The 227295-nt window shown below is 70.6% G+C and carries 213 protein-coding genes and 1 tRNA gene (1 of these 214 only partly in view); 104 read left to right on the forward strand and 110 right to left on the reverse strand.

Going from position 1 to position 227295, the window contains the following annotated elements:
• On the forward strand, positions 1-985 hold the 3' portion of the coding sequence (locus tag H6726_03740) for a protein kinase (GenBank protein MCB9656739.1). The gene continues 974 nt to the left of window position 1, outside the view; 985 of the gene's 1959 nt are visible here — the last part of the coding sequence; its start codon lies beyond the left edge, outside the window; the stop codon is at positions 983-985.
• A 75-nt stretch (positions 986-1060) separates the two neighbouring features.
• On the opposite strand, the gene H6726_03745 is transcribed toward H6726_03740, so the two are convergent.
• Both H6726_03745 and H6726_03750 read right to left on the reverse strand, forming a co-directional pair.
• Entirely contained in the window at positions 1061-1933 is an 873-nt protein-coding gene (locus tag H6726_03745) for an SDR family oxidoreductase (GenBank protein ID MCB9656740.1), read from the reverse strand.
• Between the two features lie 2 nt (positions 1934-1935).
• Positions 1936-2436: a hypothetical protein gene (locus H6726_03750; GenBank protein ID MCB9656741.1), complete on the reverse strand. Its 501-nt coding sequence runs from the start codon at positions 2434-2436 to the stop codon at positions 1936-1938.
• An 89-nt stretch (positions 2437-2525) separates the two neighbouring features.
• On the opposite strand from H6726_03750, the gene H6726_03755 reads away from it, so the two are divergent.
• The 5 genes from H6726_03755 to H6726_03775 are packed head-to-tail and all read left to right on the forward strand — an operon-like array spanning position 2526 to position 8305.
• A complete protein-coding gene (locus H6726_03755; GenBank protein MCB9656742.1) occupies positions 2526-3647 on the forward strand; it encodes a D-alanyl-D-alanine carboxypeptidase family protein in 1122 nt (373 codons plus the stop codon).
• The gene (locus H6726_03760; protein ID MCB9656743.1) at positions 3644-4912 is read left to right on the forward strand and encodes a trypsin-like peptidase domain-containing protein; all 1269 of its coding nucleotides are present in this window, start codon (positions 3644-3646) and stop codon (positions 4910-4912) included. Before H6726_03755 ends, H6726_03760 begins: the two co-directional genes overlap by 4 nt.
• Positions 4909-6324 carry a hypothetical protein gene (locus H6726_03765; protein MCB9656744.1) on the forward strand — a complete coding sequence of 472 codons (1416 nt, stop codon included), beginning with the start codon at positions 4909-4911 and terminating at the stop codon, positions 6322-6324. The genes H6726_03760 and H6726_03765 overlap by 4 nt, the downstream gene beginning before the upstream one ends.
• Positions 6325-6341: 17 nt before the next feature.
• A complete protein-coding gene (locus H6726_03770; GenBank protein MCB9656745.1) occupies positions 6342-7502 on the forward strand; it encodes a trypsin-like peptidase domain-containing protein in 1161 nt (386 codons plus the stop codon).
• The gene (locus H6726_03775; GenBank protein ID MCB9656746.1) at positions 7499-8305 is read left to right on the forward strand and encodes a crotonase/enoyl-CoA hydratase family protein; all 807 of its coding nucleotides are present in this window, start codon (positions 7499-7501) and stop codon (positions 8303-8305) included. Before H6726_03770 ends, H6726_03775 begins: the two co-directional genes overlap by 4 nt.
• Positions 8306-8729: 424 nt before the next feature.
• Here H6726_03775 and H6726_03780 read toward each other — a convergent pair whose 3' ends face one another.
• Complete coding sequence (locus tag H6726_03780; protein MCB9656747.1) at positions 8730-9281, reverse strand: inorganic diphosphatase; 552 nt, start codon at positions 9279-9281, stop codon at positions 8730-8732.
• 14 nt (positions 9282-9295) lie between these two features.
• Entirely contained in the window at positions 9296-10597 is a 1302-nt protein-coding gene (locus H6726_03785; GenBank protein MCB9656748.1) for a serine/threonine protein kinase, read from the reverse strand.
• Positions 10598-10699: 102 nt separating this feature from the next.
• On the opposite strand from H6726_03785, the gene H6726_03790 reads away from it, so the two are divergent.
• Positions 10700-11665 (forward strand): hypothetical protein, encoded by a 966-nt coding sequence (locus H6726_03790; protein ID MCB9656749.1) that lies wholly within the window; start codon positions 10700-10702, stop codon positions 11663-11665.
• A gap of 118 nt (positions 11666-11783) precedes the next feature.
• Here H6726_03790 and H6726_03795 read toward each other — a convergent pair whose 3' ends face one another.
• The 5 genes from H6726_03795 to H6726_03815 form a co-directional block, all read right to left on the reverse strand.
• A complete protein-coding gene (locus H6726_03795; protein ID MCB9656750.1) occupies positions 11784-12545 on the reverse strand; it encodes a DUF4013 domain-containing protein in 762 nt (253 codons plus the stop codon).
• 176 nt (positions 12546-12721) lie between these two features.
• Positions 12722-13063, reverse strand: a complete 342-nt coding sequence (locus H6726_03800; protein MCB9656751.1) for a hypothetical protein — start codon at positions 13061-13063, stop codon at positions 12722-12724.
• Positions 13064-13065: 2 nt separating this feature from the next.
• Positions 13066-14307: a hypothetical protein gene (locus H6726_03805; protein ID MCB9656752.1), complete on the reverse strand. Its 1242-nt coding sequence runs from the start codon at positions 14305-14307 to the stop codon at positions 13066-13068.
• Positions 14304-14531 carry a hypothetical protein gene (locus H6726_03810; protein ID MCB9656753.1) on the reverse strand — a complete coding sequence of 76 codons (228 nt, stop codon included), beginning with the start codon at positions 14529-14531 and terminating at the stop codon, positions 14304-14306. The genes H6726_03805 and H6726_03810 overlap by 4 nt, the downstream gene beginning before the upstream one ends.
• A gap of 93 nt (positions 14532-14624) precedes the next feature.
• Positions 14625-16028, reverse strand: coding sequence for an SseB family protein (locus H6726_03815; GenBank protein MCB9656754.1), 1404 nt, complete (start codon positions 16026-16028; stop codon positions 14625-14627).
• Positions 16029-16119: 91 nt separating this feature from the next.
• On the opposite strand from H6726_03815, the gene H6726_03820 reads away from it, so the two are divergent.
• Positions 16120-16195: transfer RNA gene (locus tag H6726_03820), tRNA-Phe, on the forward strand.
• Positions 16196-16328: 133 nt separating this feature from the next.
• Here the strand turns inward: H6726_03820 and H6726_03825 are convergent.
• Together H6726_03825 and H6726_03830 are read right to left on the reverse strand one after the other, a co-directional pair.
• A complete protein-coding gene (locus H6726_03825) occupies positions 16329-17072 on the reverse strand; it encodes a hypothetical protein (protein MCB9656755.1) in 744 nt (247 codons plus the stop codon).
• A 32-nt stretch (positions 17073-17104) separates the two neighbouring features.
• Positions 17105-17821 carry a tyrosine-type recombinase/integrase gene (locus tag H6726_03830; GenBank protein MCB9656756.1) on the reverse strand — a complete coding sequence of 239 codons (717 nt, stop codon included), beginning with the start codon at positions 17819-17821 and terminating at the stop codon, positions 17105-17107.
• 352 nt (positions 17822-18173) lie between these two features.
• On the opposite strand from H6726_03830, the gene H6726_03835 reads away from it, so the two are divergent.
• Positions 18174-18764 carry a hypothetical protein gene (locus tag H6726_03835; protein ID MCB9656757.1) on the forward strand — a complete coding sequence of 197 codons (591 nt, stop codon included), beginning with the start codon at positions 18174-18176 and terminating at the stop codon, positions 18762-18764.
• 1 nt (position 18765) lies between these two features.
• Here the strand turns inward: H6726_03835 and H6726_03840 are convergent, their stop codons facing one another.
• A complete protein-coding gene (locus H6726_03840; GenBank protein MCB9656758.1) occupies positions 18766-18966 on the reverse strand; it encodes a hypothetical protein in 201 nt (66 codons plus the stop codon).
• A 46-nt stretch (positions 18967-19012) separates the two neighbouring features.
• Positions 19013-19249 (reverse strand): hypothetical protein, encoded by a 237-nt coding sequence (locus H6726_03845; GenBank protein MCB9656759.1) that lies wholly within the window; start codon positions 19247-19249, stop codon positions 19013-19015.
• A gap of 598 nt (positions 19250-19847) precedes the next feature.
• Between H6726_03845 and H6726_03850 the strand changes: the two genes are divergently transcribed.
• Entirely contained in the window at positions 19848-20555 is a 708-nt protein-coding gene (locus H6726_03850) for a hypothetical protein (GenBank protein ID MCB9656760.1), read from the forward strand.
• A 179-nt stretch (positions 20556-20734) separates the two neighbouring features.
• Here H6726_03850 and H6726_03855 read toward each other — a convergent pair whose 3' ends face one another.
• The 3 genes from H6726_03855 to H6726_03865 form a co-directional block, all read right to left on the reverse strand.
• Positions 20735-21136, reverse strand: a complete 402-nt coding sequence (locus H6726_03855; GenBank protein ID MCB9656761.1) for a hypothetical protein — start codon at positions 21134-21136, stop codon at positions 20735-20737.
• A 662-nt stretch (positions 21137-21798) separates the two neighbouring features.
• Positions 21799-22395, reverse strand: a complete 597-nt coding sequence (locus H6726_03860; protein ID MCB9656762.1) for an NYN domain-containing protein — start codon at positions 22393-22395, stop codon at positions 21799-21801.
• 406 nt (positions 22396-22801) lie between these two features.
• The gene (locus H6726_03865) at positions 22802-23086 is read right to left on the reverse strand and encodes a hypothetical protein (GenBank protein MCB9656763.1); all 285 of its coding nucleotides are present in this window, start codon (positions 23084-23086) and stop codon (positions 22802-22804) included.
• A gap of 1060 nt (positions 23087-24146) precedes the next feature.
• Between H6726_03865 and H6726_03870 the strand changes: the two genes are divergently transcribed.
• From H6726_03870 to H6726_03885, 4 genes are all read left to right on the forward strand, one after another.
• Positions 24147-25145, forward strand: a complete 999-nt coding sequence (locus tag H6726_03870; GenBank protein ID MCB9656764.1) for a hypothetical protein — start codon at positions 24147-24149, stop codon at positions 25143-25145.
• Positions 25146-25258: 113 nt separating this feature from the next.
• Positions 25259-25774, forward strand: a complete 516-nt coding sequence (locus H6726_03875) for a hypothetical protein (GenBank protein MCB9656765.1) — start codon at positions 25259-25261, stop codon at positions 25772-25774.
• A gap of 112 nt (positions 25775-25886) precedes the next feature.
• Positions 25887-26285, forward strand: coding sequence for a DUF4259 domain-containing protein (locus H6726_03880; protein MCB9656766.1), 399 nt, complete (start codon positions 25887-25889; stop codon positions 26283-26285).
• A 94-nt stretch (positions 26286-26379) separates the two neighbouring features.
• Positions 26380-26988, forward strand: a complete 609-nt coding sequence (locus H6726_03885) for a hypothetical protein (GenBank protein ID MCB9656767.1) — start codon at positions 26380-26382, stop codon at positions 26986-26988.
• Between the two features lie 24 nt (positions 26989-27012).
• Here H6726_03885 and H6726_03890 read toward each other — a convergent pair whose 3' ends face one another.
• From H6726_03890 to H6726_03905, 4 genes are all read right to left on the reverse strand, one after another.
• On the reverse strand, positions 27013-27597 hold the full coding sequence (locus H6726_03890) for a nucleotidyltransferase (protein ID MCB9656768.1): 585 nt from the start codon (positions 27595-27597) through the stop codon (positions 27013-27015).
• The gene (locus H6726_03895) at positions 27590-27823 is read right to left on the reverse strand and encodes a hypothetical protein (protein ID MCB9656769.1); all 234 of its coding nucleotides are present in this window, start codon (positions 27821-27823) and stop codon (positions 27590-27592) included. The genes H6726_03890 and H6726_03895 overlap by 8 nt, the downstream gene beginning before the upstream one ends.
• Positions 27824-27870: 47 nt before the next feature.
• Complete coding sequence (locus tag H6726_03900; protein ID MCB9656770.1) at positions 27871-28389, reverse strand: hypothetical protein; 519 nt, start codon at positions 28387-28389, stop codon at positions 27871-27873.
• A gap of 122 nt (positions 28390-28511) precedes the next feature.
• The gene (locus H6726_03905; protein MCB9656771.1) at positions 28512-30083 is read right to left on the reverse strand and encodes a hypothetical protein; all 1572 of its coding nucleotides are present in this window, start codon (positions 30081-30083) and stop codon (positions 28512-28514) included.
• A 175-nt stretch (positions 30084-30258) separates the two neighbouring features.
• Between H6726_03905 and H6726_03910 the strand changes: the two genes are divergently transcribed.
• The gene (locus H6726_03910; protein MCB9656772.1) at positions 30259-31221 is read left to right on the forward strand and encodes an SDR family NAD(P)-dependent oxidoreductase; all 963 of its coding nucleotides are present in this window, start codon (positions 30259-30261) and stop codon (positions 31219-31221) included.
• Positions 31222-31287: 66 nt separating this feature from the next.
• Here the strand turns inward: H6726_03910 and H6726_03915 are convergent, their stop codons facing one another.
• A complete protein-coding gene (locus tag H6726_03915; protein ID MCB9656773.1) occupies positions 31288-32736 on the reverse strand; it encodes a hypothetical protein in 1449 nt (482 codons plus the stop codon).
• A 155-nt stretch (positions 32737-32891) separates the two neighbouring features.
• On the opposite strand from H6726_03915, the gene H6726_03920 reads away from it, so the two are divergent.
• Positions 32892-36611, forward strand: a complete 3720-nt coding sequence (locus H6726_03920) for a protein kinase (GenBank protein ID MCB9656774.1) — start codon at positions 32892-32894, stop codon at positions 36609-36611.
• Here H6726_03920 and H6726_03925 read toward each other — a convergent pair.
• The 3 genes from H6726_03925 to H6726_03935 form a co-directional block, all read right to left on the reverse strand.
• Positions 36557-36868 carry a hypothetical protein gene (locus H6726_03925; GenBank protein MCB9656775.1) on the reverse strand — a complete coding sequence of 104 codons (312 nt, stop codon included), beginning with the start codon at positions 36866-36868 and terminating at the stop codon, positions 36557-36559. The two genes, H6726_03920 and H6726_03925, sit on opposite strands and share 55 nt — an antisense overlap.
• A gap of 162 nt (positions 36869-37030) precedes the next feature.
• Positions 37031-37363 (reverse strand): hypothetical protein, encoded by a 333-nt coding sequence (locus H6726_03930; protein MCB9656776.1) that lies wholly within the window; start codon positions 37361-37363, stop codon positions 37031-37033.
• Positions 37364-37577: 214 nt separating this feature from the next.
• Positions 37578-38309, reverse strand: a complete 732-nt coding sequence (locus H6726_03935; GenBank protein MCB9656777.1) for a TIGR04255 family protein — start codon at positions 38307-38309, stop codon at positions 37578-37580.
• A 161-nt stretch (positions 38310-38470) separates the two neighbouring features.
• Between H6726_03935 and H6726_03940 the strand changes: the two genes are divergently transcribed.
• Positions 38471-38950, forward strand: coding sequence for a hypothetical protein (locus tag H6726_03940; GenBank protein MCB9656778.1), 480 nt, complete (start codon positions 38471-38473; stop codon positions 38948-38950).
• 63 nt (positions 38951-39013) lie between these two features.
• Here H6726_03940 and H6726_03945 read toward each other — a convergent pair whose 3' ends face one another.
• Together H6726_03945 and H6726_03950 are read right to left on the reverse strand one after the other, a co-directional pair.
• Complete coding sequence (locus H6726_03945) at positions 39014-43108, reverse strand: DEAD/DEAH box helicase (protein MCB9656779.1); 4095 nt, start codon at positions 43106-43108, stop codon at positions 39014-39016.
• Between the two features lie 595 nt (positions 43109-43703).
• The gene (locus H6726_03950) at positions 43704-45533 is read right to left on the reverse strand and encodes a tetratricopeptide repeat protein (protein ID MCB9656780.1); all 1830 of its coding nucleotides are present in this window, start codon (positions 45531-45533) and stop codon (positions 43704-43706) included.
• 291 nt (positions 45534-45824) lie between these two features.
• Here H6726_03950 and H6726_03955 point away from each other — a divergent pair, with 291 nt between their 5' ends.
• Positions 45825-46214 carry a hypothetical protein gene (locus H6726_03955; GenBank protein ID MCB9656781.1) on the forward strand — a complete coding sequence of 130 codons (390 nt, stop codon included), beginning with the start codon at positions 45825-45827 and terminating at the stop codon, positions 46212-46214.
• Between the two features lie 208 nt (positions 46215-46422).
• Positions 46423-47511, forward strand: a complete 1089-nt coding sequence (locus H6726_03960) for an HNH endonuclease (protein ID MCB9656782.1) — start codon at positions 46423-46425, stop codon at positions 47509-47511.
• 78 nt (positions 47512-47589) lie between these two features.
• On the opposite strand, the gene H6726_03965 is transcribed toward H6726_03960, so the two are convergent.
• Both H6726_03965 and H6726_03970 read right to left on the reverse strand, forming a co-directional pair.
• On the reverse strand, positions 47590-47979 hold the full coding sequence (locus H6726_03965) for an HIT family protein (protein ID MCB9656783.1): 390 nt from the start codon (positions 47977-47979) through the stop codon (positions 47590-47592).
• A 90-nt stretch (positions 47980-48069) separates the two neighbouring features.
• Complete coding sequence (locus tag H6726_03970) at positions 48070-48363, reverse strand: TM2 domain-containing protein (GenBank protein ID MCB9656784.1); 294 nt, start codon at positions 48361-48363, stop codon at positions 48070-48072.
• Positions 48364-48521: 158 nt separating this feature from the next.
• On the opposite strand from H6726_03970, the gene H6726_03975 reads away from it, so the two are divergent.
• From H6726_03975 to H6726_03995, 5 genes are all read left to right on the forward strand, one after another.
• A complete protein-coding gene (locus H6726_03975; protein ID MCB9656785.1) occupies positions 48522-50948 on the forward strand; it encodes a hypothetical protein in 2427 nt (808 codons plus the stop codon).
• Between the two features lies 1 nt (position 50949).
• Positions 50950-51303: a hypothetical protein gene (locus tag H6726_03980; protein MCB9656786.1), complete on the forward strand. Its 354-nt coding sequence runs from the start codon at positions 50950-50952 to the stop codon at positions 51301-51303.
• 34 nt (positions 51304-51337) lie between these two features.
• Positions 51338-51571: a hypothetical protein gene (locus H6726_03985; protein ID MCB9656787.1), complete on the forward strand. Its 234-nt coding sequence runs from the start codon at positions 51338-51340 to the stop codon at positions 51569-51571.
• Between the two features lie 71 nt (positions 51572-51642).
• The gene (locus H6726_03990) at positions 51643-52251 is read left to right on the forward strand and encodes a hypothetical protein (GenBank protein MCB9656788.1); all 609 of its coding nucleotides are present in this window, start codon (positions 51643-51645) and stop codon (positions 52249-52251) included.
• Between the two features lie 49 nt (positions 52252-52300).
• Positions 52301-53083, forward strand: coding sequence for a hypothetical protein (locus H6726_03995; GenBank protein ID MCB9656789.1), 783 nt, complete (start codon positions 52301-52303; stop codon positions 53081-53083).
• Between the two features lie 116 nt (positions 53084-53199).
• Here H6726_03995 and H6726_04000 read toward each other — a convergent pair whose 3' ends face one another.
• Positions 53200-54567 carry a hypothetical protein gene (locus tag H6726_04000; protein MCB9656790.1) on the reverse strand — a complete coding sequence of 456 codons (1368 nt, stop codon included), beginning with the start codon at positions 54565-54567 and terminating at the stop codon, positions 53200-53202.
• 215 nt (positions 54568-54782) lie between these two features.
• Here H6726_04000 and H6726_04005 point away from each other — a divergent pair, with 215 nt between their 5' ends.
• From H6726_04005 to H6726_04015, 3 genes are all read left to right on the forward strand, one after another.
• On the forward strand, positions 54783-56939 hold the full coding sequence (locus tag H6726_04005) for a response regulator (GenBank protein ID MCB9656791.1): 2157 nt from the start codon (positions 54783-54785) through the stop codon (positions 56937-56939).
• Positions 56940-57097: 158 nt separating this feature from the next.
• On the forward strand, positions 57098-57937 hold the full coding sequence (locus H6726_04010; GenBank protein MCB9656792.1) for a hypothetical protein: 840 nt from the start codon (positions 57098-57100) through the stop codon (positions 57935-57937).
• Positions 57938-58071: 134 nt separating this feature from the next.
• Positions 58072-58635 (forward strand): OmpA family protein, encoded by a 564-nt coding sequence (locus H6726_04015; protein MCB9656793.1) that lies wholly within the window; start codon positions 58072-58074, stop codon positions 58633-58635.
• Between the two features lie 422 nt (positions 58636-59057).
• On the opposite strand, the gene H6726_04020 is transcribed toward H6726_04015, so the two are convergent.
• Positions 59058-59927, reverse strand: coding sequence for a hypothetical protein (locus tag H6726_04020; protein MCB9656794.1), 870 nt, complete (start codon positions 59925-59927; stop codon positions 59058-59060).
• A gap of 22 nt (positions 59928-59949) precedes the next feature.
• On the opposite strand from H6726_04020, the gene H6726_04025 reads away from it, so the two are divergent.
• Positions 59950-61167 carry a hypothetical protein gene (locus H6726_04025; protein ID MCB9656795.1) on the forward strand — a complete coding sequence of 406 codons (1218 nt, stop codon included), beginning with the start codon at positions 59950-59952 and terminating at the stop codon, positions 61165-61167.
• Between the two features lie 6 nt (positions 61168-61173).
• On the opposite strand, the gene H6726_04030 is transcribed toward H6726_04025, so the two are convergent.
• Positions 61174-62322, reverse strand: coding sequence for a serine hydrolase (locus H6726_04030; protein ID MCB9656796.1), 1149 nt, complete (start codon positions 62320-62322; stop codon positions 61174-61176).
• 19 nt (positions 62323-62341) lie between these two features.
• On the opposite strand from H6726_04030, the gene H6726_04035 reads away from it, so the two are divergent.
• Positions 62342-63304, forward strand: a complete 963-nt coding sequence (locus tag H6726_04035; protein ID MCB9656797.1) for an SOS response-associated peptidase — start codon at positions 62342-62344, stop codon at positions 63302-63304.
• Positions 63305-63417: 113 nt separating this feature from the next.
• On the opposite strand, the gene H6726_04040 is transcribed toward H6726_04035, so the two are convergent.
• The 3 genes from H6726_04040 to H6726_04050 all read right to left on the reverse strand — a co-directional run bounded on the left by H6726_04040 (position 63418) and on the right by H6726_04050 (position 68127).
• Positions 63418-64053: a hypothetical protein gene (locus H6726_04040; protein MCB9656798.1), complete on the reverse strand. Its 636-nt coding sequence runs from the start codon at positions 64051-64053 to the stop codon at positions 63418-63420.
• A 121-nt stretch (positions 64054-64174) separates the two neighbouring features.
• Positions 64175-66040, reverse strand: a complete 1866-nt coding sequence (locus tag H6726_04045; protein ID MCB9656799.1) for a HEAT repeat domain-containing protein — start codon at positions 66038-66040, stop codon at positions 64175-64177.
• Entirely contained in the window at positions 66040-68127 is a 2088-nt protein-coding gene (locus tag H6726_04050) for a hypothetical protein (protein MCB9656800.1), read from the reverse strand. The genes H6726_04045 and H6726_04050 overlap by 1 nt, the downstream gene beginning before the upstream one ends.
• 260 nt (positions 68128-68387) lie before the next feature.
• Here H6726_04050 and H6726_04055 point away from each other — a divergent pair, with 260 nt between their 5' ends.
• A complete protein-coding gene (locus H6726_04055) occupies positions 68388-69077 on the forward strand; it encodes a GNAT family N-acetyltransferase (GenBank protein ID MCB9656801.1) in 690 nt (229 codons plus the stop codon).
• A gap of 117 nt (positions 69078-69194) precedes the next feature.
• Here H6726_04055 and H6726_04060 read toward each other — a convergent pair whose 3' ends face one another.
• Entirely contained in the window at positions 69195-70565 is a 1371-nt protein-coding gene (locus tag H6726_04060; GenBank protein MCB9656802.1) for an aspartate kinase, read from the reverse strand.
• Positions 70566-70641: 76 nt separating this feature from the next.
• Here H6726_04060 and H6726_04065 point away from each other — a divergent pair, with 76 nt between their 5' ends.
• Positions 70642-71145 (forward strand): damage-inducible protein DinB, encoded by a 504-nt coding sequence (locus tag H6726_04065; protein ID MCB9656803.1) that lies wholly within the window; start codon positions 70642-70644, stop codon positions 71143-71145.
• Positions 71146-71161: 16 nt separating this feature from the next.
• Here the strand turns inward: H6726_04065 and H6726_04070 are convergent, their stop codons facing one another.
• Positions 71162-71809, reverse strand: a complete 648-nt coding sequence (locus H6726_04070) for a hypothetical protein (protein MCB9656804.1) — start codon at positions 71807-71809, stop codon at positions 71162-71164.
• Between the two features lie 206 nt (positions 71810-72015).
• Here H6726_04070 and H6726_04075 point away from each other — a divergent pair, with 206 nt between their 5' ends.
• Positions 72016-72657, forward strand: coding sequence for a hypothetical protein (locus tag H6726_04075; protein MCB9656805.1), 642 nt, complete (start codon positions 72016-72018; stop codon positions 72655-72657).
• Between the two features lie 34 nt (positions 72658-72691).
• Here the strand turns inward: H6726_04075 and H6726_04080 are convergent, their stop codons facing one another.
• Genes H6726_04080 through H6726_04100 form a run of 5 tightly spaced genes read right to left on the reverse strand, consistent with a single transcriptional unit; the run spans position 72692 to position 79708 of the window.
• Positions 72692-73585 carry a TonB family protein gene (locus tag H6726_04080; GenBank protein ID MCB9656806.1) on the reverse strand — a complete coding sequence of 298 codons (894 nt, stop codon included), beginning with the start codon at positions 73583-73585 and terminating at the stop codon, positions 72692-72694.
• Positions 73582-75636 (reverse strand): DUF1668 domain-containing protein, encoded by a 2055-nt coding sequence (locus tag H6726_04085; GenBank protein ID MCB9656807.1) that lies wholly within the window; start codon positions 75634-75636, stop codon positions 73582-73584. Before H6726_04085 ends, H6726_04080 begins: the two co-directional genes overlap by 4 nt.
• A gap of 59 nt (positions 75637-75695) precedes the next feature.
• Positions 75696-76391: an HmuY family protein gene (locus H6726_04090; protein MCB9656808.1), complete on the reverse strand. Its 696-nt coding sequence runs from the start codon at positions 76389-76391 to the stop codon at positions 75696-75698.
• Positions 76392-76411: 20 nt separating this feature from the next.
• Positions 76412-78358 carry a TonB-dependent receptor gene (locus tag H6726_04095; GenBank protein ID MCB9656809.1) on the reverse strand — a complete coding sequence of 649 codons (1947 nt, stop codon included), beginning with the start codon at positions 78356-78358 and terminating at the stop codon, positions 76412-76414.
• 27 nt (positions 78359-78385) lie between these two features.
• Positions 78386-79708, reverse strand: coding sequence for a hypothetical protein (locus tag H6726_04100; protein ID MCB9656810.1), 1323 nt, complete (start codon positions 79706-79708; stop codon positions 78386-78388).
• A gap of 195 nt (positions 79709-79903) precedes the next feature.
• Between H6726_04100 and H6726_04105 the strand changes: the two genes are divergently transcribed.
• The 5 genes from H6726_04105 to H6726_04125 all read left to right on the forward strand — a co-directional run bounded on the left by H6726_04105 (position 79904) and on the right by H6726_04125 (position 87291).
• Entirely contained in the window at positions 79904-81031 is a 1128-nt protein-coding gene (locus H6726_04105) for a histidine kinase (protein MCB9656811.1), read from the forward strand.
• Between the two features lie 8 nt (positions 81032-81039).
• Positions 81040-81786, forward strand: a complete 747-nt coding sequence (locus H6726_04110) for a response regulator transcription factor (protein ID MCB9656812.1) — start codon at positions 81040-81042, stop codon at positions 81784-81786.
• A 120-nt stretch (positions 81787-81906) separates the two neighbouring features.
• Positions 81907-83337: a hypothetical protein gene (locus tag H6726_04115; protein ID MCB9656813.1), complete on the forward strand. Its 1431-nt coding sequence runs from the start codon at positions 81907-81909 to the stop codon at positions 83335-83337.
• A 39-nt stretch (positions 83338-83376) separates the two neighbouring features.
• Positions 83377-84588, forward strand: coding sequence for a hypothetical protein (locus tag H6726_04120; protein MCB9656814.1), 1212 nt, complete (start codon positions 83377-83379; stop codon positions 84586-84588).
• A 45-nt stretch (positions 84589-84633) separates the two neighbouring features.
• Entirely contained in the window at positions 84634-87291 is a 2658-nt protein-coding gene (locus tag H6726_04125) for a hypothetical protein (GenBank protein ID MCB9656815.1), read from the forward strand.
• Between the two features lie 42 nt (positions 87292-87333).
• Here H6726_04125 and H6726_04130 read toward each other — a convergent pair whose 3' ends face one another.
• Positions 87334-88353, reverse strand: a complete 1020-nt coding sequence (locus H6726_04130) for a hypothetical protein (protein MCB9656816.1) — start codon at positions 88351-88353, stop codon at positions 87334-87336.
• Between the two features lie 6 nt (positions 88354-88359).
• The gene (locus H6726_04135) at positions 88360-89007 is read right to left on the reverse strand and encodes an RNA polymerase sigma factor (protein ID MCB9656817.1); all 648 of its coding nucleotides are present in this window, start codon (positions 89005-89007) and stop codon (positions 88360-88362) included.
• A gap of 482 nt (positions 89008-89489) precedes the next feature.
• On the opposite strand from H6726_04135, the gene H6726_04140 reads away from it, so the two are divergent.
• The 5 genes from H6726_04140 (at position 89490) to H6726_04160 (ending at position 93449) form a co-directional block, all read left to right on the forward strand.
• Positions 89490-90236: a kua-ubiquitin conjugating enzyme hybrid localization domain protein gene (locus tag H6726_04140; GenBank protein ID MCB9656818.1), complete on the forward strand. Its 747-nt coding sequence runs from the start codon at positions 89490-89492 to the stop codon at positions 90234-90236.
• A gap of 1 nt (position 90237) precedes the next feature.
• Positions 90238-90750, forward strand: a complete 513-nt coding sequence (locus H6726_04145; protein ID MCB9656819.1) for a GTP cyclohydrolase I — start codon at positions 90238-90240, stop codon at positions 90748-90750.
• Positions 90747-91865, forward strand: coding sequence for a c-type cytochrome (locus H6726_04150; protein ID MCB9656820.1), 1119 nt, complete (start codon positions 90747-90749; stop codon positions 91863-91865). Before H6726_04145 ends, H6726_04150 begins: the two co-directional genes overlap by 4 nt.
• Before the next feature lies 1 nt (position 91866).
• A complete protein-coding gene (locus tag H6726_04155; GenBank protein MCB9656821.1) occupies positions 91867-92547 on the forward strand; it encodes a hypothetical protein in 681 nt (226 codons plus the stop codon).
• Between the two features lie 137 nt (positions 92548-92684).
• Complete coding sequence (locus H6726_04160; GenBank protein ID MCB9656822.1) at positions 92685-93449, forward strand: serine protease; 765 nt, start codon at positions 92685-92687, stop codon at positions 93447-93449.
• Positions 93450-93572: 123 nt separating this feature from the next.
• Here H6726_04160 and H6726_04165 read toward each other — a convergent pair whose 3' ends face one another.
• Complete coding sequence (locus H6726_04165; GenBank protein ID MCB9656823.1) at positions 93573-93851, reverse strand: hypothetical protein; 279 nt, start codon at positions 93849-93851, stop codon at positions 93573-93575.
• Positions 93848-95026, reverse strand: a complete 1179-nt coding sequence (locus tag H6726_04170; protein MCB9656824.1) for a J domain-containing protein — start codon at positions 95024-95026, stop codon at positions 93848-93850. Before H6726_04170 ends, H6726_04165 begins: the two co-directional genes overlap by 4 nt.
• A gap of 124 nt (positions 95027-95150) precedes the next feature.
• On the opposite strand from H6726_04170, the gene H6726_04175 reads away from it, so the two are divergent.
• Positions 95151-95390, forward strand: coding sequence for a hypothetical protein (locus H6726_04175; GenBank protein ID MCB9656825.1), 240 nt, complete (start codon positions 95151-95153; stop codon positions 95388-95390).
• Positions 95391-95505: 115 nt separating this feature from the next.
• On the opposite strand, the gene H6726_04180 is transcribed toward H6726_04175, so the two are convergent.
• Positions 95506-96015 carry a hypothetical protein gene (locus H6726_04180; GenBank protein MCB9656826.1) on the reverse strand — a complete coding sequence of 170 codons (510 nt, stop codon included), beginning with the start codon at positions 96013-96015 and terminating at the stop codon, positions 95506-95508.
• A 74-nt stretch (positions 96016-96089) separates the two neighbouring features.
• Between H6726_04180 and H6726_04185 the strand changes: the two genes are divergently transcribed.
• Positions 96090-96722 carry a TetR/AcrR family transcriptional regulator gene (locus tag H6726_04185; GenBank protein ID MCB9656827.1) on the forward strand — a complete coding sequence of 211 codons (633 nt, stop codon included), beginning with the start codon at positions 96090-96092 and terminating at the stop codon, positions 96720-96722.
• A gap of 33 nt (positions 96723-96755) precedes the next feature.
• Here H6726_04185 and H6726_04190 read toward each other — a convergent pair whose 3' ends face one another.
• Entirely contained in the window at positions 96756-98060 is a 1305-nt protein-coding gene (locus H6726_04190) for a type II toxin-antitoxin system HipA family toxin (GenBank protein ID MCB9656828.1), read from the reverse strand.
• Positions 98057-98410, reverse strand: a complete 354-nt coding sequence (locus tag H6726_04195; protein ID MCB9656829.1) for a helix-turn-helix transcriptional regulator — start codon at positions 98408-98410, stop codon at positions 98057-98059. Before H6726_04195 ends, H6726_04190 begins: the two co-directional genes overlap by 4 nt.
• A 385-nt stretch (positions 98411-98795) precedes the next feature.
• Between H6726_04195 and H6726_04200 the strand changes: the two genes are divergently transcribed.
• Together H6726_04200 and H6726_04205 are read left to right on the forward strand one after the other, a co-directional pair.
• Positions 98796-99902 (forward strand): methyltransferase domain-containing protein, encoded by a 1107-nt coding sequence (locus tag H6726_04200; GenBank protein ID MCB9656830.1) that lies wholly within the window; start codon positions 98796-98798, stop codon positions 99900-99902.
• On the forward strand, positions 99899-100999 hold the full coding sequence (locus H6726_04205; GenBank protein MCB9656831.1) for a Rieske 2Fe-2S domain-containing protein: 1101 nt from the start codon (positions 99899-99901) through the stop codon (positions 100997-100999). The genes H6726_04200 and H6726_04205 overlap by 4 nt, the downstream gene beginning before the upstream one ends.
• Before the next feature lie 31 nt (positions 101000-101030).
• On the opposite strand, the gene H6726_04210 is transcribed toward H6726_04205, so the two are convergent.
• A complete protein-coding gene (locus tag H6726_04210) occupies positions 101031-102185 on the reverse strand; it encodes a flavin-dependent monooxygenase (GenBank protein MCB9656832.1) in 1155 nt (384 codons plus the stop codon).
• Positions 102182-102616 carry a DUF393 domain-containing protein gene (locus H6726_04215; GenBank protein MCB9656833.1) on the reverse strand — a complete coding sequence of 145 codons (435 nt, stop codon included), beginning with the start codon at positions 102614-102616 and terminating at the stop codon, positions 102182-102184. The genes H6726_04210 and H6726_04215 overlap by 4 nt, the downstream gene beginning before the upstream one ends.
• 60 nt (positions 102617-102676) lie before the next feature.
• Between H6726_04215 and H6726_04220 the strand changes: the two genes are divergently transcribed.
• The 6 genes from H6726_04220 to H6726_04245 all read left to right on the forward strand — a co-directional run bounded on the left by H6726_04220 (position 102677) and on the right by H6726_04245 (position 107194).
• The gene (locus H6726_04220) at positions 102677-103576 is read left to right on the forward strand and encodes a MerR family transcriptional regulator (GenBank protein MCB9656834.1); all 900 of its coding nucleotides are present in this window, start codon (positions 102677-102679) and stop codon (positions 103574-103576) included.
• Positions 103577-103610: 34 nt separating this feature from the next.
• Complete coding sequence (locus H6726_04225) at positions 103611-104099, forward strand: pyridoxamine 5'-phosphate oxidase family protein (protein MCB9656835.1); 489 nt, start codon at positions 103611-103613, stop codon at positions 104097-104099.
• Between the two features lie 67 nt (positions 104100-104166).
• Entirely contained in the window at positions 104167-104607 is a 441-nt protein-coding gene (locus H6726_04230; GenBank protein MCB9656836.1) for a hypothetical protein, read from the forward strand.
• Between the two features lie 90 nt (positions 104608-104697).
• The gene (locus tag H6726_04235; GenBank protein MCB9656837.1) at positions 104698-105519 is read left to right on the forward strand and encodes a MerR family transcriptional regulator; all 822 of its coding nucleotides are present in this window, start codon (positions 104698-104700) and stop codon (positions 105517-105519) included.
• Between the two features lie 413 nt (positions 105520-105932).
• Positions 105933-106262 carry a four helix bundle protein gene (locus H6726_04240; protein MCB9656838.1) on the forward strand — a complete coding sequence of 110 codons (330 nt, stop codon included), beginning with the start codon at positions 105933-105935 and terminating at the stop codon, positions 106260-106262.
• A 107-nt stretch (positions 106263-106369) separates the two neighbouring features.
• Positions 106370-107194 carry a GNAT family N-acetyltransferase gene (locus tag H6726_04245; GenBank protein MCB9656839.1) on the forward strand — a complete coding sequence of 275 codons (825 nt, stop codon included), beginning with the start codon at positions 106370-106372 and terminating at the stop codon, positions 107192-107194.
• Positions 107195-107216: 22 nt separating this feature from the next.
• On the opposite strand, the gene H6726_04250 is transcribed toward H6726_04245, so the two are convergent.
• Positions 107217-108506, reverse strand: coding sequence for an APC family permease (locus H6726_04250; GenBank protein MCB9656840.1), 1290 nt, complete (start codon positions 108504-108506; stop codon positions 107217-107219).
• Positions 108507-108713: 207 nt separating this feature from the next.
• On the opposite strand from H6726_04250, the gene H6726_04255 reads away from it, so the two are divergent.
• Positions 108714-109481, forward strand: coding sequence for a hypothetical protein (locus tag H6726_04255; protein ID MCB9656841.1), 768 nt, complete (start codon positions 108714-108716; stop codon positions 109479-109481).
• 32 nt (positions 109482-109513) lie between these two features.
• The gene (locus H6726_04260) at positions 109514-110683 is read left to right on the forward strand and encodes a hypothetical protein (GenBank protein ID MCB9656842.1); all 1170 of its coding nucleotides are present in this window, start codon (positions 109514-109516) and stop codon (positions 110681-110683) included.
• Positions 110684-110741: 58 nt separating this feature from the next.
• Here H6726_04260 and H6726_04265 read toward each other — a convergent pair whose 3' ends face one another.
• From H6726_04265 to ectA, 4 genes are read right to left on the reverse strand one after another with little or no spacing between them, the layout of a single operon-like run.
• On the reverse strand, positions 110742-112166 hold the full coding sequence (locus H6726_04265; protein ID MCB9656843.1) for a sodium/proline symporter: 1425 nt from the start codon (positions 112164-112166) through the stop codon (positions 110742-110744).
• 6 nt (positions 112167-112172) lie between these two features.
• Entirely contained in the window at positions 112173-112562 is a 390-nt protein-coding gene (locus H6726_04270; GenBank protein ID MCB9656844.1) for an ectoine synthase, read from the reverse strand.
• Between the two features lie 2 nt (positions 112563-112564).
• Positions 112565-113848: a diaminobutyrate--2-oxoglutarate transaminase gene (ectB, locus tag H6726_04275; protein MCB9656845.1), complete on the reverse strand. Its 1284-nt coding sequence runs from the start codon at positions 113846-113848 to the stop codon at positions 112565-112567.
• Positions 113849-113858: 10 nt separating this feature from the next.
• Complete coding sequence (ectA, locus tag H6726_04280; GenBank protein MCB9656846.1) at positions 113859-114320, reverse strand: diaminobutyrate acetyltransferase; 462 nt, start codon at positions 114318-114320, stop codon at positions 113859-113861.
• Positions 114321-114531: 211 nt separating this feature from the next.
• Here ectA and H6726_04285 point away from each other — a divergent pair, with 211 nt between their 5' ends.
• A complete protein-coding gene (locus H6726_04285; protein MCB9656847.1) occupies positions 114532-115023 on the forward strand; it encodes a winged helix-turn-helix transcriptional regulator in 492 nt (163 codons plus the stop codon).
• A gap of 30 nt (positions 115024-115053) precedes the next feature.
• On the opposite strand, the gene H6726_04290 is transcribed toward H6726_04285, so the two are convergent.
• Positions 115054-115674, reverse strand: a complete 621-nt coding sequence (locus H6726_04290; GenBank protein MCB9656848.1) for a MarC family protein — start codon at positions 115672-115674, stop codon at positions 115054-115056.
• Between the two features lie 180 nt (positions 115675-115854).
• On the opposite strand from H6726_04290, the gene H6726_04295 reads away from it, so the two are divergent.
• The 4 genes from H6726_04295 (at position 115855) to H6726_04310 (ending at position 118990) form a co-directional block, all read left to right on the forward strand.
• Positions 115855-116556: a hypothetical protein gene (locus H6726_04295; protein ID MCB9656849.1), complete on the forward strand. Its 702-nt coding sequence runs from the start codon at positions 115855-115857 to the stop codon at positions 116554-116556.
• Positions 116557-116601: 45 nt separating this feature from the next.
• Positions 116602-117534 carry a hypothetical protein gene (locus H6726_04300; protein MCB9656850.1) on the forward strand — a complete coding sequence of 311 codons (933 nt, stop codon included), beginning with the start codon at positions 116602-116604 and terminating at the stop codon, positions 117532-117534.
• Between the two features lie 38 nt (positions 117535-117572).
• On the forward strand, positions 117573-118460 hold the full coding sequence (locus H6726_04305) for a hypothetical protein (GenBank protein ID MCB9656851.1): 888 nt from the start codon (positions 117573-117575) through the stop codon (positions 118458-118460).
• Positions 118461-118699: 239 nt separating this feature from the next.
• Complete coding sequence (locus tag H6726_04310; protein ID MCB9656852.1) at positions 118700-118990, forward strand: hypothetical protein; 291 nt, start codon at positions 118700-118702, stop codon at positions 118988-118990.
• On the opposite strand, the gene H6726_04315 is transcribed toward H6726_04310, so the two are convergent.
• The 4 genes from H6726_04315 to H6726_04330 all read right to left on the reverse strand — a co-directional run bounded on the left by H6726_04315 (position 118918) and on the right by H6726_04330 (position 121417).
• On the reverse strand, positions 118918-120036 hold the full coding sequence (locus H6726_04315) for a GNAT family N-acetyltransferase (protein ID MCB9656853.1): 1119 nt from the start codon (positions 120034-120036) through the stop codon (positions 118918-118920). The genes H6726_04310 and H6726_04315 overlap by 73 nt on opposite strands.
• Positions 120037-120123: 87 nt before the next feature.
• On the reverse strand, positions 120124-120669 hold the full coding sequence (locus H6726_04320; GenBank protein MCB9656854.1) for a hypothetical protein: 546 nt from the start codon (positions 120667-120669) through the stop codon (positions 120124-120126).
• A complete protein-coding gene (locus H6726_04325) occupies positions 120659-121219 on the reverse strand; it encodes a sigma-70 family RNA polymerase sigma factor (GenBank protein ID MCB9656855.1) in 561 nt (186 codons plus the stop codon). The genes H6726_04320 and H6726_04325 overlap by 11 nt, the downstream gene beginning before the upstream one ends.
• A gap of 9 nt (positions 121220-121228) precedes the next feature.
• Complete coding sequence (locus H6726_04330; GenBank protein ID MCB9656856.1) at positions 121229-121417, reverse strand: hypothetical protein; 189 nt, start codon at positions 121415-121417, stop codon at positions 121229-121231.
• Between the two features lie 98 nt (positions 121418-121515).
• Here H6726_04330 and H6726_04335 point away from each other — a divergent pair, with 98 nt between their 5' ends.
• Entirely contained in the window at positions 121516-121773 is a 258-nt protein-coding gene (locus H6726_04335) for a hypothetical protein (GenBank protein MCB9656857.1), read from the forward strand.
• Between the two features lie 86 nt (positions 121774-121859).
• On the opposite strand, the gene H6726_04340 is transcribed toward H6726_04335, so the two are convergent.
• Positions 121860-123995, reverse strand: coding sequence for a hypothetical protein (locus H6726_04340; GenBank protein MCB9656858.1), 2136 nt, complete (start codon positions 123993-123995; stop codon positions 121860-121862).
• 168 nt (positions 123996-124163) lie between these two features.
• Between H6726_04340 and H6726_04345 the strand changes: the two genes are divergently transcribed.
• From H6726_04345 to H6726_04380, 8 genes are all read left to right on the forward strand, one after another.
• Complete coding sequence (locus tag H6726_04345) at positions 124164-125774, forward strand: right-handed parallel beta-helix repeat-containing protein (protein ID MCB9656859.1); 1611 nt, start codon at positions 124164-124166, stop codon at positions 125772-125774.
• A gap of 243 nt (positions 125775-126017) precedes the next feature.
• Positions 126018-126686 carry a hypothetical protein gene (locus tag H6726_04350; GenBank protein MCB9656860.1) on the forward strand — a complete coding sequence of 223 codons (669 nt, stop codon included), beginning with the start codon at positions 126018-126020 and terminating at the stop codon, positions 126684-126686.
• 329 nt (positions 126687-127015) lie between these two features.
• On the forward strand, positions 127016-127645 hold the full coding sequence (locus H6726_04355) for a methyltransferase domain-containing protein (protein MCB9656861.1): 630 nt from the start codon (positions 127016-127018) through the stop codon (positions 127643-127645).
• Positions 127646-127648: 3 nt separating this feature from the next.
• Positions 127649-128425, forward strand: a complete 777-nt coding sequence (locus H6726_04360) for a Smr/MutS family protein (protein MCB9656862.1) — start codon at positions 127649-127651, stop codon at positions 128423-128425.
• Positions 128426-128496: 71 nt separating this feature from the next.
• Positions 128497-129846, forward strand: coding sequence for a translocase (locus H6726_04365; GenBank protein ID MCB9656863.1), 1350 nt, complete (start codon positions 128497-128499; stop codon positions 129844-129846).
• Complete coding sequence (locus tag H6726_04370) at positions 129843-130214, forward strand: phage holin family protein (protein ID MCB9656864.1); 372 nt, start codon at positions 129843-129845, stop codon at positions 130212-130214. The genes H6726_04365 and H6726_04370 overlap by 4 nt, the downstream gene beginning before the upstream one ends.
• An 8-nt stretch (positions 130215-130222) precedes the next feature.
• Complete coding sequence (locus H6726_04375; protein ID MCB9656865.1) at positions 130223-130846, forward strand: TetR/AcrR family transcriptional regulator; 624 nt, start codon at positions 130223-130225, stop codon at positions 130844-130846.
• 131 nt (positions 130847-130977) lie between these two features.
• Positions 130978-131775, forward strand: coding sequence for a hypothetical protein (locus H6726_04380; GenBank protein ID MCB9656866.1), 798 nt, complete (start codon positions 130978-130980; stop codon positions 131773-131775).
• Between the two features lie 183 nt (positions 131776-131958).
• Here H6726_04380 and H6726_04385 read toward each other — a convergent pair whose 3' ends face one another.
• From H6726_04385 to uvrB, 13 genes are all read right to left on the reverse strand, one after another.
• Positions 131959-132348, reverse strand: coding sequence for a hypothetical protein (locus tag H6726_04385; GenBank protein ID MCB9656867.1), 390 nt, complete (start codon positions 132346-132348; stop codon positions 131959-131961).
• Positions 132349-132424: 76 nt separating this feature from the next.
• Positions 132425-134374, reverse strand: coding sequence for an ATP-dependent DNA helicase (locus H6726_04390; GenBank protein ID MCB9656868.1), 1950 nt, complete (start codon positions 134372-134374; stop codon positions 132425-132427).
• Positions 134374-136140, reverse strand: a complete 1767-nt coding sequence (locus H6726_04395) for a hypothetical protein (GenBank protein MCB9656869.1) — start codon at positions 136138-136140, stop codon at positions 134374-134376. The genes H6726_04390 and H6726_04395 overlap by 1 nt, the downstream gene beginning before the upstream one ends.
• An 8-nt stretch (positions 136141-136148) precedes the next feature.
• Positions 136149-136427 carry a hypothetical protein gene (locus H6726_04400; protein MCB9656870.1) on the reverse strand — a complete coding sequence of 93 codons (279 nt, stop codon included), beginning with the start codon at positions 136425-136427 and terminating at the stop codon, positions 136149-136151.
• 51 nt (positions 136428-136478) lie between these two features.
• Positions 136479-137654 (reverse strand): hypothetical protein, encoded by a 1176-nt coding sequence (locus tag H6726_04405; GenBank protein ID MCB9656871.1) that lies wholly within the window; start codon positions 137652-137654, stop codon positions 136479-136481.
• Between the two features lie 92 nt (positions 137655-137746).
• Positions 137747-138514 (reverse strand): hypothetical protein, encoded by a 768-nt coding sequence (locus tag H6726_04410; GenBank protein MCB9656872.1) that lies wholly within the window; start codon positions 138512-138514, stop codon positions 137747-137749.
• Positions 138515-138881: 367 nt separating this feature from the next.
• A complete protein-coding gene (gene tnpA, locus H6726_04415; protein MCB9656873.1) occupies positions 138882-139295 on the reverse strand; it encodes an IS200/IS605 family transposase in 414 nt (137 codons plus the stop codon).
• A gap of 255 nt (positions 139296-139550) precedes the next feature.
• The gene (locus H6726_04420) at positions 139551-140744 is read right to left on the reverse strand and encodes a trypsin-like serine protease (GenBank protein MCB9656874.1); all 1194 of its coding nucleotides are present in this window, start codon (positions 140742-140744) and stop codon (positions 139551-139553) included.
• 214 nt (positions 140745-140958) lie between these two features.
• Positions 140959-141546, reverse strand: coding sequence for an NUDIX domain-containing protein (locus H6726_04425; GenBank protein MCB9656875.1), 588 nt, complete (start codon positions 141544-141546; stop codon positions 140959-140961).
• Positions 141547-141557: 11 nt separating this feature from the next.
• Positions 141558-142424, reverse strand: a complete 867-nt coding sequence (locus H6726_04430) for a hypothetical protein (GenBank protein MCB9656876.1) — start codon at positions 142422-142424, stop codon at positions 141558-141560.
• Positions 142425-142542: 118 nt separating this feature from the next.
• Positions 142543-143202, reverse strand: a complete 660-nt coding sequence (locus H6726_04435; protein ID MCB9656877.1) for a hypothetical protein — start codon at positions 143200-143202, stop codon at positions 142543-142545.
• Between the two features lie 36 nt (positions 143203-143238).
• Positions 143239-145971: a hypothetical protein gene (locus H6726_04440; protein ID MCB9656878.1), complete on the reverse strand. Its 2733-nt coding sequence runs from the start codon at positions 145969-145971 to the stop codon at positions 143239-143241.
• 103 nt (positions 145972-146074) lie between these two features.
• Positions 146075-148162 carry an excinuclease ABC subunit UvrB gene (gene uvrB, locus H6726_04445; GenBank protein ID MCB9656879.1) on the reverse strand — a complete coding sequence of 696 codons (2088 nt, stop codon included), beginning with the start codon at positions 148160-148162 and terminating at the stop codon, positions 146075-146077.
• Positions 148163-149075: 913 nt separating this feature from the next.
• On the opposite strand from uvrB, the gene H6726_04450 reads away from it, so the two are divergent.
• Positions 149076-151241: a hypothetical protein gene (locus H6726_04450; GenBank protein MCB9656880.1), complete on the forward strand. Its 2166-nt coding sequence runs from the start codon at positions 149076-149078 to the stop codon at positions 151239-151241.
• Between the two features lie 44 nt (positions 151242-151285).
• On the opposite strand, the gene H6726_04455 is transcribed toward H6726_04450, so the two are convergent.
• Positions 151286-152161: an IS4 family transposase gene (locus H6726_04455; GenBank protein MCB9656881.1), complete on the reverse strand. Its 876-nt coding sequence runs from the start codon at positions 152159-152161 to the stop codon at positions 151286-151288.
• A gap of 1329 nt (positions 152162-153490) precedes the next feature.
• Between H6726_04455 and H6726_04460 the strand changes: the two genes are divergently transcribed.
• The 5 genes from H6726_04460 (at position 153491) to H6726_04480 (ending at position 159200) form a co-directional block, all read left to right on the forward strand.
• A complete protein-coding gene (locus tag H6726_04460; protein ID MCB9656882.1) occupies positions 153491-154876 on the forward strand; it encodes a PD-(D/E)XK nuclease family protein in 1386 nt (461 codons plus the stop codon).
• A gap of 159 nt (positions 154877-155035) precedes the next feature.
• Positions 155036-155926 (forward strand): hypothetical protein, encoded by an 891-nt coding sequence (locus H6726_04465; protein ID MCB9656883.1) that lies wholly within the window; start codon positions 155036-155038, stop codon positions 155924-155926.
• 32 nt (positions 155927-155958) lie between these two features.
• Complete coding sequence (locus H6726_04470) at positions 155959-156846, forward strand: hypothetical protein (protein ID MCB9656884.1); 888 nt, start codon at positions 155959-155961, stop codon at positions 156844-156846.
• A 994-nt stretch (positions 156847-157840) separates the two neighbouring features.
• Entirely contained in the window at positions 157841-158716 is an 876-nt protein-coding gene (locus tag H6726_04475; protein ID MCB9656885.1) for a hypothetical protein, read from the forward strand.
• A 49-nt stretch (positions 158717-158765) separates the two neighbouring features.
• A complete protein-coding gene (locus tag H6726_04480) occupies positions 158766-159200 on the forward strand; it encodes a hypothetical protein (GenBank protein ID MCB9656886.1) in 435 nt (144 codons plus the stop codon).
• 16 nt (positions 159201-159216) lie between these two features.
• On the opposite strand, the gene H6726_04485 is transcribed toward H6726_04480, so the two are convergent.
• Both H6726_04485 and H6726_04490 read right to left on the reverse strand, forming a co-directional pair.
• Positions 159217-159792 (reverse strand): hypothetical protein, encoded by a 576-nt coding sequence (locus H6726_04485; GenBank protein ID MCB9656887.1) that lies wholly within the window; start codon positions 159790-159792, stop codon positions 159217-159219.
• A gap of 156 nt (positions 159793-159948) precedes the next feature.
• Positions 159949-160461 (reverse strand): MarR family transcriptional regulator, encoded by a 513-nt coding sequence (locus H6726_04490; GenBank protein ID MCB9656888.1) that lies wholly within the window; start codon positions 160459-160461, stop codon positions 159949-159951.
• 119 nt (positions 160462-160580) lie between these two features.
• Between H6726_04490 and H6726_04495 the strand changes: the two genes are divergently transcribed.
• Complete coding sequence (locus H6726_04495; GenBank protein MCB9656889.1) at positions 160581-161135, forward strand: hypothetical protein; 555 nt, start codon at positions 160581-160583, stop codon at positions 161133-161135.
• Positions 161122-161850 carry a hypothetical protein gene (locus H6726_04500; protein ID MCB9656890.1) on the forward strand — a complete coding sequence of 243 codons (729 nt, stop codon included), beginning with the start codon at positions 161122-161124 and terminating at the stop codon, positions 161848-161850. Before H6726_04495 ends, H6726_04500 begins: the two co-directional genes overlap by 14 nt.
• Positions 161851-161895: 45 nt before the next feature.
• Here H6726_04500 and H6726_04505 read toward each other — a convergent pair whose 3' ends face one another.
• Positions 161896-163971, reverse strand: a complete 2076-nt coding sequence (locus H6726_04505) for a hypothetical protein (protein ID MCB9656891.1) — start codon at positions 163969-163971, stop codon at positions 161896-161898.
• Positions 163972-164051: 80 nt separating this feature from the next.
• Between H6726_04505 and H6726_04510 the strand changes: the two genes are divergently transcribed.
• Both H6726_04510 and H6726_04515 read left to right on the forward strand, forming a co-directional pair.
• Entirely contained in the window at positions 164052-165050 is a 999-nt protein-coding gene (locus H6726_04510; GenBank protein MCB9656892.1) for an AgmX/PglI C-terminal domain-containing protein, read from the forward strand.
• Positions 165051-165211: 161 nt separating this feature from the next.
• Complete coding sequence (locus tag H6726_04515) at positions 165212-165856, forward strand: type IV toxin-antitoxin system AbiEi family antitoxin domain-containing protein (protein ID MCB9656893.1); 645 nt, start codon at positions 165212-165214, stop codon at positions 165854-165856.
• Between the two features lie 115 nt (positions 165857-165971).
• On the opposite strand, the gene H6726_04520 is transcribed toward H6726_04515, so the two are convergent.
• Together H6726_04520 and H6726_04525 are read right to left on the reverse strand one after the other, a co-directional pair.
• Positions 165972-166625: a hypothetical protein gene (locus H6726_04520; protein ID MCB9656894.1), complete on the reverse strand. Its 654-nt coding sequence runs from the start codon at positions 166623-166625 to the stop codon at positions 165972-165974.
• A gap of 81 nt (positions 166626-166706) precedes the next feature.
• Positions 166707-167582 carry a metallophosphoesterase family protein gene (locus H6726_04525; protein MCB9656895.1) on the reverse strand — a complete coding sequence of 292 codons (876 nt, stop codon included), beginning with the start codon at positions 167580-167582 and terminating at the stop codon, positions 166707-166709.
• A gap of 561 nt (positions 167583-168143) precedes the next feature.
• Between H6726_04525 and H6726_04530 the strand changes: the two genes are divergently transcribed.
• Together H6726_04530 and H6726_04535 are read left to right on the forward strand one after the other, a co-directional pair.
• Positions 168144-168641 carry a hypothetical protein gene (locus H6726_04530; protein MCB9656896.1) on the forward strand — a complete coding sequence of 166 codons (498 nt, stop codon included), beginning with the start codon at positions 168144-168146 and terminating at the stop codon, positions 168639-168641.
• Positions 168642-168648: 7 nt separating this feature from the next.
• Positions 168649-169473: a hypothetical protein gene (locus H6726_04535; GenBank protein ID MCB9656897.1), complete on the forward strand. Its 825-nt coding sequence runs from the start codon at positions 168649-168651 to the stop codon at positions 169471-169473.
• A gap of 28 nt (positions 169474-169501) precedes the next feature.
• Here H6726_04535 and H6726_04540 read toward each other — a convergent pair whose 3' ends face one another.
• Positions 169502-169909, reverse strand: coding sequence for a hypothetical protein (locus H6726_04540; GenBank protein ID MCB9656898.1), 408 nt, complete (start codon positions 169907-169909; stop codon positions 169502-169504).
• A 3-nt stretch (positions 169910-169912) separates the two neighbouring features.
• Positions 169913-170680 carry a hypothetical protein gene (locus H6726_04545; protein MCB9656899.1) on the reverse strand — a complete coding sequence of 256 codons (768 nt, stop codon included), beginning with the start codon at positions 170678-170680 and terminating at the stop codon, positions 169913-169915.
• Between the two features lie 93 nt (positions 170681-170773).
• Between H6726_04545 and H6726_04550 the strand changes: the two genes are divergently transcribed.
• Positions 170774-170995, forward strand: coding sequence for a hypothetical protein (locus tag H6726_04550; protein MCB9656900.1), 222 nt, complete (start codon positions 170774-170776; stop codon positions 170993-170995).
• Positions 170996-171056: 61 nt separating this feature from the next.
• Here H6726_04550 and H6726_04555 read toward each other — a convergent pair whose 3' ends face one another.
• From H6726_04555 to H6726_04570, 4 genes are read right to left on the reverse strand one after another with little or no spacing between them, the layout of a single operon-like run.
• Complete coding sequence (locus H6726_04555; GenBank protein MCB9656901.1) at positions 171057-171638, reverse strand: hypothetical protein; 582 nt, start codon at positions 171636-171638, stop codon at positions 171057-171059.
• Positions 171628-171900: a hypothetical protein gene (locus tag H6726_04560; GenBank protein ID MCB9656902.1), complete on the reverse strand. Its 273-nt coding sequence runs from the start codon at positions 171898-171900 to the stop codon at positions 171628-171630. The genes H6726_04555 and H6726_04560 overlap by 11 nt, the downstream gene beginning before the upstream one ends.
• Before the next feature lie 58 nt (positions 171901-171958).
• Positions 171959-172396, reverse strand: a complete 438-nt coding sequence (locus H6726_04565) for a hypothetical protein (GenBank protein MCB9656903.1) — start codon at positions 172394-172396, stop codon at positions 171959-171961.
• Positions 172397-172401: 5 nt separating this feature from the next.
• Entirely contained in the window at positions 172402-172782 is a 381-nt protein-coding gene (locus H6726_04570; GenBank protein MCB9656904.1) for a hypothetical protein, read from the reverse strand.
• Positions 172783-172861: 79 nt separating this feature from the next.
• Between H6726_04570 and H6726_04575 the strand changes: the two genes are divergently transcribed.
• On the forward strand, positions 172862-173227 hold the full coding sequence (locus tag H6726_04575; GenBank protein MCB9656905.1) for a DUF4440 domain-containing protein: 366 nt from the start codon (positions 172862-172864) through the stop codon (positions 173225-173227).
• Positions 173228-173308: 81 nt separating this feature from the next.
• Here the strand turns inward: H6726_04575 and H6726_04580 are convergent, their stop codons facing one another.
• Positions 173309-175801, reverse strand: a complete 2493-nt coding sequence (locus H6726_04580; GenBank protein MCB9656906.1) for a hypothetical protein — start codon at positions 175799-175801, stop codon at positions 173309-173311.
• Positions 175802-175857: 56 nt separating this feature from the next.
• Between H6726_04580 and H6726_04585 the strand changes: the two genes are divergently transcribed.
• A complete protein-coding gene (locus H6726_04585; protein ID MCB9656907.1) occupies positions 175858-176712 on the forward strand; it encodes a hypothetical protein in 855 nt (284 codons plus the stop codon).
• On the opposite strand, the gene H6726_04590 is transcribed toward H6726_04585, so the two are convergent.
• From H6726_04590 to H6726_04635, 10 genes are all read right to left on the reverse strand, one after another.
• The gene (locus H6726_04590; GenBank protein ID MCB9656908.1) at positions 176706-177104 is read right to left on the reverse strand and encodes a hypothetical protein; all 399 of its coding nucleotides are present in this window, start codon (positions 177102-177104) and stop codon (positions 176706-176708) included. The genes H6726_04585 and H6726_04590 overlap by 7 nt on opposite strands.
• A 108-nt stretch (positions 177105-177212) precedes the next feature.
• The gene (locus H6726_04595; protein ID MCB9656909.1) at positions 177213-177584 is read right to left on the reverse strand and encodes a hypothetical protein; all 372 of its coding nucleotides are present in this window, start codon (positions 177582-177584) and stop codon (positions 177213-177215) included.
• Positions 177585-177715: 131 nt separating this feature from the next.
• Complete coding sequence (locus H6726_04600) at positions 177716-178078, reverse strand: hypothetical protein (protein ID MCB9656910.1); 363 nt, start codon at positions 178076-178078, stop codon at positions 177716-177718.
• A 126-nt stretch (positions 178079-178204) separates the two neighbouring features.
• Complete coding sequence (locus tag H6726_04605) at positions 178205-179182, reverse strand: alpha/beta fold hydrolase (GenBank protein MCB9656911.1); 978 nt, start codon at positions 179180-179182, stop codon at positions 178205-178207.
• Positions 179183-179306: 124 nt separating this feature from the next.
• Positions 179307-179564 (reverse strand): signal peptidase II, encoded by a 258-nt coding sequence (locus tag H6726_04610; GenBank protein MCB9656912.1) that lies wholly within the window; start codon positions 179562-179564, stop codon positions 179307-179309.
• A 34-nt stretch (positions 179565-179598) separates the two neighbouring features.
• Entirely contained in the window at positions 179599-181029 is a 1431-nt protein-coding gene (locus H6726_04615) for a hypothetical protein (protein ID MCB9656913.1), read from the reverse strand.
• A 107-nt stretch (positions 181030-181136) separates the two neighbouring features.
• Positions 181137-181748 carry a hypothetical protein gene (locus H6726_04620; protein MCB9656914.1) on the reverse strand — a complete coding sequence of 204 codons (612 nt, stop codon included), beginning with the start codon at positions 181746-181748 and terminating at the stop codon, positions 181137-181139.
• Positions 181749-181803: 55 nt separating this feature from the next.
• A complete protein-coding gene (locus tag H6726_04625) occupies positions 181804-182457 on the reverse strand; it encodes a DUF1211 domain-containing protein (protein MCB9656915.1) in 654 nt (217 codons plus the stop codon).
• A gap of 70 nt (positions 182458-182527) precedes the next feature.
• Positions 182528-183364, reverse strand: coding sequence for a slipin family protein (locus tag H6726_04630; protein ID MCB9656916.1), 837 nt, complete (start codon positions 183362-183364; stop codon positions 182528-182530).
• 279 nt (positions 183365-183643) lie between these two features.
• Positions 183644-184261 (reverse strand): TetR/AcrR family transcriptional regulator, encoded by a 618-nt coding sequence (locus H6726_04635; GenBank protein ID MCB9656917.1) that lies wholly within the window; start codon positions 184259-184261, stop codon positions 183644-183646.
• A 137-nt stretch (positions 184262-184398) separates the two neighbouring features.
• Between H6726_04635 and H6726_04640 the strand changes: the two genes are divergently transcribed.
• Complete coding sequence (locus H6726_04640) at positions 184399-185769, forward strand: cytochrome P450 (protein MCB9656918.1); 1371 nt, start codon at positions 184399-184401, stop codon at positions 185767-185769.
• 20 nt (positions 185770-185789) lie between these two features.
• Here the strand turns inward: H6726_04640 and H6726_04645 are convergent, their stop codons facing one another.
• Positions 185790-188123, reverse strand: coding sequence for a response regulator (locus H6726_04645; GenBank protein MCB9656919.1), 2334 nt, complete (start codon positions 188121-188123; stop codon positions 185790-185792).
• Between the two features lie 15 nt (positions 188124-188138).
• Here H6726_04645 and H6726_04650 point away from each other — a divergent pair, with 15 nt between their 5' ends.
• The 4 genes from H6726_04650 (at position 188139) to H6726_04665 (ending at position 193332) form a co-directional block, all read left to right on the forward strand.
• Complete coding sequence (locus H6726_04650) at positions 188139-188489, forward strand: hypothetical protein (GenBank protein MCB9656920.1); 351 nt, start codon at positions 188139-188141, stop codon at positions 188487-188489.
• 43 nt (positions 188490-188532) lie between these two features.
• Positions 188533-189141: a hypothetical protein gene (locus tag H6726_04655; protein MCB9656921.1), complete on the forward strand. Its 609-nt coding sequence runs from the start codon at positions 188533-188535 to the stop codon at positions 189139-189141.
• A 50-nt stretch (positions 189142-189191) separates the two neighbouring features.
• Positions 189192-191237 carry a right-handed parallel beta-helix repeat-containing protein gene (locus H6726_04660; GenBank protein MCB9656922.1) on the forward strand — a complete coding sequence of 682 codons (2046 nt, stop codon included), beginning with the start codon at positions 189192-189194 and terminating at the stop codon, positions 191235-191237.
• A gap of 103 nt (positions 191238-191340) precedes the next feature.
• Positions 191341-193332 (forward strand): neutral/alkaline non-lysosomal ceramidase N-terminal domain-containing protein, encoded by a 1992-nt coding sequence (locus tag H6726_04665; GenBank protein ID MCB9656923.1) that lies wholly within the window; start codon positions 191341-191343, stop codon positions 193330-193332.
• 24 nt (positions 193333-193356) lie between these two features.
• Here the strand turns inward: H6726_04665 and H6726_04670 are convergent, their stop codons facing one another.
• Positions 193357-194655: a phosphodiester glycosidase family protein gene (locus H6726_04670; protein ID MCB9656924.1), complete on the reverse strand. Its 1299-nt coding sequence runs from the start codon at positions 194653-194655 to the stop codon at positions 193357-193359.
• Positions 194656-194970: 315 nt separating this feature from the next.
• Here H6726_04670 and H6726_04675 point away from each other — a divergent pair, with 315 nt between their 5' ends.
• Complete coding sequence (locus H6726_04675) at positions 194971-195504, forward strand: redoxin domain-containing protein (protein MCB9656925.1); 534 nt, start codon at positions 194971-194973, stop codon at positions 195502-195504.
• On the opposite strand, the gene H6726_04680 is transcribed toward H6726_04675, so the two are convergent.
• Entirely contained in the window at positions 195441-196253 is an 813-nt protein-coding gene (locus H6726_04680; protein MCB9656926.1) for a CPBP family intramembrane metalloprotease, read from the reverse strand. The genes H6726_04675 and H6726_04680 overlap by 64 nt on opposite strands.
• A gap of 88 nt (positions 196254-196341) precedes the next feature.
• Here H6726_04680 and H6726_04685 point away from each other — a divergent pair, with 88 nt between their 5' ends.
• Positions 196342-197370 carry an agmatine deiminase family protein gene (locus tag H6726_04685; GenBank protein MCB9656927.1) on the forward strand — a complete coding sequence of 343 codons (1029 nt, stop codon included), beginning with the start codon at positions 196342-196344 and terminating at the stop codon, positions 197368-197370.
• Positions 197367-198233, forward strand: a complete 867-nt coding sequence (gene aguB / locus H6726_04690; GenBank protein MCB9656928.1) for an N-carbamoylputrescine amidase — start codon at positions 197367-197369, stop codon at positions 198231-198233. The genes H6726_04685 and aguB overlap by 4 nt, the downstream gene beginning before the upstream one ends.
• 27 nt (positions 198234-198260) lie before the next feature.
• On the opposite strand, the gene H6726_04695 is transcribed toward aguB, so the two are convergent.
• Positions 198261-198689, reverse strand: a complete 429-nt coding sequence (locus H6726_04695; GenBank protein MCB9656929.1) for a type II toxin-antitoxin system VapC family toxin — start codon at positions 198687-198689, stop codon at positions 198261-198263.
• Positions 198686-198964 carry a type II toxin-antitoxin system Phd/YefM family antitoxin gene (locus tag H6726_04700; protein MCB9656930.1) on the reverse strand — a complete coding sequence of 93 codons (279 nt, stop codon included), beginning with the start codon at positions 198962-198964 and terminating at the stop codon, positions 198686-198688. The genes H6726_04695 and H6726_04700 overlap by 4 nt, the downstream gene beginning before the upstream one ends.
• Before the next feature lie 134 nt (positions 198965-199098).
• Between H6726_04700 and H6726_04705 the strand changes: the two genes are divergently transcribed.
• The 3 genes from H6726_04705 (at position 199099) to H6726_04715 (ending at position 201682) form a co-directional block, all read left to right on the forward strand.
• Positions 199099-200355, forward strand: a complete 1257-nt coding sequence (locus H6726_04705) for a PepSY domain-containing protein (GenBank protein MCB9656931.1) — start codon at positions 199099-199101, stop codon at positions 200353-200355.
• A complete protein-coding gene (locus H6726_04710) occupies positions 200352-200612 on the forward strand; it encodes a hypothetical protein (GenBank protein ID MCB9656932.1) in 261 nt (86 codons plus the stop codon). Before H6726_04705 ends, H6726_04710 begins: the two co-directional genes overlap by 4 nt.
• 104 nt (positions 200613-200716) lie before the next feature.
• A complete protein-coding gene (locus tag H6726_04715) occupies positions 200717-201682 on the forward strand; it encodes a hypothetical protein (GenBank protein ID MCB9656933.1) in 966 nt (321 codons plus the stop codon).
• A gap of 72 nt (positions 201683-201754) precedes the next feature.
• Here H6726_04715 and H6726_04720 read toward each other — a convergent pair whose 3' ends face one another.
• The 3 genes from H6726_04720 to dnaN are packed head-to-tail and all read right to left on the reverse strand — an operon-like array spanning position 201755 to position 205593.
• Positions 201755-202540: a hypothetical protein gene (locus tag H6726_04720; protein ID MCB9656934.1), complete on the reverse strand. Its 786-nt coding sequence runs from the start codon at positions 202538-202540 to the stop codon at positions 201755-201757.
• 50 nt (positions 202541-202590) lie between these two features.
• On the reverse strand, positions 202591-204426 hold the full coding sequence (locus H6726_04725; protein MCB9656935.1) for a DUF2079 domain-containing protein: 1836 nt from the start codon (positions 204424-204426) through the stop codon (positions 202591-202593).
• Between the two features lie 39 nt (positions 204427-204465).
• Positions 204466-205593, reverse strand: a complete 1128-nt coding sequence (gene dnaN / locus H6726_04730; protein MCB9656936.1) for a DNA polymerase III subunit beta — start codon at positions 205591-205593, stop codon at positions 204466-204468.
• Positions 205594-206107: 514 nt separating this feature from the next.
• Here dnaN and H6726_04735 point away from each other — a divergent pair.
• From H6726_04735 to H6726_04770, 8 genes are all read left to right on the forward strand, one after another.
• Positions 206108-209503, forward strand: coding sequence for a hypothetical protein (locus tag H6726_04735; GenBank protein ID MCB9656937.1), 3396 nt, complete (start codon positions 206108-206110; stop codon positions 209501-209503).
• Between the two features lie 14 nt (positions 209504-209517).
• Positions 209518-213030 carry a hypothetical protein gene (locus H6726_04740; GenBank protein ID MCB9656938.1) on the forward strand — a complete coding sequence of 1171 codons (3513 nt, stop codon included), beginning with the start codon at positions 209518-209520 and terminating at the stop codon, positions 213028-213030.
• Positions 213027-214997: a HEAT repeat domain-containing protein gene (locus H6726_04745; protein MCB9656939.1), complete on the forward strand. Its 1971-nt coding sequence runs from the start codon at positions 213027-213029 to the stop codon at positions 214995-214997. The genes H6726_04740 and H6726_04745 overlap by 4 nt, the downstream gene beginning before the upstream one ends.
• A complete protein-coding gene (locus H6726_04750; protein MCB9656940.1) occupies positions 214994-215569 on the forward strand; it encodes a hypothetical protein in 576 nt (191 codons plus the stop codon). The genes H6726_04745 and H6726_04750 overlap by 4 nt, the downstream gene beginning before the upstream one ends.
• A 20-nt stretch (positions 215570-215589) precedes the next feature.
• Complete coding sequence (locus H6726_04755) at positions 215590-216378, forward strand: SDR family NAD(P)-dependent oxidoreductase (protein ID MCB9656941.1); 789 nt, start codon at positions 215590-215592, stop codon at positions 216376-216378.
• A gap of 217 nt (positions 216379-216595) precedes the next feature.
• Positions 216596-217948 (forward strand): hypothetical protein, encoded by a 1353-nt coding sequence (locus H6726_04760; protein ID MCB9656942.1) that lies wholly within the window; start codon positions 216596-216598, stop codon positions 217946-217948.
• A gap of 142 nt (positions 217949-218090) precedes the next feature.
• Complete coding sequence (locus H6726_04765) at positions 218091-220154, forward strand: hypothetical protein (GenBank protein ID MCB9656943.1); 2064 nt, start codon at positions 218091-218093, stop codon at positions 220152-220154.
• 5 nt (positions 220155-220159) lie between these two features.
• On the forward strand, positions 220160-220999 hold the full coding sequence (locus H6726_04770) for a helix-turn-helix transcriptional regulator (GenBank protein MCB9656944.1): 840 nt from the start codon (positions 220160-220162) through the stop codon (positions 220997-220999).
• A gap of 116 nt (positions 221000-221115) precedes the next feature.
• Here the strand turns inward: H6726_04770 and H6726_04775 are convergent, their stop codons facing one another.
• Entirely contained in the window at positions 221116-222099 is a 984-nt protein-coding gene (locus H6726_04775) for an alpha/beta hydrolase (protein MCB9656945.1), read from the reverse strand.
• Positions 222100-222190: 91 nt separating this feature from the next.
• On the opposite strand from H6726_04775, the gene H6726_04780 reads away from it, so the two are divergent.
• A complete protein-coding gene (locus H6726_04780; GenBank protein MCB9656946.1) occupies positions 222191-222724 on the forward strand; it encodes a hypothetical protein in 534 nt (177 codons plus the stop codon).
• Positions 222721-223101, forward strand: coding sequence for a hypothetical protein (locus H6726_04785; protein ID MCB9656947.1), 381 nt, complete (start codon positions 222721-222723; stop codon positions 223099-223101). The genes H6726_04780 and H6726_04785 overlap by 4 nt, the downstream gene beginning before the upstream one ends.
• Positions 223102-223174: 73 nt before the next feature.
• Here H6726_04785 and H6726_04790 read toward each other — a convergent pair whose 3' ends face one another.
• Genes H6726_04790 through H6726_04805 form a run of 4 tightly spaced genes read right to left on the reverse strand, consistent with a single transcriptional unit; the run spans position 223175 to position 227210 of the window.
• Positions 223175-224077: a zf-HC2 domain-containing protein gene (locus tag H6726_04790; GenBank protein MCB9656948.1), complete on the reverse strand. Its 903-nt coding sequence runs from the start codon at positions 224075-224077 to the stop codon at positions 223175-223177.
• A complete protein-coding gene (locus H6726_04795; protein MCB9656949.1) occupies positions 224074-224616 on the reverse strand; it encodes a sigma-70 family RNA polymerase sigma factor in 543 nt (180 codons plus the stop codon). The genes H6726_04790 and H6726_04795 overlap by 4 nt, the downstream gene beginning before the upstream one ends.
• A 19-nt stretch (positions 224617-224635) precedes the next feature.
• The gene (locus H6726_04800; protein MCB9656950.1) at positions 224636-225487 is read right to left on the reverse strand and encodes a hypothetical protein; all 852 of its coding nucleotides are present in this window, start codon (positions 225485-225487) and stop codon (positions 224636-224638) included.
• A 13-nt stretch (positions 225488-225500) separates the two neighbouring features.
• A complete protein-coding gene (locus H6726_04805; GenBank protein ID MCB9656951.1) occupies positions 225501-227210 on the reverse strand; it encodes a caspase family protein in 1710 nt (569 codons plus the stop codon).
• Positions 227211-227295 lie beyond the last annotated feature (85 nt).

The following is a 227295-nucleotide window of genomic DNA, read 5'->3' on the forward strand; positions in this document are numbered from 1 at the left end:
CTCCATGGGCAACGCGCAGCGCCATGACCTGCTGCGAGTGTTCCACCCGGAGCCCACCACGCGCACGCCGGTGGACACGCGTGTCTCGCGTGATGGCAAGACGTCGTCCTTCCGCCGCGGCGTGGAGCGCAGGGTGCCGCGGGTGTCGCCGGGCCCGTCGCTGCCCGACACGCCCGGCGCACGGGACTCGGACGCCAGCCCGGAGGTGCTTCACAAGGCCCCCGAACGGAGGCCCTGGGTCGCGTTCGCGCTCATGGCGGTCGCCGCGCTGGGGGGCGGGGTCATGTTGACGTGGCGGCCCGGCGAGGACCGCGCCGACGCTGCGGCTGAGTTGCCAGCGTCGCCCGCACAGCCGAGCACCGCCCCGACCGTGTCTCCCATCCGTGACGACGGACGCGACGACGTGCAGGGCCCCGCGCTCGGGACCCGCGCGGTCGTCGGCGCGGCGGAGCGCAGCCACGAGGATGGGGTCGGCGAGCCACGCGAGGAAGGCGCGACGGGCAGCGCCCTCCAGGTGGCGACGTCGCCCGCGAGTCCCGACGAGCACAGGGTCGCCGCCCTGGGCGCGGGGGCACCTCCCACCTTCCAGGGCGCGCCTCGGGTTGGGCCCCGCGCGGCCGCAGCGCGAACGGAACCCGCCGAAGCCGCGACTAGCGCCCCGAGCACCACCGCTCAGACCCTCGAGCCGACGGGCCAGGCGGCCAGCGGGGCGGAACCCGTGCCCACGGACCGCGAGCGTGCCGCCGCTCTCGTGTCCGAGGGAACGCGCCTGCTGGTCGGCGGGCACCTACCTGCGGCCGTCGAGAAGTTCCGCGAAGCGACGCACGCGAACCCGGGCAACGGCGCCGCCTGGCGTGGGCTGGGGTTGGGCTACCAGCACATGGGGCGCAACCCCGAGGCGCGCCGCGCGTTCGAGCGCTACCTGCGCCTGGCCCCCAACGCGAGCGACGCCGACAACATCCGCGCGCGCCTCACCCGGCTCTGAGCAGCACCGAGCGTCGTCAGCGCGCCCGCATGTCGGGCGCCCCCGTCATCGCCAGGTGACGCACCCAGCGCGTCGTCAGCCAGCAGAGAGATCGGGCGCCCCCGTGATCACCAGGCTGCGTGCCCAGAGCGCCGCCGCCAGCGCGTCGTCCTGCGCCAACGCGCTGGGCTGCGCCTCGCGGCACTCGTCGTAGTACCGCCCGCTCACGCCCGTCAGCTCCGGCGCGGTCGCGCAGTACAGCGTGGTGGCAGCGCCCTGCTCCACGGTGATCATGAAGCGCTTGGCGATGGCGTCGAACGGCCACGGGATCTTGCGCCAGATGTCGGTCGCCACGACACCCGGGTGCAGCGCGTAGGTGGTCACGCCCGTGCCCGCGAGGCGCTGCGACAGCGTACGGCTGAAGAGCACGTTGCCGAGCTTGCTGACAGCGTAGGCGCCCATACCGGTGAGTGAGCGCGCGGGCTGCTGCAGCTGCTCGAAGGGGATGCCCTTGGCCCGCAGATGCACCTTGCTCGCCACCGTGACGATGCGCGCCGGCGCCGAGGCCACGATGCGCTCGGCCAACAGCAGGGTGAAAAGGAACGTGCCCAGGTGGTTCACCGCGAACATCAGCTCGTAGCCCTCGGGCGACACCTCGCGCACCCCGGCCAGACCGGCGTTGTTGACCAGGAGGTGGATGGGCAGGTCGCGCGCGAGCAGCGCCTGCGCGCTCTCCCGAATGGCGTCGAACCGCGCGAGGTCGAGCGCCAGGAACTCGACCTGGGTGTTGCCCGTCTCGGCGACGATGGCGTCGATGACCGGCTGCGTCTTGGCCTGGCTGCGGCACGCCAGGATCACGTGCGCGCCACGCCGCGCCAGCTCGAGCGCCGTCACGCGACCGATGCCGGTGTTGGCGCCGGTCACCACGCACACCCGCCCGCTCATGTCGGGCAAGTCGAACGCGGCCACGCTCAGCCCGCAGCCGCTTCGTCGCTCGGCGCTTCCTCGGCGCCCTCGCCCGCCTCGGGCTCAGCCGCGCGGTTGGCGACCGGCTTGCCGGCCTCGACCCAGCCCCGGATGCCCGGGCGCATGACCGCCACCTCGCGACCGGCCTCGCGTGCGCGGGTGGCGGCGTTGTCGGAGGCGGTGCACTGCGTGCTACCGCAGTAGAACACCAGCAGCCCATCGGCCGGCAGCTCGCTCATGGCGTACTCGCTGGAGGAGGTGAGGAGGACCGCGTTGGGCACGGTGCCCATGGAGTCGCGGGTCTCTTGATGGTTGGCGTCCACCGGGCGGGCGCCACCCGACTCGAAGAGCGCGGCAGCTGCGGCCACGTCCAGCTCGCGGATGGGCGCGGCCTCGGCGGCGGCGCTGGTGCTCTCGGGAGCGGTGGCTTCCTCGCCACCGCAGGCGAGGCCCAGCAGCGCGAAGACGACGGTGAGGAGGGAGAGGCGGGTGCGGAGGAGCTTCATGGTGCCGAACACGATGCAAGACCGGAGCGGGGCGCGCAATAGTCGCGGCACACATCGCATCCGGCGTTGGATTCTGGTATCCCCCCTGTATGTGGACGGCGGCGCGGGCGGCGCTCTCGACGGTGATCGCGATCGGTGCGTGGACGCTGACGTCGGCGGCGGCCGCGCAGACCATGAGCCAGGTGGCCAGCGGCCAGAGCTCTTGCACCACCGCAGGCGGTGAGGGTCTGTCGACGCAGCTGGTGGACGTGCAGCGCTGCCTGCACCCGGGGCAGTTCGTGTCGTTCGCCAACGCCAACATCACGCCCACCAGCGCGCGCGTGCACCTGGTGGCGCAGGCCAGCGCCCGAGACGCGCTGCAGGTCGCGGCCGCCAGCGTGCCCCTGCAGATCAACTCGGGCTTCCGGCCCCTCTCCGATCAGTACCTGCTGTGGGCCTCGGGGAACTGCGCCGTGGTGGCCGCGCCGGGCAGCAGCAACCACCAGAGCGGGCGTGCCGTGGACGTGGACAACACGGTGGAGGCCCGCACGGCCCTGACCGACGCGGGCTGCGTGTGGCTCGGCGCGAGCGACGCCGTGCACTACGACTGCCCGGGCATGGACCTGCGCGCCGACGCTGTGCGGGCGTTCCAGCGGCTGTGGAACATCAATCACCCGGAGATGCCGCTGGCGGAGGACGGCGACTGGGGCCCCATGACGCTCGCCGCGATGCAGGCGTCGCCTGCGGCCGGGTTCGCGCTGGGCGGGCTGACCACCTGCGGCCCGTGTGCGGCGGGGGCGGACCCCAACGCGTGTGGGACGTGCGGCCCTGTCCCCGTCGAGGTGTGCGACGGGAACGACAACGACTGCGACGGAACCACGGACGAGGGCTGCGGGACGAGCGACCCCGACGCGGGCGTCAGCGCCGATGGGGGAACGGAGCCGGACGCGGGCGTGGTCGACGGGGGCACGCTGGACGCCGAGACCGACATGGACCTGGGCGCCGCGGACGCGTTCATGACGGTCCCGGATGGCGGCGTCGGGCTCGACTTCGACGCCGGCCGGCCACACAGCGGCTGCAGCGTCCTGGTGGGGCGAGCGCGACCTGGCATTCAGGATGGCACCGAGGGCACGCGGCCCTTCGGGGGTCACGTCCTGCTCGCGCTGCTGGGCTGCGCCTTGCGGGCCCGGATGTTGCGCCGCCGCCCTGGACCCACAACCATGGGCGCATGAAGCGGTCACTCTCGATCTTGCTGCTGTTGGGCGCCCTTGGGTGTGACGCGAGCGGGGCCCCCACGCCCACAGGGCAGCAAGCGGCGGTGGTGTACGACACCGATGACCGTCAGGACGTGTACGCCCACCCTTCCGTTGCACTGCGCGGCGTGGCGCACGACGCCATCGTTGCGCTCATGCGCCCCAGCCGCCTCAACGAAGAGCTAGACGGAAGCTTTACCCTCAAACCGACGCTCACGCTGGGCGAGTCCTACGACCTGTGCGCGGACCAGCGCTTCGTGGATCAGCCCACCCCCGCCTTCTGCTCGGGCACGCTGATCGCCCCCGACATCGTGGTGACGGCCGGCCACTGCGTCACGACCCAGAGCCAGTGCCTCAACACGCGGCTGGTGTTCGACTATCTGTACACGGCCGCGGACCAGCTCAGTCCGCTCGAGGCCGACGACGTGTACAGCTGCGTGGAGCTGCTGGCGCAACAGGACGGCGTGATGGACTACGCGTACCTGCGCCTGGACCGCGCCGTGGTGGGTCATGCGCCGGCGACCCTGGCGGATGGCCTCGGGACCAGCTGCCGCAACGTCGTCGACGAGCAGCCCGTGGCCGTGCTGGGCTTCGGGTCCGGCCTCCCGCTCAAGATCGATACGGGAGGGATAGTCACCAACCCATCCACGCGCGGTAGCTACTTCTTCAACACGTCGCTCGACACCTTCGGCGGGAACAGCGGCTCGGGCGTGTTCAACGCAGACCACAAGCTGGTGGGCGTGCTGTCGCGTGGGGCAATCGACTACCGGCAGCGGGCCGACGCGGGCTGCAGCGAGGTCAACGTGCTACCCGAACGCTTCGGCGCCGAGGAGGTCGGCCACGTCCTGCCCACGCTGGTGAGCTACTGCGAGACCGCGACCGCGCCCGACACCACGCTTTGCGCGCACGCTGACGCGAACTGCGGGGCCACCCCGAACGACGCAGGTGTGGACGGGGGCCCATCCAATGACGGGGGCCTCGACGGCGGGGGCCTCGACGACGGGGGCCTCGACGGCGGGGGCCTCGACGGCGGAGTGGACCCCGCGGACATGGGCATCACGGGTGATTCCGCCGCAGCCGACATGGGCTCCGGGACACGCAAGCGTGGGTGCCACGTCCTCCCGGGCGACGGCTCGGGCGCAGCCGACGGCCTGTGGCTGGTGCTCGGCACGGTGCTCCTGCGACGTCGACGAGGAGCCCACGAGCGTGGCCAGCGCGAGACGCGGCCCAAGGGGCACGCGTGACCTACCGCGTCACGCACCACGCCGTGCGCAACCCCGAGACCGACGAGCGGCGAGGAACCCGTGTCCCCTGGCGCGCCGCTCACGCACCGACGGCGGCGCGGTTCCGCGCCGTGTGCGTCGTCGCAAGCGCGCTGATCGCCACGCCGACCGCCGCCCAGACCGAGCAGGCCGAGCCCACCGAGCAAGCCGAGCCCACCGAGCAAGCCGAGCCGGCCGCCCGGACCGAGCAAGCCGAGCCCACCGAGCAAGCCGAGCCGGCCGCCCGGACCGAGCAAGCCGAGCCCACCGAGCAGGCCGAGCCGACCGAGCAAACCGAGCCGGCGCAGGCGACCCCGAGCCCAGCCCGCTGGACAGTGGCAGGTGTGGCCGGCGCCGACGCGAACGTCGCGCCCGCGTTCACCGGGCACGGCTTCTTGGCGGTGCAGGCCGCGCGCAGCGAGACGCTGGGGGGCACGCTGCGGCTGACCTACAACACCGACACGCTGGACGCGACCCTCGAGCGCCTGCCTCTGGCCGACCGACTGGAGCTGACGGTGGGGCTGCGCGGCGAGGCCCTCATCGCGGGGCTGAACCTCGACTACTTCCAGCGCGGGCGCCGCCTGGGCGACCGCGGCTTCTATGCCAGCTATCTCCAGGGCCATGTGCGGCTGCAGGGGCACCTGCCCGCGCACAACACGGTGGAGCTCGAGACCCAGGTGCGCCGCTGGTGGTTCCGGCAGATCGGCGACGACAGCGTGGTCCTGCCCCAGGAGACCTGGCACACGCAGCTGCGCCTCTCCTGGATCTACTGGAACATCCAGGTCCCCGCCGCCGAGTGGGAGGCGCACCGCGTGTTCCAGCGCGTGGAGGGCTTCGCGTTCCGGGTGGCCGCGGACGTGCTCGTGCGGGGTCGCGCGGGGGCCTTCGGCGCCGAAGTGGCCCCTGGGCAGTTGGACCCCCGCAACGACGCCGGGCGCGTGGCGACCACGCTGCGGCTGTGGGCGGCGGCGGGTGTCCGCAGCGGCGCCCTGCGCGTGGCGGGCGAGCTGAACGGCGCCTGGGGCACGGGGCACGACGACATCACGCGCGACCGCCTGGGCGGACTGACCCCTTATGTGGTCCGCATCCCCGGCCTGCCGTGGGCCGCGCTGCTCTCGGAGCGCTACCTGGTGGGCGAGGGGCGCCTGGCGCTCGGCGTGGGGCGAGACCGACCACACGAGCTGGGCGTGTTGCTGGCCGGGGGTGTCGTGAACGATCCGCGACGCGACGGAACGCGCGAGGCGGGGCTGGTGGGCGGGGGCGCCCTGTTCATGGACCTGCGCTTCGGGAACTGGCAGCTGCACGCGCAAGGGGCCATGGCGGCGCCGGTGGGGTGGCTGCGCGGAGGCCCCTACCTTTCTGGACTGGGGACCGTGGGCGTCCGACTGCGCTGACACTACACTGGGCGTCCATGTCTCAACACGCCTCCTCCTTGCCTTCCCTCCTGTCTTCCGCCTGGGCGCGCCGCCTCTCCTTGGGCGCCAGCCTCCTCTCCCTCACGGCCTGCGCCGACGAAGGCACCATCGGCGGCCAAGAGGCCCCCGTCGTCTACGGTGACGACGACCGCCTGGACGTCTACGAGCACCCCTCGGCCGCGCTGCGCGACATCGCCCACGAGTCCATCGTGGCGCTCATCGACTCCGGCGACCTGACCCAGAACGGCGACGGAACGTTCACGCGCGATCTCACGTTCACGCTGCAGGAGGCCTTCGACCTGTGCGACGACCAGCGCTTCCTGGAGCAGCCCACCAGCGCCTTCTGCTCGGGCACCCTGGTCGCCCCCGACGTCGTCGTGACGGCGGGACACTGCATCGAGACCATGGCCGACTGCTCGGGCACCAGCTTCGTGTTCGACTACCTCTACACGGCCGATGGCGTGTTGGCGCCGCTCGAGAGCGACGACGTGTACGAGTGCGTCGACATCCTCGCGCGTGAGCTGGGCGGGCTCGACTACGCCTATCTGCGCCTCGACCGAGCCGTCGTAGGGCACACCCCCGCGGAGCTCGGCGTGGGCATCGGGGACACCTGCCGCAACGTGGTCGACGACGAGGCGGTGTCGGTGCTGGGCTTCGGCTCGGGCCTGCCGCTCAAGATCGACGACGGCGGGCACGTGAGGGACGCGTCCACGCGCGGCACCTTCTTCTTCGACACCTCGCTCGACACCTTCGGCGGCAACAGCGGCTCGGGCGTGTTCAACGCCGACAACGAGATGGTCGGCGTGCTCTCGAGAGGCGCGCGCGACTACGTGACGCGCACCTCGGAGGACTGCGACGTGGTCAACGAGCTGGCCAACAGCCAGGGCGGCGAGCAGATCGGCCACCTGCTGCCGACGCTGGTGGCGTACTGCGACAACGCGCCCTCGCCGAACGCGGAGCTGTGCGCGCTGGCAGCGACGTCGTGCCCCAACGGCTCGGGCAGCGGCTCGGGCTCGGAGGGCTCCAGCTGCAGCGCGGGCGCGCCCGGCGCTGGCGGCGGCTGGACGTTCGCGCTGGGCGTCATGGCGCTGATGGGCCTCGGCCTGCGACGCGCCCGCCGTGGCGGCGCAGCCAATCCGGACGAGGCCCGCGCGTGAGCGAGCGCGTCCGCATCGATCGCAGCGCGGACATCGCGTACGTCACGCTCGTCCACGCGACCAAGCACAACGCGCTCGACTGGGAGATGCTCACCGCCCTGGTGGACGCCGCCGAGTCGCTCGGGCGCGACCGCGGGCTGCGGGGCGTCATCCTGCACGCCGAGGGGCCCTCGTTCTGCAGCGGCCTCGACTTCCCCAAGTTCACGAAGGAGCCCGCCCGCATGGCCCGCGCCTTCGCGAAGCTGCGCCCTGGGGGCACCAACCTCTTCCAGGAGGCGTGCTGGGCCTTTCGCCGGCTGCCGCTCCCCGTGGCCGCGGTGCTGCACGGGCGCTGCTTCGGGGGCGGCCTGCAGCTGGCGCTGGCGGCGGACTTCCGCTTCACCACGCCTGACTGCGAGCTCTCCATCATGGAGGCCAAGTGGGGGCTCATCCCGGACATGACGGGCAGCGTCACCCTGCGCGAGCTCATGACCATCGACCAGGCCAAGCGGCTGACCATGACGGGGCGCGTGTTCCGGGGCGACGAGGCCCTGCGCTACAACCTGGTCACCGAGGTCAGCGCCGACCCGATGGCCGCCGCCGAGGGGCTCATGGCCGAGCTGGTCACGCGCTCGCCCGACTCGGTCGCGGCCACCAAGCAGCTGTTCCACGACACGTGGGTGGCCCCCGAGGACGCGGCCTTCTCGTTGGAGACGCGCCTGCAGGCGCTGCTGCTGACCGGCAAGAACCAGCGCGCGGCCATGCAGGCCAATTTCGAGAAGCGCGCGCCGCGCTTCGGCAAGCGCCTGCGGATGCTGGGCTGAGCCTACGGCGGAATGATGGGGGCACCAGGCTGAAGCCAGGTGCCCCGAGGCTGCAGCGTGGCCTGCAAGTCCGCCCCACTGCGGGGGCGGACTGCCTGGTCGTGGACGATGGAGAACCGAGGACTCTCTTGCGCCTCCCAGTCTGGAGGCGAACCCTAGTCGCAGCCTCGCCATGCCGTCGAACCGCCGTCGGATACCCGAAAGCCGACCATCACGCAGTCCACCCCCGTAGGGGCGTGGACTTTCAGTGAGCACTGCAGCTCCGGGGCACCTGGCTTCAGCCTGGTGCCCCCCAAAGCATCAGCCTCACCGACCGCGCACCGAGCCGGGCAAGTGACGACGGCCCGCCTCAACGAGGAGCGGGCCGTCTCCATGCCGATCCCAGTGCGGAGTGGGAGGGACCGGCCGCAGACAGCGATGACCGTCAGTGACGCGACTTCACCTCGCCACGGCGCAGCTGGCGGTACAGCGAGAGCGACTCGGTCATGACCTTGATGGCCTCGGCCTTGTCCATGATCTCGTCGATCACCACCTCTTTGTTCTCCAGCACCTTGTAGTCCTGGAAGAAGCGCCGGATCTGCCGCAGCGTGTGCGAGGGCAGGTCTGTGTGGTGGTGGATCTCGTCGAACGACGGGTCGCCGTTGCACACGGCGATGATCTTGTCGTCGATGCCCTTGTCGTCGCGCATGCGCATGACGCCGATGGCGCGCGCGTCCACGACAGTGAGCGGGTAGAGGGGCTCCATGGTCAGCACCAGCGCGTCCAGCGGGTCGCCGTCGTCGCAGAAGGAGCGGGGGATGAAGCCGTAGTTCGCCGGGTAGTGCACGGCGCTGTAGAGGACACGGTCGAGCTTGAGCAGGCCGCTCTCCTTGTCCAGCTCGTACTTGTTCTTGCTGCCGGTCGGCACCTCGATGATGACCGGAAACGCTGTCTCGATGACCTTCTCGTCGACGTAGATATCGTGCCAAGGATGCATGGTGTGTGTCTTGGTTAGGGGAGCGTGCCGCCGCGCAGCTGGGTCCACCAGTAGATGCCGCCGGACACCAACACGGATGCCACGGCCACGGCCCACAGCCAACTCGGCGGGCCCTTCACCTTGCGCTTCTTGCGGCGCTTGCGCATCCCGGGGCGCGGGTGACTGGACGTGGTGCCGGCCGACACGCGCGCCCCACGCGGGCGCTCGCTGAGCGGGGTGTCGCCGCTGATGGTGTCGGGGATGGCCGCTGGCCGTCGACCCGCTCCGCTGTGAGGCGCCGAGTCGAGCGCAACCTGGACCGTCTCCATGGACATGGAGCCCGTGTCGTCGATGCCCGTCGTGACCGCCAGGCGCTCCTCGGCGCTGATGACCACTGCCGAGGACGAGCCCGTGCGCGAGCGCACCCCGTCGCGCCGCTGCTCCTGGAACGAACACGGCTCGGGGGGCAGCGCTTGCAGCGCCTGCAGCATCTCGCCCCCATCCGCGTAGCGCCGCGCCGGGTCCTTTTCGAGCGCGCGCAGGATCAGCCGCTCGAGGTCCTGGTGCACCCACAGCCCCGGCCGGATGCGCTCGATGCGCGGCACCGGCTCGAACAGGTGGGCGCGCAGCAGCTGGGAGCGACGCTCGTACGAAAACGGGCGCTGGTCGGCCAGCATCTCGTACAGCACCACGCCCGCCGCGTACACGTCGGCGCGCACGTCCAGGGACACGCCGGTGATCTGCTCGGGCGCCATGTAAGCGGGGGTCCCGACGATGCGCCCCTTGCGCGTGAGCGTGGCGTCCTGGCTGAGCTCGTCCACCTCCAGGAACTTGGCGAGCCCGAAGTCCAACACCTTCACCACGTCGATGCCGCCTGCGACCTGCCGCAGGAAGATGTTGGCGGGCTTGAGGTCGCGGTGAACGATGCCGTTCTCGTGCGCGAAGGCCACGCCCCGCATGGTCTGCAGCGTGACGCCCACCGCGCGCAGCGGGTCGATGGGCGCACGCTGCAGCACGTCCTCCAGCGTCTCGCCCACCAGCAGCTCCATGGCGATGAACGTGACGTCGTTGTCGACGCCGTAGTCGCTGATGTGCACCACGTGCGGGTGCTTGAGCTTGGCCAGCGCGCGCGCCTCGCGCTCGAAGCGACGCTTCAGCGCGCTGATGTGCCCCAGGTTGTCGTTGAGCACCTTGATGGCGACCGGCCGTCCCCCGCCGGGTGGCGTGGCCTGATAGACCACGCCCGTCGCGCCTGCACCGAGCCGCTTCTCGATGCTGTAGCCACCCAGCTTGGTACCCACGAGGGAGTCGTGGTCGGACACGCGGTCTCGCGACACCCCCCCACGATACACGAATTGCCGTGTCCATGAGCGCGTTGCAGCGTCCGTGCGCATGCTCCTGTTGCGCGTGCGGGCCTCACCCGCATAACTGCGGGCTGCATGTCCGAGAACGCCGGCGCGTCCTTCGAAGGGCCCGAGAAGAAGCTGAAAGTGACGTTCGCGCCGGACGCGCCTTCGCTGCGCGCCCACCCGCGTGCGGCCTGGGACGCGGTGCTGGCCGCGGCAGGGGCGAGCGTGGTCTCGAGCGCCCGGGACGCGCACTGGGACGCCTACGTGTTGAGCGAGTCGAGCCTGTTCGTGAGCGACCACTCGGCCACGCTCATCACCTGCGGCCAGACGCGGCTGGTGGAGGCCGTGCAGCCCCTGCTCGCGCTCGCGCCGGCGGGAGCGCTCTCGCAGCTGCTCTACGCGCGCAAGAGCGAGCACTACCCCGAGCAGCAGGCCACACGCTTCGACGAGGACGCCGCGCGCCTGAGCGCGTTGCTGGGGGGACGGGCCCGTGAGGCGTCCGTGCGTCTGGGCCACGGCGAGCACTTCGTGGATCTGTTCCACGCGTCGGCTCCCGGGGCGTCGCGGCGGCCCGACATGACCCTCGAGGTGCTCATGCACGCGCCCGACCCTGCGGCCTGTGCAGCGTTCGCGGCTGAGCGGGCCCCTGCGGCGCACGCGCTGGTGGCCGACATGGTCCCCGGCTTCGCGCTGCACGAGCACTACTTCGAGCCCCAGGGCTACTCCGTGAACGGGCTGCGCGATGGCGCCTACGTGACGCTGCACGTGACCCCCGAGCCCGAGGGCAGCTACGTGAGCTTCGAGCTCCAGGGTCCCCTCGGGGGGTCGCTGCCCGTGGACGCCGCGCGCGCCGTCGCGACGCTCTCGGCGGTGTTCGCGCCGCGCTCGCTGGAGGTGCTCACCTATGCGCCAGGCCATCGTGGCGGCGAAGGCGGGGCGCAGGCGGACGAGTGGGCCGTGGACGTGCCTGGCTACTCCGTCGTGACGCGCGAGCACCACGTGGCCGCGGACTACGCGCTGTTGTTCACGCAGCTACGCCCGAGCGCAGCCCCCTGAGGCGCGCCCTTGGCGCTCAAGGGGCTCTCCACGCAGCGACGGCCGAGCACAGCACCCTGAGGGCTGCACCTGGCCGTACGACCGCGTCATGACCGCCCTGTCGAGCGGCGCGCGGAGCTCAGAAGGCCTGCGGACGCGGACCCACCGACGAGCCCTGCGGGTCGGCCTCGGGGATGTGCGCGATGTTCACGGCCTCGCCGCCACGGGCGACGTACTCGCGGTAGAGGTGCGCGTTGTAGTTGGTCATGATGACCAGCGCGAGGGGCAGGGTGAAGAGCACGCCGATGCCGCAGGCGATGACGCCCGCCAGGTACAGGCCGAAGAACACGAAGCTGAGCACGATGCCGCCCAGGATCTGCTCCTTCCACATGACCTTGGCCATCGCGAAGGCGGGCTTGAACTGGAGGCCCGTGCCGATGTTGTCGGTGAGCTGGGCGCGGATGTTGGCGCAGCCCACGGCGAGCCCGAAGGGGATCATGCAGATGAGCATCATGAGGCTTCCGACGAGGGAGCAGAGCATGCTCACGATCCCGCCGGACTCGCCCATCTGCGAGCCCGCGTAGGCGCCGCCGCCGATGCACGCGTAGCAGACGATCATGATGGGCATGAACGCCAGCATCCACACGAACTGGACGACCGTCAGGCGGAAGCCAGTGGTGGCCAGCCGGATGAGGTAGTCGAACTCGAAGTCCAGCCGGGGCAGCAGGTCTTCCTGGCCGCGCGCGGTGCGCTGCACCATGGCCGCCAGCCAGCCCGTGACCACGAACTGACCGAAGAAGGGGATACACATGGCGGACAGGAAGAGCACGCCGCAGAGGGCGATCTTCTTGGTCCAGTCGGGGTCGCGCTTGGCGAGGTCGAGGCCGCTCAGGTACTGCACGGTGACACCAGTGGGCTTGGAGTGAAACGAACGAACCAGGTGGACTTACGGCAGGAGCCGCAGTTCCTTCCCAGGGGCGAGGGAGGGAGGTCCCCCGCACGCGCTGTCCCGAGGACGGTGGTCAGCGACGTGAGGAGAGTGATACGCGGGTCGCGAGCGGCTGTAAACCCCTGATTTCAGGGGCAGGATGGGCCCGGCTCCCACGCGAGCGGGCCAAAACGCGCTTCCAAGCGCCGCTCCACGTGCTGCATCAGCGCGTGCGGCACGGCGCCGCCCAGCTTGCCGTAGACCACGCGCAGCTCCGTGTCGCCCACCGCGTAGCTGGCCGTCAGTCCGTCGCCCACCCGCAGCTGGACGTGGTCGCGGGCGCCCGCGACGTGGGCCGAGAACTCACTCACGCGCACCTCGGCCTCGGGCAGCAGCGCCACGTCGTCCAGGGTGAGCGCCCGCGGGGCCGAATAGCTGACGCGCACCCGCGCCGCGCAGTCTCGGCCCAGGCGCGCGCGCAGACCGTCCACGTTCAGCCCACGCGCTCGACGCGGAACGAGGTGACCGCGTCCCCGGCCGCCAGGCTGGCCGTGGGGGTGGCGCGGTACTGCGCCTCGCCCATGAACACCTTTGTGTAGAACGCCTCGTCCAACGCGGGCGCGTCCGCGATCCCAGCCAGGTAGACCAAGGTCATGAGGCCCTCGACGCCGCCCTGTGCCAAGAACGATACAGGGTGGGGGGCCACGCCGTACATGGCGCGATACCCCACGCTCTCGTAGTCGTCGTGCAGTACGAACTCGGCGACGGACTCGGACACGGACACCACCTGCCAGCGGCCCCACCCGAACGCGTTCACCACCGCGACCATGCCGTGCACCCAGTCCTCGGGCGAGGCCAAGGTCGGCCGGATCAGGGCGTTCCACTCGGTGGACTCCATGATCCCGCCGAAGGTGTTGAACGCACACACGCGGCCCGCCTCGACGAGGATGTCGCAGGCCGCAGCGCGCCCCTCCTCGCCGTATTCGCGGCTGAGCGCGTGCAGGAACTCGAAGGACACCCGGTTGTAGTAGTTCGCGTAGTGCCGCGTGAGGTGCACCCCGAAGGCGTCGATGTCGCCCTGGGCGTCGCCCACCAGGGGCAGCCCGGAGACGGCCCCGAGGATGCCCTCGTAGTCCACCGGCGTGCTCGGCACGGGCCGCGGCTGGTGGTCGCTGAGCGTGCCCACCCCGGGGCTCTCGTACACGGCGTGCCCGCCGGACGCGCGGGTGACCTCGAACACGCACTCGGGCGCGCTGCAGGCCATGCACGTGGGGTGCGCGACGGTGTACGTCCCTTGGGGCTGCCCGTGGATGGCGGCCAGGGCGCCGGCGATGAAGCCCGACGCGAAGAAGCACACCGGCGCGTGGGCCTTGCCGAACTTGGCGATGCAGCCCTGCGCGTAGTGCGAGCTGGCCGTGGCCGTGCGGCCGCCGTCCGGGCCGAGGTCGGCCAGGCGCACCAGCCCGACGCCGGCCCATTGATAGAGCTGCTCGGCCAGCGCGGCGCGGGCGGCCGTGTCGGCGACGGCGCCCTCGGCGAACAGGGCGCTCAGCTGTGCGAAGGCCACGGACTCGCCCGCACCCACGAGCGCAACCTCGAAGTCGCCGTAGGCCGCGTCGAGCAGGGCTTGCTGCAGCGCGAGGTTGTAGTGGTGGCAGTGGAAGATGAGCGGCTCGCCCCCGACGATGCAGCGGCGGTGGGGGGCGTCGACCGTGACCTCGAAGGCGGCGCTCACAGCGGGCACTCCTGGCCGACGACGGCCGTGATGGCGTCCCGCACAGCGTCGAGGTACTCGGTTGATACCTGAGTCTCGGCGGTCACCTTGTCGAGAATGATACGCTCACGCACGGTGAGGGGCAGGACCATGAGCCGCACGCGCTTGAGCGTGGTCACGTCGCCATGGTGGCGAGCCCACTCCAGCATGCGGTGTAGGCTGCCCTCGTTTCCGGGGCCGGGCATGAGCGTCTCCTTGGGGGCCACAGAGGCCAGAGGTGTCGAGCGTTCCTCTGGCAGTCTACGACGCAGTGACCGGAACGGTCACGGAGAAAACACCTACACGCGACTTTTGCGCCGCCATGGGTAGAAGACCTCCCCCACGGTGCGCGCATCGCGGATCAGGTCCGCGTCGTCCAGCAGGAGCACCCACACAGCCAGACCATAGCCCCGGCCGGCGCTCTCCAGGCGACGCGTGATGTCGTCCACGTTGGCGCGGAAGGAGTCGAGTACCCGCAGGCCCACCGCGGGTCGCGCGGCCTGGGCGCCTTGGGAAGCCAGCGAATAGGACGCCCACTCCACCTCGGGGAAGGCGCGCAAAAGCTCGGTGAGCTCGGCCAGCAGCTCGTCCGAGACGGGCTCCGTCAGGGGCGCGAGGTGGACCTGCGCGTCGGCCGGGTCTTCGTCCGCGGCCTGTTGGTCGGGCGTGGGGGGGACCGTGGCGTGCACCGTGGAGGGGCGCAGCTCGCCCAGGCCCAGCTCGTCGTCCTCGTCCAGCCCGATGGGCGCGCGCAAGTGCGAGGCTGCGGCGGTCCCGAAGCCGGTGGGCATGGGGGGAGCCCCGAGCACGTCGGGCGCGGGGGCCATGGCCATCGCAGGTGGGCGGCCGGTGTCCCGCCGCAGCTCGGGGTCCGGCGGGTCGCTGGCCAGCGTCAGGTCGTCCAGATCCTCCAGGCTCGGCAGCGCCATGGGCTTGATGGTGCCGCCGCGTGGGGGCACGGCCGAGCTGCGGTCCAGCTCGAGGGAGGCGTCGGGGGCCCACGCGTTCTTCTCGAGGTGCACCTCCACCTCGGCCGGGGGGCGGGAGGAGCGCGCGAACGAGACGGTGGGGCGGCGCTGCGCGGGCGCGCCGTCGTCGCGTGGAGGCGCGAAGGAGGCGCGCGTCACGCGGGCGGGAAGCTTGGGCGGCGGGAACGACGCTTCGGCGCCGGCGCGGGAGATGCGCGGAGGGGCAATGGGTGGACTCGACGACGAGGGCCGCTCCGTGGGCCGCGTGGCCTCGAGGATGGAGGACGAGATGCGCCCCACGCCGGCGTAGGGGCCGAAGGTGTCGCTGCGGTTCTGGGTGCTCACCAGCGGCTTGAGCTCGTCGCGCGTGGCCTCGAGGGCGTGCGCCGCGATGGCGTCGATGACCATGAAGGCCGCGCCCTCGTTCAGCGCGTAGTGCACGGCGCGCCGCGCCCCCACCTCGTCATAAGCCACCGTGTGGTCCTGCCGGCGCCAGCCGAACACGTCGGCGGCGGCCTCGATCTGCTCGAGCGACGTGAACACCGGCAGCGCCCAGTCGCCGTTCTCGTTGATGAGCGTGGCGAAGCCCTCGGAGCCGTCCAGCTTGCGCGGCACGAACAGCGTGCGTTGCGACAACGCCAGCAGCGCATCGACCTTGGCCTGCCCCCCAGCGCGCGCATGCAGCAGCAGGCGGACGAAAGCCGCAAGCGCCTGTGACGCATTCGTCGTGCTCATGGGGGGATTGTCGGGGGTCCCTGAGACGAGAGCAAATTCCCGGACTTGACACCGGGCCCGTCCCGGCTAGATTCGCGTCTCGCTAACGCGAGCCCAAATAGCTCAGCTGGTAGAGCAGCGGATTGAAAATCCGCGTGTCCTTGGTTCGACTCCGAGTTTGGGCACCACCCGGACCCCCTGGAAACAGGGGGTTTCGTCGTTCTGGGGGGTCCCGGAGGGAGGCGCCGGGCGAGTCTGTTTGGCCTGTTTGGTTCGTGAATAGCGATCCAGTTGGAGACAATCAACGGGACAGTCGACCCGCTAGACGCACAGCGTCTTCAGACGCATGGCCGTGGCAGGGCTCAGCGAGGCGAGGTACCAGGCGAGGTACTGACCGCCCAAGGTGCCACAGTTCGGATCCTCTGCTTGTGTGAGGGCGATGCGATGACGTCCCAAAAGCCCGAGAACGGTGATGAGGTCTTCACTGGCCGGCAAGACGCGCGGCTGCATGTCCCTCGAATCGGACTCTAGGCACACTTCGCTCGGCCTGACAAAGGCGGCGACCACCTTCGTCGTGTCGTGCCAGCAGATGGAGGACGCTGCGACTGAGAGCTCGCGTAACGCGAGGAACTCCCCCGCCGTCATCTGCTCGAGCATGCGACCAACCCCCACGAAGAACCGGTCCTTGCCGTCCCGCAGCGCCATCGCAGTAAGGCGGCCGAGCGCAGGAACAACGGCTGGGTCGTACGCGTCCACGGCCCTCCGGTACGCCTGGAACACGGTCTCTGTCCCCGCCTCGTCGAGGCTCGCAAACTCCTCGAACGTCAGGTCGCTCTTCATCAGCGCGTCCACGAGCGCCTCGTTGTAGGCGCGCGCCCGAGCCTCGGTGCGTTGCTGGACATGCCCCTTGATGAGCGGCACCAGCCCCGCGAATGCGATGGGGAATGCCACCGCGCCGATCGACCCGACTGCCAGCGCGCCTACCGCCCCCAAGCCTGCCGCCACGCTTCCCTCAACGACTGCCGCAGCCGCCGTGCCCAACACCTTCCGCTCCTCGTCGTCCATGGCGCGAAGATAGCGCGCCCAGCACGCTCGGCCTACCCGAGCGGCGGCAGCAGGCCCACCGCGTCGACCTGGGCGGTCGTGCCGATGCGCGCGTACACCCGGCGCACCATGGCGCTGTTCGAGTGCCCCATGAGGCTCGCCGTCACGAGCTCGGGGACGCCTCGCTCGGCCAGCCAGCTGGCGAAGGTCCGGCGCAGGTCGTTCGGGGACACCGGCGGGATGCCGGCGCGGGCGCAGCCGCGGTGCAGGTCGCGGCGGACGTTGGGCCAGATGGGGAACACGGGGCCCGGCGCGCCATCGAGCGCGGCAATGCGCAGGTCCAGCACGGCGGCAACCTCCGCCGGCGGCGTCATCCATCGGTCCGCCCGGTCGCGCCGTCCCTTCCGCCCGCGGATGTGCACACGGCCGCCAACCCAATCCGCCGCGGTGATCCGGTAGAGTTCGCTGTCGCGCACGCCCAGGCCGACGAACGCGGCCAGGTAGTCGCGCCGTTCGGGCGCCAGGGCCTCGCGCAGCTGGCGGTACTCCTCGAGCGTGAGGGCCCGCTCCTGGGGCACGTAGGCGCCGCGGAGCTCGGGCGGGAGGCACCACTTCGGGTCCCCCCGGTAGATGTCGCGTCGCGCGCAGAACGTCAGCGCGGTGCGCAGCGCGCCCAGCTCCTTCGCCACGGTCGCCACGGCCACGCCCTCGGCCCGGCGCCGCGCCAGGTAGCCGTCCGCGTGGGGCGCCGCGAGCAGGTGGGCGTCCATGTTTCCGCCAAGCAGGCGCATGACCACTTGGCGCTTCTGCTCGTAGTGGCGAACCGTCTTTGGCGAGCGGTCGACCGCCTCGAAGTACGCGCTTCCCGGAACCCTGGCGCGGTCTGAGATCGATCTCGCGCTCTCGCTGGTCCAGCACGAAGAGAGCCACACCCTGACGGGCCCCGTCGCCAACCCGAGCCCTGCGGCGCTGGCCATCTTCACTGACGTGAGCGTTGACCTGACCGATGTGTCGCCGTGACGCAGCTGGGCGGTCGCGGGTTGCCCGCGGCTGCTCCCTGAAGTGAGACGCGACCACCCGCCGCCCCTTGGCACCGTCACACCCCCGGCGTAGCCTGAGCCCATGAGCAACGGGGTGAGGAACGTGGTTGCGGCAGCGATGTTCATCGTGTGCTGGCTGACGGGGTTCGTCGTGGGACGCCAGACGGCGCCCCCAACCATGGCGTACCTGCCAGCGCCCCAGGCCGCGGCCCCAGAGGCACCGGCTGCCCCGGCTCCGCCCGAGCCTGTCCAAAGCCTGCTGAGTCAGGTGGTGGGCGAGCTGGCCGGCGCAAGCTGCGTTGACCAGGGCGAGAGCCAGATGGGGGCGCCGCACTTCTGCAGGTGGACCCTCAACGGCGAGTTGGCCACGGTCGCGATTCATTGGTGGGGCGACATGAGCGCGCCCACCCGAGTGTTCATTGCGACGATGCCCGGCAGCGGTGTCTACGACAATCCCGAGGGCTCTTCGATGATGATGGCGCTCTACCCGATTCAGCTTGCGCGTGGCCTGGGTGGCGAGCCTGACGGATTGTGGGCTGCGATGGACGCGCACAGCACACTGAACGAGCGAACCTATCGGACGGGCCCATACACGGTCACGGTTCGCGCGCATCGCCTCCGCCCAACAGCTGGGGCGCACATGTTTGACGTTGACGTGACGTTCGGGGAGTAGCCTACGGCAGCGTGTGCGTCATGGTCTCTCGCAGGGCGCTGCACTCGTTGAGCTCGACGCAGAGCGCCAGGAAGGCGCGCACGTCATCGCGGGCGAGCACCGTCTCAGCAGCGGCAACGCATAGGCGCGCAACCAGGGCGACGGCTTCGGCGAGTGCGGTCAGAAGCTCGATGAGTTGGGCGAGGGGGTTCGTGTCTGTCATGGCGCCCACCCTCCCCCGCCCGTGGCAAAGCGTCCCCACAGGTTCGCTAAGGCAGCCGGTTGAGCCAGGCGAGGATCCCGGCCATGGCGGCCGTGTCGAGGTGGAGCTCCCCCTCGAGCCGCAGGCCGTGACACCAGAGGTAGGACGGCATCAAGGGCTCGGGTCGCTGGTAGAGCACGCGCACCTCTCGGCGGAAGGTGAGCGTGGGACCGGGCAGGGTGTCGGTTGCGGTGACGTCGACCGGCCGCCCGTCGCTGGCGATGACTTCGAGGTAGTGAGACATGGGCCCGAGCATCCCGCAGGCGGCTGCAGGGGCGTCACCTAGCGCCCGCCCCCCGACGCGGGGCCGCGAGTACGCTACCCAACGCCGCCCACGGCCCCGGGGGCGGCTTGCTCGGGCGCGGCACGGGTGAGCGAAACCCTCACCCCTTCCGCGGGCGGCGTCCAGACCGCCAACACGAACGCTGCGGCGTGGCGCCCACCCGACGTCACGGCGGGGTCAGACACCGCACCGCAACCACAGCCGAAGTCATCGCAGGCGCCTCGCCGTGCCCTGCTGCTTCGCGGCTTGACCACGCCGCCGCAGCGGCGCACACCGGCCTCGGCGCTGGAGACGGCGACCACGGGCCCTGGGCGATTAGCAGTCCCTCCCCTCCTTGCACTCCCGGGGCCTGACCTCTTCGACCCCGCTCGCCACCAGGTGGGCGGGGTCTCCCTTCTCTGCGGTGCGCGGCTGGGCTAGCATGTCGCCCATGGTAGGGACTCGGTGTGACTTGTGGCCGTCCAGGGAGCTCGCCGACGAGCTTTCGAGAGCGCGGTTCGTCCCACCGGGTGGCACGACGACGCCCGAGTGCCCCGCATGCGGCTTTGCGTTCGACCGCATGCCACAGCGGAAGCGAACCTGCCCGGGCTGCAGCGTGACGATCTACTCGCGAGCCTGCCCTGTGCGCGGGAAGGCGCTCTGGGTTGAAGAGGAGCTCGGCTGTCTCGAGCAGGCGTGGGCCCTGCAGGCGGCCGGGGCTGAGCTGTGCCGCGAGCCGCCCAGGGGTCCGCTGGACACCTGTATCGCATCGCAGTTCGCGGCGATGGTCTCACACGAAGTCGAGGGCAACTGGGGGTCGGTCCGCGACGGCTGGCTGCATGTGGCCGGCGCATGCGCACGCGAACTCCTCCCAGGCCTCGCCGCGCATGCACTCACGGCCGCTATCGCTCTCGACATCTCGGGCGCCGGGAACGGGGCGGGCTTCGGCGCCGTGCTGGACCAGCTCCACTTCGAGCGCGAGCTGGCCGCCTTGGACGGGACCGAGGCCCCACCACCGCCGTGTGACCCAGCGGTGTTCGAGCGAGATGCCCGCAAGCCGTACGTCTGGCGGCCTCGCGCAGCGCTCCGCGATCACAGCGTGGGGCGGGTCTTCCCGTCCATCCTGCGAGCGCTCGAGGCGTTCTGCACGACGGGAGGGCTCGACATGCTGTTCGTGCAGCGGAGCCTGGAGCTCCACGCGAAGGCAATGACGGCGCGTGGAGCGCTCATGGTGCCGGAGGACCTCGCCTGGACGCGGTTCATCGTATTGGCCCAGCAGGCCGCGTAGACGCCCGCGTGCGCCCAACATGGGACCAGGCTGGGACTACCCCAACGGCGGGTAGCCCCGGGTCCGCAGGCCTCCCACACCCCGGACTGCGCGGGCGGGGTCCCCCGTCGTCGACCATCGGCTTAGAAGGCCGATGGTCGACGTCTGGGTGTTGGCGTACGGTTTTTCGAACCGTTGCCCTAGCGGCCGCTCTCGCGTGGCTCTCTCGCGAGCGCCTCGGCGCACCCCACCGTTGGCGGCAACGGCAGCCACGCGAGGCGCAGGCGCTTCACCAGCTCGACGAAGGCGGGGTCCGCGGACGACGTGGGCGCGACCAGGCCGGCGAGGCTCAACCGGTCGATGACGGCGAGCGCCATGCCCTCGGCCTCGGCGAGCTCCTCGGGACCGCGCAGCGGGAACACGTCGCAGGTGACCTTGTCGGTGTCGAAGAGGTCGGCGCCAGCGGCGCGCATGCGCTCGGCCTCGAGCATTATCGCGAGTCCGAACGCGAGCGCGTCGAGCGGCCCCTCGAACGTGATGGGGCCGACAGGGTGGATGTTCCCGAATGCTGCTCGGGGCGGGGGCGGAGTAGTGTTCTTCATGCCTCCGAGGCTGCGGCCCGCGCCGTGACGTGGTCGACACCAACGGGGGCGAATACGACCTCGCGACCGACGACACCTTGACCGTTCGCCCAAGGCGCGCCGCGCAGTTGCGTGCGAATCCGTGACGTGGTCGCGGATCCACTCGCGGCCTATGCATGGCCTGGAGCACCGCCCCCCCGCCGCGCCCCCTCTCCGCCGAAGGCCTAGCCGCGTGCCGCGTGCTCGGCCTCACCCAGGCGGATTCATCCCCGCGCGGAACGCCGACCGCCTGAACATCGCCCCAAGGACTTCGCCGCCACGAAGGCGGCCGGGTGATCGGGGTGATCGGAGGCTCCTCGAGATCGCCAGGCCAATCGTGGGTAGCCCGGGCGGGCTTGGTTCACCGCCTGCGGTGGGTCTGGCCGTCCCGAGTAGTTGCGCCATGTTGGACAGCTTCGCCCGTCGGCAAAGGGAGCCAGAAACGGTTGCCAATGTATGGTCACGCAACGTATCGCTATCGTTCGTGATCCCGTCTGCTGTGTCGCTTGACACCGGCGATCGGTCGACTATAAGTTGCCCCCATAACAGCCCCGCGTCCAAATGCCGCTGTCTTACGGCGGGCGCGAATCAAAGCCCTGGGGCACCTTCGGGTGCCCCATATCTTTTCCGTCTTCGGCTTGGGTCTAGCGCTGAATGTGCTTGACAAGCGCGTCGACCTCGAATTGTGCCCAGCACTTGGTGCTCAACTCGATTCCTAGCCCCTTCCATGTGGCGTTGACGACCTTCTTGCCGCGTCGCTGTACGGCCTCCACAGCCGGAATGAAGTCCTTGTCGCTCGTTACGAGGATCGCGAGGTCGTAGGCGCCATCCCATGCAAGGCCCATCAGGTCCGTTACGATCTGGGAGTCGACAGTCTTCTCGACGGCGCGGCCCAACAGCTCGTTGCAGTTGGGACACGTCGGAGTGCTCGTGTTGCAACTACGACAGTGGATGGCCTTCTGGCGCCATCGCCGCTCGGCAATCGAGACCTGTACACCCGGCTGGCGATCTAGGAAGGACGAAAGCCAGTGTTTGTGGCTGTCGTCGCGACCTGGTTCGTACGAGGAGTACACGCGGGTCTCCTGCAGCGCAACGGGGGACGTCAGCCCTTGAGCCGTAAGGATGTGCTGCGTCGCGGCCGCAAACTCCTGCGGAATCCGCTTCCAGTCGGCATCGCCATAGCCGCGCCGCCGCCACTCGAGGGAGAAGTTCCAGTAGTCAATCAGGATCCAAGTCTGCACGGCGAAGCCTCCGCGGCAGAGCATAGCGAACCCGCCCCCGAACGTCACCGCCGCGCGGAAGTCTCAGCGAAGACGTAGACAATCAACGGGACAGTGCTCTACGCCAACCACCGGATCCCGCTTGCTGCAAGGCACATTCGCGCCCTAGAGGCACTGATTGAAAATCCGCGTGTCCTTGGTTCGACTCCGAGTTTGGGCACCACCCGGACCCCCTGGAAACAGGCGGTTTCGTCGTTCTGGGGGGTCGGGGCAGGAGGGGCCGGGCGAGTCTGTTTGGCCTGTTTGGTTCGTGCATGGCGATCCCGTTGGGGACGATCAGCGGGACAGTGCCGGCTACCTCAGGACCTGGGCGAGCGGCAACACGACGTGTCGGGTCTGTCGCGTCACGACCTCCGGCCCTGCGGGCCTACTGGGCCGGGCGGATGAAGCACGGCGCTTCGTACGGCGTCGCCGTCGCCACGAGCTGCCATCCGCTGTCGCCCATCCGGCGCAGGAGGCCGTTGTAGGCGGAGCGGTTCTCGACGCTGTGGAGCGACCCGAACTCTTGTCGTTCCTCCATGGCGCAGTAGTTCTCCCAACGCTGAGCGGTGGGCGCCGCAGCCTCGTAGGTCTGAGCGGTGATGGACGGCATGGCGACGCCTGCGGCGCAGCCGACGAGGACGCAGAGAACGGGAACAGCGAGCTTGCGCATGGAACCTCCAGAGTGTTGGTGCCGAAGCGTAGCGAGGCGACGCAGGCGTCCACAACGCGAATGGCTCGTCGGACGTCGCGCCTCCTCGGCGTCCCAACTGATGTCCCACCTGTTGAACCGCGCGGGCTCGCACCATAGCTTCTGGAGCTGGCTCCTCAGCTAGCCCCCTCTCCTGCGGCGTCTCGCCCAGCGCTCGGATCCTGCGACGCCCAGCATGGGCCCCTCGACGGGTTGAGGTGCAAGGACGACGGTGAGCCGGGCACGTCGCGCGTCGCCTGGACGATGTCAGGGGCCGGTTCGTGTCGGACGCGAGGCCTGAACCGCTGTGCGCACCGCGATCAGACGGGTACGCTCGGGCATGTTCTCGCGTCGAGGAGGACCCCCCGCTAACGGACGAACGTGCGCGACGGTAGCGCCTTTGCTCCTCTGCCTGGCCTTCGCCGGCTGCGCCCCCGCGCGTTCGGTCCCTGCTCCCACCCGCACACCGACGTCCGTCATCCAACTCCGTGGGGTCGTCGGGATCGGCTTTCCCGAGGCGTACGAGTCTCGACTCGCAGATCTCCTCGCGACGGGGCTCATGAACGACGCTCCCGCTCGACCTCGCCGGGATAGCGGCAGCGAAGCCTTCGATAGGTACTACGAGACAGTGGGAGCCTGGGCGCGTGATGTGTACGTTCCTGCCGCCAACGCTCATCGTCGGCGTCTGGTCGCGCTCGACGAGGAACTCAGGGGGCGTCCGGAGCCGGCTGCGCTCTTTGCGCGTGGCCTGATTCACGAGGAACTCGAGTCGATCGCGTGCGCGCCGCCGGGATGCATCCCTGGCTCACCCACACGGGAGGCGCGCGCGTTGTACGAAGAGTGTGTCGAACGAGGACGCGGAACTCCGCTTGGAGACGCATGCGTCGTGCGCGCGCGGATTGCGGAACGCCGCGGCCGCGGTGTGCCGGAGTGCGCGATCGAGCGTGACGTCTCACCTCGCGTGTACGAACGGTCCGATCCGCCGAGCCCACCAAGAGGGAGCCCGCTCGAGATAGACGTGGTCGGGTCGCCGTCTTTGCTCATGTTCGAGGCCGAGCGGCTGGCGTTTCTCGATGCGGTGATCGCGAGGCTGGAAGCTGTCGAGTCCGTGCCAGCCCGACGTGCTCGGAGTGATGATGCCCAGTGGCCGGAGGAGTGCGGATGGGTCGACCCCGGCCCATCCCCGGAGGAGACGGTGGTGGTCTCGATTCAGGGATCGTCTTTCGACGACGTCGAACTGAGCGACATCTACCGCGCTTGGGACGACGACAACTCGCGCGAGAGCGCGCATCGTGATCCCGACGCTCCGCGCATCCGGTTCTCATTGGTCGATCCCTCGTCGTGGCAACCCGCGATCGATCAACGGCTGGTCGAGCCGCCAGTATTTGGTGGGGAGGAAGCCCTCGGACGATCGGCCCCGGGACCCGTCGCATGGCAGCTCGACATCAACGGGGCTGAGGTCTCGTCCAGTGCAGTGCGCGATGTGCTCGAGGTGGTCGAGCGTCGCTGCCAACTCACCCCCGAGCTGCCCGTCGAATTGCTGCTTGGTTTCGATCGTCGCGGACGCCTGACCCGCGGCGAGCCACATGGGTACGCCGTCTTTCCGCCCGCAACCTTGATGTGCATCGATGAGGCACTCCACGTCGCGGCTTCGGAGGGGGGAGAGAGAGGTCCGGAGGTGAGCCGCGTTGGGGTCACTTCGAACGTTCCATACTCGCCTTCGGTGATCGAGGCGGATCCAGCGTTCTGGATATCAGTCAACGGTCCACGCCTCTCTCCGGCGGCCTACGCCGCGCTCGCGTCGTGTCTCGAAGGCGAACCGCGCATCGACATCTGTGCGGAAGTGGATCCCACCGGCGCGGTCCGCGATGTCGACGTCAGCGACCCGGCGGCTTTGGCGCCTCGCGTGATGGTCGCACTGCCAAGCGCGATCGACCCGGGGCGTGAGGTGCGCGCTTGTCTGAACGATGCGCTGCGCGGCGTTCGGTTTCCATGTTCCCGCGAGGGAGGGGTTGCCGTGCTAGCGCGGATGGCGCCCTGACCCCCGGTCCGTCGTGCCCCGCACGTCGTGGCTCCGTCGCGCCTTCGCTCATGCGGCACCCAAACTCGAGTACAGCGATGGACGTGCGGGGGACGAGCCCTACGTTGCCAGGCGTGACCTCTCCCCGATTCCACTATGTCGGCCCAGCCGCAATCCGCGCCTCCTGCGAGGGGGACCCGGCGGGTCGCGTGATCGAGAACGCGGAGTCTCTCCGAGCCTGGCTCGCCAACCTCCAACGCGAGGACCGCGACGCGGACGGCTGGGCGACGTACACCATCGGAACGGACGGTCTCCTGCGCCTGGCGCATCGCCGCACCGAGCACGTCGCGTGCGCCGGGGCGGGTGAGGTGCTTGCTGCGGGCGAGGTCCAGTTCGATCCTTCCGGCGAGGTTGTCTGGCTAAGCAACAACTCCACGGGATTCTGCCCTGACCTCAGCTCCTTCGAAGCGGTCTCGGCGACGTTCAGCGCGGCGGGGTTGTCGCCACCCCCAGCCTTCGATCACGCCGTCGTGTTCCGTCGGTGTCGGGCGTGTGGGGAGCGTAGCGTCATCAAGGACGACGATTTCCGATGCGGGGTCTGCGAGGCGCCAGTGTCGAGGGTTTGGAACTTCGACCTGGCGCTTGGTTGATATCGGCCAGCGAATGAGCGTGCCTCACTCCGGCGTTCGCTGCCATCAACGCTTACGCCCGCATCCACGCGCGCGTGATACCTTGCGGCGACACACGCGTTGGGAGGTCTACATGGGAGCCTGGGGAGCTGGAATCTTCGACAACGACTCGGCGTGCGACTGGGTCTACGACTTTCTCGAGGGTGGGTTGGATGTGGTCCGGGACACGTTCGAGGAGGCCCTCGCCGAGGACGACTACCTGGACGTCGACGTCGGCGCGCCGGTGTTGGCGGCTGCCGCTGTCGTGGCGCGCTTGCTCGGAGATGCCGGGCAACAAGGCCCCAGCACGGCGGATATCGACAAGTGGGTGAGAGCCAACCCTCAGACACCGCCGCCCCAGCTGGTCGCGAAGGCGTTGGCGGCGATCGATCGGGTCATGGGGGACGAGTCCGAGCTGGTGGAACTCTGGGAGGGCGACCCCGACTTCACGGCGGAAGTGACGAAGCTGCGCGCACGTCTCGGTGCGCCCTAGAGTCGGAGGAGGTGGCTCGCCGCCGTTCGAGAGCGGGCATGCGCCAGCACGTGACGCGCGACCCATGCCGAGACGTCGCGGTATGCTGGTGCCCATGAGCACCCCCCGAACGTTCGTCGACCTGTTCTCCGAAGGTGGCCCCTTCGTCGTCGCGGAGGAGGCCCACTTCCGCAGCTGGCCGGGCTCGCGCGGGTGGCAGGACGTGTTGGCCGAGCTGGAACCGCCGGGCGCCATCCAGGTGGCGGGGGACGCGATGCGCGTGTTCTTCGACCCGGAAGACCCAGGCCCGGTGCAGGTGGGGTGGACCGAGGACTCGCTGCTGCTGGTGCGCTGGTCCGAGGGCGGCGCGCCGGTGGTGTTCGGGCGGCTCGACGACGCGGCCAAGACGGCGTTCGCGGCGGCGGTGGAAGCGGGCCTCGGCGCCGCTGCGGACGTGGAGGAGCTGGGGTTGGTGGAGCTGACCGACGGTCTCGTCGTTGTGTCGTGGGCGGCCTACGGCGGAGCGGACCTGGTGGAGGACCGCGCGGGAGTGGAGGCGCTCGCGGACGGCTCTCCGCGCGAGACACGGCGCTACGCGGGGGGTGCACCCGGGCTCATGGCTGTGCGGCTCACGCCGGGCACGTATGCCGTGCAAGCCGTGTTCGACTACTACGACGAAGCGGGGGAACGTGGTGGCACATGGTTGCTGCTCTTGCGATCGTGAGGGCCGCTGAGCCAGCCAGCTGACTCATCGCTTCGCCCTCAGCACTGACGCGACGAGCCGCGCGAACTCGGGACCACGCTCGGGTTCGTCGATGGCTTCGGCGAACTGTTCGACCGTGCGCTGCACTCGCTCGAGGTCGAGCTCGTCTCGATGAAGTCGCACGAGCTCCTTGATGTCCCGCTGGTCGCGGTCGCGCCACGCTACTGCCTTGTAGATGAGCAGGTCCTCGGCCCTCGCGACCGGAAACGGAACGTCCTCGATGTCGATGAGCTCGGCCGCCTCGACGGCTTCGCGCTCGAAAGGGAGCCAGCCAAGGGAGAGGTCCAGTTCGATGCCGGAGTCAGCGTGAACCATCAGGAGCACCTGGGACCTCGCCGCGAACTCGAGCGCGTTCTCGACTCGTGGAACGAAGCCAGACGAGGCCAGCGCGTCCATCAGCTGCGACGCGGAAGCCGCCGCGCCCAGTACCATGACGTCGATGTCGTCCGTGTGCCGGGGAAAACCCCGGAGCACGACGGCCAACCCGCCAATCAGAACGTAGCGACCCTGCACCAGACGCAGCGCGTCGTTCAGCGCCGCCGCGGCGCTCGCGAGAGGCGACCTACTCATCCGCGAGGCGCTGCCGGAGTGCGTACCAGCGGAGATGAAACTCGAGGTTCTCTTGCCGCTGAGCGTCGGTGGGCGCCATGCGCTCGCGGGCCAGGCGTTGAAGCGTCACCAGGCGGCTGAAGGCTTCGCGTGGCGGCACGGGTTTCCGCGCACGGTCGGCCGCAGCGGAGGCGGCTGCGTGACCCTGCACCAAGCGCAGCCAGGCGGTCTTGTCGCTCGCGATCATGCTCGGACGCTAGCACGCGGCGGGCTGGCCAGCGCTACCAGCTGGGCTCACCCCTTCGCGGAGCGCGGATCCCCGCCGCGTCCAGCCGGGTCGAGGTCGCCCAGGCACTCGTGGAGACCGCTAATCACTGGGCCCCTGGTTCCGTCGCGCACGTTGGCGGCGGCCACCTCCCAGTGGAGGCCCTGGGCTAGCTCGCGACCGATTAGCGACTCGATGAAGCGCCAGCCGTCGCCGAGGATGTTGGCCAGGTTGTAGAGCATCAGGACCTGCGCGCTGCGCACGACGTCGCGCACGGCGACCAGGTCGGCGCCCGAGTCGGCCAGGCGCGCGAGGGCGGGCGCGTCGATGAAGGGGAAGCCGTTGTCGCCCAGGCGCAACCAGTCCGTGACCCAGCGTGGGCGGCCGCTCTCGTCCTCGCCTTCGGGAGCCACCTCGCGCCACATCACGTGCAGCAGCAGCACGCGCAAGAGGGCGCTGGGGTCGCCTTGGGCGTGGGCCTCGCAGGCGGGCTCGATGTCGTGCTCGGGAACGCCCAGGGCGCGCAGCTTGTCGGCCAGCTTGCTCACGGTTCAGCGTCGCTCCCGAGTGGACGGCGCGCTGACTCGACCGGTCCGTTCCACCACGCACGCCAAGAGCTCCACGCGTTGCATGCCGCACGTCTACACGCGCGGTCTCGGGGACACAAGCGTCAGGGCACGCGCGCGTGGAAGCGGTAGGCCAGCGAGAGCGAGACGATGTCCGCCGACGCCGTGTAGCTCCCCGCGTTCTGGATGTTGCCGCCCGTCAGCGTGGCCTGGCGGATGGCGGCCTCCTGCTCGGTGGTGTTGCGCCGGAACCAGTGGATGTGCTGGTAGGCCAGGCTCAGCTCCATGCGCTCGACGCGCACGGTGGCGCCCAGGCCGAAGCTCATGCGCGACCAGGGCACGAAGCCGAGCCGCTCGCTGCCCGGCTTGATGCCGTCGTTCTCGTAGGAGAGCCCCATGCGCAGGGCGAAGCGCCCGGGCACGACGTTGTAGTCGCCGCCCAGCATGACGCTGGTCTGCGTCTTCCAGTTCTGCACCAGCTCCAGCTCGGGCGCGTTGTAGATGGTCACGCCGGCCACGCCTGTGTCGAGGCGGTTCTCGGGGTCGCCCGTGCCGTGCGGCCCCACCTGGAACGCGTCCACTACGTTGCCCAGCGACACGTCCACGTCCAGCTCGAGGTCGAAGACCTCGTCAGTCATCGGGTCTCGCCCCGCCCCGCCCACACCCACCGCGCCATCGCGGCGCATGGCCCAGCGCGTGGCGAAGCTCAGCGTGGACGCCTGGGGAGCGTCCAGCGAAGCGCCCAGCGTGCGGTCCGTGCGCGTGCTGCCGAAGCGCGGGTTGAGCGCCTGGATGGTCTCCTCGGTGGCGTAGTGGAACGAGCGCAAGCGCAGGTCGCCCGTGGCGCGCACCACGTCGATCCACGTGTAGCCCAGCATGATGTCCAGCCCGTCCACCGGCTCGGCCGCGATGGACCCGCTCACGCGCGGCACGAAGCGGTCGTGCACGGAGAGGTCGGCCAGGATGTCGTACACGGCGGACTCGCCCGCGAGCGGTGCGGTGACGGTGCTGTAGCGGATGTTGGCGAAGCCCCACCCGAACGTGGCGCCCACGCGCAGCCGCGGGTGCAGCTCCACACCCACGCCCGCCGTGACGAACGCCAGCAGCAGGTTCGCTTCGATGAGGTCGTAGCGCGTGGAGGTGGGCAGGCGACCCGTGGGCGCCAAGGGCGCGGCCATGGTGCCGTCCGCGTCGCCGAAGGTGGTCACGCCCTGGCCGCTGTTGGGAGCGATCAGCCCAATGCCCACGCCCACGCGCTGGTGCGGCCGGAAGCTGACGCCCGCCTGGGGCAGCGGGAACAGACCGCGGTCGTTGCACACGCGCGGATACGCAACGTCGCCGTACTCGTCCTCGGTGCCGAAGACCGTGTCGTTGGGCGTGGGCGTCATGGGCACGCGCGGGTTGCCGTCGGCGTCCTGCGTGGGCGTGCCCGTGCGGTCGAAGCACGCGTGGAAGGTGGACAGGTGCAGCGTGAGCTCCAGCTGCGTGCCGCTCAGCCGCGCCAGGTTGGCGGGGTTCAGGTGCAGCGAAAGCGCCGTGTCCGTGCGCGCGCGCCACGCCCCCGCGCGCCCTGCCCCACGCGTGCCGAGGCCGGGCCACTCGAGCCCGCCGGCCGAAGCCGAGGACCCGCCCAGCAGCTGGCAGGCGAGCGCGGCGAACGCGAACCTGGCGAGCACGCGTCCGCGAGTTTGCGAGGAGAGACGGCGAGCGGCGACACGGGGGGAGACGGGCATCGGGATGCGCGAGGGTACGCACGACTCGCTGATGATTCCATCACTAATCAGACCCGGCGGGTGGAGATGCCGCGACCTTGTGCCATCCTCTCGTCTCCGCCCCGAACCGGGCGGGGGCATGACCAACGCGCGACGACGGCGCGACGAGGAGCAGAGCGGCATGGCGAAGAAGAGCTACGCGGAGAAGTACGGGCCCTGGGCGTTGGTGATCGGGGGGAGCACCACCATCGGCGAGCAGTTCACGCGTCAGCTGGCGGCTCGCGGCATGAACGTCGCCGTGGTGGCGCGCCGCGCGAGCGTGCTGGCCGAGCTGGCGGCCGAGGTGCAGGCGGAGACCGGCATGACCGTGCGGCCCGTCGCGCTGGACCTCGCGCACGAGGGCGCGTTCGAGCAGCTGGAGCGCGCCGTGGCCGACGTCGAGATCGGCATGCTCGTGGTGAACGCCAACCTCCACAAGGTGAACCTGTTCGACAAGATGCCCCCCGAGCAGAAGCGCATGATGTGCCGGCTGAACTACGAGATGCCCGTCATGCTCACGGACATCTTCGGCGCCAAGATGGTGGCGCGCGGGCGCGGCGGCATCATCTACATCAACGCGCTGAACTCGGTCACGCCGATCGAGATCGACGCGGTGTTCCAGGGCACCAAGGCGGGCCTGCGCATCTTCGCGGAGAGCCTGTGGATCGAGTACCGCAAGCACGGCGTGCAGGTGGCCTCGGCGCACGTGAACGGCATCGAGGGCTCCGAGAGCTACGAGGCCAAGCTGCCCGAGAGCACGCGCAAGGCGCTGAAGGTCATGGGCGTGTCCATGCACCCCGAGAAGATCGTGGCGCGCATCCTCACGCAGTTCGACAAGGGCAAGCTCATCCTCTGCCCGGACGTGCCCGTGCCCATCAACCGCAGCGCCATGAAGGCGCTGGACCTCAGCCGCTTCTTCGGCGGGGGCGCGCAGCTGCGCGCGTGGTCCTGGCTGTTCAAGAAGCTGCTGAGCGGCGACGAGGTGCTCGAGGGCATGGCGGGGGCTGGCGCGTCGGCCGAGGCTCCCCGGACCGAGCAGGCTGTCTCGAAGCCGGCCAGCTGATAGGGGCAGTCCGCCCTCTGAGACAGCCTCGTTCAGTCGGGACCGCCTGGGCTGCCCCCGAGCGCGTCAGCCGTCACACACCCCGCGGAACCGGTGCAGCCGCTCGAACGCCTTCTTGCTCGTGTAGTGCGCGCGCGGGAAGTACTCGCCCATGACCTCGGCGTCGTGCGGCTGCGGGTCCTCCTTGGTGGGCGGCGGGATGTGGCGCGGTGAGCGCGGCCAGCGCGGATTGGCGACCTGGTAGCGCAGGTACACCGTGTTGACCCAGTTGCGCGCGCCCACGTAGTGGCCCTCGCCGTCGCCGAAGGCGAGCCACGCCACGCCGTGCTCGGGGGTGGCGTTCTTGGGGCGGCACTCGGGCCAGCTCACCACCAGCGTGTAGTTGCCGTCCGCGTCGAGGGGGACCTGCTCGTCGAACACAGTGGACCAGCCCACGCCCGACGGGGGGGACGCGCCGCTGGTGGCGGACCAATAGCGCACCTGGTCCTCCGCGGGCCAGGTGGTGTCGCCGCGCCGGGTCTTGGGCGTGAGCGGGAGCTTGCCCTCGATGACGACGATCTCGCCGTACTCCAAGGAGAAGCTCGCCATCATGTAGATGGTGTCGGGGTTGTTCGCGAAGCCCCCTTCGTTGGTCGCGGGGTACGTCGCGACGCGCGTCTCGGGGTCCGCGATGAACGCGCCGCTCACGCTGTAGCCCACGTTCCAGAAGCGCTGGAAGACGGGCTCGCGTAGCGCGGGTGCGCTGGTGGAGCCGTTCACCTCGGACTGCCACTGCGCGAGGGTGTACTCGGCCTGCTCGCCGGTCTTCTTTGCGTGCAGCGTCTTGGCCATCTCGTGGCCGGTCTGCTGCGTGCCGTCCGCAAGCGTGAGCGTGACCTGCGGCAGGCCGTAGCCGTCGCCGTCGAGCCGCACGTTGCCGGTGCCGTCGTAGCCCGCGTCGGGGATGTAGTGACGAATGGCGAGGTGGATGTGCGGCGCTTCGCCGATGCCGTGGTTGACGGGCACGTAGAGCGTGTTGGGCGGCCTGTCGTCCTCCGGAGGCGGGTTGTCGTTCTGCAGCACCTGCAGCGTGTAGGCGCGCGGGGTGACGTCGCGGCGCTGCGCGGGGTCGAAGGGGTTGTACGACCCTGGGTCCGGATCGATGTCAACGTCGCGCAGGTTGTCGCCGTTCCCGAGACCGCCCTCCGAGGTGGCGCCGGCCACGGTGAACGAGAAGTAGCGCACGTGCCCGTACTCGCCGCGGATGGTGAGGCTGGCCCCCACCGGCAGCTGGAACTGCGCGACGAAGTACGACGAGCCCCCGTCCGGGTAGAGCACCGGCTGTTGGATGGGCAGCGCGCCCACCAGCAAGCCGTACTCGATGCCCTTCGGGCCACCCCAGAACGGGTCGGGCTGGTAGCGCCGGTTCGTGATGTGGATGGTGGCTGGCGAGAGCGGCCATCGTACGGTCCCGTCCATCGTCAGCGCCTCGGCGTCGCCCTCGCCTGCCGTTCCCCGCTTGTCGTCGTGCTCCACTGGTCCCCCTGGTCCGTGTCCGTTCGCGCGTTCGTCCGCGCGCGAGGCTACGGGCGTTGCTTTCGCAGCGTCAACCGCGTCCACACGAGATGCGCCTCGGCGTCCCTCGCTGGCGACGCTTGGGGGCGCGCGTGGGCCTCCTGTACCCTCGCGCGATGCTGGCCTGGTCGCACGACCGCTTCGAGATCCTGCGTCCGCTCGGCGCGGGCGGCATGGGCGCCGTGTACGAGGCCTTCGACCGCGTGCGGCGCGAGCGCGTGGCGCTGAAGACCATTCGCCGCACGGACGGTGAGGCCATCTACCGCATGAAGCGCGAGTTCCGCGCGCTGGCCGACCTCGAGCACCCGAACCTGGTGCGGCTCTACGACCTGTTCGTCGAGGGCACGCGCTGCTTCTTCACCATGGAGCTGGTGGACGGGGTGGACCTCGAGACGTACGTGGCGGGACAGCCGTTCGACCCCGAGCGCCTCGAGACCGCCGTCTCGGGACTGGTGGCGGGCATCGACGCGCTGCACACGGCCGGGCTGCTGCACCGCGACCTGAAGCCCTCCAACGTGATGGTCACGGCGCAGGGGCGCGTGGTGGTGCTGGACTTCGGGCTGGTGACGGACGCGCACGCGACGGAGCGCCTGACCCAGGCCGGCGCGATGTCCGGCACCGCCGCGTACATGTCGCCCGAGCAGGCGCGCGGCGAGACCGAGCTGACCACGGCGGTGGACCTCTACGCGCTGGGCGTGATCCTGTTCCAGCTGCTGACCGGCCAGCTGCCCTACGCGGGGACCGCGCTGGCGATCATCGTGGCCAAGCAGCGGCCCGACGCGCCCAGCCCGCGCGCCGTGAACCCCGCCGTGCCCGAGGCGCTGGACGCGCTGGTCACGCAGCTGATGGCCTTCGACCCCGTGACGCGCGCCGACCTCCATGCCGTGCGCGTGGCCTTCGGGGCGCCGACGTCGGTGCATCCGTCGCGCTCGTCCCACGACCGCCTGGTGGCGCGCACGCTCTTCGGGCGCGAGCGGGAGCTGGCCGCGCTCGAGCAAGCGCAGCAGCACGCGCACGCCGGGAGGCCCGCGCTGGTGCTGGTGCGTGGGCAGTCGGGCATCGGCAAGTCGGCCCTGCTGCGTGCGTTCGTGCGCGGGCTGGAGCGCTCGGGCGCCGTGGTGCTGGCGGGGCGCTGCTACCGCGCGGAGTCGGTGCCGTTCAAGGGGCTGGACGGCACCATCGACGCGCTCAGCCGCGTGCTGGTCATGATGCCCGCCGAGCTGCGTGAGCAGGTGCTGCCCCCCGACCTGGCGGACCTGGGCGCGCTGTTCCCGGTGCTGCGGCGCGTGAAGCCCATCGGCGCGGCCTACAACCGCAGGCGGCTCGAGCCCGACACGCCGCAGCGCGCGCGCCAGCTCGGCTTTGCGTGCCTGCGCGAGCTGCTGCGCCGGCTGGCCGCGACCACGCCGCTGGTGCTGGTGGTGGACGACGTGCAGTGGGCCGACGACGACTCCGCCCGCGGCCTGGTGCAGCTGCTGCGCGGGGACGACGCCCCTGGGCTGACGGTGGTGTTCGGCGCGCGCCCCGACGACGACGCGCCGGTGCTGCGTGAGCTGTTCGGGGACGAGGTGGGCGAGGGGCTGGGGCACCTTCTGCGCACCATGGTGGACCTGGGGCCGCTCCCGGAGGAGGCCATCCGCGAGCTCGCCGGTCGACGCTTGGGCGCGGACAGCGAGCTGCTGGAGGTGATCGCGCGCGAAGCCAAGGGCTCGCCCTTCGCGGCGGAGGAGCTCGCGCGCTTCCTGCAGGAGGCCGAGCGCGACGGAGTGCCCGTGGAAGACGTGGGCTCGATCGACGCGGTGGTGCAGCGGCGCGCGCTGCAGCTGGACCCCACGGCGCGCGAGGTGCTGGAGGTGATCGCCGTGGCCGGCGAGCCCGTGCTAGGGCTGACGGTGCTGCAGGCGCTCTCGCTGGCCGAGGACGACCGCGCGCCGATCGACGTGCTGCGCGGGCGCGGCTTCGTGCGCACGCTGCGCACGGACGCGGCGGTGTCGGTGGCCACCGCGCACGACCGCATCCGCGAGGCGGTGATGAGCGGGATGGGCGACGCGCAGCGGGCGCAGCGCCACCACCAGCTGGCGCTCGCGCTGGAGAGCGTGGAGACGCCGCCCCACGAGCGGCTGGCGCGCCACTTCGCCGCAGCCGGGGAGCGACGCCTGGCGCGTGACCACGCCGTCATCGCCGCCACCCAGGCGGGGGACGCCTTCGCGTGTGAGCGCGCCGCCGAGCTCTATGCGCTCGCGCTGTCGCTGACCGACGACGACCGCGCGGGCGAGCTGCGCTGCGCGTACGCCACGGCGCTGGCCGAGGCGGGGCGTCACGCGGCGGCGGCCGAGGCCTGGCTAGTTGCGGCGGACCTGGCGGAGGGCGCCACCGCGCGCGAGCGCAGGCGCCACGCGGCCGAGTGCTGGCTGTACGCGGGGCGCATCGACGAGGGGCTCGCGCTGCTGGCGGAGATCGCGAGCGAGATGGGGGTGACCATCCCCGAGACGCGCTGGCGGTCGCTGTGGGGCATCGTGGTGGGGCAGCTGCAGCTCGCCATGCGCGGGCTGTCGTTCCGGCTGCGCGAGCGCGCCGAGCTGCGGCAGACCGAGCTGGACCGCGTGCAGACCCTGGGCGCCATCGCGACGCAGTACCTGCCGCTGGACCCGTTCCGCGGGCTGGTGCCCTCCGTGCGCTACCTTCTGGCCGCGCTCGACCTGGGTGACGCGGAGGAGCTGGCGCCCGCACTGGCGCAGCAGGTCATCACCCGCTCCCTCTTCGCGCGCAACCGCAGCGCCGAGCGCGTGGTGAACGGCCTGGACGAGCTGGCGGCGCAGTCGGGCAGCGCGAAGGTGCGCGTGTGGACCGAGCACGCGCGCGGCTGGTGGTCGCTGCACGAGGGTTGGCGCGAGCGGGCGCTGGCCTGTGGCGCGGCGGCGCTCGAGCACGCGGCGGCGCTCCCTGCGACGCCGGACTGGCTCATCTCCAACATCCACTACGTGCGCTCCTACTCGCTCATCTGGGAGATCCGGCCCGAGCCTTTCGAGCAGGTGGCGGCGTTCATCGCGGAGCGCGACGAACGCAACGGGCCCTTCGCCGAGATGCGCCTGCGCGCGACCGCGCTGCAGCACCAGGCGCTGCTGCTGGGGCAACCCGAGAGCGTGCTGGCGTTCTCGGACGACCCACGCTGGGCGCGCATGACGCACCGCAACACCGCCGTGCAGCAGACGGCGCGCACGCTGGCCGTGCACGCCGAGCTCTACCTGGGCAACGTCGCGGCTGCGGCGACGGAGGCGGACGAGGTCTGGGCGGCGTGTCGGCGCCAAGGCGTGCACCGCGCCAGCTTCGTGCGCTGCGGCGTGCCGTGGGTCATGGCCGCCACCGCCCTCGCGCAAGGGAACGCCACGCGGGTGCGCGCGGCTCGGGCGCGTTTCCGCAAGCCACGCAACGGGCTGGAAGAGGTGTACCAGCCGCTGTTCGACGGGGCCGTGGCGTGGGCCGAGGGTGACCGGGGCGCCTGCCGCGCCGCATTCACGGAGCTGCGCACGCGCTGCGAGACCCGCGGCTTCCCCAACTACGAGGCCAACGCCTGCCGCGCGCTGGGCCTCCTGGACACAGGCCCCGAAGGCGACGAGCCCCGCGCGCGCTACCTCGCGCTGCTCGAGGGCACGGGCATCGTGGACCCGGACCTCTACTTCTGGGCCTTCCTGCCCATGGGCGAGCAACCCGCGCGCACGGGGAGCACGCGCTCGGCGTGGTCTGCGGCGGATCCCGATCCGACGAGTGTTGCTGACGTCGTTCAGGCAAAGAGATCCGGGCACGGCCCCGGCGTCGGCGACGGCTCGCCGAAGTAGAACCATGGATCATCGGCCGCACCACCTGGATCCAACGCAATGCGCACGCGCTCGAGAAACCCTCGGACTCCGAGCACCGGGGGACCGGGCCAGTCCGGTACCACGAGCACCGTGGCGTCGAGCACGAGGTCGCTCCCGCCATCCGCCACCAGCAGGACCGGCATGCGGTGGAGCGTGCCCGCATGTCTTCCGTAGCGGGAGTGCAGGCTGATTGGCGATGCCGGGCTCGGGAGGTCCACCCCCGCGAGTTCAGCCACGTCCGCACTCAACACGGACCACTCGCCGCCGGTGTCCAACAGAGCAACGTCGTCTGCTGCGAGCGACCCGAATCGGCACCGAACGCCGACGAGCAACTTGCCGGGACCCCAGGGGTGGTCGAGATAGCAGCTCGCTGCACCAACGGCCCAACCTGCCACGCGCTACACCACTCGCACGAAGAGCAAGCCCTGGAGCGAACCCTTGGCGGCAAGAGCACGGTGGAGCACGTGGCGGTCGCCGTCGGCCCCGAGCAGCGCCCCATCCTTGAGCGCAACCCACTTGCCGACGTACTCACGGTCGTCGCGGTGAGCGAGCAGCCAAGCGCGGTTCTGCTTGAACGCAGCGGCACCGTCGACCTTCACGGGCCGGCGGTCTACCGCGCGCGGGGGCTCGAGCACGCGCTGCCACTCACCGCCGAGTCGCGCCGCAAGCGCACGGGCCTTGTCCACGCGCCCAGCGCTCAGCAGTTGCTGAACCGTCGCGTCGGTACCCACGCCCACTTGAACATGACCGTGGGCGGGCGCACTGACGGAGGCCATGTGGTGAGGCACCCGGGGAACGTGGGAGTCGAGGAGGTCGCGAAGACCGCCCGCACTGTTGACGCGACCGTCAGTCGAGTGACGAGCAACGGCTCTCGACGCCCACCGGTCAACTGAGCTTGCAGGGCGCGTCAACGACGCATCGGCACTCCAAGAGAACATCCCCATGTCAGTCCCCCAATGGACGCAGCATGGCGCGCGTCCGGTCCGAGATGCAGGCCTCGAAGATCTCGACGACGCGCTCGTGAAGCGCGTCGAGCGTCGCTGCGAGTGCGACACGATCTAGCGCGTGTGGCGCGACCACGAGCTCTGTGTCGAGCGTCAGCACGCGTTCACCCTTGTGCTCCTCGAGGACGAGGGTCAGCGCCTCGGTCCCGCCGACGACGGGCTTCTCCACCCGGCTGAATCCTCGGGCCACGGCGTCGGCCAAGAACGCGGGCAAGTAGGGAGACTCGAAACGAATCCATTCCCCCAAGGGCGCACCGTCCGCGCCCAAAGGAAGCTTGTCGATGTAGCGGAGGGTGAGCCTGTCGATGCCGTCTGGCTTCGCGGCGCTCTCGTACGCCTCGAGCGTCTGCAAGATGAACGCACGAAACGGCCCCCAGTGCGGATACGGCCGCAGCACGTTGGCGATGAGGAGGTTCTCTCCAACTTGGGCCAAGCGTGAGCGGTCGGCCGAGAAGAAGCGCATTCTCTGGAGACGACGCGTGTGCTGACGCACCCCCTCCTCCGTGGTCTCGACGAGGACGTCGACGACCTCACCAGCCTCTCGGATGGGCAAGACAGCGTCGCCAACCGCGCTCCGGAACGCGCCGAAGACCGTGGGGTCCCATTGTGCGGTGCTCGCGAACGCGAACTCGCACAGCGCTTCGACGATGGGGTCGGTCTCGTACCGGGGCACGCCCACATCAGATCACACTAGGCAATCGGATGCAAAGCCCTGCCTCGCCGAGAGCGACACCCAGCTCGTGGCGCGATGACGACGCAGTGGGCTAGCCGCCCCCGCTCCACGAAGCGCGGCGGCTGGGGTGGCGGAGGCCGCTTCTGGTGTACCCTCCGCTCATGGACGAAACAGCCATCCTCGACTACGCAGCCGCCGTCTTCCAGCGCGAGCGCATGCTCGACTCGTACGAAGTGGCCGCCAAGACCGTCACCAAGGGCTTCTTCAAGAAGCGCACGGAGGTCGTGATGGAAGGCGACCCCGCGCAGGCCCTGCGCATGCTCAAGGGCTACGCCGAGACCCAGAAGGTGCCCTACGTACCGGACGACATCGAGCGGACCAACCGCGTGCCCGAGCACGAAGCGCGCATGCAGCAAGACCCGGAGTTCCTGAAGGCCGTGCGACGCGCGTACGCCATGCAGCTGCTGAGCTCGCGGTCGAACTTCAACGTGCGGTTCATGCCCCCCGAGTTCGAGCCGCAGGTGGAGGCCGCGATGCAAGACGAAGCGCTCATGCGCAACCCGTTCGTGCCGCTGGTCGAGCGCCGCCCGCAGCTGCAGGAAGCGTTCATCAGCGGCAAGGGCGGGTCTTCGGTGGGGTGACGCGCGCGCGCGTTCGTGCTGCTGGCTCCGAAAAGCTCGTCGGCACGGTCGCGCCCGCGGATGCTACGTCAGCAGCTCGCGCAGGGTCTCGAGGTCGAGCTTCTTGGCTTCGTCGAGCCCCTCCAAGAGGTCGCCGCTGAGCTGTCGCTTGGTGCCGTGCAGCGCGAGGATCTTCTCTTCCAGCGTCCCGGCGGTGATCAACCGATACACGTGGACGGGACGCTTCTGCCCGATGCGATGCGCGCGACCTGTGGCCTGGTCCTCGACGGCGGGGTTCCACCACGGGTCCAGGTGGAACACGTAGTCGGCGGCCGTGAGCGTGACGCCCACACCGCCCGCGTGAAGGCTCATCACGAAGACGTCGGCCTCGCCCGCTTGGAACGCCGCCACCTGCGCCGTGCGCGCCTTGGCGGAAAGGCTCCCGTCGAGCGTGAGCACACGCAACCCCTCCGCGCTCAGGCGCTGCTCGACGCGCCCCAGCATGTCCAAGAACTGCGTGAAGACGAGCGCCTGATGCCCCTCCTCGTGGAGCGCCAGCACGCGCTCGGTGAGCACCTCCAGCTTCGCCCCCGCGGGCCCTTCCGCGTTCAACACGCGCGGGTCGACGGCCGCCTGCCTGAGCTTGAGGATCTCGGTCAAGAGCTTGATGCGCGCGCTCCCGTCACCGCTCGCGCGCTGCGCCGCGATGGCATCTTCCGCCTTGCGCCGCAGGGCTTCGTAGAATGCGCGCTCTTCTGGCGTGGGTGTAACCAACAGCGTGGTCTCGCTGCGCTCCGGGAGCTCCTCGAGCACCTCCGACTTGGTACGCCGCAACAGGAAGGGGCGCATGCGCGCGCGAAGCTCTTGCAGGCGCTCACGGTGCCCGTTGGCGATGGGCTCGACGAACTGCTTGGTAAACTGCCGCTCGCTCCCGAGCAGACCCGGCAAGACGCAGCGCATCAGGCTCCAGAGCTCGCCCAGGTGGTTCTCGACGGGGGTGCCCGTGAGCGCCAAGCGAAACCCGGCGTCGAGCTCGGCCGCGGCCTTGGCGCGCTGCGTCTGGGCGTTCTTGAGCGCGTGAGCTTCGTCGAACACGACGGTCGCGAAGCGCGTCGTGGTCAGCGCCTCTTGCTCGGTGACCAGCACCCCGTAGCTGCAGATCAAGACGTCGAAGGGGCCCGCAGCCGCCAGCACGCCGGCGCGCTCCTGGCTCTCGGCCAGCGTGATGACGTTCAGGTTGCTGGCGAAGCGCTGAGCCTCCGCGGTCCACGCGCCCACCACCGACGTGGGCGCCACCACGAGCGCGGGCCCCAGCTTGGCGCGCTGGGTCAAGAGCGCCAGCGACTGGACGGTCTTGCCGAGGCCCATGTCGTCGGCAAGGCACGCACCCAGCTCGGCGTTGGCGAGGCGCGCCATCCACACGTAGCCGCTGAGCTGGTAGTCGCGCAGCTCGGCGCCGAACCCTGCGGGGAGCGGGACCTCGGACGTCAGCGCAGCCTGCAGCCGCTCCAACGACGCTTGGGTGTTCGCGTCGAGCGTGCGGTGGCCCGCCGCCTCGGTGAGCTCCACCAGGCGCGGCAGCATCACGAGCGGGGTCTCGAGGCCCTTCTTGCCTGCCGCGCCCAGGCCGCTCAGCGCGTCCAGTCGACGCCGCAGCTCGTCGGAGAGAGCGAGCACGCGGTCACCCGCAAGGTGCACGAAGCGACCGCGCCCGGGCCACGCGTCGATCAGCTGCTGCAGCTCGACCACGAGCCCCTCGTCGACCTCGAGCTGGATGGCGCTGATCAGCTCGTCCTTGGTTTGGCGCACCCGCACGCGCAGCTGCTGCATGCCCAGCGTCACAGGAGAGGGCAGGGTCTTCCCGTCGGGCCACGCGAGGATGCAGAGGGCGCTGTCGACGAGGGCGACGTCGGCCAGGAAGGCGAGCGCGAGGTCCATGCCCTCGAGGGACGTCGCGTCGTCGTGCCAGTCCAAGGCATCGAGCAGCGGCGTCGCGGCGAAGATGCGTCGACGGACGTCGCGCTCATGCGCCAGATCACGGACGGTCTGGACGGTCTCCCCATCGAGCGTGGCCACGCGCTGCGCCTGCCCCTGGCCCGGGGGGAGGTGCGGCCCCCCCAGGCCGAGCGGGATGGCGCGCAAGCGGACGTCCAAGCGTTGACCGGACCAACGACAGAGAAACGCTAGTCGTGGGTCCGCCTCCACGCTCCTGCCTGCGAGCTCGATGTCTTGACCGGCGCTGACACGCACGCGCTGCCCGACTCGGCTGAGCACCCGTCCCAGGCGCCCTTCGCCCGCCCGTGGGATCTCGACCTTGCCCATCGCGAGCAGGCTGGCGACGCGCGTGAGCTCGGGCGTGCGCGCGTACACGGCGAGCATGTCGGGGGGCACGCGCTCCGTGTGGAACTCGCGGGTGAGCAGCTCCGGTGGGTGCAGCGAGAGCGTGGTCGCCTCGCCCGAAGCCGTGCGTTCGGCGCGCAGCTCGCCCTCGGCCCGCACGATGCGCAGCGGTGCGCCCTCGGAGTCGACCACGTGCGGGTCGTCGACCAGCTGCAAGAGCGCCGTGTAGCCGAGCGAGATCACTGTCTCTTTGCGCTTGCCCCAAGGGTCCAGCGCGACCCGGTGCATCTCCGCGCAGCCCAGCACCTCGCGCACCGAGGGCGTCACGTAAGGCTCGGTGCTCTGCTGGAGCTTTTCGAGGTTGAGCACGGTGCCGCGTTGCGCGCGCGCGCTCTTGACGAGCCGCGGCGTGATGCTCAAGGCGCGCTTCTCGGTGGGGACCGAGACCTCCCACACCACCCGCGGGAACGCGCCCTTGGCCTCGCTCGCGTCGGGGGCCACCACGGCCTCGGCCACCGACTCGAGGGCGTCGAGCGTGAGCTCCCAGGCGCGGCGGGACCGATACGTGGCCGCGAACGAGCCGGGTCGCGCGTCACCCGTGTGCAGCGCGTGCTGCGTGTCGTTGAACACCTTCGCTGCCGCCGTGTACCCCGAGCGCTCGGCCAGGTGGGCGTAGGCCGCGAGGTGGCGCACCAGCCGCTGCGGGACGGGCTGCGTGCCGGCCCAGGAATGGAGCAGGCCCAGCAACAAGACCTGCACCCAGGTCAGGCGTGCCGTGTCCGGGTAGTCGGCGCTCTGCAGCCGGTCACCCGAGAGCTGCCACCGCAGAAACTCGGCGAGGACGAAGTGCTCGAAGTCCATCTTCCGTCCCAGCGCCTCGATGCGCCGCTGCAACCGCTCGCGCTGCAGGCTGTCGACGGTGCCCGCCACCAACGCCACGAGGCCGAAGGCCACGCCGACCTCATCGCTCAGGCGCCGCGCGTTCGTGACGCCCTTGCCCTGTACCCGCTCGAGGTGCTCGTGGGCGATCGCGGTCACGCCGGCCGTATCGACGTCGCTCGCCATCAGCGCCGCGAAGAGCTGGATCTCCGCGCGACCGAGGGCCGTCTGCGTCGCGAGCACGTCCTCCACGGGCAGGCCGCGCATCACGGCGACGCGCGCAGCCTTGGCCGAGATCACCCGCTCGTCGTGTTCACAGAAGGACACCAGCAGGTCTTCCTCGATCGGACTCAGGGACGCGAGCGCGCCGTCGAGCAGCGCGTTCGCGTAGCTGTCGAGCAGCGGCTCACTGAGCTGCGTCACCCACGCGAGCTTCGGCGTGTGACCGAGCGTGTGCAGGACGGCCGCGCCGACCTCCGCGCTCTTCCTCACGTACTGGAGGCTCCGACTGAGATCGCCGATCGCTTGGGTGACCCGGCCCAAGACCAGGGCAGCGCGGACCTCGCCACGGCTGACCCGCATCGTGTACTGCCGGTAGCGTCGCCGCTCCTCCGCGAGAGCGTCGGTGATGGGGCCGAGCAGTCCTGCTTCGTGCGCCCGCTCGAGGTTTCGCCAGCACGCGTCCTCGGGCACACACCAGCACGACGGGTCCCACTCCGACGCGGCGACATCGCCCCGCTGCTGAAGCGCCCACAGCGCCTCTTGGACGAACTCCGAGGTGAGACGACGAGACGACGCGTCCCGCACACCCGCCCGGTTCACGGCCTCGTAGAGCGCGGACCGAGAGAACCCGTCGTCCAAGAACGTGGCGACGGCGCCGACCTGCGTGACCAGCTCAGGGGCGTCGGCGGCCGTGGGACGCGGGAGGGGGGCGGAACGCGGTGTCTTCTTGGTAGCCATGGATGAAACACCGTGCTCTTACGAGCCCGCGTGATGGAGTTCAACGCGGAAGAGGGACCGGCCCCTGCAATCCTCACCGATGTCACACGTGGCGCGTTAGTCATGCCGCGACATCGCCTCCACGAGGTCCTTCAAGAGTGCGGTCTGCGCCTGCCTGCTTTGGCCAGCCGGCCGCGCGAGCCCCTCAATCAACGCGTGACCGTGAGCCCCTGGCAGCGTAAGGTCCGCTCGTGGGTCGGTCACCACGTCAACCTCTCGGCCGTGCTGCGCCCCTATCCGACGCGCGGCCGCCACTCCAATCGCGAACGCCCACGGCTCATGGGGTGGCGTGTCGTCTTCAGCTGGACGCGTCGCGCCGTCGGACCGCTCGAGGCGATCATGCTCGCGAATGGCGAGCGCCTGCCCTACGGTGGTCTCGTCCACATCCCAGACGGATGTCCCGGGCACCCGGCCGATTCGGGCCGCTTCCTCCTTGTCAGCCTTCGTCGGCACCATGAAGCTCGGGTTGGGCTCCTGGTGACCGCGTGGCCAATGCCCGCCGCCTCGCTCAACGATCCGGAACACGCGCTGCGCGTCGCGCAGGGATGTATATGGCTCAGACGGCATCGAGGAAACGGCGGAACGCGGTCAAGAACACCGGGTCGGTGGGCTCGAGATCTCCCCCCTCGACTCGTCCTTCAGGGTTGATCACCGTCCAAGCGTCGTACTCGTCCGGGTCGTCCGGGAACTCGACGCGGACGTACCAATCGCGCAGGCGCCACGCTAACTCCGCGCCCCCCTCCGGGTGGAGTCCGCAATACGGGAGCGGCACCAGGGACTCGAACGCCCCCTCCAAGGCGCGCCAGACCTCCTCCACTCGATCGCGAATCGCCAAGGCCGCGCCGGACTCGACGAGCTCCTTGTCGAGGTACCGAGTCCACGCGTCGTGCTCCACGGCCACCTCGTCGAACACCTGTCGGTACTCCTCACGGTCGTCGGACGATGGCTCCGGGAGCGAACCGATCACCGCCTTCGCCAAGTCAGCGCGCCCCGCTTGCAGCCACGCGCTCGCGACGGGAGCGAGCAGCTCCGCGCGCAGCCACGGGTTGGTCATGAGCTGGTCGCCGTAGGGGTCAACGCGGCCCAACGCAAGCTCCCACTCTGCACGGGCCGCTGCAGGAGCATGCCGAATGAGAGAGCATACCAGCCTGCGATTCCACCGCGGGTTGGACGGGGTCAGCTCGATGGCGCGGCGGTACGACGCCTCGGCGCGCTCGGTGTCGCCTGGGGCCTTTGAGCGTAGGAGGTTGTAACCGAGGTAGTGATGAGCGTAGTCGTCGTCAGGGAACTCTCGGACGCACCGCTCGAAGATGCGAACGGCGCCCGCGAAGTCTCCGGCGAGGCTCGCGGCCCGGCCACGGTCCCAATAGAGGTCCGGCAACACGATGCGCTGTGCCTGCCACTCGGTCTGAGTGTCAGCCCCACCATGCGCGAGGTGATGCAGCTTCTCGACCCAGTAGGTGACGGTCGCGGCGCTCGCGTCGGCTGGGTCGTTGACGCCATCGAGCGTACGGTAGGTCGCCGCGAGGCGGGCGTGGTCGTCCGGCTGCTCCCCACGCCCGAGAGCGGCGCGCATCTGCCGCGCCACCGCGTCTGGTACGCGCAATGGGTCGCCGTAGCCCACGCACTCGGTCAAAAGGGGGATGTATGTCTCCGGAGCGTCAACCGCTTGCAGGACCAGGGCCCGCTGCAAGGGCCGACGAAGCGCGACGAGCCGGCGCAGCGAAGACGTGAGCGCCGGGTGTTGCCGAGCCCCCACCACGATGCAGCGCGCGAGCGCCGGGATCCCGGACGCGGGTTGCCGCGTCAAGTGCGCGGCGCGCTCCGCAGAGGTTCCAAGGATGGCTGCGCCTATCGCGAGACGCAGCGCCACGGGATGGACGCGGTGCGCTCCAACCGCGGCCGTGACTTGCTCAGCCACAGACTGGAACGCCCCAAACCGCTCCGCTTCGACAGCGCTGGACCGAACGACGAAGGGCTCTAGGGGTGCCGTCAAGACCGACCCCGGTGCGGCGTGGAGTCCGCTCCCCGGCGCGCCGATCTCAACCCGACGCGCATGCCCGCGCAGCGCCTGAAGGACGACCCCGAGCCGTTCGCTGCGGGCACCGGGACGCGACTCGTCGGGATGCACCGCCGAGGTGGACAGCACCAACAGCCGCTCGGCCTCGAGCCGCTCGACGAGGGAGAGCGTGTAGGCGCGGAGCTCGTTCAGCGAGCCGGGTTGGGGAGCGACCTCCGGGTAGCCGGTCGCCGCGCTGAGCTGGAGGAGCGCCGCCGCCGCCGCGTCCGCCCATTCAGCCGCCAGGAAGTCGATGTGAAGCGCAGAGGGCTCTCGCAAACACAGCTGCGCCGCCAGCGTGCGACGACCGGATCCGAGCCCCCCCATGACGACCTGTGGCGCCCTCTTCGACGCTTGAACGAGCTCATCGGCCCGACTCTGGAGGTCTGGTTCCATAGATGGCTACTGAGGGGCGGACGCTACCACGCGTGGGATCTCGTCGCCATGTTCGCGCCCGTTGGCCGCGGCCCTGCTGCAGGAAGCGTTCATCAGGCGGCTCTCCGGTGGGGTGAGACTCGGTCCAGGTGGACGTGCGTCTGCTGCGGGGTGCAGGACGCGTCGACCACGCGACAACGCGGTCCGCTGAATCCCGCGCGGGGTGGCAGCGTCTCGCGCCCCATGAGGCTCGTGATCGCGCTCCTGTCGTTGATGCTCGTCGCACCTGGCTGCGGCCCGGGTCAGTCGCATCCCGTGAGTCCAGCGCCGCACACGCGCGAGGCCGAGCCCGCCCCGGCGCCCGAGAACGACCCTGACCCGGAGCCCGCGCCCGAGAGCGACCCTGAGCCCGAGACCCGCCCTCCCGGGCCGGCCGACCCCACGCCCGCGCCACGTCGCGTCCCACCCCCAGCCCGCGAGGAGCCACCCCAAGAGCGCTGCCCCGCGATGGGCTGTGCCTACACGCCGTGCCCGCCTGGTGTGGAGCCACCAACGGGGTGCGGGGCAGTCTGCGGGTGCTCTGGGATGCGCGGCGACCCGTTCATGCGCGTGGCCCCTGCGCCGACTCCGTGAGGTGTGCTCGGCAGGAGACCCTGTGTGCGCCGGTCACCGACGCGACCGATGAGGTGTAGAGCATCGCTGGTCTCTCCGATACCATCCGCCTCATGGAGCGCGGACGCCCCGACCATCCATCGGATGACGCCCCGCGCGCCGGGTCTGCGGCACGCCGCGCCGAGCGCCCGAGTGATGGCGCACCCGGTCACGAGAGGGGCGGACGCCCATGAGCGCGAACGGAGACGAGACGCTGCGCTTCGCCGAGCAGGTGATCGTGCTGCTCGACCAGGGACGCCAGACGGCCACGTACAAGTTCGCCGTCTTGCTGGGCCTGATGGACCTCTGCCTGGAGCTGACGGACCGCTTTGGCGATCCGCCCAGCCACATCATGACCGGCCAGCTCGCCGAGAAGGTCATCGCGCTCTACTGGCCCCACGCTCAGCCCATGGACGTCACCAGCGGGATCGTGCTGCAGCAGAACACCGGCAAGCGAGCGCGGGTGCTGCAGCTCATCGACGACTTTCGCTCGTCGGCCTCGGCGGGTCGCAGCGTGACGCTCCACGCCGCCAAGCTCGCCGACCGCGACGGCTGGGAGACGCTCCGGGCCGAGGTCGAGTGGACCCTGGTCAAGATGCCGCTGCCCAAGCTGCAGCGCGCGTCGGGCACCGAAGACCGCTTCATCTATCACATCGGTTGGGACGACGACGTGAGCAAGAGCGCGTGGAGGAGCGGCGCGATCGACAGCCGCATCCACCTCGAGCCCGGGGTGGCGCGCTCCTTCGTGCGCCTCGCCGGTCTCCTCCGGCCGTTGATCCAAGAGCGCTGGGTGGCGATGGTCGGTCGTCTCAACGACCTCGAGGTCACCCGCGTGCATGGCTTTCTCTTCGGGGTCGACCGCGTCTCGCTCGGCGCGGTCCGCGAGCCGCTCCGGGAGCTTCAGAACAAACGCTGCTTCTACTGCGATGGCGCGCTCCAGACCTCGGTCGAGGTGGACCACTTCCTCCCTTGGGCCCGCCACGCGGACAACGGCATCGAGAACCTGGTGGCTGCGCACGGACGCTGCAACGGCAGCAAGAAGGACTTCCTGGCGGCTGCGGTGCACGTAGAGCGCTGGGCGCGCCGCGTGGTCGACGCGGAGAGCGACCTAGCGCGCATCGCCAAGGACGCCCGCTGGCCGAGCGATCGCAACCGGACGCTCGGCGCGGTCCGCGGGATCTATCTCCCGCTCCCCGATGGCGTGTCCCTGTGGCGCGGCCATCAAGACTTCGAGGCGTCCGACCGAAGCGCACTCCGCGCGGCCCTCCGCGTGGCATGAAACCGAGCCGCCTGCGTACGTCCACGGCCACACCCAGGACCAAATCGGCGTGCCGCAAGTGCGATGCTGCCGCGGCGTCTAGCGGTCCGGAAGGAGGTAGTTGCCCTTCCCCGGAATCACGTGTCGCACGCCACCGCGTGGGTCGTCGACGTCGCCGTGGTAGCGCGGGATCAGGTGCACGTGCAGGTGCATCACCGTTTGTCCCGCGGCTTCCCCCGCGTTGATGCCCACGTTGTACCCGTCGGGCTTCGGGTCCAGCTGCGCGTCCAGCTCGTGCTTCAGGGCGTCGACCGCGTCCATCAGATCGATGCGCTCGTCGCGCGTGGCGTCAAACCACGTGGCCACGTGACGGCGCGGGATGACGAGCGTGTGGCCCGGTGTGACCGGGTAGCGGTCACGAAACGCGAGGCTGAGCGCGGAAGACCAGACGGGGCACAGGCTGTCGGTGGCGCAGAAGGGGCAGTCCACCGCGGGACTGTACCTTGGAGACGCGCGCGGCGCGCTCCGACGATCTAGCTCCGTCGGGAACGACCCCGCGCGCTACCACGACGCGCGCCATCACCGCCGCGCGGCCGCGATCATCGCCATCTGGGCGGCTTGGTTCTCGCGCCGCTCGCGCTCTTCGATCTCGGCGAGCTGCTGGTAGATCCACGCGTTGTGCTTCGAGACGTAGCCCGGGATCAGGATCAGGTCGGCGAGGGCCCAGAAGCCGAGACCTCCGAGCGTGACCCAGTAGAGGAACTGTAGACCCCAGCGCTCGAGGTAGGCGTGGTGTGTTCCGCACAGGAACAGACACATGAGGTACGCGGTGCCGGTGGACTTGATGCTGGCCTGCAGCTGGTGCTTGTTCACGTTGCTCTCCTCGTTCGGTTCGGGCTCATTCGGCGCCGGGGCGCATCGACGGGCCGCACGATGCAGCCCCGCGCACGCCCATCTGCTGCACCGGTTACGCGCGACTGAACACACGCCCAGGGCCGACAGCGGCGGGCTCGGTCGCTACCCTCTCGCCCATGGACGACGACCTCGAGCGCGAGCTCATGGAGCGGCTTCTGGGGGAGGGCACGAGCCCGCCGGAGGACGTCGCGAACTTGGTGTACGCCGCGTGCCAGGGGGCGCAGGCGCTCGCCGAGCAGCTGGCTACGCCCGTGACGAATCGGCCGGCTGTCTCCGTGACGCAGCGGGCGGCGCTGCCGGCGTCGGCGCTCGGCGGCACGTTCTTGGAGTCGCTCGAGGTGGTGGGCTTTCGTGGCGTTGGTCCGGCCGTGTCGCTGGGGCTGTCGCCGGGGCCGGGGCTGACGCTGGTGGTGGGGCGCAACGGGTGCGCGAAGTCCAGCTTGGCGGAGGCGCTGGAGGCGCTGTTCACCGCGCAGAGCGCGCGCTTCGAGGGGCGCCCGAAGGAGTGGGCCACGGCGTGGCGCAACCTACACGTGGACGAGAAGCCACGGGTGAGCGCGACGTTCACCACGGCGGGGCACGGGCGACTGCAGGCCACGCGCTCGTGGGCGCCCGAGGGGGGGCTCGCGGACGGGGTGCTGCGTGTGACCGACGCGCAGGGCCGCGTGCTGTCGGCCGACGAGCTCGGCTGGACCACCAGCGTGGCCGAGTTTCGGCCGTTCCTGAGCTACGCCGAGCTTGGCAAGATCGGGCAGGAGCCCAGCAAGGTGTTCGATGCGCTGAACGTGGTGCTGGGCCTGGACGCCGTGGGCGAGGCGCAGGCGCGGCTGGCTGCGGCGCTGAGTCCCCTGACCAGTCGCGCCAAGAGCGTGAAGGACGCGCGCGCCCAGCTGACGAGCAAGCTGCAGCGGCTGGACGACCCGCGCGCCAAGGAGCTGCTCGGGCTCCTCACGGCGCGCAAGCCCGACCTGGACGCGCTCGCCGACACGCTCGAGGCACAGCGCAGCGAGGGCGGCGAGGGAGACGTGCGCGTGCTCACGCAGCTGAGCCGGCTGGACACCGCCGTGGTGGACTGGGCGGCGCTGGCCGCGACGTGGCGCGAGGCGCTGGCCAAGAAGGCCGAGGTGGCGGACGAGAGCAGCGCACGGCAGGCGTCGTTGGCGACGCTGCTGCGCGACACGCTCGCGTTCATCACCGACGAGACCACGAGCTGCCCCGTGTGCGAGCGCCCCACCGACGGCACGCTGCGGGAGCGCCTCACCACCCGCGCGCAGGAGGCCACCGCGCTGGCCGGCGCCTACAAGGGCGCCAGTGCAGCAGTGGACGCAGCGACACGCGCCATCCAGAACGCCCGCGCACAGCTGCCCACCACGGCGCTCGGCGCGGCCAGCGGCTGCCTCACGGACGAGCAGCTGGCGCCCACGCGCGAGGCGGTCGACGCGCTGCGCACCGCGACCACCCCCGACGCGCTGGAGCTCGCGCACCTGCGCTACGCCGAGGCCGTGCCGGCGCTGACGGTGACGGCCCGCGCCGCGCTCGAAGGCCTGGACGCGGACTACCGCGAGCTGTCGCGAGGGCTCGGGCGCTGGCTCAAAGACGCGCGCGCCGTGGCTGACGAGCAAGACGACGCCAAGCGCCTGAAGGCCGCGCGGGAGTGGCTTAAGGGCGCCGAGACAGAGCTGCGGGACGCGCGCTTCGCGCCCATCGAGCAGCAGGTGCTCACGCTGTGGAAGTCCCTGGGCGCACAGAGCGACGTGTCCCTGGACAAGCTGCGGCTCGTCGGCTCGGGCACGCAGCGCAAGCTGGCGCTCGACGCGCGCGTGGGCGACAAGGAGGCTGCCGCGCTGGCCGTGATGTCGCAGGGCGAGCTGAGCGCGCTGGCGCTGGCGCTGTTTCTGCCGCGCACGGCGCTGGCGCAGAGCCCGTTCCGCTTCGTGGTCATCGACGACCCCGTGCAGGCCATGGACCCCATCCGCGTGGACGGGCTCGCGAAGATCCTGGGCGACGCCGCGGAGACACGGCAGGTCATCGTGCTGACCCACGACGAGCGCCTGCCCGAGGCCGTGCGGCGCATGCAGATCCCCGCGCGCGTACTGCGCGTGGACCGACGCGGTGAGTCGCACGTGGCGCTGCGCGAGCAGCAGGTGGCGTGGCAGGCCTACACGGACGACGCGTGGGCCGTGGCGCGCTCCAACATGGGCGCGGAGCTGGTGCGGCGCGTGGTGCCCACCTTCTGCCGGCACGCGCTCGAGGCCGCCGCCATCATGGCCTACCGGCGCGAGCGGCTGCGCGCCGGCGACCACCCCACCGAGGTCGCCGAGAGCGTGCGCGACGCCCACACGCTGATGGAGGTGCTCTCGCTGGGGCTGTTCGGCACGGCGGACCGCACAGGCGAGGTGTTTCGCGCGGTCAACAACCGCGTCGGGCGCGACGTGGGGGACTGCGTGCGAGCCTGCAAGCAAGGCGCTCACGAGCCGGTGGACGACTACCGCGCGCTCATCGACAACACGCGGCAAGTGGCCGCGTGGATCGCGGAGCGCTGACATGACCCCGACCCAGCTGCTGACCGCCGCGCGGCGCCTCCTGGACGAGCCCAGCGTCGAGACCGAAGGCGTGTGGGCACGCACCTGCGCGGTGCTCACGCGTCAGGCGCTCGAGCAGGCCGTGGCCGTGAAGCTGAGCCAGCACGTCGGTAGCCTCGAGCGCGTGAACTTCCGCGCGCAGCTGCTGTGCGTGCACGGTGTCACGAGCGACGAGCAAGTAGCGGCCAAGGCCTACTACGTGTGGGCCGCGCTCAGCCGCGCCCTGCACCACGGCGGCTACGAGCTGCCCCCGACCGCCCCCGCGCTGCGCGGCTGGCTCGAGGTGGTCGAAGAGGTCGTCGCGGCGCTCGCGTAGACCGACCGCGCGGATCACAGATGAGCCGTGACCCATGATCCGTACCCTGCTAGCCTCCGGCAAGAGAGAGGTGGTCATGCCCAGCACCAAGGAATCGAAGCGCGAGTCGACGCCGCAGGTCACGCGAGAGGCGTTTGCGCTCGACGCAGCGCGCTACGTACGCGCTGCTGACGCGGGTCCCATCAGGGTAGTCGACGCACAGGGAGAGACGCGCATGGTCCTGAGCACGCTCTGCGTCGCAGACGACGACCCGCCGTCACGCTGGTGACCCAGCCAGACGTCGAGAGGGAGCTCGGGCGGTGGATCGTCCGGATGTCTGGGTGCTCGTTCGCGGCGAGCATGGCCAAGCCGGTAGCGTCTACCAGCGCGCAGGAGAGCCGAATCGCAGTGGCCCGGATGGAGCAGCCGCTGACGAGTGCTACGCCGCATGAACTCTCTGAGTTCTTCGTGGGCGCCGCGCACGAGGGACGCGCGGCGGTGGCGGTCTTCCCAAAGCTTGGATGCGAGGCAGAGGTCGTGGCGTTGCTCCGAACACTCGCCCAGGGTGGCGAACGCTGGTCCGTGTCTGAGCATGTCTCTGACTCCAACGATGGAATACTGGTCTCCGTGCGCTGGCGCACGGACCATGGCGATTGGTCCTCGACGATGGGGCTAGCTCCGCTGCCCGCAATGCCCGTCACGCGCCGCGCACCCTTCGTCGCGCTCGCAGCGTGGCCGGGGGCCCCGGGCAAGAGGAGAGGCAGCAAGGGGTCCGTCGGCTTCATCGACATGCCATCGGGGCTCGATCCCGCAGCGCACAAGGCCGCGCTCCAGCGGAGCATGAAGGAAACCGAAGACCGCCTCGGCATCCACCCTGACAAGGGGCCTTGGCGCGATGTCGCCTTCTGCCTGCATGAGTCGAGCCGCGCCGCGCTCGACTCCGCCACGAACAGATCGTTGAACCCATAGCGAGGGATCGGTCTCCCTCGGCGCTCCCACCCAGACCGTCGCGCTCTGCATGTCCAACCTACGCGAACCACGCGGCCTCCTGCCCCTCGACGATGATCGCTGGAGCGCTCTGACGCACGCATACGGACCCGCGTCCGATGTCCCGGACACGCTCCGCGCCATCGAGGCCAACGTGTCGCCCACGTACTCGCCGAGCCTCGCGGAGATGAGGCGCAACCCAACGCCGTGGGAGCGCATCTATCCGCTCGTACATCAGCGCACCGTGTATTCGGCCGCGTACGCAGCAGTGCCGCACCTCGTGCGGATCGGCGGGGCCCTGCCCGAGCTCCGCGAGCAGGTCTTCACCGTCCTGGGCGACTGCTTTGCGCCGGACACTGGAGTGCCCTGTCCAGCAGACCTCCAGGTAGGTTGGGAGTGGGCGCGAGAAGAGGCCCGCCGGTGGTTGCCGCCAAGCGGTCTCACGGGGTACCCCATGTCCTTTGCGCTCCGCGGTTTCCTCGCCCTGCGCCACGCGACGGGCGTCGTCTATCGCATCGACCAGATCGGGTCGGGGGAGGTCGAAGGCCTGTGCCCGCATTGCGGCGAGTACGCATTGTTCGAGCTGGAAGCGGTCGCGTGTCCCCCTGTTTGCTACGGGACCCCGCCCCTGGATTGGCCCATCGAGGAGACGACCACGGTGGCGAGAGACATCGCGGCATGGGCGGGCGACACCTACCTGACGGAGTGCATCGCGGCGCTGAGCGCGCCGAGGGCGTGTGCGGCGTGCGGTCAGTCGTTCACCCCCGAGGAGGCCGCCGAGGCCGAAGCGCGAACTCGGGCCCCGTTGCCCTGAGACGACCATGTCCGCTTCGCCCCCACCGCACGTCCGTGCCACAGGCCGGTGCGCCCTCGTCAGTCTCGGCGCGTGAGCAACCTGCGGCGAACGGGGGCACGTACCAACCCTAGTCGTCACCGACAGCGGAGCACCCGCACCGTCGCCTGCGCGCCGCTCCGCGGGCCGTCCAGCCCATACACCACCGCCACGCCATCCGCGCCGCGTGCCTCGAGCACTCGGTCGCCCACCACCACCGGGCTCCCCACGGCCCGGCCCGCCAAGTCGCGCCACACCAGCGCGTACGCCCCGCCCGACTGGCGCTCGACGTGTGGCGTGGTGGTGCCCGGGGGGAGCGCCTCGTCCGCGCCCAGCTCACGCGCCCGCTCCATCGTTCCGTCCGTGGCCAGCGTGGCCACCCGCGCCGGGCGGCGTCCCTCCGCGCCGAACACCACGCGCAGCGCGTCGCCCTCGAAGCGCAGGTCCGTGACGGCCGTCGCGGGGAGCACACCGCGCACCGTGACACCCGTGCCGCCAGCCACGTAGAGCCGACGACGGCGCCCGGCGGAGACGTCCGCCTCCCCCAGCGCTGCCCAACGCGCCCCGTCCACCGCGAGGCCGAGCGCCACGGCGTCGGGAGCCTCTTCTTCACCGAACTCGAACGTGGCCAGGGTCTCCACGGTGAACGCGCCACCCTCCCCGAGCACGTAGCGCTCCACCGTCATGGGCCGATAGGTGTGCGAGCGCAGCAGCGTCAGCGCGCGCCCCTCGACGCGCACGTGGTGCCCCACGATCCACTCGCCCACGCGGTGCGAGAACGGCTCGCCCACGGCCGTGCCCTGCGCGTCGAACGCGAGCAGCTCCAGGCACTTGATGGACCCCGGCGCGCAGATCGGGTGCGTGGCCAGCACGTGGCCGTCGCCCACACGGTACACACCGAACAAGTCGCGCGCGCCTGGCATGGGCACGAGCGTGGCCGCCCCGCGCGGCGCGCCCATGGCGTCGAGCGACACCACGTTCACGTGCTCCGCGTCCACGGTCCATGCCGCAAGCCCGCCCGCTGCATCCAGCGTCGCCACCATCTTGGGGCGCCGGTCAGCGGTCTCGCCCAGCACCGCGGGCTCACCCAGCGCGCACTGCGCGCTCGCGAGGTCGGGCGCGGTGGGTGCGTGGGGTGCGCCAACCGGCGCTGCAGGGGCGGCCGGCGGATCGACGAGCGGTGGCGACTCCGGCGGGGGCGGGGGCACGTACCCCGGCACGGGCTCGGGTGGACGCGGCGTAGGTGTGGCCTCTGCCGTGGCGCCCTCGCGTGTGTCGGGCGCCCCGGAAGAGCACGCGAGCAAGACCCCCGCGAGCACCGTGGTCAACCACGAGCGGGCCCGCGGCATGCGGACTCGCACGTAGCGGGCACTGACGCGTGCGGGCTCCTCGAGCACGCACCGCCGCAGCGAACGAGCCTGCGCGCCGAGACGACGAGCCGCCGAGAGATCATCGCGGGTCCTCATGACGACGAGGGTGCCCAACTCCGCGCGCGTCGCCGACCCCTAAAACGCTCGAGCACTTGGCCGCCATGCAGCGAGGTCCAGCGCGGTGAGCGTCACGGGCACCACCCCCATCCACGCGACGCACCCGAGCTGATTCCGCCAACACTGCGCGCTTCCGATCTCGCTCCTCGCCCCCTCTTGTTCGGCGCAACGCACGCGCGCATCCTGAAGAGGCTGTGGAGCCCAACGAGCACGCCGAGTCGCCCCGAGCGCGGGTTCCGTCGCGCGTCTGGGTCACGCTCACGGTGGCGACCTTGGTGTTCGGTTTGGGCGACGTGGTACTGCGGCCGTACCAAACCTTGGTGCATCTATGGGCCAACACAGGCTGGACGCTGATCAGCCTGCTGTCCGCGTGGAAGTGCTTGGACACCGCGCGGCAGGCCAAGCGCCGCAGCCACGCGCAGGCGTTCCACTGGTTCGGCGTGGGCTCCGCCATGTGGTTCGTGGGCATGCTGGTGTGGAGCTACTTCGAGACGGCGCTCGAGGAGTTCACGCCCTTCCCGGCCGTGAGCGAGCTGGGCTTCCAAGGCTGCGTGCTGCCGTTCGTGCTGGGCTTCTACTACTTCGGCCGCGGCGAGCGAGACGTGCCCATCGGCCTCAAGCTGGTCGGCGACTACGGCGTGATCTTCGCGTCCATGATCATGTCGACCGCGGTTCTGTACTACGTGCCGGCGCGCAGCGACGCGTCGGTCTGGTACGTGGTGTGCGCGCTCGGCTACCCGGTGCTGCACTTCTCCTGCCTGTCGTTCGCCCTGGTCACGTACTGGCAGCGCGAGTGGAGCGAGAGCGGGAAGGTGCTGGCGTGGCTCATCGCCGCCATCGCGGTGCTCACGTTCGTGACCACGCTGTACGCGCACTCGCTGCTGACGCACTCGTACGAGGCGGGGCACGACCTGGACGTGCTGTGGATCGTGTCGTTCGCGTTGATCATCGCCGCGGCCTACGCCGAGGACGCGCTGCCCAGCGGGCTCGGCGCGCCGCGTCTGCGCGAAGAGTCGCCGTGGGACGCGCTGGTGCCGTCCGCCATGCTGGGGTGCGTCGTGGTGGTCACCTACGTCTATCGCGCGCAGTGGAGCCCGGAGCTTTCGCCCATCTTCCTGGGCGCGGGCGGGCTGCTGGTAGGGTCGCTCGCGGCGCGCACGCTGGGCAACCGCGCCTACGAGCGCGCGCTGCGCGAGAAGAGCCGCAACCAGGAGCGCGAGCTGATGCAGGCGCAGAAGATGCAGGCGCTGGGCACGCTGGCGGGAGGCATCGCGCACGACTTCAACAACCTGCTGAGCGGCATGCTCGGCGGCGTGGGGCTCTTGCGGCGCCTGCCGGAGCTGGGTGAGCGCGGGCAGTCCTACGTGGACCTGATGGAGCAGAGCATGCTGCGCGCGGCCGACCTGTCGAAGCGCCTGCGCCTCCTCACGCACACGACGACGGGCTCGCGCACGGCGTTCCGCCCGAAGGACCTGGCGGCGCGCGTGGCGCACTTGATCGAGCGGGGCACGTCCGGGCGGCGCACGGTGTCCGTGGAGGTGGAAGACGAAGCACAGGGCTACTTCCTGGGCGACGTCGGCCTGCTGGAGCAAGCGCTCTTGAACCTGGCGCTGAACGCCCAACACGCCACGGACGACGACGGACACATCACGCTCAGGCTGGCCCTACAGCAGCCCCCTCCCGGCAGCGGCGGTGGCGCGCGCGACCACCTGGTCCTCTCCGTGCGCGACGACGGCTGCGGCATCCCCGCCGAGATGCAGAGCCGCGTGTTCGAGCCCTTCTTCACCACGCGCTCCCCCGAGGAGGGCACCGGCCTGGGCCTCGCGATGGTGCACGCGGCGGCGACCGACCACGGGGGCTTCGTGCAGCTCGAGTCGAGCCCGGGGGAGGGGACGCTGGTGTCCATGTGGATCCCCGCCGAGCCTGCGTCCGAGAGCATGGTGCCGGCGGAGGCCCAGCGCGAGCAGCTGCCCACGGGGCACGGTCGCGTGCTGGTGGTGGACGACCGCGACGGACCGCTCCTGGCCACCAAGTCCGTGCTGCACGCGTGCGGGTACGACGTGGCCCTCGCGTGGAGCGGAGAGGCGGCGCTGAAGATGACGGCGCACGACGAGTTCGACCTGATCATCACCGACTCGGTCATGCCCACGATGGGAGGCCGCGAGCTGCTGCGGCAGCTGCGGGCGAGCGGATTTCGGGGGCCGGTCATCCTGATGTCCGGACAGCACGAGGAGGTGGAGGACGCGAGGGGCTTCGTGGCCACCTTGGAGAAGCCGGTGGCCGCGCACGTGTTGGCGCTGGCCGTGCACGACGCGCTCGACGACGGTCTGCGCGACGTGATGACGGGATGAGCGCGTGCATGGGCACAGCGAGGCGACATACGTGGAGCACAACGACACCAGCACGATGGCGCAGGGCCCGCGCCGAGCTCTTCCTGTGCGGATGCGCCCTGCTCGCGACATCGCCGGTGGGGGCGCGCGCCCAGGACGGACCGCGCGCGACGGAGCCCGTGGAGGTCCAGGCGACGTCCGAGCAGACCCCACAGGTGCCGACCGACCCCAACCCAGCGCAGCCAGCCACCACGGAGCAGCAGGAGTCGGCGCCGAGCGCGGCCAGGCCGGCCGAACCCGCGCCCGAAGCCAGTCCACAGCCAGAACCAGAACCAGCGCGCGCCTACACCTTCGGCGTCGGCCTCGACCTGTACACGCGCTTCCTGTGGCGCGGCGTGTCCTTCGGCGAGCAGTGGACCCTGCAGCCCACCGCGTCGTTCGCGGCCTATGGACTCAGCGTGGACCTGTGGGCGTCGGCCGCGCCCGACCAGTCGTCGCTGGTGGACTACGTGGGCATCACGCTGGGCTACACGTACGAGGCCTCCTTCGGGACGTTCGCGGTCACGCTGGCCGACTGGATCTTCACGCAGCGCTACACGGCGGAGGGGACCGTCGAGACAGGCGCGCCCTACCTCTTCGACTTCGACGGGAACGGCAACGGGTCGCACTGGCTCGACCTCACGCTGGCCTACACTGGCCCTTCCGCGTTCCCGCTGACCGTGGAGTTCGGCGTGGTGGTCTACAACGACCCGGACCACTCGCTGTACGCCGGGCTGCGCTACGACATCGACGTGGGCGCGGGGTTCACGCTCACCCCCGAGTTCGGCGTGGTGTTCGGGCGTAGCGCGCGCTGGTACCTCACCGACGCGGATCCGATCAACGTCACCAACTGCGCGCTCACGCTGAGCCGGACGGTCGCGCTGGGCCACGGGATCACGCTGCCGCTTTCCATCGCGCTGGTGGTGAACCCCGAGTCCGAGCGCGTGCACATCGTCGCGGGCGTGGGGGTGCACCTGTGACCCCGCGGGATGGCGCGCGCGCGGGTCGTATCCCCCACCGCAAGGGTGCACGCGGGACTCGCGCCTCGCCGCACCGGCGTGCCTCGCGCCTCGCCGTGTGTGCCCGCGCGGACGCGCGCTGGTAGCCTGGAGCCATGCGCGCACGTCTCGTCGTGGTCATGCCCGTCGCCATCGGCGCGCTCGTCGCCGTCCTCGCACGGGTCGCGACGGCGGACGAGCCCGCCCCCCGACCGACGGACGGCGCGGGCATCCCGGACACCCGCGACGCGTGCCCCGACGAACCCGTCGCGCAGCGACGCGCAGGCTGTCCCACGCGTGTCACGGTCTGCGCCGACTGCGACGTGGGGCCGCTCACCGTGCGCATCGCCTACGGGCGCACGCAGGTGCACCCACGACGGGGCGACTGGCCGGTGCTGCGCGCCGTGGCCGACGTCATGCTGGCGCACCCCGAGCTGCGCGTGCGCGTCGAGGGCCACAGCGACAGCCGGGGCACCGAGGTGCGCCAGCAGAGCATGTCGGAGCGCAGGGCCCTCGCGGTGGTCCGCTGGCTGGTGCGGGCGGGGATCACCCGGGAGCGCCTCACGCCAGTAGGCTACGGGGCCACCCGCCCCCTCGAGCCCCACGCGCGCGACGAGGCCGGGCACGCCCGCAACCGGCGCGTCGAGTTCGAGCTCGACACACCCCCGAGCGCGCCCTAGCCCGCGGCGCCCAGCCAGAGGAAGCCCGCGCCCAACCCGCAGAAGACGGGCACCAGCCGCGGCACCACGCCATCCCCGCAGGATACGCCGCAACCCAGCGCGTCCGCACCGGCTGTGCCACGATGCGCGCCTGACGACGGGGCGCGTGCCTCGCGGAGGTGAGCGTGGCGGATCTCGACGACAAAGACTTGGCAGCCATCCGCGAGATGCAGCGCGTGCGCGGGCCCAGCGTGAAGAACATGATCGTGAGCCTCGCGGTGCACGGACCCACCGTCCTCATCGCCGTGCTGGGCGTGGGCCTCGGGCTGTACGCGGGGCGCATGCGGCTGGTGGGCGGCGCCCTGGTGCTGGCGCTGGCGTGGGGCGTAGGGGCCAGCCGCTCGTGGGACGCCGCGGTTCACCGGCGACAGCAGCAGCTGTGGCTACGCGTGGCCGGCACGTGCATCGTGTTGGGTGCCGCGCTGGCCGTGACGCTCTTCTTCGCGCTCGACGTGCGCGGCCGGTTGTTCGGCTACCCGTTGTCCAACGCCACGGTGGCCACGGTGCGCCAGACCCTCGACGAGCACGCCGCCCTGATCGCGCGACGCACCGAGCGCTTCGAGCGCGTGGGCCGGCTCCGCCAACGACTGGGTCCGCGACCCGACCTCGGGCCGTGCCCCGACAGCTCGGGTGTCGCCGACGAGCTGCCCCGCTCGGCCGACGACCGCATGGAGCGCGTGTGGCAGGAGAGCCCGCACAATGTGAGTGTCATCTTCCCGAGCGGTGTGCCCGTGTTCGACGAGGTGAGCACGGACGGGCTGGTGGACGCGCTGGAAGCCCAGCTGGTCCTGGCCGCTCCCGAGCCCGTGGACGAAGCGCGGCTCGTGGACGCCGCCGCGAGGCTCAACACCCAGCCCGAGCGGCTGCGCTTCTTGGTGGTGGACGAGTACGTGCCCCCCGTGCGCCTCTCCGACGGGCACGCCACGGGCGCCGAGCTGCACGGCACCGTGTTCACGCTGGGCGTGGACGACACGCAGCCCTCGTGCGCCGCCTACGTGGACGCGCACGGGCCCCTCGGCAGCACCCTGGGCGAGTTCGCGCAGGGGGTCGCGCGCGCCGTGGACGAGGCACCCTACTTCCGTGTCGGCGAGGCGCTGGACCAGGCGCCCACGCTGGACGCGCCGCGCGTGCTGCTCGCGAGCGACATGACGATGCCGCTCCCCAACAACGGTCAGGTCTCCGTGCCCGACGGGCACGACGGGCACGGGCACGGCGAGCTCCGACGGCGCGCCCAGCGGCAAGCGCCCCGCCATCCGCGCAGGGACACCCGGCTACATGGCCCCGGAACAGCACGCGGCGCCCGAGACCGTCAACGGGCGGGCGGACGTGTACGCCCTGGGCTGCATCCTGTTCGAGCTGCTGGCGCACCGACCGCTGCACGACCCGGACACGCTGCGCGCCCGCCCACTGCAAGAGGCCTATCGCGTCGCGAATCCGTCGCCCCTCGACGCGGTGCGAGCGCGCGGCGGTGCGTTGCCGGTCACGGGCTCACTCGACGAGGCGTGCAAGCGCGCGCTCATGCTGGACCCAGCGGAGCGCACGCTCAGCGCGCGCGACCTGCACGACTGCGTGGTGGCCTACCTCGACGGTGCCGCCATCCAGCGCTGGCGCCACGACGAGGCCTCGCGGCTGAGCCAGCGCGCGGCGGCGCTGGTGCACGAGACGCAGGCCACGGCCGGGGCCGACACCTTCGAGCGTCGTCAGCAGGCGCTCACGGCGCTGGGCCGCGCCATGAGCCTGGCGCCGGCGGACGAGACCACGCGCCAGACGGTTCGCAACCTGCTCCACGAGCCGCCGCCGGCCGACGCCAAGGTGCTGCTCGCCGCGCGCATGGAGAGCTGGAAGCAGGTGCTGGCGACCGAGACCATCGGCGGGCTGGTGCTGGCCCTGTGCGCGTGGGTGGTGTGCGTGCCGCTCATGTGGTGGATGGGCATCCGCGACACGGGCTACGCCGCGCTGCTGCTGGGGCTGGGCGGCGCGACCATCGTGTGGCTGTTGGCGTTCCTCTGGCGTGAGCCTCCGCGCGCGTGGGCGCTGCTGGGCATGGGCGCGCTCTCCACGTTGGCCGTGGCGTCGTCCGGTCGCTGGCTCGGCCCCTTCGGCATCGCCCCCGCCGTGTTCGTGGCGCACATGAGCTTCTTCGCGATGGTCCCCGAGAAGCGCACGCGCTACGCGATGATGGCGATGCTCATGGCGGGCGCGCTGTTCCCGGTGGGCGAGCTGCTGATCACGGGCCAGGTCGCCAACATGCACATGGTCGACGGGACCATCGTCATCACGCCGCTCGTCACGCATCTGCCGCCGCTGGCCACGTGGGCCACGCTGCTGTTCATCAACGCGGCCGTCATGGTGGGCACCGGCGCGAGCATGCGCATCCTGTTTCTCCGCATGGAGGACGCCCAACGGACCATCCTGTGGCACCAGTGGCAGATCGAGGCGCTGATGGACGTCGAGGGCCAGAGCGACCCGTTCTCGACCCCCAGCGCGCTCTGACGCCGCTCAGGGCGCGTCGCGTATGCTGTCCACGATGGGCGCGAGGAACGCCGCATCATCCCACTCGTTCGGTGGGCGCGTGCCCCGACTGGGGATGATGCCGTCGCTCGGGTAGCGCCCGAACAGGCTCGGGTCCGCAACGGTGTCGCCCAAGTAGGGCGCGTACCAGCCGTTGCGCACGACCACCAGCTCGAGGCTCGGGATGACGTAGATGTACTGCCCGTCGTGCCCACGCGCGCTGAAGAGGTCGTCGGGCACGTCATCGCGCGTGTTCCCCGTGAGCCACCACATGTACCCGTAGCCTTCGTACGAGCGCGAAGGCGCGATCGAGTCGGCCACCCACCGTTCGCTCAAGATGCGTCGTCCACCCAGCCACCCACCGTTCAGGAACAGCTGCCCGAAGCGCGCGAAGTCGCGTGTGGGCATGTCCACGCAGCAGAAGGTCAGGGTGTCGCCCTCGACGTCGCGCCACCACGCCGCATCGGACACACCCATCGGCTCGAAGAGGTGTTCGCGGGCATACTCGTGCGCAGGCACGCCCGTGGCCACGCGGATCACGCGCGACACCAGCATCGCGTCACCACTCGAGTAGTTGAAGCGCGTCCCGGGCGCGGCGACGACGGGGTTGTCGAGCACCACGCTCAGCAGCGAGCCGCTCTGATCCAGCACGAGGTCGATCACGTCGGACGCACCCGCCTCGGCGGGGTCGTAGTCCTCGTTCCAGTCCAGGCCGGACGCCATCTCCATCACGTCACGCAGCCGCATGCCCTCCTTCTCGGTGCCCACCCACTCGGGGATGTACGTGGTGATGGGTTCGTCCAGCGAGGGGATGTCGCCGCGGTCGAGGGCGATGCCCACCAGCGCGCTCGCGAAGCTCTTGCCGACGGACCAGCTCGCCGCCCGGCTGGCGGCGTCGCGTTGATCCGCGTACCACTCGGCCACGATGGTCCCACGCCGCACGACCACGACGCCCTGGGTGTTGCGCCCCGGCGCGAACGCGTAGGCGCGTGCGCCCTCGAGCACGGCCGCGTCCATGTCCACGTCCGCGGGCGTACCCTCCGCGAACTCGAACGGGGCATCGGAAGCGCAGGAGCCCAGGAGCCCCGACAGAAGGGCGAATGTGAGGAAGGCCGCGTGGGGGCGCAGTGCGTTCATGTACGGAATGGTACGCCAGATGACACCAATAGGTCAATCAGGTAACGTCGGTCTGCCCGAGGCCCACGGCGCGAGCAAGCTCGTTCCCACGGCTCGGCTGGGCATCCGGCGCGTCATCGCCCACTCCATGCCGTGCATCGCGCGCTCGCCCGTAGAAAGGTCCGCGGCAGGGCGCTACAAGGCAGAGACCATGTGCGGGCGCTACACGCTGTCGGAGACCCCCGAGTGGTCGGACCTGGACATCGGCGTACCCGAGGAGCTGCTCGTCACGCCGCGCTACAACGCCGCGCCCGGCCGCCCGCAGCTGATCGTGACGCAGCCGCTCGCGCCCGCGCGCCACACACGCGAACCGCTCGAGCTGAGGGAACGCCCGTGGGGGGTCACGCTGGGTGGGCGCCGTGTGATCAACGCGCGGATCGAGTCGCTGGAGCGGCCCGCCTGGCGCGCGCACGTGGGGCGCTGCGTGGTGCCTTGCGACGGCTATGTGGAGTGGTCCGCGGACGACGGGGGCAAGCAGCCCGTCTGGCTGCGCGCCATGGACCCCGCCACGCGCGTGCTGTGGATGGCCGGGCTCGTGCTACCCGACGGCTTCGTCGTCATCACCACGGAGGCCTCGGGAGACGTGCGCGCCATCCACCCCCGCATGCCGGCCTTCGTCCCCCGCGCGCAGCTTGACGCGTGGCTGACGGGACCGCGCGAGGGGTCGAGCGCGCGACTGGCCCGTGCCCCCGACGGGCTGCTGTATCCCACGCGGCTCACGACGCGCATCAACGCGACGACGAACGACGATCCTCGCTGCCTGCTCCCCGCGGACGCGCGGAGCCCCTCGCCGGACGCGCCCGCGCGAGATGCTCGGGTCACGCACAACGGCGGAGACGCGCACGACGCTCCGGGTCACGAAGGCGCGCGACGGACAACGGCCGCGACCTCCCGCGGGGCGACGACCCAGCTGTCCCTGTTCGGGCCGGCTGACGAGCGCTGACGCGCCGAGCTCGCCGTCGCGCGGCCCCGTGTCGCAGGCGACGGATGCGCGCCAAGGACGCTCGACTCGACACGCTCCAGGGCACCGTCGAACGGCGCAGGGACGCGGGGCCGCTACACCTCGGGTGCAGGGCGCTCGCTCTCACGCCCCGTGCGCGCGCTCAGCCGCGCCCCACTGCGGGTCCGCTCCCCCGCCACGCGAATGCCCGAGCGCCCAGCCGCCAACAGCGCGGCCTCCACGCCGGCAGACAGCGCCACGATGTCGAGATCGTCCATCTCGGGCCAGCCTGTGACCTCCAGCACGACGTGCCCCGGCCCGTGCTGCGTGACGTCCAGCACGCCCTTGTCGACCGTCTTCGCGTAGAGCGTCCCCGCGCGGCGCACCAACGCCTCGTCGGTGGAGTTGGTCATGAGGATGCGCCAGACGGTGCGCAGCACCATGCCGAACCCGCCCACCACCACGTCGCGGACGAACGCCTCGGGGACGCGCCCGGAAGCGAGCGCCACAGCGCGCGTCACGGCGATGGCGGTGGAGGCGCGGCACCAACCCAGCAGCGTCAGGGCCTCGTACTCGTCGCGGCGTTCGGGCTCTACCAAGCCGAGGCCACGGGCGAAGACCTCGTCGCCCACCAGACGCTTCATCACGCGGCGCTGCTCGATCAGCACCGCCCCGAACACACGCGCCTCGCCCACGCTCACACGCTGACCCCCGGGCGGCGCCACGCGGCGCACCTCGTCTGTGACCCACACATTGGGGGGCAGTGTGCCCTGCTCGCGCCCGTCTGCCCAGAGGCGCGCCGGCAGCGGACGATTCGCGGGCGGTCGTCGTGGGCGCGACGAGGGCTTGGGGCGCGTGTTCAAGGGGTGACTCTCAAGGTGTGCGGGTCCCCTGCCCACGAGCTAGCGCAGCGCGCGCCTCGGCCACGCTGAGGTGACGTCCGAGCGCTTGGATGACGCTCGGGTCCGTCTCCTGCTCGAGCCACCGCGCGAGCGCGGCGCGCACCTCGGGCGAGCGCGGCGCGGCCAACCCGGCGAGGCCGATGGTGGCCATGCGCGCGCCCTCGTCCGACGTGGTCGCCAGGGTCTCGACGGCGGCCTGCGCCAAGAGCGGGTCCACGTACGGGCGCGCGCTCGCGGTGGCGTTGGTGTACGCAGCCGAGACCAGCGCGCGGCGCACGTCGCCGTGGGCCTCGTGCTGGAGCGCGTCGGTGATGACGGGCTGGATCAGGTCCCGCGGCATGTCGCGCAGCGCGTTGTAGGCGCTGCTGCGCACGACGGGCCGCGCGTCCTCGAAGCCCGCCTGGACCACGTCCAGGAGCGCCTCCGTGCCGGCGTTGCCTGCTGCGTCCAGGCCCGCCACGCGCGTCTCCACGTCGTCGCTGGTGGCGAGCTCGCGGATGTAGGCGCGCGCCTCTTCACGGACCTCGTCTGGCGCGCTGTCGCGGCCGAGACCGCCGGCCGCGCGCATCATGGTGCCGCGGGTCACGATCTCGTCCACGCTGTCGCCCGTCTGCCGAGCAGCCTCGCGCAGCGCGGCGAGCGAGGACAACGTGGGCGTCGCGTTGGTGCCCAGCGCGAGCGCCGCACGCTGCCGGTTCATCGCGCTCAGCTCGCCGTCCGTCAGCGCCCCGGCCAGAGCCTGCCGCGACTCCTCGGTGTCGGCCATGCCAAGCACCAAGAACGCCATCGACTCGAGCCGCGGGTCCAGCTCGCCCGCGCGGATGGCGTCCAGCAGGCCCGCCCCGCCGCCCGGGTGTTCGCGCACCCAGGCCAGCATGAGCTGGTAGACGTCCTCGTGCGCCGGGTTCTCGCTCGCGTTCCACAGCTCGAGCGCACGCGCGCCGAGCGCGTCGCTGTCCAGCGCCACCACGGCCGCGCGCGTCATCCCACCGATCATCTCGGGGGGCGCCACCGCGTCGGGCGCGTGATCGCTGTTCCAGCGGAAGAGGGCCACATCCATGCTGCCAGGCAAGCCCAGCGGCGCAGAGGCGTCGCTGCGCTCGAGCTCGAAGCGGACCCCGACTTCGGTCGGCCCCCCGCCGAGCTGCACGCGGTGCAGCGTACTCCCAGCCACGCGCGTCACCCAGCCGAAAGCCGCGTCGAAGCGCCCCGCGGCGTCGAAGCGTCGCTGCTGGATGGTGATGCCGCGCGCCTCGGCCTCGTGGTAGTCGCTCGAGGTGCGGGTGAAGTCCAGCGTAGTGGCGCTGAACGCATCGCGCTCGTACCGAGCGAAGAACTCGCCGTTCACGTCGCGCTGCAGCAGTTCCCAGGACGGGCTGCGGGTGTCGCCGCCCACCACCTCGAACAGGCGCACGGTGCCCTCGATCATGGAAGCCTGCGTCGCGCTGGTGGCCTCGTTGAACGCGAAGCGCTCGAAGCGACACTTGTCGTTCACGGTCATCAAGAAGGGCTCGCGGAGCTGGTCCGCGCCCTCGACGTCTTGTGTGGGTACGATCAGGCCGGCGACCTGCGCCGCGCGAGTCGGACCGCTGGGTCCCGTGAGTGTCCGCAGGTGCAGCTCGGCGGTCAGCGCGGGCCGGTCACCTTCGGCGTCGCTCGGCGTCACGACCATGCGGAACGCACGGGTCTGACCAGCCTCGAGCTCGCAGCGCAGGCGGGGCGCTTCGGGCATGGCTTCGACTTCGGGTCCTCGACGGGGGCCGACCCTGAACGCCACGAGGGCGAGCAGGGCCGTGCCAACGCACGAGAACGCGATGAGGCGTCCTCGCTTCGTCATCAGTTCAGCACCATCGTGGGCGTGGTGTTGTCGTAGAGCACGCGGCTGTCGCGCGCGGCGCCGAACTTGAAGAGCGGCACCGTGGCGATGCGGCTCCAGTTGAGGCCACACGGATAGTAGAAGATCCATGCACGGCACCAGCGGATGGTGCGCAGGTCCGCGAACAGGTAGACGCCGCCGTTGGGGCCGCGCATGTTCTGGTCCACGTGCAGGTTCAAGTTGGCCTGCGTGGAGGGGGTGTCGCCGAAGGTCGGGTCGCTCAGGGTGAAGCCGACGTTCAGGCTGCCGCTGACGGGCAGCGCGTAGTCGAACACCGTCAGGCTACCCTGCACGCCAGCGCGGAAGATGACCACGTCGACCGCGACGCTCACGCTGCCGCCGAGGTTGATGTAGGGGCGCGCGGTGGCCGCGATCTGCGCCTCGGCGTCCGCGTCAGGGAAGCGGCGGCCGCCCTCCACCGCGTCGCCGTGGGCGATGCCCAGGTTGAAGTCGAGTCCCACCTGACCCTGCACGCAGCCCTCGATCCCGAGCGGCACGGGACCGATCTGGAAGCGCGTGCTGACGCAGCGACGCTGCGTGAAGTTCCAGTCACGGCTGTAGAGGTCGGCGCTGTCGGGCACCGAGCGGTGAAACGACTGCACGCGCGTGCCGAACACGTCGAGGTACATGTCGAGGTTGCTGGCGGCCGGGTCCTGGAGGTCCACGGCAGCCGACGCCTTGGCGTCACCCACGCGGATGCGCGGGAGGCGGCTCGAGGCGAGATCGGCCGTGGCCTGTGTCCGGGTGTAGGCACCAGGTCCAGACACGAACGACTTGGACTCGAAGTTGAGCTGTACCCCGACGTCGTTGTTGCCGATCTGACGGGAGAGGGTGGCGCTCGCACCGAGCTCGGAGGCGGCCTGCGCAGGCGGCCGCGCGCGCACCCCCAGCACGGGGAAGCGCGCGCAGTTGTTCTCGTCCACCGCGGAGCCCGATGTCGTCGGGTCGCTGGCGGCCCGACCGCCCAGCTCGCCGGCCTCCTGGAACGTGGACTCGAGGCACACCTCGATCACGAACTCCTCGACGGTGCGCCAGTCGCCGGTGTCCACCAAGGTCAGGATCTCCTCCGTGGGGAACAGGTCGAACGAGTAGTCGTTGTCGGAGTTCGCGGTCAGACGGCTCCAGCGCGGGTTGGCCAGCGTGTCGCCGTTCTCGTTGTCCACCTCGACGTCCACGAAGTCGCCCGCGAAGTCACCCTCGGCCGGCGCGATGCGCACGCGCTGGATGAGCTCGCCCTCGAGCAGGTTGCGGTCGCCCACGTCACCCGTCTCCGGGTCCACCACGTCGAAGGGGTCGGCGCCGAACGCGCGACGGTCGATCTCCACGGTGATCATGGCGCGCTGCTCCTCGTCCGAGCCTGGCGCGCGCTCCCAGAACAGCGCGATGTTCCCGTCGGGCGTGACCTCTTCTTCGATGTCCGTGCCGGGCGAGGGCTCGACGCGCAGCGTGTGCAAGCAGCCGTCCGCCTCGGCGCCCTCCTCGAACGAGCTGCGGCAGGGCGGGTTCAGGCCCTCGGCCTGCGCGGCCTCGGTGAACGCGAACATGCGCTGGGCGTCCACGTCCATGCTCGGCTGCTCCTCGTCCACGTCCACGAAGACCATCAGGTCGTAGTCGACGGACGTGCGGCCTTCACGCAGGCACTCCTGCGGCAGCTCCAGGATGGGCTCGAAGGTCTGGTCCGTGCCGCCACCGACCAGCTCGTAGTGCAGCGTGGCCACCTCGCACTGCGCGAGCGCGGCGCGCTCCTCGACGGTGGGAGTGCCCTCGAAGTGCTCGATCAGGGCGACGCTGACCGCCACCTCGCGCGGCTCGGGGAGCGGCGCCTCGGACTCGGCGCGTAGCGCGAGCTGGATGGGCAACCGGTGGCCCAGGTAGACCGGCTGGGTCGTGTCGTAGGGCACCGCCAGGTGGGACACGGTGATGGCGCTGAACACGGGCAGCGCGTCGCTCGCCACGCACACCCCGTCCCGCAGCACGGTGCCATCGCCACACGTGCGGCTCGCCCCGCAGCCACTCCCGGCCGCCGCGAGCGACAAGAGTGCGCCCACCGCGCCCGCTCGCCGTCTGTTTCTGTTCCAGGTCTTCATCCTCATTTGGAGACTCCAATCACCCGCTTGCGGGCCTCACTGCTGTCACTGGCCGCACCGCGGCCTTCGAGACCACGCAAGCTAGTGGGCAATGGGCGTATCGGGACTTATGCGGCGCTTAAGCCGCGGGTCAGGTCGTCATGCAGCTGAAATGACAGGGCAATGCGCCAAGTGCGCCTCGGCGCTGGCCTGGCCGCGCGCGCCCTCCATACTGCCCCGCTGTGCGCGTCCACCTCTCAGGCCACGTCGACATCCCCCCGCCGCGCTGGAACGACGTGCTCGCGGAGCTCCCCAACCACGTGGCGCTGACGCGCGCCGAGCCGGGCAACCTGCGCTTCGAGGTGACCCCCGCCGAATCGCCCGAGGGGCGCCTGTGGGTGAGCGAGACCTTCCGCGACCGAGCTGCGCTGGAGGTGCACCAGGCGCGAGCTCGGGCGTCTACCTGGGGGCGCCTCACGGCGGGCATCCCGCGGCACTTCTTCCTGGTGCGGCACGGGACGAAGCGCGACCGGGACGTGCTGGCCGCACTCTACCTCACGTGCCGGCGGCAGACGTTCACGTGGGTGGACCCGCAGCGCTACGCCCTCGACGACTTCGACGCGGACACACAAGACGAGCTGCTGCTGGTGTGTGAGCGGGACGACCGTGTGGTGGGCTTCGCCGGACTGTGGACCCCGGACGACTTCCTGCACCACCTGTTCGTCCACGAGGCGCAGCAGGGGCACGGCGCCGGGCGCGGGCTGTTGCGCGCGGCCCAGAGCTACGCGAAGGGGCCGTTGCGACTCAAGTGCGCGGTGCGCAACGACCGCGCGCTGCGCTTCTACGAGCAGCTGGGCGGCGTGGTCGAGAGCACGGCGACGGCCGAGCCCGAGGGCGAGCACCACACGGTGGTGCTACCCGTCCCGACCTGACGCACCAGGCGGCGTACCCGGTGACGCGCCAGCCCGCGTGCCCGGCGCGGGCGGACGGTCGGTCGGAGCCCGCTCCCCGCGCGGGACATGACCCTCGCGAGCGAGCCCCGCCTCAGGTCAGGCGCAGGGGATGCGCGACGCGCGGCTGGTGGCCGAGTCCGCCGTGACGGGCAGCACGAACGCGTCGTACAGCGCCGAGAGCGCGCGCTCGTACTCGTCCGGGATGACGCCCACGATGATGTTCAGCTCGGACGCGCCCTGGTTGATGATGCGCACGTTCACCTGCGCGTCGCGCAGCGCGATGAAGACCTTGGCCGCGATGCCGATGGTCTTCGACATGCCCTCGCCCACGATGGCGATCAGCGCGATGGCCGGCACGAACTCGAGCGAGTCGGGGTGCAGCGTCTCGCGGATCTCGGCCAGCACGTCTTGGATCTTGTCCTCGATGTCCGTCGCGTCGACGATGACGCTCATGCTGTCGATGCTGGACGGGCAGTGCTCGAAGGAGACGGCGTGCCGCTCGAGGATCCCGAGCAGCCGGTAGATGAAGCCCACCTCCTTGTTCATGAGGTTCTTCTCGACGCTGATCATCGCGAAGTTCTTCTTGCCCGCGATACCCGCGATCTCCGTCGTCTGCTCCACGTGTGGGCTGAGCGCGCGCACGATGCGCGTGCCGTCGTGCTCCGGCGCGTTCGTGTTGCGGATGTTGATCGGGATGCCCACCTCGCGCACCGGCAGGATGGCCTCGTCGTGCAGCACCGACGCGCCCATGTACGAGAGCTCGCGGATCTCGGCGTAGGTGACCTCCTGCATGGGCTTCGGGTCCTTCACGATGCGCGGGTCGGCCATGAGCAGGCCCGACACGTCGGTCCAGTTCTCGTACAGCTCCGCCATCACGGCCCGTGCGACGATGGCGCCCGAGATGTCCGATCCGCCGCGCGAGAAGGTGCGCACGCGACCCTTGCCGTCACGACCGTAGAAGCCGGGCACCACGTAGCGCTTGCTGGTGTCGGCCAGGCGCTCCCCGAGCAGCGAGTAGGTCTCCGGGTCCACGCCGCCGTTGGGCGTGATGATGATGAAGTGCTCCGGGTCGACGAAGTCCGCGCCCAGGTAGGCCGCCAGCAGGAGACCGTTGAGGTGCTCCCCGCGCGACGCGACGAAGTCCTTGGTGACCCCCTCGCGCAGCGCCGCCTCGAGCTTGTCGAGGTGCCCCGACATCCCGGCGGACACGCCCAGCTCGCGCTCGATCTCGAGAAAGCGCTCGCGCACCTGCGCGTAGGGCGAGCTGAAGTCCGTGCCCAGCGACGCGCTCTGTTGGCACAGGTAGAGCAGGTCGGTCAGCTTGGCGTCGGTGGAGGAGCGCTTCCCGGGGGCCGAGGGCACCACGATGGAGCGGCGCGGGTCGGACTCCACGATGGCCAGGACACGACGAAACTGGTTGGCGTCGGCGAGGCTCGAGCCGCCGAACTTGCAGACGATGCGGGACATGGCGCGAGTCGTGTCTCAAGACGCGACAATTCTCAAGCCGGTGGCCGCCGAAGCCACACGTCCGCTACGCTGAAGCATGTTCACGGGGACCCAGCCGCACCTCATGGCCCTCTACAACCGGTGGATGAACGAGCGCATGTACGCCGCCTGCGCCACGTTGTCGGACGTACAGCGGCGCAAGGACCTGGGGCTGTTCTTCAAGTCGGTCCACGGCACGCTGAACCACATCCTGTGGGGCGATCAGGCCTGGCTCGCGCGCTTCACGGGCGGCGCCGGGACGACGGTGCCAGCAGGGACGGAGCTGTACGCTGACTACGAGTCCCTCTGGGAAGCGCGGCGGGCGTTGGACACCGAGATCCTCGCGTGGGCTGCGGCGCTCACACCCGAAGCGTTGAACGAACCCATGACCTGGACCAGCAAGGTCTACGGGTTCACGCAGACCCAGCCGCGCTGGGTGCTCGTCACGCAGATGTTCAACCACCAGACCCACCACCGCGGTCAGGTGCACGCGGCGCTGACCCACTTCCACGTGGACATGGGGGCGACGGACGTTCCGCTCACCCCCGAGCTATTGGAGTGATCCCTGAGTTCAGGCGTCAGGGGACCCAGCTGCAGGGCAGTCCGGTGGTCGCGGCCGCCTCGCAGAGCGCCTGAGGCGTGGTCATCGGCGGCGCCAGGCTCGGGTCCAGCTCGTCGCAGGCGTAGGTGCCCGTGCAGGACTCGAAGCGGTTCATCCAGTAGGCGCAGCCGAAGGTGTTCTGGCAGGTGGTCTGGTTGAGCTGCGTGCAGTCGGTGAAGTAGCAGTCGTCTTCCGCCCACAGGCAGCCCTGGGCTTGGCAGGCCCCCTCGCTCTCCTGCATGTGGCAGGCCTTGAAGCTGCACGAAGCGCCGTCCCAGCGGCACCCGATCGAGAGCGCCACGCAGTCGTTGAGGTTGTCCTCTGCGCTGCAGCCGGGGTCGCTGGGCTGGCCGATCATCAACCCGCCGAAGTCGCAGCCATCTCCGCGCACACTCGTACAGCTCAGACCGAGTAGTTCAGCAGACATGCACTGCGTGTCGTCGAAGTCGGCGCAGCTTCCGCCCCCGACACACACGTTGGATGCGCCGCCGAGGTCCATGCCCCCGGGGCCACCATCGGGGTTGGGGGTGCCGTCCGATTCGCCACACCCGGGCGCGTGCGCGAGCACCAGGGCCAGCGCGAGGGTGTGGGCAGGGATGCGAGAGCGACGGGTAATGCGTGACATGGGTCCTCGGGAGTCGAAGCACCGAGCATTGGCCGATGGAGCGCGCGCATCCATCGGAATGATTCCGGTATGGAGGGGCTGCGCCACGAGGCTCGGAAGCGGGTGATTTATTTCGGGAGATACGAGCCCGCGTCGCATCTCTTCCCGCACTGAACGGCGGAAAAATTCCGATACCGGGGGTGAGCGCGCGCACCCACCATCGACCCATGCCGAAGTCCCTCCATCCCACGCACACGACCCGCACGACCCGCTCGACCCGCTCGACCCGCACCGACGCGGTGCTTTGTGCGCGCCTGTCGGCAAGCGTCCTCCTGCTGGCCATGGGGCTCGCAGGGTGCGGGGACGAGACCGGGCCCACGCCCGACGGGGGCGCGCGCGATGGGGGCGCGCAGGACCAAGGCAGCGGCGACCTGGGTGGCGGCGGTGACCAGGGGATGGGGCCCGTGGACCTCGGCGGCGAGCCCGTGTGCGAGGGCAGCTTCGTGCCCAGCTGCGAGAACGTGCAGGTCAGCGAGCACTGTACCGCGCTGTCGGGCTGCAGCTTGACCGGCACGGGCTTCTGCGCTCTCCGACAGGACGTCGTCATCAACGGGCAGCCGCCGGACTGCGACGCGCTCACCACGGAGGCCGCGTGCGAGGCCGTGACCGAGTGCGAGTTCTACGCGGACTGCGCTGGGACCATCAACTACACCGACTGCGACGAGGCGCCGACACGTGAGGTGTGCGCGCAGCTCTCGGTGTGCCGCATGCCCTGCTTCACGAGCGCGTGCCCGACCAACTACGACTGCGTCGACGGGCCAGACCCGGGGCCGGACCTCTTCTGCGTGCGGCGCAACACGCGCTTCTGAGCCGCTCCGAAGATCCGTGCGTGGGGCTTCGAGCTCAGTGGACCTCGAAGCGAATCGGCAGCGTGAGCACTCTCGACGTGCGCGCGACGCCAGGCGGTGGCGGCGGGAGCTGCACGCGCTCGGTGGCGCTCGCCGCGATGCGATCCAGGCGTGGACTCCCGCTGGACTGCACCAGCGCTACCCCAGTGATTCCGCCGTCGGGGCCGAGCGCGATGCGCAGACGGAGCACCAGCGGCTCGTCGTCGCCGCCGCTACGCCGACCACGCGCGTAGTGCTGCTGCGCCTGCTGCGCGATGGCACGCTGCACAGCGCGCAGATAGCGGGCGAGGGCGTCCGCGTCGGCTGCCCCGCTCGCTGCGCCGCCCGCGCCATGCCGTGGTCCTGAGCTGCCCTGCTCGGCCCCGAGTCTTCCGGCGGAGCCGCCGTCAACGGGGCCGTGCGAACCCACCCCGACGGCGCCGGTGGCGCTGATGGCGCTGGTGCCCGTCGCCTGGGGAGATGCGGACGCGTCAGGCACATGGGGGCTCTGTGTCCCGCTCACGAGAGCCGACGCAGGCGGTAGGGCCGAAGCGCGTGGCTCGGCCGGGTCGAGGGGGGCTGGCGGCGCGAGCGCCCGGGATGGCTGCGTGTGCACGGGAGGTGCCCCGGACTCGAGCGCGCTGCGCGCTGCGACGCGCGTCGGTCGCGGCTCCGCAGGGAGGACGCGTGCGGGGGGCGCGCCTGGACCAACCCCTCCGCTGACCACGGCGATCTCCACCGGGTGCCCGTCGCCTCCCTCGGGCCCGTCGCCGAGCTCCATCGCATCCAGGGTGCACGGAGGTGAGACGGGGAGCTCGTGTCGGGGGCACGGCGCGGCGGCGCCCGGCACCCCCGCCACCAGCAGGAGGTGCAGACCCAGCGAGCACACCACCGACAGCGCCGGTCTCACGGCGCGAACACGAACAGGCGCAGCTGCCCCTCGGGGGCGTCGTGCGTGGTGACGACCAGCACGCGTCCACGGTAGGCGAACGCGCGCGTGTGGGAGGACTCGAACGGCAGCGTGACGGGGGACACCGACCAGCTGTCGTGCGCGACGTCGTAGAGCTCCACCGCGCGGGTGCTGCTCGCGTCCTGGCCCTGCACGACGCTGCCGCCCACCAGCACCGCGCGCTCGCCCAGCGCGACCAGCTGCGGCGAGAGGCGGGTCTCGCTGGGGCACGCGATGGGCGCGAAGTCGCGTGTCTCGAACGAGAACGCCTCACACTCGGGCACGAGCTGGAAGTTGTCCCGCATGCCGCCCACGAAGAGGAAGCGCTCCCCCACGCGCTCACCGCCGAAGGCGCGCCGCGCCCTCGGTAGCGTGAAGCCGGCGTCGACCCAGGCGTCGTCGCTCGGCGCGCGCTGCAGCGCGTCGGTCAGGTGCTGAAAGGCCGCCATGCCCTCGCGCGCGGGGTCGTAGTTGAGGCCGCCCATCACCAGCAGCTCGCCGGCGGGGCTCTGCGTCAACGCGAACTGCGTGCGTCCGCGACCGAGCGCGGGTGCGGCGCTCCAGGTGCCGTGCGCGATGTCGTAGGTGAAGGACTCGTCGTGCGCCACGGGCTCGCCCTCGGCGCCGATGCCGAAGCCGCCCACCGACACGAAGTGCGTGTCGTCGACCGCGAGCACCGCCATGGTCTGGCGCGGCACGGGATAGGGCGCGAGGGTCTCCCAGCGCAGCGTGGGCAGGTGCAGGCGTCGCGCGTCGCTCGAGAAGTTCTCTGGCGCGAAGTCGTGCTGCCCGTGGCTGGTGTTACCGCCGAACAGGTAGAGCCAGTCGTCGACGATCACCATGCCCTGGCGGTTCTTGGTGGGCCCCTCGTAGTCCACCGAGATGGTGACGGGCTCGGGCGCAGGCCACACGCGCTCGATGTGCGGGATGCGCTGGGTGACCTCCATCCCGGCCGTGCCGCCGACCGACAAGACCTGCCCGAGCACGGCCACGTTCTGGTGGAAGAAGCGCGGGAAGAGCACGCTGCCCGCAGCGCGCCACGCGCCCTCCTCGGGCTGACCCGGAGCTGCAGGCCGATAGAGGTGCACGACGCCGTCCATGCCCGTCACCACCAACTCACCGTCGAGCGCCGCGGCGGCGGCACCAAAGGGCGAGGCGGGCAGCTCGGGCCCTCGACGCCACGCGCCGCTCGCGGGGTCGAAGAGGTGCGTCCCACGCTGCGGCACGCCGTTCGGGTCCATGCCGCCGACCACCACCAGCTGCTCCCCCACGGCCGCGACGCCCAGGCCGCGCACGCGGAAGGGCGCGGGCAGCGAGCGCCAGCCAGCGTCGACATCGGCGAGGTCCAGCGCCTCGATGGTGGTGGCCCACGCGGCGGTCGCGGGGTCGCCGTCGAGGTCCCAGCCGCCCGCGACGTACAGCACGCCGTCCAGCACAGCCGCCATGTGGCTGGAGCGGGGCGCGGGCAGGGACGGCAGCGCGCTCCAGCGGTTGGTGGCGACGTCGTAGCGCGCCACCTCGTCGGTGGACCGCAACCTGTCGTCCTCACCCGGAGTGGTCACCGCGTAGAGGCCGCCCACGCGCACGACGCCGCCTTCGTGCGCCACGAGCGCCGCGCTCTGCAGGCCCCGCGCGAGACCCTCGAGGTCCTCCCACTCGCCCGTGCGCACGTTCAGGCGGCGCAGGCTGCTGCTCTGGCCCGACGCGACGTAGTGGTGCGACTCGCCGCGATAGCCCCCGAGCACGTAGAGGTGCTCACCGAGGGCTGCGGCGCCGAAGCTGGTGACGGGGGCCTCGAGGAACGCGTGCGGACCCGCCTCGACCCGCGCATGCCGCATCAGAGGCGAGGTGCGCGGCGCGTCCTCGGTGGCGGGGGCGGGCGTGGTGCCGCGCGGCGCGCTCGACGCGCACGCGCTGCTGAGCAACGCCGTGGCCGCGAGGCAAGCGAGGGAGCGGTGGTGCCGCGCGCGGGGGCTGCGCGACGCTGGGAGGGAGACGTGTCGGTGGGTCATGGGTGCGTGAGGGTGTGAGGCGCGCCACGGGCGTCGCAGCGCGAGGTCGGTGTTGGGGTTCAGGGCGTCGGCAGGACGGCGAAGCGCAAGGTCGGGTGACCAGAGCCCCCGGCTTGGTCGTAGTAGCGCTCGACCGCGATGCGGAACACGGCGTCCTCGGTCGTACGCACGACGTAGACGCGCGGCTTGGGCGTGAGGATGTGCGTCTCCACGTCGTACGCGTACCAGGGGTCGAGGCCGCCCGAGATGACGTAGTCTGGCACGGTGTCCTCGTCGTCCCCGTCGGGCAGGTCCGTCTCGAACGCGGCCTCGGCGGGCGAGGTCACCTCAGTCAGCGGCTGGCCGTCGACGCGCGCCGCGGTCACGCCGCCCGTGCCCGTCTGCCCACCGTTGAGCGCGATGTGGAAGCGCCGAAACGCGAGGTCGAAGCGCCGCTCGCCCGTGTCGTCGGCCGGGTCCTCGGGCTCCACCTCGCGCAGCGTGTCGAGGTCCAGGTACACCCAGCGCTCCGGATCCGACGCGTCCACGGTGAGTGTGCCCTGGCCCTCGGACTCGAGCGTCACGTGCACGTAGCGCTCCACGTAGCCGTCGCCCGCGTCACCCGTGTCCGTCGGCCCCGCGTCCAGGTCGCGGGGCGGGCCTTGGTCCCCGTTGTCGTGCGGGGCGATGTCGCCACACGCCGAGAGGACGTGCAGCAGCGCGCCAACCAAGAGGCCGACGACGAGCGCGCGGAGGAAGTCGGGGGTGTCGAACATGCTTGGCTCCCGTCGGTGCATCAGTAGTCGAGTCGAAGGCCCGCGTAGAACCCGCGCGGGCGAATGTTGAGGTAGCGGCCCCCTGCGCCCGCGAGGTTGTCCGCGCCCGCGAACACCGCGACGTAGTCGCCGAGGGTCTGCTCGACCCGCGCGTCCAGCGAGAGGTAGGGGTCGTCCCGCACCTCCTGCGTGTCGCCGCTCGCGTCGGTCTCGTAGAAGGGGCGCTCGCCCACGACCGAGCCGCGCACGACCGCCGAGAAGCCGGTCCCCGGGACGGCGTAGCGCACCCGGAAGGTGCCGCGGTGACGGGGCCGCCCAGACAGCGCGCGCTCGCGCTGCAGGTCACGTGCGTCCAGAAACACGTAGGTCAGCTGCAGGTCGAGGCCGCGCGCGGGACGCAGGCGCACCGAGAGCTCGCTCCCCTGCGTGATGGCCGAGCTGGTGTTCACGTAGGTGTAGACGACGTTGGCCGCCGTCTCGTCGAGCTGCGTGTCGATCAGGTCGTCGATCTGGTTGCGGTAGAGCGACACGCGCAGCCCCACGGCCTCTGTGGCCTGCCACTCACCCTCCAGCTGGAAGCTCCATGAGGTCTCCGGGTGGACGCTGGGGTTGCCGATGACGCGGTAGCCCACGCTCGGGTTCTCGAAGCTGAGGTACAGCTCCTTGAAGTTGGGCGCGCGGAAGCCCCGCCCCGCGCTGCCGCGCAACACCAGCGATTCGTGTGGGTCCAGTCGTAGCGCCAGCTTGGGTGACGCGAACGCGCCGAACTGCGAGTCCACGTCCACGCGCAGGCCAGGCGCCACGACGAAGTTCACGTCCTCCTGCGCCACCCACTCGTACTGCGCGAAGGGCGCGACGCGCGTGCGGTGCCCCTTGCGGCTCAGGCGGTCCGCCAGCAGGGACTCCTGCTGCACGTCCGCGCCGAGCGTCAGGGTGTGTCGGCCATCGTCGCTCACGTACGCGTACTGCGCGCTGACCTCGCCCAGGCGCTGGCGCGTGGTCTGGTCCAGGTCCTCCTGCGCGCTGCCGCGCTGGTCCAGCACGAACTGGTCGCGGAACTGCGTGAAGTAGACCTGCGTGGCGAACGTCCCGCGCGCGAACTCCGTCGCGAGCGTGCCCCCGAGACCCACCTCGTCGATGCGGTTGTGGCGGTCGTACACGGCCCCCGTGGCGCTGGCGTCGATGCCGACGAGGTCCCGACGCGACAGGCGCAGGCGCAGGCCAAGGTCGGTGTTTCCCACGTGCTGGCCCAGGCTGAGCGCGCCGTCGTACTGCGTCACCTCGCTGCCCGTCGTGGCCACGTCCGAGGGGTCGAGGTCGTACGCGCCGACCCGGTGCACGCCGGCGTCCACTCGCGCGCGGAAGTCGCGCCTGCGCACCGCGGCCCCCAGCCCGAGGTCGAGCGTGGCCCCCTCGAGCGCGTAGGGGTCGTAGGTGCCGAGCGAGAGCCGCCCGTCCATGGCGAAGGGCGCGCTGCCCCGCCGCGTGATGATGTTGATCACCCCGCCGTGCGCCGCGCTGCCATAGAGCGCGGAGCTGGCGCCCCGCACGATCTCGATGCGCTCCACGTCCTGCAGCGCGATGCGCGTGAGGTCGAGCGCGCCGTCCGAGCGCCCGATGACCGGCTCCCCGTCGATCAGGATGAGCGTGTGCTGCGGGTCGAGGCCCTGCATGCGCACGGTGCTGCCCTGGAGCGCGGGGATGATCTCGATGCCGGGCAGGTCCTCGAGCGCCTCGGCCACGTTCTCGGCGCCGTTGTCGCGCAGGGTCTCGCGGTCGATGACCTCCGTGGCCACCACGGCGTCCGAGCGCGACTGCGCGCGGCGCCCTGCCGTGGTGACGACGATCTCGTCGAGCTCGTGGGGCGAGTCCGCGCCATCCCCCGCGGGTGGCGCGGCACCGTCTTGCGCGCGCACCGCAGGCGAGGCGAGGCACAGGATGACGATGACGATGAGGCCAGTGCGCATGACAGTGCTCGAGCGGTCCCGCGTGTGTCAGAGCGTGACGGCGCTGCGCGTGGAGAGCGTGACCGCCCCCGTGCTGCCGCCCGTGTTCTGGTAGAGGTAGAGGGGCAGGCTCTTGTCCAGCGCGCCGACCACGGCCCCGTAGTCGTCGCCGTCGATCACCGCGAAGGCGGTCTCGAGGGTCAGCGTGCTGCGGTCCTCACAGTCCGCCCCCAGCTCGCCGTCACGCCACACGATCACGGTCGGGCCCGCCTCCGAGGCGCCGTCGTGGATGTCCAGGCACAGCGTGGACGTGCCGTTCACGAACGCGAGGTCCCCCGGCACCAGCGTCGAGGTGGCCTCGTAGTGCACGTCGATGCGCGGCGTCGTGTGCGGCGCGAAGCCCCCATAGAGCTGGACGCGCAGCTGGTCCGTGCTGCTGGGCGCGGTCGGTCCCACGCTCACGTCGGCGGGCGCGGCGTAGCCCACCAGCAACGACACGGTGCCGTGCGGGTCGGCCGCCGTGACGTCGGTCAGCCGCACGTGCTGCACGGGGGCGTCCAGCGCGCAGAGCGCGACGTAGCGCTCGGTCGCGGTCGTCTCGACGGGAGACACCGTGCACTCGGGCGGCGGCACCGCGTCGTAGGCCAACACCGGCTCGTCGTCCAGGGTCACGCTGGGCGTCTGCGCGCCGCCGCTCTGGTAGAAGTAGATGCCGCCCGTGGTGTCGAGGGCGCCGACCTCCGGTGCCCACGCGTGCCCGTAGCGCGTCTCGTAGGTGAGGGTGGCCGCGTCGCTGCAGTCCGCGCCGTGCTGCCCGTCCACCCACAGAACGACCAGGGCGCGGGCGCTCTCGGAGCCCGGGTGCACGTCGAAGCACACGGTGGAGACGCTGTTGATGAAGTCGTGTGGTCCGGCGAAGCCGACGGCCTCGGCGCCGAAGTAGACGGCCGCGTCGGGTGGGGGTTGGGGCGCTCCGCCGCCGTAGAGCTGCAGCTTGAACTGCCCTGCCGCGAGGGGCTCCTGCGCAACTACGGGCCCGCTCAGACCCAGAAAGAGCTGCACCGAGGCGTGCGTCCGGGTGGCTTGCACGCCCTCGAGCCGCACGTGGCGGACCGGCGCCCCGATGGGACAGATCGCGACGTTCTGCGCGCCAGCGCCGACCTCGCTCGTGACGCAGCCCGGGCCAGCGTCCGCCGTCGAGCCCTGGTCCTCGTCGGTTCCCTCGTCCGGGACGCCGGAATCATTCTCGACACCCGTATCAACCACATGAGCGTCGGGTGGCACGCCTTGGTCGGGGGTGATGGCCGGGCTGTCGTCGCAGCCAGCGACGACGAGGCCGAACAGGGTGATACCAACGAGATACGTCTTCACGGTTTCCTCCGAGCGCAGGGACGCCACACGAGGCAGCGACGGCCGCCACGCGAGCAGGGGGGGTTGGGCCGCGCGAGCTCCCTCGGCGGCTCTCGGAGTGGTGACGTTAATGAAAAAGAAAGTCAAAATCAATTTCAACAATTCGTACGAGGCCGAGATTCCACCCGTTTTCGGTGCGTGGGCTATGCTGCGAGCGTGACCCTGCCCCCGCCGACCCGCGCCGAGGACCCCTCGTGGGCGTCGACCCTGCGCGCGCTGGGAGAGCCGCGCCGCGCGCTCCCGATCGCCTCGGCGTCGGCTGCGCTCGTGGGCACGGAGTGGTTTGCGACCCACAGCGCCGTGGCCACCGCCAGCCTCGCCGCGTTCCTGGTGGCCTTCGTGCTCACCGTACCTGCCGCTTCCCGCTGGGCCCGCGCCGGGGGGCTCGACCCCGTGCACGTGACTCTGTACGGACTGCTGTGTGTGCTCCTGGTGGGCGTCACGACGCTGGTGCTCCCCGCCTCGCTGCACTTCGAGTCGTACGTGGCGCACCCGCCAGCGGCCATCGCCATCTTCGGGCTCGCGTCCATCGCGGGCTGGGTGCTGGGGCGGGACATCGACCTCGCCGCGGGCCTGAGTGATGCCCTCGAGCACAGCGCCCTGCTCACCCGTGAGACGGAGGACGCGCGCCTCCTCGCCCTGCGCCAGCACTTGGACCCCCACTTCCTGTTCAACACGCTGCAGGCCATCGCGGAGTGGTGCCGCGAGGACCCCGCGGTCGCCGAGCAAGCGCTGTTGGAGCTGTCGCGCATGTTGCGCACGCTCTTCGAGGGCATCCGTGTGCCCTTCTGGCCGCTCTCCCGAGAGCTCGACGTTTTGCTGGCGTTGCAGCGGCTCTACGCGCTGCGCGACGACGAGCGCTACGCGCTGGTGGCGGAGCTGATGGCCCTCGGGGCGGCCCACGAGACCAGCGAGCCGGCTTCGGACCCGACGGGTGAGGGCGCGCGGACCGTGAGCGCGCTGCCCGTGCCACCGCTGGTGCTGCTCCCCCTGTTCGAGAACGCGCTCACGCACGGAGGCGCGGGCGCCCCCCTCCGCCTCAGCGTCACGGCGGCTGACGGCACGCTGCGCGTGCGGCTGTGGAACGCCGGCGCTTTCGCGGGCATGCGCGCGGGCGGGACGGGCATCGAGACCGTGGAGCGCCGCCTCGCGCTCGCGTACGGGTCGCGCGCGTCACTGCAGGTGATGCCCGAGGCGTGGGAGGGAGTCGCCGGCACGGCCACCGTCGTGACGCTGCCCCTCGCGAAAACCACACCGCGTGTGGCGCAGGGGGCGACGGCATGAGCGTGCCTGTGCAGCGCCCGCTGCGGGTGATCGTCGCCGACGACGAGAAGATGGCGCGCAAGCGTGTGCTGCGGCTGCTCGAGGCCCTCGGTCCCGTGGACCTCGTCGCGGAGTGCCGCTCCGGCGACGAGGTCCTGCGCCACCTCGACCCGGCACGCGTGGACGTCGCCCTCTTGGACATCGACATGCCGGGCGCGAACGGGCTCGAGGTGGCGGAGCTGGCCCGCCTGCGCGGCGTACCGGTCATCTTCCTGACCGCGCACGAGCAGCACGCCGTGGCGGCGTTCGATCACGGCGCGCTGCACTACCTGCTGAAGCCAGTCGACGCGACCCAGCTCGCGCGCGCCCTCGACCGCCTGCCGGCGCGCTCGCCCGCAGACGAGGCTGAGAGCACGTCGGCAACACGCGCAACGTCGCCAGCAGCGCCCCTCGAGCGCGTGGCGCTCACCGTCCGCGGCGACGTGGTGCTGCTGGCGCCCCACGCCATCACGCACGCGCTCTACGACGGGGAGCTGGTCACCGTGCACACCGCCGAGCGGGCATACATCACGGACGAGTCCCTCCAGGACCTCGAGGCGCGCATCGCGAGCCCGCTGGTGCTGCGCGTGCAGCGCCGCGCGATCCTGAACCTCGCCCGGGTGCAACGCCTGCGAGGCCAGACCAGCGGCGGCTACGTGGCCGTGCTCGACACAGGGGCGGAGGTGCCCGTCTCCCGTCAAGCCGCCCGCGACCTGCGCAAGCGCCTCGGGATCTGAGCGGCCCGCGCGTCCCCGTCCGGCCGCTCGACCACGCCCCGCGACCGCTCGATGGCGGTCCGCGACCGCTCGAGGGAACGGCGCGAGCGAGGGACGCGAGGGGACGCCACGGTGATCCGCATGAAGCCCAACGCGTCCACGCCCTCCACCACGCCCCGCTCGCCCACGGGCCCCCGGCGCCCGCGGTTCCGCCGCATCACTCCCTACGTCCGCGCTGCCCTCGCGCTCAGCCTCACGCTCGCGGCCTGCGCGTGGTTCGGCGCGCCCGCGGCGCTCACGCTGCGCCACCTGCGCGACCCCGCCCTGCGGCGCGGCGGTGTCCCGGCCGGCGCGCTCAGCCTGCACCGCAGCCTCAGCGACCGCTTCGAGCCATGGGCCCGCGCGCGCATCGCGTCAGGCGACGCGGCGCACGTCCCGCTGCACGACGTACCCGAGAACGAGTGGCCCATCTTCAGCGCGGTGTTCTTCCTCAACGCCACCGAGTCGCTGCGCGACCAAGGCGTGGACGTGAGCTACGCCGACGCCAGCGTGTCCGCGGCGCGCGACCTGCTGATGGACCCGGTCCATCACACCTGGGTCCGCACGCACTGGGGGGACGACTACCTGCACGACCGCAACGTGTTCTTCCGCTCGCTGCTCATCGCTGGGCTCACCAGCTACGAGGCGCTCACGCACGACGGCCGCGACGTGCCCTTCCTGCGCGACCAGGCGGAGACGCTGGCGGCTGCGCTCGACGCGTCGCCGCACGGGGTGCTCGAGGACTACCCGGGCGAGACCTACCCCATCGACGTGATGGCCGCCGTGGCCTACATCCGTCGCGCGGACGCCGTGCTCGGCACGGACCACAGCGCGTTCGTGACCCGCGCCCGCCGCGCGTTCGTCGCGCCCTACGACGACGAGCTCGGCCTCGTGCGCTTCCGCGTGGATCTCGCCGGAGACGAGCCGCCGCGCCCCGTTCAGCCCGGCCGCGGCATCGGCAACTCGTGGGTGGGCATCTACGCGGCCGAGCTGTGGCCCGAGGACGCGGCGCGCTGGCACGCGCTTCACACCGAGCACTTCTGGCAGGACGCGGGCTGGGCGGCGGGCTTCCGCGAATTCCGGCGGGGCGGCCCCGAGGGAGAGTGGACCTTCGAGATCGACGCGGGCCCCGTGGTGGGCGGCTTCGGCACCTCGGCCAGCGCGTTCGGCATCGCGGCGGCGCGCCGCAACGGGCGTCTGGACCAGGCCTACACGCTCACGGCGGAGATGTTCGCCACGGGCTGGCCGGGGCGCGACGGTTCGCTGAGCATCCCGGGGCTCGTGTCACACCCCGCGGCGCCGCTCCTTGGTGAGAGCGCGCTGGCCTACTTCCTGACGTTGCAGCCCGCGCCGGGCGTCCCTGTCGTCGCTGGCGGGCGCGTCACGCCGCTCGTGTGGGGCAGCCTGCTGGTCTACCTGGCGCTCTTCGCGCTCACGCTGCGTATCGCGTACGCACTTCGCCCACGCGTCCCCCTCCGCTCCCTGGCGCGTGTCCGCTCCCAACCCGATGTAACCCGATGTAACCCGGTGTGACGGGGGATGCCCCACGTCCGGCGCGTAGGTTGTCGCACTATGAACCGACTCCTACGCTCACGACTCCTCGTCCTCTCCACGCTCGGCTGCAGCGCGCTCTACGCGGGCTGTGGCGAGGAGACCCCGAACAACAACGCGGACATGGGCATGCTGTCCACGGACGGCGGAGGGTCCGACCTGGGTGGAGGGGGGTCTGCCTGGACCGTGCGCACCCACCCCTGCCCCGGCATCAACCGCACGGACGCGTTCCACGTCGATACCGACGGAACCATGTGGCTGGGGTGTGGCACCGGAGCGGTCGGTGACGGGCTCTATCGCAGCGACGACGAGGGCGTGAGCTGGGCGATCCCCGCGACGTCCCCCGCCAACATCCTGACCTCGTTTCGCGTGGACAGCGTCCATCGAGGCGCCGATGGGCTCGTGTACGTCGCAGGGACGGGCTCGAACGACGCGCGGGTGATCAGCCTGGACACCAACAGCACACCCTTCGCCGCGGCGGCTGTGCTCACCGCGGGCGGGACGGTCGACACCACGTTCACGGTGTCGCCCTTCGTGACGACGGCCAGCGGCGCGGCGTTCGCGGACTCGCTCAACGGGCACGGGGCCCTCTACCGACCCAACGACACCGTCGGGGACGACGGCACGCTGTGGACGGAAGCCCAGGACTGGGAGTCCGACGACAGCGGTCACCAGATCCTCGATCTCGTGGCGCTCGGGGAGCGCTTCGTCGGCTGTGGGAGCACCATCGCCGAGCCGCCGTTCGTGTACCTCCCGTCGCAGGAGCCAGGCGCCGAGCTGTGGGAGATGACCCCGGTGGCGCTGGTGTCAGGCCTGGGGGCGTATACCGGCGAGATGTGGGGGGTGGCGGCGAGCGACGCGCGCGTGGTCGTGGTGGGCGTGGATCAGGACAACGACATCGGGAAGATCTTCGTCTCGGGCACGGACCGCTATGCCGCCGCGGACTACACGCAGATCGACATCGACGGACTGCTCCCCACGCGTGTGAGCGGCGCGGACTCCACCTGGGCGCGCGGCGTGTGCATGGCGGGGAACCGCGTGGTGGTGGTCGGCGAGATCCAGCCGCTCGGCGCTGGGGACAACAGCGGCTTCGTGCTCGAGTCCACCGACGGCGGCGCGACGTTCACGGACGTCACCCCAGACGGGTCGCCCGACACGTGGAGCAAGTGCGTCATCGACGGCTCGGGTCGCATCCTGGTGGCCGGCGCGGGCGCGGTGGCGCTGAGCGAGTAGTGCCAGCGCGTGGGAGTCTCCTGACGAGCTGCTAAGGTCATCGAGGTGCAGGCCCCCCTCCTTCGGCATCGGCTGGCCAACGCGCCCAGCGTCTTCCTCGGCCGTGACGCCGAGGAAGACGCGCTGCGCGTGCGGCTGCGGCGCGGCCCGGTGAGCGTGGTGTGTGGCGCGGCGGGCCACGGCAAGAGCGCGTTGGTGCAAGCGGTGCTGCGCGACGCGCCGCAGGTGCGTGTGGTCCGCTGCCAGGTCGGGCAGGCGCTCAGCGCTGTGGGGGCCGAGCTGATGCACGCGTTTGGAGCCGAGACCACGGGCGCCGAGGACACCGCGAGCGCCGCGTGGCCATCCCTCGTCCTCGACGCCGCCGAACAGGGATCCCACGTGGTGGTGCTGGAAGACCTGCACTTGCTCGAGCGGTCCTCGGCCGCGCGCTGGCTCGACGTGCTCGCGTGCTACGCGCGCACCTCGCGCTGGATCGTCACCTCGCGCGAGCGCCCGACCCTGGCGGCCATCCAGGAGCAGGTCGTGATGCTTGGGCCGCTCGACGACGCCGCCACGCGAGCGCTGACGCGAGCGTGCGGCGCGTGGCTGTCCGAGCTGGAGGTCGAGCGCATCGCCAGCGCGTCGCGGGGCTCGCCGGGGGCCGTTCGCGAACAGGTGGCGTCGGCGCGCTCAGGCGAGGCAGGCGCGTCGTCCGCCCTCGAGGCGCGTGCGCCAGCTGGGACGCTGGCACCACCTCCCGAGCGCCCGCATGGCGAGGAGGCCGCAACGCCAGCACCCGCCCGGCCCACTTCGGAGCCGCTCGACGAGCTGCGTGCGCTGCTGCGTGAGGACGCCCGCGGAGCCGCCGCCGCGCTGCTACACGACCGACAGGAGAGCTGGCTACGGAGCGGGAGAGCGAACGAGCTCTGGGCCGCGCTGGAGACCGAGCACGATGACCGCCTACGCCCCGCCAAGATGACGGTGGCGCTCGAGCTCGGGTCCCGTGATGCGCTCGAGTGGCTGACCGAGCACGCGCACGCGGAGGGCGGCGACGAGCGACTGCTGTGGGCCAAGGGGCTCCTGCAGCGCGGTCGCTCGGCACAAGCCACCGAGGTGCTCGAGTCGGACATGGACCAGGCGAGCCCCAACGAAGCGCGCCTCCTGTTGGGCGAGGCGCTTTGCTCGGCAGGCCGCCCGCAGCAAGCCATCGCGGTGCTGCGCCAGGTCGAACCGAAGTCCGCGACGGAGCGAGTGGCGCGCGACCTGCGCCTCTGCAGAGCACTGTTCCACGCGGGTCAGAGCACCGAAGCCGGCCTGCTGCTAGCATCCGCAGACCGCGTCCTGCGCGGGATCCCGCGCGAGGAAGCGGGTGTGCTGCTGGGCGAACGCATGGGCCTGAGCATGCAGCTGGGGTTGAAGGCAGAGCCCACGCGCGAAGCCGAAGCGTCGCTGTTGGGCAGGCATGGCAGGGTATTCGCCGGGATCCGGCTGCTGGCCGAGGGCCGAGCGGGGCGCGCACGGCACCTGCTACGCACGCTCGACAAGGAGTCCGAGCTGCCGGCCGGCGTCCGCTTGTTGTCCGCCGTGGGCACAGGGCTGCTGCGGGTCACCGGCGGTCACTACGTGGGCTTGGCGACGGGCACCCGCGAGGTGCTGCGCGAAGCCGAGCAGCTGGGCAACGCGACCCTCTACCAGTGGGCCTTCATGCTGGAACGACTGGTCAGCCTGGGCGCCAGCATGGACTCCCCCGAGCCCACTTGGTCGAGCCACGTCCCCCTGCCGGTCGGCGTCTTCGCCCGCTACCTGCTCGCGCTCCGCGTCGCTCATCGTGCGCGACGCGGCGAGCTCGTGCGGGACGAACAGCTGCCACGCGCCCAACCAGGGGATGGTCCCCTCGTCACGTGTGTGTGCGAGCTCTTGCAGGTGCACGTGTGCCTGCTCCGCGGTGAGGCCGCGCGCGCGGAGCGCTTGGCGGCGCAGCTCGCCCAGAAGAGCGCCGACCTGCGCTTCCTGTTCTTCGAGGGCGAGGTGCTGCTCATGCTGTGCTACGCCCAGCTCGCCCTTGGACGTCACGACCTGCTGAGCACGTCCGTCGAGGCGCTCGCACGTGTGGCCCGCCGCACGCGGTCGCGTCGCTACATGGTCATCGCCGAGCTGCTGCGCGCGGCGCTCGGGCCTGCCCCCAACGTCCACAAGCTGACCAAGCTCGCGTCACTGCGCGACGCCTCACCCACGGCAGCACGCGTGGCGTCGACGTTGCTCGGCGCAAGCGCGAGCGCTGACTCCCTGGACCAGCTCCTGGTGCGCGGCATCTCAGCACGCTGGCACGCCGACATCCAGCCGCTCACCGCAGGTCGCCGAGCCCTCTGGGTGTTCGACCCGGAGACGGGGTTGCTCTTCTTGACGGATCGCTGCGAGCAAGCGAGCCCCCTCCTGGCCCGCATCCTCAGCTGCCTCTTCGACGCGGCGGCGTCCCCCCTGGGCTACGCGACCCTCGAGGACCTGGCGCGCACCGTGTGGGACGTCAGCGACTACCACGCGCTGCGCGACGCCAAGCGCGTGCACGTCGCCATCCGGCGGCTGCGCACGTTGATCGAAGACGACGCCTCGGCGCCCACACGTCTGCTCACGGTGGACGGGGGCTACACCCTGGCGCGGGCCGAACGCCCCGCGCGCGTCGTCACCCGGAGACTGCCCGCGGAGCGGGACGCGCACGTGCATTGAAACGGGTGTGGGCGCGGGTCATCGAGCATACGCGGCCACGTTTCAGCGGAACGCGCCGACGCGATAGACGCCGCCGGCGAGGTCTTCCAACAGGGTGAGCCCCGCCGTGAGCTGCTCGGGGGTGGGCACCGCAGACCAGGCGAGCGCGAGCTGCCCGCCATCGCAGGACAGGATGGTGTCCGTGAGCTTCGTGAGCGCAGGGGCGCCCGCGTCGGTCAGCAGGCCCGCCGGGAGCCCCTCCACCTGCTCACGGCGAACCCGCGCGCGAAAGTCCGGTAGGCCCTCTCGCCCCACCAGCTGCAGGGTCACGCACGGGCCGCGCTCTCCCACCCTCGCGATGACACGCGCGTCACCGCGCGCCGTGGGGAGGGTGATGCTCGGCGGGTCGGGCTGCCGCCAGGCGTCGTCGCTCGGCACCCGCGTCGCACCCGGGAGCGTCATGTAGGGATCGAGGACATCGCTGCCCACCGAAGCGAGCGCCGCGACCACATCGACCATGAGGTCGAGCCCGACCATGCGATGTCCGGGCACCGTCAGGGTGACCATGCGTCCACGCGAGATCACCACGGCGTCCCGCAGCTCCCTGTGCACTCCGGCCAGCATCGCCTCGCTCCACATGGCGCGGACGACGGCTGGCTGGTCGCTCTTCACGATGAACGCGTCGTCGAAGGGGCCATGTCCCAGCTCGATGTCCTGCAACCCCATGGCACGGCCGAACGCGTTCAGCGCGTCCACGGGGAACACGTCGAACGCGGGACCGCCCCCGAGGGCGTAGTGCGCCCGTACACGCGTGCACACGTTCGCTTCGCCGTTGGCCCAGTCGCTGTGCAGATCGAGGCGCAGGACGACGCCGTCGATGCACAGCTGAACGCCGCGCACGGGGCCCCACGCCTGGCTGGGCGTGGCCGGCACATAAAGCGCCCCGCCACGCCGCAGCGCGAACTCTTCCCACGCGCGCAGGCGGCGGACCATCGCATCGCGCTTACCCAGGACGAAGTGCCTGCCGAAGAGGATGGCGCCGCCGGCGCCCAGACCACCGACGATGAGACCTGCCAGACCCATGAAAGGCTAACCCCGAGCGAGCGAAGGCTGTTCCGCCGGATCGACCAGCGCGCCCATCACGGCGCGCGTCATGCGCGCGCAGCGCTCCCCCAGGAACGCGTACGCCGATGGCCAGGGTGCGTCACGCAGCTCGCTGCGCAACGCCGCGCGAGCGCGATGGAGTCGGACGCGCACGTTCTCCTCACTCACACCGAGCGCCTCGGCCGCCTCCGCGGTGCTCACCTCCTGCACGGCGCGCAGCATGAACACGACGCGTTGGGCGTCGTCGAGTGCGTCGATGGCCGCCTCCAGCTGTGCGCGCAGCGTGGTGGTCGCGAGCGCGGTCTCGGGGTCCACGGCTGGCGCGCTCGGCGCAGGCGGCTCGCTCGCCAACATGGCCCCGTGGCGCTGCTGCCCGCGGGCGCGGGCGAGGGCCGCCCTGATGGCGATGCGCGTCACCCACGCGCCATAGTGCGCGGGGTCCTCGAGCTGATGCAGGTGCTGGAACGCCGCGAGGTGGCTCTCCTGCACCACGTCCTCGGCGTCCGAGTCGCTGCGCACGATGCCGCGCGCCACACGAAACAGCCGCTGGTTGTAGCGCTGCACCAGCGTGGCGAAGAGAGCGCGCTCCCCCCGTCGCACGGCCCGCACCAGCGCAGCGTCGTCGTCCAGCATGGGCGCAGCTTGCCACGGGCAGAGCCGCCGCGACCACCGCGGCGCATCCGCGCTGGATCACTCAGCGGAACGCGCCCGTGCGGTAGGCCCCGCCCGCCAGGTCCACCAGCAGGACCAGCCCGGTGGCGAGCGCCTGGGGTGTTGGCGGAAGCGACCACGCGGACGTGAGCTCGCCGTCCGCACACACCACGACCGACTCCGAGAGCTACGCGTGCTCCTCCCCCTGAAGCAGCGCGTTGTGGACGTCCAAGCGCACGACCACGCCGCGGAAGACCAACTCGACGCCGTTCACGGGACCCCCACTCATGCATGTGCGGGTGCGGCGGGTACTGCGTACCCCCGCGGCGCCTCGCGAACTGCTCCCACGCCTGCGCCCGACGGGACGCCGCGTGCTCGCCCAGGCACGCCCGCGTGGCCCCCCCCAACGACGGGCCACAGACGAAATCGTGTAACGCCGCGCCACCCGCTACGCTCTAGAGGACGTGACGCCGCGACCACATCCGCTCTGGCACCGCATGGGGGGCCTCGCCCTGCTGGTCTCGCTGCTGGTAGGCGCGTCACTCGCCCTACGGATCGCCCGAGGCATGCCGGCCTCCGCGATCGGGCTCGCGACGCTGGTGGGGTCCCTGATCGGCGGCTGGGTGCTCGCCGACCTGCTCTCGGGCCTGTTCCACTACTGGGCGGACGAGCGCGCCGACGAGTGCATGCCCTTCCTGGGCCGCAACGTCATCGTCCCCTTCCGCGAGCACCACGCCGACCCGCGCGCCATCACGCGCCACGACCTGAGCGAGACGAACGGGGACAATGCGCTCGGCGCGCTGCTGGTGCTGGGACCGCTGCTGGCGTGGGTGCCCGCCGCGCCCACCCCGAGCCAGCTCGCGCTGAGCGCGCTGGGGCTCGGCCTGGGCCTGGGCGTGCTGGTGACGAACCAGGTGCACCAGTGGGCCCATGCGCGCCATGCGCCGCGCGCGGTGCGCTGGCTCCAGCGCCGCGGCCTGTTGCTGTCCCCGGCCCACCACGCGCGCCACCACCGCGCGCACGACCGCGCCTACTGCATCACCGCGGGGTGGTGCAATGTGCTGCTGGACCGTGTGCTGCCGCGAGCGCCCCGCGCCACCGACACACCGCAGGCACACGACACCGCCCGAGCCCCGAACCATCACGCGCACCGACGCGCGATCACGACACCCCACGGAGCCCCCCTTGAGCAAACACGACGAGCGCCCTGAGATCACCATCGCCAGCTGGCTACGAGACAACGTCACGGACGACCCGCGCGCCCTGCGCTGGTTCGACGCGGAGGAGTGCGAGCCGCGCATCCGGCGCGCCTACAAGGATCTGCTGAGCGGCTATCAAGTGGACCCCGAAAGCGTGCTGAAGACCACGCGCATGCTGGACGAGCACGAGCCGCGCGGCGTGGTCACCGTCTCGGACATCACGTTCTTCTCCATCTGCGCGCACCACTTCCTGCCCTTCTTCGGCACGGCGCACGTCAGCTACCTGCCCGGGCGCCGCATCCTCGGCCTCGGGAAGCTGCCGCGCTTGGTGGACGCCCTCGCGCGCCGCTTCATGATCCAGGAGGACCTCACCGCGCAGCTGGCGCAGGTGCTCATGGACGCGGGCGAGGCGCGCGGGGCGAAGGTGGTGACCGACGCGCGCCACCTGTGCATGTGCGGTCGTGGTCCTTCGCAGCCGGGGGCCAGCACGCGCGTCGAGATCGCCCTCGGCGAGCTGCTCGCATGAAGGCGCCGTCGCGCATCGACGCGCGGGGTCACGGCACCACCCCCTGTGACCCACGCCTGGGCCGCCTTTGGCCATCCCATGACACCGGGGGCCCGAGCTGGGTCCCGGGCGCGTGGGTCGTGGGCATCGCGAGCATCGCGTGCGTCGTGCTGACGGGTTGCAGCGGGCGAGCCGAAGAGCCGGCGGGAGCGCACGCGGAGGCGTCCGATCCGAGGGCCTCCGAGGCCGTCGCGCCCGCGGCGCACACTGCGGACGCCACCGTGCGCTTCGGAGCAGGCTCCGAGTCACGCGTGGTGGACCTGAGCGCGCGCTCCGAGGGCCGCGTCGAGCTCGAGGTCTTCGAGCCCTACGAGGAGCGCACCGTGCGCTTCTCGGCCCTGCCCGCGCTGCCGCTGCTTGACGAGCTGCTGCCGTCCTCGTGGCGCAGCGCGGACGAGCTGGTCTTCGAGTGCGCCGACGGCTACCGCGCCGCCGTGCCCGTGTCGCGCTTCGTCGCGCACCAGGCGTTCTTCGCGACGGCCCGCGTCGGCGCGGACTTCGCCATCGACAAGTCCGTGGGCGGCGCCGTGGTACATACCGCGCTCGCGCCCGTGTACCTCGTCTGGGAGAACCAGCGCGACGAGCTCGTCCGCAGCGAGGGCGACTGGGGCTGGCCGTACCAAGTGGTGGGTGTGACGGTGGCGGAAGACGCGACAGGACGTTACGCCCGCATGGCCCCTCCCGACGACGCCGGCCCCAGCGCCGTGCGCGGCTTCGCGGTGTTCCGCCGCTACTGCGCGCGCTGCCACGCCATGAACGGCGAAGGCGGCGAGGTGGGGCCGGAGCTCAACTACCCCGCCAGCGTCAGCGAGTACCTCGAGCCCAGCTGGCTGCGCCGGTGGATCGACGCGCCCCTGAGCGTGCGTCGCGGCACCCCCATGCCCGGATTGCCGCAGGGCATCCCCGCGCGGCAGGAAGCGCTCGACGACGTGATCGCCTACTTGAACGCGATGGCGCGCCGCAAGCTCGCGCCCGAGGGCGAGCCGCCTGCTTCTGCCACGCTCGACACGACGCCCCCCGCGGAGTCACCCACCCCCGCCACGTCTGGCGCGACGCCTCCCATGGAGACCCCCTGAGATGTTCGAGGCCTTCTACCAGAGCACGTGGCAACACCCCGTGCTGCTCTTCGCGGCGTGCGCCGTCGGCGCGCTCGTGGCCTGGCTGGGACGAGCGCGCGTGCACCCGAGCGTGTGGCGCTACGCCCTGCTCGTCGCGGCCCTCGCCGCGCTCGACGCGTGGCTGACCTCCAACGACATCACCTTGATCGGAACGCTCCCGGGAGCCCTCGCCACGGTGGTGCCGGTGGCCTTCGTGATCCTCGGCGACCTGCGCTACCTGCTCCTGCCCGAGGTGCTCACGGACGAGGGCGCGCTGCACATCACCCCGCGCGCCGTGCTGCGTGCCACGGCCTGGGCCTTCGTGGTGCCGGTGGTGTCGCAGCTGGTCGTGCGCCTGGTCCTCCGCAGCGACGAGGGGCGCGTGCTCTTCCTCACCTACGAGACGCTGTTCTTCGCGCTCGTCCTCTTGCGCTGGCCCTACGTGCGGCACATCGCGCACGGCAAGCGCGCGCGCACGACCCTCGCGCGCTTGGATGCTCTGGCGCTGGCTTGGTACGGCACGTGGATCACGGCGGACGTGCTCATCCTCGGCCTCGGGCTCGACGTGGGCTACCTCGCGCGGGTGGTGCCCAACGTGCTTTACTACGGGGCGCTACCGGCCGTGCTCGTGTGGAGCGCGCCGCTGGTCTCGCGCTCATGAGCCCGCTCCGTCCCACGCACGATCGCGCCCGAGGCCTCTCGGGCCACTCGCCCTCTCGCGCACCCACAGCGCGTGCACCCGCGCACGCACGACCCGCGGAAGCACGTCGTCGGACGGGACGCCTCGCAACCCACGCCATGTGGGCGGGTCTCGTCGCGAGCGCTCTGCTCGGCCTCGCCTGCTGGCCCCTCGCGGGGCGCGCGCTCTACGGTGGCGCGGACGTGGCCCCGGACCGTGCGGGCTCCGCCGTGATGATGCGCTGGCGACGCGGCAGCTGGTGGGGCACGTGCAGCGGGGTCGTGGTCGCCCCGGACGCCGTGCTCACCGCGGGTCACTGCGTGCGCTCGGCCACCTTGGGTGAGCTGCAGGTGCGCAACGTGCAGGTGGGCCACCCGCGCAACCGCCCCGAGCGCGGCACCGTGCGGCAGGTGGTGGTGCACCCCAGCTTCGACGCCCAGCACCCGGAGCGGGGCAACGACCTGGCCGTGCTGCGTCTGAGCGCGCCGCTCACCCGCGCTCAGCCGGTGCCCCTCGCCGCCCTCAGCGACAATGTCATGCTGGCCGGGCCGCGCGTGCGCATCCTCGGGTTCGGCGTCACCCGCAGCGGCGGACGTGGGAGCGCGCGGCTGCGCGACGCCACGCTCGAGTCACTGTCGCCCTTCCACTGCTTCTCGGGAGACGTGCAGGGCATGGCCCAGACGCGCTTCTGCGCCGCCTCCCCCGAGGCCGGCGTGTGCCCCGGAGACTCGGGCGCCCCCGCCCTACTGTCCGTCGAGGGGGTCGAGCACGTGGTGGGCATCGTCAGCCTCGCGGTGGACAACAGCTCGCGCTGCGTCGAGTCGGCCGCCGTCATCACGCGCGTGTCCGCGTTCCGCGAGTGGGTGCAGACCGCGTCGCACTGAGCGCGCTGCCGCGGTCACGGCCACCGCCCAGTCAGCACGGAGCCACCACGGCTGGGCGTGGCGTCGAAGTCCTCGGGTCGGCGCGCTGCCGGTGCCGTCTCGGCGAAATCGGTATCCCCTGCGTCACTCGTCGCGGCGCTGCTGCAGCAGCACCAGCAGCTCGCTCACCTGGCGGCGCGTGGCCACCAGCTCGGAGCGCAGCCGGAGGATGACCTCGGCCCCCTCCCAGTTGACCTCGAGCTCGTGGATCAGCGTGCCCACCACGCGCGCCGTCTCCGCCTGCTCGTGGGAGAAGCGGTCGGCCTCGCGGTCCAGGTGCCCCTCCGCGCACAGGCGCTCGAACAGCTCCCGGTCGTGGTGCAGCAGCGCCAGCAGGTCGTCGAGATGGATGCCCTGGCTCATAGCGTGATCTCCTCGCGCACGGGCGCGCCGTAGAGGGCGTTCGAGGCCTCGACCGCGCGGGCGAAGTCCTCGTCGGCGCGGTCGGGCAGCCGCACGCTCAGCTCGACGTAGAGGTCGCCGTGCTCTTCTTTGCGCGTGACCCCCTTGCCGCGCAGGCGCAGCTTGGCACCGCTCTGCGAGCGCGGCGGGATCTTCATCTGCACGCTGCCCTCGAGCGTGGGGATGGCCACGCTCGCGCCGTTGTAGGCCTCGGCCAGGGTCACGGGCAGCGTGAGGTGCAGGTCCAGCCCCTCGCGCCGGAAGTGCGCGTGGGGGCGCACGTGGGTCTCGATCACCAGGTCGCCAGGCGGCCCTCCGTCGCGCCCGAGTCCGCCCTTGCCGCGCACCGTGAGCACGGACCCGTCTTCGGCCCCCGGGGGGATGCGCACCGTCAGGGTCCGCTGGCCGCGCACCGCGCCTTCGCCGTGGCAGACCTTGCAGGGGGTGCGCAGCTCACCGCGCCCGTGGCAGGTGGGGCACGCCGCGAAGAGCGCCATGGGCCCCTCGACGGCCTTGCGCCGCCCGCTCCCGCCGCAGTCGCTGCAGGTCGTCGGGCGCGTGCCGGGCTCGTCGCCGCTGCCGTGGCACACGCTGCAAGGGTTCTCGGTCGGCACGTCGATCTTGAACTCGGCGCCCCGCAGCGCGTCCGCGAAGTCCAGCTCCACGCGCGCGCCGAGGTCGTGTCCGCGCCGAGGGACGGGGCCGCGCCCCTGCCGCGCCTGCCGTCCGAAGAGCTCGTCCAGGTCGAACTCGAAGCCCCCCGCACCACCGGGCCCTCCGTAGCCCGCCGCGCCACCAGACCCGCCGAACCCAGCGCCCCCGACACCCGCCCCGCCCGCTGGTCGCGAGGCCCTCTGGCGCTCGGCCCACTGCGTGTAGGCGCGCGCCTGCTCGGGGTCGAAGCCGCCGCGTAGGCCCTCCTCGCCGAACTCGTCGTAGAGCTTGCGTTTCTCGGGGTCCGAGAGCACCTCGTGGGCTGCGGCGATCTGCTTGAAGTTCTCTTCCGCGGCGGGGTCGTCCGGATTCAGGTCCGGGTGCCACTTGCGCGCAAGCTTGCGGTAGGCCTTCTTGATCTCGTCGGGGGAGGCTTCCGACGTGAGGCCCAGGCGCGCGTACAGGTCGTCTGCTTTCGCCATGCGCGCACGATACCGCAGGCGCCCACGCACGACCCGGAGAGAAAATCACCCGCCGACCCAACTTTCGGTCTCGCGTGGTGTCCATGCTCTTACGCGGCCGCTCATCCGCGTGAAAGGACTCCCCATGCGCCTCGCCCTCGGACTCGCCCTCGCCACCCTGCTCGCGCTCCCCGCCGCGCAGGCGTCGGCCAACACGCCCGCCCCCACCGAGATCACGTTCACCGACGCCGACCTGGTGCGCGGCGAGCTGGTCCGCAGCGAAGGAGAGATCATCCAGGTGCGAGGCCGTCTCGGCACCAGCCGGCTCATCCGCCCGCGGGTCAACTTCGTCCCCGAGCTGCTCAAGGACGCCGAGAACATCTGACACCACACGGGCGCACGCCGCTCGGGTCACGCACACGCGGACGACACGAAGTCGTCGCAGCGGCGGCGCGCACGCAGCCCCTCGGTGGCGGAGCGGCGACGGCGCGCCCTGGACCTCAGCGCGCGTGCTCGACAGGCTCGTCCGCGACGCGCACGGTGGCCCCCTCGCGCAGCGGGATGCGACGCACCGTCGTGCGCTCGCCCGCGTCGGGGTGGTGGTGAACCTCCAGTGAGCCGTCGCTGCCCATGCGGACCGTCAGGTGCTGGGGGCCGTCGGGGTGGTCCACCCGCACGCGGGCGATCTCGTCGCCCTCGGCAGCCTGGTGGGTGACGGTGCCCTCGTACTCGCCCAGCTCGTGGGTGGTCTCCTCGCCGTCAATGTCACGCACCACGGCGGAGATCCGCACGCGGGGTGCCTCCTCCTCCTCTTCCTGATCGAGGTGGACGCGGAAGCCCACCGTCATGGCCGACCCGTACTGCCGCTCGGAGGCCTGCGTATCCGGCGGGAACGCGGTGGCCGGCTGGGCCCCGGCTGGCTGGCAGCCTGCGAGGGACGCGGCGAGCAGACCAGCGGCCAGCGGCGGGAGGGAGAACCAGAGGGTGCGCGGCATGGGGAGGGAGGCCATGGGGCCAACGTAGCGCTCGAACGCCGCATGTGCCCGTTGGCGTCCCGGCTGCTTTCCCGCATGGTTGCGGAGCGATGGCCAAGCACCTCCCGGACCCTCGCGGCCGCATCCTGGACGCCGCGCTCGTGCTCTTCGCCCGCTTCGGCGTGGAGGGCACCACCCTGAGCGATCTGGCCCAGCGCGCGCGGCTGGCGAAGACCACGCTCTACCACCACTTCCCGGACGGCAAGGGGATGATCTTCAAGGTCGCGGTGGAGGGCATGCTCAGCACGCACTGGGGGGCCTTCGAGAGCACGGTGCGCGAGCAGCCCGACCCGGTCAGCCAGCTGGCCTGCTACGCGCGCCTGCGGCTGCACACCTTCGACCGCGAGATGGCGCGCTGGGGGCTCACGCAAGAGACCTGGGAGTCCATGAAGCCCGCCGTCAACGTGGCCATGCAGCCCTACTACGCGCGCGAGCTGGCCCTGCTGACCGACGTGGTCAGCGCCGGCATCGCCGACGGGCAGCTGCGCGCCGGACACCCGGCGACCATCGCCGGCATCCTGCAGGCCGCCTTCCGCGGCCTCACCTTGGACGGCCGCCTCGACACGACCGCACGCGAGCGCGAGGCCGAGCTGACCGAGCTGGCCGAGTTCGTGGCAGGTGGGCTGCTGGCTCCGAGTGCGCGGACGCGGTGGCGCAAGGCCATGGGGGCTCCGGGATCGTAGCGCCGCGAGGGTGATGTCACGCCGGTCGCGACCTCACCGCAGCTCGAGACGCAGGGTGGATGCAATGGCCTCGCGCCACGCTGGTGCGACGCGCGCGTCGGCCGCGAACTCACGCCACCGCGCGACAGTCGCAGACACCTCCTGGACGACCTTCCGGGCTCGACGCACAGGGATCGAGGCGCTCTTCGCGCACGCGAGGATGTCGTCCACCGTGAAGTCGTCGCGCTTGCCGTTGACCGACATCTGGTGCCGCGCCGTCCAGTCGCCCGCGGGGTTGTACGACCACGTGACGTCGAACGCCGGCGAGAGCCGCCAGCTCCCGCGCTTGTCCATGAGGAAGGCGATGTTCTTCACGTGATCGTCTTGATTGCGCGCGACGAGGTTGAAGACCATCCGCCGGAGCTGCTGCTCGAGTTCCGGCATCGGCAGCGCGAGCTGGCGCATGACCAGCAGCGCCTGTTCGTAGCTGTGTGCGTGCGGGTCGTTGAAGTCGAGGTGCGCCATCGCGGCCAGCGACTGCATGTGGAGCTTCGACCCGTCGTCACGGCGATCGAAGCGGCGCGTCATGAAGTGGCGGCGCCCACCCTCCTCGAGCAGCCGACACTCGCTCATGTGCACACCCGCGGCGCGGGCCATGCTGGCGTAGGCATACTCGACCGCGCCGTAGCCGGATGGGTCGGCCAGCTCCTTGTCGCGGTTGTTCGCGACGCCGTCGAACTTCAGCAACCAGTGCGTGAAGCCCGGGTCGACGCCCACCTGACCAGAGCGCACCTCCCCGGTGGTCTCGTTCCACGCGATGACAGCCTTGGCGCGGGCGCCTCCCGCCGAAGTCCCCACGCGCAGCAGGTCCCGCAGCGAGTCGGCCTTGTCGGGGTCCGCGAACGAGGTACGCAGTTCGTCGCGCTGGCTGAGCACCTCCGAGGCGAGCGCGACGAGGGCGTCGATCTGCACCGCGCTCGGCGACCCTTGGCGCGGCCCCAGTGCAGGCGCGAACTCGAGGGCGCCCATCCCGCGAACGCCCGTGTAGCAGAGCCTCTCGACGGCGTTGAAGCTCTCTGGATGGCGCCCTTGCGTCGCGAGCCACGCATCGATCAGCGTGTTCCCGTACTTGTCGGGCAGCGCCTCGGCGAGCAGCCCTGGGAGCCCGTGGAAGCTGCGCGCGTCGAGCTCGGGAAAGCGGAACGGCCCCGGGCGCAGCGGCATCATGAGCGGGGCCACCTGAATGCCGGAGCGCGCAAAGTCGGGGTCGTAGGCGAAGGTGGTCACGCGCTCCCCGTCCTCCAGCGCGACCGCGCCGATGCGGCTCCCCCAGAGGCGCACCTCGGCGAGCGAGGTCACTTGTCGTCACCCCACACCCAAGCGGCCGGCGTTGGCGCGGGTGCCTCGGCGCGCGCGCGCACGCGCTGCCGGCGCTTGCCACGACGCTGGAGCAGGTCGATGGGGTCGCTGGTCGCGGGCGGCACCAGGGCATCCATCGCGCTCAACGTGTCGAGCGCGCGGAGACAGCGGATGAGGTTCACGAGCTGGGTGGACCCCCCGCCTTCGAGGCGCTCGACGGTGCGCTTGGAGATCCCCGCGGCGACGGAGAGCTGCTCCTGGGTCAGGCTGCGCGCGACGCGGAGCGCAGCCAGGCGCTCGCCGAGCTCGGCCGTGACGGATTCATCGCTGAGATGGTTGTCGATGCGCATAACTCGCAACATAGCGCGATTTACGGCTCAACGTGAATATTACTCGTCATTTGGAACGACTTACGCGCACGACACTTGCCAGTACATATCGACATGAAAGGCGATTTATATCCGAGAATTGCGATTAGTCGTCTTTTATGTCGACTAACGATCCGGCGAAGAGCGAAGCGATACCAAGCGTGCGTACGTGAAAACCGACACTCGGTCGGTTGACGACCTGTCAACATCGTGGGTCACGTCGACATCCGCGAAGTGCCACATGCATGGCCCATCGTCGCAAACCTCGATCTCCCGGCGCGACTCGGGCATCTTGTGCGGAGCCAAAAACCGAACCCGGGTCGGTTCACCCCGATGACCGACCCCGACGCGCACCTGGAGCCCCGTCATGTCCTCGACCTCCGCCAGCCAGCCCCGCGACTTCTACCGTGACGCCGACGCCGACCAGCGCGTCACGTCCACCCTGCGCTCGTACCTGCGCTTCTACCGCGACGGCCAAGACGCGCGGGAGGCCGAGGCCGCGCACCAGCAGCGGCACACCGACTACGCCGAGATGGTCAACCAGTACTACGACCTGGCCACCGACTTCTACGAGCGAGGCTGGGGCAAGTCCTTCCACTTCGCGCCGCGGTTCGCGGGCGAGTCGTTCGCGGCCTCGCTGGCCCGCCACGAGCACTACCTGGCGCTGCGCCTGGGGCTCCGTGCAGGGCAGACCGCGCTCGACGTGGGCTGCGGCGTAGGCGGACCCATGCGCGCCATCGCGCGCTTCTCGGGCGCGCGCGTCGACGGGATCAACAACAACGACTACCAGCTCGAGAAGCTGGCCCGCTACAACCAGGAGGCGGGGCTCGCCGCGCAGTGCCGCGGCATCAAGGGCGACTTCATGGCGCTGCCTATGGCGGACGCCAGCTACGACGCGGTGTACGCGGTGGAGGCCACCTGCCACGCCCCCGATCGCGCGGGCGTGTTCCGCGAGATCGCGCGCGTGCTGAAGCCCGGCGGGCGCTTCGCCGTGTACGAGTGGTGCCTGACCGACCGCTACGACGCGAGCAACGAGACGCACCGCCGCATCAAGCGCGACATCGAGTCGGGCGACAGCCTGCCCGACATGTGCAGCACCCACGCCATCTTGGACGCGGTGCGCGCGGCCGGGCTCGAGGTGGAGGACAGCGCCGACGTGGCCGAGCGCAGCGACCCGAGCACGCCGTGGTACCTGCCGCTCGAGGGTGAGGGCCGCGACTTCACCAGCATCCGCCGCAGCGCGCCCGGGCGCTTCGTGAACAACCACCTGATCGGCGTGCTCGAGAAGCTCAAGGTCATCCCGGCGGGCTCCAAGGCGGTCAGCGACATGCTCAACGTGGGGGCCGACGCGCTCATCGAGGGGGGCCACACGGGCATCTTCACGCCGTGCTTCTTCGTGCTGGCCAAGAAGCCGGGCAACGCGTCCACCGCGAACGCGACGAACGGCGGCACGCGCGACGAGGGCGCCCAGTGATCGTCGACGCGCTGCTCAACGTCCTCGAGAAGCGCCGCGGCCGGCAGGCCAAGCAAGCACGCGCCTCACGCCTGGCGCCCACGCCCGAGGAGCGTGAGGCCCTCGACGCCGCGCGCATCGCGTCCTACCCGGGCGCCTACCCCACGGGCTGGGTGCCGCTGGTGCCCATCGACGAGCTGGGCGACAAGCCCCTGTCCGTGAACACGCAGGGGCGCTCGCTGGTGGTGTTCCGCACGGCGAGCGGGGCCATCCACGTGATGGACGCGTTCTGCCCGCACCTCGGTGCGCACCTGGCGCTGGGCCACGTGTGTGGCGAGAACCTCACCTGCCGCTTCCACGGCTGGCAGTTCTCTGGCGCGGGCGAGGTGGTGAGCGTGCCCTACGGCAAGCGCAGCCCCGCGCGCGTCGGGGTGCACCCGTCGGAGGTCTACTACGGCATGCTGTGCGCCTTCGTGGGGCCCACCGGGCTGGTGGACGAGGCGCCCTACACGCTTGGCCGGGTACCCGAGATCGACGACGGCCGCTTCACCTACCGCGGCAGCCACGACGCGCACGACGTGCGCATGAACCTGCTCGAGTTCGCGGAGAACAGCGCGGACGTGCAGCACTTCGCGCACCTGCACGACCAGTTCCGCATCCCCTGGACGCAGGTGCCCGTGCCCGGCGTGGGGCTCGCGCACCGCGCCACGTGGCGCAAGGACGAGGCCGAGCCGCACGTGTGCTGGTTCGAGAACGAGGCCATCGTCACCTGGCGCGGCAAGCGCATCGAGGGGCGCGGCGGCAAGGCGCGCGTGCGCTTCGACGGACCCGGGACGGTCATCCGCTTCGAGCTCGACCTGGGCGAGCGCGGCACCATCGTGCTGTTCCAGTTCCACACGCCCAAGAACGCCCTGCGGCAGCACGTGCGCTTCCGCTGGTTCGCGGAGCGGCACGTGCCCGACGGGCTCGCGCGCTTCGTGGTGGGCCACTGGATCTCGCAGTGGGAGCAGGACCTCGAGATCTGGGAGACGAAGGCCTACCGCCCGCAGCCGAGCCTCGTCGCCGAAGACGGTCCGGTGGTGGCGATGCGCCGCTGGGTACAGCAGTTCTACGCGTGAGGGCGCGACGCCTGAGGGCGCGCCGCATGAATCAGATGAAGAAGTCCGCGTTCTTGTGGCCGAACTGGATGCCCCCCAGGTTGGCTGCGGGCTTCTCCACCTGGTTGGCATGATGCGCGCGGATGGCGTGGGCATCCTGGAAGAAGCGGTTGATGGGGTCTCGCTCGAAGATCGCCGCCCGCCCATGGGCCTCGGCCAACTTGTCCACCACGCCTAGCGCCGCGGTGACGGCGGCCGCGGCGTCGTGGCGGAAGTGCGCGCGGCGCGCGACCGGGATGGGTGTCCCCGCGGTGAGGTGCGCGCTCATCTCCGCGAAGTTGCGCTGCAGCACCCAGACCTCTCGGTCCAGCGTGGCCGCGCAATCTTCGACCAACCGCGCCGCCGTGGGGTCGTCACCGTGCTGCTGCGCGAAGTGCTCGAGCGCACCGAAGGCGGCGCCGAGCGCGGGCGTGGACACGCAGCGGGTGTGGATCTGGCCGAAGGGGAACCGGTAGGGGGCGTCGGGGTTCACCTCGTTGCCCGGGCTGTCGCCACGGAACCCGTCCGAGAACTTGTGCGTGCGCCTGTTCGGCACGAACGCGTCCTCCACCACGATGTCCTTGCTGCCCGAGCCGCGCAGCCCCGTCACGTACCACGTGTCGACGATGCGGAAGTCGCTGCGCGGCAGCAGGAAGGTGCGCATGTCCGGAGGCGCCCCCTCGGCCACGGGGGCGAAGCTGCCCAACATGATCCACTCGCTGTGGTCACAGCCGCTCGAGAACGACCAGCGCCCGCTGATGCGGAAGCCCCCGTCCACCGCGCGCACCTTCCCGACGGGCATGTACGAAGACGCAATCCACGGGTGGCGTCCCTGACCCCAGACTTCGTCCTGGGTCTCCACCGGAAACAGGGCGAGCTGCCACGTGTGCACGCTGAGCACGCCGAACACCCAAGCGCTGGAGGGGCATGCTCGGCCGAGCTCCAACTGCATGTCGAAGATGACGCGCGGGTTGAGCCCATAGCCCCCGTAGCGCTTGGGGACCACCGCCAGGTGTAGGCCGCTGGCCTCGAAGTCGCGCATCGTCTCGTCGGGCACACGGCGCAGCGCGATGGCCTGCTCCGCGCGCTCGGCGATCCAAGGGCGCAGGGCGCAGGCGCGCTGTACGAGGGTCAACTCCGTGACGAGCTCGTCGGTCGGGCGGGTCATGATGCAGCCTCCTCGAGCGCGCAGGTTCCGTCCTGGCAGCGCCCCGTGAGGCGCAGGCGGTTGGCCGCGAACCAGCGGTACGCGGCGTCGAGCAGCTGCGCGACGCCAGGTAGGCGCGTCAGCGCCACGACGGCCCCGAAGCCCACCGATGCGTAGAGCTGGCGGAAGACCTCGACCCCTTCGAACCACTCGGCACCGCGGCGCGCGTGGATGCGGCCCATGAGCGTCGCGTGGTCGAGACCCTCGGGCGGCGTGAACCCTGGCGCGGCGATGTCCGTGAACAGGATGGCCGCGTGGCGATCGAGGCGTCGCAGCAGGTTCACCTCGCGCAGGCACAGCGGGCAGTCCCCGTCGAAGAACAACTGCAGCCTCTCGTCGCGTTGGCCATGTGGCCCGGCGACCCGTTGACTAACTTGTGACGAGCTTTTCATAGACACAACCTAGACAATCAGAAGCCGGCGCGCAAGACTGGGGACGAAAGTCGTGTGAACATGCTGTCCATGGAAAACGCCTACCGCGTGGGGATGGTCTCGAAGCTGACCGGCCTCAGCGCGCACACCCTGCGGACCTGGGAGCGCCGCTACGGCGCGGTGGTGCCGCAGCGCACGGACGCGGGCGGGCGCCTGTACTCCGACGGCGACGTGCAGCGACTGCGCATGTTGCGGGACCTCGTCAGCGAGGGGCACGCCATCGGGACGGTCGCGGCGCTCAGCGACAGCGATCTCGCGCGGGTCACCGCAGCGGAACACCAGACCGCAGACCCAACGCCACGCCCGACCGAGCCCTCCGCCACGGATGCGTTCCTCGAGGCGGTGAGCCAGCTGGACGTGGGCGGCGCCGAGGCCGCCCTGTCGCGGGCCGCGGTCATCGCGCCGCCGGAGCGCTTTCTGAGCGACGTGGTCGCACCGGCGCTGCGCGAGGTGGGCAACCGCTGGGAGCGGGGCGAATTCCGGATCGCGCACGAGCGTGTCGCCACGGGGGCGGCACGGGGCCTGCTGTTCAGCCTCACCCGCCTGTACCCGCCACGAGAGCGGGCGAGCGTGGCGGTGGTGGCCGCCCCACGCGGCGAGCGCCACGAGCTGGGCGCGCTCATGGTCGCCATGCTCGCGGCCATGCGCGGCTTCCGCGTGCTCTACCTGGGCGCAGACGTGCCAGAGAACGAGATCGCCTACGTGGCGCGCGAACGCAGCGCGCAGCTGGTGCTGCTGTCCGTGGTGAACCTCGCCAAGGTGGACGTGCGTCAGGTCGCGCGCCAGTGCGAGAAGAGTGTCCCCCGCAGTGCCCGCATCATCCTCGGCGGTGCGGCCGCCGTGCCCGTGAGCGGCACCCGAGTCGAGGTGCTGTCCGACCTCGCCGCGCTCGACGTGGTGCTGCGTTCCCACGCCGCGTGAGACCCGCTGCCACCGCCCACCCAGGAGGACCGACATGACCCCCTTCGCCACTACCCCGCAAGGCCCCTACAGCCCCCCGCAGCTCGCCGCGTTCCTGGACGCCACCGTGGTGCCGATGCGCCTCGCCGTGCAGACGTCGGGGGCGTTCCCCGTGCTGCTCTCGCTGTGGTTCGCACGCGAAGAAGGGCAGCTGCTGGCGGCCGTGCACCGCGATGCCAAGATCGTGCGACGCCTGCAGGACAACCCGCGCTGCGCCTTCGAGGTGGCGCTCAACACGCCGCCCTACCGCGGCGTGCGCGGCCAGGCCGAGGTGCACGTGGACCCCGCGCGCGGCGCCGAGGTGCTCGAGCGCCTGCTCCTACGCTACCTCGGCAGCACGGACTCCAAGCTCGCCAGCTGGTTGCTGTCGCGCCGCCACGAGGAGCTCGCGCTCGTGCTCGACCCCGTGCACCTCGAGAGCTGGGACTACAGCGCGCGCATGCAAGACGCCGTGCGGACGTCCGCGCCCCTCGTGCAGCACTGACGAGCGGCCGGTGGGTGTCCCTGGCGAGCGCTGTTGCACGGCGAGGCGCATGACCTAGGGTACGGGCATGATCCACCACGACGTCTCACATTGGCCGCTGGCGGTCGTGCGGGTCGACTCGGTCCCCACCACGAAGGAGAACGTGCTCGCGTTCGTGACGTCGCAGCGCGCCATGTTGGCTCGTCGCGAACCGTTCATCGAAGTCGCCGACGCGCTGGACGCCAGCGTCATCCCCGCGGTGGAGCGGCGCCTCTTGGCGGACTGGGTGAAGGAGTCCAACGACCAAGCCAAGCGCCTGTGTGTCGGCGTGGCAGTCCTGGTGTCCTCGCCCATCATCCGCGGCGCCATGAACGCCGTCCTGTGGATTCGCAGCCCCGAGTTTCCGCTGCACGTGTGCGCGACCGAGCACGAAGCGGTGACGTTCTTGAGCCGCGCGGCGGAGGACGACGGCCGCATCCCCGAGGCGCCCGCGTTGCTGCGCAGCTGGAGTCGCCGGCGTACGGGTTAGAGCGCGCCGCCCCGACCTTCGCTCCGGACGCGCCTTGACCCTCCGGTTGGGGGAGGCCTCAGGCTCCTGGTCCAACCACGACACAGGTCCATGTACACCATCGGCGAGTTCTCGAAGCTGACGGCCCTCACCGTCAAGACCCTGCACCACTACCACGAGAAGGGGCTGCTCGCCCCGGCGCGCGTCGATCGGCAGAGCGGCTACCGCTACTACGATCGCGCGTCGGTCGAGCGAGCGCGGATCATCAAGCTGCTGCGCGGCCTCGATCTGTCGCTCGACGAGATCGGGCTCATCCTCGCGGAGTGCAAGGACGACGGCGACGCGCTCGAATTCCTAGAGCGTCACCGCCGCAGCATCGAGGTCAAGGTGCGCCGATACGAGGACATCCTGTCCGCCTTGGACCACGTCGTGGCTCACGAAAGGGAAGCCCAAGCCATGCTGAACCACGAAGCACACATCGAAGAGAAGCTCCTCCCCGCCCAGCTCGTCGCGGGCATCCGCGCGCACGGCCGCTACGACGCGTGCGGCGAGCGCTTCAAGCGGCTGGGGCGCGCCTACGGGTTCGCGCTGGCCGGCAAGCCCGGCAACCTCGTCTACGACGGGGAGTACAAGGAGGAGGACGCGGACTACGAGTCGTACTTTCCCATCAAGCGCCAGAAGCCCGCGGAGGGCATCGCCGTGCACGAGCTGCCCGAGACGCGCTGCCTGTGCCTCGTGCACAAGGGTCCGTACGACGAGATCTCGCGCACCTACGCGAAGCTACTGGACGCCCTCCACGAGCGCGGCCTCGTCGCCAGCACTCCGTCGCGCGAGGTGTACATCAAGGGGCCCGGCATGATCTTCAAGGGCAACCCGCGGCGCTACCTGACCGAGGTGCAGATCCCGATCGTGGACGCGAGCTCAGCGCCCTGAGGCCGGGCCATGGGTCCCGTGGCCGGGTCATGGGTCCCGTGGCCTGGGTCATGGGTCCCGTGACCCGTTTCCCTTGGCCCGTTTCCCGGGTCCCGGTTCCCGCGGCCCGGGTCCCGGTTCCCGCGGCCCGTTTCCCGGGTCCCGCGGCCCGTGGCCCGTGGCCCGTTTCCCGTTTCCCGTGGTCCGAGTTGCTCGGCTGAGCGCTGTTTGGGTTGGTGGCGCTTGGGCTTGCGGGGAGGTTTGGGACGCTTTGGGGCGGGCCGCGCGGTGAGGTCGGGGTAGCACGGTGCTCGCCCTGTCACGCCCGACCCTGCGGGTCGCTTTTCGTGCCGAAAAGTGCGGCGGGACAGGGCTGCGACTCCGTGCCGGGGGCGGGGTCACAGCGCGGCCCTACGCCGCAGAAAGGCCTTGGCATGACACGTACGGAAGACCTCATCTTGTCCACCATCCGGGAGGCTACGCCGGTGATTCGCGTGATGGCGCGGCGGGCTCCGGATCTGGCTCGGCAGACCGAGCGGGCTCTGCACTCCGTGGCATTGCAGTACGCCGAGGGGGCGTACGCTCGGGGTGGCAACCGCGACGCGAAGCTTCAGGGAGCGTATGCCGAGGCGAAAGAGGCCATGACTGCCTTGCGGGTGGCCGTGGCTTGCGGGGCACTCACGGCGGAAGGCGCGCGGAGCACGCTCGATGGGCTGGACCACGTCGCGGCGGTGTTGCACCTGAAGCGCACGCGACCGCGCTGAAGGCGCGCTGGGTCGAGTCTGCCACCACGGTGGGCTCGACCCAGAGCGGTCACGTCGCTGCGGTGCCCCTTCCGCCTGCGGGGCGCGGCCCTATACGCTCCACGACCATGACCGAGGGCCTGCTCGACGCGCGCATGGCGCGCCCCGACGACTACCCCCACTTCGTCCGGCTGGTGGAGGAGCTGGGGACCGGTGACCCCGTGCCGCCTAGCGCGACGTGGCTAGCCGACTTCCGCCCGACCATGATCATGTTCGAGGACGAAGGGGCCGTCGTGGGCTACGTGTGGACGCACCCGCTCGAGCGCGTGGGCTACGTGCGCCACGTGGCGCTCGCGGCCACGCACCGCGGACGAGGCCTCGGTCGCGCGATGATGGGGGCCGCGGCGCGCTTCCTGCGCGAGCGCGGGTGCGCGGAGTGGTGCCTCAACGTGCGGCCCTCCAACACGCCGGCCGTGCGCCTCTACGAGCGCTGCGGCATGCGCACCCGTTACACGTCAGCCTCCCTCCACCTCCCATGGAGCATGCTCGACGCGCTCCCCGGCGACGGCGAGACGACCATCGCGTGCGCGATCGAACCTGCGGACGACGCGACGGTGGAGGCCACGTTCGCCCTACCGGCAGGTCAGCTAGCGCACGCGCGCGCACGCGTGAACCGCGCGCTCGTGGGCCTGCGCGACAGGTCGCCGGACGCGCCGTGGGTCGGGCTGGCTCAGTTCGACCCGACGTTTCCGGGCGCGGCCACGTTCCGCGTGCAGCGGCCCAGCCTGGCGAGGCCGCTGCTCGAAGCCCTGCTCCCGCTGCGGCGCCCCGAGCACGCCCACCTGCGCGTGAGGGTAGAAGACGACCAGGCGCTGGCTGAGTTTCTGTTGGCGCACGGGGGCACGCTCGTGGTGCACACCCAGCACATGGCCGGGCCGCTCCCGCCGCCATAGCCGACGTTCTGCACCTGCGCGGTTACCCCACTTGCACGGGGCCGCGTTGCTTCATCAGGGCCGCCTCGAGGACGAGGCACAGCGCGACGATGCCCCCGAGCCAATAGACCGAGATGGGGTTGTCGGCCCAGGTCTGCTTCAGGAGGATCACCAGCGCGGCCAGGCAGCCCACGCAGCCGAGGGCCGCGAGGGGGCGACGCGCGCCGACCTCGCGACCGAGGCGCAGCGCCGCCCCGTTGACGACCAAAAAGATGAACAGGAAGCCCGCGCTGCCGAGGATGGCGATGGCCTCGAGGTCGAGCAGGTTGGCGATGAGGAGCGCCAGGCCCGTCGTCAGCAAGACCCCCGCGACGGGCCGCGACCAGGTCTGGCGCTGCACCAGCTCGGGCAGCTCGCGCTCCTGCGCCAGCGCGTAGCCCAGCCGCGCATTGCCATAGATCGTCGCGTTGATCGCGGAGAGGGTGGCCATCAGCGCCGAGACGGACACGATCACGAACCCCGCTTCCCCCAGCGCTGGGCGCGCGGCGGCCGCCAGCGCGTAGTCCTTAGCCTCGAGGATCCTGTCCTCGCCCACCGAGCCGACCGTGACCACTGCGAGCGCCACGTAGAGAAGCAGCACGAAGAGCACCGCCACGTGCAGGGCGCGCGGGAGGTTCGTCTTGGGGTCCTCCACGTCGTCCCCCGAGTTCGCGATCAGCTCGAAGCCCTCGTACGCCACGAAGATGACCATGCCGCCCGCGATGGTCGTGCCCCAGCCGGGCCACGTGCTGGGCGAGAGGCGCGCGACGTCCACGCTGGTCGCGCCCGCCAGGGCCACCACCACCAACAGCGCCAGCTTCACCACCACCACGACGGTCTCGCTCTTGGCGATCAAGCTCGCGTCCAACAAGTTGAGGGCGGCGGGCACCACGATGCCGATCGAGATCAGCGCGTGCTGGAACAGCGGCTCCTCGAACACGCCGCCCGACGGGAAGAACGTCCGCGCGTAGGAGCCGAAGGCCGCGGCGTAGAGGGCGATGGTGACCAGGTAGTTCACCCACAGGAACAGGTTGGTGGCGCCCGTGGTCAGGTGGTGCCCGAAGGCCTGGTGGACGAACACCACGGTGCCGCCCGAGCTGGGGTACGCCGCGGACAAGCGCGCGTAGCTCTCGGCCGTGAGGACGGCGATCACCCCCGCCACGACGAACGCGATGGGCGTAGCCCCGTGGGCCATGCTGACGGCCGTCCCGAGCACCGCGAAGATGCCGCCCCCGACCATGCCACCCACGCCGATGGCCGCAGCACCGACCCAACCCATCTTCTCGTTCGCCATGTTCCGAGAGGACTACCACAGCACGACCCATGGAAATGTGAGCTACCACCCACATTGGAGCCGCACATAGGACGATGTTGGGATCTTGTCCTGAGCGATGGGCCGTGCCAGAACGAAGGCCCCCCCAACGCTGACACCTTGGTACCTACGCCCTCGCATCGCTTCACGCGGGACGCGTGGCCGCCGCGCCGCAGACTCGATCGACCTATGACTGCATCATCATCGCTCAAACTCTCGGCCCTCGTGGCCACCGTGGCGCTCCTCGCGCCGCACAACGCCCTCGCCGACGAGCCCCCCGACCTGTCGCCAGAAGCCGTCGCTCAAGAGGGTGGAGCGGAGGGTGATGTCGCGGCCGCCCCCACCGAGGGCGAAGAAGCCGAGGAGTCCGACGGGCCGAGCCGGCGCGACACGCGCGTGAAGGACCACGCGCTGGGCTTCGGCTACTACTTCACCCACATGCAGTGGGCCAACCGCGAGACGGGCGCGACGCCGCAGGTGAACTACCACGCGATGGCCGTGCGCTACGCCTACTACATCGGCCAGGGCGAGGGCTTCGGCTTCATGATCAACGCAGCGGCTACGGTCCCCTCCGCCGCCCGCCAGTCCGGCGTCACCAGCAACCCCGCGACCAACGGCCGCTACAACTTGCTGCAGACGTACGACCGCCACCTTGGCTTCGACATCAACTTCATGGCGGGCACACACCGTCGCCTGACCGACGACCTGGTGGCCATCGCCGGGCTCGGTCTGCACGTCGGCATGCTCAAGCTGAACGACGACGACCTCTCGATCCACGAGTACATCGCCATCGGCGCGGGCGGCTCCTTCTCGCTGCGCTACTCGGTGTCGGAGATCCTGACCGTGGGCGCGGACGCGAACGTCTCGCTCGACTTCCGCGACGCGGTCAAGCACCGCAACGCGCTCGACTACGCCCTCAACATCGGCCTCACCGCCACCATTGGTCTGACGTTCTGATGTCGGTTCAAGAAAGCCTCACGAGGTCCCCCATGTCCCGCGCGCTCATCTCCCTGTCCCTGGTGCTGACCCTCCACCTGCTGCTCGGGTGCGACACCTCGGGTATCCACCCCATCGGGCAGATCCTGGACGTCACGCCCAACTGCGACCCGCTCAACGACGCCAACCACACCACCTGGCTGCGCACCATGCAGAACAGCGCGGGTGAGCCCATCGGCACCGAGGTGCTGGTGTTCGGCTTCGACCCCGAGGCGCCGCCCGCGCCGCGTGGTGGGTCGCACTGCATGCAGCGCATCAAGGTCTACCGCAGCACCACCACCGAGGGGCACTTCGGCGTGGTCAACCTCAGCGCCGTCGGCGAGGGCACGCACACCGAGGGCGTGCGCTGCAGCTTCCCGCAGGAGCCCGGGCGCAACGTGCTCCGTCGGCGCGGCGCGCAGTGCTACGAGCTCGGCTTCCGCGGCTACATCGACCGCCAGTTCTCGTTCGCGATGTCGGGGGACATCCTCGAGGTGAGCTGGGCCGAGGACGAGGCCGACCTGCTGGAGGAGGACTTCACGGACAACGTCCTGCGGGCGCCCGAGATGAGCGACCGCGTCCCCGCTGGCACCTACCGCTACATGTCGGTGGGAGACGTGGTGGCCTCCATCAACACGACGCCGACCGCCACCCTCGAGGACGCGACGGCCGTGTTCCAGCTGTACAACCTCGCGCTGCTCACGTCCCAGACCCGACTGGCCGGCTTCGGCTCGGGCGGCATGACGCAGTACCTCAACTCCACGTCCGCGTTCGTCGGACTGATCGGGTCGGAGTTCACGGTGAACGTGGTGAACGTGCTCAACCCTCGCACCACCATCCACTACGCCAGCTTCCAGGACCTCACCGGGCTCATCGTGGGTGCCCCCGAGGGCGAAGACCAGATCACGGTGGTCAACGCCGGAGGCAACGGTGGCATGGAGGGCTCGCTCTCGTACTACCTGCTCGCCGACCGGACGAACCCCGCGAGCGCCGTCGAGGGCGATCTCGACTACAGCGACGTCGAGATCAACTCGGGCTTCGGCAACGCCGGGACGTACCACCTGACCATCGACTCGGCGGGCGCCACCTTCGACCTGCCCGTGGCAGACCAGATCGAGTACGACGAGACCCTGCCCGGCTTCGGCCACTTCGACATGAGCCCCATCCTCCCGGTCGACCTCTGAGCGACGCGCCCGGCCCGCCTCCACAGGTGGTGCTCGGGCGCGAGCGGCGCGGGGTCGGCTACGCGTCGGGTGTCGCGGACGCGCGCGCCGCCTCGACCGCCCTGGCAACGACCCACACCAACGCCGCCGCGGCCACGCCGGGCAGCACCTCGTAGAGCTGCCCGGACAGGCCCAGCAGGTACCACGCGCTGGTGGTCGCGAGGCCCGCGGTCATCATCAGCAGGCCGCGCCCATCGCCGACGCGCCCTCCGAACAGGCGTACCACCAGCACGGGCCCCAGCGTGGCGGCGAGCACGGACCACGCGATGAGCACCAGGCGGAACACGCTCTCGTCGGCGTTCAATGCGACGGCCAGCGCGAGGGCGCACACGGCCAGCGTCGCGAGCTTGGACGCCCGGCGGCTGTCGCGGTGCTTCGGCCAGACATCCTGGGTGACGGCCGCCGAGCAGGCCAGCACCTGAGAGTCGGCGGTGGACATGGTCGCGGCGAACAGCCCCGCCAGCACGAGGCCGACCACCACTTGCGGGAGCAGCGCGCGGGAGAGCTCTGGCAGCGCCAGCTCGCCCACCGACGCCACGGTGGAGCTGCCCAGCTCGGGCAGGATCACGCGCGCGTACAGCCCGGCCAGCACCGCGAGCACGCTGAACGGCACGAACCAAGCGAAGTACACGCGGCGCATGGGCGCGATGTCGTCGACCGAGCGCAGGCTCATGGTGCGTACCACGATGTGCGGCTGACCAACCGCGCCGAAGCCGCCCAACACGAACGCCAACAGGTAGGGGGCCCAGCCGAAGCGTGGCTGCGCGGGCCACCACTGCACCAACGCAGGGTCGATGTCGCGCAGCATGGCGAGCAACGCGGCGGGCGAGCCCACCTCGGCCCACGCGAAGCCCACCAGCACCAGCATGGCCCCCAACATCACGAACGACTGCGCCACGTCGGTCCAGATGGACGCGCGGATGCCGCCCGCCACGCTGTACAGCAGCACGATCACCGCGCCGATCAACGCGCCCGCCCACATGGGCCATCCCAAGAGCACGTGCAGCGCGAGGCTGCCCGCGTTCAGCTGCGCGGCGGCGTAGACGCTCAGGAAGGTGAAGGTCAGCAGCCCGCCCGCGACGAGCACCGCACGGTCCACCGCGCCGTCGCCGCGCGTGGCGATCAGGCGCGGCAGCGAGGCGACCTCGAGGCGCCCCGAGCGCTCACGGATGCGGCGCTGCGCGACCAGCCACGCGCTCAGGTCCCCCAACAGCCACGCGATCTGAAAGGACACGGCCTCGAGACCGGAGCTGTAGGCGTAGCCCAGCAGCCCCACGAACATGAAGCCACTGTTGTTGGTGGCCACCGCCGAGAGCCCCGCCAGCCAGGGGTGCACGTCGCGCCCCGCCAACAGGTAGTCCTCCACGCTGTCCGACGCGCGCGTCGACGCCAAGGCGCCGATGAGCGTGAAGCCCAACAGCGCCGCGATGAAGCCCAGCCACACGCCGCGTCAGTCGGCGGGGGGCGGCGGGTAGGCGCCGTCGGCGTCGTGCGTCTCGCGCCCGGTCACCGGCGGGTTGAAGACGCACACCATGCGCATCGCGGTCTCGGCGTGGAGCACGTGCTTGTCGTGCTTGTCGAGCGCGTACACGGTGCCCGCCTCGATCGGCCACTCGCGGCCGTCCTCGACCGTCACGACCTTGCCCTTGCCCTCGATGCAGTAGACCGCCTCGAGGTGGTGCCGGTACCAGAGCGGCGTGGCCGTGCCCGCGTGGATGATGGTGTCGTGCAGGGAGTACCCCATGTTGTCGTCGGCCAGCAGCAGGCGCCGGCTGTTCCAGGTCTCCCCGTGCACGTCCTGGGGTCCCCCGATGATGTCGTTCAGTCGTACGGTCTTCATGATCACTCCGCGGCCGAGGCGGTCTCTGGCTCGGCGCTCGGTCGGACGGCCGCGTCCAGGGCAGCCGAGAGGATGTTCAGGCCCTCACGCAAGAGCGCGTCTTCGATGACCAGCGGGCAGAGCACCTTGAGGACCTGGTCGTTGGTGCCGGCGGTCTCGATCATCAGGCCCCGCGTGAACGCCTCCTGCGTGGCACGCGCGGCGACCTCGGGGGTACACTCGATGCCGACGATCATCCCACGCCCACGCACGTCCCCCAGCACGTCCGGGTGTCGCGCAGCCATCGCCTCGAGCTGCTCGCGGATGATGGCGCCCTTGCGCTCGACCTCGCGGCAGAGCGTGTCGTCCTGCCAGAACTCGCGCAGCGCGGCGGTGGCGGTGACGAACGCGGGGTTGTGTCCCCGGAAGGTGCCGTTGTGCTCGCCCGGCGCCCAGACGTCGAACTCCGGCTTGAGCAACACGAGCGACAGCGGCAGCCCGTAGCCGCTGAGCGACTTCGACAGGCACACGATGTCGGGGACGATGCCGGCCTCTTCGAACGAGAAGAAGCGGCCGGTGCGCCCGCAGCCCACCTGGATGTCGTCGACGATGAGCAGGATCTCGTGACGCGCCGTGATCGCGCGCAGCTTCTGCAGCCAGTCCGCGCTGGCGACGTTGATGCCGCCCTCGGCCTGCACCGTCTCGACCACCACGGCGGCCGGCACGTCGAAGCCGCTGCTGGTGTCGGCCAGCAGCGCCTCGAACTGCGCGAGCGAGTCCACGTCGGGGCCGAAGTAGCCGCAGAAGGGCAGCAGGTTGGTCGGGTCCACGGGCACGCCCGCGCCCTGCCGCTTGCCCTGGTTCCCCGTGACCGCGAGCGAGCCGAGGGTCATGCCGTGGAAGGCGTTGGTGAACGACGCGATGCCCGTGCGGCCCGTCACCTTGCGCGCCAGCTTGAGCGCCGCCTCGACGGCGTTGGTGCCCGTGGGCCCCGGGAACTGCACCTTGTAGTCGAGCCCGCGTGGCGCGAGCACGGTGCGCTCCAGCTCCTCGAGCAAGGCCCGCTTGGCCTGCGTGTGCAGGTCGAGCGCGTGGGTGATGTTGTCCCCCGCGAGGTAGTCCAGCAGGGCCTGCTTGAGCGGCTCGGGGTTGTGTCCGTAGTTGAGCGCGCCCGCGCCGGCGAAGAAGTCGATGTAGCGACGCCCCTCTTCGTCCCAGAGCTCGGCGCCCTTGCTGCGGGCGAAGACGGCTGGGAACGAGCGGCAGTAGCCCCGCACTTCCGACTCGCGTCGGGTGAAGACCTGCATGGTCATGGTGTCACTCCTGGTGGGTTGGGGAAGCGGGGACCGGCCCGAGCGGGCCGATGCGCACGAGGCGCTCGGCGTCGTGCCCCTTGGGGAACCAGTCCGCGGGGTAGTCGTCGCGGACCTGGAAGTCGGTGTGGTGGCGTCGCGCGAGGCCCTGGAACAGACGCATGGAGGCCTGGTTGTGGGGCCCGACGTGCGCTTCGACGACGCGGTAGCGGCCGCTGCCGCACTCCAGGATGGCGTCGATCAGGCGGCTCGCGAGGTGCTGCCCGCGGGCGGCTGGAGATACGCCCACCTGCCACACGAAGAGCGCGTCTTGGGTCTCGGGGAAGCTCAGGCCCACGACGAAGCCCAGCAGCTCGTCGCCGCGCTCGGCCAGCGCGGACTGCATCGCGAAGCGGTCGCACGCCAGCAAGTAGGCGTAGGCCGAGTTCTGGTCCAGCCCGCCCCACGCGCACACCGCGTCGTACACGCGGCGACCGTCCTCGGGTCGAGGTTGGCGGAGCCGAACCCCTGCGGAAGGTGCAGGAGCAGCCCGAGATGATTTGTCCACAATCATTTCGTGAACAACGTGATTGACATCGATTGATGATATGTCAACCCATTTGTGTGCATATCGTTTGCGTACAACTGAAATTCGGGTGGTAGTCGACGTGCCCCTGCCCAGCTACTCTCCGACCACGATGACCCGGCCCGAGCTGGAGCTCCTTCCCCCCGAGAGCGCCGCGAGCGAGGCCATCCTGCTCGCGCTGCGCCGTATCAGCCGTCGCGTCTCGCTGCGCTCGAAGCAGCTGGTGCGCCACTCCGGGCTGACGCTCCCGCAGCTGGTGTGCCTCAAGGTCCTCACCCAGGCGGCCCCCAACGACGCGACGGTCGCGGCCATCGGCCACACCATGCGGCTGAGCTCGCCCACCGTGACGGGCATCGTGGACCGCCTGGAGCGCAGCGGCTACGTGCAGCGGGTGCGCGACACAGTGGATCGTCGCCGGGTCTTCGTCCGGCTGACTCCGGCGGGGCACGAGAAGGTGGACGCGCTGCCCACACCACTCGACGACGGCTTCATGGGGCGCTTCCGGGCTCTCCCCGCACAAGAGCGCGAGACGATCCTACACAGCCTCGAGCGCATCGTGGCGCTGATGGAAGCGGACGAGCCGCTCCTGGACGACGAGGGTTGAGCGCGCGGCGGAGCGCCACGCAGCGGAGCGCTAGCCCGCCAGCACGTTGCCGATCCCCACGCGCAGCATCGAGACCGCCAGCGCGGCGAGCACCAAGCCCATGACCTTGCCCGTGGCGCGCACCACCGCGCGGCCCAGGGCGCGTCGCACCAGGTCGGCGTGCAGCAGGAGCGCGGCGTTGAGCGCGAAGTTGGCGGCGAACGCGGCCAGCGTGGGCAGCACGCCGCGCGTCTGACCGAACACGAGCAGCGCGGTCATGCCTGCAGGGCCGAGCAGGATGGGGATGCCGAGCGGTACGATGGCGGCGTCGCCGCTGGTCTCGAGCTTCGCCTCGATGGAGTCGTCGACGGCCTTGGCGTGCTGCTTGCGGTCCATGCGCGAGAAGAGCAGGTCGTGGATGGCGAAGACCAGCAGCACCAAGCCTCCGGCGATGCGTAGATCCTCGACCGACAGGCCCCACCAGCTCAGCACGGCACCGCCCGCGATGGTGATGACGAGCCCGACCACGAAGACCGCGGTGAGCGCCGAGCGGGTCATACGCGCGCGCGCGGCGGCGGGGGCCTCCTCGAGGATGCCGAGCGCGACGGGCAAGACGGGGAGGATGTTGGTGATGGCGAGGAGAGGGAGGAAGACGCTGACGAACTCGTTCACGCGGAACACCTTAGCAGCCGTTCCGTGCACGCCAGCCGTGGCGCCCGTTGGGACGCCCGAGCAGCGGCACTCTGCGCGCCAGCCGTGGCGCCTGCTGGGCAGGGCGCCGGATCCGTGCTCTCGTGCGCCATCGCGCGCAGCCTCCCGCTTGGACGCTGCGTGGCGAGACGACACGCGACCATGAGACGACACGTGCTGCTCGAGACGGCCCCGCTCCCGCGGGGTGGTGCGCTGGGCCTGTATCAGGACGGCGAAGACCTGGTGATCCGCATCGAGGGGGGCCCTGGTGCGCCGCTGATGAGCACGCGCATGCACGGCTCGGAGGACGCGCTGGGGCGCATCCCGTGCGAGCGGGTGCGCGGGCGAACCAGCGCTCGGGTGCTCGTCGGCGGCCTCGGCATGGGGTTCACCCTGCGCGCTGCGCTCGACGCGCTGGCCCCAGACGCGCGCGTGGTCGTGGCGGAGCTGGTGCCGGGCGTGGTGACCTGGAACGAGGGGCCCCTCGGCGAGCACGCGGGCTTCCCCGTACGCGACGCGCGCACCGAGGTGCGCGTCGTGGACGTGGCCAAGGTGCTCAAGGCCGAGCCGCTTGGGTTCGACGCGATCATGCTGGACGTGGACAATGGCCCGGACGGGCTCACACAGACCAAGAACGACTGGCTGTACTCGCGCGCGGGGCTGGACGTGACGCACCAAGCGCTGCGGCCGGGCGGCGTGCTGGCCATCTGGTCCGCGGGCGCCGACGACCGCTTCGCCGAGCAGGTGCGTAAGACGGGCTTCGACGTGGAGGACGTGAAGGTCTACGCGCACGGTAACCGCGGGACGCGGCACACGCTGTGGATCGGCACGAAGCGCGCGCGACGACCGCGCGGGCCGCGCTGAGCGAGGGGCCTTCACCGACCATCGATCGTCCCCTAGACTCGCCGGATGTCGGGGGCACTGGCGGACGAGGAAGACCATACGGTGCGAGAAGCCGCGCTCGCGGCGCTGAGGCGGTGGCACGCCGAGCGGCCGTGGGCACGGGTCGATCCACGCACGCTCGCGCTCGAAGAAGTGCTCGCGGTGGGGCCGACGCAGGTGATCCTCGAGTCGCTCTACGAGCGGCGCGGTGTGCGCTACGAGCTGCGTGCCGCGCGGGGGCGGCCAGAACGCCCGGGGGAGGGTCCGGATCCGTGGTCGGTGACGCTCGAGCACCCAGAGGGAGCGCGCCTCGGCCACGAAGTGAAGCAGCGCCTCGCGAACGCCACCGTCCACATGGACTGCACGCTGTGCCAGAGCACCGGGCAGATGAACTGCGTGCGCTGCGGCGGCACGGGCAGCACCGACGAAGGCGGCAGCACGCAGGCCTGCTTCGGCTGCGGCGGGCGCGGCTACGTCCGCTGCGACACGTGCGATGGCGCCGGCGGCGTGCTGGGCGAGCCCACCGTGTGGTCCGTGTTGAGTCGTCACCGCGAGGTGCGGACGCTGGAGGACCTGGGCCTGCCGATGGACGTGTTCTTCGCGCTGCACGACGGGGCGAGCGGGAGGGACACGGAGGGCGACGGGGGGGTGCTGATCCACGTGCAGGAGGGGGAGCGCGTCCACACGCTGCAGCGCGCGCAGGGATACCGGGACGACGCGCGGCATGGGGCCAGCTCGGCGCTGCATCGGGCCGTGGAGAAGCTCGCCGCGGAGCCCGGCGTGACGGGAAACGACCGCATCCATCACCAGCGGCTCGAGGTACGGCAGGTGCCGGTGTATGCGCTGATCCTACGCGGAGGAGAGAGTGTGTTCGTGTACGGCGAGCCCCTTCAGCTGAGCCCCACGAACGCCTTGCGCACGACGCTGGGCAAGGTCGCGCACACCTTCGGGTGGTCATGACGAGTGGCCCCGACGCGAATGCCTGCCATGCTCCGGAGGTGACTGCGCCGGCACCGTCGACATCCACCCGGACCCTGGTCAGCGCGGCCGACGTACAGCAAGAGCTGGCGCGCCTCTTCGGGGGCATGGCCGACCGCGACCTGGTCGTGTCGGTGTACGGCGACGAAGACGCGGAGGGGACGGTGTCGACGTTCCACGAGCTGATGCGCTCGTTCGAGATGCACGGCGGCGAGAACGGTCGCAGCGCGTTCCAGGACGCCATGGTGCAGGCGCCCAACGCCGTCACCATCGAACGCGCGCTGCTGACGCTGGGCCAGGCGGACCTGCAGCGTCGGCTGTTGGACCAGGTGCTCACCACCTTCGGGCACCACCTGATCGACCCGCTGGGTGCCGTGCTGGACGCGGGACCCGACGGTACGTTGATGAGCGAGCTGACGGCCGTGCGCGAGCGCGTCATCGCGGACCTCGCCGCGCTGCAGGTCACGTCGGAGACACGCTCGATCGTCATCCAGGACATCAGCAAGCTGCTGACCAACGACTACCTGGCGATGCTGGCCGAACACGAGGAGCGTGAGCTGCGACCGCGTGTGCGCGAGCTGGCGCAAGAGATCCTGAGGCTGATCGGGGACATCTTCCACAAGGCCCTCGGGCGCTGGCCCGAGCACGCAAAGTCCATCGCGCACGCGGTGCGGCGACGGCTGTCGGGCGAGGTGCGGCTCACCGACCTGCCCCACCTGCTGCGTCAACAGGTGCTGGACGGCATCGAAGAGTTCCTGTGGGTGGAGACGAGCAACGACATCGAGGGCGCGCTGCGGGCGATGTTCGCGTCGCGCAGGAACATCGCGGACAAGCCGCCGCGGCTCGAGCGCAGCGCGTACAAGACGTTCGCGGTGGGGTGCTGGAAGTTGATGACGGAACACGCGTAGCGCGGGGACGACGTGGCGCGGGGGAGCGGGGAGACTGGGGCCAGGGCCCGGTCGCGCAGGCGCTCCCTGCGGTACCTCCCCGTTTTCGGCGCGTCGCTACGCGCCGCTTGAAAACGGGCCCCCCCGACACCCTGGCCCCGGTCTCCCCGCTCCCCGGCGACGTCTCGCGCTGGGAGGGGGGCGCGAGGGGATCCAACGTCGATGCGTGAGACCGGGGGTGGGCGCGGGGGTTCGCGCTCGTGCACGAGGACGGGGACGAGGACGGGGACGAGGACGGGGACGAGGACGGGGACGAGGGCGGGGACGAGGACGGGGACGAGGACGGGGACGGGGACGAGGACGGGGACGAGGACGTGCACTCTCACGAGGACGCGCACGCGCACGCGCACGACGACGAATACGAGCACGGCGACGAGCACGGCGATGGCGACGAGGACGTGCTCGTGTTCGGTGTCGACTACGGGGATGGGGGGGCGGGGCGCTGCATCATGATGCCGGAGGGGGTGGGGGCGAAGCCCATGGAGGCGTAGAGGGCGTGGGCGTCGCGGGTGCCGAGCATGGTGCGGCGGAGGCCGGCGAGCTCGGGGTGGTCGACGAGGTTCGCGACGAGGGCGCGGCCGATGCCTCGGCCTCGGTAGGGGGTGGCGACGAAGACGTCCGCCAGCCAGGCCAGGGTGGCGCCGTCGGTCACGACGCGACCGAAGGCCACCATGGTGCCGTCGGGGACGTAGGCGGCCATCGTGTAGGAGCCCACGACGGCGCGCACGAGCCTGTCCGCGGTGATGTCCGTGGCCCAGTAGCTCTCGTCGCGCAGCCAGCCCAGCAAGCGCGGGAGGTCGAGCTCGGCCGCGACCCCCGAGAAACGAACGCCCGGGTGCTCGAGGAACGGTTCCAGGCGTGGGGCCCAGAGGAGGCGTGCGCGGACCACCGAGGGGGGTGGCTCGGGGTTCGGGATGGGGTGCACGCTGTCCGGCAACGGGCGCAGCGTGGTCTGCGTGAACGGCAGCACGCCCGCCCAGTGGGGCAGCGGCAGGTCGTCGTCGCTGTCCACGGGACCCGCGGCGCGCAGCTTCACGGAGGCCTCGGCCAGCGACAGCGAAACGACGCGCGTGGTGCGCAGCTCCACCGGGTTGGCAGGCCGACACTCACGACTGCGCCCCGGCAACACGTGGTCCACGACGCCGTCGAGCGCGCTGCGCTTCTCGTCCTCGTCCTCCACCTCCCGCAGGCGACCGAAGATGACGGCGCTGCGGTAGTTCATGGAGTGGTGCAGCGCGGAGCGCGCCAGCACCATGCCGTCGACGACGGTGGCGTTGACGCACACCTCCACGTCCTCCGCGCGCGCGCCGCGCAAGAGGGCGTTGCCAATGGCGCCGTGCAGGTAGAGCGTGTCGCCCACGCGCGCAAACGCCATGGGCAACACCACGGGAGCAGGCGAGGCCACGTGGACCACGAGGCACGCGTCGAGCAGGTCGTACAGCGCGCGACGCTCACTCACGGCACGCGCCGCGCCGCGGTGCAGGGTGCTGCGCGGTGTGGGAGAGAGCGGGGCCAGCGAGGGTTGCTTGTTTTCCATGCCAGCAGCGTGTGGCGGAACTGGTACCTACGAAAGGTCCAGTTATGTGAAATCGCACAGACCAGTGGTGGCGCCGTGTCTGCGCAGCTAGCCAGCGGCGCGCGCCGCGGCCCAGCGCGGCCACGCGGGCAGAGAGACCAGCAGCATGCCCACGGCCATGCCCGCCACGCTGCTGTACCCGAGGCAGCGGCACCCGAGGGCGCCCGTGGCCACCACGATGGGGAGACCCGCCGCGAAGAACCCGAATGGGTTCTTGTCGCGCTCGGCCCGCCGGACGAAGGCCAGGCCCACCACCAAGCCGGTCACCGAGCACGCCGGCAAGCACCACGACATGCACGCGTCGCCGACGCACACGTGACCGAACGACTGTACGGCGTGCGTGACCACGAACGGGAGCGCGCCGTAGACCAAGGCAGGACGCACGGCGCGCCCGAAGGAGCCCCCCACGAACACCGCCAGCGCACCCACCACGAAGGTGGCGAGCGCGAACCACGCGGCGCGTGGATCCGAGCCCAGCGCGAGTGCCCCCCCCATGTAGAGCAGCGCAGGCAGCGCATGGAAGAACGCCATGCGCGCGCGTCCGCGGCGATACGCGCCCTGCGCTGCGGCGAGTGCGTCTGAATCAGGTGCCATGGACATCTCTCAGGAAGGCACGCAGGCGGCCCATGGCACGCTCGCGTCGCTTGCGGAACGTCGCGTCGCTGGGGTGCTCGTCGGCCAGCACCTGCGCGAGCACCTCTTGGTCACGCTGCGGCAGCTGCGCGATGGCGTCCGCGAGTTGCTGACGTTCGGCGGCCGCGAGCACCTGCTCCTCGGGCGACGTATCGGCGCTCACGTGGGCCAGGGCTGGCTGCAGCGGGCCCGTGCGGCTGCGCCTCGAGCGCGTGCGCCAGGTGCGCACTTCCCATCCCGCGATGGTCAGCGCCCAGGCCAGCGCGTCTCGCCCCGTGTCGTAGCGGGGCGCTTGGTCGAACAGCTTGAGCAGCGCTGACTGGGTCACGTCGTCGGCCTCGTGCGTGCGTCCTGGCCCGAGCGCGCGCCCGACGAACGGGTGGACGACGGGCCAAAGAGCGCGGTACGCGGGATCGATCGCCGCACGGTCACCGTCCGCGAGGCGTGCGAAGAGCGCGTTGAGCTCCGCGCGGAGCTCGGGCGCCGTGGGGGATGGAGCCGCGGGCGACAAGTCCCGCGATCATGGAGCGTTGTGCGCGCAGCCGCCACCGCAGTCACCGCAGTCGCCGCTCCCATCGCACGCGTCACAGGGACAGGACGCGCCGCACGCGCACGAGGAGGCGCTGGCGTGGACGGCGTAGCCGGTGGCCGCGGCGAGGGGCAGGGCGAGGAGGGTGACGAACGCGAGGAACTTCTGTTTGGTGTTCATGCCTCTCTTGGGCGCACGCGGGGGCAGGCGTGACAGGCTCCGGTCACAATTCTGGTCCTGGGGTTCCGCTGGCAGCGAATTCACTCTACGCTGGGGCAATGGCACGCGGAGGCAGACGCAAGCGGCGCAAGCGAGCTGACGACGAGAGCGACGAGCCACGCCACGCACTCGGTCGTGTACACGCGGGGTTCCTCGGGGTGTTGGTCGGCGGCGGCGCGGGCGCGGTGTTCGCGATGGAGTGGCTCGAGGACTTCGACATGGTCATGCCACTGGGCATCGGTGGGGCCGTCGTGGTGGGGATCCTGGCGGCCGTCGTGGGCGACAAGGTCTGGGAGGCGGTGGTCGACTGGCTGTGAGCCGTGTCGACCGCTGCCGCGCGCGCGCGCGCTGCCCCGGGGTCGGGCAGAGAGGCGCGCCACGACGCATGCGCGCGCCCGAGGCGCTACTTCGAGAGCGCGACGTAGACCCCGCAGAAGGAATCTGGCGGAGGCGACTGCCGATACGCGAGGGCCTGCTCCCTCATGCGCACGGCGACGCTGTCGTCGGGCCGCAGCGTGAGCAGCTCCTCCCAGGCCTGCGCGGCGCCTGCGAAGTCGCGCGCGTTGTAGCGCTCGAGCGCCTGCTGTGAGAGCGCGACCACCCGGCGCTCTCGCTCGCTCGCCTCCGCGCTGAGCCCGAGCGGCTCGAACACCAGCACGCCCTCCTGCTTGCCCTTGACGGCCACGCGCTCCACCGGGCGCGCCAGCACCGCGTCCCCTGCGGCGAGCACGGTCGACTCGCTGACGAGGATGCGCGTCCCGTACGTCTTGTTGAGCCCCTCGAGGCGCGCGGCAAGGTTCACCACGTCCCCCATGGCGGTGTAGTTCATGCGCTCGGGTGTGCCCACGTTGCCCACCAGCGCCGTCCCCGTGGCGAGGCCGATGCGCGTGTGCGTGCGGCGCATCCAGGCGCCCTCCTCGGTGCGTGAGAGCTCCTCGAGGCGCGCGTGGATGGCGAGCGCGGCGGTCAGCGCGTCGCGCGCATGGTGCTCGCGCTCCTGTGGCGCCCCCCACAGCGCCATGACCGCGTCCCCGATGAACTTGTCGACGGTCCCGCCGTGCGCCTGGATGATGCGCGTCACCTCGGACAAGTACGTGCCGAGGCGCTCCACCAGCGCGTCAGGCTCCATCTCTTCGCTCATGGTGGTGAAGCCCGAGAGGTCGCTGAAGAAGAGCGTGACGCAACGCAGCTCGCCGCCCAGTCGCGCCTCTTCGCCAGACTGCACGATGTGGCGCACCACGTCCTGCGGCACGAACGCGGCGAACGAGCGTAGCCCGCTCTTCATCGCCAACAGCGAGCGCTCGATGGCGCGGATCTCGGCGAAGCGCGACGGCACGCGGTCGCCCTCGGCCAGCTCGAAGCGGCCGACGCGGCTCATCTCCACGGACACGTCCCGCAGAGGTCGCGCCACGCGCTCGGCCAGGAACACGGCCACCGCCACCGAGAACAGCAGCGCCAACAGCGACGTCGCGAGGCCCCGCGCGATGTCCTCCTGCACCGTGCCGAGGAAGTCGGACTCGGGCGCCATCACGCCCACCGCCCAGCGGTGATCGGCGCCGATGGGGAAGCACGTGAGCATGCCCTGATAGGTCTCCCCGTCGGACTGGAACGCGAAGCTCCGCTGCGGCTCGCCGGCACAGTCGAGGTGGTCGCCGGCGGCGCGCACGAAGGCCTGCGTGGCTGGGTCGGCGAGGCCGGACAGGCGCACCAGCTCGCCCTGGCCACGCGCGCCGCGCTGCTCCACCACGCTGGCGTGTGGGTGCGCCACGAGCACGCCGTCGCTGGTGAACAGGAAGGTCTCTCCGTGTGTCGACGGCGCCAGCGCGCGCACCACCTCGGACAGGACGTTGAGGTCGAAGTCGACCGTGAAAACGCCCAGGAAGCGGCCCTGGGCGTCGCGCGTCGGCGTCGCGAAGGTAATGCCCGGGATGCCCTGGTCGAAGAAGACGTAGGGATCGAGCCAGACGCCCGCGTCCGCGTTGCGAGCGGCGCTGAAGTAGGGGCGCGCCCGTGGGTCGTAGCCGTGGTCGTCGTTGACGCGGTCGAGCACCCACTCGGGCCCCTGATCGAGCGCGTACTCCTCGAGGCGCGTTCGTCCGTCCTCGGTGATCCAGCTCTGGTTCAGGCGCCGTTCGCCCGAGCCGAGCCGGTGCGCGCCCACGAAGGTCCCATCGACGCCGCCAAAGCCCACCCAGGAGAACGGCGGGTTTGCGTCCAGCACGGCGAGCAGCGTGCGAGAGAGCTGCGTGCGGTCATCGACCGTGAGCCCCAGACCGTCAGCTACGAGGCGCCGCGCGAGCTCACCCGCCGGCTCTGCGCGCGAGAGGTGCGCGCGCGTCTGCGCGACCGCTTGGTGCGACAGCCCGCGGAACACGTCGCGGGACAGCACCGTGACCGTGTCGCGAGCGAAGCGGTAGGAGCGGAGCGTCAGCGCCACCCCGGTCAACCCCGTGAGCAGAGGCAGCAGCACCAGCAGCAGCGCACGGAAGCTGAAAGAGGCCGGGCGGCCGCGCTCGCGCGGGCTCGAAGCATCACCCATGATGGGCCGAGTGTCGCAGACGCCCGCCGCAACGTGAAGCGCCAGACACGCCGAACTGCGGCGAGCGGTGCCCCGTACTCGTCGCGGACCCAAGGTCAGCACGGGGGCTCGCGGGGGCGTCCCTGGACGAGGGACGCCGGGACGCCGTTGGTGCGGTAGCGTTGCGGGATGCCGCACGCCCCCCACGCTCCCGTCGCGCGCCCTCCCCACGCCCATCCGTCGGCGCTGCCCGAGGCCCGGTCGCTCCCCTCCATCGCCATGCAGACGTCCTCCGTCGCGCGGGTGCCGCTCGCGGTTCGGGGCGCGGGCTTCGCTGCTCTCTTCGTCGTCGCGGTCACGGGGCCCCGCGACGCACGCGCACAAGACTGCCAGTGCGATCACACCGTCGCGCTCGACGCCACCGCGGTCGACGGACTGGCGCTCGGCTTCCAACCGGGGGACCGCGTCTGCGTGACCGCTGGCGAGCGCGAGTTCCTCCGCTTCCAGCACGTGCAAGGCAGCGCCGACGAGCCCGTGGTCATCCTCAACTGCGGCGGCCTCGTACGGATCCACAACACCACGCGCGCGTACGCGTTGGTGTTCGAGGAGGACTCGCGCTTCTTCCATCTCACGGGGACGGGTGACCCCGACCTCACCTACGGCTTCGAGGTCTCCGCGCCCGCGCGCGAGCCGTACCCCGGCGTCGGGCTGTGGCTGAACGGACGCTCGACCAACTACGAGGTGGACCACGTGGAGGTCCACGACACAGGCTTCGCCGGGGTCATGTCGAAGACGGACCCGTTCTGCGACGGGAGCGCCGACCAGGGGACCTTCACGCAGCGCAACGTGTGGCTACACGACCTCTTCGTGCACGACACGGGCGGTGAGGGCTTCTACATCGGGAGCACCCAGGCGAACGGCCACAGCATCCAGTGCAACGGGAGCCCGGTCGTCCACCAGCCGCACTTCCTCGAAGGCATCGCGCTCACCGACTCGCGCATCGAGCGCACCGGCTGGGACGGCGCGCAGATCGGCATGGCGCAGGCCGACTGTCTGGTGGCGCGCAACATCATCGCGGACGTGGGGCTCGAGCGCGTCGACCAGCAGAACCAGGGACTGCAGATCGGGAGCTTCTCCGCCTGCGAGATCCACGAGAACGTGCTGTTGCGCGGCCCCGCGAATGGCATCTTCATCATAGAGGCGGACGACACGTGGGTGCATGACAACGTCGTGGTGGACTTCGACGGGGACGCCATCTACGCGAACATGCGCGACCGCTTCACAGGCTCGCGCTATCGCTTCCACTTCAACACGCTCGTGAACGCGGGCGGCGCGGCGATGCGCGTGTTCGGACCGACCCTGGGACCGAGCGAGGCACGCTCGAACTTCGCGGTCGGCGCGGGCGACGGAATCTCGGCGGGTGGCGACGTGATGTGGACGGCAGAGGGCAACGTCACCGTCGCGAGCGCGTCCCTCGCGCGCTTCGTCGGAGGGGCAGATTATCGCTTGCAGCAAGACTCTCCCGCGCGTGGCGAGGGCGTCGCGGTGGACACGCTGACGCACGACATCGACGGCTACCCGCGCGCGATGCCGCCGAGCGCTGGTGCGTACGAGTATCGCGATCCGAGCGTCGACGTGGGCGTCACCCTGCGCGACTCGGGCGTGCCGTTCGACGGTGGGGGTGACGAGGGTGGATGCGGTTGTCGCGTCGGCCCGACGCGGGCGCGAACGCCGCACGCCGCGTGGTTGACGGCGCTCGCGCTCGTGGGCGTGATGCGCACGCGACGTCGCTCGCGCTGAGCGCTGCGCCGCAATCGCAGCAGCGCGCGGAGCCCGCGCAGATGGCCCACGCGACGCCCATGCGCGGCCCGAGTGTCACATCGGGCTGGCGCGCACCTCGTCTTCGCGACAGGCTCCGGACACCGGAGCAGGGGAGATCACTCACCTTTTCGGATTTGCACCCTGTGGCGCAGCCCGTTCAGTGCTTCAAACATGAGACTTACCGGGTCCGTTCCGATTCTGCTATAGGTGGCGCAAGTACCCATGAAGCGCATCGCGATTTGCCTGGCCCTCTCGACGCTGCCGAGCTGCGGAGGAGAGGCCACCGACACATCGACCGCCGTGGCGACAGGGTCCGGGGAGTCGCACGAGCACGCCGACTTCGACCCGCAGGTCGGCTCGCACCTCGACGAGAACGACGAGCCCACCAACGCGGAAGCCGCCGCCGCCGTCGCCGGTGTGACCGCCGAAGGCGCCGACTTCGCCACCACCGACAGCGGTCCCGCGCGACACGGGTCGGTCGAATTGCACCCTGGTTTCATGCCCGATCCGGTCATCACCGAGGGGCTGGCGGGTGGCAACGTCCACGCGCGCACGATGAACCCAGCGTGTACGGGCTGGGTGGAGGAGGTGCCCAATCACGTCCTCGTCACGACCGGCGCGATGGCAGAGCTGCGCGTCGTCGCCCACTCCGAGGAGGACGTCACGCTGGTCGTCCGTCGACCCGACGGCTCGTTTGTGTGCAACGACGACGCGGAGGGCACGCGCGGCACCGATCCAATGGTGCGCGCCGAGATGCCGAGCGGCGAGCACCAGATCTGGGTGGGCGCGAACCGCGAGGGCGAGCACCCCAGCTACCGCCTGGGATTCTCCGAGCTGCCCAACGTCATGCCGTCGAACCTGATCGTCGAGACGCCCCCGTCGCGCCGCTGATCCCACAGCACGCGCTGCGCTTTCCCACGACGCGCGATGCGCGCAAGATGGAGCGTGCGCTGCGCGTGAGCAACGCGCCACGCAAGCGACGCATGACGAAACAGTGTTCTCAGTATGGTCAACTCGACATTCGCTCGGGCGCAGACGGCGAATTGGCTCCGTGTCCATACGAACAATCGCGCAATTCCGATACGCATGGAGTCACATGCACTGCAATTGCACTAGAATGTGCGCCGATTCTTCGATAGCTGATTGACTCACGAGGTACATCGAGACGATGCATACGCAACCCATTCGTGACACGCACTACACAAACATGTTTGGTCGCCATGGATAACCCATCTGAAACGAAGGCGAACGAATCCCCCTGGGAGGCGCGCTGGGCCACGGGCGATGTCCCATGGGACGCAGGTGCTCCCGAGCCCGGGCTGCTGTGGTGGCTCGCGACCAAGGGGTCACACGCGCCTACCGGGCGCGTCTTGGTGCCCGGCTGCGGCGCGGGCTACTCTGCCGCGGCGCTCGCGTCCCCCGAGCGACGCGTCACGGGGCTCGACCTCGCTCCATCGTCGGCGGCGCGCTTCGCCGAGGTGAGCGCGCGCTCCGGTGTGCAGCACTTCGTCGAGCACGTCGTGGGCGACTTCTTCGAGGTCGCGCTCGGCGCACCGTTCGACCTGGTCTACGACTACACGTTCCTGTGCGCGCTGCCGCTCGCGCTGCGGCCTGCGTGGGCTGCGCGCATGGCGGAGCTGACGCGTCCAGGGGGCACGCTGCTTTGCATGGTGTTCCCGATCATCACGCCACCTGCCGGCTACGAGGGCCCCCCGTGGCCGCTGCACGTGCACGAGGTGCGTGCGTTGCTCGCGGACACGTTCGACGTCGTGAGTGAGACGCCGCAGGAGCGCACGCACCCGGGCCGCGAAGGCAAGGAGTGCCTGCTCGAGCTCGCACGCAAGGCTTGAGTCATGGGTCGCAAGCCAATCAAGCCGCGCTCGCCGTTCGACATTCTCAAGGACGTGAAGCTGACGCCCAAGGCGCCCACCAGCGCGACGCCCACGAGCGCGAGCGGCGCGCGCAAGCCTGGCGCGCACACCACGCGGCCCTCCGCCGACGCCCTCGCGCGAGCGACGGAGCCGGATCCGGCGACGGAGGGGGAGACCGCGCGTGGGCCTGCGACGCTCCCCGGCCGCGACTACGCTGAGCGCGTCGCCATCCGCAACGCGTACGCCGGCGTGCGGAAGCTGGACGCGAAGGGCGACGCCCCCAGACCCGTCCGCCCGGCCCAGAAGCCGCCCGAGCAGATCGCGGCGCGCGCGCAGCGAGACGCAGAGGCGCGAGCGCGCTTGGACGCGTTCGTGGGTCAAGCGCGACGCTTCGTGGTGGAGCGCAACGGCGACGACGTGCGCGGCCGCCGCGACGACATGTCCATCGCGCAAGCCTCGCAGCTCTTTGCACGCGACAAGGCCCCGGAGCAGAAGCTCGACCTGCACGGCCTGCGCGCGGAGGACGCCGCGCGTCAGGTGGTCACGTTCACACGCGCAGCGCAGCGCGCGGGCAAGCGCACTGTGCTCATCGTGCACGGGCGAGGGCAGCACAGCGCGGGCGGTGTCGGGGTGCTGCCCGAGGTCGTGCTCGAGACGCTCTCCCGCGGCGGCGCCGCGCCCGTGGTGCGTGCGTTCATGACCGCGCCGCAGCGGCTGGGCGGCATCGGCGCGATGCTCGTCTTCCTCACCGAGAACTGACGGGGATCGAGCCCACGGGGCTGCCGGAATCTCGCGCGCGGGTAGAGAGAGTGGTACCCGCCGGGGACACCATGAGCGAACGGCCCCACGACCGCGCGTCCCTGCTGGATCGCGCGCTGCGCGTCTTCAGCGACGTGCGCGCGGGCGAGGGCGCGCTGGCGCTGGTGATGACCGCGAACGTCTTCGTCGTGATGCTGGGCTACTACGTGCTCAAGACGGTGCGCGAGCCCCTGATCCTCGCCTCCGGCGGCGATGGCGCGCTGCCCTTCCCCGTGAGCGGGTCCGAAGGCAAGGCCTACGCGGCATCGGCTCAGGCGCTGTGCCTGGTGCTCGCCTCCATGGCGTACGCGCGCCTCGCCGCGCGCTGGTCGGTGCGCCGCCTGATCCACCGCGTCATCGCGTTCTTCTTCGTGTGCCTCTTGCTGTTCTACGCTGCCGCGCACGCAGGCGCCCCGCACCTCGGCTTCGTGTTCTACGTGTGGGTCGGCGTCTTCAACGTGGCGGTCATCGCGCAGTTCTGGGCGTTCGCGAACGACGTCTACCCGCGCGAGAGCGGCGAGCGCATCTTCCCCATCGTCATGTTGGGCATGGGCGTGGGCGGCTGGCTGGGGTCCAAGCTGGCGGCGACGCTCTACCGCCACGGGGTCGACAGCTTCGAGATGATGCTCGTGGCGGCTGCCCTGCTGCTGCTGCACGCCGCGCTCTACCAGGTGGTCCACCGTCTGCGCAGCGCCGCGCTGGCGGACGCGCCGCGCGAGAGCCTGCCCGACGCGGCACCGTTCAGCATGCGGGGCGCGTTCGCGCTGCTGGCCGAGAGCCGCTACCTCAAGCTCATCGCCGCGCTGCTCATCGCCGCGAACCTCGTGAACACGACGGGCGAGTACCTGCTGAGCGTGGCGGTGACCGAGGCCGCCGACGGCGCCCCCGACCGGCGCGCGTTCATCGGCGCCACGTACGCGGACTTCCACGCCGACGTGAACATGGCGGTGCTGCTCGTACAGGGCCTGCTCACCTCGCGCATCGTGCGCCTCGGGGGCATCCGCGCCGTGGTCTTCGCGCTGCCGCTGGTCGCGCTCTCGGCCTACTCGCTCATCGCGGTGGGCGCGACCTTCGCCGTGGTGCGCTGGGCCAAGGTGGCGGAGAACACGGCGGACTACTCGCTCATGGGCACGGCCAAGGCGCTGCTCTTCCTGCCCACGACGCGCGAAGAGAAGTACAAGGCCAAGGTCGCCATCGACACGGTCTTCGTGCGCATCGGCGACGTGCTCGCGAGCGGCCTGGTGGCGTTGGGCCTGCACGTGTTCGCGCTCGACACGCGCGGCTTCGCCCTGGTGAACGTCGGCGTCATCGGACTGTGGCTGCTGCTCGCTCTCGGCATCGCGCGGCGCTACCGCGCGCTGGCTGCTACGCTCCCGTCATGATCGGCAACATCGCGCACCTCCTGATCGAGTGGGTCGTCCTCACCATCGCGTTCCTCGCGGCCGCTGCGGTGGTCCCGGGCTTCGACATCAAGGACGCCAAGTCGGGCTTCTGGGTGTCGGCCACGTTCGCCATCCTCAACCTGTTCATCGCCCCGCTGCTCACGCTGATCTTCGGCGCCTTCACGTTGGGCCTGGCGTGCCTCCTGCCCGGCGTGCTGCGCTTCATCATCCTGGTCATCGTCATCAAGGCGGTCGACGCCGTCAGCGACAGCCTGAAGGTCAAGGGCCTGTTCCCGGCCGTGTTGGCCGCCATCGTGCTCAGCGTCGTCGCAGCCGCCCTCGAGTACGGGCTCGGTCAGGTGCTCTGACCCCGCGCATGGCCCGCCCCCCCGACGGTCGCGCGAAGCGCCGGCCCGGCGTCGATGCGCAGCGCAGGCACCTGCTGGACACCGCCATCGTGCTCTTCGCGGAGCGCGGCTCGCGGCAGGTGAGCATCAACGACCTGTGCGCGGCAGCCGAGGTCTCGCGCCCCACGTTCTATCGCTGCTTCACGGACAAGGACGGGCTGGTGGAGGCGCTCTACCGGGAGGCCGTGATGGGCCCCATCGAGTCCATCGTGCTGTCTTCGCTGGCGACGCGCGCGCGCGAGCCCGGCTGGCTGCGCCGCGCCAACGACGAGATGCTGGACGCCATCTTCGCCGAGGCCCCCGCGGCGGCCCTGCTGTTCGTCGAGTCGGCCGACCCCACCTCGCAGGCCCACGCCATCATCCAGCGCGCGTTCGACGACATCGGCGCGACGCTGCGCAAGGTCATGCGGAAGGCCGGCGCGCAGCCGCTCAGCCCCGTGGCCCAGAAGGCCATGCTGGTCGCCTGCCAGTTCATCGTGCACGACGCCATCCAGAAGGGGCTCACGGCCAAGGCACGCCGCGAAGCCAAGGAAGCCACCTGGGAGCTCGCCAAGCGCGTGTTCGCCACGCCGGTGCCCAAGCCCGCCCCCTGAGCGTCGCGCCCGACGCGGTCTGTCGATCGACACGGTTGACAGTCGCCGCACGCCCGGTCACTATCTTACACGTTTGTAAGTTTAGGAGACCGCCCGCCATGAGCACCGCCGCAGCCCAAGCCCCCGCCCTCGTGCCCACCGCCACCGCCACCGCCCCGCTGGACGCGGGTGTGGAGCGCCGCGTCTCCTCGCAGACGTGGCGCGCCTTCATCGCCTGGACCGCGCTCTTCTGGGGCGGCACGGGCGTCCTCGGAGCGCTCTTCTACGTGGGCACCATCGACTTCGTGACCAGCACCAAGGTGTCGCTCTATGGCACCAGCGTGTGGCTCAACGGCTGGCTCATCCCGCTGCTCATGCCGGGCAACAAGAGCCGCCCGCGCAGCGTGGTGTTCCACGAGTGCCTGGTGCTCTGGATGGTCTCCTACACCATGACCAACCTGCTCTGGGAGATCCCCTGGGTGCTGGCCTCGCCCTTCGTGTTCACCGACCTGCACACCCTGGACGACGTCGTCGCGCGCACCGCGTGGATGCGCGAGAGCGTCTCGCACATGTACTGGTGGGTGCTCGCGTCGTTTGCCTCGGTGGACCTGCGCACCGTGAACCACGACGGCACGTTCTACGCGCTCGAGCTGTTCGCGTTCGTCAACGTCGCGTCCACCGCCTACTTCTACCGCCTCAACCAGCAGCGCTCGAAGATGCGCTACCTGGTGCCCGTGCTGGGCGGGGGCGAGCCCATCGCGGCCACCGTCATCTTCTCGTTCTCCGAGGTGTTCAACGGCTACGCCAACATGCCCGGCGGTGTCGCCGACACGCTGCTCGCGCTCGTCTGGACGCAGTACCAGTACATCGTCTTCCCCCTCGTGTTCAGCGTCATCGGCCTGCGCCTGCTGCGCGAGGACTGGCTGTCTTCGCGCGTCGCGCCGGACTGATGGGGCTGGACTTCCAGCGGGCGATCACCTGAGACCGCTGCCCCGGACTTTAGGACTTCAGTCCGGGGTGCCCATGAGTGAGGACTGGCGGCGCTTCTGAGACAGCCTCTCCACCAGCATCCCTCACCACACGGCCACACCGATCCGCGCGGACGATCCACCGCGACGAGCGCTCGGCGGGGCTCAGAACTCCTCGGCCGCGTCCTCGTCGCTCCAGTCGTCGTCGCCGCCATCGTCGTCGTCCGAGTCGAACTCGTCGTCCAGCTCGTCCTCGTCCTCCGCCAGCACCTCGTCCTCGTCCTCGTCGTCGTCGCTGGACGAGCTGTCCTCGTCCTCGTCCGGGTCGTAGGCGGTGACCTCCAGGTACGACTCCTCGATGGCTGCGCCGTCGAGCTCACCCAGGGCGACCTCGGCCTCCCACTCCTCCGAGTACTCCACCCACGCGCGCCGCGAGCTGCGCGTGTTGGCCATGAAGCCGGTGGCGGTCACCTCGCCGAACTCCTCGCAGAGTTCCAGCAGTTCGTCTTCGTCGAAATCGAGCGGCAGGCCACGGATCAAGATCTTGAGAGACATGGGAACCTCCTATCAGCGGGGGCGAGTGCCTGATGTATAGCAACGGGCCGAGGCTGCCCACAGTCCGATCGTCAGGTCAACTGCTCTGCGCGGCGTCCGCGTGTTTCTCCGAAGCGGCCCACCAGACACCCAACGACGCGTGATCCGTATGGCGACTGGCGGGCGGCAAGCTGGCCAGGAACACCCGCCCGTAGGCCTTCTGCACCACCCGCCCATCGAGCACGGCCACCACGCCGCGGTCGCGCTGGGTGCGGATCAAGCGCCCGAACCCCTGCTGCAGCGTGAGGGCCGCGGCCGGCACCAGGTAGCGCATGAAGGGCGACTCTCCCTGCTCCTCGAGGGCGCGACAGCGGGCGGCGATGAGCGGGTCGGTCGGCACCGAGAAGGGCAGCTTGTCGAGGACGACCAGCCGCAGCGCGTCGCCGGGCACGTCCACCCCCTCCCAGAAGCTGAGCGTGGCGAAGAGCACGGCGTCGCCCGCCTCGCGGAAGCGCTCCAGCAGCGTCCCCTTGGGGGCCTGCCCCTGCACCAAGATGGGCTGCGTGATGGGCCGGTCGCTGGCCGCGGCGCAGCGCTCGGCCAGCGTGCGCATGGCGCGCACCGAGGTGCACAGCACGAACGCCCCGCCGCCCGTCAGCGCCACCAACTGGGTGATCTCGCTCACGGCGCGGTCCAGGTACTGGCCCGCGCGCGGGTCGGGCATGGCCTCGGGCAGGTAGAGCGCCGCCTGCTGGGCGTAGTCGAACGGCGACGACACGCGCTCCTCGTCGATGGGGAAGTCCACGCCCAGACGCTGCTTGATGAACTTGAAGTCCCCGCCCGTGCTGAGCGTGGCGCTGGTGAGCACGACCGACCCCACCCGCTGCCAGACCTCGTCCCGCAGCAGCTCGCTCACGTCCACGGGACGCGAGCCGATCACCCGCCCGCGCCCGCGCGCCTCGCAGTAGGCCACACGGGCGCCTGCCGCGGGCGTCTCGGCGATCTGGATCAGCTGGCGCCGCTGCTCCGCCGCGCGCCGCGACAGCTGGGCCAGCCGGTCGCTCTCGTGGGCCCGCTGGCGCAGGTGCTCCTCCACGCGCTCGAGCGCGTCGTCCAACGCGAACAGCGCGTCCTCCACGTGACCCTGGAACACCTCCCGGCTCAGGTGCCCGCGGCCCGCGCCCGGGTCGGGCAGCGCCCCGAAGAAGCGCCCCGCGGCCACCACCAGCGCGTCGCTCATCGACCGCGCCGCGTCTCCCTCGTCGCTCAGCGCGCGCAGCAGGTCGTGCGCCAGGCGCTCGACGCTCTGCGTGCCCACTTCGTGCCCGAAGAAGAGCGTGGCCACGTCCTCGATCTGGTGCGCCTCGTCGAAGATGACCGCGTCGTAGTCGGGCAGCAGCCCTCCCCCGTGCGGCCCACGCACGGCCAGGTCCGAGAAGAAGAGGTGGTGGTTCACGACCACGATCTGCGCCTCGCGCGCCCGGTCGCGCATGTGCGTGACGAAGCAGCTGTCGAAGTGGCGGCAGCCCTTGCCCACGCGCGTGTCCGAGCCGCTCACGATGTGCGGCCACACGGGGTGGTCCTCGGACAGCGCGGGCAGGGCGGCGCGGTCCCCCGTGGGGCTCTCGTCGTGGAAGGCCTGCAGCAGCGGCAGCGCCGTGCGGTAGCGTGCCTCCACCGCGCGCGGACCCGCCACGAACTCGGCGAAGCGCCGCCGGCAGACGTAGTTGGAGAGCCCCTTCATGGCGCTGGCGACCACGGGCTGACCCAGGTGCTCGCGCAGCAGCGGCAGGTCGTGGTCCAGGATCTGGTCCTGCAGCGTGCGCGTGCCGGTGGAGACCACCACCTTCTGGCCGCTCAGGATGGCGGGCAGCAGGTAGGCCAGCGTCTTGCCCGTCCCGGTGCCCGCCTCCACCAGCAGCATGCGGCGGTCCTCGAGGGCGCGCTGCACGGCCTCCGCCATGCGCATCTGCCCCTCGCGGTGCTCGTAGCCCGGGATGACCCGCGCCAGCGGCCCCGTCGGGCCGAGCAGGTCCGCCGCGCGCATCAGAAGATCTGGGACGTCATCAGGGCCGTGCGCGCCGCCTGGTCGAAGGCGCCCGGCGTGAGCGAGAAGCGCATGCGCGCGCCGTCGTCGGTGCGCTCCACGAACACCAAGATGGGCGCGGGCGGGATCTCGAGGGTCAGCGCCCCACCGAGCGCGCGAGCCGGGGTGCTGGCCAGCAGCCCGAGGGCCTGCCCCAGGTGGCCAGGCATGATGACCCAGGCGGAGAGCACGCGCGGCGCGGCGCTGTCGAGCGCGCGCGAGACGTCGGGCAGCGCGCCCAGGCTGTGGCTGTCGTTCTCGGCGCCGAGCGCGCTGAAGTAGGCGGCCGGGAGCGGGTGCGGGGTGGCCTCCGCAGCCGACTGGGTGATCGCCAAGAGGGCGTGCGCGTCGTCCCGCTGGTGGTGGAGCGCCGGCACCGGCGCAGGCGCGCGCGTGCAGACGGGCGTGGCGGCGGCCACCGCGAGTCCACGCCGCGGCTCGTCGCCCGGACAGCCCAGCAGGTCGCCGAGCAGGGCGCGCATGTAGGGGGTGGCCAGCACGGCGTCGATGGCCGCCGGCTCCGCGCCCGGGCCGTTGGGCGTGGCCAGCAGCGCGAAGGCGCCCGCGTCGGTCGCCCCCAGCCCCGCCATCAGCGCGCCCCCCGCGTGCTCGCGCTGGGACGCCGCCAGCGCCGCGAAGGCCGCCGTGTCCTCGGGGCGCATGCGCTGCCCCCCCACCTCGGCCAGCGCGTGCAGCACGCCCTCGCCCGCGGCCGCCGGCGCCAGCACCATGCCGAGGCTTGTGCCCTGTGGGAAGCGCCCCAGCAGCGCGGAGGGCACCTCGGGCAGCCGCGCAAGCGCGCGCGCCGCGGGCGACCCGGGCACCAGCTCGGTGTCCAGCGTGAAGCCGAGGCCGTGCGCGGTCGGGCCCATCCAGGCGGTCATGGCGCGGATGTCGGGCATGTAGGCCGTCAGCTCGCGCACGGCGCTGGCCACGGTCTGCACAAAGGCCTCCGGGTCGCCCAGCGCCGGGGCGTCCGCGTGGGCCGAGCGCTCGGCGCGGGCCGCGGCCAGCGCGCCCGCCACCTGTTCGTCCACGGCGCCCTCCAGCTCGGTGCGGGCGCGGCGCGCGATGACCCCCTCGGCGCTGCGGATGTGCAGGCCCGGCGCCCCCAGCTCGGCGCTGCGCAGGCGCGAGACCAGGTAGCCCAGCGAGGCCTCCAGCTCCGGGCGGTCGCGCGCCACGAGCACCACGTCCTGGTACAGCACGGTGATGGGCTCGCCCACCACCGGCGCGCGGCCCACGTAGCGGCTGCCGTGCGGCCCGCCGTCCACCAGGGTCACACCCACACCCAGCGGGAACTGACCCTCGTCCGTGCGCACCAGCGCGGCCGCCACCTGCGCGTCGTCCACGCGCACGCCCACGATGGGCGCGTCGTCGCGGACTCGCGGCTTCACGCTGTCCGGTACCGGCGCGAGGTGGTCGAAGGCCTCGGCCATGGTGGCCGGGAGCATGGTGCGCAGGGCCTCGGCGCGGACCTGGTCGCGCACGGCGGTGAGCGCGTCGCGGCCGCCCGTGAACCACACCTCCATCGTCATGTTGTCGGGAGGGGTGTTGGGGAGCTCGGGCGCGGGGGCCGGCGTGGGCGCGGCGGGCTGGTCACCGCCGGAGCAGGCAGGCACCGCGGAGACCAGGACCGCGAGCAGCGCGCCGAGCGCCGCGCGCCCAGCGGGACGGACCGCAGCACGAGTACGGAGCAGAGCGGGGGGGAGGGGACGCCAACGCATGGCGTACGCTAGCAGCGCGACGCGTCCGTGGCGATCGGGGGCAGGTGCGGGTCCCGCAGCGCGCGATAGCGCCCGGCCAGCGAGGCGCGCAGCGGGGTGTCGGGCAGGGCGTCGAGGGCCCGCTCCACCCGCTCGGCCACCGTGCGGTTATGCACGCCCAGGGGATGACGCTCCAGGTGGTCCAGCAGGAAGGTCACCCGCGCGGCGGGCAGCGCCCGCCCCATGCGCAGGAGGGTCCGGGCGAAGTGCTCCAGCTCGGCCTGTGCAGCGTCATCCTCTTCGGCCATGAGAGGGTGTACGCCGGGGCGCGGGGGGATCCTTCCCCGCCCCGCTGCCGTTCATGGACATTGCGTCAGTGACGCAGCCCAGGTGCGGACGGCCCGCACACCCCCGCCCAGGTCCGGGAGGCTGCGCCCCAGCGGCGGCATCTGTCGGAACGGGTCGGTGGACTCCATGCGCTGCACCACGAAGCTGGCGTCCGGGTCGCCGGGGTGGATGCGCAGCGTGCCCTCGGGGGCGAAGAACTGCACCTCGTCACACAAGTGGGTGTCTTCGAGCGTGCGCTCGATGCGCATGTCCAGCGTGAGCGCCGGCGAGGACTGACCGAGCGGCCGGTGGCAGTGACTGCAGTTGGCGTGCAGGTACGCCCGGGCGCGTCGCTCGGGGTCCTCGCCCTCGTCCTTCGGGTCCGCCAGCGCGGGATAGTCCGCCGGGCGCGGGGGCTGCCCCGGCTCGGCGTTGAGCGTGTTGAACACGCCCACCTCGTGCATGGCCACCAGCTGGTTCTCGACGTAGCCCGTGTAGTCGAACAGCCCGTTCAGCTGGTCGATGCGGAAGCCCAGCGCGCGCTCGGTCGCGGTGCTGTGGCAGGTCATGCACTCGGTGCGGCTGGGGAAGTGGTAGGTGAAGGTCTGCGTCGTCCCGTCACGCCGGATGCGCAGCTCCTCGTTCTCGCCCGCGGCGAGCAGGTGCGCCTCGCGCCCGTTGTCGTCGAAGCGGTAGGTGAAGAAGCCCCAGTCGAGCGCGCCGCGCATGATGAAGCGCACCTCGAGGCGCCGCAGGCTGCTGGGCCGGCGCTCGTCCATGAGCATGTCGAACTCTTTGACGAGCACGGTGCCCACCGGGAAGCCCAGCGTGCCGTCGGGCAGGTAGGTGATGACCTGGCCGGGCGGCAGCACCAAGTAGCGGGCCTTGGCCGCGCCGTCGGTCCAGAGCGGTGAGTTGACGTCGTAGGGGATCATGTCCGCCGCCGGGACGTTCAGCGCGTCGCCACCGAAGCAGCCGGTGGCGCTGAGGGTCTCCGGCATGGGCGCACCCGTGCCGAGGGTGACGTCCACGGCGGCCAAGCAAGTGCGCACCGTGGCGCGGGCCGGGAGCGCAGGACCCTCGCGGGGCGGGTAGCCCGCGTCGTGGTAGGCGTTGGGGATGTCTTGGCAACCGGTCCACGCCGCGAAGAGCACGCAGACGGAGAGCACGCAGAACGCGGCGGGGCGACGGGGGGTGCGACGGCTCACGCGTTGCGGAATAGCAAGGCTCGTGCCGCGAAGCCACGGTTCATCGGAAGATGGGGGGCTCTGGGGGCAGAGGCGCCGTTGGCGGTTGGTGGCTAGAACGACAGCGTCGCCGCCGCGCCGTATTGCCCACGCGCGGCGTCCACGTCGGGGCGCAGCGAGAGCCGGTAGTCGCGCTGCGCTGCGCGGTATCGGCGGCGGGCGCGCACCTTGCGCGGGAGCAGGAAGCTGGCGGACAGGATGAAGAGCGGCAGGCTGAGGCCCATCAGCACGGCGCCGCCGATCACGGGCCCCCCACAGTAGTCCCCGTAGGAGCTGTCGCAGTACCAGAGCCCCTCGGTGAGCAGGAACGTCCCGGAGACGAACGCCGCCGCCGAACCCGTGAGCGTCATCAACGGCCAGAACAGGCTGGGCCGCCGACCGGGCGGGGGCTGCGGCGCGTCGAGCCGGTAGCCCGCGGGGGGCTGCTCGGCGTAGGGGTGCGCGCCATAGCCCGGCACCACGACGTAGGTGGTCGTGCCCGGGGCCGCCGTCGCTGGAGGCGTCGACACAGCCGGTGCGGGGGCGGTCGAGACGGCCGGCGCTGCGGGAGCCGGGGGCGCGGCCACGCGGGTCGCGGCGCGTTCGGGGACGATCTCGAGCTCTTGCACGTCCGCCATGGGGATGGTGTGCACCTCGCCCGAGTCCGTGCGGATGACGATGCGCTCCGAGGGGACGTACACCTCGATCTCACCGGTGACGACGCCACCCGAGCGCAGCCGAGCGGTGCCGCGGTCTGCGAGTGCGGCGTCGGGCGCGCAGAGCAGCGTGAGAGTGGTCACCAGCGCGAGCGCGGGGCGGAGGAGGGCGGGGTGAGTCGTCATGCTGCCGTGCGCACTGTGCAGGGCGCGTGCCATGCGAAGTTCTCGGCGTTCTCGCGCACGAGTTCCCAGCCATGCGCTATCGATGGTGAGCGTTTGGCACACGGTGGCTCACCTTCGTGACCCGTCGCGACGTGGCGGGCTGTCGCGACGTGGCGGGCTGTCGCGACGTGGCGGGCTGTCGCGACGTGGCGGGCTGTCGCGACATGGTCGGATGCGCAGCAAGTTGGTGAAGCTGGTGGGTTGGGGGGCACCAGGCTGAAGCCTGGTGCCCCGGGGCTGCAGTGCTCGATGAAAGTCCGCCCCACTGCGGGGGCGGACTACGTGATGGTGGCCTGTGGCGGTTCGGTGGAGGGGCTGGCGCTGTGCTTCAGGGTTCGCTGATGGTCCACGGCTCGGATGCTTGGGGGCGGCTGTGGTGTTCGCGCTGACGTTGAACGTACTGAGCGACGGCCCTCAGGTCTTCGGGGGCGAGGGACTGCGCCCAGTAGCGGTGCTGCCAGGCGAAACGCTCGGGTAGCGCGCCCTTGCGCTTGAGCTCGTAGGCCGAGCCGCCCTTCATTCGGCGGATCACCTCGCTCAGCGGGGCATTCGGGTCGAGGCGAACGACGACGTGGACGTGGTCACTCGCGCACCCGGCCGCAAGCACGTGACTACCAGCGTCACCTGCCTTCCTCCCGAGCAGGTCGCACAGGCGGGCGTCCAACGATGGGGGCAGGAACGGCCGGCGCTGACGAACAGCCCGTACAACGTGCACCAAGACCAACACAGGAGAACGCACCATGCGGCCATTCTCGAACGCGATCCGTTCCACTTGCGCATCAGCCATCACCGAAGTGCTTGCGCGGCATGAACAAGGCGCAGGCCTCAATCCAAGCATCGTCGTGTCATCGCGACCACGCAGTCCGCCCCCGCAGTGGGGCGGACTTGCAGGTCACACTGCAGCCCCGGGGCACCAGGCTTCAGCCTGGTGCCCCCCAACCCACTGTTTCGGCCCCGACCCAGAGTGCAGTCCAAACCGCTTGTGGCCCGACCCGACTTACCTACAGGTGCAGCCGCCGCACTCCGTCGTGGACGTCTCGCGCAGCGGGTTGCAGCGCGGTTGGTAGCCGGCGCTGCACTGGTTCTGCCCGGCGATGCAGCGCAGATTCAGCTCGGCGCACTCGCACGTGCCCTCGATGGGGCCCGACCGGGGCACGCACACGTCCACGTCGGCGCTGTAGCCGAAGCTCGCGCCCACGTTCTGCGCGCAGCGCAGCGTGCCCGAGCAGTCGCGGTCGGTGTCACAGTCGCCAATGCCCGCGCCGCAGCGGCACATGGTGGCCTTCTCGTCGCAGCGGTCCCACAGGTTGGAGGAGCAGGTCAGCCCGCGGATCCAGCTGTAGTAGGGCTGCACCGCGATGGCCTTGCCCGCCCAGCCGTGCCCCAGCGTGGGCGAGTTGCTGGAGTGCACCGCGTACAGCAGCGTGCCCGACGTGTTGGTGATGGCACCGCCCGAGTCACCGCCGCAGGTGACGGGGTCGTCCCACTGCAGGATGCGGCCGCTGTCCACGTAGCGGTCGAAGCGCGTGATGTCGAAGTTGAGCGAACCACCGCCGCTGTTGCACCCGCTGCCCGTGAAGCCGTAGCCCGCCACGAGCACGTCCTGCGAGGTGCTGGGCTTGGTCGTCGCGACCACCATGGGTGTGATGTATGAGGGCGCGTCGCTGACGAGCGCGACGACGGCCAGATCGTTCTCCAACTCCTGGTCCGTCCACGACGGGTTGTAGTCCGGGTGCCACGTGGCCGAGCCCGCGATGTCGGGGGGCTGCACGCCCGTGCTGGGGTTGGGGCGGAAGCTCACGCTCACCGCGGGGTTGCAGATGTTGCCGCCCGCGAGGTTCTCCGTGCACACGCAGTGCGCGGCGGTGAGCACGCGGTCGTAGGCGATGAGCGTGCCGGAGCACACGCCGCGCCAGGTGATGACCTTCACCAGCGGGAGCAAGAAGCTGGGCGAGGGAGCCGTCGGGTCCTGGATGGCTGCGGTCGCGGCGCCCACGCCACCGTCTGCGAACGAGGCGTCCCCATTCGGGTCCTGCCCGGCGTGGGGGTCGAGGTCCACCTCGCCGACGCAGCCGACGAGCGCGAGCAGGAGCAGGGGGCCTGCGCGGCGCGCGAGGCGCGAGGCGCGCGTGGACGGGACGGTGCGAGCAGGCCGCGGGGCCCGCGCAGGCGAGAGGACGTGAGGCTTCATGAGTGTCGCTTCCTTCGTGATGGCCGGCCCCGGGGCCAGCGGAACACGAGGTAGGTGGCCGGACGACATCGCCTCCGTGTTGCCTACGTCACTTTTCGGGCCGTTTGTGAGCTCGAGCGCTCCCCGGGCGACCCCCCAGGGAATCTTCAGACGCCGCTCGAACAGGGCCGGCGGATGGGCGGCATGAGCACCGACGGGGAGCGGCCGCCGCTGACTAGCGCACGTGCCGCGCGACGAGCTTCAAGGGCCGGGTCATCGCGAGGGTGAGCCCCCACAGGACGCGCTCGCCTTGCAGGCGGATGGCTGGCACGGGCATGTGGCGCTTGCCGACGCGCTGTCGGGCGAGGCCCCAGCGGCCTATGACCGTGCGCAGCCGGACGGCGAAGGCCTCGGCGACTTCGCGCTCCTCGAACGCGAGCGCGTCGAGGTCGGGGGCGCGGTCCAGGCCGAACACGACGGGCACCACGCGCATGGGGCGCCTCCGTCGCGGGTGCAGCGTCCAGCGGGGCGGCAAGGTCGCGATGGCGTCGCCCAGCTGGAGCCCCACTTCTTCCAATGCCTCGCGGCGCGCGATGTCCGCGGCGGACTCGGCCGCGTGCGAGGCCATGCCGCCGGGGAGCGCGATGTGACCAGACCAGCGATCGCCTCGACGACGGCGACGCTCGATGAGGAGCGTGCATGGCTGCCCGTCCGCGTCTGGGAACAGCACGAGCGCGACGGCGGCCACGGCGGGGCGCTCCGCGAGGGTGGGCGGGTAGCGACGCGCGAGCGTCCCGAGGATGGTGGCGAGGTCCCCCGACACGCGCCGCCCGCTCAGAGTCCGAAGTAGAGGTTGGTGCCGAACACGAACTCGTAGTCCGGGAGGCCCGGGCGCTGCTGGTCGACGAAGAACGAGAACGCGCCCGTGAACTCGGCGCCGTGCCCGCGGCGCCCGCGGATGGTGGCGCCGCCGAAGCCGCCCACCGCGACCACCAGGTCGTCCAGGTCGACGATGGTGAAGCTGGCGCGCGGCCCGAAGAAGCCGTTGCGCCCCACGTTGATGCCGAACGCGAGCGGGATGTCGAGGTGCAGGTAGGCGTCGTCGCCCGTGCCGTCGTCTCGCCCCGTGTCGAAGAAGATCTCGAGCTCCACGCCGGTCTCGATGCGCACCTTGTCGTCGATGCGGATGTTGATGGGCAGGCCGAACGCGGTGCCCAGGTTCTCGTCCCGCCCGGTGGGGATGGCGAGCGTCGCCTGCAGGCCCATCTCGAACGCCGCGGTGGAGACGAAGGCCCAGCGCAGGTAGGGCGTGACGTGCCCAAAGCGGTCGCCGCCGCTGCGCACCGGGAAAGCCAGCACGCCCACCTCGAGCGTGCGCAGGATGCCGTAGCCGAAGCCGGACCCGAACTGCACGTGCGTGTCGCGGTCGTCCGGGAGGTCGGTGTCCACCTGCACGCGCAGCCCGTAGCCCGAGCCCAGCGGACCGAGGATGGTGCCCGAGTCGTTGATGCCGTGCTCGTACGGTCCGAGATCGATGCGCAGCGTGTGCGGGTTGAGGGTCATGCCGCGGCCCGCGTAGGTGCGCGCCATGCCGTTGCGTTGCGCGTGGGCGGCGGAGGGCGCTGCGTGCAGGACGGTCAACAGCGCGGCCGCTGCGAGGAGCGAGGACCGCGAAGGGCTGAGATAAAGCGTGCGATTCATGACGTGCTCCTTGGCCGACGAGGCGCGGGGTGGGACCGATGGGTCGGTCCCGTCGGAGCTTAGCGGGGTGCGCGCGTGGGGTGCCAACCAACGCGCGACGTGCGCCGTGGGCCAGCGCTCAGAAGCGCCCCATGAGCCCCACCACGGCGCCGCCGCGCATGGGCGCGAGCGAGGGCCCGAACTGGCGCTCGCGCTGACGCGTGCGAGCGCGGTGCGACAGGTGGTAGGCCACGAGCGCGCCCGCCACCTGAAGGACCGGATAGCCGATCATGGCGGCCACGAACGCGGCATCGGTGTCGACCACGGCCATGCCGGCGAGGAAGGCCCAGCCGAGACCAGTGCCCAGCGAGGCCCCAATCAGGGTCATGTCGTAGCGCCCGTGGCCGCCCGCGAGGCTGCCTCCGAGCGTGACGCCGCCCGCGATGGCGGCCGGGAACATGGCCGTCCCCAACGTGAACGACATGCCGACGATGCGCGCGCTGCAGGAGAGCGTGTCGTTCAGGACGTCGCCGAGGGTCACGCCGTCTTGAGGACAGCCGTTGGCGATGCCCTTGCCGATACCGTAGGTGAGCAACACCGAGCCGCCTGCAGCGCCGAGGCCGCCCACAAGCGCCGCGCCCACGGGAGTGCGTCGCGACCAACGCTCGGTCGAGGCCGCGGCCGTGCGCGTGTCGAGCGAGCTGGCGCGCTCGGCTTCGGGCTCCTGCGGCTGGGCGCGGACGGAGCGGGGCACCGCGATCGCCCCCACGGCGATCACGAGGGTGAGGAAGAGCTTCATGGTGTCTCTCAGGGCTGCGCTACCGTGCGCGTGGGGCTACGTCTTCGGGAGCGCGCCATCGAGCCCCAGGACCTCCCACGCCTTGTCCATCGCGTAGGTCATCCCGTACAAGCGGTCGCCCTCGCCGCGCAGCCGATAGGCGCTGGTGGTCACGGTGCCCACCTTCTTGGGCTTCTTGCCCGCGGGCAGCGCAAACAACGTCACCTCGCGACCGGAGCTGATGGCCACCGCCTGTCGGTCGGGAATGGCGGCGAGGCCGCAGACCTTCGCAGCGCCCACCACGTGCTCCACCTCGAAGCGGTCGCCCGTGCGGCGTAGCGTGGCCAGCTTGTTCGCGGTGACACACACCAGGTGATCGCGGTCGAACTCCGCCACCTGCACGATGGGCTTGCCCGCGACGTCCTCACACACCACCGAGCTCGTGTGGGTGGTGCGGTCGAGCTCGATCAGCACCTTGCCGTCGCACAGCCACGCGACCGCCCCATCGCGGGAGAAGGTGGCCGTCTTCACGAGCTCCTTGTAGCCATTCTCGCGCGCCCAGCCATACGCGGACGCTTCCGGCCACGTGGGCTCCGGCAGCGTGGCGACGTCGATGGGCACCGCCTCGAGCGGTCTCACGCTGGCTTCTCCCTCGGTCTTCTTCTTGCTCTTGGCGCGCGCCTGCGCCGCCAGCTTCGCCTCGAGCAGCGGCTGCAGCCCGACGACCTCGAACCCGTTGCCCTCGGGTGTGGAGACGTAGAGGCGGCCGTCACGGAAGAACGGCTTGGCCACGCGCTCGCTGAACGAGACAAGGGGGATCAGCTCGCCGTCGCCGATGCCCAAGAGCACCAGCCGCTCTTGGGCGTCGGTCCCGACCGCAAGGAGGCGACCGTGCGCGCGAAGCACCTGCGCGCCGGAGACACGCCGACTCTTGCCGCTGCGCCAGCCGGTCGCCTCTCGCACGCCGAGCATGATCTCCTTGTCCAAGAGCACCAGCACGCCTGGCTCGGGGTGCAGCACCTGCCGGGGCGCCCAGCTCGGGTTCTCCCACCGCGACAGCTCGCCGTCCGCGCCGAGGACCACCACCGCCGTGGGGGACGTGGCCGCCGCTGAGCGACCGTCTGCGGAGACGGCCAGGGTGGCGAAGAAAGCGCGCGTCTGACCGACGGCCGCAAGCGCTTCTTGTCCCACCGTCACCACGGCCCCCGCGTCATCGACGTACGCCATGTCGTGTCGCTCGACCTGCCGGCCGGTGGGCGCCGTCCTGGGCAGGAGCGCGAAGCGGCCCACGGCGAGGGCGTGTTCGCCAAAGTCGGCAGCGGGCGGCGGGCTGGAAGGCGGTTCGGGTAGCGTGCAGGGCACCAGGGAGGGCCCCGCGGGGGCCGCGGCGGACCCGGTCTCGGCGGGCTCGGTCTCGGCGGGCTCGGTCTCACCGCTGTGGGAATTCGCGGGCGGGGACTTGGCGGGCTTGGGCTTGGCCGGCGTGGACTTGGCGGCCTTCTGGCGCGCCTTCTCGGCCTTCTCGCGGAGGGGCCCGGCCCACGCTTCGACCACTTCGTCCAGCCCGTCGAGAGCGTAGTAGCTGGCGGCGTCGTTCGCGTAGAACAGCACGCGGCCGTCCACCTCCACGGGCGACGAGAGCTTGGACTTGAAGCCCGCGACTTTGCGCAGCTTGCCTTCCGCAAACGCATAGACGCGCGGGTTGGCACCGTACTCGGCTGTGATGAGCACGGTGTCGTCGCGATGCACCGACACCGTATCGCCCTTCCCCTTGGCGCTGGCGACGACGGTGGGCACCTCGGTGGAGGGGTCGAGCACCAAGAGCTCGCTGGCCCCTCGCACCACCCACAGGTCGCCGAGGTAGGCGAGCCCCTGAACCTTGTCTTCCACGACGAAGCGGGGGGTGGCCACGCCGGTCGCGAGGTCCACCGCATGCAGGTGGTTACCACAGGCGGTCAGCGCTTGGTCGCCGTCGCGGTGAACCGCGATGTAGTGCCCGGCGCGGTGGCCGTCGGGGAACACCACCGGTCGCACCCCGCCCGAGTCATCCAGAAACGCAAAGCCATCCGTGTATCCGTTGGTCGTGTGCCGCGCGATCGGTCGCGGCGTGGCGAAGAGCGGGTGGTAGCCGTCAGCCAAGGACTTGCGTCCGTTGCGCTCCACCCACGTGGGCTTGGGCGCCCCGAACGCTTCTTCGAGCTCCGCCGGGACAGTCGGCCGGACGACCTCGCCCTCGAACGGCACGAGCTGAACGTCGCTGCCCGCGTTGACCTTCTCGATGCGGGTGCGCTGCACCTCACTGCGGGCGGTCAAGCGGGCGGCCTCGAACGCCGCGTGGGGAGCGCCCACGGGGAGCGCGGGGTCCACGGCGCGCACCCCTGCAGGCGGGTCATACGCGGGGCCCTGGTCGGGCTTGGGCTGCACCGCCACCGTCCAGCGGTCCCACCCCGACGTGCCTTCTTCGCGCATCCCCCAGAAGACCACCTCGGCGACGGGGCACACGCGATGCGCCGCGAGCAAGAAGTCGGTCACCTTCGAGAACGTGGCGCGTGCTGCGCTCGACCAACGCTCGCCGACGGTGAAGCGAGCGAAGCGCTGAGACCATAGCCAGGGACGCGTCGACGGACGGGCCGGGCCGCTCGCTAGCAGGGACTCGTACACCTCGGCTAGCCGCGCGCGTTCGCCCTCGCTCGGCTCCCGGCGGAACTGCACCTCGTAGATGTGCCCCTCGTTGGCTCCCTCGTGCCAGTCAGCTGGCGAGCGGCCGTAGTAGCGAAACGGATAGGACACAGGACCCCCTGGAGTAGACCCACTTCAATCAACGCAGACACCTCACCGTCGGCGCTGCCAGAGGCTCTCAAATTCAGTGGGCCGGGGCTAGCCCGGCTCGACCCTAACGCCGGGGTCGCTGCTTCATCCCGGCGCGGCCCTTGGACTTGCCTGGCTTCGCGTCGCCCCCACCCGCACCGCCGCCTCCACGCGCGTCGCGGCGCTCTTCCTTGCGCTGCTCGTGCTCCAGCGCCTTGAGCTTGTCGCGCAGCTGGGCGGCGCGCTCGAACTCCAGGGCCTCGGCGGCCAGCATCATCTCGCTGCGCAGCTCCTCCACGCGGTCTTCGAGGCTCTGTGCGGCGTCGTCCGCCTCCTCGCGCTTGAGCACGGGGATGACCACGTAGTCGCTCTCGCCGCTGGACGCGTCCAGCTCGTGGATGCCGCGGCGCGTGGACTGCGGCGTGATGCCGTGCTCCTCGTTGTACGCCGCCTGCAGCGCGCGCCGGCGGGCCGTCTCGTCGATGGCGTACTGCATGCTCTCGGTCACCGCGTCCGCGTACATGATGGCCTGCCCGCGCACGTTGCGTGCCGCGCGGCCGATGGTCTGGATGAGCGAGCGCTTGCTGCGCAGGAAGCCCTGCTTGTCCGCGTCCAGGATGGCCACCAGGCTCACCTCGGGCAGGTCGAGGCCCTCGCGCAGCAGGTTGATGCCCACCAGCACGTCGAAGTCGCCGCGCCGCAGGTCGCGCAGGATCTCGACGCGCTCGAGCGTGTCCACGTCCGAGTGCAGGTAGCGCACGTTCACGCCCAGCTCGGCGTAGTACTCGGTCAGGTCCTCGGCCATGCGCTTGGTGAGCGTGGTGACCAGCACGCGCTCGTCGCGCTCCACGCGCAGGCGGATCTCGCCCAAGAGGTCGTCTATTTGGTTGCCCACCGGCCGCACCAGCACCTCCGGGTCCAAGAGGCCCGTGGGGCGGATGACCTGCTCCACGAACACGCCCTGCGACTGCTCCAGCTCCCAGTCGCCGGGGGTGGCGCTCACGTGCAGCACCTGCGTCACGCGCTCCTCCCACTCCTCGAAGCGCAGCGGCCGGTTGTCGAGCGCGCTGGGCAGGCGGAAGCCGTGCGCCACCAGGGTCTCTTTGCGCGCGCGGTCACCGCGGTACATCGCGCCGATCTGCGGGACCGTCACGTGGCTCTCGTCCAGCACCACCAGGTAGTCGCTGGGGAAGTAGTCCAGCAGCGTGGGCGGCGCCTGCCCAGCCTCGCGGTTGCTCAGGTGGCGGCTGTAGTTCTCGATGCCGTGACAGAAGCCCATCTGCTCCAGCAGCTCGAGGTCGTACATGGTGCGCTGCTCCAGGCGCTGCCGCTCCAGCAACTTGCCCTCGGCCTCCAGGCGCGGGAGCGTCTCGCGCAGCTCGGCGCGGATGCTCTCGATGGCCTTCTTGCGCTGCTCCTCGGGCGTCACGTAGTGGCTGCCGGGGAAGATGGCCGCGGTCTTCAGCTCGCGCAGCACCTTGCCGCGCAGCGGGTCCACCTCGGCGATGCGCTCCACCTCGTCGCCCCAGTACTCGATGCGCAGGGCCACGTCCTCGGCGTGCACCGGGAACACCTCCACCACGTCGCCGCGCACCCGGAACGTGCCACGATGGAAGTCGATGTCGTTGCGCTGGTACTGGATGTCCACCAGCCGCCGCAGCAGCTCGTCGCGCCGCAGCTCCTCACCCACGCTCAGCTCCACCAGCATGCCGCGGTACCACTCGGCCGACCCGATGCCGTAGATGCACGACACGCTGGCCACGATGATGACGTCCCGCCGCGACAGCAGCGCCCGCGTGGCCGAGTGCCGCATCCGGTCGATGCGGTCGTTCACGATGGCGTCCTTCTCGATGTACGTGTCCGACGCCGGGATGTACGCCTCGGGCTGGTAGTAGTCGTAGTAGCTGACGAAGAACTCCACCGCGTTGTCGGGGAACAGCTCCCGCATCTCGCTGTACAGCTGCGCCGCCAGCGTCTTGTTGGGCGCCATGATGAGCGTCGGCCGGTTCACCTGCTGGATGACGTTCGCCACGCTGAACGTCTTGCCGCTGCCAGTGATCCCCAGCAGCACCTGGTGCGCCTCCCCAGCGTTCAGCCCCGCAACGAGCTCGGCGATGGCCTGCGGCTGATCCCCGCGCGGCTGCATGGTGGACACGAGAGCAAAGTCGGACATACGCGGGCAGCGTAGCAGGCGGGCGTGTCAGGGGCTGTCAGGAGGGTGACCGCAGTCTGACGGGGCACCATCTTCTCGGCATCCCAGTTCGCGATGGGGACGAAATTATTCCCGCACCGCTCCGACGTTCTTCGCTACGATTTACAAATGTTCACGCATGGGGACCTCTTTCGCGCGTTTGGCCGTGCGAAGCAGCACATGGGGCTACTGCCGGGGAACCGCATCCCGTTTGCCAACTACGAAGCACATCTTGACCAGCGGCTGAGTGTGTTGCGGAAAAGGGCGCAACGCTCACAGTGGTTCGATGAGATCACGCCGATGGTGTCTGCCTGGCCAAAGACAGTATCTCCGACGTCCGACGGAACCATCCGGATTGGCACTCCCACGACCGAGCTTCCATCTGCGGCACATATCCGTCTAGTACTCGGTACCGACCCAGCATTGAGTACCATGGAGTGCCTGTGGCTTGAACGGTTCGGTCCGGCGCTTGAGTCAACTCTCTCTGACTCCTGCATGGGCTGAACCAACCCCTCATATTGGCTACAGCTAACGACATGTCAGAGGACTCCGAAGAGGTCCGCGAAGAACTTCTGTTCGCGTAGGAGCTCATCGAACTTGTTGAGCAGGATGTGACGTCGATGAGCGGGGGCATTCGGAAGGAGCGCGAACCATACGCATCCCTGACGAAAAAGAGAGTGAGTGCGCGTGGTGACGGTATTTGCCTTGAGCACCCTGTCGAGACCGGTGGCTTCGCTGGCGGCGCCGAGGACTGTGAGGAGCGCCTGGGCGAGCGCAGCCAGTAGAATCTGAAGTCTTGACACCCCCCGGTTGACCGGCTGATTCGTCGAGGAAACGCGGCGTCAAAATTCGACACCATCGTGGCATTAATTCCGCTGCGGTACGTTGGTAGGGGATGCCGACGTCATCGAGCCAGACCGCTTTATTCGAGAGAGTGGATCCGACCACGGTGACGAGCCTGTTCAGCGGGGGTCAGGTGCGGATCCTGGTGCACGGCCACGTGGTCTACGAATACCAGGAGGACGACCTGACCCACCGAGATCTGGCCGTCATAGGGCTCCGGAGGATCGGCCTTCGAGGCAAGCGCATTGCGATGGTGTGCCGCGTGAGCGAGTCGGAGGTCACGCGAGTGCGTCGACGCTACGAGAAGGGCGGCACGGCCGGTCTGGTGCGCGCGCCAACGCGCGAAGGGCTTTCACCGCTGAGCGCGGAGGAGCGCTCGCGCGCCATCGCGATGCGAAGCGCCGGGGCATCACTGGACACCGTGGCGCGGACGATGCGGCTGTCCCTGCCGCGCGTCATCGCGACGCTCGACGCGGAGGGATTGGGGTCCGTGGGGCGCGGTCATCGCTTGCGCACCCACCTCCCGGCGCAGCTTCCTCTGACGTCGGTGGAGCCTGAGCCGAGCCCCGCGGACGAGCCTGCCGCCGAGCCCGAGACGCGTCCTGCGCGCGATGCGGAGGACGACGAAGAGCTGCGCCCCGGCATGCCGCTCGCGGCGGGGACCGAGCACCGCTCGCAGTACGCAGGCCTGGTGCTGCTGACGAGCACGCTGTGCGACTTGGGCATCGTCCCGGCGCTGAAAGTGGCCTCGGCCAAGCGCTCGGACAAGGCGGTGTACTCGGCGCCGACCATCGCGATGACCCTCTGCGCGGGCATCGCGGCGGGGTACCACTCGCTCGAGTCTCTGCACGAGCGCGATGCGTACGGGCTCGGGGTGGTGCTCGGCACCGAGCGATGCCCGAGCGTGCGGACGATGCATCGCGCGCTCACCCAGATGACGGCCACTTATGATCGCGTCGCGCTGCACGGCGAGCTCGCGCGCCACCTTGCCCGCCGCGCTCCGATGGACGTCCGCGTCTTCGGTGTCGACATCCACTTCAAGACGTACACAGGCAAGGAGCGCATCGACAAGGGCTGGAACAGCAAGCGCCGCCTCGCCGAGAAGGGCCTCGCCGACGTGGTGGTCACCGACGCGATGGGTCGTGCCTGGTTCCGCGAGCCGGTCCCCGCGGGCAGCCACCTCTCGGCCTGTCTCGGCCCGATGGCCGAGCAGCTGCGCGTGGCGCTTCCGGAGACGACCGTCGTACTCGTGTCCGACCGAGGTGGCTTCGACTTCGATGTGCTCGAGAAGCTGAACGCGACCGGCGTGAAGTACATCGCCTGGGTGCCGGCCTCCGTGAATCTCCCCGACCTCGCGACCATCGCGCCAGCGCAGGATGGCATCGGCGGTGCGGTCTTCGAGCACCCGCGCATGACGCACGCGAGCCGGCTCATCGTGCAGCGCGACGGCGACAAGCTGCTTCCGCTCTGCACGAACGTCGACACGAGCATGGATGTCGTGGAGGTCGTCGAGACGCTCCGCGCGCTGCGCGGCATGCAGGAGAACTCCTTCAAGTCGGGACGGCAGCGTGCCGGCATCGACCAACTCTCCGACCGTGGCAAAGCAACGCGTGCCCCCGACGACCGCATCATCGACAACCCGGAGTACGTGCGCTTGAAGGAAGAGCTCGAGCAGCTCAACGAGACGGTCTCGGAGATCGAGTCATGCCCAGAGCGCTGCACCCAACGCGGCAAGTGGACGAGCGAGTACGTCGTCGCGCACCTTCGACAACAGACCACACAGAAGCAGATCCGTGACGTCCCCGCTCGCGTCGAGCGATGCGCCGTCGAGCCCGACGCCCAGCGTGCTTGGCTCTGCACCACCAAGCGCGACCTCGTGGTGCCCATGCGCTACCTCGTCGACAACGCCGTGCGCGACCTCGTCGACCGCCTCGGGGACGCGCTCTCCTCGACCGACCGTGAGCACGATGCCTCGACGCGCGCGCGAACCCTGATGGCCCTCCTGCAGGCCCCCGGGACGCTCCGCTTCGAGAAGCGCCACGTCGTCGTCACCATCGAGCTGCCGCTCCCGCCCGCGCCGCACGCGCGGATCGCACAGGCCCTCGAGGCCATGGATGAACTGCAACCGCGCTTCACGGATGGCGTGCGCACCGTCCGCTTCCGCCTCGCGCCCAGGGTCACGTGTGGCTCGATCCCCCTCGCCCCGAGCCCGTCGTGAAAATGCCATTCGGGCGGTCGACGAAGCCGGGGGGTGTCAAGACCTCAGAGAATCAGGCGGTCTCTGCGTTCCGGACGCTTGACTCGCACCTCCGAGAGTCCGAGTCCGTAGCGAGGGTTCTTCGCGTCGCGAAACGTCTCCTCAATTGTGAATCGCCGGCCGTACATCGCTACGATCTGGCTGGCGGTCAGGTCAGTGCGGTTTGTGGCCAGGCACCAGGGGTCCTTCATGTCCTTGGCCTTCACCGTGACGATGCCCGCGACGGGGTGCTCCTGAGTGGTCAGCGTCACGTTCTTCCACAGCCGCGCACGCCCCTCGGTCGAGACGAGCTTGGAGGCGGCCTGGAGCGGCTTGTTGGACACTCGGACCTTGATGTCCTTGCGAAAGCGGATGACGAAGTGCCAGCGCTGCTCGCTCAGGAAGTCGTAGAGAGCGGTGCCACCGAAGCCACGGTCGGCCACGATGGTGACGCGAACATCGTCTGGGATCGCGGAGCGTAGGCGAAGCAGCAACGTGTCCTCGGCGTCGATGCGGCCTCCGTCGCTCAGCTCTGCGCTCGAAACGGTCTTCCAGCAGAGCGGCGTGGCGCGGCCGTGCGACGTGATGACGTTGGCGGCGATGACGCTGTGACCGTCGTGTGCGTACTCGGTCCAGTCGAGCGCAACGATGACGTCCTTTCGCTCGCCGAGCACGAAGCGCGTCCAAGGTACGTCGAGCTGCTCAAGCTGCAGCTTGGGGTTCGACAGCAGGCGGTCCACCTGTTTGGTCGCGTGCTTCGGGTCGAGCCCCTGCGAAGTCGCGAGCGCTGCGCCGATGACCGCCACGCCCAGCGAACCCGCCTGCATGACCCCCAGCACCCCGTCCGCGAGCGAGCCCTCGAGCTTGGCGTGGAGCTCATTGTCTGTCGCCTGGCCGACCATCGAGCGCACTCTAGCCAAAGACACTCCCCCTGTGGTCTCGGATCGACCTGCCTTCCGCTGCCCGGCAGTCGCCGAACAGTCACGCGTCTCAGGCTCTTGAGGGTAGGCCAGTTTCGTCGGGGAGGCAGGCTTCGAGGTCTTCATAGCCCTTGAAACAAGCCTCGTGGCGCAAAATTCCCGACCCGCGGCGATATGTGCTCATGTGCGTGCGATGCGGGGATCCCTCAGGTTTAACACCACACTTCATTCTCCCACAAACGAGTACGATATCTCGGCTCGAAGCCCGTACGGAGATCTACAGATTGTTCGCAAGAATCCGCGACTAGTTGTCGCAAACTTGCATACCACGGATGCGGCATTCGACTGCGCGCTACAAGGCTTGCCGCCGCATGGAATTCGAAGTCGGGTTGATGCTCTAACACACGTGCTCGATACCATCGTTTCAGATGCCGGGGATGACCCGGAGAGGCCGACGCTCGCAGTCCTTCCAGAACTGTCGATTCCGCGAGATTGGCGATTCACGATAGTGAACTATCTTGCGAAAAACAACGTTGGTGTCGTTGCGGGCATCGAGTACGCACATCTGGGTGGCAAGCGAGTTGTCAACGAAGCAATTGCGGTCATACCGACGGGATACAGTACCGTTGCAGCGTGCGCCTGGAGCAAGCGATTCGCGGCGTCACATGAAGAGACACTCATTCGCTCGAAAGGCTTGCGCCTGGTCCCGCGCTCGGCGCCCTATGACGGCGGGGCGTCCTTGAAGTGTCAGTTCGGTCGGCTTGGATGTCTCATATGTAGCGAAATACTTGAAGTGAACAGAGTTTCGAATCTATTCGGAAGGGTCGACGTTGTGTGCGTACCAGCGTGGAACCAGGACACGATGTCATTCGATCACCTTGTTCAATCCACTGCAATGATGCTCCATGCCTATGTCGCTGTTGCGAACAACAGTGAACACTCTGACTGCCGAGTGCGCTCGCCACGAAAGGACTCTTGGGCACGTGACGATGCTCGACTGATACTGCGTCAGCGAAATGGGATGGTTTCGGCGATCCTCGAGCTGCAGTCTCTCACGCAATTTCATGGCGCGGGGCCGCTTGGGACCATGGTTGAGCCGGAATGGAAACCTCTTCCGCCAGGGTATCCAGTCGGGCGATAGGGTCCCAGTAGTGTTGACGCGGTCCTCCTGACCGTCCGGAGTCACCCCAGAACGATGTGCCCCAGCGCGCCCGGGTTCTGCCGGGAATGCCGCGCATGCTAGTCCATGCATATCCACGAGCTCTCCGGTGGATAGTCCTCCAGCTGCGAACCTACACTCCCTGTTCTGCCATGCCCGCAACCCCGACTTCCCGGGCTGCCCTCGCCCGGTTGCTCCAGTCCCCGGACTTTCAACGCTTCGAAGCCGAGCTCGCGCGCGTATCCGCGTTCCACGTGTTGGGCATCGAGCGGCGGGAGCTGAGTCATGCGGCGCTGTTGGGGTGGTTGCTGAACCCGCGGGGTCATCACGGGCTGGGGACGGTGCCGTTGCGCAGCTTCCTGATGCTGGCGTGTGGGCTGGGGGACGGGACGGCGTCGGGGCCCGACGCGGTGGAGATCGACGGGCTGGACCTGCACAGCGCGCAGGTGGAGCTGGAGGTCGCGGTGCGCGTGCCCGGGAGCGAGCGGGCGCGGCGGGTGGACGTGCTGGTGACGCTGCCGCTCGGGGACGGGTCGCGGGCGGTGCTGGTGGTGGAGTACAAGGTCGACGCGGCGGAGACCGACGACCAGACGGTGGACTACGCGGCGTGGGCCAGCGCGGAGACGGTCGCGCACGGGTGGCCCAGCGAGCCGCTCTTGGTGTACCTCTGCCCCGGTCAGGGTCAGCCCGCGAGCGACCGCTTCGTGGTGGTGGACTACGACGCCTACCTGCCCTGGCTGGACGAGCTGCGCGAGCGGCGCCCATCGCCCACCGCCGCGTTCTTGCTGGCCGAGTTTCGCGCGTGCCTGGGGCTGCGCGCGGACGTGCAGGACGAGCGTCAGGCCGCGCTGCTCACGCGTGTGGTCGAGTCCGAGGGCGAGGCCATCGAGGCGCTGCGTCGGTGTTCGGCGGCGCTCCCCGAGCTGCACGCCGCGGTGGCGCGGCACCGGGACGCGCTCAACGCGCTGGGCCTGTTCCAGTCGCGGCAGTCCAAGGGCTACTCCGCGTACGTGTCCGCGTTCCGTGAGGCCCTCCGGCAGCGGCTGGACCCCGCCACCTGGCACGTGGGGGGTGGCGAGGGGAGCTTGGTCGCCATCTACCGGCCCACCAGCGCTGCGCTGCACGAGGCCACCGGCCTCACGCTCGGGCTGACGTCGGCCATCCGCGTGCACGTCGCCATGGAGCGCCCGCGGCGCGAACGGACCCGCGCTGTGCTGGAGGTCATCGGCAACCACCCGCAGCTGGACGCGGTAGACAGCCGCAAGCTGCGCGAGCACCTGGCCCGCGACCTGCGCACCCGCTTCCGCGACCGCTTCGACCAAGACGCGCGCGGGATGATCGTCGGGGCCTTCGTGCTGCCCGCCCCCGGCATCGCCAGCCCGGCCGACGACACGGAGGCGCGCGTGGCCGGGCTCGCGGGAGAGCTGGCGGCGACGGCCGAGCGCGTGCGCGACCTGGGGGATGCGCTCAGCGCGTGGACGGAGGTGTTCCGGGCGGCGGTGGGGGACCCGCACGCGGTGGTCCGCGACGCGCAGTGACAGCTCCGCAGAGAAGCTGCAGACTCTGACATCACCCCGATGAAGGAGACCCTGACTGGCAAGGTTGAAGTCGAAGTGCGGGAGCCGTACGTCCAGAGGTTCGAGGAGCCTCGGCAAGCCCTGACGACGGTAGCCGCTTGGTCCTGGGTGCGGGCATCGGTGGCGTTTCGAGTCGGCGACGTGGACGTGGTTCGACTGATCCAGGGGACCTCTGACGACGTGAACCTCCGTGCTTGGGTCCAGCGCACTTGGCAGCTCCTCTGGGACTTGAGAGGGCCCGGTCGCCGGCACGTGTTCTTCGAAGGCGAGGCCGACCGGTGGGTCGAGTTCCACCACCACGACGCTGGCGTCAGCATCCAAACCGAGAGAGGCGTGGTGGCAGTCTGTGATCACGGCGACTTGGTCTCCGCGATCGAGGCCATGCATGCGTCGGTTCGGACCGAGCTCGAGGCCTGTGGAGAGGGCGGTCAGTGCTGGTGGCAGGACGCCTACGACGTGCTCGACCCGGGCTGGATCGACCTCGACGACGACGCCTTCTTCGCTTCGAGGCAAAGTTGGCGTGTTGGAGGCCCCTTCTTCTACGCGAAGCTTGCGTCGCCCGACCTCGGCGCGGTCGAGCAGGCCCTCGCGTCGCTCCGTACTTGCGAGCGATGGCCCCCGGTGAAGACCGGTGAACCGTCTTCGTCCCGCTGGGTCTGGGAGGTGGCTGGCCTGGAGCGCCGGGCTGGCTTCTACTTCCTCTCCGCGGACGGGTCCATCGCGTTCCCAGGACGGCAGGTCGCACGCGCGTGCCAACTGCCCAACGAGGAGGCAGACGCGCTGTGGCCGACTGGCCCGTGCCCAACCCCGCAAGCGCGCTCGTTTCTCAGGGGCTTGGTCGCGCTCGTCCAGCAGCTGGCTGGTGCGACCACCATCACGTCTGCGGCCCTCTACGAAGAAGGCACGGCGGGCCCTCGATGTGTCGTCGAACCCGGTTGGGTCTACGTCTACGCGTGGGCCGAAGTGGGTGAGCCAACGACCGACCGTCACTTCCATCGCGTCTCACTCTGAACGATGGGAACCTGCGTGTGTATCCTCCGCACATGAGCGAGCCCGACCTCGGTCCGCAGTACAAAGGGGACAACGCGTTCAAGCGCCGGGCGCGGCTGCACCAGTCGCGGTTCCGCGTGGAGCAGCTGGGCCTCCTCGCGTATCGCGACTTCGGGAACCGGCTGGTCACCGCCGACGCGCTCGCGGGTCGGAACTTCTACACCGCCTGGCCCGGGCTCTTCGACGCCGTGACCGCACGCTACGAGGCGGGCGACACACGCTTGTACTGGGACATGCTGCGCAGCGAGCACATGCCGTTCAACCTGTTCGTGCCGCTTCGTGACGAGCGCGCGCTGCTCGAAGCGTGGGTGCACCGCGTGACGGACGAGCGGCCGCGCCATGTCCGACGCGTAGAGGTCGAGTTCGCGCCCGCGCCCAAGTCGGCGTACCTCGACGACAGCACGTCGTTCGACGCGTTCGTCGAGTACGAGCGTGAGGACGGCGGCAGCGGCGGTGTGGGCGTCGAGGTGAAGTACACGGAAGGCGAGTACCCCTACGGCAAGCAAGAGCAGCGCCGGATGTTCTCGGACGCGTCACCGTACCACCACGTGCACGCACGCTCGGGCATGTACGTGGTGGGGTCCATCCCCACATTGCGCACCGAGCGCTTCAAGCAGGTCTGGCGCAATCACTTGCTGGGAGAAGCGATGGTGCAGCGCGGCGAGCTGGCACGCTTCACCTCGGTCACGATCTTTCCGGCAGGGAACGAGCACTTCGTTCGAGTGATGAAGGAGTATCCGCTGTTGCTGCGCCCGGAGATGCGTGCGCGCGTGGTGGCGCAGACGTTCGACGAGTTCCTGGAGGTGCTGGGCAGCGCCGGCGGGAGCGATCGCGTGGCACCATGGCTCGCCTATCTGCGCCGCCGCTACGCGCACCCGTAGCTCACGGCTCCGGCCGGAACGCGGCTTGCTGCCGAGGGAGCCCCCACGGCGCGTTCGACGCTGCCACGGCGCCGCTCGTGTGGCACTCCTCGCGCCAACGGCAACGCAGCGGGGAGTGGCGGAACGTGAGCACGAAGGCAGCGGCTGAGCGATTCGAGGTGGTCAGGCGTGGTCGTACGGCCAGTCGAGGACAGTCGGCTCTCGACAGCCATGAGTCCACGCGGCTCGCTCAGCCGCCTGGAGCTCCGCGACCTCCTGTTGCCCGCCGGCGACTTCGCGCCATCGATCGTGGCGCCTCAGCCACTTGAGGCGCCGGCGCCTCGCGGCACACGGAGGGCATCGCACGGCACCCCGACGCAGCATCTTGAACGGTATGCGCGCGACCTCGAGTAGGTGCTGCTGCATCTCGGGCGTCACGGTGACCAAAGTAGGGCAGGCGCCGCAGGAAACTCGAAAGGCCAGATAGTGCGTAAAGCCGTCGAGTTCGCGGAAGCCGTCGATGATCACCGCGTGATCGATCGGAACGCGGCCCCCGCTCGCGCCGTCCTCCGCTGCTCCAGCTCGTGCCATCGTCGAGTTGGTCTGGGTCGCTCGGGCCACGGCGTCAAGTGTCACAGCGCGTGGGGTGAGCCCGATCGTGCACGGGCTTGTGCGCACGCCGTCCTGGCAGGAGACGAGCTCGCGAGCCGCGGAGTTGGAACGCTGTAGGCCCACCGGAGCCAACCGACCCTGCTAGATTCCGCCCATGCATGGCGCGTACTGTCGAGGGCTGGAGAGGGTGGTCTGGGCATGGATTCTCGTCATGGTGGCGGGGTGCGCCACGGCGCCTCCAGCCGTGACCACAGGTCCGCACTATCCTTCGCAAGACCCAGACGCGGACAGTGCGGCATCTCCCGCGCCGGAGAGTCTCGACGGGCAGTTCTTCGTGACGTGCGGGAGTGAGCCTGTTGCGTTGGTCGCCAGCGGGGGAGACCACGCGCTACCGATAGGGTTCGTGGAGCGCCCCGCCCAGGTTCGCGCGGGTGCGCGACGTGGGGGGCAGGTCGTAGGCGCCATCAGCTCGTCGCTGGGCGTGGTGAACGCATGGCTGCCCGTCGACCGCCTGGGCTGGTACACGACCGAGGCCGTCGAGCTGACGGGTGCGCCGGTGTACGTGTCCGCGGGCCAGCGAGTCTGCCGACGAGACGGCGGGTCCGCTGATGCACCTCGGGTGTACGTCGAGCTCCGGGTCGGGGACGCCTGGACGGCGCACGACCACCCGGCTCGCGTGGACACCACGACCCGAGGCGCGTTGGGGTGGGAAGGAACCCTCGCGCGGAGTCTGGTCGGGCACTTGCCGGCGCCGAGGCGCCCAGGCAGCGCAACGCTGGGGACGTTCCGCGAGTTCGTCGAGGGGGCGCAGCCGGTAGTCCTGACCGAGCCCGGCGGCGCTCCGTTGCTGACCATGCAGGGTACACACGGCAGCGTGTACGTCTCGAGCGAACGCGATGGTGGGGCATGGGTGCGCGTGGGTTCTGGGCCCTACGTGGTCGGCTTCACGACTACGCCGCTCGTTCCGCAACAGGAAGCCGTGGGCAGCAACTTTGGCATGGGCGGTCTCGGGTTGTCGGGCACGGGTCGGGCCGCCCGAAGCCGCCTGGCGCGCGAGAACACCGATTGGCCCCTGCGCCGCGTCGCGCCAGGCGCCAGCTTGGTCGTCATGGGAGGCCAGACGCTCGTCACGCCCGAGGTGTCGTACGCACGCGTCGGGCCACTCCACTCGATGGGTCGCCACACCGTGCTGCTCGGGACCGACGACGGCTTCCTGCTCGTTGGCTGGCTGCTGCCGGAGAGCTTGGTGGACGAGTCGGAGGCGCCAAGAACTCCGTGAACCGTGCGCTTGGCAGCACCGATCCCGATCCCCATGTGGAGCGTTGGCGATGATGTCGAATGAAAGCAGCGTGATCGACGCGCAGAGTCCACTCGACCGAGTCGAGGCGAAGCTGGTGCGTATGGGCGCCGCGTTCGATCGCACCGCCGCGTCGATCACCATCCATCCTGCCGACGAGCACGGCTTCGAAGTGGGCTTGGCCGTCGCGGACGGACGCTTCCACGTGTGGTTCGAAGGCTGGCACGAACCCTTCACCGACCCGGACGAGGCGCTTCGGGCGCTGGCATGGGGGCTCAGCCCCGAGTGTCGGCTGAAGGTCACGTATCGGGGCAACGTCGCCGTGGCATGGACCACGCAGCACTGCGTCGAGGGCGTGTGGCACGACGATGCCACCACGGGGTGGCTGTTGACGCCGTTCTGGCGCCCCAAGCGCCACGTGTTCAAGCAGAACCGCCTGGCCACCGGGCCACGGCGCGAGACGTAGCGGATGGTCCGTGGGATCAGAACGTGGTCCGCTCCGGATGTTCCTCACGTCGCTCCCGCTGGGCACGCATCTGCGCCCAGATGAGCACGGGGACTGAGAGCGCGAAGACGCAACACGCGACCAAGAACCCTGGCCGGCGGTTCCACCCAACCTCATCACACAGGTCGCGCGCGTGCTGCTCAGCCAGTGGACCCGACACGGTCCGCACTCGCCCCGTCGCAGCGTCCGGGTCGAAGAAGCTGTCGATGGCCCCGTCGCGGCACACGACCAGCTCGAGGTCCGGGTCCGTGTCCACGTCGAGGCCCGCGACGAAGCCGCGCGTCGGCGCGAGAAAGTATTCACCCCCAACCCACACGTCGCGCTCGAAGACCCGCGATTCACCGTGCGACACGCGAATCCGCTGGCCGACTTGGAACTCGCGCGTTCCCGGAGGGAGCGACTCGTGCTCGATGACGTAGCCTTCCCAGCGCACGTCGCTGAGGGGCGTCAGCTGCGCCATCGCTCGGTCGCTCCGCCAGCGTAGCAGCCCGAGGCAGCCCGCGATCAGCGCGTCCATGGTGACCAAGCCCAGCAGCAGGGTGCGACTCCTCACCGCCGGACTCTAGCCCAACCTGCTCGTGTCGGGCGAGCGGCGGAACAATCCATCCCCGCGCAGGTTCGGGGCTGCCGCCGACAAGGGCGACCTTTGGGAGCAGCTCCCCCAAACGCTCGGCAACGCCAATCAGGCGCGCTCGATTGGGGTCGTGCATCACCCAAAGGCTCCGATGGCGTTGAGCTGGCTCGCAAGGAAGTCGGTCGCCACCCGGCGCTCGCGCGCGGGCTCCATGCGCAGCGCGTCCACGGCCGCGAGGACGCGGCGGAGCGCCGGCCGTTGCTTCGCCAAACGAGGGGCCTCGCTGACCACGGGAGGCACGGGGTAGCCCTCATCGGGACCGTCCTCGAGCTCCCACACCACGGGGGTGCGATCCGGTGAGAACTCGTCGACGAGGGGCGCGACATAGGACCCCGTGCGGAGCCCGCGCACCACGCGCGCACGGTCTGGTCTCGCGGGCATCAGGAACTTGGGCACGTGCTGGAAGAACTCGAGCGCGAGCGCCCCGTCCACTCCGTCTCCGTCGATGAGACCCGCCTCTCGCAACCGCCCCAAGCTGCGCTGCACGGTGCTGGGCGGAACGTCGAGCTGCTCGCCGAGCGCGCGCGCGGAGGGCTTGGTGCCGTCTGCGGCCAGCTGCGCGAGCACGAGGATGTCGAGGGGCTGCATGGTCCGATCAGGCTGTGCCATATTTTGGCACACATCAATCGGGGTCGCGGTGATTGCACACGGACTCGCGTGGGGGCCTTGCGTCTTGTGCTCCGCTGGTATAGTTTTTACCTATACCAGTGACCGCCATCAACCCCACCGCCACACTGCTTGCGTTCGACCGGTTCCTCCACGCCGAGCACCTGTCGTTCGAAGCGGTGGTCATTGGGGGAGCTGCACTGCATGCGCTGGGCGTGGTCACGCGGGTCACCGAAGACGTCGATGTGCTGGTTCCTGAGGTGCCCCCAGCCATCGCGAGTGCGGCGGCGCGCTTCGCGGCGCTTCCGGACACCGAACCGCAGGACGGAACGTGGTTCAACTCGAAGTCGTACGACTTCGTTCAGGTTCCAGGATGCTTACCAGAAGGTTGGCGAGAGAGGCTGCGTCCGCTCTTCCGCGGGGACGCGCTCGGTCGCCTGGATCTCCTCTGTACGAAGCTGGTGGCACTGGTAGACCGAGGCACCGACTTCGACGACTGCGTCGCGCTTGCACCGAGCCCGGAGGAGCTGGCTGCGGCGTGGCCGTTCGTCGCGGCGTACGAGGGCAACGAGGAGTCCCGAGAGACGTTCTGGATCCCGCGTGCGCAGGCGTTCTACGCCAAGCTGTCGGTGGAGCTTCGTCATGGCGTTCCATAGAAGCCCTCCCACGTTGCTTCGCGGTCAGGAACTCGAGCAATCGCTCCGGGCCATTGGGCTGCGCTTGGGCGCGTCACACCCTGCACCTGCGTGCCCGGCACCCGAGCAGGTCCTGGTCTCCGCGGTGACGGCCGCCATCCCCAACGACCTGCGGACCCTGTCGGTGGTCACGACCTGGCTGGAGGTCCACGGCGCCCGCGTGCATGTGGCCGAGCTCGCGCGCTATCTGGACGCGGGCAAGGCGGCGTGTCGTGACCCTGAGCGCTTCGCGGCCTACTGGTCTGGCGTCGCGCAGTGGCAGCGGGCGGATGTGCGCTGGGCCAAAGTGGCGGCGCGGTTCCCGGGTCCCACGGTATATCTCTCTGGCCTGCCTGCCGACCTCGAAGAGGCTCAGATTCTGCGCAAGGGCGAAGACCTTCGCTTTCTCGGCAGCCGGCTGCGTGTCCCACAGGGGATGCTCCGCGACAGGAAGGCCGACGTGGACGACCCGGCCACGCTCTCTGCTCGGCATGCTTGGTATCGCGAGCGTGTCCGGCAGGGACCGAGCTACCGCGCCGACTGCTGGGCCGAGCTAGAACGCAACCCTGAACTCTGCGCTGCCGACCTGGCTCGCGCGGTGGGCTGCACCTATCCCGTCGCTCACGCCGCTGTGGTGGACCAACACGTATGGCGGTCCATCCCACCGCTCGCGTTGCCCGCGCCCAGCCGCTCGTGAGGGCCGGGCTGTCCCTGAGCGGGAGTCGGCACGAATCGGCTCGTCTCACTCGCTCAGTTCGTAGGCCCCGACGTCGTAGGCGCCCACGGGTCGCACCACGCCGTTGAGGGCCTCGAATGTGTCCAGCCAGCCTGCATCCAGGCTGGTTGGCGCAACGCCTCCTCCGATGAGGGGAGACCCCGCCGCGGGGGTGAAGTCACCGTTCGGAGCGTTGGTGAACATGGGGTCGGCGTCGACGTTCAGCGTGGCGGTCCCGCACGACGAGCAGGCGTTGAGGTTGGCTGCCGTCGCCGTAGTCGTGGTCGACGAGGCGCCCTCGCGCAGGAGCCACGCGGGGGCGACGGCAGCTGCGCCCACGACGTTGTGCGACGTCCGCACGCTACGGAAGGTGTCGTCCTCGGATGTGAGTCGCACGAACACGGCGTCGCCCACACCCACGTAGTACGCGTTGTTGGCCACGACCGCGGGCGGCCCCTGTGAACTGTCGAGGTCGAGTGCCGTCACCTCGCCGTCCGACACGGCCTCTCCGTAGAACGAGTTGTTGAGGACAGAGACCTCGTCGTAGTGAATCGAGAGGATCGTGCTGCGAACGCCTGACACGGTCGCGCTGAACGTGTTGTTCACGACGCGCGCGCGACCTCCCACGGCTCCGGTGGCGACGAAGGTGCTCCAATCGACCGGTTGCGTCGACGCGAACACCGAGCGCTCCACGACGAGGTCGCGCGCGGCCTGGATCGAAGCGCTCCCTCCCGTGAACGCGTAGGCACCCGGGAGCACGTCGACGTCCATGGTGACGCCACGGAACAGGGAAAGCTCCGCGCCGGACCCGATAAAGACCGGCCCGCGTGTCTCGCCGCCGAAGTGCACGTCGGCGAGCAACAGGCGCTGTGTCCCATAGACCACGAGCGTGGCATCGAAGTTCAGCGGTGCCGCGATGCTGAACCGGACGCCTTCGATCGTGACGTTCTGGGCATAGACGTAGAGCCCGGTCCCGCCCATGGGCTCGACGGCGTTTCCGCGCAGCTCGATGGTGCTCACGAAGGTGTCGGGGTCGCGCGTCCAGTCCGTTTCGCGATAGCCGCCGTGGACCTCCACGCGCGTCGAGGCTTCGAACTCGAGGTTGCTCGCGACGTACGTCCCCCGCGCGAGAAACAGCACGACGTCGGAGGAGATGTCGGCAGCCGGCGCCAACGTGCAGAAAGGCACCTGACGGGTACCGGGTCCGCTGTCGTCGCACGCACCGCTCCCCGCAGCGACGTAGACCCCCACGGAGCCGAGCGCGCTCCGGTCGGCGCCCAAGCACGAATCGTCGATGCCGTTGTCGGCGATCTCGGGCTCGCGGGGGCTGAGCGACGGGTCGGTGTCGTCGCAGTCGGGCCCAGAGCGCGTGAGGTAGCGGTCGCACCCCGTGAACGCTTCGTCCCCGTCTTGGTCGACACACTGCGCGCATGCGGTCTGGTTGTCTCTGTCGGTGTCGTCGCAGTCCTCGACGCCGCCGTCGGCGTAGCGATCGCACCCCGCGAACGCGCCGTCCCGGTCGGCGTCCATGCACGTCGCGCAGGTGGTGTTCGCCTCGAACAGGTCGTCGTCACAGTCGGTGCCAGCGACACCGCCCGGTGGGGCCACGCGATCGCCGAAGCCATCCCGGTCTGCGTCGCGCATGCAGGTGGACGGGTTCTCGCGGAACCTAACGCTCCAGAGCACGTCACGGTCCCTGTCGTTGCAGTCTGGACCTGGGGTTTGTGTGTACGTATCGCAGCCTGCGTAGCTGCCGTCGTTGTCGGCGTCGCCGCACGTGTCGCACGTTCTGATCGTGTCGGGGTTGGCGTCGTTGCAGTCGTCCCCGGGGTCCTCGACAAAGCCGACCGGAAGCGCATCGCCTGCGCAAACCGACACTGGCAGCACATCACGCGCCGTGCCGTCGTGGTCCGCGTCCACGTAGGCGGTGCGCTGCGTGTGTCGCGCCGCATCGCCGTCGTCGCAGTCGGGCCCGCGCGTGCAGAGCTCGCCGTATCCGTCGCGATCGGCATCCACACAGTCGTCACCCGAGTCATCCCCGCACCCCAAGAACGCGACCGAAACGAGCGCGACCCCAACCATCCCCTGCAGCCTCGTGGTCATGACATCTCCGTACCGCTTCGTATCACTGACGCTCGAGCGCGGGAAGGGAGCGATTAGATGGTAGGAGTACGCCCCTGCACATGACTCCCCGGGACACGTTCATGGCGATGGTTGCCAGATTCTTCGGACGCCGCGTGCGCCTGGGATTCAGCGCAATCTTGCTCGTAGGCTGCGCGGCGCCCATCGCTGCGGGCCCGAGCATCGGCAGCGCTCCGGACGATGTCGAAGGCGCATCGCTCCCGGACCGGGACCGCGGCGCGCCCTCTGGGTGCACCGAGGGCCTCGACGAGTACGACCGCGACCGGGGCGTGGAAGGCTGCTACCTGAACCTGCCCGCGTGCATCGAGTGGTGCGAAGCGGGTGACGCACCGAGCTGCCTGAGGTTGGCAGCGGACGGCTATGGCGCGCGCCACCCCGAGCTCGTGGAGCGGCTCTGCGCCGAGGGGTACCTACACGCGTGCGTCGTCGTCGACAGGCGGCGCTGGACCGAACGTGACGCGGTCGACGTAGCCTGCGCGGGAGAGCGCCTCGACTACGCGTGCCAGCTCGGAAATAGCCTCGCGTGCTTCACGCGGGCGTTCTACCTCCGGACCGACGATGGCCTCGAAGCCGGCCTGGACGAGTCGTTTCTGGAGGTCGCATGTGAGACGCACAACGACCCCATCGCCTGCGGCGCGTGGGCTGCCTTCTACGACATCGGGGAGTTCGGTCTCACTCCATCACCGGATCGCGCGCGCGAGATTCGCGCGGGGTACTGTCGCCGGAGACCAGAGGACTGCCAGCGTGATCCCGGCGCTCCCCATGGACTGACCGCCGAGATGATCCGACATGTGGTGCGCTTCCACCTACCCGAGGTGGTCGCCTGCTACGAGCCTCACGTCGCGATGCACCATGGCACGCTGAGTGTTCGCTGGGTCATCGGCCCGGACGGCCAGGTGACCGACGCCGTGGCGTTGAACGCGCTGCACCCGCCGCTAGACGACTGCGTGCTCGAGCGGGTTCGGGCGTGGCGCTTCCCACCCCCGAGCGGAGGCGTCGTCAGCGTGACGTATCCGTTCACCCTGGTGCGGTCGCCGTGACGCGACGCTGAGCACATCCACTTCGCCGGGCACCGCGCGTCGGTCCCGCTCACTTCCGTGAACCAGGGCGCGCAAGTTTCGCGGACTCGCGCCGAAGACGCCCGGGCATGGCGAACCCCGCAGTCGCACTCTCGGCTTCACACGAAACGTAACCAGAAGTTATGTTCTGTGCGATCACTCACGCATCCGTTGCATATACCGTAACCTCTAGTTACGTTTTGTGTGTGACTGAACCCGCGAGCAAGCCCAACTGGGACGCCCTGTACGAGACGGCAGCGGCCCAGGAGGGCTACTTCACCACGCGGCAAGCAGCGGATGCGGGCTACTCCACGCACCTCCTCTACAAGCACATCCAGGCATGCCGCGTGCTTCGTGTGCGCCGAGGCGTCTACAGGCTGGTTCATTTTCCCGCAGGGGATCACGAAGAGCTCGTCGTCATCTGGCTGTGGTCGGACCAAGCGGGGGTCATCTCGCACTCGTCCGCACTGTCGCTGCATGGACTCTCGGACGTGCTCCCCGCCGTTGTGGACCTGACCCTGCCGAGCGAGTGGCGCACTCGACGATTCAGGGTCCCGCCTGGCGTCGTCCTACACCACGCAGACGTACCCGCCGAGGATCGCGTCTGGTTCGGCGGCGTGCCCACCACCAACGCTCGGCGGTCGCTGAACGACTGCGCGCGCGCGGGGCTGTCGCCCGATCTGCTCCGCCAAGGCGCCCGGCAAGCCCTCCGCCGTGGGCTCGTCACCATGACCGAGCTGCCTGACGTTCAGAAGGCGCTGGAGTCGTTTGGAGGACTCGAGGCGTGACCGTCCGCACCTACCCATCGCCGACCGCTTTCAAACAAGCGTTGGAGCAGCGGCTACGGACACACGCGGGGTCTGGTGGACAGCCGGCCGTGGCGTAGTGAGCGTGACGTATCCTTCACCATGACGTTGTCTCCCTGATCTCCCGCGCGACGGCTTGGGATTCCTCGAAGAGGCTCTCGAGCTCTCGCTGGGTGCTCTGGACCCGCTCCTCGGCCGCTTGGTAGGCGCCGTTCTCTGTCTCCGGGGCCAATCCGAGCTGGAACCACACGCGGTGCACGGCTTCGCCGCGCTGGGTAGGGCTCTCGGGGTCACCTCCGAACGCGCGCACGGCGTGCACCAAGACCTCTCTGTCCAGCCTGTGCACCAGCATCGCCGCTCCCCCCAGCTCGGCGTTCATGGTGGAGAGCTCATCCATGGCGCGAGGCACGCTGTCGTGGGTCGACGCGTTGGGCCATTGCGCGCGTTCTGCCAAGTCGTGCAGCAACTCCACGACGAACTCACGCAGCCGCGTCTCGGTCCACAGCGCGGGCGCGAGGAACTCGGGCCCCTCGCGTCGCAAGGCCTGCGCACAGGTGTCGCGTGGCTTCTCCGCAGCAAGGTCGGCCCGCATGGACTGTAGAGCCGGGTTGTCAGCGGCGAGCGGCCCGGTGGCCTCCAACAGAAATGCCGACAGCACGTCGCTATGGCGTGTGTCCCTGAGCAAGATCTTCGTCGCTCCGCGTGAGAGCAGCGCGCGCGTCCGCTGCTCGAGGCTACGGCGGTCTTCCATGTGTCCTCCGTGGACTGGTCGAAGGACCACTCCCGTCACGTCATCATGGCACGCCGACGAAACCGTCGGCCAGCGGTTGCGCTACCGCGGCCGGATGTCGATCACGAGCGCACTGAAGCCCTCCTTCAGGACATAGCTTCCGCCGTGCGCGACGACGGTCTGGTCCCCGTCCACGCTCGCGGCGTTGACGAACACCATCTGCAGCTCCTCGTCGACGAACACCCCGCGCGAGTCGTGCTCGTGGCCGAACACATGGAGCCGCGGTCGCTCGGCAGGGGACATGCCTCGCAGGTGATCGCGCAGCGCCACGCTGCCGATGGCGATCGGCGTGGGTCGCACGACGCCGCCGTACTGCACGCTCGCGTCGAGAATGCCGAGCGGCGGGCTGTGCGTGATCAAGACGTCCAGTCCCGCGGGGATGTCGCGAAAGAGCTCGTCGAGGCGCGCGTCGTCGCGCATGAAGCCCTCGTTTCGCTGCGGGTTGTCTGGCGTCATGGCCCGCCGTCGCGGCGTGAGGTTCACGTAGGGCGTGCCGAAGAGCGCAAGCCCCGCCACCTCCGCGCCCGCGTGCTGGAGCAGACGCAGCGGCCCTTGATCCGAGCCGTCGTCGAAGAGGCGTCGGGCGTCGTCCATCGACGCACGCGTCCACGCCTCGCCGGGCTGCGAGTGGGGCGCTGCCCCGAGCCACGTGTCCGCATCCAGCGGCCTGTCGTGATTGCCCGCGACGGTCACTACACCGTGCGTGTACCGCGGCGCCAGCGAGCGCAGCCACGCCGCCGCGCTCTCGAGCTCCGAGCGCAGACCGTTGGTCGTGTGGTCCCCCGCGTGGATCAAGAGGTCGCCCGGCGGGAAGAGCGCCGGCGGAATGTCGACGTTGTGCGTGTCGGACACGATCACGAGCCGGAGCCACCCCAGGGTGCGCGGCGCGTCGGCAGACACGATGGTCACGTCGTTCATGCGGTTCCTGTGGAGGATAGCCGCATGGCCGGCCGCCGGATGCAGTTCGAGGTTCGTTAAGCGTCCGGCGGCAATGCGTGACCCATGATCAACGCCTTCCAGCCGATCGCTGTTTAGACCTCAGGTGCGTCAGGAAAACAGCTGGGCGGGAAGCACTTCGTAGCTCACGCCGGCCGCCCCCAGGTTGCTGGCGGTGAGCCTTGCAATACCGCCAGGGGGCTGGCGATCAGATTTTGACGGCGAAGATCGTGGCGTGATTCGCGTCGGCGTCGGGCTGGACCCGAAGGAAGTGCGTCGTTGGTTCTTCCCTAGCAGTGGAATGGATGGCCTGCTGTTTCGTCGTCAGGCATCTCTCTCTCAGCGATGTTTGTTGCTCGGCGGAGCGCGATATCGGGTACTTGACCAATGAACTGCGCGCCATGTCCAATGCCGGGCAATATCGAACTGCGGGAAGATTGACCCTGAATGGCTGCGTCGTTAAAGGGGATTAAGGTTATCGCGCGCGCGGTTGAGCTGCCGTGCGAGCGATGCCACCGATGCACTTCGCCATGTTCGCGCGCGGTGCTCGGCACCGACCGGAGGTACATGGGCCGCGGCCAGCTGGCGAGCGTGGACTGGCCGGCGCTGCTCCGCCGCTGGGCGCAAGACGCCCCGCTCGAGTCTCGCGGCAATGTGTCGAGCTTCTTGGATCCGCGCGGGCTGCCCGCGCTCCTCGCGCGCTTGCCTCGGGCGAAAGAGCGCTATGCGGTCACGGGAGGACTCGCGGCCGCCGCCCTCGCCCCCATCGCACCCCCACGCCTCGCAGTCATCTGGGTGCGTGACGCCGCGGAGGCGGCTGCGCAGCTGGACCTGCGCCCCGCCTCGTCGGGCGCCAACGTCTTGCTCGTCGAGCCAACGGACGACGGCGTGTTCGAGGGGGCGACGCAGCGTGACGAGGTCTGGTACGCCGCACCCAGCCAAGTGGCTGCCGACTTGCTCACCAGCCCCGGCCGCGGGCCGGCCGAAGGCGACGAGCTGATTCAGTGGATGCAGGCAAACGAGGAGGCGTGGCGGCGATAAGGCCGCCATGGATGAGCTCTATGTGATGGCGCGCCGCGTGCTGCTCGACGCGCTTGATGCGCTCGGACCGCACCATGACGCGCTGGTGTTGGTGGGCGCTCAAGCGGTGTACCTCCGTGTCGGCGAAGCTGACCTGGCGGTCGCAGCGTTCACCACCGACGGCGACTTGGCGATCGACCCAGCGGCGCTCGCGAGCATTCCGCCCATCGAGAGGACCCTGCGCGATGCTGGCTTCCGGCCGGCGTCAGCAGACTCAGTCGGCATGTGGGTCACCACGCGGTACACCAGCCAGCGGGTCGAGGCGAACGTGGCCGTGGACCTCCTGGTACCGGCGGCGGTGAGCCCCGGTGGAGGTCGCCGCGCGGCACGCCTCCAGGGGCACGACAAGAGAGTCGCCCGCATCGTCCGCGGCCTCGAGGGCGCCACGGTGGACGCGGACGTCATGCGGCTCGCAGCCTTGGACGCGAGCGACCCGAGAGCGCTCGATATACGGGTCGCTGGTCCAGCAGCCTTGCTGGTGGCCAAGGTCCACAAGATCGAGGACCGCTCCAGCACGAACCGGCTGAGTGACAAGGACGCCTTGGACGTGCTCCGACTGATGCGCGGAACCCGCACGGAAGACCTTGCCGCGCGGTACGGACGCTTGCTCGCGGACAAGCGCTCTGGTGATGCCGCGCGTCGAGGACGGGAGCTGCTGAAGGGACAGTTCGGTGAACGGAAGGGCGTCGGCATCGAGATGGCCATCCGGTCCGCCGGGGTACTCGCTGAAGCGGACGAGATCGCTGCCTCGTGCGAGGCGCTTGCGTCGGATCTCCTGGTCGCGCTCGAGTAGCGGGCAACCATCCTGCGCGCCAGCATGCTCAGTCCCACGTCACCCGGATGAGGGGAACCGCAGACCGCGGAATGCGCCGAACCGAGACCATGTCCCGTCCCTCGCGCACCGCCCGGGCCAGCCGGTGCAGGCCGTCCATGACGCAGAGCCGCCCGCGGTGCTCCATGACGTCGATGGGGAAGCTCATGTCCGCCAGCGCGATGCGTCGCTCGTGCACGGCGTGGTACGTGGGATCGTCGATGACCCGCCTGGGCTGCAGGTCGAACAGGGGCTCTGGTGGGCGGCTGCTCCAGAAGGGCAGGTCCAGGTGCCATTCGAGCGCGCTGCGCGGGAGCGGCTCCGGCGTGATGGACAACGCCCAGACCTTGCGCCTGTCCCAGTCGAAGTCGAAGTACAGCTCGGCGATGTCGGGCGGCATGAGCAACTTGGAAGGCACGGATCAACGCTCCTCGGTCGGGCCGAGCCGAAGCACGGCCACCGCAGTGTAGGCGGGCGACTCTTCGCGGATGCCCGCGTCCGCCAGCCACTCGGCCACACGCTCGGGCGAGGCCTGGCGCGCCCCGCGTGCGGCGCTGTCCGCGACGTGTGCGCGGCCGCGATGCATGGAGCCGTTCAGGAACACCAGCGTGTCCCCCGGCTCGGTCTGGAAGCTGGCTGCGCTGGGCTCGCCGTACGGCGGGGTACGTCCGCCGAGGACGCGCGCGACCGTGTACGGCACGTTGGCGTGGTCGAACGGCTCGTCGGGGCGCTGGTCCATCAGGTGGTGCAGCAGCGTGTGGGGGCGCGTGCTGCCGACCAGCTCTCCGCGCCGGGCCTGAAGCATGACGTCCGTGCCCACCCACGCCGCGTGGACCGTGTGGGGCGTAACCCACGCGGCGAGCAGCTGACCGTATGGGAGCTCGTCATCGTCGTACTCCATGGGCGTGCGCAGCCCCGGAGCCTCGGCTGCGAAGCGCTGCGCCACACGCGCGAAGGTCTCCCCCAGCCGGGCTTCGACCGCTCCTTCCGTCGCCGGCCACACGGTCAGGAACGCGTCCAGCAGCAGCCGCGAACCCGGGGGCCAGCAGGTCGCGAAGCCCGCGTCCACCGCGTTGGCCATGAGCACCAGCGTGCCGTCCGGGCCGTCATGGACCCGGACGAAGTCGGAGGCCTGCTGGGCGAGGCGCGGTGCGCACCGGAACGCGACGGCGCTGTGGATCGGAGACAAGGGGCAACGGTAGCGCAGACGCGCCGACCGCGCCTCGATTGGCCCCCGCTGCGCATCGTCCGTTGGTCTGGCGTTGCGCTCAGGGAGGGCGTGATGGTGCGCCGCATCGAGGGCATCGACGTGCAGCTGACCACTCCAGCGCGCACCGTCGCGGACTGCTTCAAGCACCGAAGCGCCGTGGGGCTGGACGTCGCGATCGAGGCGCTCAAGGACTACCGTCGCCAGCGGGCGGGCTCTATCGATGAGCTCATGAACGCGGCGAGAGTGTCCCGGGTCCACCGCGTGATGCGGCCGTACGTGGAGTCCATCGCGTGAAGCGCAGCAAGGGCGAGCCGCCCAAGAACATCCCGGGCGAAGGGAAGCGACTCTGAGGGTCTCAAGAAGACGACTGACCCCGCGCATCGCTCATCGCGCGGACCAAGAGCGGTCCGAGCGAGGCTGCCTCGGCCGTGTCGCGCAGGTAGGTCTCGTCGAACGGTTGGCTGAGACGCAGCACGGCGACGATGTCGCGCCACTGCCGCTCGGACACCTCACCTCCGAGCCGGAACCAGCGCAGCTTCTGCAAGACGGTGTCTTCGGGGCCGAGCACACAGATCGAGAGCGCATCGCCGAGGTTGCGTCGCCGTCGACGGTCGAGCTGACCCCGCCCCATCGGACCGTCGGGCGGTACGAAGACGTCGACCTTGAGGAACGTGCGCTCGTCGATGAGGTTGAAGCTGTCGTGCGTCATGACGGCCGCTCGCACCGTGAGCGTGTCGGCGTAGAACGCAGGCCGGAGGGTAGCGAGCAGCGCGTCCACATGAGGTTGGCGGAGCGCTGCCACGATGTCGATGTCGTTGGTCGCGCGCGGTTCACCGTAGAGCGTGCTGGCCACGGACCCACCCACCGCCCAGCTCACCTCGAGCGCGTCGAGCGCGTTGGCGACAGCCGAGACCGTGAGGACGATGTCAGGGTCCATCACGATGCAGCTTGGCCTCGGGCGGAACCCACCCGAACGCCTTCTCCACGACGTCCGCCGACACCGTGCGCAGGAGGAGCCGGATCTTGAGCTGCCGCTCGGTCTCGTCTGGGTGCTGCTCGCGCAGGTGGTCCAGGGTGAGCGCCCGCAGCATGGCGGACAGCCCCATGGCGCGCGCGAACTTCTGCTCCTCCGTCATGCGACGGTAGGCGTCGTCCATGCGCGCCTGGATCTCGGGCGACGTGTCTCGTGCGCGGGTCACCGGGCCAGCGTAGCGCATTGGCGTTGGGGAGGGAGCTGCTGGGTGTCGGGCCACGCGCTCAGTCCGCTTCTTCGAGCTGCACGCGACAGCCCGACGCGCGCATCTTGTCGCAGACGCGGCGCGCGAGGTCTTCGTCTTCGATGTGCAGGACGAACCCGTCTCGATACGGGACGCCCCCGCTGCAGTCGCGCACCTCGGCGGTGACGCGGAGACCCAGCTCTTCGGCCCGTCGGAGTACGGACCCCTTTTCGATGTTACCGAGCTCGCCGGGATACGGGATGGACGTCTGGCCTTGGACGGCCCGGTAGGCATGAAGCGCGGACATGGCGCCCAGCTCCGGAATGAGCTTGCGCAGGCGACTGACCTCACCAGGCGAGCTCCCACCCGTGAGGTGGACCGTCACGCGCCACACCAGGTGGTTGGTCCAGTGCAGCTCCCACCCGGGCTGGGAGCCGTCCCAGAGGTACGCGAATTCGTCGAGGTCTTCCGTGGACATGGGGGTCAGCGCTCCGCGCCGTCTGACAACGGCACGGCATACATGGGGAGCGCGCTACGAAACAACCCGGGTGGGTCGCACCAGACGGACAGGTACCGAGCACCACACGCGGGGCAGTGCTGAAGCTTGGCGGTCCACAGGTCGGGATCTTCGTTCCAGTCCCACCACTGTCCGAGCGCGGCGAGGTCCGCACGGCGCGCGGCGTCGTGGAACGCGTCCACGTCGGGGGAGTCCTTGAAGACGTGCCCGAGGGTCTTCTCTGGTTTGGCCAGCGTCCCGTCGCAGGCCAAGCAGCGCCCCAAGCGATGCGGGTCCGGGGCCGGCGGCGCGGTGAGCGCGGACCACAGCCGGCGGGCGAACGACTTGGTCTCGGACGCGCTCGTCACCCGGCCAGCGTAGCGCGTGGTCGTCGCTCGGCGAGTCGCAGCGTGCGGCGGGCCGCCCGCACATGGCACACTCTCGGGCATGAAGTTGTCCGCCGAGGAGGAGAGCGCCGTTCAGGAGCTCGAGGAGAAGCTGTGGATACCCAAGTCGCGCTTCGACCGCGCATGGATAGACCGCGTGTTGGCGCCGGACTTCCTCGAGTACGGGCGCTCGGGCCGGCAGTACTCGCGGCAACAGGCGGTCGACGTGCCGTTCGAGCCCTTCGTGGCAAAGCTCCCCCTGCCTGAGTTCCGTGTGCGCGTGCTCGCGCCAGACGTGGTCCAAGCCACGTACATCAGCGAAGCGGAGTTCGGGGGCGTCGTCGAGCGGGCCCGGCGCAGCTCGATCTGGTCGCGTGTCGATGGGGGGTGGCAGCTGCGCTTTCACCAAGGCACGCCTATCGACTGAGCGTCCCCGCGGTGGGCCGTGCCAGGTTCGGGTCGGGCATCATCCAGGGATCTCCGCGGAGGCCGCGCGAGTCGACCGCCGTCAGGGCGCCTCGAGTTCCCGCGCGGACGTCGCTGGCGCGGGCGAGCCCTCTGGCCCTGCGATCGCGGGGCGCAGCCAGCGCAGCGCGGTGGCATCCACGTGGGCACGCGTGATGCGCTCTCCCGTGCTCAGCAGCGTGTGCCCCACGTGCAGGTCGGCCTGGTCGAGCTCGTCGGTCAACGCCTCGTGAGCAAGGGTCTGGAGCAGCTGGGCGGGCTGCTGACGCCCAACGCTCTCGGTGATGGCCCTGTCCTTCAGCAACGGCACGCCCGCGAGAAAGGACGTCCACGCCTCGTCATAGGCCTGCAGCGAGAGCACCCGCGAGAGACGCAACACGTGGCGCGGCTTCGACGCACGGAAGCGCTCGTCCAGCCAACGACCGGCTCGCTCGCTGGCGGCCACGGTGTCCTTTGGTCCACTCGACATGGCGTGCGCGAGCATCCCCCGCGTCCGCTCGGCGTTGCGCTGCATGCCCAGTCGCACCAGCTGACCCACGAGGCGCAGTGGCTGCGGCTGGCCGTCGACGTGCCGCGGACGCACGGCCACCCCATACATCGCCAGCAGGTCACCAACGAACTGCGCGAGCGGTGGGTTGCCCGCGCGCTTCGCGGCACGCACCACGCCGGGCGAGACGGCTCCCAACCACCAGGCGTCGAGCGGGTGCTCGGGCGTGAAGGGCTGCTCCGCGACGCGGCCCGGCGCTCGCCACCAGATGGCACACGCTTCGCTCTGGGCCGCCGAGAGGCCCCACAGGATGTCGTCGCGCATCGCCAGGAACGCCTGCCTTTGCGCGTCGATGACCGCGTCGAGGGCGTGGAACTCGCGTCGTACAGCCGTGAGCTGGCTCTCGGCGCGCCGTTGGGCGCGGTCCACCGTCTGGCCGTCCGCTTCGCGCATGAGCGCGTCGCCCGCCGAGAGCCACACCTGACACTCGCCCGGGTCGCCTCGCCGACCGCAGCGCCCACGCCATTGATCGTCGTGTCGCCGGCTGCGACCACGGCCGAGCAGCAACACGCGGAGCCCCCCTGCCTCGTGAACGCGTTGATGCGGCTCGGCGTCGATCGCGCTGCCAGCACCGCCGAGGACGATGTCGGTGCCACGCCCGGCGAGCTGCGTCGCCACGGTGATCCGCCCAGGGGCCCCGGCGTCCGCGATGATCGCGGCCTCCCGCGCCTCGTCGTGTGCCGTGAGCGTCTCGTGCGAGACACCCGCGCGGCCCAACGCCCGAGACACCGCGCTCGCCTCGGCGACGCTCCATGTGCCCACGAGCACGGGCTGGTTCCCACGCTCCGGTCGCGCCAACTCGGCGACCGCTGCGGCCAAGCGCTCGGCGTCGCTCGCGAAGACGCGGTCGGGATGGTCGACGCGGCGGCTCGGGCGGTGAGGTGGCATGGCCACGGTGGACATTCCGAAGCGCTCGTGGATCTCCTCCTCGGCGGACGTGAGCGTCCCGCTCGCGCCACCCAGGTGTCGGTAGCGACGCAAGAACGCGGCGACAGTGAGCGTCGCGTTGGAGGTGCGGGGCGACGTGAGCTGGACACGCTCCTTGCGCTCCACGGCCTGATGCAGCCCCTGGGACCAACGGCGTCCGCCTGCGATGCGCCCCGTGGCGGCGTCGAGCAGCAGCACGCTCTGCCCGTCCACCACGTAGTCTCGGTCGCGCTCGAGAGCGACGTGCGCCGTCACAGCGTTCACCAAGCGATGCTCGAGCTCGGCATCGGGGCGCTCGAACAGGCGCTCGTTCGGGCCCAGCGCGCCGACGCGACGCAAGGTGTCCTCCACGCGGCGCCAGCCGTCCTCCGTGACCGCCACGCTCGCCCCGTCCCGCACGTAGTCGCGTTCGGGAACGAGGCCGGTCACGGCGTCGTCGGCCCAGATGATCGCGGCGTCGTCTTCCACCGTCGCCTCGCGTCCGATGGTGAACGGCACGGTGGCGTGGTCGATCAGCGCAGCGTCGAGCTCGTCCAGGAGCGCCACGTCATGGTGCTCCTGGACCACGGACCACGGCCGCCTGCGGAGACCGTCGCGCATGGCGTCGAAGGCCGCCTCGCGGAGGGACACGTACACGACGTGAGAGCGATAGGCGACACGCTTGGCGTCCAGCTCGGCGCGCGGCAAGGCGAGGCCCACGCGGAGGCCCAGGGCGGCGTACGCTGGCGCGAGCGACGTCGCGTCGCGCTCGCTCAGGTAGTCGTTGGCGGTGAGCACGGTGACGTGTTGACCGGCTGCGGCGAGTGAGGCCGCCGCGAGGAACAGCGCCAACGTCTTGCCTTCGCCCGTCTTCATCTCGACGGCATGCCCATCCATCAAGGCCAGCGCGGCCGCGACCTGCGTCGGGTGCGGGACTAGCCCGAGGACGTCGCGCGCCACACCACAGGCCGCCATCAACGCCGCGTCCGACGACCGCGTGCGAGAGGTCCGAGCGTCCAGGAGCGCGGTCGCTCGCTTGAGGTAGGGTGCGTGGCGGCGCCGGTGCGGGTGCAGCTGGAACATGAGCGACGATTCGTGATAGCAGCAGGCCAGGAAGTGGTTCGAACGGTGAGGCGGCGATGATCTTCGTGACCGGTACCAAGCGCTCTGGGACATCCATGTGGATGCAGATCATGCGGGCGGCGGGCCTGCCCACGCTGGGGACTGCGTTTCCGAAGGATTGGGGCGAGGTCATCCGCGACGCGAACCCAGGGGGCTTCTTCGAGTCGCGGCTGCGCAACGGTGTCTATCATGCCACCAACCCGGACCCCAGAACTGGCGAGTACATCCATCCCACCGAGGCGGGCAGCTTGGTCGTCAAGGTCTTCGTGCCAGGACTGGTGCGCAGTGACCTCGCGTTCATCGAAGCCGTGGTTGGCACCATGCGCGAGTGGCGCGAATACTCCTCGTCGCTGACGCGGCTGTACGCCATGGAGCGCGAGAACCGTCCGCCGGTCGAAGGCATCCCGACGCTCACTTACGTGCCACCCGAGCTGGAGTGGTGGGCCGAGAACTACTCGCTCGTGGCGGACCACCTGCTCAGGCGGTACCCCCTGCACCTCGTGACGTACGACGAAGTGCTCTCTGACCCAGAGCGGGTGATTCGCGAGACCTTCGGCTGGCTCGAGAGGGGCGACGCGGACGCGGCGCTGGCCGCCGTGTCCACCGAGTTTCGCACCCAGACCGACGTCGCATGGACGCGCCACGAGAGCATCACCGACGAGCACGCGGCGACGTTCGACGAATTCTACCGGCGCATCCGCGACCGCGAGCCGCTCGACGAGTCGTTCATCGACCAGCTGAACGACACAAACGACGCGCTGCGTCCCGCGATCAGCACCGCCATGAAAGCCCAGAGCGAGCAGCGCAATCTCCGGAGGCGAGCGCTGGAAGCTCATCGCGGGAAGCACGCCGCCGCAGACGACGCTCAGTAGTAACAGAGGTTGAGGAACCGCGCGTACTCCGACGCGCAGGTGTCGAACAGCTCCTCTTCGTCCATGCACATGCCCTGATCGGCCTCGAGGAGGCAATCGTAGTAGGCACGGATGGCGCGGCCGCACCGCTCGCCTTGCTGGTCCTCGAGCTCCTCGATGTAGGTCGTGAAGTAGGCGGCGCACTCTCGCGCGCTGTCGAAGTAGAACGCGAAGTCCTCGGGGTCGCAGTCCTGAAAGTGCGTACACAGCCCGTCGACGATGGTCGCTGTCGAGGGAACGCCACTTCCACCACCCCCGCCGCCTCCGTCACCACCACCACAGCCCGCCATCGCTCCACCCAATACGAGACTGGCGGAAGCAACGCGCTTGATCTTCACACGGGGAAACAGCATCTGACCCTCCTTGCCGAAAGAACGCAGCGACACGACGCGCGCGTGCCAAGACCAGCAACGCGCACGTGCGGCCATTCGTGCACCGCACTCGTCGTACCAGCGGCGAGATCAGTACGTGTAGCAGGCGTCGTAGTACGCCTCGAACTCGTCCACGCAGGCATCGTACAAGTCCTCCCCATCCATGCACATGCCGCGATCGACTGCCAGATAGCAGCTGATGAAACCCCGCAGCGCACGAGCACACTCCGCGCCATAGCGCGTCTCCACTTGCGCGAAGCCGGTCTCCCGCGCCTCCACGCACTCCTGCAGATCGTCTCCGTAGTAGACGGCAAAGTCATCGGGCGCGCAGTCCCGCGCGTGGCGACACTGACGCGCGGCCACGCTGGCGTTCGAATCACCATCGCCACAACCCGCGACCGCGCCGCTCAGGACCAAGCTCGCCGAAGCGACCCGCCGGATCTTCACTCTTGGGAACAGCATCTCACCCTCCTCACGACGCCCGAGGTCTCCCTGCGGGCCGTCCCGCCAGCCCGCTCACAACGCGCTGAGCACACATCGAGCGTGGGTGAGCGCGTGGCGGGCGGGCCGTGGCAGGGCGCTGACGGTCGCGACTAGCCTTCGCAAGCGTCGTAGTACGCGTTGTACTCGTCTTCGCAGGCGTCCGCGAGGTCGTCGTAGTCCATGCACATACCGCGGTCGGCGCTCAGGTAGCAGTTGTACAAGGCTCGGACTGCGCGGGCGCACGCGGGATCTGCCGCCTCTGCAGCAGCGAGATCGCTCTCGACCTCGTCGGCGCACTCCTGGACGCTGTCGTAGTCGTACTCGAAGTCGTCGGGGTCACAGTCCTGGTAGTGACGGCAGTACCGATTCGCCAGGCTGGCGTTCGGATCGCTGTCGCCGCAACCCGCCACGGCGCCACCCAGCACCAAGCTCGCCGAAGCCACACGCTTGATCTTCACACTCGGAAACAGCATCTCACACTCCTCGCAATAAGGTGGCCGGGACAGTATCCGAAGCCTTGGACAGCATCAACGAAAATGCGTCTTGACACCGCATTGACGGTCCAGGCTCGAGGGAGAGCCCACGCCGGGTGACACAGCCTACTCACCGCTCAGGAACCCGTCCGCGTCGCGGGCGGTCGTGTCCGGGTCCTCCTCCATGGGGACGTGCCCCAGCTCGTCGTAGACGCGCAGCTCGGCACCCGCGATGCCCCGCGCGAAGCGCTCACCGAACATGGGTGGGTTTCTGCGGTCGCGCCCGCCCCACAGCAGCAGCGTGGGCACGCGGACCTCGGCGAGGCGATCGTCGAGGTCGGGGTCGTGCGAGCCGGACATGCGGTCCACCAGCGCGCGACGATTGCCCTCGCGCAGCAGCAGCGCGTGGTAGCGGTCGACCAGCGCCTCCGTGACACGCTCGGCGTGGCCGTACACGTCCTCGGTCGCCTGCCGAACGACGAAGCGCGGCGAGACGACCGTGAGCAGCTCACGCAGGACCGGTGTGCGCGCCAGGCCCAGGATGGCAGGGGGCTGCTGACCGGCGAGGCCCGTCGCGTCGACCAGCACGAGGCGACGGACGCGCGCCGGGTACGCCAGCGTCAGCTGCACGGCCACGCGTCCGCCCAGCGAGTTGCCCGCGACGTCGGCCTGCGCGACACCGCAGTGGTCCAGAAACGCCGTGACGGTGCGGGCGTAGCGCTCGGCGCTGTAGTCCGCGTCGGGGGCCGGGCCCGTCAGGCCGAAGCCGGGCAGGTCCAAGCGCAGCACCCGCCGGTGCGAGGCGAGCGTGCGCACCCACCCGTCCCAGGTGTGCAGCGACGACGACGTTCCGTGGATCAGGAGCAGCGGCGGCCCCGAGCCCTCGTCGCGGTAGTGCACGCGCATGCCCTCGAGCTCCACGAAACGCGACGGCTGGGGAGCGTACTGGGGCAGGAGCTCCTCGACCGGGATGTCCCGCCGGACCCCGGTCAGCAGCGACCCCAGCAGCAGCAGCCCCACGCCCAGGACGATGCGCCGTACACGGCGCTTCGCTGGTTTCGCAGGCCGAACGGGGTCGGCAGGATCAGAGGCGGGACGCTCCACGCGACAGAAGGTAGTTGGTGGCGCGCGGCGTCGCACGGGGCCGACGTGCTGGGTTGGGCCTGGGCTCGCCCGTCACGGCGGTGTGTGTTGGACAGCGGCGCGCAGGAAAGGTGCGCGGAAGCCCTCAGGTCGCGGCGTGCGTGGGCCGAAACGTGGCGACCAGCAGCAACAGACCGCCCAGGAAGATCCACACGTCGGCGACGTTGAAAGTGGGGTAGTCGAGCACGTCGCGCACGTGCCAGTGGATGAAGTCCACCACGTGCCCGGCGCCCGTGGACTCGGCCGACAGCTCCGAGACGGCGCAGTGCTTGGTGAGCTGGTCGCACCCGCCAAGCGCGAGGGCGGCAACGGCGACGAGGGCGAGGCGCGCAGCGGGGCTCACGGGCGCACAACGCTCCGGCTGAGCGCCCATTCCATCACCACACCACGTCGAGGGCGGCCACGTATGGATCCTGGCCTGCGATGAAGTCGGCGCGGGTGTAGCTCACCGGCACGTCCGGGCGCACGCCATGGCCCAGCGCGCACCCGGGCACGGCGACGTGCTCGATGCGGATGAGGGACATCGCGACCGCCACGCCGAAGGCCGGGGTCACGTACGCTACGGGGAGTTCGCCCACGTGGCGCTCGCACTCGCCGCCAGCCTCCTCGCCCACCACCACCGCGTCGGGGCGCGTGGCGCGGAGCGCGAGCAGCAGCTCGTTGGCGGCCGAGTTGGTGTGGCCGTCCACGAACACCGCGAGGCTCGCCGGCAGGCGAGGTGACGCAGGCGCCATGAGCGCCGCGAGGGGGTCACCCTCGCGAACGTGGAGTTCGTCCACGGCCTCCGCTGGATACGCGCGCAAGAGGTCGAGCGACGCGCCGAACAGCGGCATGACGCGCTCGCGGAAGGGCTGCGGGATGCGCCGCACCCGCACCGCCGTGCGCTGCCACTGGGTGTACGGCGCGTCCACCAGGTGGTTGAGCAACGCGACGCCATAGGTGCGGAAGCCCCCCTCGTTGCCGCGCACGTCCAGCACCACGCGCTCCGCGTCCATCAGCTGGGCGATCACCTCGTCGAGCCGCGCGTCGAACGCCGCCGTGTCCGCCACGCCGAAGGAGGGCAGGCGCACGACGCGCGTCCCGTCGTCCAGCACGACCACGCTGGGCAGCACGGCCCCGTCTGCCGCGCGCCCACGCATGACGTGCGAGCGTCGCTGTGCGCCAAGTGCCGTGAGCGCGTCGCGTCCGACCCCCGGCACGTCGACGAGCTCCATCACGCCCCCGTCCGGGAGCCGCAGGCGCAGCGTGTAGCTGGGGCGCATGCCGAACGCGAGGTGGAACAGGGGCACGAAGTCCGCGGAGAGCACGCGCTCGCGCGCCGCGTCGTTCGTCCCCTCGAAGATGACCAGCGGCCCGATGGCCGCACGGATGGCGGCTGCGTCATGGCCGTCGATCGCCTCGAGGGCCGTGCCGAGAGGCAGCTCGCCGTCGTTCAGCGACGACGCGTCGACGAGCAGCTCGCCCTCCACCGAGTCGATCAGCAGAGGCACGAACGACACTTCGCGGTCCAGCTGATAGGCCGGCTGCGCGACCGCGACGTGTGAGTCGTGCAGCGACGCCGCGACACGCTGGAAGGCGACACCCACTTGCAGCTCCGTCGGCTCCGGGTAGCTGCGCAACCGCTCGGCCTCGCGCGCGACGACCTGCGCGAAGTCGTCACGCGTGACGAAGCGGAGCGGGTCGGGGTGGACCGCCTCGACGAACGCGGCGAAGTCCTCGAGCTCGGCGGCGGCCGTCGCTCCCGACGGAGTGGCCGCTGGCATGCGCGCACCGCAGCCAGGCCCGAGCAGGAGCACGAGCCAGTGCACGCCGAGCCACCTCCGTGGGAGGCGCAGGGGACACGGGAGGACGCGCGGCGTACGTCGCATCGCGGTAGTGTGGCACGGTGGCAGCTGCTCGTAGCGCCCGACGCCCGTCAGGCGGTGGGACGCAGCGCGTCGCGCTCGGGCTTGGTGAGCACTCGCGGGGTCACCACGGGCTGCTTGCTGCGCGCGTCGAAGAACGGCGAGGGCGACGCCTTGCGCGTGACGAGCCCCACCGCGAGGAAGCGCAGGATGCGCAGCAACACGCGCTTCGGCACCTCTTGGTGCGCCCCCGCGGGCGCGGGCCCGCGCGCGTCCTTGGCCATCAAGTACCCGACCGGGGGCCCGAGGACATCGTCGAGCGAGCGCCCTTCAGGCGGGACGATCAGCGCCGTGCTGACCCCGGCGAAGGGCACGTGCGCCTTGTCGAGCGTGTTGGCCACGGGCGAGCGGCAGCAGTCCGTGTACCAACGCATGAGCCCCTTGGGTGACAGGCGCATGCAGCGCAGCTGCTCCGCGCCCTGCGTGACGCGCAGGTGGGCAGGACGCACCTGGTACAGGTCACTCCCGCCAGCGGCGTCCAGCACGTCGTCGCGCTCGAGGAAGTGCGCGAACGCCTGGCAGTCGTCGCACATGCACACGAGGCGCGTGGCGTTGCGCGGCGCGATCTCGGAGAGCGTGCCCTGCAGCGCGCCGCACCGACAGCGAAGGTCGACCTGGGTCATGCGCACGGCTTAGCGCGCGCGCTGTCGTGCGCCAGCGGAGCGAGAGGCTGCCGCGTCACTCCACCGCGACCAGCGACGCGCGCGTCTTGGCGACGGACCAGCGGAGCGTGGCCAACGACGCCGCGATGATGGGGACGCCGCTCCACAGCGAGACGTGCGGGTGGATGGGCGCGGCCGCGATCCCCACCGCGGCGGCGAGCGGCACGGCCAGCACCAACAGCACCAGCTTGCGCCGGATGGCGTCGTCACGCAGCGCAGGGTGGCGCGCCTCGGCCGGCAGCCGGACGATGAAGTACAGCTGCAGCGACATCGCGAGCCCCACGACCAGCACGTTGCCCCAGAACCACGCAAGCGACACCGGGTTCGAGCGATGCTGGGCCACGATGCCGATCGAGAAGGGCAAGAGCGAGACGCTCGCCAGGTATGCCAGCCCGAACAGCACGGCGGGCCCATCCACGTGCTCTTGGCGGCCGTGGACGTCGTGCTGAATCAACCACAGCACGCCGATGATGAAGAAGCTGACCACCCACAGCTCGATGTGCGGCAGGTGATCGAGCAGCGCATCCCACAGCGCGCCCGACGTGGTGTCGGGGGGCAGCTTGGGGAACTCGAGGTTCACCACCAGCAGCGTCAGCGCGACGGCGATGACTCCGTCGCTCAGCGCGTTGAGCCGCTCGGTGGGATAGAGGTGTCGCGTCGGGTCGCTCACGCTCGCGACGGTAGCAGCCCGCCGCCGACCCGTGGGGAGTCGTCGACGGGCCACCGCCGTCTGGGGAGGCTCAGCGCGGCTCGTGCAACAGCGCCGCGACCGACCCGTCGTGCGAGCCGATCACGAATTTCCCGCCCGCACGCGCCATGGCGGCCAGCGCCTGCAGCTCACGCAGCCGCAGCAGCTCCGGGTGCCGCGCCGCCAGCTCGGCCTCCTCGACCTCGAGGGCCAGCTGCGCGCGCTGCTGCTTGCGCTGTGCGTCCGCCCGCGCCTGCTCGGAGTCCAGCTCGACGCTCAGCTGCTCACGCTCGGCGCGCAGCCGCAAGAGCGCCGCGTCGTGCGCCGCGCGCGAACGGAGCAGCTCGGCCTCGATCTCCTTCTGCGCCTGGATCAGCTTCGCCTCCGCCCGACGCTCGGTCTCGAGCACCTGGTTCATGATCTCGCGCAGGTTCCCCGGGAACACCAGGTCCTTCACGTCGGCCCGACGGATCTCGACGCCGTAGCCCAGCGCGACGTCCTTCACGGCCTCGCGCACGGCGTCCGAGATCTCGTTGCGGTCGCTGAGGATCGCCTCGAGCTCGCGGCTACCCAGGTAGCGGCGCGCCGCGAGCTGCACGTCCTCGTAGATGCGCGTCTCGTGATCGGCCACGGCGTGGATGGCCGCCTGCGCGTCCACGACCCGGAAGTAGACCAGGATGGAGACCCGCACGGCCACCTTGTCGCGCGTGAGGATCTCTTGGCCCTTCAGCACCAGCGAGCGCTCGCGCATGTCGACGAGGGTCACGCTGCGCTGCACCTTGTCGAAGGCGTGCCGCTTGAGCGCGTGCTTCCCGGGGTCGAGGGTCTTCGTGTAGACGCCGTCTTCGTAGAGAAGCCCGACGAAGGACTGATCGATGATGGTATGCATGACGATGGCCACGCGGACGAAAGGCGCCGCGTGGGAAGTTGCCGTCGAGCCCCTACGTGTTGGCAACGCGCAGTACGGATCGGATTCAGGATCGCAGACCTGATCTCGTGGAAGGAGACGCGAAGCCCGATCCGCCACTTCCAATGGAGGCTCGACTACGGCGTCCCTAGGGACCGCCGCGCCGACGTCAACTCCCGCGCGCGTCGTTCGAGCGCGCTCCTCGAGGCATGCCCGCGTACCGGGGCGTGGTCGCGGTCGCTCGGGCGCGGCCGTGGTCGCTCAGGCGCGACGCCAGGTGCCCGCGTGCACCAGCGAGGGGATCAGGAAGCACTCGAGGTAGGCCACCATCGCGTCCTTGTCGGCGGCGCGGCTGGAGTCGAAGGTCAGCAGCCCGACCACGGTCATGACCACCCAGCGCGCGGCCTCCTCCGTAGGCACGCCCGCGGGCAAGATGCCCCCGTTCGCGGCCAGCGGCAGGATCTCCTCGATGACGGGGAGCAACAGCTGCGGCAGCGCCGTCCCCGCGATGCGAATGACGGTGGGGCTGTTGGGCTCACTGAACAGCACGGTGAACTGCGTGTCCGAGTGCGCCAGCTCGACCGCGCGCACGATGCCCGTGATGAGCCGGTCCGCCGGATCGCTGACCGCCTCCATCTCGATGTGGATGCGCCGCGCCATGGCGATCACGCGCCGCTCGAGCACAGCGAGGATGAGCGTCTCCTTGGCGTCGAAGTAGCGGTACAGCGACGAGCGTGAGCAGCCAGCGACGCGCGCGACGCGGTCGAGGCGCAAGGCGTCGATGCCCTCCGCCTCCATGACGGAGCCCGCCGCCTCGAGGATGCGCTCGAAGAGCGGCTGCTGGTTCTTGGCCTTCCAGTCGGGGGCGGCTTCCGTCACGGGCGCGAGCATAGCGCAGAAATCACGGGACATTTTGGGTTCTCCGTCCTGTGTTCGGAACAAAATCCTATTTTGTCTTCTCTACGGGACAAAACCAATGATATGTTCTGTGGCATCACGCCGCCCAGGAGACCCCCGTGCAGACCACCGCCGCCGCGCTTCCTTACGACCAGCGACCCCCGAACAAGAATCTGCGTCACATCGACGGCGACGACGGCCTGCCCTTCCTCGGCCGCACCATCGAGATGGTGCGTGACCCCGCGGTCCTGTTCGGCGACCAGTACAAGCGCTTCGGCCGCATCAGCCGCGTGTCCATCACGGGCTTCAAGACGGTGCTGTTGAACCACCCAGACTACGCGGAGACGGTGCTGCTGGACCGCGACAAGAATTTCTCCTGCAAGATGGGCTGGAAGTCCCACATGGGCGAGTTCTTCGACGGGGGCCTCGTCATGCGGGACTTCGGCGAGCACCGCAACCACCGCCGCATCGCCACCGAGTCGTTCCGGCGCGAGGCGATGCTGGAGTACACGTCGCAGGTGCAGGACGTCACCAAGGCCACCGTGCAGCGCTGGGGCGCCGCGCGCGACATCGTCATCTACGACGAGATCAAGCGCCTCTTGCTGGACATCGCGTTCAACGTGTTCTGCTGGCTCGACGAGCGCGACGCGTCGGAGATCCCCAACATCAACCGCGCCTTCAGCCAGATGATGGAGGGGGCCGTGGGCATGGTGCGCTTCGACCTGCCGGGGCTGTCGTACCATCGTGGGCTCGAGGGGCGCCGCTACCTGAAGCGCTTCTTCCTCGAGCGCATCGAGCGCAAGCGCGCCTCGGCCGACCGGGACTCGTTCGCCGCGTTCTGCCGCGCCACGCAGGAGAACGGCGAGCCTTACTCGGACGAGGACATCGCCAACCACATGGTGTTCCTCATGCTGGCCGCCCACGACACGACGGCGAGCGCGGCGACGATGGCGGCCTACCACCTGGCGCACAACCAGGACATCCAGGAAGAGCTGCGCGCCGAGCTGGCGGCGACGGAAGGGCCCATCGGCTACGACACGATGTTCCGCACCATGCCGCTCATGGCCGGCGTGTTCCACGAGACCATCCGCATGCACCCGCCGGTGGCGATGCTGCTGCGCCGCACGGTGCGCGCGTGCGAGATCGACGGCGTCGCCATCCCGGCGGACACGATGGTGTGCGTGCCCGTCGCGTTCCTGCAGCGCCACCCGGACTTCTGGACGAACCCGGACAGCTTCGACCCACACCGCTTCGACGAGGGGCGCATGGAGCACCGGCGCCACACGTTCTCGTGGCTGCCCTTCGGAGGCGGTGCACACAAGTGCATTGGCCTGCACTTCGCGCGACTGCTGTTCACCAGCCTGTACGCCGAGCTGCTGAACCAGTACCGCATCGAGTACCGCAAGCCCAACTACTTTCCGACCAAGGTGCAGAACCTGCCGTTCGCGAAGCCCACCGACGGGCTGCCCGTGCGGCTCGTGCCGCGCTGAGCGTCACGGGGAGGCCGGGCTCAGGCGCTCGACCCCGCGACAGGCCGCGGCCGCGCGCTCGAAGGACGGCTCTCGAGCGCTTCGCGCAGGGCGAAGGCCAGCTGCTCCCCCGTGAAGGGCTTGGGCAGGAAGGGCAGCCCGTGCCGCTCGACCTCCTCACCGACGCGCGGATCGTCGACGTAGCCGGAGGTGACCACCACCGGGAGGTCGGGGTGCTCGGCGCGCACCTGTCGGATGAACGGACCTCCGCCCATCCCCGGCATCACGACGTCCGTGAGCACGCACGCCAGCTCGACGTGCCGTTCGCGCACGGCAGCGAGTCCGTCGACACCGCTCTCCGCCTGCAGGACCTGGAACCCCAGCGTCTCGAGCAGCGCGGCGGTCGCCCGCCGGACCTGCGGGTCGTCCTCCACCAGCAGCACGAGCTGATCGGCGCCCGCGAGCGCCGCGGTCACCCCGCTCGGCGTACCCTCCGACGACGGCCGTTCGTCGCGTGGGAACGTGAGGGTGAACGTGGTGCCTTCGCCCACGGTCGACGCGATGGCGAGGGTCCCGCCAGCCTGTTCGACGATGGCCAAGCAGGTGGAGAGGCCGAGCCCCGTGCCGCCTCCCGCAGCCTTGGTCGTGAAGAACGGCTCGGTCGCCTTCTCGCGCACCTCGGGTGGCATCCCGACGCCCGTGTCGGCCACGGTCAGGCGCACACTCGCGGCGTCGACCTCCACGCGCACCGTCAGTGCCCCCCCGTTGGGCATGGCGTCGCGAGCGTTCACGGCCAGGTTGGTCAGCACCTGCTCCAGCTGCCCGGCGTCCATCAGCACCGTCGCAGGCTCGAGCGAGGGCTCGACGCGCACCTCGACGTCCTCGCCGATGACCCGCCGCAGCAGCTTGTGCGTGTCGCGCACGAGCGCGTTCACGTCGATCACCCGTGGTGCGATGGGGCGCGTGCGCGCGAACGCCAGCAGCTGCCGGGTGAGCTCGGAGCCGCGCATGCACGCCCGTGCGATCTGCTTCAGGTGATCGCGCACGGCGTCTTCCCGCTGACCACGCATCTGGGCGACCTGCGCGAAGCTGTGGATCGCCGTGAGGATGTTGTTGAAGTCGTGCGCGATGCCGCCCGCGAAGCGCCCCAGCACGTCCAGCTTCTGCACGCGGGCGAGCTTCTCGTCGCTCTCGCGCAGCTGCTCGAGGACGCGGCGGCGCCGACGACGATCCTGCCCGATGGTCAGCGCCGAGCCGAGGAACACGAGCGCCAGCGCGCCGAGCGTGGCGGCGCGCATGGTCCGAACGGGCGCCGCGACCCGCCCCGTGACCGTGACGCGCGGGATCGCGGAGATGGCGGTCCAGCCGGTGGAGTCGAGGTGCGAGCCGAGCACGATCAGCTCGGCGGTCTCGACGCGCTGGACGTCGTTCGTGCCGCGCGTGGCCCGCATCAGCGCTTCCACCGCGCCACGCAACGGCGCTTCGCCGAGGTCGCTCACGGAGAACTCGCCGCGCCCCGCGCGGATGTCCGCGGCGAAGCGTCGCGACGCCAGCAGGCGCCCCTCGTCGTCCACCACCATGTAGGTCCCACCCTCGCGCTCGGGCAGCGAGGCGGCGCCGGCGATGAGGTGGTCCAACGGCACGTCGTGCCCGACGGACCCAGCAAAGCGACCCTCACGTGTGATCGGCGCGACCACCGACACCATCCAGATGCCGGGCACCGGATCGAACTCCACGCGCGTCCAGCGCGGAGCGCCGCTCGGGTCGTTTTCGGGGCGCACCAGGTTGACCCAGTCCGTGTCGGAGTAGTCGTGCGTCGCCGCCGCTTCGTAGATGAAGCGCGGAGCGTCCGGCCACAGGATGACCTCGCCGCCGCCGTCGACCAGCAGCCAGGCGTTCACCGCGATGGTCTCCTCGTCGGACAAGGTCGCGCTCTCGATGATGTCCTTGGCGCGCACGTAGAACGCGCGCGACGCGGCGTCGACGGGGGCGTGCCGCGGCAGCCAGATGCCCGCCTGGTCGCGGGGGTCATAGAGCGTGGCTCGCGAGCGACGCGCGCCGTCGGCGTCCAGGCCCACGAGGCGCTCGAAGGTGGCCTCCTCGGCGGGTGATGGCGTGCGGCTGGCCGCGTCGGTGAGTGAACGCGAGAGCCGCCTCAGGCTCGCCTCGGCCGCCTCGACGCGGTTCGACAGCGTGGTGACCACCAGACGCTCTTCCCGCGAGACCATGTCGATCTCGTTGGCCACCAGCGATGACTCGAGGCGCTGCTCCACGAACACGAGCGCCGGCAACACGATCAGCACGATGGCCACGAGGGAATAGGCCCCGATCCACAGCTCGACACGCGTCTCCGATCTGGTGGCGTAGGTAGGCACAGCGCTGAGGCCAGGGTGTCACAGTCGGGTGCGCGTGCCGAGGACCCCTCGCGATCGAACACCGAACGACGCGAGTCGGACCTCGGCACGGGTTCGGTCGCCATCGCGCGCAGGGCTGCCCGACTCGGCGGCGTCACCGTCATCGTCGCCCAGATGACGCTCGAGCCCGAACCCCTCGAGAGCGTCGCCCCGGGTGTCCCGCCCGCGCTCGCGCGCGTGGTGCACAGCTGCTTGAGCAAGGACCCGAGCGCGCGCCCCCGGACGGCCAAGGAGCTCGCCCGGCGCCTCCGCGATGCGAGCCCTGACGACCCGTGGGACTCGGAGCAGGCCGCGGCGTGGTGGGCCTCCCACCCCAGCGCCGCCTGAACGCCGTTTGCCACGGGGAGACCCGCCCACTACTGTCCGCGCCATGCATCACCGTGCGCTCCGCTTCTCCGTCGTGCTCTCCATCGTCAGCGTCGTCACCGTCACGGCCCTCGGCGCACTCGCGTTCCCGTCCTTCGCGTTCGCTCAGCCACGCGGCAACGTCCAGGGCAACGGCATCCATGGCGTGCGCATCGAGGTCCACGGCACGCTCGGCTACTATCAGGCGCTCGGCGCCGGCATGCGGGTGGACATCCCCCTGCTGCCGGACGGCTTCACGGACAAGCTGGACGACGAATTCGCGCTCAGCGTGGGCGGTGACTTCACCGCGCTGCGTTGGCGTGACCGTGCCTACGACGGAGCCCGCCCCGGCTACGGCCGCGGCTGGGGCCAGTGGTACGGGGACTGGTCCATCTGGACGGTCGCCACGGCCAACTGGAACCTCTACCTCGGCGACAAGATCTCCGTCTTCCCGGAGCTGGGCTTCACCGTCAGCATCCACGACTGCTGGGACCGCAACGGGCGAGACGACGTCTGTGTCACGGCCGCGCCGGTCGGCGGCGTGGGCTTCCGCTACCACTTCGCGCCGCCGCGGGTGGCGTTCGTCGCCCGCGTGAACTGGCCCGTCGGACTCCAGGTGGGCCTCACCTTCTGAGCGGGCGGGCGAGGGCACCCCTCCGCGCACCACGTGGTAGGGTGTCCGACATGAGCAAGAGCCAGCATGCGCGCCGTGTCTGTGTCCTCGTGGGCGCGGTCATCTCCACCTGGACCTTTGTCGCTCCCTCGGAGGCGTCCGCTGCGACCTTCACGGTCAACAGCTTGGGGGACGCAGACGACGCCGTGATCGACTCCGTGTGCGACTCGGACGCGTCCACACCCGGGCTCCAGTGCACGCTGCGCGCGGCCATCTCGGAAGCCAACGCCAGCACGGGCGGCGCGCGCGACCTCATCCGGATCACGGCGACGGGCACGATCATGATCGGGAGCCAGCTGCTCATCACCAACGAAGTGCGCATCCAAGGACCCGGCTCGGGGCAGCTCACCATCGACCGCTCGGACACGGTGCGCCACTTCTGGGTCCAGGGCGCAGCAGGGGCATACAGCTTCGAGGGGCTCACCCTCCAGAACGGGCGCCCGGGGGCGTTTGGCGGGTCCGTGTGGCTCTCGGGCGCGCCCACCTCGGTGACATTCGACGACGTGCGCTTCCTCGACAACGTCGCGGTGTTCACCGCGGACACCAACGGCGGCGCCGTCTACATCACGGCCACGGGCGCCATCACGTTCCGCGACACGTACTTCCGGGGCAACTACGCCCAAGGCAACGGCGGCGCGATCTACGCGCAGGGCGGCACCGCCGGGCTCTCGGTCGTCATCGAGAGCTCCACCTTCTTCGAGAACGAGTCGGTCGGCGCGGCCGGCGGCGGCGCGGTCATGGTGCGCTACGCGAACAACAGCGTCGCGGTGCGCGACTCGGTGTTCGAGAGCAACTCGAGCAACGGACCGGGCGCCGGCCTCTTCCTGGACGACGGCGCGGTGGGCGTGGTGGAGGGCTGCACCTTCATCGACAACGAGGCCAGCTACTCGAACACGGGCGCGGGCGGGGCGGTGTACGCGCGCCAGACCAACAACTACGTGTCGAACAGCCTGTTCTACGGGAACCGCTCGGGCGCGGGCGGCGCCGTGTTGCTGACCAACACCTGGGAGGTCAGCAACGTGACCATCGTCGGCAACTCCAGCACCAACGGCGCCTACGCCGGGCTGCGCACGCTGGGCACGGGCACGGTGCGCAACTCGGTGATGACCGGCAACACGGTGTCGTCCGGGGACGAGCCGGACTGCAGCACCGTCGCCGCGTTCACGAGCGGTGGCTACAACTTCGTGGGCGACGGAAACGGCTGCGGCTGGGGCGGCAACGACACCACGGGCGCCGCCGCGACGCTGGCCGATCCGATGTTCGACGTGCTGCTCGGCGCCGCTCAGGAGCCGCGCTACCTGCCCCCGGGCAGCGGCAGCCCGCTGGTGGACGGGGGCGACCCAGGTGGCTGTCGCCACACGCGGGTCAACGCGAGCTTCGTCGCGACCCCGAACATCGTGCTCACGACGGACCAGGCGGGCGGGACGCGCGCCGTGGACGGGGGCAGCGGCTCTGCGCGCTGCGACATCGGGGCCATCGAGGCGGGTGGTCTGGGGACCGTCGGCTTCGCCAGCGCCAGCGTGACGGCCTCGGAAGGCGATGGGACCGTCAGCCTGACGGTCACGCGCAGCGGGTCCACGACCGCGGCGCTCGACGTGCCGTGGGCGCTCGTGGCCGGCAGCGCGACGGCGGGCAGCGACTACACGGACGCCAGCGGGACCCTGCAGTGGGCGGCGGGTGACGGCGCGGACAAGACCATCGACGTGGCGCTGCTGGACGACAGCGCGACCGAGAGCGACGAGACCCTGACCGTGCGGCTCACCCCGGTGCGGCTGATCGCAGGCAACCCGGCCGAGGCGACGCTCACCATCGAGGATGACGACGTCGCCACGGGACCGGACGGAGGGCTCGGCGGCGACGCCGGGACCGGTGGAACCGACGGCGGCCCGATCGGGACCGATGGCGGCACCAGCGGACGTGACGGCGGCCCGGGTAGCGGGGGTGGCGGGGGTGGCGGCTGCACGGTCACCACGGACGCCGACACGAGCGCGCGCTGGTTGGCGTTGGTCGCGTTGGGGCTCGTGGTGCGGCGCAAGCGCTACGCGCGCCGGGGATAGGACCCGCGTCACCGTCGCGCTTCCGCGCTTGGACGTGCGCCGCGGGGGCGGGCGCGACGCCGTGATGTGGCCCCCCGCAGCGCGTCGTGCGTATCCTGGCGCGATGAGCACCAAGAGGGCCTTCGTCGCGGGTGTCTTCGTGACGGTCGTCGCGTCGTGCCTCGGAGGAGGGTGCGCGCCGACGCTCGTGCTCGGGGCGCCCAGGACGACGAGCACCCGCACTGGCACGGGGGGTCTGCGCGCCGCCGCGGCCACGGTGGACGTCACCCCGCCCCCGGGCCTGGGGCTCTTCGGCCACGGTCCGGAGGCCCGGCGCGCGCGAGGTCATCGGGGCCGCCTGCGTTGCCGCGCGCTGGTGTTGGAGGACGCGCAGGGGAGCCGGGTGGCGCTGGTCGCGTGTGACCTGGCGGCCATCTCGGCGGCGCTCCACCGCGAGGTCGCGATGCGCGTGCACGCGGCGACGGGTCTCGGGCTCGAGCGCATCGTGCTCTCGGCCACCCACACGCACGCGGGCCCCGCACACTACTTCGCAGACGGAAACTACGCGGGCGGCTTCTCGTCGCAGGTCACCGGCTACGACCCACGGGTCACCGACCGGCTCGCGACCCGCATCGCGGGGGCCATCGTCGACGCGACCGCTCGGCTCGAACCCGCGCGCCTATCCACCGTCGAGGAGCGCCTGGTGGGACCCAGCGACGCGGAGCGCGCCATCGGGCAGAACCGCAGCCTCGAAGCCCACTGCCTCAACACCGCGCCGATGGGCGCGCTGGCCACGACCTGCGACACGCCCCTGCGCGACCCGTACGCCGAGGTCGAGGGCATGCTCTCGATGTTGGTGGTCGAAGCGCTCGGGGACGGCGCCCCTCACCCACTCGCCATCTATGCGAGCTATCCGGTGCACGCGACGAGCGTCCCGAACACCAACGACCTCTACCACGCCGACCTCTTCGGCGAAGCGGTGCGCACGATCGAAGCGGGCGTGGGCGCGCCTGGGTTCGTCGCGGTGCTGGCCAACGGCGCCGAAGGGGACGTGCGGCCGGACTACGTGACGCAGCGCTTCGACGAGTCGCTGCACCTGGGCCGCGCGCTCGGCACGCGCGTGCTCGCGGCCATCGCGCGCAGAACGCCGGTCGACGCGCCGCGTGTCGCCGCAGCGTTCGAGGACCTGAGCCTGTCGCGGGCCACGGGTGACGGCGCGCGCCTGTGCGCACACCCCGAGCTAGGCCGAGCCTCGGCCGGTGGCAGCGAGGAAGGGCGCACGGGCTTCTACCGCTTCCCGCGTTGGCGCGAAGGGTCACGGGACGACTCGCGTGGGGGCTGCCACGGGCCCCGCGCCCCGTTGCCCTTCCGCAACATCAGCAGCAATGGCTTTCCGAGCCGCGCCCCGCTGTCGGTCGTGGCGGTCGGTCCCGTCACCATCGTGGCCATCCCCGCCGAAGCCACGACCACGGTTGGGATTCGCCTTCGTCAGCGTGTGGCGGCGGCGCGCCCCGGCCCGGTGATGCTCGTCGGGCTGGCCAACGACTACCTTCAGTACGTGACCACGGCCGAAGAGTACGGCCTCCAGCACTACGAAGGCGCCTCCACGCTGTACGGTCCGGGCACTGCGCGAGTGCTCGGAGCGCACTTCGCGGCGCTCGCCCAGTCCATCGCGACCGATGACCCGACGGTCAGCGCCTCCCCGCTCCGCGCCCGGGTGAGGTTCCGTGAGCGCCTCAGCGACGAGCGCCGCAGCCGCGGACCCGTGGTGGAAGCCGTCGTGCGTCACCGCTACGAAGGGCACGTCGCCTACAGCGTCGCGCTGCGAGCGTCGGACGCGGCCTTGCTGCTCGAAGACGGGTCGCCCATCGCCCGCGTGGAGCACCGCCGTCCCGAGGGCTTCGTCCCGGCACGCGACGCGCTCGGGTACGCGCTCGACGACCTCGGGCCGCATCTGATCGTGCGTCAGCAGGGCCGACGCCGTCTGCGCCGCGGCCACTACCAGATCACGTTCGTGGTGCCCGATCAGCTACCGGCGGGGGCCTACCGCATCGTGGTGCGCAGCGCTGGCGTGGAGGCAGCTTCGGCTCCGTTCGGCGTGGGCGTGGCGCCGTGACCTGGCACGACCCCCGCGCCGACGTCAGCGCGTCAGGCGCAACGCACCCTCGGCGCCCGCCTCCTCGCGCGCGCTCTCGTTGGCGTTCGGCGACCGGGCGCGTGCCCGTGAGCGCCGACGACGACGCATCAGCCACGCGAGCGCGCCCAGCGTCGCGAGACCGAGCGGGAGCGTGACGGGCAGCGACTCGCGCAAGCGCCCGAAACGGAAGCGGGAGACGCGCGGCGGCAGGACCACCGTGCGGCTGGGCGTGCTGACGGGCGCGTCCAGCACGCTGCTGGTGGCGGCCGCGACGGGCTCGGGGGCGGGGGCCACGACGCCGAGGTGGTTCATCACCTCGCGCTCGACGCCGCGCACGTACACACGGCGCTCCCCCTCCTCGGTGGTGCGCGCCTCCTCGTCGCTGCCGAAGCCCAGGCGCGCCTCCCAGCGACCGCCGCTGGGCGCGTTGATCACCCCACCCGCGCGGCGCAGGAACATCGCGCTCGACCCGCCGCCGTCGAGGTTCATCGCGTCGTGCGCGCCGATGTCGTGCATGAAGTCGGCGAGCTCGTACAGGTTGAGCCCCCGGCTGCCTCCGCGGCGGCCGTCCACCACCACCAGGAACACCGTGTGGCCGTCGCGCGAGACACCGACGGCGGTGCGCGGGTGGCGCCCATAGGCCGCGCCGATGCGGTCGATCTCACTGTCCGCCACCTGACCTGCGCGCACCAGCGTGGGGATGCCGCTCACCGCCGCGCGGTAGTGATTGTTGGTGGGCGTGCGGCCCGTGCGATGCGTGATGCGCGCGCGTCCGTCGGCCCGCACGGCGAAGAGGGTCGTCTCACCATCGTCCTCGAGCGAGGGCCAGGCCTCGCCGCCGCCCACCTGCAATCCGTACGGGTCGGCGAAGCTGGACCAGAAGCCGCCGTTGATCGCGGCTGCGTAGCCAGGGCCGGTGTCGGCGAACTCGCTCACGGTGGACCAGCGGTCGGCGTGAGGCGTGGCTTCGACGCGCACGCCGGGCACGCGCAGGTCCACCACCAGCGCGTGGATCACCGCCGGACGCGACGTGGTGCGCCGCAGGTAGCGCAAGCCCGGGTTGGGCTGCGTCCACACGTCCTCGTGGGTCACGGGTCGTCCCCGGCGACGGTCCACTTCGCCCGCTCCGTCGGCCCACGCGGGAGAGGCGCCCAGCAGCGGGGTGAGCAGCGCCGCCGCGACGGACAGGGCCACGAGGGCACGCGGCAGGGCGGTGGTCCCGGCGGTTACCGTGCGCGTGGGCGAGGCGACGGTGGCCCCGGCTCGGGAGGCACGTGGGGTCGGCTCGACGGGGGTGGGCATGGGAGAGGTCATCGTGCCGGGACCGGTGCAAGCCGGGATCCAACCCGGATGAGCTCGGATCACGGTCGAATTCATCGGGAATCCGGCTCGCCGGAGGACCCACCGGCACCCCACCGCGGCCCGCTGCACGCGCCCCTGTGGGCCTCCTGCCACGTGGACTCCAAGCGTGGCCCCAGCGAGCCCGCCGGTCGCTGGTCTTTCATGACCCTCCGTCGAGGCCGGGTGGGTGAAGCCGTCACACCCGCGGTGGGCCCCGGCGTCACCTCGGGGTCGAGTCGGCGAAACGCTTGTCCCCATCGCGCATACCAACGGCCCATGAGACTCACCGTCGGGCAGCGCGCCCCCTCCTTCTCCGCCACCACCTGGGACGGCAAGCCCGTGACCCTCGCCGACTTCGAGGGCCAGAAGCTGTGGCTGGCCTTCTTCCGCTACGCATCGTGCCCGCTGTGCAACGTGCGCGTGCGCGCCATCTACCGTCGCGTGGAGGAGCTGCGCGCGGCGGGCGTGGCCGTGGTCGCGGTGTTCCAGTCGCCAGGCGAGAAGGTGCGCGAGTACGTGCTCGAGGGCGACGAGCCGCCCATGCCGATCATCGCCGACCCCGAGATGGTGCTCTACGAGCAGTACGCGCTCGAACGCTCCGTGCTGGGCTTCTTGGCGCCGCGCAACATCGGGAGCTTCTTCGAGTCGCGCAAGCTGGACGTGGGCGGACTCTCCCCAGACGGGCCGCTGGACCGCATCCCGGGCGACTTCCTGATCGGGCCGGATGGCACGCTGGTGGACGTCTTCTACGGCTCGGCCATCTCGGACCACATCCCGTTCGAGCAGGTGGACGCCTTCATGGCCCGCTGAGGCCAGCACAGCGCCAAGCCCAGCGCCCCGTACACGACAGACTGCACCACCAGGGGCAGCGCGTCGCCAGGCAGTGCCGCGAAGGGGTTGTTCAGGTGCGCGCCGAGGTGCGCCAGGACCACCAGCAGCAGGCTGCCCGAGCCCCGCAGGATGAACGAATAGAAGAGGCTGCCGCCCGTGAACAACAGCAGCAGCACCAGCCACAGCGCGAGGGGTACGCCCGCCGCGACGAACATGGGGATGTGCCACAGGCCCCACAGCAGCCCGACGATGCCCGCGCCGCCGAACACGCCGTAGCGCGCTTCGAGGCGCGGCTGGGCATAGCCACGCCAGCCCAGCTCCTCGCCGAGCGAGATGACGCAGGCAGAGACCACCAGACCCACGTGAGGCACGTAGCTCACCGCGCCCTCACGCCCCGCGAGCTCGAGCAGCAGCAGGATGCCCGTGAGGCCCAGGCCGGGCACCAGCAGCGCAAGCGCGTACCACCCGACCGACACGCGCGCGCGGGTCAGCGGCGTGAGCAGCCGGCGTAGGCCAGCCCGCCCTTCGTCGCGCCATGTGAGCCCCAGCGCCGCCACGGCGGGCCCGAGGATGCCGAGCATGGCCAAGCCCAGCAGCGGACTGTCGGGCGCCAGCCTCCCGCGCGCGGCCAAGAGGGCGCCGGGGACCTGGAGCGCCCAGGTGAACCCGAAGGCCAGCGTGAAGAAGACGAACGTGGAGCGGGGCTTCGCTGCCTGGGAGGTGGGCATGGGTGTTCGACAGCGCGGCCGGCGCGATGTTCCGGCCCTGCGGCGCGAGTCGTTGAACCGCAAGCCCGTCCGTGGGAAGCCTCGGCCCATGGACACCCTGCGCATGCCCGCCGAGTGGGCCCCGCACGACGCGTGCTGGCTCGCCTTCCCGTACCTGGCCGACGAGTGGCAGGGGCACCTCGAGGACGCCCAGTCCGACGTCGCCGCGTTCGCGTGCGCTCTGGTAGCGGCCGGTGAGCGCGTGGAGCTGCTGGTGCGCACGCCCGCCATCGAGGAGACGGCCCGCGCCCTGATCGGGCCCCTGTCCGAGGTGCGCTATCACCAGGTGCCCTACGGGGACTGCTGGGTGCGCGACACGGGCTGCGTGTTCGTGTTCGAGCCGGGTGCGCCGGCGGGGTTGGCGGCCCGCTCGTTCGTGTTCGACAGCTGGGGGGGCAAGTTCGACATGCCGGGGGACCCCGAGGTGTCGGGCCACATGGCCGGGTTGGCGGGGGTGCCCGTCACCGCCGCGAGCTTCGTGCTGGAGGGGGGCGGCATCGAGACCGACGGGCTCGGCACCTTCCTGGTGACCGACTGCGTGGTGGACCGCAACGCCGGCTGGACACGCGAGACGGCCGCGGCCGAGCTGCAGCGCACGCTGGGCGCGAAGGTCGTGCACTTCGTCGACGGCCTGCTGAAGAACGACCACACGGACGGGCACATCGACACGCTGGCGCGCTTCGTCGCCCCCGGGAAGGTCATGTGCATGGCGCCGGCAGGCCCCGAGGACCCCAACCGCGAGGGGCTCGAGCAGGTCATCGCGTCGCTGGCCGGCAAGCGCGACGCGCGCGGCGAGCTGCTGGAGGTGGTCACGGTGCCGTCGCCGGGTGCGGTGATCATCGATGACTTCCTGACCCCCGCCAGCTACTGCAACTTCTACATCGCCAACCGCGCCCTGCTGCTGCCGGCCTACGGGGTGCCCGGGGACGAGGTGGCGCGCGCCGCGCTGGCCCCGCACTTCCCGGACCACGAGGTGGTGCTGGTCCCCACGAGGGGATTGATCGTGGGGGGTGGGGGGTTGCACTGTGCGTCTCAGCAGCAACCCCGCGCGCCCGGCGCCGAAGGAGCCCCCTCATGACCACCGACAAGCCCGAGAACCTGCTACGCGTCGGCGTGGTGCAGTGCGCGCTCGGCCGCACGGAGCGCAGCGAGAACGTCGACGAGGTGTCGCGCTTGATTCGCAAGCTCGCGGAGCTGGGAGCCCAGGTGATCCTCCCGCCGGAGCTCTTCGAGGGCGCCTACTTCTGCCAGCAGGAGCGCCCAGAGTTCTTCGACTTCGCGCACCCGATGGACGACCACCCGACGGTCAAGCGCATGCAGGCGCTGGCCGCCGAGCTCGAGGTGGTCATCCCGGTGAGCGTGTTCGAGCGCGACCGCCAGCAGCACTACAACACCATCGCGATGGTGGACGCCGACGGGAGCGTGCTGGGCACGTATCGCAAGAGTCACATCCCCGACGGGCCAGGCTACGAGGAGAAGTTCTTCTTCCGGCCGGGCAACACGGGCATGAAGGTCTGGGACACGCGCTATGCCCGCGTGGGGGTGGGCATCTGCTGGGACCAGTGGTTCCCCGAGTGCGCGCGCGCCATGGCCCTCGCGGGCGCCGAGCTGCTGCTCTACCCGACGGCCATCGGCAGCGAGCCCGAGGAGCCCGAGCAGGACAGCCGGGACCCCTGGCGCCGCGTGATGATCGGGCACGCCGTGGCCAACGCCATGCCCGTCGCCGCCGCCAACCGCGTGGGGCTCGAGGGCGAGCAGCGCTTCTTCGGGTCGTCCTTCATCTGCGACCAGCGCGGCGACCTGTGCGTGGACATGGACCGCGAGGAGATCGGCGTGGGCATGGCCGTGTTCGACCGCGACGAGCTGCGCCGCTACCGCGCCAACTGGGGCTTCTTCCGCGACCGGCGCCCCGAGCTGTACGGCGCGCTGACCGAGACCTGAGCGACGGCCAGGGTCCGCCCCGGCGACTCAGCTGCCACGCTTGGACCAGTTCTCGACCTCGATACCCTTGAAGCGGGTGAAGTCCTTCACGTTCAGCGTCACGAGCGTCAGCTGGTTCACATGGGCCACCGCCGCGATCTGGCCATCGACGAAGGGGGTGGGCTTCCCCAGCCTCTCGAGCCGCGCGCGCTCGACACCGTGCCAGCGCGCTGCCGCATGGTCGTAGGGGAGCACAGGCAGCGACGCCAACACCACGTCTTCGAGGTAGGCCTCGATGGCGCTACGACGCTTTCCCAAAGGGAGTCGCGCGCACCCGAACGTCAGCTCGTGCCAAACGGGCGCCGCGATGGCGCACTCGTGACCGTGTTCTTCCAGTTTTCGGAGCACGCTGGCGTTGGGCTGCTTCGAGAGGGGTGAGGAGACGATGCTGGTGTCGAGCAGGAAGCGAGCGGTCAAAACGCGACCTTCCGACCAGGCTCACGATCGCGAACCGCGGCGAACGCGTCGTCCTCCGAGCCCAGCTCTTGCGGAGAGTGTGTGGCGGTGAAGCGCCGCAAGGCATCTCCAAACGACACGCGCCCTGCACGCAGACGCTCGAACTCGTGCACGGACACCAGGACGGCGACGGGCTTCCCTCGCCGCGTCAGCTCGACCGCCTCACCAGCCTCCGCCTGGTCCACGATGCGGGGCAAGTTGGAGCGCGCATCGGCGATGGAGTACCGCTTGGTCACGAGCAGAGTGTACACCTTGATGTACACCTGTACAAGGCCACGGTGACGGCTGCGGCGACTGCGTGCACGGGAGCCCTTGACGCCTCGTCATTCTCGGGTACCTTTTGTTGAAAATGAAAGTCAAAGTCGTTTTCATGAGAGCGTGGGAGTCGTTGGGGGGGCTCCTCGCGGCACGCCGCAAGGGGGTGTACCGGGTCCACCGCGTGCTCGGGATCGTCCTCGCGCTGTGGCTCGCGCTGCTGGCGGGGACCGGCGCCTTGCTGATGTTCCGCGCTGAGCTGGACTGGCTGACGACCCCTGCACTCCGCATCTCTCCAGCTGCCGCAGGAGAGCGGGAGTTTCGGCCCGCTAGGGTTCTCCGTGGCGTGACCGCCTACGCGCCCGAGGCCACGGTGCTACGCGTGGACAGGCCCGAGACCGTGCGCTCGGCCAGCTTGGTGCGGGTTTCCGAGGGGGCCTACACCACGGAGCTGTTCGTCCATCCACGCACAGGGGCGGTCCTCGGCGGGCGGAGTCTCGACGGTGAGACACACTCGGTGGCCGATACCCTGCGACAGTTCCACGTGCGCCTGCTGCTGGGCGCGTGGGGTCGACCGTTGGTGGGTGTCTTGGGGGTGCTGTGGCTGGTTGCGCTCGTCACAGGCTGGTGGGTGCACGGGCGGCGTCGCCCCACGCGGCGCACACGCTCGCTGCGTGCTCGACTTCACGGGGGTCTGGCCTACACGACGCTGCCGTTCGCGATCTTGATGGGTCTCTCCGGGGCCTACCTCGGGCTCGAGACCGTCCCGTACCTGCTCGAGCGCGTGCAGCGGGCACACGCGACATCCACGAACGCGGCGGTCCCGAGCCAGACGCCGGCGGTCGCGCAGGCCGGACCACCTGGTCCCCACACCACCGCGCTGCCCGAAGCTCCTACGGTCCCAGAGGAGAGGCACGACAGATCCCACGGGGAGCTCGTCCGAGCGCGCCTGAGCGAGCTCACGAACCTGGACGCGCACGTCCGGCGCGTGTCTCCGGAAGCGGGCGTGACCACGCTGTTCCCGCCGCTCGAGGCCGGGCAGACCTGGCTCGTGGCGCTCAGCCGGACCTCACCCCTCTTGCCGCCGGGGTCCGTCGAGCTCGAGCTGGGAGCATCCCACTCCCCACGGCTCTACCCCCCCGACACGCTAGGCCATGTCACGGGCGCGCTCGAGGCGCTGCACGTGGGCTCGTTCGCTGCCCACGCGGGCCCCTTCGCGTGGGTGCTGCGCGCGCTCTGGGCCCTGCTGGGCCTCACGCCGGCCGTCGTCGCCATGGCCGGCCTCTACGGCACCTACCGCCGTCTCCACGTCCGCGCTGCGAAGCGCCACCCCCTCCCTCTCTCCCCACTACCCCTACGAGACCCCACATGAACCCGAACCGCAAATTCATCAGCCGCCCACACGAGTGCAAGAAGACGCGCCTGGCCGAGAGCGCCGTCGCGTCGGTCGACGTCTCGGACTGCGGCGTCATCTACCTGCACATGGGCGCCGTCACCCTGCGCCTCGCCCCCAGCGTGCTGTCCGAGCTGCTCTCGACCCTGGGCGAGGCCGTGGCGATGCACGCCTGTCAGCAAGCCTCGGGCGACGGACCCTTCGACTGGATGAGCCGCGTCGAGTACGAGTCCTGAAGCACGGACGAGCCAACCCGCGCCGTGTCGGCTACCTTGGCGCCCCGATGGCGACTTCCCCCCGAGAGGTGACGCGACGTGGTACGAGCCACGTGGTGTGCGTGATGTCCACTTGGCTCCTGCTGACGCTGGACGCCACCGGCTGCGGAGGGGGCGACCCGGGTGTGGATCAAGGCAGAGACCAGGCGGCAGACCAGGCACTGTCAGACGGGGGCGCGGACCAGAGCGCGCCCGTCGACCTGGGCGGCGACCTCGCCATGGTCGATCTCGGACGGGACCTCGGCAACGGGCTGGCGGACGTGGGTACGCCCGACCTGAGCACGGGCCCCACCGACGTGGGCACACCCGACATGGGCACGCCCGACCTGAGCGCGGGGCCCACCGACATGGGCGCACCCGACGAAGGGCCGCCATGCGGGCCTGCGACCTGTGCGGGCTGCTGCGACAGCTTCGGCACCTGCCGCGCGGGTGACCAGTTCTCGTTCTGCGGGCTCGGGGGCGGTAGCTGTGACCGCTGCACCTGGCCAGAGTCGTGCGAGGTGGGTACCTGCGAGCCGCGCGCCTGCTCGGCGACCGCCCCCTCGCGCGGCGTCGACGGTAGCGACGACTGTGGCCCCGCCGGCCGCGAGTACGTCTGCGACTGCCCCGACAACGCGGCGGGGTGCGTGGGGACTGGGGTCTGCGTGTCCCAGTACGAGACCCGCTTCCGCTTCCGCGTCGCCACGGCGCAGTTCGACCCGAACGTCATGTACGACCCCGGCCCGCCCGGGCCCGACACGACGATCGCGCCGGACCCCATCGTCGAGCTCGAATTCGGGAACACGCCCGCCTACACGACGGCGCTGGTCGAGGGCGTCTACTACCACGCGTACGAGCCCATCGTGGGCGTGCTGCGGGGCGTCACGGGCCTGCCGCTCTTGCGGGTGACGCTGTACGACGCGGACTATCCCGGCCTCTCCGAGCGCCTCCACTGCGACTTCTCGCTGGACGAGGCGGAGGACGTGCGCTCCCGCCGTCTGGTGTGTCAGGAGGGCGCCGTGTACGTGGAGCTGTTCGTCGAGCCGCAGTAGCGGTAGCGCGTCAGCCTCGCCGAGCCCGAGCAACCGGCCCGGGCCGCGCAGCTCACAGCGCGAACGTCGGGCTCACGGAGCGCGCCCGCGCAGCACCCGTACGGTCCCACCAGGGGTCGAGACCCGCCCGTACATGTCGACCACCAGAGCCCGCACCTCGCTGCCCACGCGCACTTGGCCGCGTCCCGTGACGGTGGGCGAGCCACAGCGCCCGCCGAGGGTGGCCTCGGCCAGGAGCTCGGTGCCGCCCGTGCCGACGTCGATGAGCTGAACGTCGCCGCCGCCCACCGGCTCCAGCACGACAAAGGAGTAGGCGCCTGGGACCGCCCGCGTCAGGCGCACGCGCGTGACGTAGTGCAACAGCTCGATGCGACCGCGCGACGCTTCGCGGGACTCGCGCCGTTCGAAGTGCGTCACCCGAGCGAGCCCAGGGTCGGCGGGCGCGGCCGCCAGCGTGCCGCCGATGGTCAGCCTCGGGAGCGTGACACCTTCGGGGGTGAGCCCCTCCACCGTGTACTCACCGTCCGCGGGCGCGCGCGCGAAGTCAAGCCGCACCAGACCCCCGGGGAGCGTGGTCGGGGTGAGCGGGATGCGCGTGGCACCGCGCACCAACGCGGCCGCGTGGCTCAGCGTCAGCTCTCCGTTGGGGCCACTGGTGACGGGGACGCCACCGCGCACGTAGCCATAGTCCAGCGCCACCAACAGGGATCCATCGCGGGGGACCGGCCGCTCGAGAGGCGTCACGATGCGCCCGGAGGGGACCGGCATGGCGCACAGCGCCTCGGCGCGCGAGGCCGGTGCAATGACTGCGACGCAGCCCAGGAGGAACAACACGTGGGCGAGGCGATGGTGCGGCATGGCTCATCATACCCCGCGCCGTCGGCGTTGCTTGGCGCGCTGCGCAAGGTTCAGCGAGGAACGATGGGCACCGTCACCGCGACAGGGTCGTGAGGTTCGGGTCGCGCGCCGCTCGAACGGAGCGCGCCCACGTGGAGGGACGGCGCTGAGGCTCGCTCTGGCGTGCCGCTCGGGGCCACGGACAAGTGCGTGACGTCCGTCGTGACCCGGTCACCGGCGCGCAGCACGGCTGGCGACAGCGCGCCCTCGAAGAGCAGCGTCACACGCCGTAGCGGCAGCGCCTCGCCCACGCGCAGCGCCAGGTCCGAAGGGCAGGGCCCGTGGGCGACGAGGTGCAGCCGTACGCCGTCCCCGGTGGGCAGGCGCGTTCCGTGGGTGACTGCGAGGCACGCCGTCAGGTCCTGCTCGCGCCGAGCGACGGGGCCGCTCGCCTCATCCAAGAAGGGCCCGAGCCCGGACCGAGGGTCGCGTCCGCGCTCGAGCAGAACGTACGGCGGAGCGTACAGCCGCACGCCGCGATCCTCGCGGGCCATGAACGCCCGCACCACGGGCTCCTCCGCCGTCCGTAGCAGGGTGCCTTGGCCGACATAGCGAGCGCGGTGGGAGACGTCGAATACCGCAAAGTCCACCTGGCGCTCCGGCGGGGCCGCGCGGTGCAGCGCTCGCCTCTCGGCCAGGTGCGGGAGCAACGCGTCGGGCGCCTGCACGGAGGCCCCCTCGGGGATGCTGGCGAGCACCTGGCGCGCCGCGTGCGTGGCGTCGTCGTCGACGTAGGAGCCCACCCGACAAGGCAACGCGCCGGGCCCACAGCCGCCGAGCACGTAGGCCACCACGGACGTAGCGCCCACCGCACGACGGGCCCACGCGCGACGTCGCTCCCCATCGGCACCCCACCATGCGTCCAGCCGCGCGAGCCCGTGGATGCCAGCCCACGACACGGCCGGCAAGGCGGGGGTGAGGTAGTGGGTGCGCAGCTCGCTGGTGGTCGGAAACCGGCTCAGCAGCAGCATGGCGAGCACGGGAGCAGCGGGCAAGAGGCGCGCTGGTGACAGCAGGGGCAACAAGAGCAACGGCGCCAGCACGCGCGGCAAGAACGACGCCTTCTCCGGCTGGCCGAGGTGAGAGAGCACCTCTCCCGGTTGTGCGAACAGCGCCAGCACGGCCGAGACCAGGCTGCCACCCAGGTGTCCGAAGTGCTGGTCCACCGAGCCGCCCACGGGCGCGAAGCGCGGGATGATCACCCCCACCCACAGCACCAGATACAGCAGCGAGCCGAGCGCGACGGCCAACGCGACGCGCTGTCCGTGGTGCCCGTCGAGGGATGCCGCTGGACGCCACAGCCACCACGCGAGCGCACCCGTCAACGCGGTGACGGCGGCCAGGTCTTCGCGACACGCGAGCACCGCCAGCGTGGCCCACCCCAGCTTGCGCGCGTCTCGCTGGTCCACGGCCGCGAGGCACCACACCAACGGCGCGAGCGCGAGGGTGCTGGGGTGGAACTCGTAGCTGAGCACGTGGCTGACGTTGGGATGCAGCGCGAACACCAACCCGGCCAGCGCACCCCAGGGACCGAGCCGCCGCATCCCGAGCTCGGCCAACGCCTGCGCGGCCAGCCCCGCGCTGAGGGTCTGCGCCAGCAGCAGCACCGGAACCGTGCCGAACAGCATGCCGAGGAAGCCGAGCGGGACCAGCACGGGCGAGGCGTGCAGCCCCAGCACGTGCGCGCCCATGATGGGGTCGTACAGGTCCCCGCGCGAGAGCCCGTAGGCCATGCGCGCATAGAACGCCAAGTCGAAGGTCTGGTTGTGGACGCTCCGAAAGCGCAGGTAGCCCATCGCGCCGAACACCAGCACGGGGGGCCACGCGGCAAACACCAAGCGACGCACGCGGGACCTCGACCTGCTCAGCGACCGCGCACGGGGCGCTCAGATGCGCATGGGCATGACGACGCCCACGAAGTCGGCGCCGTCGCCCACGGGCTTGAGGACGCCCGGGTCGACCTCGCCGTTCAGCTCGAGCGCGACCTCGTCATGGGGCAGCGCGTTGAGCGCCTCGAGCAGGTACTTGGCGTTGAAGCCGATGGACAGCGGGTCGCCCGCGTAGTCCACCTCGAGCTCCTCGACGCCCTCACCCACGTCGGGGTTCTGGCTCTGCACGCGCAGCAGGCCGGCCGAGAGGTGCAGCTGCACGCCGCCGCTCTTGTCGTTGGCCACCAGGTTGATGCGCCGCAGCGACTCCACCAGCCGCGCGCGGGAGGCCACCACGCGCTTGCTCTGCTGCTTGGGGATGACCTTGTTGTAGGGCGGGAACTGCTCGTCCGCGAGCTTCACGCTCAGGCTCAGGCCCTCGCGCACGAAGAACGCGTGCCCCTTGGTCTTGGCGACCGCGACGGTGGCCGGCGCGTCGCTGCCCTTCTGCTCGGCGCGAGCCTCCTCGATCATGCGCTTCAGCTCGGCCACGCCCTTGTGCGGCACCAGCATGGTGAACTCGAGCGAGACGCCCGTGCTGTGCTCCGCCTTCGACAGGCGGTGACCGTCGGTGGTCACCAGGCGCAGCTTGCCGCCGTCGATCTCCACCAGCGTGCCCGAGAGGTGCGGGCGCGTGTCGTCGTGCGACATGCTGTACTGCGTGAGGCCGATGAGCTCGCCCAGGCGGGTGGCGTCCAGCTCCGCGAAGGTGGCGTTCTCGGGCACGGGCAGCGGCGGGAAGTCGTCGTCCGCCATGCCGGGGATCTTGTAGCGCACCTTGCCACAGCGGATCTCGCAGGCGTGGTTGGCCCCGACGTTGAAGCTGACCTCACCCTCGGGCAGGTTCTTCACGATGTCGAACAGGGTGCGCGCCGAGATGGCCACGCTGCCGGCGCGCTTGACCTCCGCGACCGAGAGCGAGGTGACCCCCAGGTAGAGGTCGGTGGCGGACAGCCGAACACGGTCCGTGCCCTCGGTGGCGAGCAGGATGTTCGACAGGATGGGCATCGAGCTCTTCCGGTCGGCCACCGCGTGCGTGCGGGCCAGACAGCGGAGGAAGTCGCGTTTGCTGATGCTGAACTCCATGGGAGTCGCTCTCTACTACGAAACGAGCCAGAGGCGAAGGGGATCGCGACGGGTCACGAGCGGGGGGCAAGGGTGCCGAGGAGAGAGATCATGAAAGGGAATTTAAAGATCTCTTCTTCTTCTTAGGGGCTGTGAGTAGTGTGATGTGCCGTGCAAGTAACCGATATTGTTCCACTTAGCCAAGCACCCGGGGTGTGGATGAAAACGTGGAGGCGCTGTGTGAAACGTGATCCACTGGAAACCCACAGGGGTTGTCCCCCGCCACTCACAAGGGTTGTCCACAGGTTTCGAGGCGCGCTTTTTTTTCGTGCGGACACCGTGCGCGTGTCGGGTGCCCTGGCCATGGCAGGCGGATTCGCGGCTCCACGCGGCAGGCGATATTTCACTGGCAGTGCATTTTCTGGTTGGCACTTTACTACCGGAACGTGAAATTGGTAACAATGACGGCGACGGTCTCCGCGCTTGCTCGCGAGTCCTCGACACCCCCCCTAACGAGATGACTTGGAGTAGCTTGATGCGAGACCTCCTGAAGGCCGCTTGCGTATGTACCGCCTTGATCCTCGCCCATGGGTGTGGCTCCGGCGGGTCCGGCGTCGGCTTCGATCTCCGTAGGGACGCGCCCCCGTTCGCGAACGTCGGGGGAGACGCCATCGTCCAGCTCACCGGGGACTCCGCCGCCCGCATGTTCGGAGCCGACGTGGTCTGCGAAGGCGGGAACCTCCCGTGTGTGACGCTGCCCGTGGCCCAGACGTGGATCGACGCCGTGAACGAGACGCTCGCCGAGGGACGCAGCGAGGGCATCGCGGTGCTCACGCAGCTCTTCCACCGAGGCGACCTCGATCCGCGGGACTTCGGCGCCGAGACGGTGGGGGAGCTCACGCTCGAGGGGAACACGCCGCTGCAGGCCGAGCTGGCGTATTGGACGGCGACGCAGCACGTGCCGGACGCGGTCAGCAACCAGCGCCTCACCGCAGCGGAGGCGGTGCCCTTCTTCCAGGAGGCCCTCCAGCGGGGCGCCGAGGAACGCTATCGTCTCGCGCTCGCTGTCCGAACGGGGACGGGCTTCGACTCCGGCCACGCCGTGGTGCCCGTCTCGATCCGCGCGGGGGACGGCGAGGGGCGCTACCTCCTTCGCATCTACGACAGCAACTTCCCGCAGCGGCTCCGCGACATCGAGATCGACACGGTGGCCAATCGCTGGATCTACGTCGTGCGGGTGAACGACGACATCACCCTACGCTACGAGGGGACCGCGACGAACGGGAACTACCTCTACGTCGCGCCGGTGTCGGAGCGGCTCGGCGTCTTGCGCGCGCCCTTCGCGTCGGACGCCGCGAGCGGCTGGCTCGTGCACAGCGGCCAGATGAACGTCTCCGTCGATGCGGGCGCTGGCGTCGTCGGCGTCGAGGGCGGCACTGTGACCGAAGCAGGCGGCACCATCTCGCCGCTTTTCACCCGCTGCCCCCTCTGTGGCGGGAGCCGCGGGTTCCTGAACTACAAGCTGACGGGAGGCTCCAGCACGGACGGTCCGGTGAACGTGAGCTTCACCGGGGTCGCGGGGTCCTCGGGCACGGGGGATGCGAGCTTCGGGCTCACCGGGCGCAACCACGCGACGCGCGTCACCGGGGTGGGAGCCAGCTCCCAGAGCTCCGGCTTCAGCGGGTCGTTCAGCGTCGAGCCCAACGGCGACCTCGAGCTGACCAACTCCTCCGGGACGCCGCTCCGGGTGTCGTCGGCGAGCACCGTCGACGGGATCACGTCGTCGATCAACGTCACGATCGAGGGAGCCTCGACGAGCGTGAGGATCGTCCGCAACGCGGACGGAACGGTGGGCATCGACCTCTCGGGCGTCCCTGCGGGTGTCTCGGTCACGATCGGCTTCCTCTCGAACGGACCGAACGCCGCGCGCACGAACCCGTACATGTCGGAGTTCACGTACACGTTCGTGAGCGACGGGATGGACAGCACCGCGACCTTCGACCCCGAGGACGGAGGTCTCCGCGTCGGGAGCGAGCTCTACGGTGGCCCCTGCTTCAACCAGCAGCTCGACGCAGGAGAGGGTGGCGTCGACTGTGGAGGCGTCTGCACGCGGCGGTGTCGTCCGGGCGCTGCCTGCATGGTGGACGCCGACTGCGAGACCTTCGTCGGGAGCAGCTCGTATCAGTGCAACGCGGGTGTTTGCGTCTCCCCCACGTGCATGGACGGCCGGCAGAACCAGTCGGAGGTCGACGTCGACTGCGGGGGTCCCAATTGCGGGCCCTGCCGGGCGAACAACGACGACCCTCCCAACTGCCTCTCCAACTTTCAGTGCGACTCGAACGTCTGCGAGAACAACGGCTGCGTGGAGACCAAGGCCATCCGCGTCCGCGCGTCGGGGCTCGCGCAGGGTTCGTCGATTGAGCTGCTGGTGGTCGAAGACGGGGTCATGACACGCCGCTTCGTCACGGCGACGTCCACGGAGCCGGCGGTCTACCCACTCGGAAACGCGCGCGTCTACAACGTGAGCATCTGGGCGCAGCCCAACGGGGCGACCTGTTCGTTCGCGCCGAGCCCCGCCACGTCGGGGACCGCCACGGAGGCCGTGACGCTGGAGCTGAGCTGTGGCCGGTCGAACGCGGAGCTGGCGCTCTACGTGCGGCACATCGTGCGCCCGCCGTCGTTCACGCTGACCCAGACGATCGACGGCGTCGCGCAGATGGTGAGCTTCAACCAGTCCGGTGCCATCACGCTCGGCACCTTCAGTTCGAGCTGGGAGCTCGAGATCACGAGCCAGCCCACCCAGAACTTCGGGGGCACGCTGGTGCGCTACTCCTGCCTCTTCGAGCGTGACCAGCACTGGCAGCCGATCGCGCCCACGTCGCGCATCAGCGCGACCTTCAATCCCAGCGAGGCGCGCCACATGCCTCAGATCGTGTGCACGCTCGAGTCGCAGCGTCCGCCAGACATGGGTCCAGTGGACATGGGTCCGCCGGACATGGGCTCGTCCGATCTCGGCATGGTCGACCTCGGCGGGACCCCATGCATGAACGACGGCCAGTGCAGCTCGAACAACTGCTACTGCGGCGCGAACTCGGGCAACTGCACCGGGCTGACGGGGCTGTGCGCGGCGGGGGGCCGAGCGGTCATCGACACGCCCACGACGAACGGCGTCGCGCCGTCGGGCACCTTCACCGTGCCGTCGGGCTGCAGCGAGGTCTACATCGAGGCGTGGGGCGCCGCGGGCGGCAACAGCGGCTCGGAGAACCCCTTCACGTTCGCCTACGAGCTCGGTCAGCGTGGCGGGTCGGGCGGCTACGTGAGCGGCACGCTGCCCGTCACGGCGGGAGACGTGCTCACGGTCTGGGTCGGCCAGGGTGGCGCGTGGAACAACAACGCTTCGAGCGGCACGGCGGGCGTGGGCAGCTTCGCGGGCACCGCGGCCAACGGGGGGGCGTCCGCCAGTAACGGCGACTTCATGGACTTCAACGCGGGCGGCACGGGCGGTGGGCTGACCTCCGTGCGCCAGACCGGCAGCGCGACCGTGACGTTCAGCGTCCCGGGCGGCGGTGGTGGCGGTGTGGGCCAGGAGGGCCAGAGCGTGGGCGCCGCGGGCTCGGGCGATGGCTCGGGGCAAGCAGGTGGGGCTGCCCCGGACGTGGGCATCGGCATCGGCGGTGGCGGCGCGGGCGACCCGGCTGGCGCAGCCGGGACCGATCTCGAGGTGGGCGGCCACGCGGGCGCGTACGGGACACTGCCGGGGACGCTGGCGTCGGCGAACGGCGCGGGTGACGGGAACCCGGCGAACGCCTCGGCCTTCGACCGGAGCCTGTGCATGGGCCTGACCGGCGGGAACCCGGCGGCGGGTGCATCCGCCATCATGACTCCCGACAGCGGGGACGGATGCGTGGTCATCCGCTGCGTGGGGCCATGAGGAAGGTGAAGGCGATGAACCAAGCGCTCGCGCAGAACGCGATGCTCTCGACTCGGCCGGCTCGGACCCTCGTGACGGCCCCGGTCGTCGCCGTGGCGGCGCTGCTGGTCAGCTGTGGCCACGGGGGGCCGGACAACCGCTCGCCCGCCGGGCTCGACGAGACCCTGGCGTGCCCGGAAGGGTTCGTCGGGTGGAACTTCCGGACCCACGAGCTGCGGACGCTGAACACGCAGCTCGAGGCCGAGGCCGGGCTGCTCCCGACGCCGCTCGCGGTCGACATCTCGAGCATCACGTGCGGCGGTGACGCGGACAGCGCGACGTCCCAGGCAGAGACGGACCGCATCCGTAGGGCGTGCGCCGGAGCGCTCGCGTGCGACGAGACACTCACCTGCACGGGGGCCGTCACGATCGAGTATCGCTGCGGCGATGCCGACCCCGCCGACGAGACGGTGCTGCGGAGCCGGACCCTGTCGGTGCCCGGATCGGCGGCGCGTGCGATCTCGGTCGACTGTTCACCGCCGGCCGCCGACCCGGCGACTCTCCCCGAGCGCAGCGCCTGCGTACCGCGCTTCTGCCACGGCAAGTCGAGGCGCGACGCCGACCTCAACTGCGTGCCCGACACGACCATGCCTCTGGTGAACGACGTGTCGATGCGCTCGGGGTTCGTCTTCCAGACGCCCGACAGCACCTTCCACGACGCGCGAAACCCGTACTACGGCCCGCTCGTCCGGGGTGAGAACGGGCGCCTCCCCGAGCTCCGCGTTGGCGCTTCGCTGCTCTCGAGCGTGCGCATCCAGATGCCCGACGAGGTCGTCCCCGACCAGGCCCGCGTGACCGTGTGGATGGCCGACGAGTTCAAGCCCGATGGACGCGCCAACGCACCGGACTCCGAGAGCCGCTGGGCGTTCCGTTGCATCGTGCATTCGAACACGGTCACCCCTGCCAACGGGACCGCGGCGTTCGAGCGTCCAGGGTACACCGAGCTCTCGTCACGCCTCGAGTCCGAGATGCCGCGCTCGTGCTGGGACCACGCCGACACGGCCGCCGTGCCCGGGATCCACCCGGAGGTCGAGGCGGATCTCCGACGCCGCGCGGGCCTCGTGCGGAACGGCACCAACGCCGACCTCTACACGCGCAACGCGACCGACGATCCCACCGGCGCGAGCGTCACTGCCTACCGTCGCACAGGCACCGTCTTCTTCGTGTCGTACGACGTCGATGGGGATCTCGCGTGGCTTCGTGAGGACGAGACCGAGGAGAACGTGTGCGCGCCGAATCCGCCCGCGTTCTTCTGGGACGCAAACGAGCAGGCCTTCGACATGTTCGGCTACCTCGACCAGCGTCGCCTCGCGATGCTGAACGGCGGCACGCGCTACCCGGCGATCGAGTACCACCGCATCGTGCGCGTCGGCCCAGTCGAGATGCAGCTGGGCCGCTCCGAGATGGAGATGGCTCAACCGTCCCTGGGGGTCAACAACCTCCCCACCAGCTCAGCCGTCCTCCCGGTGAACTTCAAGTGGTACGTGACCGGTGACCCCGAGGGCACGCCGCATCCCTACACCTTCCGGCGCGCGAGCTCGCTGCCGCCGCTGCGCGCGAACGTCTACCTCTGGCCCGTCGATCGCATCCCGTCTCCGACCGGGCGCTACGAAGGCAACCACCCCTCGATCGGCACCATCCCACTGCGCGGGAACCCTGGGGCTGCCGGTGCGACGATCTCGACCGAGATCGACATCCCGCTGCGTGTCCGCACGCTGCTCTACGACCCGAGCTCGCCGCTCTACGTCGACCCGAACGTGCACGGCGACTCGCGCGCGTTCTACGTCACGGCCTGCGTGGAGAACACGGCTCAGACCTTCGGCGGTCGCTACTTCAACCGGAGCAGCAACAACCTCGAGCAAGGCGAGTGGTGGCTGGTGCCGGCCACCAAGCCAGGGCTGAGTGGGTTGCCCCCCAGCGGCCCGGTCTTCCAGCACTACGGGCGTGCCGAGGGCTGCATCGAGGCGCCGACGCCGGTCGTCATCACGGTGGACCGACTGCTCCGTAGCCAGACCCCGCTCGGCAGCTCGCTCTTCACGGGCGTCCAAGCGACGAGCAGCGCTGGCGACGGAACGATGAGCGGCCAGACCGACAACGACGCGGAGACGAACTGCGACGTGAACGGGACGGGGACGCCCGATCCCACCGCCCAGAACTGCCGCGAGACCGCCAGCGGGGGGATGGCTGGCAACGGAGAGCTCTCGCAGAACTACTACTCGTACGACGTCGACCTCACGCGGCAGAGCGCAAGCGCGAACGTCGCGATCCGAGGGAGCGTCTCGGGCTTCATGGTGCTCGACCCCGCGACCACCACCACCTCGCTGGTCAGCGCTGGCTCGTCGAACCCGGTCACGATCACCGCGACGCCACCGTGGGATCAGATCCGCAACACGCTGGCGCGCAGCACGATGCAACCCCCGGGCTCGCTCCTGCGCCGTCAGTGGACGACGGGGCGCTACGCGGGCATCAGCGGGCTGGGGCTCGCCATCGGGTTCAAGAAGAAGATCAACATCGGCATCCCGGGTGAGGTGATCTTCGCGGTGAGCGCCGGTGTCGGGCTCAACGCGTCGCTCGCCTTCCAGTTCGCTCCAACCTCGAACGAGGCCTACCCCTGCATCGGGGGCCAGGACTGCGTACAGGTCATCGGGACCAACGCGAACGACGCGGCCAACCCGCCGCGCACCCTGAGCGGTGCGGTGACGGATTGCTACGCGCGCGGCGGGCGCCTCGCCGAGATGCGCGAGGGGCTCGAGTCGCAGCGCTTCCACGACGCGGCCAACGCTGCGGGCGCTTCGCAGCAATACTGGGTCGGCGCGCAGCTCGCCTACGGGCACCCGAACCTCGCGTGTCTCGGGCCCGCGTACAGCGCGGCTCACTGCGCCTCGCAGATGCGCACGTCGTTCCGGTGGTTGTCGAACGACCAGGAGTTCGCCACCGCCACGGGCACGGGCGGCGCCACGATCTCCGCGGCCCACACCGCCGCGACGAGCCCGGCGTTCGGCATCGGCCCCTCCGCGAGCGGTCTCCTCTACAGCCCGTCGTCCCAGACGATGTCGGTGGCGAGCGCGGACACGGTGAGGCCCTACGCGTGCGCGTACCCGCACGCCGACAGCGAGGTCTTCCTCAAGTGGTCGCTCGCGCTCAACCTCTCGGCCGGTGCGGGCATCTCGATGGCGTTCTGCACGCCAACCGAGGAGTTCGGCATCTGCCTCCGCGGCCAGCTGAACTTCGTCAGCATCGCGCTGACCCCGACGCTCTCGCAGACGAACCGCCTGCTGTTCCGGGGGACGACCGCATTCGGCCTCCACAGCAACCTCCGGCGCGAGGTGCCCTGGTCGCTCACGCTCCTCGAGGGCGGACTGCAGATCGAGGTCAACGTGTACTTCTTCTCGTTCTCCTACCCCTTGGTCACGTTCAACGGCTTCCGCGTCGCGAGTGGGTTCCTTCAAGACCCGATCGACGCGCCGGTCTTCAGGAGTCTGCAATGAAGCGTTCGACTCTCGTCGCGCTGGGCACCGCAGGCGGCGCGGCCGCGCTCGTCGGTTGGGCCGCGCTCCGCAGCCCTCCGGGTGGCAGTCCGGTCGAGCTCGCGACCGCTGCCCCGTCGGAAGGCGCCGCGCGACCCCTCGCGTCCGCCTTCGGCCTCCCGCCGGGCGCCTCCTCCGCTGGGCGCGCACCCGGCTGTTGGATGCAGCCCGGCGAGACCTACGCGTTCTCGGTCCGCGTCGCGACCGAGCAGCGTCTCGACCCGGCGGCGGCAGGGCTCCCCGCGAACACCCCCTACACAGCGAGCGACTCGGTGACGGCCGTGCTCGAGGCACGCGTCCTCACCGCCACCACCGCATCCGAGCCCGCGACGCTCGTCGGACGGCTGCGCGACGTCGGCGCGTCCACGCCGGAGCGCGCGGGGGCGCTCGCGACACCCTTCATGCTCAGGGTCGGCGAGGACTGTGGGCTCGAGGGCTACGCACGCGCCAGCGGCGCTCATCGCGCCCACGCGCAGCGGCAGCAGGCGATCCTCCACGAGCTCCACTGGCGCTGGCCCGAGGGCGTCGAGCTCGAGGCGACGACCGCCACCGGTCAGAACGCCACGGGCGAGTACCGCGCCCGCGTCGGCTACGACCCCCACGTCGATGGCGCCATCGTGCAGCGACGCATCACCGCGTACACGACCCGCTGGGACGAGCACTCCGACGCCCAGCCTGGCGCGAGCCTCCTCACGGTGCGGGTGGGCGACGGGTCGTGGTTTGCGTCCATGCTGGGCACGGACGAGACCCGTGGCACCAACGGGCGGGCGCGGGTCTCCGTCGAGGCCACGGCGGTGCCCGTCCGCGGGGACGCGCTCGCTGGTGTGCCCACGGACACGTCGCACTACGTGTGGGAGAACCTGCTGCCGCTTCGTCTCGAGGCGCGCGAGCCACGTCGGGTGACCCAAGACGACCTCGAGCGGCGCCAGGCCGTGTCGCACCTCTCGCTCGACGAGAGCGTCGACCGGTTCCTCGGGCGCGTCGCGCGCAACGAGGGCCTCGCGGGCACCTGGCCCGAGCTGACCGACTATCTCGAGGCGCGGCCGGAGCAGACCGTGCCCCTCGTCCACCTCCTGCAGGAGGACGAGATCCCCGAGGCGGCGCGCCCCTCCCTCTACATGGCGCTGAGCCGCGCGCGCACCGAGGAGGCGAAGGCGGTGCTCTTCGCGATCGCGCAGGACGGCGCCGCGCCCATCATCGAGCGGACGCGCGCGATGTTCGCGATGGTCGACCGCGATGACGTGGGGCTCGACGTCGCGCAGTACATGCAGTCGACCGCCATGGTCGACGCTGGCGGCGACGGCGCGACAGAGACGCTCGCGCGCGAGGCGCTGCTCGCGCTCGGCGCCATGGCGGGCCTCCAGGACGACGACGCCATCACCGCGGTCGCCATGGTCGCGGTGGACCAGCGGCTCGCGCGCGCCGAGAGCGCCGCCGAGCTGTCGAGCGCGTTCGGGGCGATCGGGAACATCGGGAAGAGCCAGCACCTCCCCCGGGTGCTGCCCTTCACGACCGACCCGGACCCCACGGTACGCGAGGCCGCGGCGTTCGCGCTGCGCCGGATGGACCCGAGCGAGGCGGGCCCGTTCGTCGCGGAGTGGCTGTCGCGCGAGTCGCACCCGCTCGTGAAGCGCCGCATCTACCAGACCCTCGTGCGCCAGTCGGCGGACGCGTCTGCCCCCCAGCCCGACACCGTGCTCTCGATGGCGCTGCACGAGCTCGCGACGCAGCCCGAGAGCGTGATGACGCGCAAGGCCCTCATTCGCCTCGTCGGCGCGTGCGTACCGCGGAGCGACGCTGCGCGGCAGGCGCTGATCGCGCAGATCCCCGTGGAGCTCGCCGCGCGCTCCGACCTCTACTCCGAGGTCGTGCGCTTCCTCGCTCCAGACGACATCCGAGAAGGCCTCGCCCGGAGGGTTGCCCGATGACATCTCGCGCCTTCGCGCGACGCGCGCACTCACCCCGAGCGGGCCTCGTGTTGGCCTCGCTACTCGTCTTTGCGGCGTGTGGATGCGGTCCGCACATCACGGTCGCGCTCGACGACGACGACGAACGTGAGCTCCCGGCGGGTTCCGATCCAGGGCTCCCCGGCCCCGCGCCCGACCTCGGACCGCCGCCCGACGTCATCGACCTGGGCGCGCCGCCCGCGTGTTGCCCCGTCTCGTTTGCGTTGCGCGACCCCGACGGGTTCGAAGACGAGGTGAGCGTCACCCTGCGCGGCTCTGCGCCGCCGCTCGACGAGGAAGGCGTGGCGCTGACCTTCGCGGACGGCGCTTGGCACGGATCGGCCTGCATCCCCCTCGACTACGTCGGCTACTACTACTACGAGCTCGGCTTCGCGGGAGACCTCGACCCCGAGTCGACCTTCTACGTCACGGCGGTCAACGAGCACGTGCCGCTCACCACGTCGGCGCTCATCGACCCGGTGAACGCGTGGATCCCCCTCAGCTCGTGCGCGGACGATGTGTCGATCCACGCGGACGCCACCACCAACCCGTAGCGGCTGCTATACCAGGCGCCATGACGCAGCGCTTTCAGGACAGCATCGTGTGGATCACCGGCGGCGGTACGGGCATCGGCAAGGCCCTCGCCGTGGAGTTCGCCAAGGAGGGGGCCAAGCTGGCGCTCTCCGGGCGTCGCCGGGACCGGCTGGAGAGCGCGGCCGACGAGCTGCGCGCCCTTGGCGCCGAGGTGCTGGTGGTGCCCTGTGACGTCACTGACGAGGACAGCATCGACCAGGCCGTGTCCGCCGTGGTGGCGCACTTCGGCAAGCTCGACGTGTGCGTGGCCAACGCCGGCTTCTCCGTGGCCGGGCGCATCAAGAAGCTGCGCGCGTCGGACTGGCGCCGGCAGTTCGACGTGAACGTCATCGGTCTTGCCTCTACTTGCCGCGCCGTCATCCCGCACCTGGAGCGCACGAAGGGCCGCATCGCGCTCATCGGGAGCGTCTCGGCGCTCTTTCCGGCGCCTGGGCTCGCGCCCTACTCCGCCAGCAAGGCCGCCGTGCGCGTCATTGGGGCGTCGCTGAGCGCGGAGCTGCACGGCACGGGCGTCAGCTGCACCACCATCCACCCGGGCTTCGTCGAGAGCGAGATCGCGCAGGTGGACAACCAGGGGCGCTTCGACGCCGAGCGCGAGGACAGGCGGCCCCAGAAGCTCATGTGGCCGGCCGACAAAGCGGCCCGCGTGATGGTGCGCGGCATCTACAAGCGCAAGCGCGAGTTTGTCTTCACCGGACACGGCAAGGTGGGGGCGTTCTTCGGGCAGCACTTCCCGGGGCTCGGCTACTGGGCCACTCGGGGGCGCTGAGGGGCGTCACGGCGCTCGCTCGGCGCCATTCGTCGGGCGCTTGTCTCGCCCGACTGAAGAACTCTCGCGAGGGTGCATTCTGAGCGCATTCTGAGCGCGTTCTGGGCCGAATATTCACGCGGGGTTCACGTACTCCGTGACAGGTTGCTGCCGCGCGAGCACGCCTTTCGCGGTCGCCAACCGAGGGTGTCGTTGGGAGAGCCCTCACCGCTTGCACATGGAGGACGAGAAGATGATCAACAGCTCGAGAGACGGGTTGACCCGCGTCGCCGCACAAGGCTTGGCTGGGCTCGTGATGTTGGGGGCGGCCGTACTGGGCAGCGCCTCCGAGGCCGCCGCGCAGCGCACGTTCGGCCTCGCGCCGGCGGCCGCCACGTCGGGTCCGCCGCCGCGCTTCCTGGACGAGGCCTCGCTGCGCGTGGACCTCAACACAGGCACCAACAACGACCAGCACCGCTTCAGCGCGTCCGTCAGTGGCGTGGTGCACGGCCGGGCGCTGTCGCGCGCCGACGCCGTGCGACTGGAGTACAAGGTGGGCACCCGCACCATCGGCTCGGCGCGTTGCTCCGTGGAGGGCTTCGACGGCTTCAACTGGCCCAACCGTGACGGCTACGCGGTGGGCACGTTCAGCTGCCAGACCGAGAAGGTCATCGACACGGCCGAGGACGCCACCATCCAGCTCACGTACATGGACGACGAGGACGACCGTCAGATTGCGTTCCGTCCGCTGCAGATCCGCGTCGGTGCGGCCCCCTACTGGGGCGGCGGCACCAACTTCCGCTACCAGAACTACGTCAACAACCACGGCCTCGTGGGCGCGTCGACCATCTGGCTGCGCGAGCCCCCGTTCGGTCAGGGCCCCAAGGTGATGTTCACGTTCTGGGGCAACCCCTCGCGTGACGCGCGCCGTCCCGACGAGGTCGCCATCCGCTGCTCGGTCAACGGCGAGCGCATCCGCGAGAACATCTCGGTCGGCGGCACCATGATGCACGGCCGCGGCGGCAACGTCGCGGAGTACCAGCCCCAGGAGGGCTCGGGCGACAACTTCGGCTACACCTACTACGAGGTCTCCACGGGCTTCACCTACGACGGCCGCGGCGGACAGGGCGACCGCTACGACCTCGCCGCCCACCCGGGCAACTACGCGTGTCAGGTGCGCGTGGCCGGCACCCCCGTGCGCGAGTTCCTGTTCACGGTGCAGCCCAACGGCAGCATCGCGCCGCACGCCGAGCAGCTGGGCGAGAACGCGCTCTACCTGACGCCCGGTCGCGTGCTGGTGGACACGCGCCTGCCCACGCCCGACCAGTGGGACCACGGCTTCGACCCCGACGCCATCCGCGCGGGCAGCTTCTTCGGGCGCCCCTGGCGCGACGCCAGCTCGCTCTCCGCGATGTTCGGCGCGCTCCCGGCGGCCGTCGTCGGCGCGACCGAGGCGCCGGCCGTGCCCTCGGGGATGAACGTGTCCGGCTTCATCCGTCCGACGGCGCCTGCCGGGCGTGGCGGCAGCTCGCGCGGGGGCAGCGGCGGTCGCGGCGGCTCCAGCATGAGCAGCATGAGCCGCATGCGCTGAGCCGGGCGTCTCATGGCACTGGCGGGGCCAACGCGTCCCGCCGGCGGCGTGCGAGGACGGCGCGTCCTGGGGGTCCCCGGGGCGCGCCGTCGCGCGTTCAGGGGGGTTCTGCTGTGACCTGACGTACGGTAGGGTCAACGCCGTGTCATCCTCCCAGCGCGCCACCGTCGGTGACCTCGCGCGCACGCTCGAGCAGCGTGTGTACGTGGAGCGTCCGTCCGCGCAGCGGCTCTTCGAGCAGCTGCTCTCGTCCGAGGACGGTCGCCCGAGCGTGTTGTACCTGAGCGCGCCCGGTGGGTCTGGGAAGAGCGTCTGTCTGCGGCTGTTCGAGGCCTACGCGGAGCAGCACGGCATGCTCACCTGCTTCCTCGACGCACGCGACGTCCCCGCCGACGCGCGCGCCGCCGAGCTCGCCATCCTGCAGGCGGTCAGCTTGGTGGCCGGGAGCCATCGCGGCGTGGTCTTCGTGGACACCTTCGAGGCGCACCAAGCGCTGGAGCGCGTCTACCGCGAGCGCATCCTGCCGAAGACGCCCCGCTCGGTGCGCGTGGTGCTCGCGGGTCGCATGTCGCCCGACGGCGCCTGGGCACGCGACCCAGTCTGGTCGCAGCTGATGCTCACGCACCGGTTGCCGCTGCTCAGCCACGAAGAGGCCCGCGCGCTGCTCAGCGCCCGCTTCGTGCCCGAGGTGGAGCACGACGAGCTGATCGCGCTGGCCCGCGGACACGCGCTGACCTTGGCCTGCTTGGCCACCGAGGGCTACGAGCGCGGGCAGCCGTTCCGCGCGGGCTCGAGTCAGCTGGCCGAGCTGGGCGACCCGCTCGAGCTGGACGAGAAGCTGGCCATCCTGACGCTGTGCTTGGGACATTGGATGCCGGAGAGCGACTTGGTGCGCGTGGCCGGTACGGGCTCGTTCCTACCGCAGCTCGAGCGCCACGCGTTCGTCGAGCGCGTGGGCACGCGTTGGCGCATCCACGAGCTGTACCGCGACGGGTTCCTGGCGCGGCTGCGCGGCGAGCTGGTGGACGAGCTGCCGGGGGTGGTGCGGCGCGCCATCTGGAACGTGGTGGCCCGCTCACGCGACGAGACCGACTTCGACAAGCGCGTGCAGCTGCAGTTCGAGGTGGGCTTCCTGCTGCGGGCGCTCCCACCGGGCGAGGGCTTGCTCGAGCGCTTCGAGATGGAGGCGTACTACCGCGACGGCCTGCGCGACGACGACGTGCCGCTGATCGTCGCGGCCGTCGAGCGCTTCGAAGGGTCCGCGAGCGCGGCGCTGGCGCTGGCGCACCTCGCGCGCTTCCCCGACCTGTGTACGGTGCTGCGGGATCCCACGGGGGCGCCCGTGGGCGTCACCATCTGGATGGATGGGTCGCGCCTCGAGGAACGCGACGCGCTCCGTGATCCCGCCGCCGCCAAGCTGCGCGCGCTGCCCGGTGGCGAGCAGTCGCACATGGTGCGGTGGTGGTTCACGCTGGATCAGTACCAAGCGCCGTCGGCCGCCTTCTCGCACCTCACCGTGCACGCCACGTCGGTCGGGCAGGCGCGCCTGCGCACCCCGGTGCACGGGCACTTCGTGCACACGCTGACGCCCGCGTCGGGGGCCACCTGGTGCGAGCTGGGGCTGCTCGACCGCATCCCGGAGCTGGAGTTCGAGCTGGACGGAAACGCCTACGCGGTGGTGGGCTACGACTTCCGCAGCGAGACGCAGCACGAGCGCATGGTGCGCGACATCGAGCGCATGCTCGACATCTCCGCCAGCATGATGGGGCCACCGCCGGCCAGCGAGGCCTCGGGTACGCACCGCGCGATGCCCTCGGGTGCTCCGCCTCGGCACACCACGGCCCCACCGCCCGCGGACCGGGCGAGCGTGACCGACGCCGTGACCGAGGCCCTGCGCTGGTACCGCTACGACGACCGCCTGAGCCAGAGCCAGCTGGCCAGCGGCATGCCCGGGGACAGCCCGCTCGAGCGTGCGGCGCGGGTGCGCGCGCTGTTGGACGAGGCCCACCAACGCCTGCGTCCCACCGGGCGTAGCCCCGAGCCCGCCACGCTCATCGCGCGCTCGTACTTCGAGCGTGAGGACAAGCAGCTGGCCATCGCGCACGACCTCGGGCTCGCGCACGGCACGTACCGCAGACGCCTGCGAGAAGCCGTCAAGCAGCTGACGGTGTGCGTGGAGAGCGTGTGGGCCGAGCAAGGCCACTGAGCGTCGTGGGGCGCGCGCCCGCGCTAGCGGACGAGCCGCGGGCGGAGGCCGGGCTGTTCCCCGCGCTGCTGCGCCACTGGCGCCGACAGCGGGGACGCAGCCAGCTGGACGTGGCGCTCGACGCCGGCGTGTCCACGCGCCACCTGAGCTTCCTCGAGACCGGCCGCGCCGGGCCCAGCCGCGAGATGGTGCTGCGCCTGGGCGGGGCGCTGGCCGTGCCGCTGCGGGACCAGAACCGCCTGCTGGACGCTGCCGGGTTCGCGCCGGAATTCCCCGAGCCCGACGCTGCGGGGCCGCTGACCCCGGCCATCGAGCAGGCGCTCGCGCGCATGCTGGCGCAGCAGGAGCCCTACCCGCTGACCGTGCTGGACCGGCGCTACGACATCGTGCGGGCGAACGCGGCGGCCATGCGCATCCTGCCGCGCTTCGTGGCCGACCCCATCACGCTGCGCGGCCCGCTGAACGTGTTCCGCATGCTGTTCGATGCGCGCATGGGGCGGCGCTTCGTCGACGACTGGGAGCGCGTGGCCCGCGAGCTGGTGGGCCGCCTGCAGCGCGAGGTGCTGAGCGCGCCCGAAGACGACGCGCTGCGCGAGCTGCTGGCCGAGCTGCGGGCGACCCCGGACGTGCCGGCGCGCGTGTTCCAGCCGGACCTCACGGCGCCGAGCGGGCCCACGTTGGCCATCCGGCTGCGGCGCGACGACCTGGTGCTCGGCTTCTTCACGACCATCACCACGTTCAATGCGCCGCACGACGTGACGCTCGAGGAGCTGCGCATCGAGAGCTACTTCCCGCTGGACGACGCGACCGCCACGGCGTGCGCGGCGTTGGCCGCGGCGGGGTGAGCATGGCGCGGCGCTGGCTGCTGGCGGCGGAGCGTTGCGTCGCGGGGGCCGCCGCAGGGTGAGCACGGCGCGGCGCTGCCCGCCGGGGCGAGCGCGGCGGAGCGCCTGTTGCTCCGTCAGTCGGCTGCCGCGTGGCGCAGCAAGAACGCGCGGGTCGCTGCGCTGAATGCCTCGGGGTGGTCTTCGTGCGGGAAGAGACGCGCCCCCGGCAGCGTGACCAGCTCGGCGCCCGCCGGGAACTGCGGGAGCATGGCGCGGGCGCCCGACACCGGGAAGAACGGGTCGTCGCTGCCCCACAGCAGCAGGCTCGGCGCGCTCAGCTGGGCGTGCGTGCTGCGTAGCCCGGCGAGCACGTCGGGGTCGAGGCCCTTCAGCAGGCGCAGCTGGCCCGCGAGCACGTGTGGGTCCGTGGCCAGCGGCTGCACGAACCAGGCGCCGAAGTCGCCGTCCACGTAGCGCGGGTTCGTGAAGCAGCCGCCGAAGCCGAGGGCCGAGCGACGAAACGCGCCCACGCTGAGAGCGCGCATGACGAGCTGGATCAACCCGGGGACCCGCATGGTCAGCGCATACAGCTTCAGCTGCCAGGGCGTGTGCCCGGGGATCTCGGTGTCCGCCATGACGTGCGCGAACACGCGCGGGTCGTCGGCCGCGGCCAGGCGCGAGATGGCCGCGCCGCTGTCGTGACCCAGGTAGGCGAAGCGCGTCAGACCCAGCAGCTCGGTCGCGCGCCGCACCGACGCGCCGTGCGCGACGAGGTCGATGTGCGAGCGCTCGTCCCACACGCTCTGGCCCGTGCCCGGCAGGTCCAGCAGGTGCACCGTGAAGTCGCGCGCGAGGTGCGGGACTACGCGCCGGAACGTCGCGGCGTGCAGCGGCCAGCCGTGCACGCAGACCAGGTCGGGGCCCTGCCCGAAGCGGTAGTACGCGAGCTGGGCGTGGCCCACGTCGAGCATGCGGTCGGGCGCGCCACCGAGGCGCGCGCTGACGTCGCCTTCGGTGAGGGCGTGGGCGGCGCCGACATGTGGGTCACGCGTCTGTGTGCTGGCGTCGTGGGCTGGAGTGTTTGCGTGAGGCGCGGCGGAGGTGTTGGGCGATGTCATTCCGACAGCCTGGGGGCGCGCGCGCGGGTGTGCGATTACGTGCCCAGGTAATGCCCGGGAGGGACGTCAGCCCGTGCGCTACACTGCGCCCGTGCGCCGCCCCGTCGATCCTGCCGCCGTCACGCGTCTGCTCGAAGCGCTGGGCCGCCATGCGCGCGGCCCGGGAGGCGTCTACCTGACCGGAGGAGCCACCGCGCTCCTGCTCGGTTGGCGCGGGTCGACCAACGATGTGGACATCAAGCTGGACCCGGAGCCAGACGGGGTCTTCGAGGCCATCGCGGCGCTCAAGAACGAGCTGGACGTGAACATCGAGCTCGCGTCGCCAGATCTGTTCATCCCCGAGCTGTCCGACTGGCGCGAGCGCTCGACTTTCGTCGGACAGTTCGGGCCGTTGCGCGTCTTCCACTACGACTTGCGCGCTCAGGCGCTGGCCAAAGTGGCACGCGGAGCCGACCGGGACGTGTCGGACGTGCGTGCGATGCTCGCGCGGGGACTCGTGTCCCGCGAGGAGCTGCGCGCCGCGTTCGAGTCGATGCGTCCGCGCATCATCCGCTTTCCGCGGCTGGACGAGGCGCGCTTCGCGGACGCTCTCGCGCGTGTGTGTGCCTTGGAGGAGCTGACGTGACGCGCGGACGAGTGTCGGATGGACACGCGACCGAGCGCCTGCTCGAGCCGCTTTCCGCGCTAGGCCCCCTCGAGGACCTCCCGGGGAGCGAGGCCGTGTTGGCAGGGCTGCGCGACGTGGCCGATGGGGTCCCGTCCGTGGAGGCCGCTTTGGTTCAGGTCATGACGCGCCGCTTCGCCGAGCATGGGGTGCACGTCTCGCGTCTGCCTGAAGATGCGGAGCTGGTGCTCTATCGACGCTTGACCGACGAGCGCTGCGCCGAGGACGACGTGTATGGGCGCTACAACGCGCTGCTGGAGGACCTGGTGAGCTTCTTGTGCGCGCTCGACCAGCGTCGCGCGGTGCGTGCACGTCTTTCGAACGGGGTGGTGCCTTAGCCAGCGCGGCGGTGGGACCCGACCCGGCGCTCACGTGTGGACCCGACCCGGGCGCGCAGCGAGTGCCCAACGCTCACGGCGAGGCGGCTGCGGCGGGCTCGAGGCGTTGGCAAACGGCCTCGGTCAGCGCGCCTGGCGCGGGCAGCTCGGCGCTGGCGGTGCTGGCCTTGAGCGCGGCGTCGCCCCACAGCACGCAGACGTCGGCCGCGGCGGGCTCGCTCAGGCTGAAGGCGCCCGGGACCCGCACGCGGTTGCCGCAGCGCACGTCGTCGCCGTCGAGGGGCAGGCTCCACGCACCCGCCTGATAGACGGCCACGCGCTGCTGCCCCTCGTGACCCGGGCGACAGCTGAGCTGCACGGCGAAGCGGTCGGACAGCAGGAAGCTCTCCGGGTCTTCCGTGACGCTGCCATGACGCTCGCGCAGGACGGTCAGGCTGAGGTCGGGCCGCGCCTGCTGCAGCGCGGCGTCCGAGGCGCCGACACGCTCCTGCGGCTCGCTGGGAGGCTCGCTCGGGACCACGCGGGCGATGCCACGCTCGGGCTCCGCCGGTTCCGCGGGACGCAGCACGAACACCCACGCGGCGGCGGCGGCCACTCCGAGGGCGGCCACGGGGGCCATCCAGCGCGCACGCTGGAAGCGCGGGTGGCTCAGCACGGGGGCCACGGCGACGGCGGGCGCCGGCACGGGCGGCGACGAGGCGCCTGGGGTTGCTGCGCTCGGGGGTGAGGAGACGTCGGCGTGCTCGGACGGCTCGTGTGCGTCGGCCAGCGTGGCACCCGCAGGCAGACCGGGCAGCGCGGGCAGGTCCATCGGCTCCGCGCACGTGTCGGCGCACGCTCGGCACGCCGGGCACGCGCCCAGGTGCTCTTTCACGGCGCGCGCCTCGTCGCCCGGCAGCTCGCCCAACACGAAGCGCTCGAGCCTCAGCCACGACACGGGGGTGCTCACGCACACGAGCTCCTGCTGCGTGTTCATGCGGCACCCCCCGCGCTGGCGTCATCCGTCGCGTCCGTGTCCGCGGTGTCTTGCGCGGCCTCGCGCGCTGCGCTCTCCTCGCTGAGCGCGCCCATCGCCACCAGCTCGGCGCGCAGCGTGGCCATGCGGCGCACGACGGTCTTGCGGCTCACGCCCATGACGCGCGCGATCTCGGTCTGGTCCAGGTCGTCCCAGTAGCGATAGACCAGCACCTCCACCGTGGCCTCGTCCAGCCGCTCCATGAGCTTCAGCAGCAGGTCCTGTCCCAGCACCTGCTCATCGCAGCGCGTGCGCACCACAGCGCGCAGCGCGGGGGACTCGCGGTGCAGCAGGCGGGCGTGGGTGTTGCGGTCGCGGAGCATGGTCAGGCAGCGGTTGGTGACGGCGCGGTAGAGGTAGGGGAGCTCGACGTCGACGGCGCCGCGCTCGAACAGGTCGGTGAACAGCCCCTGCACCACGTCGAGGGCATCGTCGCGGTTGCCCAGGAGGCGCGTGGCCTTGCGCAGCAGCGCGGGCCCGTAGCGGCGGTAGATGTCCATCGGCGGAGTACAGGTGACACTACGGGGCGTTCCTGCAAGCGCGGTAGGCCCCGTTGGGGTGCGCCTCGTCCAGCACCACCTGGCAGGTCTCGCTCGCGCCGCAGTCGGCGTCGGCGCTGCACTCGCTGCAGGCCTGCCACGTGGCGATGGGGGCGCACACGTTCCCGGCGCACTGCGTGGGGCTCTCACAGGCCACGCCCAGCGGACGCTCGTCGACGGTCACCGGGTCGGCGCACTCCTCGGCGACGCGCACGCCGAAGTGCGCGATGATGGCGCGACCCGTGCCGCGCTTGTGGATGCGGAAGCGCATCAGCCCCGGCCAGGTGGGCACGCTCGTGAGAAACGACACGGGCTCCCAGTCGCTCGCCACCATCGGCTGTGTGTGGTCGACGCTGCCGTCGGCGCCGTAGTCCACCTCGATCTGCACCTGCGCGCTGTCCTCCACGTCCGCGATGACCTCGAAGCGCAGGCAGCCGGCCGTGCCGCTGCTCACCTGCCACAGGCACTCGTTGGTGCTCGCGGTGTAGAGCCCCCCGAAGGCGTCGCAGACGCTCTGCACCTCGGCCGGCTCCACGTCGAGCCCGTCGGCGTCCATGCGCTCGCTGGTGGGCTTGCCCGTGACTTGTGAGAGCACGGTGGGGGTCTCCACCAGGTCCACGCCGTAGTCGCTGGGGTGCCAGGTGCCCACCCGCGCGATGCGGCCGGCCTCGACGTCCCAGGCGCACAGCGTGTCGCCGCACCAGGCTTGGAACGAGGGGTCCTCGACCTCTTCCTCGCAGCCCGCGACGAGCGGCAGCAGGAGGGCGGCGATGGCGTAGCGGAGCGCGGCGTGGGGCTTGGTCTTGTGCATGGGGATCCGTGTCTGGGTCATGAGGTGCCTCGCTTCAGAACTGAGCCCGCAAGCCCGTGACGATGGACGCGCCGCCGCTGTCGTGGCGGTCGCCGAGGTCGTTTTGGAGGATGGGGGCGTACGTGTAGCCGCCCTGCAGGTAGAACCCCGCGTGCCGCCACGGCATGAAGCGCAGGCCCAGGGCGCCGCTCAGCTGCACCCCGTAGTCGGTGATGCGCACCGTGCGGTCTTGGTCACGCCCCGGGTCGAACACCGTGCGCGCGATGCCGAGGCCCACGCCGCCCTGGGCGTAGCCGTACAGCCAGTGGCCGGCGAGGGGCAGCGTGCCGCGCAGCTGCAGGCCCACCGCCCACGCGCGCCAGCGGTAGTGGTCGTCGTCCTCGGTGCTGAACAAGCCGCGGTAGAAGTCGCGTGACTCGAGGCTGTCGAAGGTCAGCAGCACGCTCAGGTGGCGGAAGACTTGGCGCTCGACGACGGCGGAGATGCGCGCGTCCCACGCGCCGTCCAGGAATCCGGGCTGGTACCCAAACGCGTTCAGCCTGTCCGTGTAGTCGCTGGCGCGACCGCGGTGGGTCATGCCGAGGCCCAGCTCGAGGCCCCAGGCCATGCTCGGACCGCGCTGGCCTTCCCGCGCCGTGGCCTGCTCTTCCGTGATCTCCTGACAGCCGCTGGTGCCCAGCACGTGTACGCCTCGCGCCGGCAGGGTGACGCTGCAGCTGCGGATGGTGCTCGCGCCGCGCCACAGGATGTCGTAGCGCCCCGGGGGCAGCGCCAAGCGTAGCGCGGCGCCCGCGGCCTTGGTCAGCTCGGCCATCACGGCGCCGCCGCGCGCTCGCGTGATCAGCAGCTGCCCCTCCACGTTGGCGGGGAGCTCCAGCTGCGCGGAGGCGCGCGCGGGGTAGGTCAGCGCCACGGCGCCGTGGCCGGTGAGGTTGGTGTCCAGCGTGACGTGCTGGCCGCCCACGGCAGTGCGCGACGTGTCTTGCAGCGTGCGCGCGTAGGCGTAGCGGTAGGCCTCGTCCAGGGCCACGCGGCCGTCGCGGTTCTCGTCCGCGCCGCCGCGCAGGGCCACCAGCAGGTGGTGCGTGAAGTACCCCGCGGACAGGCGCTCGGATTCCTGGCTCAGCTCGGTGCCGCTGCTGCTGGCCATGACCGCCACGCCGCGCGTCTGCAGCTGCTGGATGGAGTTGTGCGAGAAGTCGGCCGTGGGGTTCGCGCCGCGCACGCGGGAGTAGGCGCCGCTCTGGCAGGCGTCCAGCACCACCAGCGTGAGCGTGGCGGGCAGCGCGTCGATGGCGCTGCGCAGCTCGGTCAGCGGGAACTCCTCACGGCCCAGGCGGAGCGCCTGCGACTGGGCGTGCCCCGAGTAGTAGAAGAACACCACGCTCTGCTCGTCGCGCGCGGCGTGCGCGGCCAGCCGCTGGCGCAGGCGGGCGAGAGAGGCGCGCAGCTGGGCGCGGGTGGGCGAGTGCAAGAGGTCCACGCCAGCGGGCGGGTAGTGACCCAGCTCGACCAGCACCTCGGCCACGCGGTCGGCGTCGCGCTCGGCGAAGGCCAGCGGCTCTTGGCCAGGGCCCCCCGCGTTGCTGCCCACCACCAGCGCGTAGGCGTGCGCGTCGGGGGCGAGCTCCATGCGCTCGGGGCGCGGCGCGCTGCCCTGAGCCTGGCTGCGGGCCGGGTGGACCCCGTGCAGCGCCAGCAGCGCAGCGCACAGGGGCCCGAGGAGGTGAGGCGTCTTCGGCATCTTGTACGTGCTAACGCGCGAACCGCCGGGGGTGGGACATGGGCCGCGAAAATTTTGGCGCTCCCGACGTGGATGTGGGTCAGGA

The sequence above is a fragment of the Sandaracinaceae bacterium genome, from assembly GCA_020633055.1.
GTDB lineage: Bacteria > Myxococcota_A > Polyangia > Polyangiales > Houyiibacteriaceae > JADJJE01.

Excerpts from the sequence above, each read along its gene's own strand:
- aguB (MCB9656928.1), top strand. The coding sequence starts at position 197,367 with ATGACCACCGACAAGCCCGAGAACCTGCTACGCGTCGGCGTGGTGCAG.
- H6726_04715 (MCB9656933.1), top strand. The coding sequence starts at position 200,717 with ATGTCCACTTGGCTCCTGCTGACGCTGGACGCCACCGGCTGCGGAGGG.
- H6726_04295 (MCB9656849.1), top strand. The coding sequence starts at position 115,855 with ATGAGACGACACGTGCTGCTCGAGACGGCCCCGCTCCCGCGGGGTGGT.
- H6726_04510 (MCB9656892.1), top strand. The coding sequence starts at position 164,052 with ATGACTCCCCGGGACACGTTCATGGCGATGGTTGCCAGATTCTTCGGA.
- H6726_04550 (MCB9656900.1), top strand. The coding sequence starts at position 170,774 with ATGGTGCGCCGCATCGAGGGCATCGACGTGCAGCTGACCACTCCAGCG.
- H6726_04345 (MCB9656859.1), top strand. The coding sequence starts at position 124,164 with ATGCCGCACGCCCCCCACGCTCCCGTCGCGCGCCCTCCCCACGCCCAT.
- H6726_04805 (MCB9656951.1), bottom strand. The coding sequence starts at position 227,210 with ATGCCGAAGACGCCTCACCTCCTCGGGCCCCTGTGCGCTGCGCTGCTG.
- H6726_04490 (MCB9656888.1), bottom strand. The coding sequence starts at position 160,461 with ATGCAGCCCCTCGACATCCTCGTGCTCGCGCAGCTGGCCGCAGACGGC.
- H6726_04655 (MCB9656921.1), top strand. The coding sequence starts at position 188,533 with ATGCATCACCGTGCGCTCCGCTTCTCCGTCGTGCTCTCCATCGTCAGC.
- H6726_04745 (MCB9656939.1), top strand. The coding sequence starts at position 213,027 with ATGAAGCGTTCGACTCTCGTCGCGCTGGGCACCGCAGGCGGCGCGGCC.
- H6726_04480 (MCB9656886.1), top strand. The coding sequence starts at position 158,766 with ATGATGTCGAATGAAAGCAGCGTGATCGACGCGCAGAGTCCACTCGAC.
- H6726_04375 (MCB9656865.1), top strand. The coding sequence starts at position 130,223 with ATGGCCCGCCCCCCCGACGGTCGCGCGAAGCGCCGGCCCGGCGTCGAT.
- H6726_04410 (MCB9656872.1), bottom strand. The coding sequence starts at position 138,514 with ATGACGACTCACCCCGCCCTCCTCCGCCCCGCGCTCGCGCTGGTGACC.
- H6726_03855 (MCB9656761.1), bottom strand. The coding sequence starts at position 21,136 with ATGAAGAACACTACTCCGCCCCCGCCCCGAGCAGCATTCGGGAACATC.
- H6726_03865 (MCB9656763.1), bottom strand. The coding sequence starts at position 23,086 with ATGCGCAAGCTCGCTGTTCCCGTTCTCTGCGTCCTCGTCGGCTGCGCC.
- H6726_03815 (MCB9656754.1), bottom strand. The coding sequence starts at position 16,028 with ATGAGCACGACGAATGCGTCACAGGCGCTTGCGGCTTTCGTCCGCCTG.
- H6726_04420 (MCB9656874.1), bottom strand. The coding sequence starts at position 140,744 with ATGAAGCCTCACGTCCTCTCGCCTGCGCGGGCCCCGCGGCCTGCTCGC.
- H6726_03850 (MCB9656760.1), top strand. The coding sequence starts at position 19,848 with ATGCCACAGCGGAAGCGAACCTGCCCGGGCTGCAGCGTGACGATCTAC.
- H6726_04600 (MCB9656910.1), bottom strand. The coding sequence starts at position 178,078 with ATGCTGTTTCCGAGTGTGAAGATCAAGCGTGTGGCTTCGGCGAGCTTG.
- H6726_04060 (MCB9656802.1), bottom strand. The coding sequence starts at position 70,565 with ATGTCCCGCATCGTCTGCAAGTTCGGCGGCTCGAGCCTCGCCGACGCC.
- H6726_04015 (MCB9656793.1), top strand. The coding sequence starts at position 58,072 with ATGCGCGCACGTCTCGTCGTGGTCATGCCCGTCGCCATCGGCGCGCTC.
- H6726_04260 (MCB9656842.1), top strand. The coding sequence starts at position 109,514 with ATGTCCCGCGCGCTCATCTCCCTGTCCCTGGTGCTGACCCTCCACCTG.
- H6726_04120 (MCB9656814.1), top strand. The coding sequence starts at position 83,377 with ATGAACCGACTCCTACGCTCACGACTCCTCGTCCTCTCCACGCTCGGC.
- H6726_04070 (MCB9656804.1), bottom strand. The coding sequence starts at position 71,809 with ATGTCACGCATTACCCGTCGCTCTCGCATCCCTGCCCACACCCTCGCG.
- H6726_04210 (MCB9656832.1), bottom strand. The coding sequence starts at position 102,185 with ATGACCCGCCCGACCGACGAGCTCGTCACGGAGTTGACCCTCGTACAG.
- H6726_03920 (MCB9656774.1), top strand. The coding sequence starts at position 32,892 with ATGCTGGCCTGGTCGCACGACCGCTTCGAGATCCTGCGTCCGCTCGGC.
- H6726_04020 (MCB9656794.1), bottom strand. The coding sequence starts at position 59,927 with ATGGCGGGGCGCTTGCCGCTGGGCGCGCCGTCGGAGCTCGCCGTGCCC.
- H6726_04185 (MCB9656827.1), top strand. The coding sequence starts at position 96,090 with ATGGCCAAGCACCTCCCGGACCCTCGCGGCCGCATCCTGGACGCCGCG.
- H6726_04165 (MCB9656823.1), bottom strand. The coding sequence starts at position 93,851 with ATGAGCCAGGGCATCCATCTCGACGACCTGCTGGCGCTGCTGCACCAC.
- H6726_03880 (MCB9656766.1), top strand. The coding sequence starts at position 25,887 with ATGGGAGCCTGGGGAGCTGGAATCTTCGACAACGACTCGGCGTGCGAC.
- H6726_04245 (MCB9656839.1), top strand. The coding sequence starts at position 106,370 with ATGACCGAGGGCCTGCTCGACGCGCGCATGGCGCGCCCCGACGACTAC.
- H6726_04250 (MCB9656840.1), bottom strand. The coding sequence starts at position 108,506 with ATGGCGAACGAGAAGATGGGTTGGGTCGGTGCTGCGGCCATCGGCGTG.
- H6726_04760 (MCB9656942.1), top strand. The coding sequence starts at position 216,596 with ATGGAGGACGAGAAGATGATCAACAGCTCGAGAGACGGGTTGACCCGC.
- H6726_03975 (MCB9656785.1), top strand. The coding sequence starts at position 48,522 with ATGGACGACGACCTCGAGCGCGAGCTCATGGAGCGGCTTCTGGGGGAG.
- H6726_03825 (MCB9656755.1), bottom strand. The coding sequence starts at position 17,072 with ATGGACGACGAGGAGCGGAAGGTGTTGGGCACGGCGGCTGCGGCAGTC.
- H6726_03760 (MCB9656743.1), top strand. The coding sequence starts at position 3,644 with ATGAAGCGGTCACTCTCGATCTTGCTGCTGTTGGGCGCCCTTGGGTGT.
- H6726_04285 (MCB9656847.1), top strand. The coding sequence starts at position 114,532 with ATGACCCGGCCCGAGCTGGAGCTCCTTCCCCCCGAGAGCGCCGCGAGC.
- H6726_04585 (MCB9656907.1), top strand. The coding sequence starts at position 175,858 with ATGATCTTCGTGACCGGTACCAAGCGCTCTGGGACATCCATGTGGATG.
- H6726_04300 (MCB9656850.1), top strand. The coding sequence starts at position 116,602 with ATGTCGGGGGCACTGGCGGACGAGGAAGACCATACGGTGCGAGAAGCC.
- ectB (MCB9656845.1), bottom strand. The coding sequence starts at position 113,848 with ATGCAGGTCTTCACCCGACGCGAGTCGGAAGTGCGGGGCTACTGCCGC.
- H6726_04435 (MCB9656877.1), bottom strand. The coding sequence starts at position 143,202 with ATGAAGCTCTTCCTCACCCTCGTGATCGCCGTGGGGGCGATCGCGGTG.
- H6726_04130 (MCB9656816.1), bottom strand. The coding sequence starts at position 88,353 with ATGGGTCTGGCAGGTCTCATCGTCGGTGGTCTGGGCGCCGGCGGCGCC.
- H6726_04355 (MCB9656861.1), top strand. The coding sequence starts at position 127,016 with ATGGATAACCCATCTGAAACGAAGGCGAACGAATCCCCCTGGGAGGCG.
- H6726_04705 (MCB9656931.1), top strand. The coding sequence starts at position 199,099 with ATGAGAGCGTGGGAGTCGTTGGGGGGGCTCCTCGCGGCACGCCGCAAG.
- H6726_04350 (MCB9656860.1), top strand. The coding sequence starts at position 126,018 with ATGAAGCGCATCGCGATTTGCCTGGCCCTCTCGACGCTGCCGAGCTGC.
- H6726_04590 (MCB9656908.1), bottom strand. The coding sequence starts at position 177,104 with ATGCTGTTTCCCCGTGTGAAGATCAAGCGCGTTGCTTCCGCCAGTCTC.
- H6726_04195 (MCB9656829.1), bottom strand. The coding sequence starts at position 98,410 with ATGCGCATCGACAACCATCTCAGCGATGAATCCGTCACGGCCGAGCTC.
- H6726_04390 (MCB9656868.1), bottom strand. The coding sequence starts at position 134,374 with ATGCGCGCGGCGGACCTGCTCGGCCCGACGGGGCCGCTGGCGCGGGTC.
- H6726_04735 (MCB9656937.1), top strand. The coding sequence starts at position 206,108 with ATGCGAGACCTCCTGAAGGCCGCTTGCGTATGTACCGCCTTGATCCTC.
- H6726_04200 (MCB9656830.1), top strand. The coding sequence starts at position 98,796 with ATGTCCTCGACCTCCGCCAGCCAGCCCCGCGACTTCTACCGTGACGCC.
- H6726_04170 (MCB9656824.1), bottom strand. The coding sequence starts at position 95,026 with ATGGCGAAAGCAGACGACCTGTACGCGCGCCTGGGCCTCACGTCGGAA.
- H6726_04370 (MCB9656864.1), top strand. The coding sequence starts at position 129,843 with ATGATCGGCAACATCGCGCACCTCCTGATCGAGTGGGTCGTCCTCACC.
- H6726_03870 (MCB9656764.1), top strand. The coding sequence starts at position 24,147 with ATGTTCGAGGCCGAGCGGCTGGCGTTTCTCGATGCGGTGATCGCGAGG.
- H6726_04630 (MCB9656916.1), bottom strand. The coding sequence starts at position 183,364 with ATGCATACCATCATCGATCAGTCCTTCGTCGGGCTTCTCTACGAAGAC.
- tnpA (MCB9656873.1), bottom strand. The coding sequence starts at position 139,295 with ATGGTGCGTTCTCCTGTGTTGGTCTTGGTGCACGTTGTACGGGCTGTT.
- H6726_04500 (MCB9656890.1), top strand. The coding sequence starts at position 161,122 with ATGGCGTTCCATAGAAGCCCTCCCACGTTGCTTCGCGGTCAGGAACTC.
- H6726_04555 (MCB9656901.1), bottom strand. The coding sequence starts at position 171,638 with ATGGACCCTGACATCGTCCTCACGGTCTCGGCTGTCGCCAACGCGCTC.
- H6726_03830 (MCB9656756.1), bottom strand. The coding sequence starts at position 17,821 with ATGGACGCCCACCTGCTCGCGGCGCCCCACGCGGACGGCTACCTGGCG.
- H6726_04335 (MCB9656857.1), top strand. The coding sequence starts at position 121,516 with ATGGCACGCGGAGGCAGACGCAAGCGGCGCAAGCGAGCTGACGACGAG.
- H6726_04710 (MCB9656932.1), top strand. The coding sequence starts at position 200,352 with ATGAACCCGAACCGCAAATTCATCAGCCGCCCACACGAGTGCAAGAAG.
- H6726_04235 (MCB9656837.1), top strand. The coding sequence starts at position 104,698 with ATGTACACCATCGGCGAGTTCTCGAAGCTGACGGCCCTCACCGTCAAG.
- H6726_03940 (MCB9656778.1), top strand. The coding sequence starts at position 38,471 with ATGGACGAAACAGCCATCCTCGACTACGCAGCCGCCGTCTTCCAGCGC.
- H6726_03845 (MCB9656759.1), bottom strand. The coding sequence starts at position 19,249 with ATGTCTCACTACCTCGAAGTCATCGCCAGCGACGGGCGGCCGGTCGAC.
- H6726_04430 (MCB9656876.1), bottom strand. The coding sequence starts at position 142,424 with ATGAATCGCACGCTTTATCTCAGCCCTTCGCGGTCCTCGCTCCTCGCA.
- H6726_04365 (MCB9656863.1), top strand. The coding sequence starts at position 128,497 with ATGAGCGAACGGCCCCACGACCGCGCGTCCCTGCTGGATCGCGCGCTG.
- H6726_04385 (MCB9656867.1), bottom strand. The coding sequence starts at position 132,348 with ATGTCTCTCAAGATCTTGATCCGTGGCCTGCCGCTCGATTTCGACGAA.
- H6726_04395 (MCB9656869.1), bottom strand. The coding sequence starts at position 136,140 with ATGCGTTGGCGTCCCCTCCCCCCCGCTCTGCTCCGTACTCGTGCTGCG.
- H6726_04065 (MCB9656803.1), top strand. The coding sequence starts at position 70,642 with ATGTTCACGGGGACCCAGCCGCACCTCATGGCCCTCTACAACCGGTGG.
- H6726_03990 (MCB9656788.1), top strand. The coding sequence starts at position 51,643 with ATGGCCAAGCCGGTAGCGTCTACCAGCGCGCAGGAGAGCCGAATCGCA.
- H6726_04220 (MCB9656834.1), top strand. The coding sequence starts at position 102,677 with ATGCTGTCCATGGAAAACGCCTACCGCGTGGGGATGGTCTCGAAGCTG.
- H6726_04470 (MCB9656884.1), top strand. The coding sequence starts at position 155,959 with ATGAGCGAGCCCGACCTCGGTCCGCAGTACAAAGGGGACAACGCGTTC.
- H6726_04580 (MCB9656906.1), bottom strand. The coding sequence starts at position 175,801 with ATGTTCCAGCTGCACCCGCACCGGCGCCGCCACGCACCCTACCTCAAG.
- H6726_03890 (MCB9656768.1), bottom strand. The coding sequence starts at position 27,597 with ATGAGTAGGTCGCCTCTCGCGAGCGCCGCGGCGGCGCTGAACGACGCG.
- H6726_04000 (MCB9656790.1), bottom strand. The coding sequence starts at position 54,567 with ATGAGGACCCGCGATGATCTCTCGGCGGCTCGTCGTCTCGGCGCGCAG.
- H6726_04660 (MCB9656922.1), top strand. The coding sequence starts at position 189,192 with ATGAGCAAGAGCCAGCATGCGCGCCGTGTCTGTGTCCTCGTGGGCGCG.
- H6726_04720 (MCB9656934.1), bottom strand. The coding sequence starts at position 202,540 with ATGCCGCACCATCGCCTCGCCCACGTGTTGTTCCTCCTGGGCTGCGTC.
- H6726_03750 (MCB9656741.1), bottom strand. The coding sequence starts at position 2,436 with ATGAAGCTCCTCCGCACCCGCCTCTCCCTCCTCACCGTCGTCTTCGCG.
- H6726_04240 (MCB9656838.1), top strand. The coding sequence starts at position 105,933 with ATGACACGTACGGAAGACCTCATCTTGTCCACCATCCGGGAGGCTACG.
- uvrB (MCB9656879.1), bottom strand. The coding sequence starts at position 148,162 with ATGTCCGACTTTGCTCTCGTGTCCACCATGCAGCCGCGCGGGGATCAG.
- H6726_03950 (MCB9656780.1), bottom strand. The coding sequence starts at position 45,533 with ATGGGGGGGCTCGGATCCGGTCGTCGCACGCTGGCGGCGCAGCTGTGT.
- H6726_04740 (MCB9656938.1), top strand. The coding sequence starts at position 209,518 with ATGAACCAAGCGCTCGCGCAGAACGCGATGCTCTCGACTCGGCCGGCT.
- H6726_04685 (MCB9656927.1), top strand. The coding sequence starts at position 196,342 with ATGGACACCCTGCGCATGCCCGCCGAGTGGGCCCCGCACGACGCGTGC.
- H6726_03885 (MCB9656767.1), top strand. The coding sequence starts at position 26,380 with ATGAGCACCCCCCGAACGTTCGTCGACCTGTTCTCCGAAGGTGGCCCC.
- H6726_04575 (MCB9656905.1), top strand. The coding sequence starts at position 172,862 with ATGAAGTTGTCCGCCGAGGAGGAGAGCGCCGTTCAGGAGCTCGAGGAG.
- dnaN (MCB9656936.1), bottom strand. The coding sequence starts at position 205,593 with ATGGAGTTCAGCATCAGCAAACGCGACTTCCTCCGCTGTCTGGCCCGC.
- H6726_04800 (MCB9656950.1), bottom strand. The coding sequence starts at position 225,487 with ATGACCCAGACACGGATCCCCATGCACAAGACCAAGCCCCACGCCGCG.
- H6726_04155 (MCB9656821.1), top strand. The coding sequence starts at position 91,867 with ATGTTCGAGGCCTTCTACCAGAGCACGTGGCAACACCCCGTGCTGCTC.
- H6726_03770 (MCB9656745.1), top strand. The coding sequence starts at position 6,342 with ATGTCTCAACACGCCTCCTCCTTGCCTTCCCTCCTGTCTTCCGCCTGG.
- H6726_04665 (MCB9656923.1), top strand. The coding sequence starts at position 191,341 with ATGAGCACCAAGAGGGCCTTCGTCGCGGGTGTCTTCGTGACGGTCGTC.
- H6726_04680 (MCB9656926.1), bottom strand. The coding sequence starts at position 196,253 with ATGCCCACCTCCCAGGCAGCGAAGCCCCGCTCCACGTTCGTCTTCTTC.
- H6726_04340 (MCB9656858.1), bottom strand. The coding sequence starts at position 123,995 with ATGGGTGATGCTTCGAGCCCGCGCGAGCGCGGCCGCCCGGCCTCTTTC.
- H6726_04270 (MCB9656844.1), bottom strand. The coding sequence starts at position 112,562 with ATGAAGACCGTACGACTGAACGACATCATCGGGGGACCCCAGGACGTG.
- H6726_04160 (MCB9656822.1), top strand. The coding sequence starts at position 92,685 with ATGTGGGCGGGTCTCGTCGCGAGCGCTCTGCTCGGCCTCGCCTGCTGG.
- H6726_04670 (MCB9656924.1), bottom strand. The coding sequence starts at position 194,655 with ATGCCCACCCCCGTCGAGCCGACCCCACGTGCCTCCCGAGCCGGGGCC.
- H6726_04150 (MCB9656820.1), top strand. The coding sequence starts at position 90,747 with ATGAAGGCGCCGTCGCGCATCGACGCGCGGGGTCACGGCACCACCCCC.
- H6726_03755 (MCB9656742.1), top strand. The coding sequence starts at position 2,526 with ATGTGGACGGCGGCGCGGGCGGCGCTCTCGACGGTGATCGCGATCGGT.
- H6726_04450 (MCB9656880.1), top strand. The coding sequence starts at position 149,076 with ATGCCGACGTCATCGAGCCAGACCGCTTTATTCGAGAGAGTGGATCCG.
- H6726_04095 (MCB9656809.1), bottom strand. The coding sequence starts at position 78,358 with ATGCGCACTGGCCTCATCGTCATCGTCATCCTGTGCCTCGCCTCGCCT.
- H6726_03985 (MCB9656787.1), top strand. The coding sequence starts at position 51,338 with ATGATCCGTACCCTGCTAGCCTCCGGCAAGAGAGAGGTGGTCATGCCC.
- H6726_04090 (MCB9656808.1), bottom strand. The coding sequence starts at position 76,391 with ATGTTCGACACCCCCGACTTCCTCCGCGCGCTCGTCGTCGGCCTCTTG.
- H6726_04215 (MCB9656833.1), bottom strand. The coding sequence starts at position 102,616 with ATGAAAAGCTCGTCACAAGTTAGTCAACGGGTCGCCGGGCCACATGGC.
- H6726_04795 (MCB9656949.1), bottom strand. The coding sequence starts at position 224,616 with ATGGACATCTACCGCCGCTACGGGCCCGCGCTGCTGCGCAAGGCCACG.
- H6726_03960 (MCB9656782.1), top strand. The coding sequence starts at position 46,423 with ATGAGCGCGAACGGAGACGAGACGCTGCGCTTCGCCGAGCAGGTGATC.
- H6726_04030 (MCB9656796.1), bottom strand. The coding sequence starts at position 62,322 with ATGAACGCACTGCGCCCCCACGCGGCCTTCCTCACATTCGCCCTTCTG.
- H6726_04255 (MCB9656841.1), top strand. The coding sequence starts at position 108,714 with ATGACTGCATCATCATCGCTCAAACTCTCGGCCCTCGTGGCCACCGTG.
- H6726_04175 (MCB9656825.1), top strand. The coding sequence starts at position 95,151 with ATGCGCCTCGCCCTCGGACTCGCCCTCGCCACCCTGCTCGCGCTCCCC.
- H6726_03840 (MCB9656758.1), bottom strand. The coding sequence starts at position 18,966 with ATGACAGACACGAACCCCCTCGCCCAACTCATCGAGCTTCTGACCGCA.
- H6726_03790 (MCB9656749.1), top strand. The coding sequence starts at position 10,700 with ATGTCCGAGAACGCCGGCGCGTCCTTCGAAGGGCCCGAGAAGAAGCTG.
- H6726_03780 (MCB9656747.1), bottom strand. The coding sequence starts at position 9,281 with ATGCATCCTTGGCACGATATCTACGTCGACGAGAAGGTCATCGAGACA.
- H6726_03835 (MCB9656757.1), top strand. The coding sequence starts at position 18,174 with ATGAGCAACGGGGTGAGGAACGTGGTTGCGGCAGCGATGTTCATCGTG.
- H6726_04455 (MCB9656881.1), bottom strand. The coding sequence starts at position 152,161 with ATGGTCGGCCAGGCGACAGACAATGAGCTCCACGCCAAGCTCGAGGGC.
- H6726_04315 (MCB9656853.1), bottom strand. The coding sequence starts at position 120,036 with ATGGAAAACAAGCAACCCTCGCTGGCCCCGCTCTCTCCCACACCGCGC.
- H6726_04135 (MCB9656817.1), bottom strand. The coding sequence starts at position 89,007 with ATGCTGGACGACGACGCTGCGCTGGTGCGGGCCGTGCGACGGGGGGAG.
- H6726_03995 (MCB9656789.1), top strand. The coding sequence starts at position 52,301 with ATGTCCAACCTACGCGAACCACGCGGCCTCCTGCCCCTCGACGATGAT.
- H6726_04115 (MCB9656813.1), top strand. The coding sequence starts at position 81,907 with ATGAAGCCCAACGCGTCCACGCCCTCCACCACGCCCCGCTCGCCCACG.
- H6726_04750 (MCB9656940.1), top strand. The coding sequence starts at position 214,994 with ATGACATCTCGCGCCTTCGCGCGACGCGCGCACTCACCCCGAGCGGGC.
- H6726_04520 (MCB9656894.1), bottom strand. The coding sequence starts at position 166,625 with ATGGAAGACCGCCGTAGCCTCGAGCAGCGGACGCGCGCGCTGCTCTCA.
- H6726_04460 (MCB9656882.1), top strand. The coding sequence starts at position 153,491 with ATGCCCGCAACCCCGACTTCCCGGGCTGCCCTCGCCCGGTTGCTCCAG.
- H6726_03980 (MCB9656786.1), top strand. The coding sequence starts at position 50,950 with ATGACCCCGACCCAGCTGCTGACCGCCGCGCGGCGCCTCCTGGACGAG.
- H6726_04775 (MCB9656945.1), bottom strand. The coding sequence starts at position 222,099 with ATGACATCGCCCAACACCTCCGCCGCGCCTCACGCAAACACTCCAGCC.
- H6726_03955 (MCB9656781.1), top strand. The coding sequence starts at position 45,825 with ATGAGGCTCGTGATCGCGCTCCTGTCGTTGATGCTCGTCGCACCTGGC.
- H6726_04320 (MCB9656854.1), bottom strand. The coding sequence starts at position 120,669 with ATGGCACCTGATTCAGACGCACTCGCCGCAGCGCAGGGCGCGTATCGC.
- H6726_04790 (MCB9656948.1), bottom strand. The coding sequence starts at position 224,077 with ATGAACACGCAGCAGGAGCTCGTGTGCGTGAGCACCCCCGTGTCGTGG.
- H6726_04565 (MCB9656903.1), bottom strand. The coding sequence starts at position 172,396 with ATGTCCACGGAAGACCTCGACGAATTCGCGTACCTCTGGGACGGCTCC.
- H6726_04400 (MCB9656870.1), bottom strand. The coding sequence starts at position 136,427 with ATGGCCGAAGAGGATGACGCTGCACAGGCCGAGCTGGAGCACTTCGCC.
- H6726_04755 (MCB9656941.1), top strand. The coding sequence starts at position 215,590 with ATGACGCAGCGCTTTCAGGACAGCATCGTGTGGATCACCGGCGGCGGT.
- H6726_04075 (MCB9656805.1), top strand. The coding sequence starts at position 72,016 with ATGCCGAAGTCCCTCCATCCCACGCACACGACCCGCACGACCCGCTCG.
- H6726_04085 (MCB9656807.1), bottom strand. The coding sequence starts at position 75,636 with ATGACCCACCGACACGTCTCCCTCCCAGCGTCGCGCAGCCCCCGCGCG.
- H6726_04180 (MCB9656826.1), bottom strand. The coding sequence starts at position 96,015 with ATGGCCTCCCTCCCCATGCCGCGCACCCTCTGGTTCTCCCTCCCGCCG.
- H6726_04535 (MCB9656897.1), top strand. The coding sequence starts at position 168,649 with ATGGATGAGCTCTATGTGATGGCGCGCCGCGTGCTGCTCGACGCGCTT.
- H6726_04225 (MCB9656835.1), top strand. The coding sequence starts at position 103,611 with ATGACCCCCTTCGCCACTACCCCGCAAGGCCCCTACAGCCCCCCGCAG.
- H6726_04515 (MCB9656893.1), top strand. The coding sequence starts at position 165,212 with ATGTTCTGTGCGATCACTCACGCATCCGTTGCATATACCGTAACCTCT.
- H6726_04505 (MCB9656891.1), bottom strand. The coding sequence starts at position 163,971 with ATGACCACGAGGCTGCAGGGGATGGTTGGGGTCGCGCTCGTTTCGGTC.
- H6726_04230 (MCB9656836.1), top strand. The coding sequence starts at position 104,167 with ATGATCCACCACGACGTCTCACATTGGCCGCTGGCGGTCGTGCGGGTC.
- H6726_03910 (MCB9656772.1), top strand. The coding sequence starts at position 30,259 with ATGACCAACGCGCGACGACGGCGCGACGAGGAGCAGAGCGGCATGGCG.
- H6726_04045 (MCB9656799.1), bottom strand. The coding sequence starts at position 66,040 with ATGACGAAGCGAGGACGCCTCATCGCGTTCTCGTGCGTTGGCACGGCC.
- H6726_04675 (MCB9656925.1), top strand. The coding sequence starts at position 194,971 with ATGAGACTCACCGTCGGGCAGCGCGCCCCCTCCTTCTCCGCCACCACC.
- H6726_03810 (MCB9656753.1), bottom strand. The coding sequence starts at position 14,531 with ATGCCCGGCCCCGGAAACGAGGGCAGCCTACACCGCATGCTGGAGTGG.
- H6726_04525 (MCB9656895.1), bottom strand. The coding sequence starts at position 167,582 with ATGAACGACGTGACCATCGTGTCTGCCGACGCGCCGCGCACCCTGGGG.
- H6726_04595 (MCB9656909.1), bottom strand. The coding sequence starts at position 177,584 with ATGCTGTTCCCAAGAGTGAAGATCCGGCGGGTCGCTTCGGCGAGCTTG.
- H6726_04620 (MCB9656914.1), bottom strand. The coding sequence starts at position 181,748 with ATGACCCAGGTCGACCTTCGCTGTCGGTGCGGCGCGCTGCAGGGCACG.
- H6726_04035 (MCB9656797.1), top strand. The coding sequence starts at position 62,342 with ATGACACCAATAGGTCAATCAGGTAACGTCGGTCTGCCCGAGGCCCAC.
- H6726_03945 (MCB9656779.1), bottom strand. The coding sequence starts at position 43,108 with ATGGCTACCAAGAAGACACCGCGTTCCGCCCCCCTCCCGCGTCCCACG.
- H6726_04360 (MCB9656862.1), top strand. The coding sequence starts at position 127,649 with ATGGGTCGCAAGCCAATCAAGCCGCGCTCGCCGTTCGACATTCTCAAG.
- H6726_03895 (MCB9656769.1), bottom strand. The coding sequence starts at position 27,823 with ATGATCGCGAGCGACAAGACCGCCTGGCTGCGCTTGGTGCAGGGTCAC.
- H6726_04025 (MCB9656795.1), top strand. The coding sequence starts at position 59,950 with ATGGCCCCGGAACAGCACGCGGCGCCCGAGACCGTCAACGGGCGGGCG.
- H6726_04330 (MCB9656856.1), bottom strand. The coding sequence starts at position 121,417 with ATGAACACCAAACAGAAGTTCCTCGCGTTCGTCACCCTCCTCGCCCTG.